Source organism: Pseudomonas sp. M1, from assembly GCF_022760135.1.
In the GTDB taxonomy this organism is placed as follows: Bacteria; Pseudomonadota; Gammaproteobacteria; order Pseudomonadales; family Pseudomonadaceae; genus Pseudomonas; species Pseudomonas citronellolis.
Window position 1 is genome coordinate 5,107,441 of sequence record NZ_CP094343.1, and the last position, 222,207, is coordinate 5,329,647.

The 222,207-nt window shown below is 67.6% G+C and carries 208 protein-coding genes, 4 tRNA genes and 1 riboswitch (2 of these 213 cut by a window edge); of the genes, 88 read left to right on the forward strand and 124 right to left on the reverse strand.

Annotation, left to right across the window (positions count from 1 at the left end; translation table 11 throughout):
- On the reverse strand, positions 1-1,411 hold the 5' portion of the coding sequence (mgtE, locus tag PM1_RS22420; protein WP_009620782.1) for a magnesium transporter. Its footprint begins 32 nt before the window's first position; 1,411 of the gene's 1,443 nt are visible here — the first part of the coding sequence; it begins with the start codon at positions 1,409-1,411; the stop codon falls past the left edge of the window.
- A 323-nt stretch (positions 1,412-1,734) separates the two neighbouring features.
- On the opposite strand from mgtE, the gene bamE reads away from it, so the two are divergent.
- On the forward strand, positions 1,735-2,244 hold the full coding sequence (gene bamE / locus PM1_RS22425; protein WP_009620781.1) for an outer membrane protein assembly factor BamE domain-containing protein: 510 nt from the start codon (positions 1,735-1,737) through the stop codon (positions 2,242-2,244).
- A 68-nt stretch (positions 2,245-2,312) separates the two neighbouring features.
- Here bamE and PM1_RS22430 read toward each other — a convergent pair.
- From PM1_RS22430 to PM1_RS22550, 25 genes are all read right to left on the reverse strand, one after another.
- Positions 2,313-2,389: transfer RNA gene (locus tag PM1_RS22430), tRNA-Arg, on the reverse strand.
- A gap of 101 nt (positions 2,390-2,490) precedes the next feature.
- Positions 2,491-2,567: transfer RNA gene (locus PM1_RS22435), tRNA-Arg, on the reverse strand.
- 109 nt (positions 2,568-2,676) lie between these two features.
- A tRNA-Ser gene (locus tag PM1_RS22440) sits at positions 2,677-2,767 on the reverse strand.
- 61 nt (positions 2,768-2,828) lie between these two features.
- The gene (gene csrA / locus PM1_RS22445; RefSeq protein WP_003085981.1) at positions 2,829-3,014 is read right to left on the reverse strand and encodes a carbon storage regulator CsrA; all 186 of its coding nucleotides are present in this window, start codon (positions 3,012-3,014) and stop codon (positions 2,829-2,831) included.
- A 186-nt stretch (positions 3,015-3,200) separates the two neighbouring features.
- The gene (locus PM1_RS22450; protein ID WP_009620772.1) at positions 3,201-4,436 is read right to left on the reverse strand and encodes an aspartate kinase; all 1,236 of its coding nucleotides are present in this window, start codon (positions 4,434-4,436) and stop codon (positions 3,201-3,203) included.
- 100 nt (positions 4,437-4,536) lie between these two features.
- A complete protein-coding gene (alaS, locus tag PM1_RS22455) occupies positions 4,537-7,161 on the reverse strand; it encodes an alanine--tRNA ligase (RefSeq protein ID WP_009620770.1) in 2,625 nt (874 codons plus the stop codon).
- Positions 7,162-7,282: 121 nt separating this feature from the next.
- Positions 7,283-8,287: a low-specificity L-threonine aldolase gene (ltaE, locus tag PM1_RS22460; protein WP_009620768.1), complete on the reverse strand. Its 1,005-nt coding sequence runs from the start codon at positions 8,285-8,287 to the stop codon at positions 7,283-7,285.
- Between the two features lie 473 nt (positions 8,288-8,760).
- Positions 8,761-9,759 carry a succinylglutamate desuccinylase gene (astE, locus tag PM1_RS22465; RefSeq protein ID WP_009620764.1) on the reverse strand — a complete coding sequence of 333 codons (999 nt, stop codon included), beginning with the start codon at positions 9,757-9,759 and terminating at the stop codon, positions 8,761-8,763.
- Positions 9,760-9,810: 51 nt separating this feature from the next.
- Entirely contained in the window at positions 9,811-10,092 is a 282-nt protein-coding gene (locus PM1_RS22470) for a hypothetical protein (protein WP_009620763.1), read from the reverse strand.
- 5 nt (positions 10,093-10,097) lie between these two features.
- A complete protein-coding gene (gene astB / locus PM1_RS22475; RefSeq protein WP_009620762.1) occupies positions 10,098-11,444 on the reverse strand; it encodes an N-succinylarginine dihydrolase in 1,347 nt (448 codons plus the stop codon).
- On the reverse strand, positions 11,444-12,907 hold the full coding sequence (gene astD, locus PM1_RS22480; RefSeq protein ID WP_009620760.1) for a succinylglutamate-semialdehyde dehydrogenase: 1,464 nt from the start codon (positions 12,905-12,907) through the stop codon (positions 11,444-11,446). The genes astB and astD overlap by 1 nt, the downstream gene beginning before the upstream one ends.
- 28 nt (positions 12,908-12,935) lie before the next feature.
- Complete coding sequence (gene astA / locus PM1_RS22485; protein WP_009620758.1) at positions 12,936-13,955, reverse strand: arginine N-succinyltransferase; 1,020 nt, start codon at positions 13,953-13,955, stop codon at positions 12,936-12,938.
- A 90-nt stretch (positions 13,956-14,045) separates the two neighbouring features.
- Positions 14,046-15,062 carry an arginine/ornithine succinyltransferase subunit alpha gene (gene aruF / locus PM1_RS22490; protein ID WP_009620756.1) on the reverse strand — a complete coding sequence of 339 codons (1,017 nt, stop codon included), beginning with the start codon at positions 15,060-15,062 and terminating at the stop codon, positions 14,046-14,048.
- Between the two features lie 159 nt (positions 15,063-15,221).
- On the reverse strand, positions 15,222-16,442 hold the full coding sequence (locus tag PM1_RS22495; protein ID WP_009620754.1) for an aspartate aminotransferase family protein: 1,221 nt from the start codon (positions 16,440-16,442) through the stop codon (positions 15,222-15,224).
- Positions 16,443-17,087: 645 nt separating this feature from the next.
- The gene (gene argR, locus PM1_RS22500; RefSeq protein WP_009620752.1) at positions 17,088-18,071 is read right to left on the reverse strand and encodes a transcriptional regulator ArgR; all 984 of its coding nucleotides are present in this window, start codon (positions 18,069-18,071) and stop codon (positions 17,088-17,090) included.
- Positions 18,072-18,105: 34 nt separating this feature from the next.
- Positions 18,106-18,870 carry an arginine/ornithine transport ATP-binding protein AotP gene (gene aotP, locus PM1_RS22505; protein WP_009620746.1) on the reverse strand — a complete coding sequence of 255 codons (765 nt, stop codon included), beginning with the start codon at positions 18,868-18,870 and terminating at the stop codon, positions 18,106-18,108.
- A gap of 15 nt (positions 18,871-18,885) precedes the next feature.
- Complete coding sequence (locus tag PM1_RS22510) at positions 18,886-19,998, reverse strand: succinylglutamate desuccinylase/aspartoacylase family protein (RefSeq protein ID WP_009620744.1); 1,113 nt, start codon at positions 19,996-19,998, stop codon at positions 18,886-18,888.
- A 16-nt stretch (positions 19,999-20,014) separates the two neighbouring features.
- A complete protein-coding gene (locus PM1_RS22515; protein WP_009620743.1) occupies positions 20,015-20,713 on the reverse strand; it encodes an ABC transporter permease in 699 nt (232 codons plus the stop codon).
- A 13-nt stretch (positions 20,714-20,726) separates the two neighbouring features.
- Positions 20,727-21,416, reverse strand: a complete 690-nt coding sequence (locus tag PM1_RS22520; RefSeq protein ID WP_009620741.1) for an ABC transporter permease — start codon at positions 21,414-21,416, stop codon at positions 20,727-20,729.
- 425 nt (positions 21,417-21,841) lie between these two features.
- The gene (locus PM1_RS22525) at positions 21,842-22,621 is read right to left on the reverse strand and encodes an ABC transporter substrate-binding protein (RefSeq protein ID WP_009620740.1); all 780 of its coding nucleotides are present in this window, start codon (positions 22,619-22,621) and stop codon (positions 21,842-21,844) included.
- A gap of 1,005 nt (positions 22,622-23,626) precedes the next feature.
- Positions 23,627-25,582, reverse strand: coding sequence for an acetate--CoA ligase (acs, locus tag PM1_RS22530; protein WP_009620738.1), 1,956 nt, complete (start codon positions 25,580-25,582; stop codon positions 23,627-23,629).
- 149 nt (positions 25,583-25,731) lie between these two features.
- The gene (gene dctM, locus PM1_RS22535; protein WP_009620736.1) at positions 25,732-27,012 is read right to left on the reverse strand and encodes a C4-dicarboxylate TRAP transporter large permease protein DctM; all 1,281 of its coding nucleotides are present in this window, start codon (positions 27,010-27,012) and stop codon (positions 25,732-25,734) included.
- Positions 27,009-27,647, reverse strand: coding sequence for a TRAP transporter small permease (locus tag PM1_RS22540; protein ID WP_009620734.1), 639 nt, complete (start codon positions 27,645-27,647; stop codon positions 27,009-27,011). The genes dctM and PM1_RS22540 overlap by 4 nt, the downstream gene beginning before the upstream one ends.
- 46 nt (positions 27,648-27,693) lie before the next feature.
- Entirely contained in the window at positions 27,694-28,692 is a 999-nt protein-coding gene (locus PM1_RS22545; protein ID WP_009620733.1) for a TRAP transporter substrate-binding protein, read from the reverse strand.
- Positions 28,693-28,913: 221 nt separating this feature from the next.
- Positions 28,914-29,861: a LysR family transcriptional regulator gene (locus PM1_RS22550; protein ID WP_009620732.1), complete on the reverse strand. Its 948-nt coding sequence runs from the start codon at positions 29,859-29,861 to the stop codon at positions 28,914-28,916.
- A 322-nt stretch (positions 29,862-30,183) separates the two neighbouring features.
- On the opposite strand from PM1_RS22550, the gene PM1_RS22555 reads away from it, so the two are divergent.
- Both PM1_RS22555 and PM1_RS22560 read left to right on the forward strand, forming a co-directional pair.
- Positions 30,184-32,352, forward strand: a complete 2,169-nt coding sequence (locus PM1_RS22555; RefSeq protein WP_009620731.1) for an FUSC family protein — start codon at positions 30,184-30,186, stop codon at positions 32,350-32,352.
- A gap of 922 nt (positions 32,353-33,274) precedes the next feature.
- Positions 33,275-33,538: a DUF2790 domain-containing protein gene (locus PM1_RS22560; protein WP_009618416.1), complete on the forward strand. Its 264-nt coding sequence runs from the start codon at positions 33,275-33,277 to the stop codon at positions 33,536-33,538.
- A gap of 76 nt (positions 33,539-33,614) precedes the next feature.
- On the opposite strand, the gene PM1_RS22565 is transcribed toward PM1_RS22560, so the two are convergent.
- Entirely contained in the window at positions 33,615-34,913 is a 1,299-nt protein-coding gene (locus PM1_RS22565) for a hypothetical protein (protein ID WP_009618418.1), read from the reverse strand.
- Between the two features lie 206 nt (positions 34,914-35,119).
- On the opposite strand from PM1_RS22565, the gene PM1_RS22570 reads away from it, so the two are divergent.
- Entirely contained in the window at positions 35,120-36,784 is a 1,665-nt protein-coding gene (locus tag PM1_RS22570) for an MFS transporter (protein ID WP_009618420.1), read from the forward strand.
- A gap of 362 nt (positions 36,785-37,146) precedes the next feature.
- On the opposite strand, the gene PM1_RS22575 is transcribed toward PM1_RS22570, so the two are convergent.
- From PM1_RS22575 to PM1_RS22625, 11 genes are all read right to left on the reverse strand, one after another.
- Positions 37,147-37,881 (reverse strand): adenosylcobinamide-GDP ribazoletransferase, encoded by a 735-nt coding sequence (locus PM1_RS22575; protein ID WP_009618423.1) that lies wholly within the window; start codon positions 37,879-37,881, stop codon positions 37,147-37,149.
- The gene (gene cobC / locus PM1_RS22580) at positions 37,878-38,483 is read right to left on the reverse strand and encodes an alpha-ribazole phosphatase family protein (RefSeq protein WP_009618425.1); all 606 of its coding nucleotides are present in this window, start codon (positions 38,481-38,483) and stop codon (positions 37,878-37,880) included. Before cobC ends, PM1_RS22575 begins: the two co-directional genes overlap by 4 nt.
- A complete protein-coding gene (cobT, locus tag PM1_RS22585; RefSeq protein WP_009618426.1) occupies positions 38,480-39,535 on the reverse strand; it encodes a nicotinate-nucleotide--dimethylbenzimidazole phosphoribosyltransferase in 1,056 nt (351 codons plus the stop codon). Before cobT ends, cobC begins: the two co-directional genes overlap by 4 nt.
- Positions 39,532-40,053 (reverse strand): bifunctional adenosylcobinamide kinase/adenosylcobinamide-phosphate guanylyltransferase, encoded by a 522-nt coding sequence (gene cobU / locus PM1_RS22590; protein ID WP_009618427.1) that lies wholly within the window; start codon positions 40,051-40,053, stop codon positions 39,532-39,534. The genes cobT and cobU overlap by 4 nt, the downstream gene beginning before the upstream one ends.
- Positions 40,054-40,124: 71 nt before the next feature.
- Positions 40,125-41,585: a cobyric acid synthase gene (locus PM1_RS22595; protein WP_024128236.1), complete on the reverse strand. Its 1,461-nt coding sequence runs from the start codon at positions 41,583-41,585 to the stop codon at positions 40,125-40,127.
- Positions 41,586-41,602: 17 nt separating this feature from the next.
- The gene (gene cobD, locus PM1_RS22600) at positions 41,603-42,589 is read right to left on the reverse strand and encodes a threonine-phosphate decarboxylase CobD (RefSeq protein WP_009618434.1); all 987 of its coding nucleotides are present in this window, start codon (positions 42,587-42,589) and stop codon (positions 41,603-41,605) included.
- Positions 42,582-43,619 carry an adenosylcobinamide-phosphate synthase CbiB gene (cbiB, locus tag PM1_RS22605; protein WP_009618435.1) on the reverse strand — a complete coding sequence of 346 codons (1,038 nt, stop codon included), beginning with the start codon at positions 43,617-43,619 and terminating at the stop codon, positions 42,582-42,584. Before cbiB ends, cobD begins: the two co-directional genes overlap by 8 nt.
- Entirely contained in the window at positions 43,616-44,266 is a 651-nt protein-coding gene (bluB, locus tag PM1_RS22610; RefSeq protein ID WP_009618436.1) for a 5,6-dimethylbenzimidazole synthase, read from the reverse strand. The genes cbiB and bluB overlap by 4 nt, the downstream gene beginning before the upstream one ends.
- Positions 44,263-45,558, reverse strand: coding sequence for a cobyrinate a,c-diamide synthase (locus PM1_RS22615; RefSeq protein WP_009618437.1), 1,296 nt, complete (start codon positions 45,556-45,558; stop codon positions 44,263-44,265). Before PM1_RS22615 ends, bluB begins: the two co-directional genes overlap by 4 nt.
- On the reverse strand, positions 45,558-46,169 hold the full coding sequence (cobO, locus tag PM1_RS22620) for a cob(I)yrinic acid a,c-diamide adenosyltransferase (protein ID WP_009618438.1): 612 nt from the start codon (positions 46,167-46,169) through the stop codon (positions 45,558-45,560). The genes PM1_RS22615 and cobO overlap by 1 nt, the downstream gene beginning before the upstream one ends.
- A gap of 227 nt (positions 46,170-46,396) precedes the next feature.
- Positions 46,397-46,617, reverse strand: a riboswitch (cobalamin riboswitch).
- Positions 46,618-46,639: 22 nt separating this feature from the next.
- Positions 46,640-48,679 carry an FUSC family protein gene (locus PM1_RS22625; protein WP_024128235.1) on the reverse strand — a complete coding sequence of 680 codons (2,040 nt, stop codon included), beginning with the start codon at positions 48,677-48,679 and terminating at the stop codon, positions 46,640-46,642.
- A gap of 131 nt (positions 48,680-48,810) precedes the next feature.
- Here PM1_RS22625 and PM1_RS22630 point away from each other — a divergent pair, with 131 nt between their 5' ends.
- Genes PM1_RS22630 through PM1_RS22645 form a run of 4 tightly spaced genes read left to right on the forward strand, consistent with a single transcriptional unit; the run spans position 48,811 to position 52,300 of the window.
- Positions 48,811-49,959: an MlaE family ABC transporter permease gene (locus tag PM1_RS22630; RefSeq protein ID WP_024128234.1), complete on the forward strand. Its 1,149-nt coding sequence runs from the start codon at positions 48,811-48,813 to the stop codon at positions 49,957-49,959.
- Positions 49,953-50,744: an ABC transporter ATP-binding protein gene (locus PM1_RS22635; protein ID WP_178132241.1), complete on the forward strand. Its 792-nt coding sequence runs from the start codon at positions 49,953-49,955 to the stop codon at positions 50,742-50,744. Before PM1_RS22630 ends, PM1_RS22635 begins: the two co-directional genes overlap by 7 nt.
- Positions 50,745-51,683 (forward strand): MlaD family protein, encoded by a 939-nt coding sequence (locus PM1_RS22640; protein ID WP_009618444.1) that lies wholly within the window; start codon positions 50,745-50,747, stop codon positions 51,681-51,683. It abuts the gene before it with no gap.
- Entirely contained in the window at positions 51,680-52,300 is a 621-nt protein-coding gene (locus PM1_RS22645; protein WP_009618446.1) for an ABC-type transport auxiliary lipoprotein family protein, read from the forward strand. The genes PM1_RS22640 and PM1_RS22645 overlap by 4 nt, the downstream gene beginning before the upstream one ends.
- 202 nt (positions 52,301-52,502) lie before the next feature.
- Here the strand turns inward: PM1_RS22645 and PM1_RS22650 are convergent, their stop codons facing one another.
- The 9 genes from PM1_RS22650 to hflK (PM1_RS22690) all read right to left on the reverse strand — a co-directional run bounded on the left by PM1_RS22650 (position 52,503) and on the right by hflK (PM1_RS22690) (position 61,607).
- Entirely contained in the window at positions 52,503-53,528 is a 1,026-nt protein-coding gene (locus PM1_RS22650; RefSeq protein ID WP_009618448.1) for a Fic family protein, read from the reverse strand.
- A 90-nt stretch (positions 53,529-53,618) separates the two neighbouring features.
- Positions 53,619-54,386 carry a precorrin-6A synthase (deacetylating) gene (gene cobF / locus PM1_RS22655; protein WP_024128233.1) on the reverse strand — a complete coding sequence of 256 codons (768 nt, stop codon included), beginning with the start codon at positions 54,384-54,386 and terminating at the stop codon, positions 53,619-53,621.
- Between the two features lie 2 nt (positions 54,387-54,388).
- Positions 54,389-54,646 (reverse strand): hypothetical protein, encoded by a 258-nt coding sequence (locus PM1_RS22660; RefSeq protein WP_009618451.1) that lies wholly within the window; start codon positions 54,644-54,646, stop codon positions 54,389-54,391.
- A gap of 103 nt (positions 54,647-54,749) precedes the next feature.
- A complete protein-coding gene (locus tag PM1_RS22665; protein ID WP_009618454.1) occupies positions 54,750-54,953 on the reverse strand; it encodes a hypothetical protein in 204 nt (67 codons plus the stop codon).
- Positions 54,954-55,022: 69 nt separating this feature from the next.
- Entirely contained in the window at positions 55,023-56,993 is a 1,971-nt protein-coding gene (locus tag PM1_RS22670; RefSeq protein WP_009618456.1) for a cation-translocating P-type ATPase, read from the reverse strand.
- 12 nt (positions 56,994-57,005) lie between these two features.
- Positions 57,006-57,494, reverse strand: a complete 489-nt coding sequence (locus PM1_RS22675) for a hypothetical protein (protein WP_009618457.1) — start codon at positions 57,492-57,494, stop codon at positions 57,006-57,008.
- A gap of 99 nt (positions 57,495-57,593) precedes the next feature.
- A complete protein-coding gene (hflK, locus tag PM1_RS22680) occupies positions 57,594-58,619 on the reverse strand; it encodes a protease modulator HflK (protein ID WP_009618458.1) in 1,026 nt (341 codons plus the stop codon).
- Complete coding sequence (hflC, locus tag PM1_RS22685; RefSeq protein ID WP_009618459.1) at positions 58,612-59,637, reverse strand: protease modulator HflC; 1,026 nt, start codon at positions 59,635-59,637, stop codon at positions 58,612-58,614. Before hflC ends, hflK (PM1_RS22680) begins: the two co-directional genes overlap by 8 nt.
- Entirely contained in the window at positions 59,634-61,607 is a 1,974-nt protein-coding gene (gene hflK / locus PM1_RS22690) for a protease modulator HflK (RefSeq protein WP_009618460.1), read from the reverse strand. The genes hflC and hflK (PM1_RS22690) overlap by 4 nt, the downstream gene beginning before the upstream one ends.
- Before the next feature lie 192 nt (positions 61,608-61,799).
- Between hflK (PM1_RS22690) and PM1_RS22695 the strand changes: the two genes are divergently transcribed.
- The 5 genes from PM1_RS22695 to PM1_RS22715 all read left to right on the forward strand — a co-directional run bounded on the left by PM1_RS22695 (position 61,800) and on the right by PM1_RS22715 (position 65,974).
- A complete protein-coding gene (locus PM1_RS22695) occupies positions 61,800-62,798 on the forward strand; it encodes a D-cysteine desulfhydrase (protein ID WP_009618461.1) in 999 nt (332 codons plus the stop codon).
- 112 nt (positions 62,799-62,910) lie between these two features.
- On the forward strand, positions 62,911-63,714 hold the full coding sequence (gene tcyJ / locus PM1_RS22700; RefSeq protein WP_009618462.1) for a cystine ABC transporter substrate-binding protein: 804 nt from the start codon (positions 62,911-62,913) through the stop codon (positions 63,712-63,714).
- On the forward strand, positions 63,714-64,385 hold the full coding sequence (gene tcyL / locus PM1_RS22705; protein ID WP_024128231.1) for a cystine ABC transporter permease: 672 nt from the start codon (positions 63,714-63,716) through the stop codon (positions 64,383-64,385). Before tcyJ ends, tcyL begins: the two co-directional genes overlap by 1 nt.
- Complete coding sequence (gene tcyN, locus PM1_RS22710; protein ID WP_009618464.1) at positions 64,382-65,146, forward strand: L-cystine ABC transporter ATP-binding protein TcyN; 765 nt, start codon at positions 64,382-64,384, stop codon at positions 65,144-65,146. The genes tcyL and tcyN overlap by 4 nt, the downstream gene beginning before the upstream one ends.
- Before the next feature lie 129 nt (positions 65,147-65,275).
- Positions 65,276-65,974, forward strand: a complete 699-nt coding sequence (locus PM1_RS22715; RefSeq protein WP_009618465.1) for a pirin family protein — start codon at positions 65,276-65,278, stop codon at positions 65,972-65,974.
- A gap of 49 nt (positions 65,975-66,023) precedes the next feature.
- Here the strand turns inward: PM1_RS22715 and rffA are convergent, their stop codons facing one another.
- From rffA to PM1_RS22785, 14 genes are all read right to left on the reverse strand, one after another.
- A complete protein-coding gene (gene rffA, locus PM1_RS22720; protein ID WP_024128230.1) occupies positions 66,024-67,169 on the reverse strand; it encodes a dTDP-4-amino-4,6-dideoxygalactose transaminase in 1,146 nt (381 codons plus the stop codon).
- A 4-nt stretch (positions 67,170-67,173) separates the two neighbouring features.
- Positions 67,174-68,802 (reverse strand): hypothetical protein, encoded by a 1,629-nt coding sequence (locus tag PM1_RS22725; RefSeq protein WP_024128229.1) that lies wholly within the window; start codon positions 68,800-68,802, stop codon positions 67,174-67,176.
- Positions 68,799-69,755 carry a lysylphosphatidylglycerol synthase transmembrane domain-containing protein gene (locus tag PM1_RS22730; protein ID WP_009618468.1) on the reverse strand — a complete coding sequence of 319 codons (957 nt, stop codon included), beginning with the start codon at positions 69,753-69,755 and terminating at the stop codon, positions 68,799-68,801. Before PM1_RS22730 ends, PM1_RS22725 begins: the two co-directional genes overlap by 4 nt.
- A gap of 10 nt (positions 69,756-69,765) precedes the next feature.
- Positions 69,766-70,389: a CatB-related O-acetyltransferase gene (locus PM1_RS31160; protein ID WP_161788513.1), complete on the reverse strand. Its 624-nt coding sequence runs from the start codon at positions 70,387-70,389 to the stop codon at positions 69,766-69,768.
- Positions 70,390-70,444: 55 nt separating this feature from the next.
- A complete protein-coding gene (locus tag PM1_RS22740) occupies positions 70,445-71,338 on the reverse strand; it encodes an NAD-dependent epimerase/dehydratase family protein (RefSeq protein WP_009618471.1) in 894 nt (297 codons plus the stop codon).
- A 3-nt stretch (positions 71,339-71,341) separates the two neighbouring features.
- Complete coding sequence (locus PM1_RS22745; RefSeq protein WP_052058987.1) at positions 71,342-72,247, reverse strand: ATP-grasp domain-containing protein; 906 nt, start codon at positions 72,245-72,247, stop codon at positions 71,342-71,344.
- Between the two features lie 214 nt (positions 72,248-72,461).
- Positions 72,462-73,439, reverse strand: a complete 978-nt coding sequence (locus PM1_RS22750; protein WP_161788512.1) for a glycosyltransferase family 2 protein — start codon at positions 73,437-73,439, stop codon at positions 72,462-72,464.
- 47 nt (positions 73,440-73,486) lie between these two features.
- A complete protein-coding gene (locus PM1_RS22755; RefSeq protein WP_202964460.1) occupies positions 73,487-75,097 on the reverse strand; it encodes a hypothetical protein in 1,611 nt (536 codons plus the stop codon).
- A gap of 76 nt (positions 75,098-75,173) precedes the next feature.
- Positions 75,174-75,249 (reverse strand) — tRNA-Ala (locus tag PM1_RS22760).
- A gap of 83 nt (positions 75,250-75,332) precedes the next feature.
- Positions 75,333-75,995 carry a class I SAM-dependent methyltransferase gene (locus tag PM1_RS22765; RefSeq protein WP_009618475.1) on the reverse strand — a complete coding sequence of 221 codons (663 nt, stop codon included), beginning with the start codon at positions 75,993-75,995 and terminating at the stop codon, positions 75,333-75,335.
- A 15-nt stretch (positions 75,996-76,010) separates the two neighbouring features.
- Complete coding sequence (locus tag PM1_RS22770; protein WP_009618476.1) at positions 76,011-76,541, reverse strand: C40 family peptidase; 531 nt, start codon at positions 76,539-76,541, stop codon at positions 76,011-76,013.
- A gap of 82 nt (positions 76,542-76,623) precedes the next feature.
- A complete protein-coding gene (locus PM1_RS22775) occupies positions 76,624-77,256 on the reverse strand; it encodes a C40 family peptidase (RefSeq protein ID WP_089391873.1) in 633 nt (210 codons plus the stop codon).
- 65 nt (positions 77,257-77,321) lie between these two features.
- Complete coding sequence (locus PM1_RS22780; protein WP_009618478.1) at positions 77,322-78,086, reverse strand: NAD-dependent deacylase; 765 nt, start codon at positions 78,084-78,086, stop codon at positions 77,322-77,324.
- A 13-nt stretch (positions 78,087-78,099) separates the two neighbouring features.
- Positions 78,100-79,494, reverse strand: coding sequence for a sigma-54 interaction domain-containing protein (locus PM1_RS22785; protein WP_009618479.1), 1,395 nt, complete (start codon positions 79,492-79,494; stop codon positions 78,100-78,102).
- Between the two features lie 177 nt (positions 79,495-79,671).
- On the opposite strand from PM1_RS22785, the gene ddaH reads away from it, so the two are divergent.
- Positions 79,672-80,436 (forward strand): dimethylargininase, encoded by a 765-nt coding sequence (gene ddaH / locus PM1_RS22790; protein ID WP_009618480.1) that lies wholly within the window; start codon positions 79,672-79,674, stop codon positions 80,434-80,436.
- Between the two features lie 122 nt (positions 80,437-80,558).
- Entirely contained in the window at positions 80,559-81,974 is a 1,416-nt protein-coding gene (locus tag PM1_RS22795) for a basic amino acid/polyamine antiporter (RefSeq protein ID WP_009618481.1), read from the forward strand.
- On the opposite strand, the gene PM1_RS22800 is transcribed toward PM1_RS22795, so the two are convergent.
- Together PM1_RS22800 and ttcA are read right to left on the reverse strand one after the other, a co-directional pair.
- Entirely contained in the window at positions 81,971-82,642 is a 672-nt protein-coding gene (locus PM1_RS22800; RefSeq protein WP_009618482.1) for a DNA-3-methyladenine glycosylase I, read from the reverse strand. The two genes, PM1_RS22795 and PM1_RS22800, sit on opposite strands and share 4 nt — an antisense overlap.
- Before the next feature lie 13 nt (positions 82,643-82,655).
- Complete coding sequence (gene ttcA, locus PM1_RS22805; protein WP_009618484.1) at positions 82,656-83,483, reverse strand: tRNA 2-thiocytidine(32) synthetase TtcA; 828 nt, start codon at positions 83,481-83,483, stop codon at positions 82,656-82,658.
- A gap of 89 nt (positions 83,484-83,572) precedes the next feature.
- Here ttcA and PM1_RS22810 point away from each other — a divergent pair, with 89 nt between their 5' ends.
- The 3 genes from PM1_RS22810 to PM1_RS22820 all read left to right on the forward strand — a co-directional run bounded on the left by PM1_RS22810 (position 83,573) and on the right by PM1_RS22820 (position 85,952).
- Complete coding sequence (locus tag PM1_RS22810; protein ID WP_009618486.1) at positions 83,573-84,169, forward strand: DNA-J related domain-containing protein; 597 nt, start codon at positions 83,573-83,575, stop codon at positions 84,167-84,169.
- A 161-nt stretch (positions 84,170-84,330) separates the two neighbouring features.
- Complete coding sequence (locus tag PM1_RS22815) at positions 84,331-84,927, forward strand: Yip1 family protein (RefSeq protein ID WP_009618488.1); 597 nt, start codon at positions 84,331-84,333, stop codon at positions 84,925-84,927.
- 527 nt (positions 84,928-85,454) lie between these two features.
- Positions 85,455-85,952 (forward strand): SprT family zinc-dependent metalloprotease, encoded by a 498-nt coding sequence (locus tag PM1_RS22820; RefSeq protein WP_009618490.1) that lies wholly within the window; start codon positions 85,455-85,457, stop codon positions 85,950-85,952.
- Between the two features lie 2 nt (positions 85,953-85,954).
- On the opposite strand, the gene PM1_RS22825 is transcribed toward PM1_RS22820, so the two are convergent.
- The 3 genes from PM1_RS22825 to PM1_RS22835 form a co-directional block, all read right to left on the reverse strand.
- Complete coding sequence (locus PM1_RS22825; RefSeq protein ID WP_009618492.1) at positions 85,955-87,136, reverse strand: CaiB/BaiF CoA transferase family protein; 1,182 nt, start codon at positions 87,134-87,136, stop codon at positions 85,955-85,957.
- Positions 87,137-87,201: 65 nt separating this feature from the next.
- Positions 87,202-88,341 (reverse strand): acyl-CoA dehydrogenase family protein, encoded by a 1,140-nt coding sequence (locus PM1_RS22830; RefSeq protein WP_009618494.1) that lies wholly within the window; start codon positions 88,339-88,341, stop codon positions 87,202-87,204.
- Between the two features lie 506 nt (positions 88,342-88,847).
- Positions 88,848-90,146, reverse strand: a complete 1,299-nt coding sequence (locus tag PM1_RS22835) for an OprD family porin (RefSeq protein WP_009618496.1) — start codon at positions 90,144-90,146, stop codon at positions 88,848-88,850.
- Between the two features lie 293 nt (positions 90,147-90,439).
- Between PM1_RS22835 and PM1_RS22840 the strand changes: the two genes are divergently transcribed.
- Both PM1_RS22840 and PM1_RS31165 read left to right on the forward strand, forming a co-directional pair.
- Positions 90,440-91,375: a DedA family protein/thiosulfate sulfurtransferase GlpE gene (locus PM1_RS22840; RefSeq protein ID WP_009618498.1), complete on the forward strand. Its 936-nt coding sequence runs from the start codon at positions 90,440-90,442 to the stop codon at positions 91,373-91,375.
- Between the two features lie 334 nt (positions 91,376-91,709).
- The gene (locus PM1_RS31165) at positions 91,710-91,835 is read left to right on the forward strand and encodes a hypothetical protein (RefSeq protein WP_009618500.1); all 126 of its coding nucleotides are present in this window, start codon (positions 91,710-91,712) and stop codon (positions 91,833-91,835) included.
- A gap of 484 nt (positions 91,836-92,319) precedes the next feature.
- Here the strand turns inward: PM1_RS31165 and PM1_RS22845 are convergent, their stop codons facing one another.
- The 3 genes from PM1_RS22845 to PM1_RS22855 form a co-directional block, all read right to left on the reverse strand.
- Entirely contained in the window at positions 92,320-92,559 is a 240-nt protein-coding gene (locus tag PM1_RS22845) for an anti-sigma factor family protein (RefSeq protein WP_009618502.1), read from the reverse strand.
- Positions 92,553-93,095 (reverse strand): RNA polymerase sigma factor, encoded by a 543-nt coding sequence (locus PM1_RS22850; RefSeq protein WP_084229685.1) that lies wholly within the window; start codon positions 93,093-93,095, stop codon positions 92,553-92,555. The genes PM1_RS22845 and PM1_RS22850 overlap by 7 nt, the downstream gene beginning before the upstream one ends.
- A 70-nt stretch (positions 93,096-93,165) precedes the next feature.
- Positions 93,166-94,287 (reverse strand): beta-ketoacyl-ACP synthase III, encoded by a 1,122-nt coding sequence (locus tag PM1_RS22855; protein ID WP_009618505.1) that lies wholly within the window; start codon positions 94,285-94,287, stop codon positions 93,166-93,168.
- A gap of 484 nt (positions 94,288-94,771) precedes the next feature.
- On the opposite strand from PM1_RS22855, the gene PM1_RS22860 reads away from it, so the two are divergent.
- Positions 94,772-95,785 (forward strand): acyltransferase family protein, encoded by a 1,014-nt coding sequence (locus PM1_RS22860; protein WP_009618506.1) that lies wholly within the window; start codon positions 94,772-94,774, stop codon positions 95,783-95,785.
- Here the strand turns inward: PM1_RS22860 and PM1_RS22865 are convergent.
- Positions 95,782-96,843 carry a GGDEF domain-containing protein gene (locus tag PM1_RS22865; protein WP_009618507.1) on the reverse strand — a complete coding sequence of 354 codons (1,062 nt, stop codon included), beginning with the start codon at positions 96,841-96,843 and terminating at the stop codon, positions 95,782-95,784. The genes PM1_RS22860 and PM1_RS22865 overlap by 4 nt on opposite strands.
- A gap of 214 nt (positions 96,844-97,057) precedes the next feature.
- Between PM1_RS22865 and PM1_RS22870 the strand changes: the two genes are divergently transcribed.
- Entirely contained in the window at positions 97,058-97,477 is a 420-nt protein-coding gene (locus PM1_RS22870) for a 3-isopropylmalate dehydratase large subunit (RefSeq protein WP_009618508.1), read from the forward strand.
- Between the two features lie 36 nt (positions 97,478-97,513).
- On the opposite strand, the gene PM1_RS22875 is transcribed toward PM1_RS22870, so the two are convergent.
- The gene (locus PM1_RS22875; protein WP_009618509.1) at positions 97,514-97,951 is read right to left on the reverse strand and encodes an HIT family protein; all 438 of its coding nucleotides are present in this window, start codon (positions 97,949-97,951) and stop codon (positions 97,514-97,516) included.
- Between the two features lie 121 nt (positions 97,952-98,072).
- Here PM1_RS22875 and PM1_RS22880 point away from each other — a divergent pair, with 121 nt between their 5' ends.
- Positions 98,073-98,777, forward strand: coding sequence for a glutathione S-transferase N-terminal domain-containing protein (locus PM1_RS22880; RefSeq protein ID WP_009618510.1), 705 nt, complete (start codon positions 98,073-98,075; stop codon positions 98,775-98,777).
- Between the two features lie 217 nt (positions 98,778-98,994).
- On the opposite strand, the gene hrpA is transcribed toward PM1_RS22880, so the two are convergent.
- The 4 genes from hrpA to fadD2 all read right to left on the reverse strand — a co-directional run bounded on the left by hrpA (position 98,995) and on the right by fadD2 (position 108,656).
- A complete protein-coding gene (gene hrpA, locus PM1_RS22885) occupies positions 98,995-103,047 on the reverse strand; it encodes an ATP-dependent RNA helicase HrpA (RefSeq protein WP_009618511.1) in 4,053 nt (1,350 codons plus the stop codon).
- Positions 103,048-103,187: 140 nt separating this feature from the next.
- Entirely contained in the window at positions 103,188-104,873 is a 1,686-nt protein-coding gene (locus PM1_RS22890; protein WP_024128223.1) for a methyl-accepting chemotaxis protein, read from the reverse strand.
- Between the two features lie 71 nt (positions 104,874-104,944).
- Positions 104,945-106,630, reverse strand: coding sequence for a long-chain-fatty-acid--CoA ligase FadD1 (fadD1, locus tag PM1_RS22895; protein WP_009618515.1), 1,686 nt, complete (start codon positions 106,628-106,630; stop codon positions 104,945-104,947).
- A 337-nt stretch (positions 106,631-106,967) separates the two neighbouring features.
- The gene (gene fadD2, locus PM1_RS22900; RefSeq protein ID WP_009618517.1) at positions 106,968-108,656 is read right to left on the reverse strand and encodes a long-chain-fatty-acid--CoA ligase FadD2; all 1,689 of its coding nucleotides are present in this window, start codon (positions 108,654-108,656) and stop codon (positions 106,968-106,970) included.
- A gap of 221 nt (positions 108,657-108,877) precedes the next feature.
- On the opposite strand from fadD2, the gene PM1_RS22905 reads away from it, so the two are divergent.
- Together PM1_RS22905 and PM1_RS22910 are read left to right on the forward strand one after the other, a co-directional pair.
- On the forward strand, positions 108,878-109,828 hold the full coding sequence (locus tag PM1_RS22905) for an alpha/beta hydrolase (protein ID WP_009618519.1): 951 nt from the start codon (positions 108,878-108,880) through the stop codon (positions 109,826-109,828).
- A complete protein-coding gene (locus PM1_RS22910) occupies positions 109,825-110,295 on the forward strand; it encodes a MaoC family dehydratase (protein ID WP_009618521.1) in 471 nt (156 codons plus the stop codon). Before PM1_RS22905 ends, PM1_RS22910 begins: the two co-directional genes overlap by 4 nt.
- Before the next feature lie 404 nt (positions 110,296-110,699).
- Here the strand turns inward: PM1_RS22910 and ccoM are convergent, their stop codons facing one another.
- From ccoM to PM1_RS22925, 4 genes are all read right to left on the reverse strand, one after another.
- On the reverse strand, positions 110,700-110,810 hold the full coding sequence (gene ccoM / locus PM1_RS31240) for a cytochrome c oxidase subunit CcoM (RefSeq protein WP_009618523.1): 111 nt from the start codon (positions 110,808-110,810) through the stop codon (positions 110,700-110,702).
- A 212-nt stretch (positions 110,811-111,022) separates the two neighbouring features.
- On the reverse strand, positions 111,023-111,184 hold the full coding sequence (locus PM1_RS22915) for a hypothetical protein (RefSeq protein WP_009618525.1): 162 nt from the start codon (positions 111,182-111,184) through the stop codon (positions 111,023-111,025).
- Between the two features lie 2 nt (positions 111,185-111,186).
- A complete protein-coding gene (locus PM1_RS22920) occupies positions 111,187-111,780 on the reverse strand; it encodes an alpha-ketoglutarate-dependent dioxygenase AlkB family protein (protein ID WP_009618527.1) in 594 nt (197 codons plus the stop codon).
- Between the two features lie 49 nt (positions 111,781-111,829).
- Positions 111,830-112,123 (reverse strand): hypothetical protein, encoded by a 294-nt coding sequence (locus PM1_RS22925; protein ID WP_009618529.1) that lies wholly within the window; start codon positions 112,121-112,123, stop codon positions 111,830-111,832.
- A 230-nt stretch (positions 112,124-112,353) separates the two neighbouring features.
- On the opposite strand from PM1_RS22925, the gene rapA reads away from it, so the two are divergent.
- Both rapA and PM1_RS22935 read left to right on the forward strand, forming a co-directional pair.
- Complete coding sequence (rapA, locus tag PM1_RS22930) at positions 112,354-115,209, forward strand: RNA polymerase-associated protein RapA (protein WP_173427885.1); 2,856 nt, start codon at positions 112,354-112,356, stop codon at positions 115,207-115,209.
- Positions 115,210-116,094: 885 nt separating this feature from the next.
- Positions 116,095-116,544 (forward strand): universal stress protein, encoded by a 450-nt coding sequence (locus PM1_RS22935; protein ID WP_009620619.1) that lies wholly within the window; start codon positions 116,095-116,097, stop codon positions 116,542-116,544.
- Between the two features lie 99 nt (positions 116,545-116,643).
- Here the strand turns inward: PM1_RS22935 and PM1_RS22940 are convergent, their stop codons facing one another.
- The 3 genes from PM1_RS22940 to PM1_RS22950 form a co-directional block, all read right to left on the reverse strand.
- Positions 116,644-118,308, reverse strand: coding sequence for a phosphoethanolamine transferase (locus PM1_RS22940; RefSeq protein WP_009620621.1), 1,665 nt, complete (start codon positions 118,306-118,308; stop codon positions 116,644-116,646).
- A 131-nt stretch (positions 118,309-118,439) separates the two neighbouring features.
- A complete protein-coding gene (locus tag PM1_RS22945; protein ID WP_009620623.1) occupies positions 118,440-119,231 on the reverse strand; it encodes a hydroxypyruvate isomerase family protein in 792 nt (263 codons plus the stop codon).
- Positions 119,232-119,242: 11 nt separating this feature from the next.
- Positions 119,243-120,130: an NAD(P)-dependent oxidoreductase gene (locus PM1_RS22950; protein ID WP_009620625.1), complete on the reverse strand. Its 888-nt coding sequence runs from the start codon at positions 120,128-120,130 to the stop codon at positions 119,243-119,245.
- Positions 120,131-120,299: 169 nt separating this feature from the next.
- On the opposite strand from PM1_RS22950, the gene PM1_RS22955 reads away from it, so the two are divergent.
- From PM1_RS22955 to phnE, 4 genes are read left to right on the forward strand one after another with little or no spacing between them, the layout of a single operon-like run.
- Positions 120,300-121,157: a putative selenate ABC transporter substrate-binding protein gene (locus PM1_RS22955; protein ID WP_009620627.1), complete on the forward strand. Its 858-nt coding sequence runs from the start codon at positions 120,300-120,302 to the stop codon at positions 121,155-121,157.
- Positions 121,154-121,957 (forward strand): phosphonate ABC transporter ATP-binding protein, encoded by an 804-nt coding sequence (locus PM1_RS22960; RefSeq protein ID WP_009620628.1) that lies wholly within the window; start codon positions 121,154-121,156, stop codon positions 121,955-121,957. Before PM1_RS22955 ends, PM1_RS22960 begins: the two co-directional genes overlap by 4 nt.
- Positions 121,951-122,772 carry a PhnE/PtxC family ABC transporter permease gene (locus tag PM1_RS22965; RefSeq protein WP_009620629.1) on the forward strand — a complete coding sequence of 274 codons (822 nt, stop codon included), beginning with the start codon at positions 121,951-121,953 and terminating at the stop codon, positions 122,770-122,772. The genes PM1_RS22960 and PM1_RS22965 overlap by 7 nt, the downstream gene beginning before the upstream one ends.
- Positions 122,769-123,551 (forward strand): phosphonate ABC transporter, permease protein PhnE, encoded by a 783-nt coding sequence (gene phnE, locus PM1_RS22970; protein WP_009620630.1) that lies wholly within the window; start codon positions 122,769-122,771, stop codon positions 123,549-123,551. Before PM1_RS22965 ends, phnE begins: the two co-directional genes overlap by 4 nt.
- A 6-nt stretch (positions 123,552-123,557) precedes the next feature.
- On the opposite strand, the gene PM1_RS22975 is transcribed toward phnE, so the two are convergent.
- The 4 genes from PM1_RS22975 to PM1_RS22985 form a co-directional block, all read right to left on the reverse strand.
- Entirely contained in the window at positions 123,558-123,836 is a 279-nt protein-coding gene (locus tag PM1_RS22975) for a hypothetical protein (protein WP_024128221.1), read from the reverse strand.
- Positions 123,833-124,309 carry a DUF2778 domain-containing protein gene (locus PM1_RS31420; RefSeq protein WP_084229644.1) on the reverse strand — a complete coding sequence of 159 codons (477 nt, stop codon included), beginning with the start codon at positions 124,307-124,309 and terminating at the stop codon, positions 123,833-123,835. Before PM1_RS31420 ends, PM1_RS22975 begins: the two co-directional genes overlap by 4 nt.
- A gap of 391 nt (positions 124,310-124,700) precedes the next feature.
- The gene (locus PM1_RS22980) at positions 124,701-125,066 is read right to left on the reverse strand and encodes a DUF5064 family protein (RefSeq protein WP_009620632.1); all 366 of its coding nucleotides are present in this window, start codon (positions 125,064-125,066) and stop codon (positions 124,701-124,703) included.
- Between the two features lie 65 nt (positions 125,067-125,131).
- Positions 125,132-125,449, reverse strand: a complete 318-nt coding sequence (locus PM1_RS22985) for a DUF2288 domain-containing protein (RefSeq protein ID WP_024128220.1) — start codon at positions 125,447-125,449, stop codon at positions 125,132-125,134.
- A gap of 304 nt (positions 125,450-125,753) precedes the next feature.
- On the opposite strand from PM1_RS22985, the gene PM1_RS22990 reads away from it, so the two are divergent.
- From PM1_RS22990 to vapC, 7 genes are all read left to right on the forward strand, one after another.
- The gene (locus PM1_RS22990) at positions 125,754-126,875 is read left to right on the forward strand and encodes a branched-chain amino acid ABC transporter substrate-binding protein (protein ID WP_009620634.1); all 1,122 of its coding nucleotides are present in this window, start codon (positions 125,754-125,756) and stop codon (positions 126,873-126,875) included.
- Between the two features lie 119 nt (positions 126,876-126,994).
- A complete protein-coding gene (gene livH / locus PM1_RS22995) occupies positions 126,995-127,915 on the forward strand; it encodes a high-affinity branched-chain amino acid ABC transporter permease LivH (RefSeq protein ID WP_009620635.1) in 921 nt (306 codons plus the stop codon).
- Positions 127,912-129,165 (forward strand): high-affinity branched-chain amino acid ABC transporter permease LivM, encoded by a 1,254-nt coding sequence (locus tag PM1_RS23000; protein ID WP_009620636.1) that lies wholly within the window; start codon positions 127,912-127,914, stop codon positions 129,163-129,165. Before livH ends, PM1_RS23000 begins: the two co-directional genes overlap by 4 nt.
- A complete protein-coding gene (livG, locus tag PM1_RS23005) occupies positions 129,162-129,929 on the forward strand; it encodes a high-affinity branched-chain amino acid ABC transporter ATP-binding protein LivG (protein ID WP_009620637.1) in 768 nt (255 codons plus the stop codon). Before PM1_RS23000 ends, livG begins: the two co-directional genes overlap by 4 nt.
- Before the next feature lie 3 nt (positions 129,930-129,932).
- Complete coding sequence (locus PM1_RS23010; RefSeq protein ID WP_009620638.1) at positions 129,933-130,634, forward strand: ATP-binding cassette domain-containing protein; 702 nt, start codon at positions 129,933-129,935, stop codon at positions 130,632-130,634.
- 132 nt (positions 130,635-130,766) lie between these two features.
- Positions 130,767-130,997 (forward strand): type II toxin-antitoxin system VapB family antitoxin, encoded by a 231-nt coding sequence (gene vapB / locus PM1_RS23015; protein WP_009620639.1) that lies wholly within the window; start codon positions 130,767-130,769, stop codon positions 130,995-130,997.
- A complete protein-coding gene (vapC, locus tag PM1_RS23020; protein WP_009620640.1) occupies positions 130,997-131,410 on the forward strand; it encodes a type II toxin-antitoxin system tRNA(fMet)-specific endonuclease VapC in 414 nt (137 codons plus the stop codon). The genes vapB and vapC overlap by 1 nt, the downstream gene beginning before the upstream one ends.
- A 487-nt stretch (positions 131,411-131,897) precedes the next feature.
- On the opposite strand, the gene PM1_RS23025 is transcribed toward vapC, so the two are convergent.
- A complete protein-coding gene (locus tag PM1_RS23025; protein ID WP_009620641.1) occupies positions 131,898-132,587 on the reverse strand; it encodes a GntR family transcriptional regulator in 690 nt (229 codons plus the stop codon).
- A gap of 64 nt (positions 132,588-132,651) precedes the next feature.
- Entirely contained in the window at positions 132,652-133,386 is a 735-nt protein-coding gene (locus tag PM1_RS23030; protein WP_009620642.1) for an SDR family NAD(P)-dependent oxidoreductase, read from the reverse strand.
- A gap of 152 nt (positions 133,387-133,538) precedes the next feature.
- On the opposite strand from PM1_RS23030, the gene PM1_RS23035 reads away from it, so the two are divergent.
- A complete protein-coding gene (locus tag PM1_RS23035) occupies positions 133,539-134,603 on the forward strand; it encodes a phosphotransferase (RefSeq protein WP_009620643.1) in 1,065 nt (354 codons plus the stop codon).
- Positions 134,600-135,922, forward strand: coding sequence for an aspartate aminotransferase family protein (locus PM1_RS23040; protein WP_009620644.1), 1,323 nt, complete (start codon positions 134,600-134,602; stop codon positions 135,920-135,922). The genes PM1_RS23035 and PM1_RS23040 overlap by 4 nt, the downstream gene beginning before the upstream one ends.
- A gap of 12 nt (positions 135,923-135,934) precedes the next feature.
- Here the strand turns inward: PM1_RS23040 and PM1_RS23045 are convergent, their stop codons facing one another.
- The 3 genes from PM1_RS23045 to PM1_RS23055 form a co-directional block, all read right to left on the reverse strand.
- Positions 135,935-136,393, reverse strand: a complete 459-nt coding sequence (locus PM1_RS23045; protein WP_009620645.1) for a hypothetical protein — start codon at positions 136,391-136,393, stop codon at positions 135,935-135,937.
- Between the two features lie 23 nt (positions 136,394-136,416).
- Positions 136,417-136,899, reverse strand: a complete 483-nt coding sequence (locus tag PM1_RS23050; protein ID WP_009620647.1) for a glycine zipper 2TM domain-containing protein — start codon at positions 136,897-136,899, stop codon at positions 136,417-136,419.
- A gap of 115 nt (positions 136,900-137,014) precedes the next feature.
- Positions 137,015-137,929, reverse strand: coding sequence for a LysR family transcriptional regulator (locus tag PM1_RS23055; RefSeq protein ID WP_009620649.1), 915 nt, complete (start codon positions 137,927-137,929; stop codon positions 137,015-137,017).
- A gap of 102 nt (positions 137,930-138,031) precedes the next feature.
- Here PM1_RS23055 and PM1_RS23060 point away from each other — a divergent pair, with 102 nt between their 5' ends.
- A complete protein-coding gene (locus PM1_RS23060) occupies positions 138,032-138,631 on the forward strand; it encodes a short chain dehydrogenase (RefSeq protein WP_009620651.1) in 600 nt (199 codons plus the stop codon).
- Positions 138,632-138,941: 310 nt separating this feature from the next.
- On the opposite strand, the gene PM1_RS23065 is transcribed toward PM1_RS23060, so the two are convergent.
- Positions 138,942-139,340 carry a DUF488 domain-containing protein gene (locus PM1_RS23065; protein WP_009620653.1) on the reverse strand — a complete coding sequence of 133 codons (399 nt, stop codon included), beginning with the start codon at positions 139,338-139,340 and terminating at the stop codon, positions 138,942-138,944.
- Between the two features lie 97 nt (positions 139,341-139,437).
- On the opposite strand from PM1_RS23065, the gene PM1_RS23070 reads away from it, so the two are divergent.
- Positions 139,438-140,106 (forward strand): COG3650 family protein, encoded by a 669-nt coding sequence (locus PM1_RS23070; protein WP_009620655.1) that lies wholly within the window; start codon positions 139,438-139,440, stop codon positions 140,104-140,106.
- A gap of 9 nt (positions 140,107-140,115) precedes the next feature.
- Here the strand turns inward: PM1_RS23070 and PM1_RS23075 are convergent, their stop codons facing one another.
- The 9 genes from PM1_RS23075 to PM1_RS23115 all read right to left on the reverse strand — a co-directional run bounded on the left by PM1_RS23075 (position 140,116) and on the right by PM1_RS23115 (position 148,885).
- Positions 140,116-141,213, reverse strand: a complete 1,098-nt coding sequence (locus PM1_RS23075) for a PLP-dependent cysteine synthase family protein (RefSeq protein WP_009620656.1) — start codon at positions 141,211-141,213, stop codon at positions 140,116-140,118.
- A 19-nt stretch (positions 141,214-141,232) separates the two neighbouring features.
- On the reverse strand, positions 141,233-142,135 hold the full coding sequence (locus PM1_RS23080; protein WP_009620657.1) for a DMT family transporter: 903 nt from the start codon (positions 142,133-142,135) through the stop codon (positions 141,233-141,235).
- A gap of 373 nt (positions 142,136-142,508) precedes the next feature.
- Positions 142,509-142,838: a Na+/H+ antiporter subunit G gene (locus PM1_RS23085; protein ID WP_009620658.1), complete on the reverse strand. Its 330-nt coding sequence runs from the start codon at positions 142,836-142,838 to the stop codon at positions 142,509-142,511.
- Positions 142,835-143,104, reverse strand: a complete 270-nt coding sequence (locus PM1_RS23090; RefSeq protein WP_009620659.1) for a K+/H+ antiporter subunit F — start codon at positions 143,102-143,104, stop codon at positions 142,835-142,837. The genes PM1_RS23085 and PM1_RS23090 overlap by 4 nt, the downstream gene beginning before the upstream one ends.
- Entirely contained in the window at positions 143,089-143,589 is a 501-nt protein-coding gene (locus PM1_RS23095; RefSeq protein WP_009620660.1) for a Na+/H+ antiporter subunit E, read from the reverse strand. The genes PM1_RS23090 and PM1_RS23095 overlap by 16 nt, the downstream gene beginning before the upstream one ends.
- Positions 143,586-145,085: a monovalent cation/H+ antiporter subunit D gene (locus tag PM1_RS23100; RefSeq protein ID WP_009620661.1), complete on the reverse strand. Its 1,500-nt coding sequence runs from the start codon at positions 145,083-145,085 to the stop codon at positions 143,586-143,588. The genes PM1_RS23095 and PM1_RS23100 overlap by 4 nt, the downstream gene beginning before the upstream one ends.
- Positions 145,082-145,414, reverse strand: coding sequence for a Na+/H+ antiporter subunit C (locus tag PM1_RS23105; RefSeq protein ID WP_009620662.1), 333 nt, complete (start codon positions 145,412-145,414; stop codon positions 145,082-145,084). Before PM1_RS23105 ends, PM1_RS23100 begins: the two co-directional genes overlap by 4 nt.
- Positions 145,414-148,209, reverse strand: a complete 2,796-nt coding sequence (locus PM1_RS23110; RefSeq protein ID WP_009620664.1) for a monovalent cation/H+ antiporter subunit A — start codon at positions 148,207-148,209, stop codon at positions 145,414-145,416. The genes PM1_RS23105 and PM1_RS23110 overlap by 1 nt, the downstream gene beginning before the upstream one ends.
- A gap of 211 nt (positions 148,210-148,420) precedes the next feature.
- Positions 148,421-148,885, reverse strand: coding sequence for a glycine zipper 2TM domain-containing protein (locus tag PM1_RS23115; RefSeq protein ID WP_009620666.1), 465 nt, complete (start codon positions 148,883-148,885; stop codon positions 148,421-148,423).
- A gap of 185 nt (positions 148,886-149,070) precedes the next feature.
- Between PM1_RS23115 and PM1_RS23120 the strand changes: the two genes are divergently transcribed.
- Positions 149,071-149,307 (forward strand): hypothetical protein, encoded by a 237-nt coding sequence (locus PM1_RS23120; protein WP_009620668.1) that lies wholly within the window; start codon positions 149,071-149,073, stop codon positions 149,305-149,307.
- Here the strand turns inward: PM1_RS23120 and PM1_RS23125 are convergent.
- From PM1_RS23125 to dinG, 6 genes are all read right to left on the reverse strand, one after another.
- Entirely contained in the window at positions 149,292-150,431 is a 1,140-nt protein-coding gene (locus tag PM1_RS23125; protein ID WP_009620670.1) for a glycerate kinase, read from the reverse strand. The genes PM1_RS23120 and PM1_RS23125 overlap by 16 nt on opposite strands.
- Before the next feature lie 402 nt (positions 150,432-150,833).
- Positions 150,834-151,481 carry a pyridoxamine 5'-phosphate oxidase gene (gene pdxH, locus PM1_RS23130; protein ID WP_009620672.1) on the reverse strand — a complete coding sequence of 216 codons (648 nt, stop codon included), beginning with the start codon at positions 151,479-151,481 and terminating at the stop codon, positions 150,834-150,836.
- An 83-nt stretch (positions 151,482-151,564) separates the two neighbouring features.
- Complete coding sequence (locus PM1_RS23135; protein ID WP_009620673.1) at positions 151,565-152,353, reverse strand: OmpA family protein; 789 nt, start codon at positions 152,351-152,353, stop codon at positions 151,565-151,567.
- 264 nt (positions 152,354-152,617) lie between these two features.
- Positions 152,618-153,763: a serine hydrolase domain-containing protein gene (locus tag PM1_RS23140; protein ID WP_009620675.1), complete on the reverse strand. Its 1,146-nt coding sequence runs from the start codon at positions 153,761-153,763 to the stop codon at positions 152,618-152,620.
- 107 nt (positions 153,764-153,870) lie between these two features.
- Positions 153,871-156,159, reverse strand: coding sequence for a beta-galactosidase (locus PM1_RS23145; RefSeq protein ID WP_009620677.1), 2,289 nt, complete (start codon positions 156,157-156,159; stop codon positions 153,871-153,873).
- An 85-nt stretch (positions 156,160-156,244) separates the two neighbouring features.
- On the reverse strand, positions 156,245-158,389 hold the full coding sequence (gene dinG, locus PM1_RS23150; protein WP_009620679.1) for an ATP-dependent DNA helicase DinG: 2,145 nt from the start codon (positions 158,387-158,389) through the stop codon (positions 156,245-156,247).
- 387 nt (positions 158,390-158,776) lie between these two features.
- Here dinG and PM1_RS23155 point away from each other — a divergent pair, with 387 nt between their 5' ends.
- Positions 158,777-159,241 (forward strand): CopD family protein, encoded by a 465-nt coding sequence (locus PM1_RS23155; RefSeq protein WP_009620681.1) that lies wholly within the window; start codon positions 158,777-158,779, stop codon positions 159,239-159,241.
- A gap of 65 nt (positions 159,242-159,306) precedes the next feature.
- Here PM1_RS23155 and PM1_RS23160 read toward each other — a convergent pair whose 3' ends face one another.
- From PM1_RS23160 to PM1_RS23170, 3 genes are all read right to left on the reverse strand, one after another.
- Positions 159,307-160,071, reverse strand: a complete 765-nt coding sequence (locus PM1_RS23160; RefSeq protein WP_009620683.1) for a hypothetical protein — start codon at positions 160,069-160,071, stop codon at positions 159,307-159,309.
- On the reverse strand, positions 160,064-160,339 hold the full coding sequence (locus PM1_RS23165) for a DUF1145 domain-containing protein (RefSeq protein WP_009620685.1): 276 nt from the start codon (positions 160,337-160,339) through the stop codon (positions 160,064-160,066). Before PM1_RS23165 ends, PM1_RS23160 begins: the two co-directional genes overlap by 8 nt.
- 120 nt (positions 160,340-160,459) lie before the next feature.
- Positions 160,460-161,092: an OmpA family protein gene (locus PM1_RS23170; protein WP_009620687.1), complete on the reverse strand. Its 633-nt coding sequence runs from the start codon at positions 161,090-161,092 to the stop codon at positions 160,460-160,462.
- 140 nt (positions 161,093-161,232) lie between these two features.
- Here PM1_RS23170 and PM1_RS23175 point away from each other — a divergent pair, with 140 nt between their 5' ends.
- From PM1_RS23175 to PM1_RS23185, 3 genes are all read left to right on the forward strand, one after another.
- The gene (locus PM1_RS23175) at positions 161,233-161,721 is read left to right on the forward strand and encodes a DUF6231 family protein (protein WP_009620689.1); all 489 of its coding nucleotides are present in this window, start codon (positions 161,233-161,235) and stop codon (positions 161,719-161,721) included.
- 2 nt (positions 161,722-161,723) lie between these two features.
- Positions 161,724-162,197, forward strand: coding sequence for a YchJ family protein (locus PM1_RS23180; protein ID WP_009620691.1), 474 nt, complete (start codon positions 161,724-161,726; stop codon positions 162,195-162,197).
- 247 nt (positions 162,198-162,444) lie between these two features.
- Complete coding sequence (locus tag PM1_RS23185) at positions 162,445-163,071, forward strand: trimeric intracellular cation channel family protein (RefSeq protein WP_009620693.1); 627 nt, start codon at positions 162,445-162,447, stop codon at positions 163,069-163,071.
- Between the two features lie 4 nt (positions 163,072-163,075).
- Here PM1_RS23185 and PM1_RS23190 read toward each other — a convergent pair whose 3' ends face one another.
- The gene (locus PM1_RS23190) at positions 163,076-163,624 is read right to left on the reverse strand and encodes a hypothetical protein (protein WP_009620695.1); all 549 of its coding nucleotides are present in this window, start codon (positions 163,622-163,624) and stop codon (positions 163,076-163,078) included.
- A 125-nt stretch (positions 163,625-163,749) separates the two neighbouring features.
- Between PM1_RS23190 and PM1_RS23195 the strand changes: the two genes are divergently transcribed.
- From PM1_RS23195 to PM1_RS23225, 7 genes are all read left to right on the forward strand, one after another.
- On the forward strand, positions 163,750-164,235 hold the full coding sequence (locus PM1_RS23195) for an LEA type 2 family protein (protein WP_009620697.1): 486 nt from the start codon (positions 163,750-163,752) through the stop codon (positions 164,233-164,235).
- 7 nt (positions 164,236-164,242) lie between these two features.
- Complete coding sequence (locus PM1_RS23200) at positions 164,243-164,434, forward strand: SEC-C metal-binding domain-containing protein (protein ID WP_009620699.1); 192 nt, start codon at positions 164,243-164,245, stop codon at positions 164,432-164,434.
- A gap of 876 nt (positions 164,435-165,310) precedes the next feature.
- Positions 165,311-167,854 carry a penicillin acylase family protein gene (locus PM1_RS23205; protein ID WP_009620700.1) on the forward strand — a complete coding sequence of 848 codons (2,544 nt, stop codon included), beginning with the start codon at positions 165,311-165,313 and terminating at the stop codon, positions 167,852-167,854.
- 326 nt (positions 167,855-168,180) lie between these two features.
- Complete coding sequence (locus PM1_RS23210) at positions 168,181-168,960, forward strand: ABC transporter substrate-binding protein (protein ID WP_009620702.1); 780 nt, start codon at positions 168,181-168,183, stop codon at positions 168,958-168,960.
- An 84-nt stretch (positions 168,961-169,044) separates the two neighbouring features.
- The gene (locus PM1_RS23215) at positions 169,045-169,770 is read left to right on the forward strand and encodes an ABC transporter permease (RefSeq protein ID WP_009620704.1); all 726 of its coding nucleotides are present in this window, start codon (positions 169,045-169,047) and stop codon (positions 169,768-169,770) included.
- On the forward strand, positions 169,767-170,480 hold the full coding sequence (locus PM1_RS23220) for an ABC transporter permease (protein ID WP_009620706.1): 714 nt from the start codon (positions 169,767-169,769) through the stop codon (positions 170,478-170,480). Before PM1_RS23215 ends, PM1_RS23220 begins: the two co-directional genes overlap by 4 nt.
- A gap of 40 nt (positions 170,481-170,520) precedes the next feature.
- On the forward strand, positions 170,521-171,285 hold the full coding sequence (locus PM1_RS23225) for an ABC transporter ATP-binding protein (RefSeq protein ID WP_009620708.1): 765 nt from the start codon (positions 170,521-170,523) through the stop codon (positions 171,283-171,285).
- Between the two features lie 775 nt (positions 171,286-172,060).
- Here the strand turns inward: PM1_RS23225 and dcd are convergent.
- Complete coding sequence (gene dcd, locus PM1_RS23230; protein WP_009620709.1) at positions 172,061-172,627, reverse strand: dCTP deaminase; 567 nt, start codon at positions 172,625-172,627, stop codon at positions 172,061-172,063.
- A 331-nt stretch (positions 172,628-172,958) separates the two neighbouring features.
- Between dcd and PM1_RS23235 the strand changes: the two genes are divergently transcribed.
- Positions 172,959-173,537, forward strand: a complete 579-nt coding sequence (locus tag PM1_RS23235; RefSeq protein WP_009620711.1) for a tetratricopeptide repeat protein — start codon at positions 172,959-172,961, stop codon at positions 173,535-173,537.
- 81 nt (positions 173,538-173,618) lie between these two features.
- A complete protein-coding gene (locus PM1_RS23240) occupies positions 173,619-174,455 on the forward strand; it encodes a hypothetical protein (protein WP_009620713.1) in 837 nt (278 codons plus the stop codon).
- A 60-nt stretch (positions 174,456-174,515) separates the two neighbouring features.
- On the opposite strand, the gene apbC is transcribed toward PM1_RS23240, so the two are convergent.
- Complete coding sequence (apbC, locus tag PM1_RS23245; protein ID WP_009620715.1) at positions 174,516-175,610, reverse strand: iron-sulfur cluster carrier protein ApbC; 1,095 nt, start codon at positions 175,608-175,610, stop codon at positions 174,516-174,518.
- 214 nt (positions 175,611-175,824) lie between these two features.
- Between apbC and metG the strand changes: the two genes are divergently transcribed.
- The 11 genes from metG to PM1_RS23300 all read left to right on the forward strand — a co-directional run bounded on the left by metG (position 175,825) and on the right by PM1_RS23300 (position 185,318).
- The gene (gene metG, locus PM1_RS23250; protein WP_009620717.1) at positions 175,825-177,858 is read left to right on the forward strand and encodes a methionine--tRNA ligase; all 2,034 of its coding nucleotides are present in this window, start codon (positions 175,825-175,827) and stop codon (positions 177,856-177,858) included.
- Between the two features lie 108 nt (positions 177,859-177,966).
- The gene (locus PM1_RS23255; protein WP_009620719.1) at positions 177,967-178,212 is read left to right on the forward strand and encodes a type II toxin-antitoxin system CcdA family antitoxin; all 246 of its coding nucleotides are present in this window, start codon (positions 177,967-177,969) and stop codon (positions 178,210-178,212) included.
- Positions 178,212-178,523, forward strand: coding sequence for a CcdB family protein (locus tag PM1_RS23260; RefSeq protein ID WP_009620721.1), 312 nt, complete (start codon positions 178,212-178,214; stop codon positions 178,521-178,523). Before PM1_RS23255 ends, PM1_RS23260 begins: the two co-directional genes overlap by 1 nt.
- Positions 178,524-178,566: 43 nt before the next feature.
- Positions 178,567-179,151: an electron transport complex subunit RsxA gene (rsxA, locus tag PM1_RS23265; protein WP_009620723.1), complete on the forward strand. Its 585-nt coding sequence runs from the start codon at positions 178,567-178,569 to the stop codon at positions 179,149-179,151.
- Positions 179,148-179,714 carry an electron transport complex subunit RsxB gene (gene rsxB, locus PM1_RS23270; RefSeq protein ID WP_009620724.1) on the forward strand — a complete coding sequence of 189 codons (567 nt, stop codon included), beginning with the start codon at positions 179,148-179,150 and terminating at the stop codon, positions 179,712-179,714. Before rsxA ends, rsxB begins: the two co-directional genes overlap by 4 nt.
- Positions 179,711-182,008: an electron transport complex subunit RsxC gene (gene rsxC / locus PM1_RS23275; RefSeq protein WP_009620725.1), complete on the forward strand. Its 2,298-nt coding sequence runs from the start codon at positions 179,711-179,713 to the stop codon at positions 182,006-182,008. The genes rsxB and rsxC overlap by 4 nt, the downstream gene beginning before the upstream one ends.
- A 3-nt stretch (positions 182,009-182,011) precedes the next feature.
- Positions 182,012-183,049, forward strand: coding sequence for an RnfABCDGE type electron transport complex subunit D (locus PM1_RS23280; protein ID WP_009620726.1), 1,038 nt, complete (start codon positions 182,012-182,014; stop codon positions 183,047-183,049).
- 1 nt (position 183,050) lies between these two features.
- The gene (rsxG, locus tag PM1_RS23285) at positions 183,051-183,695 is read left to right on the forward strand and encodes an electron transport complex subunit RsxG (RefSeq protein ID WP_009620727.1); all 645 of its coding nucleotides are present in this window, start codon (positions 183,051-183,053) and stop codon (positions 183,693-183,695) included.
- A complete protein-coding gene (locus PM1_RS23290) occupies positions 183,688-184,395 on the forward strand; it encodes an electron transport complex subunit E (protein WP_009620728.1) in 708 nt (235 codons plus the stop codon). Before rsxG ends, PM1_RS23290 begins: the two co-directional genes overlap by 8 nt.
- Complete coding sequence (gene nth, locus PM1_RS23295) at positions 184,392-185,030, forward strand: endonuclease III (protein WP_009620729.1); 639 nt, start codon at positions 184,392-184,394, stop codon at positions 185,028-185,030. The genes PM1_RS23290 and nth overlap by 4 nt, the downstream gene beginning before the upstream one ends.
- Before the next feature lie 108 nt (positions 185,031-185,138).
- Positions 185,139-185,318 carry a PA3496 family putative envelope integrity protein gene (locus PM1_RS23300; protein ID WP_009620730.1) on the forward strand — a complete coding sequence of 60 codons (180 nt, stop codon included), beginning with the start codon at positions 185,139-185,141 and terminating at the stop codon, positions 185,316-185,318.
- 786 nt (positions 185,319-186,104) lie between these two features.
- On the opposite strand, the gene gloA is transcribed toward PM1_RS23300, so the two are convergent.
- From gloA to PM1_RS23315, 3 genes are all read right to left on the reverse strand, one after another.
- Positions 186,105-186,497 (reverse strand): lactoylglutathione lyase, encoded by a 393-nt coding sequence (gloA, locus tag PM1_RS23305; RefSeq protein ID WP_009618415.1) that lies wholly within the window; start codon positions 186,495-186,497, stop codon positions 186,105-186,107.
- A 93-nt stretch (positions 186,498-186,590) separates the two neighbouring features.
- Positions 186,591-187,808, reverse strand: coding sequence for an argininosuccinate synthase (locus PM1_RS23310; RefSeq protein WP_009618414.1), 1,218 nt, complete (start codon positions 187,806-187,808; stop codon positions 186,591-186,593).
- A gap of 117 nt (positions 187,809-187,925) precedes the next feature.
- Positions 187,926-188,936: a flagellar protein MotY gene (locus PM1_RS23315; protein WP_009618412.1), complete on the reverse strand. Its 1,011-nt coding sequence runs from the start codon at positions 188,934-188,936 to the stop codon at positions 187,926-187,928.
- 141 nt (positions 188,937-189,077) lie between these two features.
- Here PM1_RS23315 and pyrC point away from each other — a divergent pair, with 141 nt between their 5' ends.
- The 4 genes from pyrC (at position 189,078) to bfrB (ending at position 192,284) form a co-directional block, all read left to right on the forward strand.
- Positions 189,078-190,124, forward strand: a complete 1,047-nt coding sequence (pyrC, locus tag PM1_RS23320) for a dihydroorotase (protein WP_009618410.1) — start codon at positions 189,078-189,080, stop codon at positions 190,122-190,124.
- A complete protein-coding gene (rnt, locus tag PM1_RS23325) occupies positions 190,121-190,795 on the forward strand; it encodes a ribonuclease T (protein WP_009618408.1) in 675 nt (224 codons plus the stop codon). Before pyrC ends, rnt begins: the two co-directional genes overlap by 4 nt.
- Positions 190,796-191,384: 589 nt before the next feature.
- Complete coding sequence (locus PM1_RS23330) at positions 191,385-191,600, forward strand: bacterioferritin-associated ferredoxin (RefSeq protein ID WP_009618406.1); 216 nt, start codon at positions 191,385-191,387, stop codon at positions 191,598-191,600.
- Positions 191,601-191,807: 207 nt separating this feature from the next.
- The gene (gene bfrB, locus PM1_RS23335) at positions 191,808-192,284 is read left to right on the forward strand and encodes a bacterioferritin BfrB (RefSeq protein WP_009618404.1); all 477 of its coding nucleotides are present in this window, start codon (positions 191,808-191,810) and stop codon (positions 192,282-192,284) included.
- A gap of 40 nt (positions 192,285-192,324) precedes the next feature.
- On the opposite strand, the gene PM1_RS23340 is transcribed toward bfrB, so the two are convergent.
- The 4 genes from PM1_RS23340 to PM1_RS23355 all read right to left on the reverse strand — a co-directional run bounded on the left by PM1_RS23340 (position 192,325) and on the right by PM1_RS23355 (position 196,720).
- Positions 192,325-193,485, reverse strand: a complete 1,161-nt coding sequence (locus PM1_RS23340) for an MFS transporter (RefSeq protein ID WP_009618394.1) — start codon at positions 193,483-193,485, stop codon at positions 192,325-192,327.
- 79 nt (positions 193,486-193,564) lie between these two features.
- A complete protein-coding gene (gene grxD, locus PM1_RS23345; protein WP_009618392.1) occupies positions 193,565-193,891 on the reverse strand; it encodes a Grx4 family monothiol glutaredoxin in 327 nt (108 codons plus the stop codon).
- A 103-nt stretch (positions 193,892-193,994) separates the two neighbouring features.
- The gene (locus tag PM1_RS23350; protein ID WP_009618390.1) at positions 193,995-196,088 is read right to left on the reverse strand and encodes a molybdopterin oxidoreductase family protein; all 2,094 of its coding nucleotides are present in this window, start codon (positions 196,086-196,088) and stop codon (positions 193,995-193,997) included.
- A 197-nt stretch (positions 196,089-196,285) separates the two neighbouring features.
- A complete protein-coding gene (locus tag PM1_RS23355; protein WP_009618388.1) occupies positions 196,286-196,720 on the reverse strand; it encodes a hypothetical protein in 435 nt (144 codons plus the stop codon).
- Positions 196,721-197,046: 326 nt separating this feature from the next.
- Between PM1_RS23355 and argF the strand changes: the two genes are divergently transcribed.
- Entirely contained in the window at positions 197,047-197,964 is a 918-nt protein-coding gene (argF, locus tag PM1_RS23360) for an ornithine carbamoyltransferase (RefSeq protein WP_009618386.1), read from the forward strand.
- Between the two features lie 126 nt (positions 197,965-198,090).
- Positions 198,091-199,164: an ABC transporter ATP-binding protein gene (locus PM1_RS23365; protein WP_009618384.1), complete on the forward strand. Its 1,074-nt coding sequence runs from the start codon at positions 198,091-198,093 to the stop codon at positions 199,162-199,164.
- A 728-nt stretch (positions 199,165-199,892) separates the two neighbouring features.
- On the opposite strand, the gene PM1_RS23370 is transcribed toward PM1_RS23365, so the two are convergent.
- On the reverse strand, positions 199,893-202,775 hold the full coding sequence (locus PM1_RS23370) for an HD domain-containing phosphohydrolase (protein ID WP_009618382.1): 2,883 nt from the start codon (positions 202,773-202,775) through the stop codon (positions 199,893-199,895).
- Positions 202,772-203,581: a substrate-binding periplasmic protein gene (locus PM1_RS23375; RefSeq protein ID WP_242935537.1), complete on the reverse strand. Its 810-nt coding sequence runs from the start codon at positions 203,579-203,581 to the stop codon at positions 202,772-202,774. The genes PM1_RS23370 and PM1_RS23375 overlap by 4 nt, the downstream gene beginning before the upstream one ends.
- A 531-nt stretch (positions 203,582-204,112) precedes the next feature.
- Here PM1_RS23375 and PM1_RS23380 point away from each other — a divergent pair.
- Positions 204,113-205,015: an alpha/beta fold hydrolase gene (locus PM1_RS23380; RefSeq protein WP_009618378.1), complete on the forward strand. Its 903-nt coding sequence runs from the start codon at positions 204,113-204,115 to the stop codon at positions 205,013-205,015.
- Positions 205,016-205,244: 229 nt separating this feature from the next.
- Positions 205,245-206,621 (forward strand): nucleotide 5'-monophosphate nucleosidase PpnN, encoded by a 1,377-nt coding sequence (ppnN, locus tag PM1_RS23385; RefSeq protein WP_009618376.1) that lies wholly within the window; start codon positions 205,245-205,247, stop codon positions 206,619-206,621.
- Positions 206,622-206,976: 355 nt separating this feature from the next.
- Here the strand turns inward: ppnN and PM1_RS23390 are convergent, their stop codons facing one another.
- Positions 206,977-207,405 carry a MarR family winged helix-turn-helix transcriptional regulator gene (locus PM1_RS23390; protein ID WP_009618373.1) on the reverse strand — a complete coding sequence of 143 codons (429 nt, stop codon included), beginning with the start codon at positions 207,403-207,405 and terminating at the stop codon, positions 206,977-206,979.
- Positions 207,406-207,482: 77 nt separating this feature from the next.
- On the opposite strand from PM1_RS23390, the gene PM1_RS23395 reads away from it, so the two are divergent.
- The 4 genes from PM1_RS23395 (at position 207,483) to PM1_RS23410 (ending at position 212,414) form a co-directional block, all read left to right on the forward strand.
- Positions 207,483-208,217 (forward strand): siderophore-interacting protein, encoded by a 735-nt coding sequence (locus PM1_RS23395; protein WP_009618371.1) that lies wholly within the window; start codon positions 207,483-207,485, stop codon positions 208,215-208,217.
- Positions 208,218-208,434: 217 nt separating this feature from the next.
- Entirely contained in the window at positions 208,435-209,790 is a 1,356-nt protein-coding gene (locus PM1_RS23400; protein WP_009618369.1) for an MFS transporter, read from the forward strand.
- Positions 209,791-209,811: 21 nt separating this feature from the next.
- Positions 209,812-211,074: a gallate dioxygenase gene (locus PM1_RS23405; protein WP_009618367.1), complete on the forward strand. Its 1,263-nt coding sequence runs from the start codon at positions 209,812-209,814 to the stop codon at positions 211,072-211,074.
- An 89-nt stretch (positions 211,075-211,163) separates the two neighbouring features.
- Positions 211,164-212,414, forward strand: a complete 1,251-nt coding sequence (locus tag PM1_RS23410) for an OprD family porin (protein ID WP_009618365.1) — start codon at positions 211,164-211,166, stop codon at positions 212,412-212,414.
- Between the two features lie 582 nt (positions 212,415-212,996).
- Here the strand turns inward: PM1_RS23410 and PM1_RS23415 are convergent.
- The gene (locus PM1_RS23415) at positions 212,997-214,247 is read right to left on the reverse strand and encodes a LysR family transcriptional regulator (protein ID WP_009618363.1); all 1,251 of its coding nucleotides are present in this window, start codon (positions 214,245-214,247) and stop codon (positions 212,997-212,999) included.
- Between the two features lie 156 nt (positions 214,248-214,403).
- Here PM1_RS23415 and galB point away from each other — a divergent pair, with 156 nt between their 5' ends.
- From galB to PM1_RS23460, 9 genes are all read left to right on the forward strand, one after another.
- Positions 214,404-215,138, forward strand: coding sequence for a 4-oxalmesaconate hydratase (gene galB, locus PM1_RS23420; RefSeq protein ID WP_009618360.1), 735 nt, complete (start codon positions 214,404-214,406; stop codon positions 215,136-215,138).
- Positions 215,135-215,851, forward strand: coding sequence for a 4-carboxy-4-hydroxy-2-oxoadipate aldolase/oxaloacetate decarboxylase (locus PM1_RS23425; RefSeq protein ID WP_009618359.1), 717 nt, complete (start codon positions 215,135-215,137; stop codon positions 215,849-215,851). The genes galB and PM1_RS23425 overlap by 4 nt, the downstream gene beginning before the upstream one ends.
- A 2-nt stretch (positions 215,852-215,853) precedes the next feature.
- Positions 215,854-216,933 carry a 4-oxalomesaconate tautomerase gene (locus PM1_RS23430; RefSeq protein ID WP_009618357.1) on the forward strand — a complete coding sequence of 360 codons (1,080 nt, stop codon included), beginning with the start codon at positions 215,854-215,856 and terminating at the stop codon, positions 216,931-216,933.
- A 155-nt stretch (positions 216,934-217,088) separates the two neighbouring features.
- Positions 217,089-218,021 (forward strand): ABC transporter substrate-binding protein, encoded by a 933-nt coding sequence (locus tag PM1_RS23435; protein WP_009618348.1) that lies wholly within the window; start codon positions 217,089-217,091, stop codon positions 218,019-218,021.
- Positions 218,021-219,031 (forward strand): FecCD family ABC transporter permease, encoded by a 1,011-nt coding sequence (locus tag PM1_RS23440; protein ID WP_009618346.1) that lies wholly within the window; start codon positions 218,021-218,023, stop codon positions 219,029-219,031. The genes PM1_RS23435 and PM1_RS23440 overlap by 1 nt, the downstream gene beginning before the upstream one ends.
- Entirely contained in the window at positions 219,028-220,068 is a 1,041-nt protein-coding gene (locus tag PM1_RS23445; protein ID WP_009618344.1) for a FecCD family ABC transporter permease, read from the forward strand. Before PM1_RS23440 ends, PM1_RS23445 begins: the two co-directional genes overlap by 4 nt.
- Complete coding sequence (locus PM1_RS23450; RefSeq protein WP_009618342.1) at positions 220,065-220,874, forward strand: ABC transporter ATP-binding protein; 810 nt, start codon at positions 220,065-220,067, stop codon at positions 220,872-220,874. Before PM1_RS23445 ends, PM1_RS23450 begins: the two co-directional genes overlap by 4 nt.
- A gap of 383 nt (positions 220,875-221,257) precedes the next feature.
- Complete coding sequence (locus tag PM1_RS23455) at positions 221,258-221,962, forward strand: response regulator transcription factor (RefSeq protein WP_009618339.1); 705 nt, start codon at positions 221,258-221,260, stop codon at positions 221,960-221,962.
- On the forward strand, positions 221,962-222,207 hold the 5' end (the start) of the coding sequence (locus PM1_RS23460; protein WP_009618337.1) for a HAMP domain-containing sensor histidine kinase. 1,101 nt of this gene lie beyond the right edge of the window; 246 of the gene's 1,347 nt are visible here — the first part of the coding sequence; its start codon is at positions 221,962-221,964; its stop codon lies beyond the right edge, outside the window. The genes PM1_RS23455 and PM1_RS23460 overlap by 1 nt, the downstream gene beginning before the upstream one ends.

Genomic DNA, 222,207 nt, shown 5'->3' on the forward strand with positions numbered 1-222,207 from the left:
AGATGAAGAACCCACCGCTGTCGGTCATGGCGGTGATCATCACGCTGGATCCCATCGCCGGGTCGCGCCCCAGGCGCAGCAGCGTCATCGGAATCAGCACCCCCGCCAGCGCCGCCAGCAGCAGGTTGAGGGTCATGGCCGCGGTCATCACCACGCCCAGCTCCCAGTTGCCGTACAGGTAGAAAGCCACCACGCCTATCACCCCGCCCCACACCAGGCCGTTGACCAGCGCCACGCCCAGCTCCTTGCGCAGCAGGCGCGTGGCGTTGCTGGTCTGGATCTGGTCCAGGGCGATGGCGCGGACGATCATGGTGATGGTCTGGTTGCCCGAGTTGCCGCCGATGCCGGCGACGATGGGCATCAGCGCGGCCAGCGCCACCAGCTTCTCGATGGAGCCTTCGAACAGGCCGATCACCCGCGAGGCGACGAAGGCGGTGATCAGGTTGGTGGCCAGCCAGGTCCAGCGGTTGCGCACCGACTTCCACACCGAGGCGAAGATGTCTTCCTCCTCGCGCAGACCGGCCATGTTCAGCACTTCGGTCTCGCTCTCCTCGCGGATGAGGTCGACCATCTCGTCGATGGTCAGGCGGCCGATCAGCTTGCCGTTCTTGTCCACCACCGGGGCGGAGATCAGGTCGTAGCGCTCGAACGCCTGGGCGGCGTCGTAGCCGTCCTCGTCGGGCTGGAAGGTCACCGGGTCGGTGGCCATGACCTCGGCCACCTGCTTGTCCGGGTCGTTGACCAGCAGGCGCTTGATCGGCAGCACGCCCTTGAGCAGGCCGTCGTAGTCGACCACGAACAGCTTGTCGGTATGCCCCGGCAGCTCCTTCAGGCGGCGCAGGTAGCGCAGCACCACTTCCAGGCTGACGTCGTCGCGGATGGTGACCATCTCGAAGTCCATCAGCGCGCCGACTTCGTCTTCCTCGTAGGACAACGCCGAGCGCACGCGCTCGCGCTGCTGCGCATCGAGGGTTTCCATCAGCTCGTGGACGACGTCGCGCGGCAGTTCCGGCGCCAGGTCGGCGAGTTCGTCGGCGTCCATCTCCTTGGCCGCGGCGAGGATCTCGTGATCGTCCATGTCGGCGATCAGCGTCTCGCGGACGGCGTCGGAAACTTCGAGGAGGATGTCGCCGTCGCGCTCGGCCTTGACCAACTGCCAGACCGTCAGGCGGTCGCCCAGCGGCAGCGATTCGAGGATGTGGGCGATGTCGGCGGGGTGCAGGTCATCGAGCTTGCGCTGCAGCTCGGCGAGGTTCTGCCGGTGTACCAGGTTCTCGACGAGGTCCTGGTGCTGGCCCTCCTGGCGGTGCGCCAGGTCTTCGACCAGCTTGTGCTTGTTCAGCAGCTCGACCACCTGGTTCAGGCGGTCCTGCAGGCTTTCCTGCGGCTTCTTGGCTTCTACTTCGGTCATAGCACGCTCCACCCCCAGCGGCGGAGCGCGCACGGGGGCTTAAAACATCAGGTCGTGTTGAGGCAATCGGGATTCTGGGTAACTACTGGGTAAGTCCATGGTGGTGTGCCCACGCGCCCATATCGGGCAGATAGGAGAAATGATAACACTCCGGAGCCTGTTCAGCGTTACAAAATAGCGGCTAGAACAATCGCTTGCGGCACAAAGTTGAGGGTTACTTCACTGGCTATCACAGACGCCGGAAAAACCTGTCGAGACACCCGGAAATTTCGCGGAGGCCAGGCGGGATAGGCTGCATGCAACCCTGTCACGGAGGATCGGAGATGCGCCTGTCGCCCCTGCACTGCCTGCTGCTCCCGCTGCTCGCCCTCATGCCAATGGACAATCCCGCCGCCACGCCGTTCCGCTGCGAGGCCGCCGATGGCCGTGTCAGCTTCCACCAGCATGGCTGCCCGCCGGGCCAGGCGCAAAGCCGGCAGCGCGCGCACAACCCGACGCCGGGCAGCGGCAGGCCGGTGCCCCTCGCCCGCCCTTCCCAGGAGAGCCGGCGCACGCCATCCGACACGCCGCTGGTGGTGGTCGGCGAGCGCGAGGACGGCTGCGGCAACCGCCTCGACGACCGGGAAAGACGCACCGCGATCCTGCAGAAACGCATCCGCACCGGCATGACCCGCGCGGATGTGGAAAGCGCCTTCGGCCGCCCGGACCGGATCAGCCAGTTGGATGACCGGCAGCGCTACCACTACGACGCCAGGCCCGGCCAGGGCCGGCGCACGGTGACCTTCGACGAGTTCGGCTGCGTGCAGGGCAAGGCCACACGCAAGCGGCGCTGAGCCCGGCCGACTTGGAAAAATGCGGACAAAGAAAAAGGGCCTGCATTGCTGCAGGCCCTTTCGGTGTATGGCGCACTCAGGAGGATTCGAACCTCCGACCGCTCGGTTCGTAGCCGAGTACTCTATCCAGCTGAGCTATGAGTGCGCTGGTTGGTGCAGTTTAGCCAGGTTCACCAACTGGTGCAGCTTCTCGGGCCGAGGCCTTTCGTCGCTGCTGGCGTCCGCTTTCGCGTACCGCCTGTGTAGTGGCGCACTCAGGAGGATTCGAACCTCCGACCGCTCGGTTCGTAGCCGAGTACTCTATCCAGCTGAGCTATGAGTGCGCTGATGGGGCGCAAATTCTAGTCCGAACATTCAGACGTGTCAAACAGATTTTTCAATCTTTTCAGTAGCTTAGCTACCTGACTCGTCATTCGCAGCAGAACGTGCAAATGGCGGAGAGGGGGGGATTCGAACCCCCGACACCCTTTTGAGGTGTACTCCCTTAGCAGGGGAGCGCCTTCGGCCACTCGGCCACCTCTCCGCAACACGGGGCGCATGATATCCATGTTTTCCCCGTTTGCAAAGAATTTTTTATAGAAAAATTAATGGTTTGGTTCTTGGTCTTTCTCTTTCTGGATGCGCTGGTAGATCTCTTCGCGGTGAACAGCGACTTCCTTCGGCGCGTTCACGCCAATGCGCACCTGATTTCCCTTGACGCCCAGCACAGTCACAGTGACGTCATCACCAACCATCAGGGTCTCTCCGACCCGGCGAGTCAGAATCAGCATTCCTTTCTCCTTTCGTGTTTCGGATAAGCAGTCTGCAAAAAAAGAAATGGCGGCAGAGCCACTGAATATCAAGTGTGTGCTCCTTCACCCAAGTATTGACCAGTCCGCGCGGAATGAAAGTTCCGGCGGCCCGGTCAAAAACGACAAAAGGCGCGGGATGAGCCGCGCCTTTTGCATGATGCCCTCTTACTCGCCCTGGCGGGCCGGGGCATCCAGCTCGAAGGCAGTGTGCAAGGCGCGCACCGCGAGCTCCAGGTATTTTTCCTCGATGACCACGGACACCTTGATTTCCGAGGTGGAGATCATCTGGATGTTGATGCTCTCCTTGGCCAGCGCCTCGAACATGCGGCTGGCGACGCCGGCGTGGGAACGCATGCCGACACCGACGATGGAGACCTTGGCGATGTTGGTGTCGCCGGTGGCTTCGCGCGCGCCGATGTTGGCGGCGGTCTGCTTGAGGATTTCCAGGGCGGCCAGGTAGTCGTTGCGGTGCACGGTGAAGGTGAAGTCGGTGGTGTTATCGTGCGAGACGTTCTGCACGATCATGTCGACTTCGATGTTCGCGGCACTGATCGGCCCGAGGATCTTGAAGGCCACCCCGGGGGTATCCGGTACGCCACGGATGGTCAGCTTGGCTTCGTCGCGGTTGAAGGCGATGCCGGAGATGATCGGCTGTTCCATGGATTCCTCTTCATCAAGGGTAATGAGGGTGCCCGGACCCTCCTGGAAGCTGTGCAGCACGCGCAGCGGAACATTGTACTTGCCGGCGAACTCCACCGAGCGGATCTGCAGCACCTTGGAGCCGAGGCTGGCCATTTCCAGCATTTCCTCGAAGGTGATCTTGTCCAGTCGGCGGGCCTGCGGCACTACGCGCGGGTCGGTGGTGTAGACGCCATCGACGTCGGTATAGATCTGGCACTCGTCGGCCTTCAGCGCCGCGGCCAGGGCCACGCCGGTGGTGTCGGAGCCGCCGCGGCCGAGGGTGGTGATGCTGCCGTGCTCGTCCACGCCCTGGAAGCCGGCGACCACGACCACGCGGCCGGCCTTGAGATCGGCGCGGATGTTGGCGTCGTCGATGCTCAGGATACGCGCCTTGGTGTGCGCGCTGTCGGTCAGGATGCGCACCTGGTTGCCGGTGTAGGAAACCGCCGGCACGCCGCGCTTGATCAGGGCCATGCTCAGCAGGGCGATGGTCACCTGCTCGCCGGTGGAGACCATGACGTCCAGTTCGCGCGGAACCGGTTGGTCCATGATCTGCTTGGCCAGGCCGATCAGGCGGTTGGTCTCGCCGCTCATGGCGGAAACCACCACCACGATATCGTCACCCGCCTCGCGGAATTTCTTCACCTTCTCGGCTACCTGCTCGATACGCTCGACGGTGCCGACGGAGGTCCCTCCAAACTTCTGTACGATCAAAGCCATTTCAAAAGCCGCCTGATTCCTGAAGGGCGCCCATTAGACAGACATCGCTGCCCCTTGCCAAGGCCCGCCGGGCGCGCCGCGGGCCTGGCCTTGCCGGTGCTTACCGGCCCTGTTCGACGAAGGCCTTGGCCAGGGCCAGGGCCTCGTCCAGCTTGCCGGCGTCGGTGCCGCCGCCCTGGGCCATGTCCGGGCGACCGCCGCCCTTGCCGCCCACGGCTGCCGCGGCCTGCTTCATCAGGTCGCCGGCCTTGAGTTTGGCGGCCAGGTCCTGGGTCACCCCGGCGACCAGCACCACTTTCTCCTCGAACACGCCGCCAAGCAGGATCACGCCGCTGCCCAGCTTGTTCTTCAGCTGGTCGACCAGCGCCAGCAGCGCCTTGCCGTCCAGGCCGTCGAGACGCGCGGCCAGCACTTTCACGCCCGCCACGTCCACGGCCGAGCCGGCCAGGTCGTCGCCGGCGGCGCTGGCGGCCTTGGCCTTGAGCTGCTCCAGCTCCTTCTCCAACTGGCGGTTGCGCTCCAGCAGGCCGGCGAGCTTGTCCAGCAGGTTGTCGCGGCTACCCTTGACCAGGCCGGCCGCTTCCTTGAGCTGCTCTTCGGCGCCATTGAGGTAGGCCAGCGCAGCCGCGCCGGTCACCGCCTCTATGCGGCGCACGCCGGCAGCCACGCCGCCTTCGCTGGTGATCTTGAACAGGCCGATGTCGCCGGTGCGGCCGACGTGTGTGCCGCCGCACAGTTCGACGGAGAAGCCGCCGCCCATGGTCAGCACGCGCACCTGGTCGCCGTACTTCTCGCCGAACAGCGCCATGGCGCCCTTGGCCTTGGCGGTGTCGATGTCGGTCTCTTCGGTTTCCACGACGCTGTTGGCGCGGATCTCGCGGTTGACGATGTCTTCCAGCTGCTTCAGCTGCTCGGGCTTGATGGCCTCGAAGTGGCTGAAGTCGAAGCGCAGGCGCTGGCTGTCCACCAGCGAGCCCTTCTGCTGCACGTGGTCGCCCAGCACCTGGCGCAGCGCGGCGTGCAGCAGGTGGGTGGCGGAGTGGTTCAGCGCGGTGGCCTGGCGCACGCTGGCGTCGACCTCGGCCTTGACCGCGGCGCCGACGCTCAGGCTGCCCTGGGCGACGATGCCGTGGTGCAGGTGGGCGCCGCCGGCCTTGGTGGTGTCGCGCACGTCGAAGCGCACGCCGGCACCGGAGAGGGTGCCGCAGTCGCCGACCTGGCCGCCGGATTCGGCGTAGAACGGCGTCTGGTCGAGGACGACCACGCCCTCCTCGCCTTCATTGAGTTTTTCGACGGCCTTGCCGTCCTTGAACAGCGCGATGATCTGGCCGGCGCCGGACACGCCCTGGTAGCCCAGGAAGCGGGTGTCGCCGTCGACTTTCACCAGGGCGTTGTAGTCCATGCCGAAGGCGCTGGCGGAGCGGGCACGCTCACGCTGGGCCTCCATCTCGCGCTCGAAGCCTTCCTCGTCGAGGGTCAGGCTGCGCTCGCGGGCGATGTCGTTGGTCAGGTCCACCGGGAAGCCGTAGGTGTCGTACAGCTTGAACACCACGTTGCCGGGGATGACGCTGCCCTTGAGCTCGCTCAGGTCCTGTTCGAGGATCTTCAGGCCCTGCTCCAGGGTCTTGGCGAACTGCTCTTCCTCGGTCTTGAGCACGCGCTCGATGTGCGCCTGCTGCTGCTTGAGTTCGGGGAAGGCCTCGCCCATCTCGGCCACCAGCGCGGCGACGATCTTGTGGAAGAAGCTGCCCTTGGCGCCCAGCTTGTTGCCGTGGCGGCAGGCGCGGCGGATGATGCGGCGCAGCACGTAGCCGCGGCCCTCGTTGGACGGCAGCACGCCGTCGGCGATGAGGAAGCTGCAGGAACGGATGTGGTCGGCCACCACCTTCAGCGACGGCGCGTCGTCGTTGGCGCAGCCGATGGCTTCGGCGGAGGCTTTGAGCAGGCTCTGGAACAGGTCGATCTCGTAGTTCGAGTGGACGTGCTGCAGCACGGCGCTGATGCGCTCCAGGCCCATGCCGGTGTCCACGCTCGGCGCCGGCAGCGGGTGCATGACGCCGTCCGCGGTGCGGTTGAACTGCATGAACACGTTGTTCCAGATCTCGATGTAGCGGTCGCCGTCCTCTTCCGGGGAGCCGGGCGGGCCGCCCCAGATGTCGGCGCCGTGGTCGTAGAAGATCTCGGTGCAGGGGCCGCAGGGGCCGGTGTCGCCCATCGCCCAGAAGTTGTCGGAGGCGTAGGGGGCGCCCTTGTTGTCGCCGATGCGCACCATGCGCTCGGCGGGCACGCCGACTTCCTGGGTCCAGATGTCGTAGGCCTCGTCATCGCTGGCGTAGACGGTGACCCAGAGCTTGTCCTTGGGCAGGTTCAGCCACTTGTCCGAGGTGAGGAATTCCCAGGCGTAGTGGATGGCGTCGCGCTTGAAGTAGTCGCCGAAGCTGAAGTTGCCCAGCATTTCGAAGAAGGTGTGGTGGCGCGCGGTGTAGCCGACGTTTTCCAGGTCGTTGTGCTTGCCGCCGGCGCGGACGCACTTCTGGCTGGTGGTGGCGCGGGTGTAGGCGCGCTTTTCCAGGCCGAGGAAGCAGTCCTTGAACTGGTTCATGCCGGCGTTGGTGAACAGCAGGGTCGGGTCGTTCGCCGGAATCAGCGAACTGGACGCTACGCGGGTGTGCCCCTTCTCTTCGAAGAAGCGGAGGAAGGCTTCACGGATTTCAGCGCTTTTCATAGGTTCTTCCACGGAAAAATGCGGCCACGAATCGCCGGCAAAGGGCCGCATTATATCGGCCCTGCGCACCGGGTACAGTGTGTTTCTACGATAGATGGCAGCTATTGCGCCTCTATCCTAGTCAGTCGCGACGAAAGGCGGCGAAAGCCTCGACGATACGGGGAATGTCCGCGGTTTTCACGTCCAGGTGAGTAACCAGGCGCAGGCGCGGGGCGGCGCTGACGCGGATGCCGCGCTCGCCGAGGAAGTCGCGCAGGGCCGCGGCACGCTCGCCGAGGTCGACATAGACCATGTTGGTCTGCACCGGCTCGACGGCGTAGCCCAGGTCCGCCAGGCCGCGGCCGAGGGTTTCGGCGTTGGCGTGGTCCTCGGCCAGGCGCTGCACCTGGTGGTCCAGCGCGTACAGCCCGGCCGCCGCGAGCCCGCCGGCCTGGCGCATGCCGCCGCCGACCATCTTGCGCAGGCGCCGGGCCTTGCCGATCAGCCCGGCGCTGCCGCACAGCACCGAGCCCACCGGCGCGCCCAGGCCCTTGGACAGGCACACCGAGACGGAATCGAAGTGGCGGGTGATCTCGCCGGCGTCCACGCCCAGCTTGACCGCGGCGTTGTACAGGCGCGCGCCGTCCAGGTGCAGGGCCAGGCCGCGGCGCTGCGTCAGCTCGCGGGCGGCGGCCAGGTAGGCCAGCGGCAGGACCTTGCCCTGCATGGTGTTTTCCAGCGCCAGCAGGCGGGTGCGGGCGAAGTGGAAGTCGTCCTGCTTGATGGCCGCCTCGACCTTGGCCAGGTCCAGCGAGCCGTCGGCCTCGCCCTCGATGGGCTGCGGCTGGATGGAGCCGAGCACCGCGGCGCCGCCGCCTTCGTATTTATAGGTGTGGGCCTGCTGACCGACGATGTACTCGTCGCCGCGTTCGCAGTGGGCCATCAGCCCGAGCAGGTTGCTCATGGTGCCGCTGGGCACGAAGAGCCCGGCCTCGAAACCCAGGCGTTCGGCCAGGACGGCCTCCAGGCGGTTGACGGTGGGGTCCTCGCCATACACGTCGTCGCCCAGCTCGGCCCGGGCCATGGCCTCGCGCATCCCGGCGCTGGGCAGGGTGACGGTGTCGCTGCGAAGGTCGATGACGGACATGACGGGGCTCCTGGAACGCGGGGAAAGAGCCCGATGCTATGTGCTTGGCTGCCTGGGGACAAGGCTCGGAAGGCAGCTCTTCGCGGGCAGGGGAATGGCGTGGGTGGAACAGAGTAGGAGCGGATCTTATCCGCGAATCGCGCCGGTGTGTCCGGCTATCGCGGACAAGGTCCGCTACGGCGTGAGGAATGTCGTGCCTCCCGGCAACCTGTAGGAGCGGGCCCTGCCCGCGATTTCGCGCGCAGGGCGCGCTCCTACAGGGGAATGGCGGGGGTGGCGCAGCGTAGGAGCGGATCTCATCCGCGAATCGCGCCGGAACGTCCGGCTATCGCGGACAAGGTCCGCTCCTACGGCGGGAGGAATGTCGTGCCTCCCGGCAACCTGTAGGAGCGGGCCCTGCCCGCGATTTCGCGCGCAGGGCGCGCTCCTACAGGGGAATGACGTGGGTGGGGCAGCGCCCAAACGCCGGGCGCTCAGAGCTTGGTGGGCACCACGAGAATGCCGGCGCGCAGGCCGTTCCGCACCCGCGGGTTGGGGAAGATGATGCGCGCGCCTTTCTCTTCGACGATCCAGCGGGTGCCGCCGATGTCCTCGGCGAGCAGGTAGCCATGGTCCAGCTCGGTGAAGTTGTCCACGGCGTCGTCCAGGTGCAGGCGGAAGTGGTCGCTGTGCTTGATCACCTCGCGGGACACGGCGAACAACTGCAGGCCGTCCAGCCCGCCCTCCTCCACCGGCGCCTCGCTGCCGTCGACCAGCACCTGCAGCAGCGCCTCCAGGCGGCCCAGGTTGACCACCTGGTTCTGCCCGAACGGCCGCGCCTTGCCCAGCTCCAGGGTGAAGGCCTCGGCGCCCAGGCGGCTGTAGGTGTAGGAGCTGAAGGTGATGCCGGTCTTGTTCTGCAGCAGCACCGCGTCTATCCCGGCGCTGCGCAGGCGCGCCAGCTCCACGCGGGAGTGCTCGCGGCCTTCGCTCCAGGGGTAGAGGGCAAATTGCTCGATCTTCGAACCGCGGATCGCCGTGTGCAGGTCGTAGTGCAGGCGCTGGCGGCCGTCGCGGGCGAAGAAGGCCGCGGCCAGGCGTTCCAGTTCGGCAGCGCGCAGGGCCTCGCTGCCGCTGCCGTCCTCGTGGCGGCCGCAGAACAGGCGGTTGATGTCCTGTTCCAGGTAGCGTTCGCCGCGGCGCATGGCTTCCGGGTTGCCGAGCAGAAACAGCAGGCGCGCCGCCGGCTTCAGCTCGCCGCGGGCGATGCGCTGGACCAGGCGGTCGAGCAGTTCGATGGGCGCCGTCTCGTTGCCGTGGATGCCGGCCGAGAGCAGCAGGTCCAGGCCGTTGTCGCGGCCGCTGGCGGGGGTCACCTCGAGGGCGCCTTCGGCCAGCCAGTGCAGGCGCGTGCCGTCGGCGGTGAGCTGGATCTTCTCGGTCGGCTCGCGACCGACGAGGGTCAGGTCGAGCAGCTTGCCCAGTGCTAGCATGCGCGGGTCTCCCGGTTGGCCGCCGGCACCTGCGGGCGGCGGCCCCTGCGATCAGTGATGGTCACATCCACAGTCTGGACCATGTTCGTGGACTTCGGCGGCCTCCAGCTCCAGGCTCAGGCTGAGCTGGTTGACCGCCTGCGGGCGGACCACCAGCAGCGGTACCTCGGTGTCCTCCTCGAAGGACTCGGCGTAGATCAGCAGGCCGCCCTTGCCGTCGGCCTCCAGCCACAGGTCGCGGCCCTCCAGGCGGATGGCCAGGCGGGCGCTGTGGGTCTCGCGACGGGCGCCGGTGGCGTCTTCGAGGATCAGCGGAAGGCTTTCGGTGGTCATGATGTTCAACTCATCTGGAAGGGATAGACGGAGCCCAGTTTAAGGATCCGGCTCAGTTCATCCAATGCCGTCCGGCACTCCACCAGCAACTGCGGGTCGGCCAGGTCGGCTTCGGACAGGCGGTCGCGGTAGTGCTTGTCGACCCAGGCCACCAGGGTGTCGTACAGCGCCGGGGTCATGACCACGCCCGGGTTCACCGCGGCCAGCTCGGCCTCGTTGAGCGCCACGCGCAGGCGCAGGCAGGCCGGGCCGCCGCCGTTCTGCATGCTCTGCTTGAGGTCGAAGACCTTCACTTCGCGGATCGGCCCGCCCTCGGCGGTCAGGCGCGACAGGTAGTTCCACACGCGCTCGTTCTGCCGGCACTCTTCCGGGACGATCAGCAGCATGCTGCCGTCGGCGCGGCTGAGCAGCTGGCTGTTGAACAGGTAGGACCTGACCGCGTCTTCCACGCTCACCTGGTCGCCCGGCACGCAGACCGGCTGGAAGCGGCCGCCGCGGCGGCCCAGCTTGGCGTCCAGCTCGGCCAGCACCTTGTCGGTGTCGAGGAAGGCGTCCTGGTGGTAGAACAGCACCTCGCCGTTGCCCACGGAAATCACGTCGTTGTGGAACACACCCTGGTCGATTACCGCCGGGTTCTGCTGGGCGTAGACCACGCCCTCCTCGCCCAGGCCGTGCAGGCGGGCCACCGCCTGGCAGGCTTCGAGGGTCTGCCGCGCCGGGTAGCGCTGCGGCGCCGGGAAGCGGCTGTCGAAGGCGCTGCGGCCGAACACGAAGAACTCCACGCCGGCCTCGCCGTAGCCCTTGCAGAAGCGCGTGTGGTTGGCCGCGCCCTCGTCGCCGAACTGCGCCACCGCCGGCAGCGCAGCGTGGTGGGCGAAGTGTTTCTCGTCGCCGAACATGGCGCCGAGGATGCGGCTGGTGACCGGATGCTCGATGGAGCGGTGGAACTTGCAGTTCAGGTTGGCCGCGGTGAAGTGCACGCGGCCATCGGCGGTGTCGGCGCTGGGGCTGACGGTGGCGGCGTTGGCCGTCCACATGCAGGAGGCCGAGCTGACCGCGGCGAGCAGCGGCATGGCTTCCTTCGCCGCCTTGGCGATCACCTCGGCATCGCTGCCGCTGAAGCCGAGGGCCCGCAGCGAGGCCACAGCCGGGCGTTCCTGAGGGGCGAGCACACCCTGCTTGAAGCCCATTTCCATCAGCGCCTTCATCTTCGCCAGGCCCTGCTTGGCGGCTTCCTTCGGGTTGGACGCCACCTGGCTGTTGCTCTGCGAGGCGACGTTGCCGTAGGACAGGCCACCATAGTTGTGCGTCGGGCCGACAAGACCGTCGAAGTTCATTTCATAGGCGGTCATCACAGGCTCACTCCCGGAGTCAGGGTTGCAGGCAGGGCAAGGCTTTCGCTTTCCAGCGAGGCCACCGGATAGGCGCAGTAGTCGGCGGCGTAGTAGGCGCTCGGGCGGTGGTTGCCGGAGGCGCCGATACCGCCGAAGGGCGCGCTGCTGGCGGCGCCGGTCAGTTGCTTGTTCCAGTTGACGATGCCGGCGCGGCTGTCGAGCAGGAAGCCCTCGAAGCGCTCGCGGGAATCGGACAGCAGGCCGGCGGCCAGGCCGTACTGGGTGGCGTTGGCTTCGCGCACGGCTTCGTCGAAATCGCCGTAGCGGATGACCTGCAGCAGTGGGCCGAAGAATTCTTCGTCCGGGCGCTGCGCCATGCCGGTCACGTCGAGGATGCCGGGGGTCAGCAGGGCCGCGCCTTCCAGCGGCTGGGACATGGCCAGCAGGGCCACGGCACCGTTGGCCAGCAGGTGCTCCTGGGCCTTGAGCAGGTGCTCGGCGGCGGCCAGGGAGATCACCGAGCCCATGAAGGGCGCCGGCTGTTCGTCGAAGCGGCCGACCTTGATGCTCGCGGTCACCGCCACCAGGCGCGCCAGCAGGGCGTCGCCCCACTCGCCCGCCGGCACCAGCAGGCGCCGCGCGCAGGTGCAGCGCTGGCCGGCGGAGATGAAGGCGGACTGGATGATGGTGTAGACGGCGGCGTCGATGTCCTTCACTTCATCGACGATCAGCGGGTTGTTGCCGCCCATCTCCAGCGCCAGGATCTTCTGCGGCTGGCCGCCGAACTGGCTGTGCAGCAGGTTGCCGGTGCGGCTGGAGCCGGTGAAGAACAGGCCGTCGATGTCCGCGTGCGCAGCCAGGGCCACGCCGGTGTCGCGGGCGCCCTGCACCAGGTTGAGCACGCCCGCCGGCAGGCCGGCGTCGATCCAGGCGCGGACGGTCAGCTCGGCGACCTTGGGCGTCAGTTCGCTGGGCTTGAAGATCACGCAGTTGCCGGCCAGCAGCGCCGGCACTATATGGCCGTTGGGCAGGTGGCCGGGGAAGTTGTAGGGGCCGAACACCGCGACCACCCCGTGCGGCTTGTGGCGCAGCACGGCCGTGGCGTCGGCCAGCGGGCCGCTCTTGATGCCGGTACGCTCGCGGTAGGCCTGGACCGAGATGGCCACCTTGTTGACCATGCTGGTGACTTCGGTGCCGGATTCCCACAGCGGCTTGCCGGTTTCCTCGCCGATCGCCCGGGCCAGCTCGTCGCTGCGCGCCTTGAGGGTGGCGGCGAAGGCTTCCAGCACGGCGATGCGCTCTTCCAGCGGGCGCCGCGCCCAGGCCGGGAAGGCGGCGCGGGCGGCGGCCACGGCGGTGTCGACCTGTCCGGCGCTGGCGGCGCGGCCGCTCCAGACCACGGCCTGGCTGACCGGGTCGAGGGATTCCAGGGTAGCGCCCTCGCCCGCCTGCCACTGGCCGGCGATGTAGTGGGTAGTCATCTCTTGTTCTCCTCCGATCCGCGCGGGATCAGCGTTTTCCGGCGGACAGCGGCACCGCGCGCACCGAGGCGCCGGCGGACAGGCGCAGGCGCTTGGCGGTCTGCGCGTCGACCACCAGGGAGCCGGCGGCGACCCGCGCCGGGGCCGCGGCGATGCGGCATTCCTCGCGCTTGCGGTTGTGGATCAGGTAAGGCTCGGCGTCGTCGCCGGGCGTGCCGATGGCCAGCACCAGCGCCTGGCTGTCGGCGATGGCGCGGATCTTCTCGGTCGGTGCCTCGATGGCGGGGCCTGCGTCGAAGATGTCGACGTAGCCCTGGTAGCTGAAGCCCTCGGCCTTGAGCATGGCCAGCGCCGGCTCGGTGTCCGGGTGCACGCGGCCGATCACGTTGCGCGCCTCTTCCGAGAGGAAGCAGGTGTACAGCGGGAACTTCGGCATCAGTTCGGCGATGAAGGCCTTGTTGCCGACGCCGGTCAGGTAGTCTGCCTGGCTGAATTCCATCTTGAAGAAGTGCCGGCCCAGGCTTTCCCAGAACGGCGAGCGGCCGTCGGCGTCGGACATGCCGCGCATCTCGGCGATCACCTTGTCGCCGAACAGCTCGCGGAACTCGGCGATGAACAGGAAGCGCGCCTTGGACAGCAGGCGGCCGTTGAGGCCGCTGCGGTAGTCGGCGTGCAGGAACAGCGAGCACAGCTCGGACTGCCCGGTGAGGTCGTTGGCCAGGAACAGCGTGGGGATCTCGCGGTGGATGCCCAGCTCCTGGGAGGCGCTGACGGTAAGGCCGACGCGATAGTTGTACCAGGGCTCGCGCAGGCCGACGGCGCCGGCCACGGCGGAGATGCCGACGACCTTGCCGGCATCGTCCTCGAGGACGAACAGGTAGTCGGCGTCGGCGCGCTCGGCTTCGCCGCGGAAGGCCTTCTCGGCCCAGCCGACGCGGTGCGCCAGGCGCTGTTCGTTGGCCGGCAGCGTGGTCAGCCCGGTGCCGGTGCTGCGCGCCAGTTCGATGAGGGCCGGCAGGTCGGCGCTGGTGACAGGACGAACGATCATATTCACTCCGTTCAAGCTATGAGCCGGAAGCCGGAAGCTGGAAGTTGAAAGCGCTGAGCCTCCAGCTTCCGGCTTCTGGCTTCCAGCTCGTTAAACCGCTACCAGACGCACGCTGGCGCCTTCGCCGATGCCCAGGGCCTCGGCGGTTTCGGCGCTGAGGGTCACCGGCTTGCCGGGCACCCAGTCCAGCTCGGCGACCACTGCGCGGTAGTCCTGCAGCAGGCCGTTGGTGACCAGGTAGCTGCGGGTGGCCTTGGGCACCTCGCCGATGCGCACCGGCACCAGGCGGCTCTGGGCGATGGAGCGGATGCCCGAGGTGCGCGCGTGCAGGGTCGGGCCGCCATCGAAGATGTCGATGTAGTTGTCGGTCTCGAAGCCTTCGCGCATCAGGATGTCGAAGGTGATCTGCGCCCGCGGGTGCACCTGGCCCATGGCTTCCTGGGCCTCGTCCGGCAGCAGCGGCACGTAGATCGGGTAGTGCGGCATCAGCTCGGCGAGGAAGGTGCGGCTCTTCAGGCCCGAGAGCTTCTCGGCCTCGCTGTAGTTGAGGTCGAAGAAGTTGCGCCCCACGGCGTTCCAGAACGGCGATTCGCCCTGCTCGTCGCTGTAGCCGACGATCTCGGTGACCACGGCGTCGGCGAAGCGCTCCGGGTGGCTGGCCATGAACAGCAGGCGGCCGCGGGAGTTGAGCTCGGCGATGGGCGTGTTCACCAGCTCGCGCTGCACGTAGAAGCTGGTCAGCAGGCTGTTGCCGGTGAGGTCGTGGCACAGCGAGAGGACGTGGATCTTGTTGTGGATCTTCAGCTCGCGCGAGGCGTGCACGAAGGTCTCGTTGCGGAAGCTGTAGAAGGGCTCGGAGAAGCCGGCCGAGGCGACTATGGCCGAGCAGCCGACCAGTTGCCCGGTCTGCGTGTCCTCGAGGACGAAGAAGTAGCTTTCCTCGCCGTTGTAGCTGACTTCGGCGGCGAACGAGGCCTCCGAGGCCAGGATCTTTTCCTTCAGCCGTTCCGCGTCGTCCGGCAGCGACGTGACGCCGACCGGGCTGTCCGCGGCGAGACGCTGCACCTGCTGCAGGTCGGCCGCTTGGGCGGGGCGCATCACCAGCATGGCGTCACTCCTCTAACCAGACAAAACCATATGAACTTCCCCGTCGCGTCGCGGGCACGGCACAGCCTGCGCCAACGCATTCGGGGCCTGCGAAAAACGGCCGGGCAAGCCGGCCGCATCGAACCGGCGCCGGCGGGATGCCCGGCGCCGTACTGCGGATCAGCCGCGGGTGAGCTTGGCCACCGCGCGCTCCAGGCGATCCAGGCCTTCGTCGATGTCGGCGTCGTCGATCACCAGGCTGGGCGCGAAGCGCACCACGTCCGGACCGGCCTGCAGGATCATCAGGCCTTCCTTCTCGGCGGCGTTGAACACGTCCTTGGCCTTGCCCTTCCAGGCATCGGCCAGCACCGCGCCGATCAACAGGCCGAGGCCGCGGACCTGGGTGAAGATGCCGTATTCCTGGCCGAGCTTCTCCAGGCGCGCCTTGAAGCGCTCGTGCTTGGCGCGCACGCCTTCGAGCACCTCGGGCGTATTGATCACATCGAAGGCCGCGCCGGACACCGCGCAGGCCAGCGGGTTGCCGCCGTAGGTGGTGCCGTGGGTGCCGACGACCAGGTGTTCGGCGATCTTCGCGGTGGTCAGCATGGCGCCGATGGGGAAGCCGCCGCCCAGGCTCTTGGCACTGGAGAGGATGTCCGGGACCACGCCGTAGTGCTGGTAGGCGTAAAGGTAGCCGGTACGGCCGAAACCGCTCTGCACTTCGTCGAAGATCAGCAGCGCGCCGTTGTCGTCGCACAGCTTGCGCACGCCTTCCAGGTAGGCCTTGTCGGCCGGCAGCACGCCGCTCTCGCCCTGCACCGGCTCGATGATGACCGCGCAGGTCTTGTCCGAGATGGCGGCCTTGAGCGCGTCCAGGTCGTTGAACGGGATGTGGGTGATGCCTTCGACCTTCGGCCCGAAGCCGTCGGAGTACTTGGCCTGGCCGCCGACGTTGACGGTGAACAGGGTGCGGCCGTGGAAGCTGTTGACCATCGAGATGATCTCGTACTTCTGCGGGCCATAGACGTCGTGGGCGTAGCGGCGCGCCAGCTTGAGCGCGGCCTCGTTGGCCTCGGCGCCGGAGTTGGCGAAGAACACCCGCTCGGCGAAGGTGGCGTCGATCAGCTTCTGCGCCAGGCGCAGGGCCGGCTCGTTGGTGAACACGTTGGATACGTGCCAGATCCTGTTGGCCTGCTCGGCCAGCGCGCCCACCAGCGCCGGGTGGCAGTGGCCCAGGGAGTTCACGGCGATGCCACCGGCGAAGTCCACCAGCTCGCGGCCGCTCTGGTCCCAGACTCGCGAACCCTGCCCACGCACCGGAATGAAAGCGGCCGGGGAGTAGTTGGGGACCATCAGCTGGTCGAAGTCGGAGCGTTGTACCTGAGCGTGCGGAGCGGACATCGGTGTTCTCCTGCCTGGTGAGGCGGCTATCGATGGAAGGATTGTAGGGACGAAAAACCGGTTGGCATTGCCGCCAAGCGACAACTTCTTATAGCGCCAACCCGTGGATTTCCGAGGCTTTCGGAAATGCGACAGAAAGCGTCGGTAAGGCGCAGTGTAAAGCCAGGGCGGGCCTGCGGGTACAAGGCGCGGGGGAATTTGTTCGATGGTCGGACGGGGGAAGGTTGGGTGGGGTTTTCGTGGGAGCGAGAGGACGCCTGGCCCTTCCCCTTCGGGGCGTTCGGCGGTGCCGGGAAATCCCGATTGTTCGCGAGCAAGCTCGCTCCTACGAAAAGCCCACGCAGCACCGCGCTTGCTCTTGTAGGTGCGAGCTTGCTCGCGAAGGGGATTCCCCGGTGGCTACGGTGCCTTGGCTCGGCTCCGCCCCTCTCCCTAACCCTCTCCCTGAAGGGAGAGGGGACCGTTGGGCAGGGCTGGATGTTCTGGCGTCAGCCGGCAACGCCAAATATCGCCGACTGAAACCTGGCCTCCTCTCGGCACGGACGGCTCCCTCTCCCTTCAGGGCGGGGCGCGCAGCCGAGGGCTAGGGAGAGGGAACGCGGCCACGCCCAACACCAGCGTAACCGGGAGCCTCCCCCACTCAGCTCACCCCCGCTCCCCAGGCCCCGGCGCACCATCGGCAGCCCCCTGCCCACGACGCTGGTTCCGGTCTTCACGAGGGGTCACACCAAAGAAATTGCGGTAAGCACTGGAGAAGTGCGGCCCACTGGAAAACCCGCAGGACAGCCCGATCTGGATGATCGACTTGCTGGTCTGCATGAGCATCTGCCGCGCTCGGTTCAGGCGCAGTTCCAGGTAGTACTGGCTGGGCACGCGGGTCAGGTACTGCTTGAAGATGCGCTCCAGCTGGCGGCGCGACACGCAGACGTGCTGGGCGATCTCGTCGGTGGTCAGCGGCTCTTCGATGTTCGCTTCCATCAGCAGCACCGCCTGGGTGAGCTTCGGGTGGCTGGAACCGAGGCGGTTCTTCAGCGGGATGCGCTGGCGCTCGCTGCCCTCGCGGATGCGCTCGACCACCAGTTCCTCGGACACCGCGCCGGCCAGTTCCGCGCCGTGGTCGCGGGACAGCACCGCCAGAAGCAGGTCGAGCACGGCCATGCCGCCGCAGGCGCTGAGGCGGTCGCGGTCCCACTCGAACAGGTGGTTGGTGGCGATGACCTTGGGGTAGCGCTCGGTGAAGTCGTCGTGCCAGCGCCAGTGCACCGCGGCGCGGTAGCCGTCGAGCAGGCCGAGCTGGGCCAGCGGGTAGATGCCGGCGGACAGCGCGCCGACGCTGGCGCCGCCGCGGGCCAGTTGCTTGAGCGCGGCGGCCAGCGGCGCGGAAACCTGCTGCGGCGCCTCGTCGGCGACCAGGAAGACGCGCTGGCACTGCTCCAGCACGCCCTGCCAGGCCTGCCCCGGCAGGCGCCAGCCGTCGCCCTCGGCGGGCTGCTCGGCGTTCATGAACACCGGGTCGTAGAGCGCTTCGGGGTGCAGGCGCCGGGCGACCCGTAGGGCCTCCTCGGCGAGCGCCAGGGTCAGCGCGCGGGTCTGGGGCCAGAGCAGGAAACCGATGCGTTGGGCAGTCATGCGGAGGCTTCTGTCGACTTCGTCGGGGGACAGCTTACTTCAAGCTGCCGGAAAGGAACTGCTTGAGGCGGTCCGATTGAGGATTTGCCAGGACTTCCTTCGGGCAACCGCGCTCTTCCACCAGGCCCTTGTGCAGGAACACCAGTTGGTTGGAGACCTCGCGGGCGAAGCCCATCTCGTGGGTCACCACCACCATGGTGCGGCCTTCCTGGGCCAGGTCCTGCATGACCTTGAGCACCTCGCCGACCAGCTCCGGGTCCAGCGCCGAGGTCGGCTCGTCGAACAGCATCACCTCCGGCTCCATGGCCAGGGCGCGGGCGATGGCCACGCGCTGCTGCTCGCCGCCGCTCATGTGCGCCGGGTAGGCGTCCTTGCGGTGCGCCACGCCGACCTTGGCCAGGTAGTGCTCGGCCTTCTCCAGGGCTTCCTTCTTCGACACGCCAAGCACGTGCACGGGCGCCTCGATGACGTTGTCCAGGGCGCTCATGTGCGACCACAGGTTGAAGTGCTGGAACACCATCGACAGGCGCGAGCGCATGCGCTGCAGCTGGCGGGTGTCGGCGGCCTTGAGCGCGCCGTCCTTGTTCGGCACCAGCTTCAGTTCCTCGCCGTTGAGCAGGATCTTGCCGGCGTGGGGCTGCTCCAGCAGGTTGATGCAGCGCAGGAAGGTGCTCTTGCCCGAGCCGGAGGAGCCGATGATGCTGATCACGTCGCCCGCTTTCGCCGCCAGGGAAACGCCCTTGAGCACTTCGTGGGTGCCGTAGCGCTTGTGCAGGTCTTGGATTTCCAGTTTGTACATGTCGGTTACTCGAATTCAGTCGTTGATCAGCCGGCCCGTACGGAACGGCTCGCGCCCGGCCACCTTGGCCATCCAGTGTCCCGTCAGCGCATAGCGCCCCCGCTCCAGGGCGAAGAGCACGCCGGCGGTTCCGGCGCACACGGTGCTGACCTTGTCGTTCAACGGGTCCACCACCTCGAACAGCGCCTCGCCCTTCTCCACCCAGTCGCCGGCGCGGCGCAGGAAGCTGACCACCCCGGCGTGGGGCGCGGCGAGGTATTCGGTGCCCTCGAAGGGCATGCCTTCGCAGCATTCGGCCGGCGCTTGCGGCCATTCGCCGGCGATCAGCCCCTGTTCGGCGAGGAAGGCCAGGATCGCCTCGGCGTTGTCGCGCGCCTGCTCGACGCGGGTGTCGCCCATGCTGCCCAGCTCGACCGTGGTGGCCATGCATGCCGCAGGCACGGCGGCCTGTGGATAAGCACGGGCCAGACGCAGCCAGGGCAGCGAGCAGGATTCGTCGAAGGAGTTGCCGCCGGAGTCCTCAGCCAGCAGCGCCACGCCCGCCTTCAGCCGTGCAGCGAGGGAACGCCACTGCGGCCAGTGCTGCGGGATGGCGTAGAGGTGGATGCAGGCCTCGAAGTCGCAGTGCAGGTCGAGCACCACGTCGGCGTCGCAGGCATGGCGCAGCAGCAGGCGCTGCATGGCTTGCAGCTCGGAGGTGGCCGGCGCCAGCGCGTCGAGGACTTCGCGCATGTGCTGGCGGATCAGCTGCACGTTGGCCTCGGCGTCGTCACCCAGTTGGCCGGCGATGCGCGGCTCGACCAGGGATGCCAGGTCGACGAAGCCGCGGTTGAAGTTCTGCCCGCTGTTCGCCTCGAAACGCCCGAGGTGGCTGGCTTGCAGCCACTGGTCGAGGCCGATGGGGTTGGCCACCGGCACCAGCTCGACCGTGCCCAGCAGGCGGCCTTCGGCCTCCAGCGCGGCCAGGCGCAGCTTCAGCTCCCAGGCGGTGCGCATGCCCGGCAGCTCGTCGGCGTGCAGGCTGGCCTGGATGTAGGCCTTGCGCGGGCCGGCGCCGTAGCGGAACAGGCTCAGGCGGCGTTCGCTGCCGAGGCTGGCGCAGGGCAACAGGTGATCGATGCGTTGCATGTTCCCCTCCTCCGCCTCAGTGCTTGCGCGGCGCCAGGTAGGCCAGCCAGCGGCGTTCGGCGGCCTTGAACAGGCGCACCAGGATCAGCGTCAGGATCAGGTAGAAGACCCCGGCGGTGATGAAGGCCTCGAACGGCAGGTAGTACTGCGAGTTCACGGTACGCGCGGCGCCGGTGATGTCCACCAGGGTGACGATGGAAGCCAGGCTGGTGGTCTGCAGCATCATGATCACCTCGTTGCTGTACTGCGGCAGCGCGCGGCGCAGCGCCGAGGGCAGGAGGATGCGGCGGTACATCTTCAGGCGCGACATGCCCATGGCCTTGGCCGCCTCGATCTCGCCATGGGGCGTGGCCTTGAGGCTGCCGGCGAGGATTTCCGCGGTGTAGGCGCTGGTGTTGATGGCGAAGGCCAGGCAGGCGCAGAAGCTGGCATTGGACAGCCAGGGCCAGAACACGCTGTTGCGCACCGTCTCGAACTGGGCCAGGCCGTAGTAGATCAGGAACAGCTGCACCAGCATGGGCGTGCCGCGGATCACGTAGGTGTACAGCCAGGCCGGCAGGTTCACCGCCGGGCGCTTGGACACGCGCATCAGCGCCAGCGGCACGGCCAGCAGCAGGCCCACGGCCAGGGAGATCAGCAGCAGCTTGAGGGTCACCAGCAGGCCGCCGAAGTACAGCGGCAGGTTTTCCCAGATGACGGTGTAGTCGAAAATCATCGCGTGGCTCCCCTTACAAATCCGCGACCTTGACGCCCACCGAGTAGCGGCGCTCGAGCAGGCGCAGCAACAGCAGCGAGACGCTGGTCACCACCAGGTAGAGGGCGGCGACGAACAGGTACCAGGTGAACGGCTCGCGGGTGGCGTCCGCGGCCTGCTTGGCCTTGAACATCATGTCCTGCAGGCTGACCACCGAGATCAGCGCAGTGGCCTTGACCAGCACCAGCCAGTTGTTGGTGAAGCCGGGGATGGCCAGGCGGATCATCTGCGGCACCTGCACGCGGAAGAACACCTGCAGGTGGCTCATGCCGTAGGCGAAGCCGGCCTCGGCCTGGCCCTTGGGGATGGCCATGAAGGCGCCGCGGAAGGTTTCCGAGAGGTAGGCGCCGAAGATGAAGCCGAGGGTGCCGACGCCGACGACGAAGGGGTTGAGGTCGATGTAGTCGTCGTGACCCAGCAGCGGCGCGACGCGGTTCACCAGGTCCTGGCCGCCGTAGAAGATCAGCAGGATCAGCACCAGGTCGGGTACGCCGCGGATCACCGTGGAGTAGGCGTCGCCGCACCAGGCCAGCCACCTGACCGGCGACAGGCGGAAGGCCGCGCCGACCAGGCCGAGCACCGCCGCCAGGGCCATCGACAACAGGGCGAGCTGGAGGGTCAGCCAGGCACCATCGACGATGGTGGCCGCGTAACCGTTGAACATGGTCAGCACCTCATGCAACCGCTCGCCGCAGCGGCGAACGCAGAACGACGGGCCACGGAGCCCGGGAAAACCGGCCGCGGTCGCCCAGCGTCCGCCGCCCAATAAAAAAGTGGCACAAACAGCAGGGACCGTTACCGTTTCGTCACGGCCGCGACGGAACAATTTTTTGCGCGGGGCAAGGTGCACGCGTCACGGCTCGGTCATCCCAGATGAACAGCGAGCGAGGCCCCCGCACAAAAAATAGCCCGTCCCTTCGGGTTGCGCGGCAAATGACGCCATGCGTCGTTGCGGGATTTGGCAAGGGAACACCATTGCCTGCATCCCGCGCCTAGCCTGGCGTCATTTGTCGCAGCAACGCGACTCGCGCCGAAACGGCAACGGTCCCCGGGCCTCGGCCCGGGTTTGCGCCACTTTCCGGTCAGGGATCAGTTCGAGCCGTAGACGTCGAACTTGAAGTACTTGTCCTGGACCTGCTTGTACTTGCCGTTGGCGCGCAGCGCGGCGATGGCCGCGTTGAACTTGCCGGCCAGGGCGCTATCGCCCTTGCGCACGGCGATGCCCACGCCTTCGCCGAAGTACTTCTCGTCGGTCAGTTGCGGGCCGACGAAGGCGAAGCCCTTGCCGGCGTCGGTCTTGAGGAAGCCGTCGTCGAGGTTGACCGAGTCGGCGACCACCGCGTTCACGCGGCCGGCCACCAGGTCCATGTTGGCTTCCTGCTGGGAGTTGTAGCGCACCACTTCCACGCCGGCCGGGGTCAGTTCGCCGGAAGCGTAGCGATCCGCGGTGCTGCCACGCAGCACGCCGACCTTCTTGCCCTTGAGGTCGGTCAGCGGGTCGTTCAGCGCCGAGCCTTCCTTCATCACGTAGCGGGCCGGGGTGTTGTAGTACTTGTTGGTGAAGTCCACGGACTTCTTGCGCTCGTCGGTGATGGTCATCGACGAGAGGATGGCGTCGATCTTGCGCACTTTCAGCGCCGGGATCAGGCCGTCGAATTCCTGCTCGACCCAGGTGCACTTGACCTTCATCTCTTCGCACAGGGCGTTGCCGATGTCGACGTCGAAGCCGGCCAGTTGGCCATCGGGAGTCTTGAAGGAGAACGGCGGGTAGGCCGCTTCGATGCCGATACGCACGGGCTTGTCGTCGGCGTGGGCCATAGCGGTGATAGCGGAGAGCGCCAGCGCGCCGAGAAGTGCGAACTTCTTCATCAGTAACTCCTTCGAGGGTAGGACTTCGATTGGCAGGAGAAAGGGGTTGGCCCAGGCTGCCCGTGCAGAAGTGAAGGTTATTGTCGTCTGCGCGCATTGCCGTGGCGGGTTTCTCGTGGAAAACCACGCCATCCAGGGTGAGCGGCATTCTAGCGACAGCCCCTGGGCGGTTATTTCTTCAATGCGACAACTAATTATAGAAGCACCGGAGAGCGGGCTCCGACGTCTTGACGGGGCGGATTTTAGGTGATCAAGGCGGGAAGAGTAAAACCAATTTTCACTGCAGGTATCGAGCCAATTAATGGACACCTCAATGAATACGCGGCCTCCAGCCTGGGGTAGTTTTCTGGAGTTCAGAAAAGGCGCACAGAAAGCGGGCGAAATGTTTCCAGGCGCCTCATTTTGTCGCAGCAGGGCGGGAGGTGTTACCGCTTGCGCAAAGGCCGGTCCCTACCCTGTCGTTCTGAATCTGACCTGGCGGACTTCTTCTCGGAGAGTGGTTCGCCATTGCCAGGACGCATCGTCGCCAGCTCTTCAAACCCTTCCAGTAGCTCGGCAAAGATGTCGCGCTTTCTCGTCATGCTGATCTCCCATCCAGAATCATGAATCCTGCATGGCATGCGTCATGGTGAACGATCGAAAACGGACGAAACGGCGGTAGGAGTGGTCTATCAGCCCTCAGGAAACCGCCTTGGCAATCAACCTGTAGGATCTCATCCGCGAATCGCGCCGGGACGGTCGGCTATCGCGGACAAGGTCCTCCTACAGTTCCAGGGAAGCCCCGTAGGATGGGTTGAGCGAAGCGATACCCATCACCGCCACCGCATGGGTTTCGCAAGCTCAACCCATCCTACGAAGAGCACCTCGGCGCAGCCGGCAAGACAGTTGCTCCTACGTTACAGGCGAGCATGGCTCCTACGAAGAGCATTCTGGCTCGGTCTGTCCTACAGTGGAAGAAAGAAAAACGCCCCGGCAAGCCGGGGCGTTTTTCGTTGCGGAGGCGGATCAGGCGGCTTTCATCGCCCGGTGGGTGTCCACCAGGTGCTGCACCACGCCCGGGTCGGCCAGGGTGGAGATGTCGCCCAGGGCGTCGTACTCGGCGGTGGCGATCTTGCGCAGGATGCGGCGCATGATCTTGCCCGAGCGGGTCTTCGGCAGGCCCGGGGCCCACTGGATGACGTCCGGGGTGGCGATCGGGCCGATCTCCTTGCGCACCCAGGCCTTGAGTTCCTGGCGCAGCTGCTCGTTGGCTTCCTCGCCGGCGTTCAGGGTGACGTAGACGTAGATGCCCTGCCCCTTGATGTCGTGCGGCACGCCAACCACCGCGGCCTCGGCCACTTTCGGGTGGGCGACCATGGCGCTCTCGATCTCGGCGGTGCCCATACGGTGCCCGGAGACGTTGAGTACGTCGTCGACGCGGCCGGTGATCCAGTAGTAGCCATCCTCGTCGCGGCGGGCGCCGTCACCGGTGAAGTACATGCCCTTGAAGGTCTTGAAGTAGGTGTCGACGAAGCGGTCGTGGTCGCCGTACAGGGTGCGCGCCTGGCCCGGCCAGGAGTCGAGGATCACCAGGTTGCCCTCGGCCGCGCCCTCGATGATGTTGCCCAGGTTGTCCACCAGCGCCGGCACCACGCCGAAGAACGGCTTGGCGGCGGAGCCCGGCTTCAGCGCGTGGGCGCCCGGCAGCGGGGTCATCAGGCAGGCGCCGGTCTCGGTCTGCCACCAGGTGTCGACGATCGGGCAGCGCGACTGGCCGACGGTCTCGTAGTACCACTGCCAGGCTTCCGGGTTGATCGGCTCGCCCACCGAGCCCAGCAGGCGCAGGCTGGAACCGTCGGCGCCTTCGACCGCGGCCTTGCCCTCGGCCATCATGGCGCGGATGGCGGTGGGCGCGGTGTAGAGGATGTTGACCTTGTGCTTGTCGACGATTTTGGCGACGCGGGTGATGTCCGGGTAGTTCGGCACGCCTTCGAACAGCACGGTGGTGGCGCCGTTGGCCAGCGGGCCGTAGACCACGTAGCTGTGGCCGGTGACCCAGCCGATGTCGGCGGTGCACCAGAAGACCTCGCCAGGGCGGTAGTCGAACACCCGCTCATGGGTCAGCGAGGCGTACACCAGGTAGCCGCCGGTGGTGTGCAGCACGCCCTTGGGCTTGCCGGTGGAGCCGGAGGTGTAGAGGATGAACAGCGGGTCCTCGGCGCCCATTTCCTTCGGCGCGCAGGTGGTGCCGGCGACCTTCATCAGGTCTTCGTACCAGACGTCGCGGTGCGCGTTCCACTTGATGTCCGAACCGGTGCGCTTGCAGACGATGATCTTCTGCACGCTGTTGGTTTCCGGGTTGGTCAGGGCGTCGTCGACGTTGGCCTTGAGCGGGGTCTTCTTGCCGCCGCGCACGCCTTCGTCGGCGGTGATCACGATCTTCGAGCGGCAGTCGATGATGCGCCCGGCCAGGGCTTCGGGGGAGAAGCCGCCGAACACCACGGAGTGGATGGCGCCGATGCGGGTGCAGGCGAGCATGGCCACCACGGCTTCCGGGATCATCGGCATGTAGATGGTCACCACGTCGCCGCGGTGCACATCCTGGCCGCGCAGGGCGTTGGCGAACTTGCAGACCTGCTCGTGCAGCTGGCGGTAGGTGATTTCCTGGTGCTCGGACGGGTCGTCGCCTTCCCAGATGATCGCCAACTGGTCGCCGCGCTCGGCGAGGTGACGATCCAGGCAGTTGTAGGAAACGTTGAGCGTGCCGTCGGCGAACCACTTGATGTCGACGTGGTGGTCGTCGAAGGAGGTCTGCTTGACCTTGGTGAAGGGCTTGATCCACTCCACCCGCTGGGCCTGCTCGCGCCAGAAGCCGTCGGGGTTGACCACCGACTGCTGGTACAGCTTCTTGTAGCTAGCTTCGTCGGTCAGGGTATTGGCGGCCACTTCGGGACGCACGGGATACACGGATGCCGCACTCATGACGCATTACCTCGGTTCGGAGTGTTGTTCTTGTTGGGACCAAGTTGTAACGGCCGGGGTGCGCAGGGACCATACGACCATGGTCTTACCAATCCTTAGTCGTAGTGATAGGCCCCATCAGCCCGGCTGACGGGGCCTGCGGCAATGCGTCACATACCCAGCGCCTGCGGCAGCGCGAGGGAGATGAAGGGCACGTAGGTGACCAGGATCAGGAACAGCAGCAGGATCATCAGCCAGGGTAGCGCCGCGCGGATGGTCGCCCCCAGCGGCATGCCGGTGACCGCCGAGGTGACGAACAGGTTGAGCCCCACCGGCGGGTGCACCAGGCCGATTTCCATGTTCACCACCATGACGATGCCCAGGTGGATCGGGTCGATGCCCAGCTTCATGGCGATGGGGAAGAAGATCGGCGCGAGGATCAGCGTGATCGCCGAAGGCTCCATGAAGCTGCCGGCGACCAGCAGCACCACGTTGACCATCAGCAGGAAGCCGATCGGCGTCAGGCCCTCCTGCACCACCCATTCGGTGATCTGCTGGGGGATCTGCTCGGTGGTCAGCACGTGGGCGAAGAGCATGGCGTTGGCGATGATGAACATCAGCATGATGCTCAGCCGCCCCGACTCCACCAGCACCTTGGGGCAGTCGCGCAGGCGCATGTCCTTGTACACGAAGAGCGCGACGAAGGCCGAGTAGACCGCCGCCACCGCCGCCGCCTCGGTCGGGGTGAACAGCCCGGAGTAGATGCCGCCGAGAATGATCACCAGCAACGCCAGGCCCCAGCCGGCGCGGCGCGCGGTGGCCAGCCACTCGCGCAGGCTCACCCGCGGTTGCGCCGGCAGCTTCTTGATCCGCGCGACTATGTAGATCACCACCATCAAGATCACCCCGAGCAGCAGCCCCGGCACCACCCCGGCGACGAACAGCTTGCCCACCGAGGTCTCGGTAGCGGCCGAGTAGACCACCATGACGATCGATGGCGGGATGAGGATGCCCAGGGTACCGGCGTTGCAGATGATCCCGGCGCCGAACTCGCGCGGATAGCCCGAGCGCACCATGCCGGCCACGGCGATGGAACCCACCGCCGCCACCGTCGCCGGCGAGGAGCCGGACAGCGCGGCGAACAGCATGCAGGCCAGCACCGCGGCGATCGCCAGGCCGCCGCGGATATGCCCGACGCAGGCGTTGGCGAAGTCGATCAGCCGCTGGGCCACCCCGCCGGTGGTCATGAAGGCCCCGGAGAGCAGGAAGAACGGGATCGCCAGCAGCGTGTAGGCCTCCGAGGTCTCGAACAGCTTGATCGCCAGCGAGCGCACCGAGTCCTGGCTGAACATCAGGATGGTCAGGGCCCCGGACAGGCCCAGGGAGATGGCGATGGGCACGCCGATGAACATGAGCAGGAACAGCAGCAGGAACAGCACCAGGACGGTCATGGGCGCGTCTCCTTCGCTTCCTCGCCGGCCAGGCGGGTGGCCTCGGCGGCCTCGTCGGCCAGGCCCAGGCCGAGTTGCCTGCCGCGCAGCAGGCGCACCAGGATTTCCAGGTAGCGCACCAGCACCAGGGCGAAGCCGATAGGCACTATCACGGCGATGTAGGCCTGGAGGATGCCGAAGTGATCGAGGTCCTCCGCGCCGATGCCGGCGATGAACAGGGTCTTCACCCAGGCGAAGCTGGCGACCATGAACAGCCCGGCGTAGGCCAGGCAGCAGAGGCAGGCGACTACGCCGATGGCCCGCTGCACCCGGCGCGGCGCCAGGCGCACCAGGGCATCGACGCCGAGGTGGCCGGCAGTGCGCACGCCGTAGGCGATGCCGAAGAAGATCAACCAGCCGAACAGCGCCTTGGTCAGGGCATTGCTCCAGGACATGTCCTGGGCAACGCCCAGCAGCGCGTCGCCGATGGCGTAGGCCGGCCGCTGCAGGGCCGGCAGGTTGTCGCCGAGGTCGTAGAAGACGGTGAAGACGTTGGTCAGCACCACGTAGACGAAGGTCACCAGCGTCATGGCCGCCAGGAGCAGGGCGATCACGCCCTCCTCCAGGTGGTTGCAGACGCGCACGAGGGATTTCATGGCTGCGCACTCCGAAGCGCCCCGCCAGGCGGGGCGCTGCTGGGGGTCATTGGGGGCGGTTGGCGGCCTGGGCGGCCTGGAGGAAGTCGGCGCCGACGTTGCCTTCGAACTTGCGCCACACCGGCTGCATGGCCTCGCGCCAGTCGGCGCGCTGCTGCGGGGTGAGCTTGCGAATCTCGCTGGCGCCGGTGGCCAGGATGCGTTCGCGCGCCTGCTGGTTGAGGCGTTCGGCCTGCTGGTTGACCTGCACGGTGACCTCGTCCATCACCGCCTGCAGCGTTTGTCGCACATCCGCCGGCAAGCCGTTCCAGAACGCCGCGTTGGTAATCACCATGTAGTCCACCAGGCCATGGTCGGACTCGGTGAAATACTTCTGCACCTCGTTGACCTTCTGGCTCTCGTAGTTCGACCAGGTGTTCTCGGTGCCGTTGACCACCCCGGTCTGCAAGCCCTGGTAGACCTCGGCGAAGGACATCTTGCGGGAGATCGCGCGCAGCGCGCGGAACTGTTCGTTGAGCACGTCCGAGGCCTGCACGCGGAATTTCAGGCCGCGGGCATCGGCCGGCTCCAGCAGCGGGCGGTTGGCGGAAAGCTGCTTCATCCCGTTGTGCCAGTAGGCCAGGCCGAGGATGCCCTTGCTCTGCATGCTGGTCAGCAGGCTGCGGCCCTGGGGGCTGCGCTGGAAACGGTCGACGGCCTGGATGTCGTCGAACAGGAACGGCAGGTCGAAGATCTGCACCTTCCTGGTGTACTGCTCGAACTTGGCCAGCGACGGCGCCAGCATCTGCACGTCGCCCAGCAGCAGGGCCTCCATCTCCTTGCCGTCGCCGAACAACGAGGAGTTGGGGTAGACCTCCACGCGCACCCGGCCGGGCAGGCGTTCCTCGGCCAGGCGCTTGAACAGCAGCGCGCCCTGCCCTTTGGGGGTGTTCTCCGCGACCACGTGGGAGAACTTGATCACTATGGGCGCGTCGGCGGCCTGTGCCGCGACGGCGCAGGACAGCGCCAGAACGGCGAGCAGAACCCGCCGGATCGATCCGAACATCGCATCACCCTCAGGTTGTTCTTGTAGTGGCGAGGTGGGCCGGGTGGTAGGCCCGCGATGAGACTGACGCAATGCTGGCGTTCGGAGAATTCGCGTTTTCCCAAAGCCGCATTCGGTTTGCTGGAACGCAGCCCACAAGGCCACGCGCGACGGGCTGTGGGACGAATCCGGGAAGCAAGGCGCCGCCCGGGCGGGCGGCGCGATTCAGGCGGCCTGGCGCCTCAGTTGGGCAGGCGCGCGCTGTGTTCGAGCATCAGTTGCTCGTCCTCGGCGAGCATGCCGGGGATGCAGTCGCGGAGGAATTCGACCCAGGTGCGGATCTTCGCATCGAGGAACTGCCGCGACGGGTAGAGCGCGTAGATGTTCAGGTGGAACAGGCTGTAGCCGGGCATCACCCGCACCAGGCTGCCGTTGCGCAGGCCCTCCACCGCCGAGTACACCGGCAGCGCGCCTATGCCCATACCGGCCACCACCGCCTCGGTCAGGGCATCGGCGGTGTTGACCTGGAAGTGGGTGTGGTCGATGTGCGCCAGCTCCTCGCCGTCCGGGCCGTGGAACAGCCACTTGTCCAGCGACATCACGCTGTTCACCAGGCGCAGGCAGCGGTGCCCGGCCAGTTCCGCCGGCACCTTGGGCGAGCCATGCCGCGTCACGTAGGCGGGCGCCGCGCAGAGCACGCTGTGGGTCTGCCCCAGGCGCTTGGAGACGAAGCCGGAGTCGGGCAGCTCGGGGGCGATCACCACCGAGATGTCGTAGCCCTCGTCGAGGATGTCGGTGGTGCGGTTGGCCAGGGTCAGGTCGAAGCTGACTTCCGAGTACATCTCGCAGTACTGGGAGATCGCCTTGATCAGGTAGTGCTGGCCGATGCCGGTCATGGCATGCACCTTGAGCTTGCCGGCCGGGCGCGAGTGGGCGTCGCTGGCCTCGGCCTCGGCTTCCTCGATGTAGCCGAGGATCTGCTGGCAGCGCAGCAGGTAGCGCTGGCCGGCCTCGGTGAGGGCGATGCGGCGGGTGGTACGGTGCAACAGGCGGGTACGCAGGTGGGCTTCGAGCTTGGCCACGGTACGCGAGATGTAGGCCGTGGTGAGGTCCATGCGCTGGGCGGCGGCGGTGAAGCTGCCGGTCTCGGCGACACAGACGAAGGCACGCATGTTGTGCAGCAGGTCCATCATTTCTCCTGAGAGCCTGTCCGCGCGCCGTGCCGGGCGATGCCGGCTACAGCAAAGTCTTGTTACAGATTCGCGACAGGCGGCGAATTGTCGCATAACTGCCCACGGCGAATTGTTGTTTTTCAGGCAACAATAATTCGCCCAACTGTCAGCTTATCCTGCCTCCGGCGGTTTTCTAGAATCGCCTCCCCACCGCGGCCCCTCCGCAGTTCCCAGGATTCACAGCTGTGTTCCGCCATACGCGCCAGGCTCGTTTCGCCCCTGCTCCGTCGCCCTTCCCGCAGCCCTGCGGCTGCACAGCTCCCGACTCGCCGCTGCCCCGATGAACAGCCTCACCCGCATCAGCGCGCGCCTGCCCGGCGCCGACGCGCTGCGCCAGGCGGCGTCCGCCTGGGCCCATAGCGACGGGGTGACCTGGGTGTTCATCGGCAAGACCCTGCTCACCGCCTTCCTCGCCCTGTGGCTGGCCTACCGCCTGGAGCTGCCGCAGCCGAACACCGTGCTGGTCAGCGCCTTCATCGTGCTGCAGCCGCAGAGCGGGCAGGTCCTGGCCAAGAGCTTCTACCGCATCCTCGGCACCCTGGCCGGGCTCACGGTGATGGTCACCTTCATCGCCCTGTTCGCCCAGGAGCGCGTGCTGTTCCTGCTCTGCGTGTCGATCTGGGTCGGCCTGTGCACCGCCGGCGCCGCGCGCTACCGCGACTTCCGCGCCTACGCCTGCCTGCTGGCCGGCTACACCGCGGTGATGATCGGCATCCCCGCCACCCTGCACCCGGAGGGCGCCTTCATGGCAGCGCTGTGGCGGGTGCTGGAGATCACCCTGGGCATCTTCTGCACCGGCCTGGTCAGCGCCCTGGTGCTGCCGCAGACCAGCAGCGCCGCGCTGCGCAACGCCCTGGACACGCGTTTCGGCGACTTCGCCGGGCTGGCCGCCGCCGGCCTGGAAGGCACCCTCGACCACGCCCGCTTCGAGCAGGCCGCCGCGCGCATCGCCGCCGAGGCCGTGGGCCTGGAGAACCTGCGCAACGTCACCGCCTTCGAAGACCCGCACATGCGCCTGCGCAGCGGCCGCCTGGCGCGTCTGAACAGCGAGTTCATGCAGCTGACCACGCGCTTCCACGCCCTGCAGCGCCTGCTCGACCGCCTGCGCGAACGCCAGGCCGGCGCCGTGCTGGAAGTGCTGATGCCGTGCCTGGTGGAGGTCGGCGGGCTGCTCGCCGGCTGGCATGGCCGGCCGCTGCGCGACGCCGACGCGGCCTTTCTCGCCGCCCAGCTGGAACACTGCCGCCAGCAGCTGATGCCGCAGATCCGCGAGGCCCGCGCCAGGCTCGCCCACGCCTGCCCGCGGGAAGCCGACCAGTTGGACTTCGAGACCGCCGCCGAGCTGCTGTTCCGCTTCGCCGGCGACCTCCATGACTACGCCCAGACCCACGCCTCCCTGGCCGCCCACAAGCACATCCGCGAGCAGTGGAAGGAACGCTTCACGCCCAAGGCCAACGCCGTGGCCGCGGCCGTCGCCGGGCTGCGCTGCGCGCTGCTGGTGCTGGTCGGCGGGGTGTTCTGGATCGAGACGTCGTGGCTCAGCGGCGCCACCTTCACCCTCACCTCGGTGCTGATCGCCGCGCTGTCCTCGGCCTCGCCCAACCCCAAGCGCCTGTCGCTGCAGCTGACCCTCGGCACCCTGCTGGGCGCCACGCTGGGCTTCATCCTCACCTTCCGCGTGCTGCCGCACCTGGATGGCTTCCCGCTGCTGTGCATGGTGCTGGCGCCGGTGTTCGCCCTCGGCGCCTTCCTCATCACCCGCCCGCAGTGGAGCGGCTACGGCGTGGGCCTGCTGGTGTGGTTCTGCATCGCCTCGCTGCCGGCCAACCTGGCGCGCTACGACGCCTACACCTTCATCAACGAATACCTGGCAATGCTGCTGTCCATGGGCATGGCGGTGGTGGCGGCGATGGTGATACTGCCGCCCAACCGCCCCTGGCTGTGGGAGCGCCTGGAGGCCGAACTGCGCATGCGCGTGGTGCACACCATCAGCGACCCGCTGAAGGGCCTGTCGGCCGGCTTCGAAAGCGGCACCCGCGACCTGCTCAACCAGGCCTATGGCCTGGCCAGCGGCCGCCCCGACGTGCAACGCCGGCTGCTGCGCTGGATGTTCCAGGTGCAGGAGGTGGGCCTGGCGATCATCGAGCTGCGCCGCGAACAGGCGGTGCTGCCCGACGAGCCCTGGTACGCCGAGCACATGCCCTGGCGCCGCGCCATCCGCGCCATGGGCCGGGCGCTGATCCGCCTGTTCATCCAGCCCGGCGAGCACAACCGCCTGCGCGCCCTGGCGGCGGTGGAGCACGCCATCCACAGCACCCGCAGCACCCAGGAACCGCGCCCGCCGCACTTCGACACCTCGCCGCTGCGGCGCATGTGCAGCTACCTGCACTTCATCCGCACCTCGCTGCTCGACCCCAGCTCGCCGCTGCGGGAGAGCTCGCGGGGTTGAGGAAGCCGCGCGCCGTGCCCCACCTGTAGGAGCCCGCCCTGCGCGCGAATCGCGGACAGAGTCCGCTCCTACCGCATGAGCGAGCGTGGCTTTTCGTAGGATGGTGTTGAGCGAAGCGATACCCATCAGCGCAACCGCATGGGTTTCGCAAGCTCAACCCATCCTACGAAGAGCGTCTCGATGCGGCCCGCAAGACAGTTGCTCCCACGGTTCCAGGAAGCACGGTCGGAACGGACCTTGTCCGCGATAGCCGGACCCACCGGCGCGATTCGCGGATGAGATCCGCTACGCTGCCCCACCCGCACCATTCCCATGTAGGAGCGCGCCCTGCGCGCGAATCGCGGGCAGAGTCCGCTCCTACCGCATGAGCGAGCATGGCTTTTCGTAGGATGGTGTTGAGCGAAGCGATACCCATCACCGCAACCGCATGGGTTTCGCAAGCTCAACCCATCCTACGAAGAGCGTCTCGGTGCGGCCCGCAAGACAGTTGCTCCCACGGTTCCAGGAAGCACGGTCGGAACGGACCTTGTCCGCGATAGCCGGAACCACCGGCGCGATTCCATGTAGGAGCGCGCCCTGCGCGCGAAATCGCGGGCAGGGCCCACTCCTACAATTGGTGCATCCTGATACCCATTGCGCGACGGCTGCGACACGACCGCGCAGCGTCATCATGGCCACCCTCGCCCCGCAAACCCGCGCCGCTGCTGGATTGTTGCCTTTTAGTACGAGGTATTTTTGGCTTCCAGGCATATGAATATGCCCGCCGCGGACCTACCATTTGCTTGCTGTTGAAGCGCGCCGCAACACCCAAGAACCCGATCGCAACATCCCTAAAGACATCTTCCCGATGAAGCCGATGAACTTCGTCCTGGCCGCGTGCGCCCGGATGCGGCTCCCGCTCGGGAAAAAGGCAGGAAAATTCATGAAAGCCCTAGTCGTTCTGGCCCTGGCCGGCTTCTCCTCGCTCGCCCTCGCTGCGCAAGCGGACGAGGCTGCCCAACCTCAGAGTCCGGCAGTGGAGCAATACACCTACGGAATGAACCTGGACGTCGCCCACGTGGTTTCCACCACCGATGTCTCCAACCAGTGCGGGGTCGTGCCCGCGCAGATGACCTACGAAGACTCGAAGGGCGAGCGTCACACCATCGAGTACCAGGTCTGGGGCAACGGCTGCACTGGCGGCTAGGCCCATCCGGAACGCAACCGCGAAGGGTCCACGCCCCCTTCGCGGCGCGTTGCAGGTTCTCTCCCCTCCCCCTTCCCTAACGCTGCAGCACCGACCTCGCCAGGTTGCGGCTGTGCGCCCCGAACGCCCGGATCAACGCCAATAGCTGTTCGTCCAGCTGCGCATCGTGCTGCAGCGGCGCCAGTTCGTTGCCGGCGCTGAAACCGACGCCGGCATCCGCCGGGACCCTTGCCAGCCAATGACCGATCGCCGCATCGAAGGCCGCCGCATGGGCATGGGATTCGGCCGCCACCACCTCCCGCGGGTAATCGGCCGAATACGCCGGATAGCCCCCGTCGCCGGAAGCATCGGCATAGGCGGCGAGCAACGACGAACCCTGCGGCTTGCGCAGCGATTCCAGCAGCCAGTCCAGCTGGTAGCGCTCCACGCCCAGGTGGCGGCTGGCCACGCGGCTGATGGCGGCCTTCTTGTCGGCGTCGAAGCCGGCCATGGCCTTGAGCGCGGTCCACAGCATGCTGGCGGTGGTTTCGCCGGGTAATGGCGTGCTGTGGTAGGGCTGCGTCAGGTCCTGGATGTAATGCATCGACCAGCCGAGGAAGCGGTAGCCCCAGTACGGGTGGCCATGTTCGAAGGCATAGCGCGCCAGGCCGTGGAACTGGTAGGCGCGCCATTCCGGCCAGCTGCGCTGCAGGTAGGGCGCGCCGGCGAAGATGATCGGCGACTCGTGGTAGAAGCCCATGTGGAATGGCGCCTGGGAGCTGAACTCGTAGCCCGGGTCGCCGAACGGCTGCGGGCCGAAGCCGTAGCGCTGGCCGGCCGCGTCGGGGTTGTCGCTGAACAGGTGGATGTCGTGGCCGAAGTCCGGCTCGTCCGTGGCGCTGGCCAGCACCGCCAGGGCCGAAACCGGCTCGCCCGGCTGCAGGGCGATGAAGCGCCAGCGCGCCCAGCCGGCGAGGTCGTGGAACACCAGCACGTCGGACGCCTTCAGGTGCGGCCGCCCGGGCTGGTCGTGCCCCGGCTCGGGCTGGATGGCGTTGGCCAGCTTGATCTCCGGGTTCAGCCGCAGGGCCGCGAGGAAGGCCAGGCGCAGGTCCTGCTCCGCGCCGGTGAAGCGCAGCGCGTCGGGCCGCGCCGGGTACTTGCGGAAGTGCTCGCGGGCGAAGCGCTCCTGCTCGTCGAGCAATGGCACCAGGCCCTCGCGCTCGGCGGCGAGGAAGGTCTCCAGCGGCTCCATGGGCACCGCCGGCGCAGTGGCCACGGCAGGCAATTGCGCCAGGGCCAGGTAGCTGCCCAAGGCATGGTTGGACCAGGCCCAGAGGCAACGCGGCAGGATCAGCAGGGACAGCAGCAGGCAAATGCGCAACCGGTGGCTCATGGGACCTCCACTCTTCTCGGACGATGCCCCGCAGCCTAGCAACCCCGGCGCCGCGGGGCACTGTCGCAGAGGGCCAGGGCGATTCACCGATAAGGCCAGGCTGACCATCATCAATGGCGAGTGCGGGGCCAGCCACTACACTTGCCGGGCATGACCTGCCGGCAGGGCGCCGTTGCCGCCGGCCATCGCAAGAAGGCATTTCCCCCATGCTGCAATCCGTTTCACCGAAGAACGACCTGCCGCTGAAGAACGAGGCCGATCCCCAGCGCAGCGGTGTGCTCGCCCCGTTCGGCATCGCGGCCTTCCGCATCATCTGGATCTGCAACCTGTTCGCCAACCTGGGCACCTGGGCGCAGTCGGTGGCCGCCGCCTGGGTGGTCACCGAGGCCCACGCCAGCCCGCTGATGGTGGCGATGATCCAGGTCGCCTCGGCGCTGCCGCTGGTGTTGCTGTCGATCCTCTCCGGGGTGCTGGCGGACAACCACGACAGGCGCAAGATCATGCTCGTCGGCCTGTCCATCGAACTGTCCGGCGCCGCCCTGGTGACGCTGCTGGCGTTCCTCGGCTACCTCGACCCGCTGCTGCTGATCGCTTCCATCCTCTGGCTGTCCCTGGGCAGCTCCATCACCATCCCGGCCTGGCAGGCGGCGGTGAACGAGCAGGTGCCGGCGCGCCTGGTGGGCGATGCGGTGCTGCTCAACAGCGTCAACTACAACGTCGCCCGCGCGGTCGGCCCGGCCATCGGCGGCCTGCTGCTGTCGGCCACCGGCGCGCCCTGGGTGTTCCTGTTCAACTGCCTGTGCTACGCCTCGCTGATCTGGGCCATCTGGCAATGGCGCCGCGAGGTGCCCAAGCGCACCCTGCCGCCGGAGCACATCGTCGAAGGGGTGGTGGCGGCGCTGCGCTTCACCCAGTACTCCAGCGTCACCCGCCTGGTGATGCTGCGCTCGGCGGTGTTCGGCCTGTCGGCCAGCGCGGTCTGGGCGCTGCTGCCGCTGCTGGCGCACCGCAACCCCGACGGCAACGCCTCGGTGTACGGCTACATGCTCGGCGCCCTGGGCCTGGGCGCCATCCTCGGCAGCACCCTGGTCGGCCGCCTGCGCAAGGTGATCGGCACCAGCCGGCTGATCAGCCTGGGCGGCGGCACCCTCGGCCTGGTACTGCTGATCCTCGGCACGGTGGACAGCCTCTGGGTGCTGTTCCCCGCTCTCATCCTTGGCGGCAGCTGCTGGATAGCCGCGGTGGCCAGCTACAACTCGGCGGTGCAGATACTGGTGCCGGACTGGGTCAAGGCGCGCGCCCTGGCGCTGTACCAGACCGCCATCTACGGCGGCCTGGCGCTGGGCTCGTTCCTCTGGGGCCACTTCGCCGGCACCCTGGGCGTGCAGGGCGCGCTGCTGGCCGCCGGCTGCCTGCTGCTGGTGTCGGTGGCGCTGCTGTACAACTCGCGCCTGCCTGAGCTCAACCCCGGCAGCATCGCCCGCGCGCCCAGCACCCTGCCGGGGGAGCCGACCTTCGTCTTCGACACCCAGCGCGGCTCGGTGCTGGTGACCATCGAATACCGCATCCCGGCCGAGCGCACCCGCGACTTCGTCCGCGCGGCCAAGGCGCTGCGCCGCCTGCGCCTGCGCAACGGCGCCGAACGCTGGGCGCTGTACCGCGACATCAGCGACAAGGAGGCCTGGCAGGAGGTGTTCCTGGTGGACAACTGGATCGCCCACCTGAGGATGCTCGACCGCATGACGCTGGAGGACAAGACCATCATCGACACGGTCACCAGCCTGCATGCGGGGGATGCGCCGCCGAAGATGCGGCATGGGGTGAGCTATGAGTCGGGGAGCTACGAGGCGCCGCCGGAGACGTTGGGGTGAGGGTGTTCGCCTGGGGGTGAGGTGCCCGGCGGGAAGTCCGCTCCCTCTCCCCAGCCCTCTCCCTGAAGGGAGAGGGGGCTTGTCCGTGCCGAGAGAAGGAATGGTTTCAACCGGAAACCCTCGGCATTGCCGGCTGACTCAGAAATATCCAAGCGCTCCGAACGGTCCCCTCTCCCTGAAGGGAGAGGGGGCTTGTCCGTGCCGAGAGAAGGAATGGTTTCAGCCGGAAACCCTCGGTGTTGCCGGCTGACTCAGGAATATCCAAGCGCTCCGAACGGTCCCCTCTCCCTTCAGGGAGAGGGTTAGGGAGAGGGGCGGAGCCAACCCAACACACCGGCCTGACCGACTGATTACCCTCGACCCTAAATCGCCAACCCCACCAACACCGCACACTCCACCAACTCCACCAAAGCCCCCGCCGTATCCCCGGTCGTGCCATCCAGCCGCGCCATCAGCCGGTTGCGCCACCAGAGGAACACCGCCAGCGCCACCACCAGCGCCACCAGGCCGCTCAGGCCGGTGAGCGGCATCAGCGCGGCGTTGAGCGCCAGCACCCAGGGCAGTGCGCGGCGCGGCAGGTGGTCGGCCAGGGCCTGGCCGAGGCCGCCGGGGCGGGCGTAGGGAGTAGTGAGGAACAGCAGCGGCAGGGCCACCCGCGCGAGCCAAGGCGCCAGCAGCAGAGCCCAGAAGTGGTGGGCGTCGAGCAGCGCCGCGATGGCGCAGAACTTCACCAGCAACAGCACTACCAGCACCACCACCGCCACCGGGCCGCTGCGCGGGTCCTTCATGATCGCCAGGGTGCGCTCGCGGTCGCCCAGCCCGCCCACCCAGGCGTCGGCGGTGTCGGCCAGGCCGTCCAGGTGCAGGGCGCCGCTGAAGGCCACCCACACGGCCAGCAGCAGCGCGGCGTGCAGCAGCAGGTAGGTCTCGCCGAAGAAGTAGCCCAGGGCGTAGAGCCCGCCGCCCATCAGCGCGCCTACCAGCGGGTAGAACAAGGTGGCGCGGCCGAACTGCTCGGGCGTGGGCACCTCGCCCAGGCGGATCGGGATGCGGCTGAGGAACTGCAAGGCGATCAACGGCAGGAACAGGTTGCTCATCGGGGCGCGCTCACGGCGGACTCGACCGGTTGGATGCTCCAGCCGCCGGCCTGCGGCTCGATGCGCAGCGCCAGCCGTTCGCCGTGGGCGACGCTCACCTGCAGCAACTGCTCGCGCGGCAGGCCCTGGGCGCGCGCGCCGAGCAGGCGCATCACGCCGCCATGGGTCACCAGCAGCAGGTGCTTTCCGGCATGCGTCGCGTACAGCCGCTGCAGGGCGGCGAACACCCGCGCCTCGAAGGCCGCGAGCGGTTCGCCGCCCGGCGGGGTGAAGGCGTAGGGGTCGTTCCAGAAGCGGGCTAGCGCATCGCTATCAGTCTCCATCAGCTTAGCTGTGGAAAGCCCTTCCCACTCGCCGAAATCCATCTCGCGCAGGTCCGGTTCCAGCTGCAGCGGCAGGCCGCTTGCGGCCGACAGGCGCTCGGCGAAGGCGGCGCAACGGCGCAGCGGCGAGCTGACCAGGGCCTCCCAGGGCTGCTCCAGGCCCAGGCCGGCCTGCATCTGCGCCCAGCCGGCGGCGGTCAGGGCGTCGTCCAGGCGGCCGCGGAAGCCGCCGCCCAGTTCGGTTTCGCCGTGGCGCAGCAGGTCCAGGCGCAGGCTCATGCCGGGCGGTCCGACACCGCCGCCTCGGCGAAGGTGGCCATCCCGGCGTGCAGCCGGCAGGCCTGGCGCAGCAGCGGCACGGCCAGGGCGGCGCCGCTGCCCTCGCCCAGGCGCAGGCCCAGGTCCAGCAGCGGCTGCGCCTCCAGGGCCTGGAGCACGCGCTGGTGGCCGGGCTCGGCGCCGCTGTGGGCGAACAGCAGCCAGTCGCGGCACTGCGGGTTGAAGCGCACCGCGCAGAGCGCCGCGACGCTGCAGATGAAGCCGTCCACCAGGGCGACGATGCCCTTCTGCGCGCAGGCCAGGTAGGCGCCGGCCAGGGCCGCCACCTCGAAGCCGCCGAGGCGGCACAGGGCCTCGAATGGGTCGGCACAGTGCCCGCCATGCAAGGCCAGGGCGCGTTCGATGACCTCGGCCTTGTGCGCCACGCCTTGCGCGTCCAGCCCGGTGCCCGGGCCGACCAGGGGCGCCGCGCGCTCGCCCAGCAGGCCGCAGGCCAGGGCCGCGGCGCAGGTGGTGTTGCCGATGCCCATCTCGCCGCCGATGAACAGCTCGCTGCCGGCCTGCTGTGCGCGGCGCACGGATTCGCGCCCGGCCTCCAGGGCGATCAGGCACTGCGCGGCGGTCATCGCCGGCTCGCGGGCGAAGTTCAGGGTGCCGGCGCCGACCATCAGGTGCAGCACGCCGGGCAGCGGTTCCAGGGGCACGGCGGTGCCCAGGTCGATCACTTCCAGGCGCGCGCCCAGGTCGCGGGCCAGCACGCTGATGGCCGCGCCGCCGCGCACGAAGTTGCGCAGCATCTCGCCGGTCACCGCCTGCGGATAGGCCGAGACGCCCTCCTCCACCACGCCGTGATCGCCGGCGAACAGGGCGATCCACAGGTGCTCCAGGCTCGGCCGCTCGCGGCCCTGCAGGCTGGCCAGGTGCACGGCCACGTCCTCCAGGCGGCCCAGGGCGCCGCGCGGCTTGGTCAACTGGTCCTGGCGCGCGGCGGCCTTGTCGCGCGCCACGCGGTCCGTGGGTTGGCAGGCTTCGCGCCACCATTGCAGGCTCATACGGGGTCTCCCTTGAGGGTCATGGGCAGGCCGGCGACGGTGAACAGCACCCGCTCGCTGGCCTCGGCCAGGGCCTGGTGCAACCAGCCGGCCTCGTCGACGTAGCGCCGCGTCAGCTCGCCCAGGGGCACCACGCCCAGCCCGGTTTCGTTGCTGACCAGCAGGATGCGGCCCGGCAGGGCCGGCAGCCTGGCCAGCAGTTCGTTCACTTCGTGTTGCAGGTGCGCGCCGTCGTCGGCGAGCAGCAGGTTGGTCAGCCACAGCGTCAGGCAGTCCACCAGCAGGCAGCGGTCCGGCGCGGCGTGCTCGGCGAGGGCCCGCGCCAGATGCAGCGGCTCCTCCACCAGGCCCCATTCGGCGGGGCGGCGGTCGCGGTGCTGGCGGATGCGCTCGCCCATCTCGCCGTCGCCGGCCTGCGCGGTGGCGAAATAGGTGACCGGCAGGCCGCTGTCCCGGGCCAGGCGCTCGGCCAGGCGGCTCTTGCCGGAGCGGGCGCCGCCGAGGATGAGTTCAAGCATGGGTTTTCTCCGCACGGAACGCTTTTCGTAGGATGGGGGGAGCGAAGCGATACCCATCGATTGCCCCCGGCTCAAAGGCCACATAGGGATTTCAGTTTTTGCGTGTCCAGATGCGCCTCCACCTGGTCCGCCAGACGCTCGATGTCGCGCTCGCGCAGGGCGTGGTAGTCCAGCTGCTGCACTTCGCCCAGGCCGGCCCAGCGCAGCAGCGCGACGCAGGCGGCGGGGGACTCGAACAGGCCGTGCAGATAGGTGCCCATGACCTGGCCATCGGCGCTGAGCGCACCGTCGCAGCGGCCATAGTCCAGGCGCACCGCAGGGCTCTCCAATGCCGGCCCGCTGGTGACGCCAGCGTGGATTTCATAGCCGCCGACCTCGGCGTCTTCCAGGGCCAGTCGGCCACGGACGTTGCGCAGTTGCTTCTCCGGTTCCAGCACCGTGTCCAGCTCCAGCCAGCCGAGGCCGGCGCTGTCGCCGGCGGCGCCTTCCAGGCCGTGGGGGTCGGACAGCGTGCGGCCGAGCATCTGCAAGCCGCCGCAGATGCCCAGCAGCTTGCCGCCATAGCGCAGGTGGCGCTCGATGGCGGCGTCCCAGCCCTGGGCGCGGAGGAAGGCCAGGTCGGCGCGCACGCTCTTGGAGCCGGGCAGGATGACCAGGTCCGCCGCCGGCAGCGGCTGGCCGGGGCCGACGAAGGTCAGTTGCACCTGCGGGTGCAGGCGCAGCGGGTCGAAGTCGGTGTGGTTGCTGATGCGCGGCAGCACCGGCACCGCCACCTTGAGGCTTTCCCCGGCCTTGGCGGCCTGGCGGGTGTCGATGGCGTCCTCGGCTTCCAGGTGGAAGTCCATCAGGTAGGGCAGCACGCCGAGCACCGGGATGCCGGTGCGTTCCTCCAGCCAGTCCAGGCCCGGCTGCAGCAGGGCGATGTCGCCGCGGAAGCGGTTGATGACGAAGCCCTTCACCCGCGCCCGCTCGCTCTCGGAAAGCAGTTCCAGGGTGCCTACCAGATGGGCGAAGACGCCGCCGCGGTCGATGTCGGCAATGAGGATCACCGGGCAGTCCACCGCTTCGGCGAAGCCCATGTTGGCGATGTCGTTGGCGCGCAGGTTGATCTCCGCCGGGGAGCCGGCGCCTTCCACCATCACCACCTGGTAGGCGTCGAGCAGGCGCTGGTGGGACTCCAGCACGGCCTGTTTGGCGACCCTCTTGTAGTCGTGGTAGGCGGCGGCGTTCATGCTGGTCACCGCGCGGCCGTGGATGATCACCTGGGCGCCCACGTCGCTGTTGGGCTTGAGCAGCACCGGGTTCATGTCGGTGTGCGGCGCCAGGTGGCAGGCCTGGGCCTGCACCGCCTGGGCGCGGCCGATCTCGCCGCCGTCGGCCGTCACCGCGCTGTTCAGCGCCATGTTCTGCGGCTTGAACGGCGCCACCGCCACGCCCTGGCGGCGCAGCCAGCGGCACAGCGCGGTCACCAGGGTGCTCTTGCCGGCGTCGGAGGTGGTGCCTTGCACCATTAAAGTAGTGCCCTGCACCATTAAAGTAGTGCCGGTGGTCATGTCGGGCTCCATTCGCCGAGGGCCTGGTCCAGGCGCTGCCAGCCGGCTTCGTCGGCGGGCAGGCCGAAGCGCAGGCTCGGCGGACTGTCGAAGAGGCGCACGAGGATGCCGCGGCGGGCCAGGTGCTCGTGCAGTTCGCCGGCCCGAGGGTAGGCAAGCCACTGGAACAGCGCGGTGCCCTGGGTCAGCAAACGGTGCGTTTTCAGAAGCGCGGCCAGGCGTGCGCCGGCCTGCTCCAGCGCTGCGCGGCGTTCACCTTGCCGCGCATGGTCGGCCAGGGCGTGCCGGGCCACCCAGCGCGTCGGCCCGCTCACCGCCCAGGGCCCGAGCAGCTCGGCCAGGCCCCGCAGCAGCGATGGCTCGGCGAAGGCGAAGCCCAGGCGCGCGCCGGCCAGGCCGAAGAACTTGCCCAGCGAACGCAGCACCACCAGGCCCGGCTGGCCGCCGGCCAGGGGCAGCAGGCTGTGCCCGGGAGTGCAGTCCATGAAGGCCTCGTCCACCACCAGCCAGCCGCCGCGGGCCCGCAGGCGCTGATGCCAGGCCAGCAGGCGTTGACTGTCGAAGCGTCGGCCGGTGGGGTTGTTGGGGTTGACCAGCAGCAGCACGTCGAGCTGGTCGATCAGGCTGTCGACCTGGTCGCCGGCCAGCTCCAGCAGCTCATGGCCATGCTGTTTCCAGGCCGCCGCGTGTTCGGCGTAGCAAGGCGCGAGCACGCCGACCCGGCCCGGTGCGCGCAGGCGCGGCAGGGCCTGGATCGCCGCCTGGCTGCCGGGCAGCGGCAGCAATGAGTCACAGCCGTAGTAGTCGCGCGCGGCCTGCTCCAGGCCGTCGTCGTTTTCCGGCAGGCGCTGCCAGGCGCTGGCGGGGATGTCCGCCAGCGGCCAGGGCCAGGGCGCGATGCCGGTGGACAGGTCGAGCCAGTCCTCCAGCGCTATGCCGTAGCGCTGCGCGGCCGCGCGCAGCTTCCCGCCGTGCTCAAGCATGCAGCAGCGCCCCCAGGCCGAGGATCGCCAACAACCACAGCAGCACGCCCTGGCGCACCAGGGCCAGGGCCCGCCAGATGTCGCGGGCGCCCGGCGCCGGGCCTTCGCCCAGCTGCGGGCGCTCGTGCAGTTCGCCGTGGTAGACGGCGTTGCCGCCCAGGGCCACGCCGAGCGCACCGGCGCCGGCGGCCATCACCGGGCCGGCGTTGGGGCTGTCCCATTGCGGCGCCTGGCGGCGCCAGCTGCGCAGGGCCAGGCGGGTGTTGCCGAGCAGCGCGTAGGTCAGCGCGACCAGGCGCGCGGGGATGTAGTTGAGGGCGTCGTCGATCTTCGCCGCGGCCCAGCCGAAGCGTTCGAAGCGCGGGTTGCGGTAGCCCCACATGGCGTCCAGGGTGTTGCTCAGGCGATAGAGCACCACGCCCGGCGCGCCGGCCACGGCGAACCAGAAGAGCGCGGCGAACACCGCGTCGCTGCCGTTCTCCAGCACCGATTCGGTGGCGGCCTTGGCTACGGCGCTGTCGTCCAGTTCGGCGGTTTCGCGGCTGACCATGTAGCCCACGCGCTTGCGCGCCTCGGGCAGGTCGCCGTCGCGCAGGGCCAGGGCCACGGGTTCGGCGTGCTCGCCCAGGCTGCGCAGGCCGATGGCGGCGTAGAGGGCGATGGCGGAGACCAGCCAGCCGAGGTGCGGGACCAGGGTCAGCAGCCAGGTGAGGAAGGTCAGCGGCAGCACGGCCAGGGCCCAGGCGGTGACGCCGTGGCTGCGCCAGCCTAGGCCGGGGGTGTGGTTATCGGAGGTTGGGGAGGTTGGAAGAAGAGCGCCCTCTCCCCGGCCCTCTCCGGAAGGCGGCCCCCCCTGAAGGGAGAGGGGGCTATCCGTGCTAACCGTCGACAATGGCACTCGGGCGCGATTGAAGCGGCGCTCCAGGCGATCGGCCAGGCGGCCGAAGGCCACCAGCGGGTGCCAGCGCTTCGGCTCGCCCAGCAAGCCGTCCAGGGCCACGCCGGCGACGCTCAGCAGGGCCAGGCTCATGGGCGTTCTCCCCAGTGATTTTCATAAAGCAGTTCGTTCAGCGGGCGCGGCTGGCGCCAGCCTTCCAGGGCCAGCATGGGCGCCGGGTAGAACTCCGCCACCGGGCCCAGGCAGAGCACCGCCACCGCCTCGCTGCCCGCCGGCAGGCCGAGCAGTTCGCCCAGGGCGGCGGGATCGAACAGCGACACCCAGCCCAACCCCAGGCCTTCGGCGCGGGCCGCCAGCCAGAGGTTCTGGATGGCGCAGGCCAGCGAGGCCAGGTCCATCTGCGGCAGGGTGCGGCGGCCGAAGACGTGGGCCTCGCGGCCGTCCGCCAGGGCCGCCACCAGCAGCTCGGCGCAGTCGCGGATGCCCTCGACCTTCAGCCGCATGAATTCCTCGGAGCGCTCGCCCAGGGCCTCGGCGGTCTTCACCCGCTCCGCCTCCACCAGGCCGTGGATGGCCTCGCGCAGTGCCGGGCGGGTGATGCGGATGAAGCGCCAGGGCTGCATCAGGCCGACGCTGGGGGCCTGGTGCGCCGCTTCCAGCAGGCGCGCCAGCAGCGCCGGGGCTACCTCGCCGCCGCTGAAGTGGCGCATGTCGCGGCGCTCGGCGATGGCGCGGTAGATGGCCGCGCGTTCCTCGGGGCTGTAGGCGTGCTCGTTCATGGGCGGAAGATCGCGGCGGCGGCCGCCGGGTTCGACGGCAGGTAGAAGTGGATATAGGACGCGGTCAGGCGGCCCAGGCGGAACACCGCCTCGGCCACCGGCTTGGCGTTCGGGCAGGTGCCGCGCAGGGCCGGCTCCAGTTGGCTGTCCAGCAGCGAATGGTGGAAGGTGTGGCCGCGCAGCGGGCCTTCCGGCAGTTCCACTTCCTGCAGGGCCAGGGCGGCCAGGCGCTTCTGCAGGGTGGCGCGGCCGGGCAGCAGGCCGAGCAGTCGACCGCTGCGGCCCTCGGCATCGGTCAGGCCGTCGAGCAGGTAGAGCATGCCGCCGCACTCGGCCAGCAGCGGCTTGCCGGCGGCGTGGTGGGCGCGGATGGCCTCGGCCATGGCGCGGTTGTTCTCCAGCTGCGCCAGGTGCAGTTCCGGATAGCCGCCGGGTAGATAGAGGCTATCCACCTCCGGCAAGTATTCGTCGGTGAGCGGCGAGAAGAACTTCAGCTCGGCGCCCAGCTCGCGCAGCAGGTCGAGATTGGCCTGGTAGAGGAAGGCGAAGGCGGCATCCCGCGCCACTCCGATGCGCACATCGACCAGGGACGCTTGCAGTTCGTGCTTGGTGGGCGCCGCGAAGCTCACCGGCGGCGGCAGGTCCACCGCGCTGCTGGCGGCCAGGGCGTCGGCGGCGGCGTCCAGGCGCGCGTCCAGGTCGGCCAGTTCCTCGGCCTGCACCAGGCCCAGGTGGCGGCTGGGCAGTTCCAGGTCGGCGCTGCGCGGCAACGCGCCGTACCAGCGAATCCACTCCGGCAGGCTGTCGCGCAGCAGGTCGCTGTGACGCTGGCTGCCGACGCGGTTGCCGAGCACGCCGGAGAACGGCAGGCCCGGCTGGTAGGTGGCTAGGCCCACGGCCAGGGCGCCGAAGGTCTGCGCCATGGCCTGGCCATTGATCACGCCGAGCACCGGCACATCGAAGGTGCGCGCCAGGTCGGCGGCCGAGGGCGTGCCGTCGAACAGGCCCATCACCCCTTCGATGAGGATCAGGTCGGCCTCCCCCGCCGCTTCCCAGAGCAGCCGGCGGCTCTGCGCCTCGCCGACCATCCACAGGTCGAGCTGGTGCACGGGCGCGCCGCTGGCGCGGGCGAGGATCATCGGGTCGAGGAAGTCCGGGCCGACCTTGAACACCCGCACCCGGCGCCCCTGGCGCGCGTGCAGGCGGGCCAGGGCGGCGGTGACGGTAGTCTTGCCCTGCCCCGAGGCGGGAGCGGCGATCAGCAGCGCCGGGCACTGGCGCGCCCGGGTCATCAGAACTCCACCCCTTTCTGCGCCTTGATGCCGGCCTTGAAGGCGTGCTTGACCAGGCCCATCTCGGTGACGGTGTCGGCGGCGTCGATCATGCCCTGCTGGGCGGCGCGGCCGGTGACCACCACGTGCTGGTGCGCCGGGCGCGCGGCGATGTCGGCCAGCACGGCGTCCAGTTCCAGGTAGCCGTGCTTGAGGGCGATGTTCAGCTCGTCCAGCAGCACCAGGCCGACGGCCGGGTCGGCCAGCAGCTCGCGGGCCACGTCCCAGGCCTGCCGGGCTTTCTCGATGTCGCGCCGGCGGTCCTGGGTCTCCCAGGTGAAGCCCTCGCCCATCACGTGGTAGCGCACCTGCTCGGGGAAGCGGCGGAAGAAGGCTTCCTCGCCGGTGCTCGCGGCGCCCTTGATGAACTGCACCACGCCGGCCTGCATGCCGTGGCCGAGGGCGCGGGCGAGCATGCCGAAGGCCGAGCTGCTCTTGCCCTTGCCGTTGCCGGTGAGCACCAGCAGCACGCCGCGCTCGTCCCGGGCCTGGGCGATCTTCTCGTCGATCACGTCCTTCTTGCGCTGCATGCGCGCGCGGTGGCGCTCGTCCTTTTCCGGGGATTCGCTCATCGTTGGGTCTCCTGGCCGAAGGCGGCCGTGCTCGCGATGCCAAGGCACCGGGGCTGAAGGGGCGTGCGGGAGGGACGACGGAAAGCAGCCGCGCGGCGCGGGGCCGTGGCTGGAAGGAGAATACTCATCTGCCTGATCGCTCCACCGCTCTCACCCGCGCGGCTAGTAAACCGGGATGACGCGGGGCGATCGGAGCGCGGCCTGGGCAGCGCCCGACGGCTTCCTGCGCGTCGTCGTCGCTACGGGCCGGTCTCCGGGCTCGCGAGTGAAGGTCACCGGACCTCTGCGGCTGCGCCTTCCCATGCCGTTGGCACAGTGGCTGTTGCGTCCGCGTGACTCGCCTACCGTTGCGGGGGCAGCGCCGGAATGACCGAATTGGCTCGGTTGCACCGGCTTCCCTGTTTCACCTTCGGCCATGGCCGAGGGCACCTGTAGCAGGCGCGCAGCTTAGAGGCAGGCGGGGTGGCCGGTCAATCGGAGGCGGCGATGGGTCGCGCCTGCTGCGCGGGCGCGGCGGCCGGGTCCTGGCGGCACCAGCGCAGCCAGATGAACTGCAGCTGGACCAGGGTGGCGCGAGCCAGTTCGCGGTCCTCGGCCGGCAGCCGGTGGTCGTTTTCCAGGGCCTTGAACAGCGCCACGCTGGCCGCCTCCAGGGCCTGCTCGCGGCCGGCGCGCGGGCCGCCGGCGAGCAACAGGTCGTGCAAACACAGCAGGTAGGCGTCGCGGGCCCGGCGCACGGGGCCGCGGGCAGCGGTCAGGCGCGCGCGCAGGAACAGCAGCTCGTCGCCCAGGTCCAGCGCCAGCAGGCCGCCGCGCCAGCGCGCGCGGCGCTCGGCCGGCAGGTTCTTGTAGAACTGCGCCAGGCGCAGCAGGCGGTCGGCGCTGCGGCCGTCGAACCAGACCTCCAGCGGCGGCAACGGACCGCGGGTGAGCCGCGCGAGGTCGGCGAGGATGGCCGCCAGCACGCGGCGGTAATGGCGCTGCCCGGGCGCCAGGCGCACCAGGTTGAACACCAGCACGGCGAAGGCCACGCCGATCACGGTGGCCAGCGCCGAATTGAGGAAGTGGCCGAGGTCGTAGCTCATCTCGTTGCTCGGCCCGATGTTCTTCACATAGAAGATGCAGAAGGACGAGGCGATGGCAGCGATCGGCGGCCGCGTCATGCACAGCGCGGCGATGAACAGCGGCACGCCCAGCACCAGCGCCAACGCCGGGAAGCCATCGCACAACGGCAGTATCACCAGGCCTGCGACGCCGGCAAAAGGTACCGACAGGACGATGCCGCGCAGGAAGTTCAGCCCGGCGCCGGCCGGGTTGTCGCGGCTGGCGAACAGGCTCAGCACCACGCCGGTGATGGACACCGCGCCCAGGCCGCTGGGCCAGGCCGTGGCCAGCCAGAAGGCCGACACGCAGAGGAACGCCAGGGCGCTGCGCAGGCCGTAGAGCAGACCGCGTTCGATGTCGCGGTGCCAGACGATCACCCCCGGCGCGTTGCGCGGCGCCTCGCCGTAGACCAGCGCCTGCATGCTGCGCTGGGCCTCGCCGGCCATCTCCAGGGTGCGCGCCAGGCATTCCAGGCACAGGCGTTGCTGGGCGTTGTCGCGTTCCCGCGCGGCGTCGCCGAGGCGTTCGCGGCAATCCTCGAAGGCGCGGTACCCGGCCTTCTCCAGCAGCGCCATGACCTCGCGCCGCCAGGGCTCCAGCGCGGCCGCCGCGGCCTGGTCCAGCAGCCGCCACTCCCGCGCCACCTTGCGCGCCGCGCGCAGCAGGCCCAGCAGGTCGGCGTTCAGCACCCGCAGCGCCTGGGCCCGGCGCCGGCCGCTCTCGCCCTCGAACCAGGCGTGTTCGCGCTGCGCGTCCACCGCCACGATGCGGCCCATGGCGCGGATCAGCGGGCCGCGCTCGTCGGCGCCGGTCAGTTCGGCAGCGGCCGCCTGCAGGCCGGTTTCCCAGGCGCCCTTGCCCTGCTCCGCCAGTTGCTGCTGCACGCGCCGCGGCCAGAGCACGATGCTCACCAGCGATGCGCAGAGGATGCCCAGGCCGATCTCCGAGCAGCGCGCCACGGCCTGGTCGAACACCGTCATGGGCGCGGCGCTGGAGGGCAGCGCGATGATCGCCGTGGTATAGCCGGCGAGCACGAAACCGTAGGAGGAGAAGTTCTGCAGCAACGAGGCGCCGGCGGTGCAAAATGCCAGCCAGGCGGCCATGGCCAGCAGGAAAGGCAGCGGCGCCTGGCCGAACTGGGCGATCAGCGCCACCGAGACCACGGCCCCGATGCAGGTGCCGAGTAGGCGGAACATGCTCTTGGCCAGCACCATGCCGCTCAGCGGCTGGCTGACCACGAATACCGTGACCAGCGCCCATTGCGGTTGCTGCAACTCAAAGCGGAACGCCAGGTAGAGCGCGAGAATGCCGGCCAGCAGCGACTTGCTGGCGAACTGCAGGTCCGTGCGACGCGGGCGCAGCACGGCGCGAAAGAACTCGGTGAACAGCGAGAGGAAGGCAGGCATGCAGACATACCGGCAAAATCGTTGACCGAACTATTAAATAGCTTGCTAACAATGTCAAGAAACATCCTGTAACCGCCCTGAGTGGAAGGCGACGGATGGTCTCGTCACACAACTCCGCTAGACTCCGTGGGATGACCGAAACCGCTCAAGCCGGCCAGCTGCGCCTGGACACCTCCGCCTCCCCGCCCCTGCTGCAAGTCAGCGGCGACTGGACGCTCGCCCATTTCGCCGACCTGCAGCGCCAGGTCGGCGCCCTCGACGGCCAGCGGACCCACGCTGGGGGCTTCGACTTCAGCCGGCTCGGCGCCCTCGACACCGCCGGCGCCAGCCTGCTCGCCGACCTGATCGGCGCCAGCGGCCTGCAGCGCCTGGACGAGATCGCCGCCGAGGTGCCCAGGGAGCGCCGCGACCTGCTGCGCGCGGTGGGCAGCTCCATCACCCAGTGCCGCCTGCACGAGAAGAAGCCGCCACCAGGCAACGCCCTGGTCGACCTGCTGGAACGCATCGGCCGCGCCATGGAGGTCTTCTGGAAGGACCTGGTGGGCGTGCTCGGCTTCATCGGCCTGACCCTCGAAAGCCTGGCGCGCTGCGCCCTGAACCCACGGCGCTGGCGGCCCACCTCGCTGGCCGCGCACATGGAGCAGACCGGCCTGGACGCCGTGCCCATCGTGGCCCTGCTGACCTTCATGGTCGGCGCCGTGGTGGCCTTCCTCGGCGCCACCGTGCTGAACAAGTTCGGCGCGGCCATCTACACCGTCGACCTGGTGGGCTTCTCGTTCCTGCGCGAGTTCGGCGTGCTGCTCACCGCCATCCTCCTCGCCGGGCGCACCGCCAGCGCCTTCACCGCGCAGATCGGCTCGATGAAGTCGAACCAGGAGATCGACGCCATCCGCGCCCTGGGCCTGGACCCGATGGAACTGCTGGTGCTGCCGCGGGTGCTGGCGTTGCTGCTGGTGCTGCCGCTGCTGACCTTCCTGGCGATGCTCTCGGGCATCGTCGGCGGCGGCGTGGTCTGCGCGCTGTCGCTGGACATCTCGCCGCGCATGTTCATGGTCATGCTGCAGAACGACATCGCCGTGCAGCACTTCCTGGTGGGCCTGGTGAAGGCGCCGGTGTTCGCCTTCGTGATCGCCGTGATCGGCTGCCTGGAAGGCTTCCGCGTCAGCGGCAGCGCGCAGTCGGTCGGCGAGCACACCACCTCGGCGGTGGTCCAGTCGATCTTCGCGGTGATCCTCATCGACGCCATCGCCGCGCTGTTCTTCATGGAGATGGGCTGGTGAGCGAAGAAGCCATCATCCAGGTCCGCGACCTGTGCAACCGCTTCGGCGACCACGCGGTGCACGAGCACCTGGACCTGGACGTGCGCCGCGGCGAAATCCTCGGCGTGGTCGGCGGCTCCGGCACCGGCAAGTCGGTGCTGCTGCGCGCCATCATCGGCCTGCGCCGGCCCCAGGAGGGGCAGATCCACGTGTTCGGGCAGAACCTGCTGGAACTGCCGCCGGAGCAGCGCTCGAAGATCGAACGGCGCTTCGGCGTGCTGTTCCAGAACGGCGCGCTGTTCTCCTCGCTGACCGTCAGCGAGAACGTCTGCCTGCCGCTGATCGAGCACGCCGGGCTCACCCGCGACGACGCCGAGTACCTGGCCAAGGTGAAGATCTCCCTGGCCGGGCTGCCGCCGGAGGCCGGCGACAAGTATCCCGCGGAGCTGTCCGGCGGCATGGTCAAGCGCGCAGCCCTGGCCCGCGCCCTGGCCCTGGACCCGGACATCCTGTTCCTCGACGAGCCCACCGCCGGCCTCGACCCGATCGGCGCGGCGGCCTTCGACCAGTTGATCCTGACCCTGCGCGAGGCCTTCGGCCTCACCGTGTTCCTGGTCACCCACGACCTGGACACCCTCTACACCATCTGCGACCGCGTCGCCGTGCTGTCGCAGAAGCGCGTGCTGGTGGTCGGCAGCCTCGACGAGGTTGCGGCCAACCCCGACGCCTGGGTCCAGGACTATTTCCACGGCCCGCGCGGCCGTGCCGCGCAGCAGGCGGCGGACCGCCTGCGGGAGGAGAACTGAATGGAAACCCGCGCCCACCACGTGGTCATCGGCCTGTTCACCGTGCTGGTGGCGGCCGGCGGCCTGCTCTTCGGCCTGTGGCTGGCCAAGAACAGCAGCGACCAGCAGTACAACTACTACGACGTGATCTTCACCGAGGCGGTGACCGGCCTGTCCCAGGGCGGCACCGTGCAGTACAGCGGGATCAAGGTCGGCGACGTGGTCAGCCTGCGGCTGGACCCGCGCGACCCGCGCAAGGTGCTGGCGCGCATCCGCGTGTTCGACCAGACGCCGATCCGCCAGGACACCCGCGCCAAGCTGGCCATCACCGGGGTCACCGGCACCGCCATCATCCAGCTCAGCAACGGCTCGCCGGAAAGCCCGCCGCTGGTGGGCAAGGACGGCCAGGTGCCGGTGATCAAGACCATCCCCTCGCCGCTGAGCAAGCTGCTGGCCAACGGCGAGGACATCGCCACCAACGTCAGCAACCTGATCAACAACGTCAACCGCATGTTCTCCCAGGAGAACGTCGACCGCATCAGCCGCACCCTCGACCACATCGACCAGGCCACCGCGGTGATCGCCGAGCAGCGCGGCGACATCCGCCGCACCGTGCAGGAACTGGCCGCGGCCAGCGAACAGGCCAAGCTGACCCTGGCCAACGCCAGCCAGTTGCTGGGCAACGCCAACCAGTTGCTCGGCAGCCAGGGCAAGGATTCGCTGGTCAGCGCCCAGCAGACCCTCGCCGCGCTGCAACGCAGCAGCGAGAAGGTCGAGCGCCTGCTCGACAGCAACTACGACTCGGTCAACGGCGGGCTGAACGGCCTGGGCGAGATAGGCCCGGCGGTACGCGAACTGCGCGCCACCCTGGAGAACCTGCAGCGGGTCACCCGGCGCCTGGAAGAGAACCCGACCAACTACCTGTTCGGCGGCAACCGCACCAAGGAGTTCCAACCATGAAGGCCCCCCTGCGCCTGCTCGGCTACAGCGCCCTCGCCGCCCTGCTCGGGGCCTGCTCGATCCTGCCCAAGGCGGAGACCCCGGACATCTATCTGCTGCCGGCGCAGCAGCAACCGCCGCGCGCCACGCCGGCGGTGGACTGGTCGCTGCGGGTGCTGGCGCCCAGGACCAGCCAGGTGCTGGACAGCAACCGCATCGCCGTGCAGCCCAGGGGCGACCTGCTCAGCGTCTACAAGGGCGCGCGCTGGGCCGACGGCGCCCCGCCGCTGCTGCGCGACCGACTGCTCGACGCCTTCCGCGCCGACGGCCGCATCCAGGCCCTGAGCAGCGACGAAGTCAGCCTGCAGGCCGACCTGGAACTGGGCGGCGATCTGCGCGCCTTCCAGGCCGAATACCGCGACAAGGGCGTGGAAGCGGTGGTCATCCTCGAAGCCCGCCTGGTGCGCAGCACCACCCAGCGCATCGTCGCGACACGACGCTTCGAGGTCCGCCAGCCGGCCGCCGGGGAAAAGGTGCCGGAAGTGGTCAGCGCCTTCGGCCAGGCCACCGACCGCCTGGCGGCAGAGGTGGTGGGCTGGACGTTGCAGCAGGGGCAGGCGCAGAAGTTCGAGCGGTGAAAGAACGCGCCTAATGGCAACACGTAGGGCGCATAACGCCTGCGGCGTTATGCGCCGTTTGGCCTCTGTTCCCGGCGGCTCCGAGGCCAACCTTGGCGTTGGCTGTGGCCCCGGCGTATCGGCGTATAACCGCGAACGGTTGTACGCCCTACGGAGCGCCTTTCGTAGGATGGGTTGAGCGAAGCGATACCCATCGCCACGGCTAGTCGGAAACCCGCCTGCGCCGACCCGGATCGGTCAAGCGATAACACTGCAGGGGACTGCGCGGAGAATCCGGTTGGGTCATTTCTAGCAATCCGGACGCCATCGCCGGCCCCAGGTAGTTCTTCCGGAAGGTTGGCCGGTGCGACAACCCCAACCTGCGCATGATTTCCGAGGACTTGAGGGCTTCTCCCTTGTTGAAAGCCTGCAACAGCTGTTGCACGCTCTCGTTTACTTGATCGGTAACTTGATCGCTTACTTGTTCGGTCTGCGCGACTTCGTCCATGGCTGCCAGTAATGCCCGCAACATGTAGTCAACGAAGGGCGTCGCCTGTGCAACATGATCGGCCTCGGCCAAGGCCGCGTAGTAGGCCTCCTGCTGAGCATGGATGACCCTCTCCACCGGCAAGTAAGCCAACAGCGGATTCCAGCGACTGAGTATCAAGGTCTGCCAGAGTCGTCCCATGCGCCCGTTGCCATCGGCGAACGGGTGAATGAATTCGAACTCGTAATGAAAAACACAACTCGCCAGTAGCGGGTGCCAGTCCGTATGGCCCAGCCACTCCAGCAACTGCCCCACCAGCGTCGGGACACGGTTGGCCGGCGGCGCCATGTGTAGCAGTTGGTCACCCCGGTAGATGCCGACACCACCCTGTCGAAAATGCCCCGCGTCGTCGATGAGCCCTTCCATCAGGCTGGCGTGGGCTGCCAATAGGTCGGGTTGAGAGGTCGGGTGCCAGGAAGGCAGGTATTCATAGGCGCGAAAGGCATTGCGCACTTCCTGGATTTCACGGGGCAATCCCAGCACCCGCTTCCCCTCCAGCACGGCAGTGACCTGCTCGACGCTGAGGGTGTTGTTTTCGATGGCCAGAGAGGCCTGGATGGTACGGATACGGTTGCCGCGCCGTAGTTGAGGCGTCAATGCCGAGTCGCCACCCACCGAAAGCCGACCGACCCGCTCGCAGATTTCACCGACCAATCGCAGCAGTGAAGCGGAAAGGGCAAGCGGTGGTTCATAGGCCTTCATGGCGATATCTGGTCCGAGTCTGCGCAGGCATCCGAAGCGATAGTGCGTACATTGACGGCAGTGCCACCCGTGGCAAACACCGAGCGCACGTTATTGGTTCTCCACCCGCCGCAACAGATAGGTATCCATGATCCAGCCATTGGCCTCGCGGGCCTTCAGGCGGGTGTCGCGGATGCGTTCGGCGACTTCGTCCAGGCGGCCGGCGATCAGCAGTTCGTCCGGGGTACCGACGTAGGCGCCCCAGAAGATTTCCAGGTCCTGGCCGCGCAGGCCGGTGTAGCTGTCCTGGGCGTCGAGCATCACCACCACGTCCTGCACGCCGGCGGGCAGGCCTTCGCGGGCCAGGCGGCGGCCGGTGGTGATCTGCACCGCGCCGCCTATGTGGTTGAGCGGGATGCGGTGGCGCGCGGCCAGGGCCTGCACGCTGGTGATGCCGGGGATGACTTCGTAGTCGAAGCGCAGCCGGCCGCTGGCGACGATGGCGTCGAGGATGCGGATGCTGCTGTCGTACAGCGCCGGGTCGCCCCAGACCAGGAAGGCGCCGCATTCGTCTTCGGCCACGTGCTCGTCGATCAGCCGCTCGAACAGCGCCTGCTTGGCCGCGTTGAGGTCCACCACGCTGCCGGCGTAGTCGGCCACGCCGCGCTCGCGCTCCGGCAGTTCGGCCTCCACCACGCGGTAATCGCCGCGCTCGACGTAGCGCTCGCAGATGTCGCGGCGCAGGTCGAGCAGCTTGGTCTTGCTGGCGCCCTTGTCGAGCAGGAAGAACACGTCGGCGCGGTTCAATGCCTTGACCGCCTGGAGGGTCAGTTGCTCGGGGTCGCCGGCGCCCACGCCGATCAGCAGCAGTCGTTTCATGGTCATTTGCAATGGTAGGGGCTCTCGCCTTCCAGTTCCTGGTCGGCGTCGATATCACGGATGATCACCGTGGCCTTGGGATAGCTGGAGCAGAGCGCGTTGCGCACCGTGTAGATGCCGCTGCCCTGGGCCAGGAAGGACTTCTTGTTGAGCTTCTGCCCGTTGGCGTCGACGGCGTCTATCTCGTAGTGGCCGCCGAAGGTCTTGCAGCCGCCCAGCACCAGCAGGCTGGCGCCGAGCAACAGGGGAATCGCTTTCATTGCCTCTCCTTGTCTGCGACCGGCAAAAGTGCGAGCCGGTCATTCTGAGGATGTCGGGCCTGTTTCGACAAGCCCGGCGGCCATTTGCTCCCCGCCGGGGCGCTCAGCGCTTGCCCATGGAGCGGCGCGAACCGCGGGGCGCCGGCGGGCGGCGTACATCCTTGTCGTGGGCCTTGCGCGGCTGGTAGCCGGCGGCGGCGTCCTTCTGCGCGGCGAGGGCGGCGCGGGTCAGTTCGGCCAGGGACAGCGGGGCCTGGGCCGGGGTGTCCGCGCTGTCGTCGCGCGGCGGCTGTTGCGAGGAAGTCATGATAGAAACCGGGTGAAAGATGCGGAAACGGCGCCCATCATACCCGATAGGCACCGTGCCCGCTGCTCCTCAGGCGCCGACCGGCTGGCCGGACGCCCCCTCCGGGCGCGCCTGGCCGAGGCTTTCGTCGAAGCGCAGCAGGCGCCCGGCGTTGCCCAGCACCAGCAGGGTGCTGAGGTTGTGCAGCACGGCGGCGATCATCGCCCCGGCGGCGCCGAGCAGGCCGAAGGCGGCCGCCGCGACTATGGCCAGGGTCCAGCCCAGGCCGATCGCCACGTTCACCTGCAGGGTGCGCCGGCACTGGCGGCTCAGCCGCACGCAGGTGCCCAGGCGGCGCAGGTCGCTGCCGATCAGCACCACGTCGGCCGAGGCCAGGGCGATGTCGGCGCCGCCGGCGCCCATGGCCACGCCCACCACGCCGGCCTTGAGCGCCAGCGAGTCGTTGATGCCGTCGCCCACCACCAGCGGGCGGAAGCCCTTGTCGATCTCCTCGCCGACGCGGTGCAGCTTGTCTTCGGGCAGCGCCTGGGCGCTGACTTCGGCGATGCCCACTTCGCGCGCCACGCCTTCGGCGACGCTCTGGCGGTCGCCGGTGAGCAGCAGCTGGCGGCCCAGGCCCAGTTCGCGCAGCTCGGCCATGGCCTGCGGTGCCTCAGGGCGCAGGCTGTCGGCCAGCAGCAGCCAGGCGCGGAAGCGCCCGCCCAGGGCCAGGCCGGCGATGGGGCCGTCGTGCTCGGGCACCGGCGCGGTGGCGATGCCCAGTTGGGCGAACAGTTCGGGCCGGCCAAGAGCTGCCTCGCCCTGCGGGGTGTGGGCGATGACGCCCAGGCCCTGGCGTTCGCGGATGTCTTCCAGCGGGTGGTAGGCATCGTGGGGCACCAGCGCGGCCAGGGCGCGGCTGACCGGGTGGCTGCTGGCCGCGCCCAGGCTGGCGGCCAGTTGGCGCAGCGCCGCCGGGTCTTCCCCGGGCTCGCCGCGCAGGGCCTGCAGGCGCAGGCTGCCGTGGGTCAGGGTGCCAGTCTTGTCGACCACCAGCGAGGTCAGGTCGGCCAGCTCTTCGAGGAAGGCCGAACTGCGGATCAGGATGCCGTGGCGCGCCGCCACGGCGATGCCGGCGATGGCCGTGGCCGGCGCAGACAGCACCAGGGCGCAGGGGCAGGCGGCGACCAGCACGGCGAGCATGGCCTGGGGGTCGTTGGTGACGAACCAGGTGACCGCGGCGATCAGCAGCACCAGCACCATGTAGCGCCCGGCGTAGCGTTCCAGCAGGCGGGTGATCGGCGGCTTGGCGCGCTCGGCGCGCTGCATCAGGGCGATCACCTTGCCCAGGGTGGATTCCTCGCCGGTGCGCGTCACCTCGATGCGCAGCAGGCCGTCGAGGTTGATGGCGCCGCCGTAGACCTCCATCCCGGCCTGCGCCTCCAGCGGCACCGATTCGCCGGTGATGGGCGCGGTGTCCAGGCTGGCCTGGCCGTCCAGCACCCGGCCGTCGGCCGGCACGCGGTCGCCGGCGCGCACTTCCACCTGGTCGCCGGCACGCAGCTGGGCGTTGTCCACTTCCTCCACGGCGCCGTCGGCGCGGATGCGCCGGGCCTGGCTGCGGGTCAGGCGGCCGAGGGCCTCGATGGCTTCCTGGGAGCCTATCACGCTGCGCTCCTCCAGCACGTGGCCGAAGATCATGATGATCGGCAGCAGCGCTGCGGTCAGCAGGTCGCCGGTGGCCCAGGCGCCGAGCATGGCCAGGGCGATCAGCTGGTCGGTGATGCCGTGCAGGCTGGGGTGGCGCAGGCTGGCGGCGGCCGAGCGCAGCACCGGCACCGCCACCAGCAGCGAGGCGACGCCCAGCAGCATCTGCGCCACGCCTTCCTGCTGCGGCGCCAGCCAGCGCCAGAGCAGGCCGAGCAGCAGCAGGCCGAGGGCGAGCATGGCCAGGCTCAGCTGGCGGGCGGCGGCGCGCTGCTCGTCGCGGCTGAGCATCGCCCCCGTGAGGTGGCCGTGGCTGTGGCCATGGTGATGGCCGTGGTGGTGGTGTGCGCTCATCTATCGCTCAGGTCATTGGCTCGACGCGGTCTCGTCGTCCTTGAGGAGGGTGGCCCGGGGCGGGAAGCGGGTGTCCGGGCGCTGTACGTATTCCTCGGCCTCGGCCTCGGTCAGCACCCAGATCTGGTTGACCTGGCCGCTGAGGCCGCTCTTCAGGGCGACGAACTTGTCCTTCAGCTGCGGCATCAGGCCATTGACGATGAACAGGTTGTTCTCGTTGCGGATGCGCACCGAGACCGCCACCGGGTAGCTCACGGTCTTCTGGTACAGGCCCAGGCTGACCACTTGCTTGAGCAGGTTGGGCTTGGGCCGCTTGAGGGTGATGACCGGGAAGCTGGCGCTGTCCACCACGCCCACCAGCATGCCCGAGGGCAGTTCGCGGCCGGCCTCGGCGCTGCCGGCGCCGAGCAGCAGGCCCAGGGCCAGCAGCAGCGCGCCCAGGGGGCGCCAGCGGTTGCCCCGCGACGAAGTGGAAGAGTGCCGGTAAGCGACAGCGTTCATGGAGTGTCCCGCCCTAGGTGTTTTCTCGGAATGTGGGTGTCGGGCCTGCGGCCCTCGGCGAGCCTAGCGCGTCCGTGTGACATCTGTCCGCCCATTGCTTCACGGCTGCGGCCCCTGGAGGATCAGGCGGCCGGCGTCGCGGGGGTCGACGGTGGTGACCGCGCCGGCCTTGCCGAGGATGCCGGGCACTCGCTCGCGGTACAGGCGCAGCAGCAGGCCGGGGTCCTGGCTGGCGGCCAGGCTGGTGATGGTCGCGGTGTCGGCATGGGCCTTGGCCAGGCGCTCGCCGGCCTGGGCGCGGGCCACCTGCAGGGTGCGGTCGGCGGCCTGGGTGGCCGCCTGGGTCTGCCGCGCGGCGTCGTTCTGCGCGCTGGCGACGTTCTGCTCGGCCAGCTGGCTGGCGGTGAGCACGGCGTTGAAGGCGCTCACCGCCTCGCGCGGCAGCGAGGACTGCACGTCCACCCGCTCGATCTCGATGCCCAGCCCGCTGCCGGCGGCGGCCAATGCAGCCAGGCTCTGGTTGACGCCCTGCTGCAGGTCGCCGCGCAGGCGCTCGCGGCGCTCGGCCACGGCGCTGTCGCTGCCGACCAGTTCGGGGCGGGCGACCAGGATGGTGTCCAGGTCGCGGGCCGCGCACACGCTCACGGCATTGCGCGCCACCAGGCGGTCGAGCGCCGGCAGCACGTGCTCGCCCTGGAGCACGTAGGCGTAGGGGTCGACCACCTTGTAGAACACCCGCACGTCCAGTTGCACGACGCCGGCATCGCCGGTCAGCAGGTAGCCGGAGCCGGCCGTGGCGTCGTTGACCAGGCTGACGTCGAGGTCGGCCTTCTGCGCCTGGGCCGAGCGCAGCAGGGTTTCCACCCGGCGCTCGATGACGCGCTCGGCCGCCGGCAGCAACACCACCTGCTCGAAGGGCTGAGGCCAGGCCAGCAGCAGGCCGGGGTTGGCGATGCGCTGCAGGGCGCCCATGCGCAGCACCACGGCGCGGCTGTCCGGGCCGATCTCGCGGACGTTGGACAGCGCCCAGCCGAGCGCCGCCAGCAGCGTCACGCCATAGAGCGCGACGAACGCCAGGCGCCCGGCCTGCAGCCAGGGGCTGCCGCCCTCGGCGCGCTCACTCATGCTGCGCACCCGGCTTGGGCGCCGGCAGTTGCGGCGGGCCGTCCACCAGCACGCGGAAGGGCGCGGCATCGGTACGCAGGACCAGGCGGGTGCCGGAGTTGACGATGGTGCCCAGGGTATCCAGCGAGCGCAGCAGGTTGTACAGCTCGGGCGAGCCGGCGTAGGCCTTGGCGTAGATGTCCGCCGCCTCGACGCGGGACTGCGCCTCGATGTCGGCGGCCTTGACCGTGGCGTCGGCCTGCAGGATGCGCGCGTCGCGCTCGGCGGCGGAGCGAATCTCGGCGGCCTTGCGCTTGCCCTCGGCGGTGCGCTCGGTGGCGATGGTCTCGCGCTCGGCGCGCATGCGGTCGACGGTGGCGCCGAGGGTCACCGAGGGCAGCGTCAGGCGCTCGATGCCCACCTGCAGCACGCGCACGCCGTAGGTGTCGCGCAGGGTCTTGTCGATCTGCCCGCGCAGGCGCTGCTCGAAGTCGGCGATGCGCACCTTGCTGCCGTCGGTGTTCACCAGGTCGGCCAGGTCGAAGCCGCTGGCGGTGGTTTCCAGGGCCGAGCCGACGAAGGTGCGGATCTGCCGCGCTGCCTCGTCGGGCTGGTTCTGCACCGCGCGCATGAAGCGCTGCACGTCGTCCGCGTCGGGCTGCACCTGCCAGGCCACGTAGGCCTGGACGATGATGCGCAGGCCGTCGCGGGTGCCGACGTCCTGCAGGCCGCTGGAGGTGGTGCGCAGGCGCAGGTCCACCGGGATGGCCGCCTCGAACGGCACCGGCAGGCGCCAGGCCAGCCCCGGCTGCAGCAGCACCCGCACCGGGTTGCCGAAACGGGTGACCACGGTCGCCTCGCCGGAGCGCACCTGCACCAGGCAGGCGGTGGCGGCGGCGAACAGCACCAGCAGCGCGGCCAGGCCGAGGCGCCGCCAGGGCAAGGGCCCGGCGCCGCCGTGCGCATGCTCGTGAGGGGGGTGGCCGTGCTCATGGTCGTGGTCGTGGTGCGCGTGGTCGTGGCTGTGCGACGAACTCAAGGGGCGAGCTCCTGTTTGGCCGGCTTGCGCGCCGGGTCGAAGGGCGCGGTGAAATAGCCGCGCAGGTCGAGGGTCGGCGCATCGCCGGCGCCCAGTCGATGGTCGATGACCAGGGCGTTGGCATTGCCCAGGCCCTGGCCCAGGCGGGCGAAATACTGTTCCAGCAGGAACGACTGGCCGGCGTCCTGCCAGGCCTTGCGCTCGGCGCCGAAGCGCAGGTCGGCGGCCCGCGCCGCGGCCAGCGTCTCGCGGGCATCGGCATTGGCCTTGTCCACCGCCTGGCTGGCGGCCAGGCGGGCCTCGTTGCCCTGCTCGGCGGCCTTGCCGCGCTCGCGGGCGATCAGGGCCTGGGCGGTGATCTGCGCCGCCTGCACGCCATGGTAGGCGTTCGCCGCGCCGGCCGGCGGGTGGATGGCCTCGACCACGGTGGCGAGGATTTCCACGCCGCTGTGCAGCTCGTCGAGGTCGGCCTGCACGGCCTTGCCGATGTCCTGCGCCAGGGCCTCGCGCTCGCCGCCGAGGACGCCGTCCAGGGTGCGCGAAGCGAAATCGTGGACCAGCACGCGGCTGGCGGTGCTGCGGATCAGCGCCGGCACGTCGGCGCTGTTGTAGGTCGCCGCCAGGGCCGCGGCGTCGTCCAGGCCGATGCGGTAGACGAAGCGCACGTCCATGTTGACCACCTGGAAGCTCTGCTTGCCTTCGGCGGCGCTGGCGATCACCTGGGATTTCTCGCTGCGGTGGGAGGCATCCCACAGGCGGTTGGCGCTGTCCGGCGCGGGGCCATCGGCCGGGCCCGGCGGGTCGGCGACGGCGGAATCGCCGGAGGTGGCCAGTTCGTGGATCACGCCGTTCTCCACCGCGATCACCCGCCCGAACGGCCAGGGCAGGCCAACATGCAGGCCCGGCTGCAGCACCGCCTCGGGCTTGCCGAAGCGCTCGTAGACGCCGCGGCCGTCCAGGGGCACCTCGTGTATGCCGCTGAGCAGCCAGCCGACCAGCGCCACCAGCGCGGCCACCGGCAGGAAGGCGCGGCGCATGAAGGCGAAGGCCCAGACCTGGCGCAGGTCGATACCGAAGCGTTGCTGCAACTCGTCCTGCAGGAACTGCAGCGGCCGCGGCGGCCAGCGCAGTTGCCCGGCCACCAGGCTGCGGGCGACCAGGCGCGGCTCCTCGCGCTCGCGTTGCGGCAGGAAGGCGGAAAACACCGCGCGCGCCAGCAGCTCCACGGCCACCGCGGCGGGCAATAGGCCGAGCAATACCAGCAGGCGCACCGGCCAGAGGTTGTCGGCGCTGGCGAACAGCAGGCCGGGCAGCGACAGCAGCTGCACGGCGATGACCAGCCGCAGCAGCGGCGCCAGGGCGGCGGCTTCCGGCCACTGGGCCTCGCCGCTGGCGGCGAAGTGGCGCTCCAGCACCAGCAGGCCGAAGGCGCCCAGCAGCAACAGGCCGGCACCGATATAGGCCGCCTGGCCAAGGTCGGCGCCCGGCAGCGCCAGGCTCCAGCCGGCGCGGATCACCAGCAGCGCGGCGACGCAGAGCCCCGCCAGCCAGAGCGCGCCCGGGCCGATGCGCCGCAGCAGCGAACGGATGCCACGGCCGATGCTGTCGAGGAAGCGGTCATAGGCGCTCAACGCTTCGGGGGCTAGCGGTTCGTCCGCCGTCTCACGCCCGCCGAACCAGCGCAGCGAGGGCTCCTGTCCCAGGGCGCGCGCCCGCCAGGCGTCGACGCGCCAGGCCGACTGCGCCGCCGCGGCCAGCAGCAGCAAGGCCGCGGCGTTGTTGCACAACAGCGGCAGCCAGGGCGAGCGGGCGGCGAACAGACCGATGAGGATCGCCAGGAGGAACAGCAGCGCGGCCAGCAGGCCGCTGCCCAGGGCCAGGGCGAACAGGCGCCGGGCATGCACCGCGGCCTGCTGGAAGCGCGGCAGCGCCTGCAGGTCCTCGCCCGCGGTGTCCAGGTCGACTCGCATCACAACTCCAGAGGCGGCCAGGAGGCCAGCCGGTACATCGGCGCGCAGGGAAACAAAATGTAACCTTATAACAATCGGCGTGAAATTCTCGTCGAGACGCGGCGCAAAGAAAAGCCCCGCCGTCGAATTGCCGCGCGCCCCCGCCCCGTTCTATCTTGGCGAACCGTTCAAGTACCGCCGAGGTCCCCTCCGATGAGCTCCCTGCGCGACGCCCTCGCCCGCTTCCCCCGTCTCGACCTGGTCGGCGCCCCGACCCCGCTGGACAAGCTGGAGCGCCTGTCGGCGCAACTGGGCCGGGAGCTCTTCGTCAAGCGCGACGACCTCACCCCGCTGGCCATGGGCGGCAACAAGGTGCGCAAGCTGGAGTACCTCGCCGCCGATGCCCTCGCCGCCGGCGCCGACGTGCTGGTGACCGCCGGCGCCATCCAGTCCAACCACGTGCGCCAGACCGCGGCGCTGGCCGCGCGCCTGGGCCTGGGCTGCCTGGCCCTGCTGGAAAACCCCATCGGCACCGACGACGCCAACTACCTGGGCAACGGCAACCGCCTGCTGCTGGACCTGTTCGGCACCCAGGTGGAAGCGGTCGCCAACCTCGACGACGCCGACGCCCTGCTGCAGGACGCCTGCGAGCGCCTGCGCGCCCAGGGGCGCAAGCCCTACCTGGTGCCCATCGGCGGCTCCAATGCCCTCGGCGCCCTGGGCTACGTGCGCGCCGGCCTGGAGCTGGCCGAGCAGGTGCGCGCCAGCGGCCAGCACTTCGCCGCCGTGGTGCTCGCTTCCGGCAGCGCCGGCACCCATGCCGGGCTGGCCCTGGCGCTGGCCGAGGCGCTGCCGGAAACCCCGGTGATCGGCGTTACCGTCTCGCGTCCCGACGCCACCCAGCGACCCAAGGTGGAAGGCCTGGCGCAACGCACCGCGGACTTGCTCGGCCGGCCGCTGGCGGCGCACTTCGCCGTGCACCTGTGGGACGCCTACTTCGGCCCGCGCTATGGCGAGCCCAACGCCGGCACCCTGGATGCGGTGCGCCTGCTCGCCGCGACCGAAGGCCTGCTGCTGGACCCCGTCTACACCGGCAAGGCCATGGCCGGCCTGCTCGATGGCGTGGCCCACGGCCGCTTCGCCGAAGGCCCGCTGCTGTTCCTGCACACCGGCGGCGCCCCGGCGCTGTTCGCCTACCCGTCGCTGTTGTGAATTCACTCAAGTTATATGAAAAGGATATTTCATTATTTTATTGCATAACCATTGACCCCCTATAGTCGCGCAGCCTACTAACCTGCTTGAAACACCAAGAACGAGGGCAACCATGAACTTCTCCATCCTGCGACGCGGTTTCATCTTCGCCGGCCTGACCCTGGCCCTCGGCGCCAGCTTCCTCGGCCAGCAGGCCTCGGCCGACGAGGACCTGCTCAAACAGATCCAGGGCAACGGCGCGATCAAGGTCGGCCTGGAAGGCACCTACCCGCCCTTCAGCTTCGTCGACGAGAACGGCAAGCTGTCCGGCTTCGAAGTGGACTTCGCCGAGCTGCTGGCCAAGGAACTGGGGGTGAAGGCCAAGCTCCAGCCGACCAAGTGGGATGGCATCCTCGCCGCCCTGGAGTCCAAGCGCCTGGACGTGGTGATCAACCAGGTGACCATCTCCGAGGAGCGCAAGAAGAAGTACGACTTCTCCGAGCCCTACACCGTCTCCGGCATCCAGGCCCTGGTGCGCAAGGGCGACGAAAGCAAGTACGACACGCCCGAGAAGCTCGCCGGGGTGAAGGTCGGCGTGGGCCTGGGCACCAACTACGAGCAGTGGCTGAAGCAGAACGTGCCACAGGCCGACGTGCGCACCTACGAGGACGACCCGACCAAGTTCCAGGACCTGCGCAGCGGGCGCATCGACGTGATCCTGGTGGACCGCCTGGCCGCCTTCGACATGGTCAACAAGACCAAGGGCGCCATGGCCCTGACCGGCGCGCCCTTCGCCCGCCAGGAAGCCGGCATCGCCCTGCGCAAGGGCAACCCCGAGCTGCTCGGCGCGCTGAACAAGGCCATCGAGAAGTTCAAGGCCGATGGCTCGCTGAAAAAGCTCTCGGAGAAGTGGTTCCAGGCTGACGTCACCCAATGATCGACGAAAGCCTGCAGCTCGCTCTGGATTCCGCGCCCTTCCTGCTCAAGGGCGCGGTCTTTACCGTAGTCCTCAGCATCGGCGGGATGTTCTTCGGCCTGCTGCTGGGGTTCATCCTCGCCCTGGCGCGGCTGTATGGCCATGCGCTGTTCAGTTGGCTGGCGCGCATCTACGTGTCGTTCTTCCGCGGCACGCCGCTGCTGGTGCAGTTGTTCATGATCTACTACGGCCTGCCGCAGCTGGGCCTGGAGCTGGACCCGCTGCCGGCGGCGCTGATCGGCTTCTCGCTGAACATGGCCGCCTACGTCTGCGAGATCCTCCGCGCCGCCATCGGCTCCATCGACCGCGGCCAGTGGGAGGCAGCCTCCAGCATCGGCATGACGCGCGCCCAGACTCTGCGCCGGGTGGTGCTGCCGCAGGCCGCGCGCACCGCCCTGCCGCCGCTGGGCAACAGCTTCATCTCGCTGGTCAAGGACACCGCCCTGGCCGCCACCATCCAGGTGCCGGAGCTGTTCCGCCAGGCGCAGCTGATCACCGCGCGGACCTTCGAGGTGTTCACCATGTACCTCACCGCCGCGCTCATCTACTGGGTGCTCGCCAGCGTCCTGGCGCACCTGCAGAACCGCCTGGAAGAGCGGGTCAATCGCCATGACCGGGAGCACGAGGCATGATCGAGGTACGCAAGCTCACCAAGCAGTTCCGCGGCCAGGAGGTGCTCAAGGGCATCGACCTGTCGGTCGCGGCCGGCGAGGTGGTGGCGATCATCGGCCCCAGCGGCTCGGGCAAGACCACCCTGCTGCGCTGCCTGAACCTGCTGGAAATCCCCAACGGCGGGACCATCCGCGTCGGCGACATCGAGATCGACGCCTCGCGCCCGCTCAAGCCGCAGCAGGGGCTGATCCGCAAGCTGCGCCAGCACGTCGGCTTCGTGTTCCAGAACTTCAACCTGTTCCCCCACCGCACCGCGCTGGAAAACGTCATCGAAGGCCCGGTGATCGTCAAGAAGGAGCCCCGCGACAGCGCCGTGCAACGCGCCCGCCAATTGCTGGCGAAGGTCGGCCTGGCCGGCAAGGAAGACGCCTATCCCAAGCGCCTCTCCGGCGGCCAGCAGCAGCGCGTGGCCATCGCCCGGGCCCTGGCCATGCAGCCGGACGTGATCCTCTTCGACGAACCCACCTCGGCGCTCGACCCGGAGCTGGTCGGCGAAGTGCTGGCGACCATCCGCGGCCTGGCCCAGGAAAAGCGCACCATGGTCATCGTCACCCACGAGATGAGCTTCGCCCGCGACGTCGCCAACCGGGCGATCTTCATCGACAAGGGGGTGATCGTCGAACAGGGCGACGCCAAGACGCTGTTCGCCCAGCCCCGCGAGGAACGCACCCGGCAGTTCCTCAGCAAGTTCCTCAACCCCGACCAGGGGCGACCTGAATAAATCTGCAAATTCGATAAATCAGCTCGGATATTTGCGCTTTTATATCGACTAAAGCGGGATCAACATAGCCTCCATGAACCGCGCAGGCCGGCCAACTCGCCGGCCCGGCGCCCCAAGAGGACTGATCCCATGATCGAACGCAGACCCTTCGCCCAGCTCGGCGGCGCCCACCACGGCTGGCTGAACGCCAAGCACCACTTCTCCTTCGCCGAGTACTACGACCCCGAGCGCATGAGCTGGGGCAACCTGCGCGTCTGGAACGACGACGAGATCGACCCAGGCACCGGCTTCCCGCCGCACCCGCACCGCGAGATGGAAATCATCACCTACGTGCGCCAGGGGGCGATCACCCACCAGGACAGCCTGGGCAACAAGGGCCGCACAGAGGCGGGCGACGTGCAGGTGATGAGCGCCGGCAGCGGCATCGTCCACTCCGAATACAACCTGGAGCAGGACGTGACCAGGATCTTCCAGATCTGGATCCTGCCGACGCAACGCGGCGGCACGCCGTCCTGGGGCGCCAAGCCGTTCCCCAAAGGCGACCGCGCCGGCCGCTTCGTGATCCTCGCCAGCGGCGACGAAAACGACGAAGACACCCTGCGCATCCGCGCCGACGGCCGCCTGGCCGCCGCCACCCTGAAAGCCGGCCAGAGCGCCGAATACGCCCTGGGCAGCGAACGCCGCGCCTACCTGGTGCCGGCGGCTGGCAAGGTGGAAGTCAACGGCGTGGTCCTGGAAGCCCGCGACGGCGCGGCCATCGCCGAGGAAGCGGTGGTGAAGGTGACGGCGCTGGAGGACAGCGAGGTGATTCTGGTGGATGTCGCCTGATCCCCACCTACAACGAAAAGGCACGCCTCGGCGTGCCTTTTTCGGTCCATCAACCACTGCACTTAAGGCTGATTTTGATCTGTTCGACGACCTGGTTCTGCTCCGCTTCGGAAATCCCCAGCCACAAGGGCAAACGCACCAGGCGCTCGGATTGCCGTTCAGTCACCGCCATGCTGTCGTGCACTCGACCGTAGCGCTCACCTGCCGGGGAGGCATGCAGCGGCACGTAATGGAAAACGGCCCCTATCCCCTGTCGCTTCAGATCGTCCAGCAGTTGCTCCCGACTTGCAGCGGAATCCAGTAGCACATAGTACATGTGGGCGTTGTGCTGACAGTCGGCAGGCACCACAGGGCGACGCAGGAGGCCTTCCTTCTCCAGCGGCTCGAGCAGTTCGTGATACAGCTCCCAGCATGCCAAACGCTCCTCAGTGATGCGTTCGGCTTCGTCGAGCTGCGCCCAGAGGAATGCTGCTATCAATTCGCCAGGGAGGAATGAGGACCCCACTTCCTGCCAGGTGTACTTGTCCACTTCGCCTCGGAAAAATCGGCTGCGGTCGGTCCCCTTTTCGCGAATGATCTCCGCGCGCTGGACCAGCAGCGGTTCGTTGACCAGCAATGCCCCGCCCTCTCCGGAGATGACATTCTTGGTCTCATGGAAGCTATATGCCCCAAGATCTCCAATGCTTCCCAGAGCACGTCCCTTGTAAGATGCCATCACACCCTGGGCCGCATCTTCCACGACCTTGATCTGCCGTTTATGCGCGACGGCCATGATGCTGTCCATTTCACAGGCGACACCCGCATAGTGAACCGGCACCACTGCACGGGTATGTTCAGTGATTGCCGACTCGATCAGGCGCTCATCAAGATTGAGAGTGTCCTCGCGGATATCTACGAAGACCGGCACTGCTCCGCGCAAGACAAAGGCATTGGCTGTGGAAACGAAGGTGAACGAAGGCATTATGACTTCATCCCCCGGCTGGATCTTCAGCAGCAGAGCAGCCATTTCCAAGGCCGCAGTGCAGGAATGGGTCAAGAGCGCCTTGGCCGATCGGGTGTATCGCTCCAGCCAGGCATGGCACAACTTGGTGTACTGACCGTCTCCAGAGAGATGCCCGGAAAGATGGGCATTGGCGATATTGTAAAGCTCTCGTCCGGAAATGTACGGACGATTGAATGGAAGCTTTTTCGACACGGGCTTATCCCTTGTTTCCGGTTATACATCTGGCATTGACGACAACAATGCTGCCAAGATTCTTCACGACCTTGAGTTCCAACTCTCCTCGGTGCCGTTGCATGCAGTAGTTGAGAAGATATTCTCCCTGGGCTGGAATCGGTCTATCGGCATAGCCACTGAAGTCGAGGCCTTGCGAGGACAACAGGCGTTGTACGAACCAGCCCGGTTTCTCACTTTCCAGCCGATAGGCCAGCGAAGTCGGAGCATAGGTTCCGGATGAGAGGGAGTAAAAACGAAATCCTGCGTTGTGCAGATTACGATCAAACGGCGAGTAGACATATTCATAAGGGAAATACCCCCCCCAGGTTACGATCACATCCGTACCCAACTCTTTGACGTCGCGCCGGATATCCTGGACCATCTCGTCTATCTGCTGATGCTGTTTTACTGTTTGCCAAAAGGTACTGGCTGCCAAAGAACAAAGCGCTATATATGCCAGCCACCGGCGCGTACCCCGCAACGCCGACGCCTGTGCAATCATCCACAGAAGGCAAGCACTCAACGCTGGATAATAGGCCCTGAAGACTCCTGGCCTACCTATATAACCGGTATAGAACAGACCAGCGTAAAATAAAAAAAGGCATAGCCATACTCGCAAACTACCCAATAGCGCACCGATGACCAGTCCTGCCAGCGCAAGTGGAAAAGCACGCGGATCCTGCCAAGCAGAACGGATGGATTCGATCCCCCTCCCAACGTTACGCGGCGCACTGAGTTCACCCGGCACAGCCTGGCGTAACGCCTCCATGGTCCGCGAAGAAGTCAGGTTGTCATCGACAAAGAACCAGTTCCTCAACAGGTCGAAATCATTGCTGCTCAGGTCGCTGGAAGAATGCAGGGGAAGGGTTTTCAGATAGTCCGCCAGGCCATAGTCCGTAAGCTTCACCCTTACGGCATTGAAGGCGTTGTACTTCGCCCAACTGATATCCGAATAGGACGCGCGATCGAAAGCGATTGCCGCAAGACTGGCAGCAGCAATTGCAAGGAACAGCAAGAGAAACGCCCGATCACGCAGGATACGGAGCGACAACCAGAGCGGTATCGAAACAGCAACGATGAAGAGAAACTCGTTCCATCGAATCAGATAGGACACCAGGGCCAGAATGAAGCACAGGAACAGCGCCCCGTTGCCACGTCGCTCCCGATAATCCAGCAGCGCCAGCACGGCTGCCATCCCAGCCAGCCCTGAAACAACTGTGAACTGTGGGAAGACGCACGGGTAAAAGAATACGCTGAATACCGCAACCACGGCGGCCCAGGGGCCCATGCCTCGACGGATGAGAAAATGGCAAGCCACTAGCGCAACTGTCAGCAGAACCAGATAAGTGACCAACGAATATCCGAGTAACCCGCGGACACTCGGTATGCATTGAATGAACGCCCCCCACAGGGCATTGGAGAAGATCAGATTGCGACTGGGCACGGCAATCGAGCCGAACCCTTCCACACGCATCGCCATGCCTACATCGTCATTGGTCTGCCAGTAGGGCTCCCATACCGACAATGCACTCAACAACAACACACAGAGCAGCAACGGCAACGCCAATGGCAGGGTACGCGCCCAGCGGGCAGAAACCGATATCGAATTCACGTGCGTTTTCCAGCACCGATCAGGGTATGCAATGCCGCTACGGCACCGCCGATCAGGGCAAGCGCCACACGATTGAGATACATCAGGAAAGCGAGCAACACAGCGTCCGCGACTGGCACGCCGACTCTTCCCAGCAACCAGACCATCACACCTTCCCGAACGCCTATCCCCCCCAGTGAAATGGGTAATACAGTCGACAGATAGATGATTGGAATGACTACTAGGCAGAGTGCCAGGGGCAGTTCCAGTGCCATGACATGCGCGAAGTAATAGAAAACCAGAATATCTGCGGCCTGGAACAAAGTGCTAAGCAGCAAAGTAGACAACAACGTCCCCGACGGGAGACTCCATAACTTCTGGTAGAGCACCACCAATCTGTCCAGATGCTGGCTGACGAACCTGCTACCAAGCCATTTCAGCAACATCGGGGCAGCACTCAACGCCACGATGAAAACCAATAGCGAGGCCACAATCGTCGGAGCAATCAAGAGTGCCTCCGAACCCAGCTTGCGACTAAGGACATCGTTCAGCGCAAGCACGCCCAGCGAACCGACCAACGCCACACCACAGAGTCCCAGTCCGCGTTCGATGGCCACGGAAGCCAGAACCCTGGGTAGAGCCCCACGCTGGCGCGCCGCACACAGCGCTACCCGCACAGCATCCCCCCCCAGCACACCGGGCAGCATGACACCGTAGAAGGTGCCCACCAGATACAGATAGAGAGCACTCGAAGATCGCAGGACAATACCTAAAGCGGCAAGAACCAGGCGCCAACGATTGGCAGCCATGACCAGCCCCACGAGAAGAATCAATGGCCCGGGCCAAAGACGATAAAGGCTCCCATCGCGCAGCAGCGAGGCGACAGCCGACCAATCGAGAAAACGAATGAGGTAGACGACCACGGCAACAGAGAAGCTTGCCTGGAAGAGAACCAGCCACATACGACGAGACATCAACAATCCGTCAGCTCTGATAGTTTCGGTTCAATAGGACTTCCAGTGCCTCAGCATCAGGAGCCGAACTCAATAGATCGAAGTGTCGCTGAATATCATCGGCTGACCAGTCCCACCACTGCAGCTCTTCCAGCTTCCGGATGATCGCTGCCGGGAAGCGATACTTCACCACCCTGGCTGGCGCTCCAACCACCACGGCATAGGGCTCAACGTCAGCCGTAACTACGGCATTGGCTCCAACGACAGCGCCGTTACCTATGCGTACTCCGCGACAGACCACTGCACCCGCGGCTATCCAGACATCGTGCCCGATGCTCAACGGTTTACTGAAACGGTCATAAGGAGCTTCCGTCGTGAAGGGACGAAGTCGATCTTGATCGTTGTACAGAAATGAGTGCTGAACGATGCGCGAGTGATCGTGCTCAGCACCACCGATACTAACGTTCCATGAAATAGAACAGAAACTGGCAATATTGGCATGCATGATCACTGTATTCATGCCGGTATAGGAATGTCGCCCAAGACTTGCATGAAACAAATGATTAGAGCGATCTATCCTGACCTGGCTGGCCAACTGGCTGAAGTCGATACGGGAGAAACTTCCGACTGAAACATACTCGGCCAAGGTAGACATCTTGATTCGTGCGCCAGCATACACCGTGGCCGATGGGTGTATTGTGCTATCAATATTATGATAATCCATATTTTTCCGCTTCCCGTTTATCGCGTAGCGTCATGGCAATATCATCAGCTGCTGCTTGCAGAGTCCAAGCCGGGGCCCAGTCAAACTCTCGACGAAAACGCGAGCTATCCATCAGCGAATGCTCCAGCGTCTTGTCCATATTCTGCGCCTCGCTTACCCTATATTCCCGACCAAATGCGTGAAATATTTTCAGGGCAACCTGTTTAAGTGACGGACACTCCCCCGACCCCAGATTAAAAACACCGCTGCCCGGCCTAAGCAATACGGCCTCAACGGCGGTAGCGATATCCTTGACATAAAGATACTCTCGCAGAATACCTGTAACTGTGAGGACCACTGGCTCGTCGCGGTAAGCTTTGCGAATAAAGGTTGCAATGGCACTACTTGGGTACTCGCCTAGGCCGAACACCTGGGCCAAACGAAGGGAGACGACATTAAGTCCGCGCCGCACGAAGTAGTCTGCAGTCAGTTCAGAATGCCATTTGGCCAATGCATAAGGTGACTCCGGAGCAGGCACTTGGCTCTCGCACCACGGCGCAGGCAGCCGCCCATAGACACCTCGGGTAGAAATCAATACAACCTGGTGGAGCGCACACCGTTCCGCGCAGAGCAGCACCTGGTAATCCAGATGCGCATTGCCCAAAACATCGGAATCGATCCCCCCCTTGGGTCGACTGGCAGCCAAATGTACCAAGCCGTCCATCCCCACCAAATGTTGCTGCAGGGATGCGGCAGAATAGTCGGTCGCGATATAGGTCACTCCCGGTATTCGCTCGTTGGGCATCGTACGCGACAGGGCGAACACCATGTGATGCGGGCTGAGCAACTCAACCAAGTGTTTGCCGACGAAACCACTAGCACCGGTGATGGCAAGCTTCATGGACTAAAGTTCTCCCATAACGATCTGATAGCCGCACTTCTCCATGACCCCGTTGGTGCTCCGAACGTACTCGCCAGGTGCGTAATAGAATTCGACATGAACGGCATCAGGATGCGCATCGACCAAGGCGAAGCTCTCGCCGGGCGGCTGACAAAAGAACTCCAGATAGGCTGGCCGGACGCTCAAGGTAGCGGGCATGGTGACCGTCCGCCCTTGCAGCCGCTTGATGCAACCATCCAGCAGATCGACACCGGTGCTGGCCAGAATCAGGCGCCACAGATGGCAGCCATCCAGTCGCGGGGCGACCTCGATCAAATAGGGAAGGTCTCCATTCATCTTGATCTGAAAATACAGCGGTCCTTCCTGTATACCCAATTGCGCCGCTGTCCGTAGTACCAGTTCACGAACTGCCTCTTCCGCCCTATCCGAGAAGCTGGCTGGAAGGATGTGTCGGCGAATGATGCCGCCATCGAACTGGGCCCAGGACTCCCGCTCGGAAGGGAGGAAGAAGACCATCTCCCCCTCGGCGAAGAAGGCATTCACGGATATCTCTCGCCCTTCGATTTTCTGCTCGACTATGACGCGACCGGAACGGGAGAAGCCGACCGCCGCGGCAAAAGCCGTCGGTATCTGCGCGTACGCCGACACACTGCAAACACCCCGCTGCCCCTGACTGTCGACTGGCTTGAGCATCGCCGGCAAGGGCACGCTGGTCGCCTGGTTCGCATGCTCCAGCACCTCGAACTCCAGCGATCCGGGCAAGCCCTGCAAGTGATGCCGCAACAACCCCTTGTTGTTACAAGTCACCGCAACCTCTTCACTGACCAGCCGCGGCAAATGAAGTTGCTCCGCCACGTACCCCACCGTAGGCATGGCAACATCAGACCCGACGGAGTAGATCTGATCCACGGCATGGTCGCGTGCATAGCGCAGGACGGAATCTCTATCGGTAATGTCTACCTGAGCGAAATGCCGTGCATGGATTCGACCTGGGCCAGCCGTGGTATTGCTCAATGCATGCGTTTCAAATTCGCCCGGCAAACGCGCCAACAGATCAGCCTGCGCTGCACCAACTCCCAGTACCAGAAATCTTTTAGTCACTCCAAGCCCTCATCCATCCGTCCTAGCGCTGGCTACCACCATCATAGCCCCCATGCAGCTCGGCTTCAGTAACGCTCGTCTGCCTGCGCACGAAGTACTGGGGAGTGGCATTGACCCGCTGGAGAATCCGCAAAACATATTCACCGATCACCGCAAAGGCGAAGAAGTTGAAACCGGAGAGGAACAGCAACAGCAAGGTTGTTGTCATCCAACCAGGAACTGCAATACCGCCCAGAAAATACCGGCATAGCAGGTAGGCGGAGAACAGCACGCTGAAGATGATCCCGAAACCACCGATCACCCCAAGAAGACGAAGGGGAAGAACGGACTGCCCGATGAAGTTGCTCATCGTTGCCCGCAGCAGGCGCGACAAGGTATACCCGCTTTTACCTTCCCGACGGGGATAGTGCGGAACAATGACATTGACAATACGCCGCGTTACCGAATTTAGCATAACGCCTAAAACAGGATTCAATGCCCGTAGCTCAAGCAAAGCATCAACCACCGGCCGCCGAATGGCTCGAAAACTGGTAAACCTCAAATCCCGCGGTTTCCCCAGGAACAGCGCATTCATTTCATTTACCAAGTGGCTCCCCAAGCGCCGAAACAAACTATGCTGCTTTTCGGCTGGCACCCCCATTACGACGTCTACATCACTTTCCAGCCCCCTCAGTAAAAGTGGGATATCCTCCGGTGCACTTTGTAGATCGTCGTCAATGGTCACTACAACCTGACCACGCGAATGAGCCATGCCGCACAAAGTGGCACTGCCTTGACCGAAGTTGCGCATAAGCTGAATAGCAGTAGTATGAGAATCCTTTTCGGCAAGCGCCTGTAGGATAGCCCACGTATTGCCGGGTCCACAATCATCAACAAAAACGATCTCATAACTCGTCCCCTGCGTCTTCAACGTCTCTATCAGGCGTTCATGAAGCTCGCGAAGGGTAAGTTCCGAACCATAAACTGGAACAACGACACTATACGCGACAAAGTCATTCACTTTTAAACCTCTCAAATACTCCTCGCAGGGCATGAAACAAAAACATATCAATCCTCGCCAGAAAAATCCTTAGCTACGAACACACGACAAGACGGACAACGAGCATCGGAGCCAGGTAAAGCGTGGAAATTTTCCACTACATACTCATATATATGCGGATTAGTATTTCTAAACCTCAGTTCCTCACGACCATCCAGAGGAAGGTCGACAATAATTATCACACCTGGATTCGCCGCTTTGATTCGCTCAATTTCCTCTTGCTCAAAATCGACCCCACGCGACCACAGGGCGTAGTTCGCCCAAAGTGGAGACTTGACACCAAGCAGCGCATAGGCGCCCGGCCAATACGGAGTCGCTATAAATGCGCGATGCTCTCCTGAATACTTTTCAGCAAGATCCAATATGAGCTGGACATTTTTTGCAGTCGCAGAATCCACTTCCAACTTATCGCCAGCTACCACTAGCTTGTCGCATCGGTTATCTCCACTACAGTTCCAACCTGGCTGATTGGCTCCGACACCGATTAGACTAATCGCCAATAGCCCCAATAGCAAAAGCCCCCTCCTCTTCCCATTCTGTCGGAAGATCAGGAGTAAGCAACCTATAAGCAGAGGGAAAATCCCTTGAGAAAGATGACCTACATCCGCACGTGAATAAGCATAGTGCGCGTAAGGTAGCGACAAGAAAGCAGCACCTACAAAAACCGGCGGAACGGCCCTACCTCTCAGTCTTTCAAGAAAAACCCACAGAAGAGAAAGGCCCCCAAATATCAATAAAGAAACAAAAAGAACACCAACCAAAAACGCTCGCAGGCTGTCCAACCAAAATGACGTGGAAAAATCAACAAGCCATGGCCAGGGAATAGGGAGAGGGAGGTTCGTTGAGCCTCGGGAAATCTGAAATTTCACTCCATTTAAAAATGCATCCTCAAAACCAGGAACGAAGAGAATCAAGAAAAGCATAGGAGCGTATCCCACCACAACGCCTACGCACCAAGAAGAAATTTTCTTTACTGCAGCCTCTCTCGCCCCCTCCCCAATTAATAACCAAGCCATTACAGCCACGCTCGCCACAGCCCCATACACTCCGTGGTTACGCCCTAAAAAAGCAATCAATCCGACCCCAACTCCCGCCCCAAAATAGTGACGAGGAGTTCTGGAGCCCGCAAGACATGCCAATATCCCGACCAGAAATATCGAAATGGAAATATCAAACAACTTATGACGCGGAAACATCCAAAGCACAAAAACAGCTGCAGCAAACAGGAGAACGACCCCATCTACGCTCCTCAAGCGGGGACGAGACCGAGCGATTAGATATACCCCACAGAACAGCCCAAAAAATTGAAAAATAGAAACTGCCACACGAAGAAAGACTATTCCATCTCCCCCCATCATGGACATCACCGCCGCCGACCAGTAATAACGCCCCGGATCATATGACATAAAGTCTTTGAGCGGCACTTCCCCCAACATAGTCCGCTGAACGCCATACCACAGGAAACCCTCATCCCACAGATTCAAGCCTCGATGGCCAAACCACAAGAATGCCACCAAGACAAAGAGCAGAGATACCGCCCCACTCCACGTAAATTGTCTAAATAAATCGCTTCTTTGCCCTACGAGCGCCTTCAATCCATAACCCTCAAAAGTAAACATAAAAATATTTTATATATAAAGCAGCGCCCATGTAAGGCATAAAAAACCCAGCCGAATGGCTGGGTTCTCTAATAGCTGGTGGACCGAAGGAGGATCGAACTCCCGACCTCCGCATTGCGAACGCGGCGCTCTCCCAGCTGAGCTATCGGCCCGATAGGGTAGGAATCTAACCCAGGCATTATCTGCAGGCAACGATGGCACTGTCGGAAAAAATGGATACCCGCTCAGCACCAATTCAGCGCTTGCGGCACAGCCCCATGCCGTCGCCCAGCGGCAGCAGCGAATAGTCCACCCTCGCGTCGCTTTTCAGTGCCAGGTTCAGTTGCTGGATGGCGCGGGTGTCGGCGCTTTGCGGGTTGGCTTCGAGTACCCGGCCGCTCCACAGCACGTTGTCGAAGATCGCCAGGCCGCCCTGGCGCAGCAGGGCCAGGGCATGTTCCAGGTAGCGTGGGTAGTTGGCCTTGTCGGCGTCGATGAAGGCGAGGTCGAAGCTGTCCGCCTGGCCTTCCCTTTCCAGGCCGGCCAGGGTGTCCAGCGCGGGGCCCAGGCGTAGTTCGATGCGGCTTTCGACGCCAGCGTCGCGCCAGTAGGACTGCGCCGTGGCGTTGTAGTCGCCGGGCAGGTCGCAGCAGAGGATGTGGCCGTCTTCAGGTAGCGCCTCGGCCATGCACAGGGCGCTGTAGCCGGTGAAGGTGCCCACTTCGAGGATGCGCCGGGCGCCGGTCAGCTTGACCAGCAGGGCGAGGAACTGGCCCTGCTCGGGGGCGATCTGCCAGCGCGCCGTGGGCAGGGCGGCGGTTTCCTCGCGCAGGCGCGCCTTCAGCGGGGTGTCGCGCAGGGAGGTGTCGAGCAGGTACCGGTAGAGCGCGTCGTCGAGGTTGAGCGTGCGGGTGGTCATGGGCCCTCCTGGAGATCAGGGGTGGAGGGCGAGGCTCTGTACCGCGAGGACGCGCTTGGCTTCCAGGAAGGCCCGCTGCCAGTAGGGGCTGTCCAGGCTGTCCAGGCGCACGGTCCCGCCCGTTCTGGGCGCATGCACGAAGCGCCCCTCGCCAACATAGATACCCGCATGGCTGACGTTGCGTCCACCGTTGGTGGCGAAGAACACCAGGTCGCCGCTCTGCAGGCCTTCGCGGCCGACCACGGGGGCGCGCATGCCGATCATCTCGCGGGTGGAGCGCGGCAGTTGCAGGCCGGTGGCGTCGCGGTAGACGTAGCCGATCAGGCCGCTGCAGTCGAAACCGCCATCCGGGGTGTTGCCGCCCCAGCGATAGGGCGTACCCACCAGGCCGATGGCGCGGATCAGCACGTCGTCCGCAGCCTGGGAATCGCTGAAGTTGTTCGAGGGCGCGTAGACCACCGGCGGCGGCGCGGGCGGCGTATGGCTGGCGCAGGCGGCCAGCAGGGAAACGAGTGCGAGGGAGATGATGCGGAGGGAGGTATGCATGTGATGGCATCCCCTGTTCAGGAATGCCATCACTTTGCACCGTCAAACGCTTAAGCGCAATACTTAAAGTAAAACTTTAAGATTAGCGCGTTACCGTCTGTTGCGCCTGGTAACCCGGCTCCAGGACGCGCTTGGCTTCCATGTAGCTCAGGCGCCAGTAGCTGTCGTCCAGGTTGTCCACCCGTACACCACCGCCACGGCGGCTGGCGGAGTGGATGAACTGGCCATCGCCGATGTAGATGCCGGCGTGGCTCACACGTCCGCGACCACGGTTGTTGAAGAAGATCAGGTCGCCCGGTTGCAGGTCTTCCTTGGAGACCAGCGGGACGTCCATGGTGATCATCTCGCGCGTGGAACGCGGCAGCTTGATCCCAGCCTCTTCGCGGAACAGATAGCCGACGAAGCCGCTGCAATCGAAACCGGTTTTTTCCGAACGGCCCCCGAAGCGATACGGCGTGCCGATCAGTTCGAATGCGCGATCCAGAATGCTGGAAACCCGCCCTGACGGGTTCCCGTTATCATTTCCTGCCCCCTCGTCTTCTACATCCGCCAGCGTTGCCTGATGGTGGTCAATCTGAGCCCAGCTGCGGGTGGCCTGCTCTACGGCGACCTGCTGTTGACCCGGCTGGGACTCTGGCGAATGGCTGGCGCAAGCGGCCAGCAGCAAGACGAAACTCATGGGCACGAGGGGTGCGAAGCGTCTAAGCATGGGCACGACCGTGTCTCATTAGTTCCATTAGCGCGCTAATTTGCCCGCTCGATCGAGCCGATGCAAGTTTTTTATCGCGAAATGTGACCTATCAGTTGCGGCAGAATGTCTAAGGCTCGTCCTGCAATTTTTACATCGACCCTCGAACTGAGGTCGGTCGGCGCCGGATTCACCTCGGCGACGAAGCCGCCGGCGGCCCGGGTGCGCAGCACCGGCTCGACGATGTAGGGGAAGCTCGCCGTGGTCCCCACCAGCAGCACCACGTCGAAGCCCTTGCGCAATTCGCCGTAGAGGCTGTCGATCGCCGCCTCCGGCAACATCTCCTCGAACAGCACCACCGGCGGCCTCAGTACACCGCCACAGACCGCGCATCGCGGTGGCAGCGGACGCTGCAGGTGCTCCTCCAGCTCATCGCTCTCGGCCCCGCAGGACTGGCAGAACAGCGGCCGCAGTTCGCCGTGGATCTCGATCAGCCGTTCCATCGGCGAACCGGCACGGCGGTGGAAACCGTCGATGTTCTGCGTCAGCACCCAGCACTCCGGCTTGCGCCGCTGCAGTTCGGCGATGGCCTCGTGGCCGGCGTTGGGCGCTGCCGCGAGGCAGGCCCGGCCGAGTTGCGCCAGGTACTTCCAGCACAGCGCCGGGTCGCGCCGCAGCATGGGCCCGGAGATGGCCTGCTCGATGGCGATGCCCTCCTCGGTCACGCCGTTGTACAGGCCGCCCAGGCCACGGTAGGTGGGCATGCCGGAATCCGCCGAGAGGCCGGCGCCGGTGATCACCAGGATGCGTTCGGCGACCTGCACGGCTTGGACGAGCGCGGCCATTGATGAGTCCATGGGCGGGTTCCTGTCAGGCCGGAGTGTCGCCGGCGGGTGGGTGCTGTACGGCCAGGCGCTGCAGGCGCCCCAGCAGTGTCGTCCGTGGGATGCGCAGGCTGGCGGCGGCCTGCGAGAGGTTGCCCCGCGCCCGGCGCAAGGCCTCTTCTATCAGCTTGCGCTCCTGTTCCGCCAGCCTCTCGCGCAGGCCCAGCGCCGGCGGCTCGTCTCCGGCCACCGCCATGCCCCGTGGCTCCTCGTCGGCGAAGACCACTTCGTCGAGCACCGGTCCGCCCTGGCCATGCAGCAGCAGGCTGCGGCGGATCACGTTCTCCAACTGGCGCACGTTGCCCGGCCAGGCGCAGGCCTGCAGGCGCGCCAGGGCCCGCGGCCCCAGGGCCGTCACCCGCGAGTTCAAGCTGCGCGCGTCGCGGCGCACGAAGGCCCGGGCCAGCAGCTCGACGTCAGCGGGGCGCTCGCGCAGCGGCGGAATGCTCAGGCAACCGACCTCCAGCCGGTAGTAGAGATCCTCGCGCAGGCGCCCCTCGGCGATCGCCTGGCGCGGCGCCTGGTTGCTCGCAGCGACCAGGCGCACGTCCGCGCGCAACGGCCGCAGACCGCCCAGCGGCAGATAACTGCCGTCCTGCAGCACGCGCAGCAGCTTGCTCTGCAGGGCCATGGGCATGGAGTTGATCTCGTCGAGGAACAGTGTGCCGCCTTCGGCCAGGGCGAACATGCCCTTGCGGTTCTCGGCGCCGGTGAAGGCGCCGCGGGTGGTGCCGAACAGGGTGCTCTCCAGCAGTGTCTCGGGGATGGCCGCGCAGTTCAGGCTGATCATCGGGCCGCTGCGCCGCGGGCTGAGGGCGTGGGCGCGGCGGGCGAAGAGTTCCTTGCCGGTGCCGGTCTCGCCATGGATCAGCAGTGGCAGGTCGGTCGCGGCGAAGATGTCCAGGCGCTGCAACTGCCGCTGCAGGCCGGGGGTGACGCTGAGGATCGGCGGGCAGTCCGGCTCGTCGTCCGTTGCGGCGCATTCCGCCACCACCTCGCCCACCTCCATCGCCCCGAGCAACTGGCCGCCGCGGCCGTGCAGCGGGATCGCCCGGTGCCGGTACTGCAGCAGCTCGCCGCCGGCACCGACATAGGCCTGCAGCGTGTCGATGGATGGCCGCTCCTGGGCCAGGCAGCGCAGCAAGGTGCTCTGTTCCGCCTGCAGCCAGGGCGCGCTCTGCAGCACGTGCATGCCCAGCGCCTGCCGCGGGTCGAGGCCGTCGAGCAGGCCGCTGGCCTGGTTGTAGTAGACGAAGCGCCCCTGGGTGTCGACCACCGTGACCGGTTGCCGCAGCCCATCGAAGATCGGCGCCAGGCTGTCCACCAGCCAGCGCAATTCGTCCTTTTCCGTAGGAACCGTCGCATTCTCGACAATAGCCATGGCAGCCCAGCCCTTTATATCCGTCGGATTTTCGACAACCGTTCCAGTTTCGACGAAAACGCGCGAGCCCGCCCCGCTGCGGGTCAACGCCAGGCCAGGAAAACCGTCCGCGGCGCGCCGACCCGCCTGGCGCACGCCTTGCAACACGGCAAGCATCCACCTGCAAGAGGAAATGCCATGTTCAAGCACATCATCGCCCGCACCCCGGCCAGCAGCCTGGTCGACGGCCTGACCTCCAGCCACCTGGGCAAACCGGACTTCGCCAGGGCCCTGGAGCAGCACAACGCCTACATCCGCGCGCTGCAGACCTGCGACCTGGACATCACCCTGCTGCCGCCGGACGGGCGCTTCCCCGACTCGGTGTTCGTCGAGGACCCGGTGCTCTGCACCCCGCGCTGCGCCATCATCACCCGTCCCGGCGCCGAGTCGCGGCGCGGCGAGACCGCAATCATCGAGGAGACCATCCAGCGCTTCTATCCGGGCAAGGTCGAGCGCATCGAAGCACCCGGCACGGTGGAGGCCGGCGACATCATGATGGTCGGCGAGCACTTCTACATCGGCGAATCGGCGCGGACCAACGCCGAAGGCGCCCGGCAGATGATCGCCCTCCTCGCCAAGCACGGCTTCACCGGCTCGGTGGTGCGCCTGGAGAAGGTGCTGCACCTGAAGACCGGGCTGGCCTACCTGGAACACGGCAACCTGCTGGCTGCCGGCGAGTTCATCGACAAGCCGGAGTTCCAGCACCTGAACATCGTCGAGATCCCCGAGGAGGAGGCCTACGCGGCCAACTGCATCTGGGTCAACGAACGGGTGATCATGCCCGCCGGCTACCCGCGCACGCGGCAGAAGATCGCCGACCTCGGCTACCGGGTGATCGAGGTCGACACCTCCGAGTACCGCAAGATCGACGGCGGCGTCAGCTGCATGTCCCTGCGCTTCTGAACGGCCGCTCCAGCGGCGGGCCTGCCGGCCCGTCGCGCCGGCACGGGCCCCCTCCCCTGCGTCGGCGTCATGCGTGGCGGCAAGTGCCGCCACGCCACCGGTTGCCGTTTCGGAGGCGCAAGATGTCGATTTCGGATAAAGGAAAACTCGGCCTGCCGGCGCTGACCGCCCTGGTGGTGGGCGGCATCATCGGCAGCGGTATCTTCAGCCTGCCGCAGAACATGGCCGAAGGCGCCGGCGCCGGGGCCATTCTCATCGCCTGGGGCATCACCTTCGTCGGCATGCTGACGCTGACGCGGGTCTTCCAGTGGCTGTCGACCACCTGCCCGGAACTGGACGACGGCGTCTACGGCTACGCCCGCGAGGGCTTCGGCGAGTACCTGGGCTTCAATGCCGCCTGGGGCTACTGGATTTCCGCCTGGGTCGGCAACGCCGGCTACCTCGTCGTGCTGTTCAGCGCCCTGGGTTCGTTCGGCGCGCTGGCCTTCTTCGGCGACGGCACCACCTGGCCGGCGCTGCTCGGCGAGCTGGCGGTGCTCTGGCTGATGCACGCCTTCGTCCTGCACGGGGTGCACAACGCGGCCATCACCAACGCCATCGTCACCCTGGCCAAGGTGGTGCCCATCGCTCTGTTCATCCTCTGCGTCGCCCTGGCCTTCCGCGTCGAGGTGTTCCGCCTGGACTTCTGGGGCAGCCCGGCGCTGGGCAGCGTCACCCGCCAGGTGGAAACCACCATGCTGTACACCGTGTGGGTCTTCCTCGGCATCGAAAGCGCCACCGTCTATGCCAGCCACGCGCGGCGCGCGGCCGACGTCAGCCGGGCCACCCTGCTCGGTTTCGTCATCACCCTGCTGTTGCTGGTCTGCGTCTCGGTGCTGTCGCTGGGGGTGGTGCCGCAGCACGAGCTGGCGCAGATGAAGAACCCGTCGATGGCCCAGGTGATGGCCGCGGCCGTGGGCCCCTGGGGCGCCACGCTGATCAACGCCGGCCTGATCGTTTCGGTGGGCGGCGCGCTGCTGGCCTGGACCATGCTGGCGGTGGAGATGCTCTACCTGGCCAGCCGCGGCGAAGGGCACACCGCGCCGGCGCTGTTCGGCAGGACCAACGACGTGGATACGCCAGCCCCGGCGCTGTGGCTGACCAACGCGCTGATCTCGGCGCTGCTGCTGGTCGCCTTCCTCAACGCCTCCGGCTACAACGCGCTGATCCAGCTGGCCACCTCGATGGCGCTGATCCCCTACCTGTTGTGCGCCGGCTTCTGCCTCAAGCGCGTGCTGCGGCAGCCGAGCCCGGCGCTGCTGGCGATGGCGACGCTGGGCACGCTCTACGGCGTCTGGCTGCTGTATGCCGCCGGCCTGAAGTACCTGCTGCTGTCGATGATTCTCTACGCCCCGGGGCTGGGCTTCTTCGTCCACGCCCGGCGCCAGCGCGGCCTCACGGCCTTCGGCAACACCGGGGAGCGGGCGCTGGGCGCGCTGGTGCTGGCCCTGGCGCTGGCCGCGCTGTGGATGGTCGGCAGCGGCCGCCTGGGGCTCTAGTGGTTGACGGTGTACGACAGCATCATCGAGAGCTGGCACAGCGACCGCCCGCTCTGCTCGTGCCAGGTGTTGAAGGCGGCCTGCACGGCGGCGAGGTCCTTCTGGCTGGTGGGCGCCTTGTCGACGATCTCCTGGGCCTTGAGCGCGGCGACCACGTCGTCGCTGGGGATGAAGGTGTCCTTGCCGGCCATGCGCAGGAAGCGCGGCGCCGACAGGCCGCCGAGCTGGTTGCCGCGCTTGGCCAGCAGCTTCCACAGGCCGACGATGTCGGTCACCGGCCAATCCGCCAGCAGCTTGCCGAAGCTGCCATGCTCATGGGCGATGTCGAGGATCATCTGGGCGTTGCGCGGCACGCTCTTGAGCTTGCCCAGGTGGCGGATCAGGCGGGTGTCCTGCATCAGGTTCTCCAGGCGCTCGCCGCCCATGAGCACCACCTTCTGCGGGTCGAAGCCGAAGAACACTTCCTCGAAGGCCGGCCACTTGGCGTCCACCAGGCTGTGCTTGAGGCCGGCGCGGAAGATGCGCAGGCTGATCAGCGACAGGTAGCGGTCATCGCTCACCGCGGCCAGTTCGGCCGGGCTCTTGGGCTGCGGCAGGCGCGCCTCCAGCGCCGCCGCCGAGCCGAAGCGGTTCAGGCAGTATTCGTGCAGCCATTGGTAGTCGCGCATCGCCCTTCCTTTATTACAGGTTCATCACGTCGACGAAGCGCGGCGTGGCGGTGTCGTCGATACGCAGGCTGGCGAAGTCGAACAGGTTGCGGTCGGCCAGTTGCGAGGGCACCACGTTCTGCAGGGCGCGGAACATGATCTCGGTGCGGCCGGGGGTCTTGCGCTCCCATTCCAGCAGCATTTCCTTGACCACCTGGCGCTGCAGGTTCTCCTGCGAACCGCAGAGGTTGCAGGGGATGATCGGGAATTCCTTGAGCACCGAGTAGGCCTCGATGTCCTTCTCGTTGCAGTAGGCCAGCGGGCGGATCACCACGTTGCGGCCGTCGTCGGACAGCAGCTTGGGCGGCATGGCCTTGAGGGTGCCGCCGTAGAACATGTTGAGGAAGAAGGTCTCGAGGATGTCGTCGCGGTGGTGCCCCAGCGCCATCTTGGTCGCGCCGATTTCGTCGGCGTAGGTGTAGAGGGTGCCGCGGCGCAGGCGCGAGCACAGCGAGCAGGTGGTCTTGCCCTCGGGGATCTTCTCCTTCACCACCGAATAGGTGTCCTTCTCGATGATGTGGTACTGCACGCCGATGGACTCCAGGTAGGCCGGCAGCACGTGCTCGGGGAAGCCGGGCTGCTTCTGGTCCATGTTCACCGCGACGATCTCGAACTGGATCGGCGCGACCTTCTGCAGGTACAGCAGGATGTCGAGCAGGGTGTAGCTGTCCTTGCCGCCGGACAGGCAGACCATGACCTTGTCGCCGTCCTCGATCATGTTGAAGTCGGCGATGGCCTCGCCGACCTGGCGGCGCAGGCGTTTCTGCAGTTTGTTCTGGTTGACCGAAAGGGTGCTGGCCATGGTGCTGTGGAATCCGGGGGGAAGACGAAAAGCTGGTTATTTTACGCGCACCCCGCCTTCATCGGTAGCCTGATGCTAGGCTCATGCCCATGACTCCCGACCTCGACGCCCGCCTCGACCTCGCCGGGCAGTTGCTCGAACTGCTGCGCGAGGCCCCTGAAGGCCTTTCCGAATATCAGTTGATCCAGCAGCTGAAGGCGCGGCATTCCACCCATGTCCCGCACCTGCCGCTGCTGGACAAGCTGGTGCTGTTCCGCACCCACTTCCTGGTGTTCAACGCCCTCTACCGCCTGCGCGATAAGCTTTGCGCCGACGAGGCCGGCTTCCTGCAGATCGGCCCGCTGCAGATCCGCCTGCTGCCCTGGCAACCCGGCGCGCCGGGCCTGGTGGAGAGCGACCCGCTGCGCGACTACTACCTGGACGAAAGCAACCTGCGCGACACCACCGAGCGCGACGTGGAGAAGCTGCTGGAAAGCTTCTGGACGCGCATGCAGGGCGACGGCGAGAAGGCCGCCGCGCTGGCCCTGTTCGAGCTGGAGGACGGCCCGGTGGACTACGCGCTGATCAAGCTGCGCTACCGCCAACTGGTCAGCCAGCACCACCCGGACCGCGGCGGCAGCACCACGCGCCTGCAGTCGATCAACAAGGCGATGGAAATTCTCGAGCGCTATTACAGCCGCCCATGAAGCTCCGATTTGCTCTAACCCCAGGCAGGACGCGGCCTTCGGGGCTTTCCTATACTGCGACACAAGGTCGCACGAGTCTGACGGGCACCGGAAGGCGCTGGCCATGCGTCCCCGGCGCGGCGCTGGGAGGCGGCCTGCATAATAACGAGGAGGTTGCCGAGATGATCCATCATGTGTGGGGGCTCTTCACCCATCCCGATCAGGAATGGCAGGAAATCCGCGGCGAAGAAGAAAGCATCAGCCACATGTACCTGACCCATGTGCTGATATTGGCTGCCATCCCGGTCATCTGCGCCTACATTGGCACCACCCAGGTGGGTTGGGTGCTGGGCAGCGCAGGGCCGGTCAAGTTGACACCGGCGAGCGCGATCCAGCTCACCGTGCTCACCTACGTGGCGATGCTCGCCGGCGTCGCCGTCATGGGCGCCTTCATCCACTGGATGGCGCGCACCTACGACGCCACTCCGAGCATGACCCAGTGCATCGTGTTCGCCGCCTACACGGCGACCCCGCTGTTCATCGGCGGCGTGGCCGCGCTCTACCCGCACCTGTGGCTGGGCATGGTCATAGGCACCGCGGCGATCTGCTACACGGTCTACCTGCTGTACGTCGGCATCCCGACCTTCATGAACATTCCCAAGGACGAAGGCTTCCTGTTCTCCAGCTCGGTGCTGGCGGTGGGCCTGGTGGTGCTGGTGGCGATGATCGCGCTGTCGGTGATCCTCTGGGGGAGCGGGGTGGGGCCGGAATATACCTGAGGCTTGACTGGCGAATGCAGACCGGGCCCTGGGGGCCCGGTTTTCGTTTGTGGGGGGTCGGTTTCTGGCTTGGCTCAGGAGCGTTGTCGAAGTCCGCAACCCTCTCCCCAGCCCTCTCCCTGAAGGGAGAGGGAGCTTGTCCGTACCGGCTGATGGGCATGGTTTCAACCTGAACCTTCGCCTCCAACTGACGCCGAAACACCCAACCTCACCGAACGGCCCCCTCTCCGGGAGAGGTGTGCCAAGCCAAACAGGAATAACAGGGAAACTCCCTTCGCGAGCAAGCTCGCCCCCACAAGATGCAGGAAGAGCACCGTCGTAGGATGGCGTTGAGCGAAGCGATACCCATCACCACCGCCGCATGGGTTTCGCAGGCTCAACCCATCCTACGAAGAGCGCCTCGGCGCAGCCTGCAGCCAGCCTTGCCTGAAACTCCACCCCGCTTGCCCGAACCTGCACGGCAGACGAGCGGCCTGCACAACGCCAGCGCCTGCGGCATAATCGGCAGCCGTCGGAGAAAACACTGTATGCCCGAACAGCTCAACGCCCGTGTCGAAGCCTGCTACCAGTTGGCGGAAAGCTTCTTCCAGCGCCGCTTCCCGCGCCCGGAAGTGAGCTTCCGCCTGCGCGGGCAGAAGGCCGGGGTCGCGCATCTGGACGAGAACCTGCTGCGCTTCAACCCCCAGCTCTACCGCGAGAACCGCGAGCACTTCCTCAAGCAGACCGTGGCCCACGAGGTCGCGCACCTGATCGCGCACCAGATGTTCGGCCCGCGCATCCGCCCCCACGGCGAGGAGTGGCAACTGATCATGCGTGGCGTCTATGGCCTGCCGCCGGACCGCTGCCACACCTACGAGATCAAGCGGCGCCGCGCCACGCGCTACATCTACCGCTGCCGCTGCGACGAGAACCCCGACTTCCCCTTCTCCGCCCAGCGCCACAACCTGGTGGCCCAGGGCCGCCGCTACTACTGCCGGCGCTGCCGCACCACCCTGGTGTTCACCGGGGAAGTGGTCCGCGAGTAGCTTCAGCCCACCGCGCCCGCGGCCTTAAGCGCCGCCACCTGCTCGTCGCTGTAGCCCAGTTCGGCCAGGACCTCGGCGCTGTGCGCGCCCGCCGCCACGCCTATGTGCTTCGGCGCCGGCAGGCCGGCGGAGAAGCGGATCGGGCAGGCCATCTGCCGCTGGCTGCGGCCATCGCCGCGGGGCACCTCGGTGACCAGGCGCCGGGCCTGGATCTGTGGGTGCTCCACGGCTTCGGACAACGGCAGCATCGGCTCCACGCAGGCGTCCACGGCGGCGAAGCGTTCGCACCAGTCGGCGAAATCGCGCTTCTCGAACTCGATGGCGATCTCGCGCTTGAGCAGTCGCTGGTCCTCGGCCTTGGGCGACAGGCCGCGCGCGGCCAGTTCCGGGCGACCGATGGCGGCGCAGAACTGCTGCATGAACTGCGGCTCCAGGCTGCCGACCGAGAACCAGCGGCCGTCACGGGTGCGGTAATAGTCGTAGAAGCTGCCGCCGTTCAGCGCCTGGGCTTCCATGCCCGGCTCCACGCCGCAGGCCAGGTAGCCGGCGCCGGCCATGCCGTTCAGGCTGAAGGCGCAGTCGGTCATGCTGATGTCCACCTGCTGGCCTTCGCCGGTCTGCTGCCGGTGGATGACTGCCGCGAGCAAGCCCATCACCCCGTGCAGCGAGCCGCCGGCGATATCCGCCAGTTGCACGCCCAGGGGCAGCGGGCCGGTGTCGCGGCGCCCGGTGTAGCTGGCCACGCCAGCCAGGGCCAGGTAGTTGATGTCGTGCCCGGCGCGGTCGCGGTAGGGCCCGGTCTGGCCGTAGCCGGTGATGGAGACGTAGATCAGCTTCGGGTTGATCGCCTTGAGCGCCTCGTAGCCCACCCCCAGCTTGTCCATGACGCCGGGGCGGAACTGTTCCAGGACGATGTCGTACTCGCGCACCAGTTGCTTCACCACCTCCACCGCCTCGGGACGCTTCAGGTCCAGGGCGATGCTGCGCTTGTTGCGGTTGAGGTAGGCGTGGCTGGCCGAGACGCCGTCGTCATGGGGCGGCAGCACGCGCACCAGGTCCATGCGCGTGGGCGATTCCACCCGCAGCACCCGGGCGCCCATGTCGGCCAGCAGCAGCGAGGCGAAGGGCCCCGGCAGCAGGGTGGAGAAGTCGAGGACTTTCAGCGAGGCGAGCGGGCCTTTCATGGGAACTCCTGGGTCTGGTTTTCCGCGCCCCCGCGTTCGCGGGGGCCCAGTGAAGCAGCCGCGCCTCAGAGCTTCATGCCGCGGCTGATGATCTCCTTCATGATCTCCGAAGTGCCGGCGAAGATGCGCTGGATGCGCGCGTTGGCGTACATCCGGCAGATCGGGTATTCCCACATGTAACCCCAGCCGCCGTGCAGTTGCACGCCCTCGTCGACCACCTTGCCGAGCAGTTCGGTGGTGAACAGCTTGGCCTCGGCGGCCACCTCGGGGCTGAGCTTCTTCTGGTTGTGGTCCATCACGCAACGGTCGGTGAACACCTGGGCCACGTCCACCTGGGTGCGCATCTCGGCGAGCTTGAAGCGGGTGTTCTGGAAGTGCGCGATGGGCCGGTCGAAGGCCTTGCGCTCCTTCACGTAGTCGAGGGTGGCCTGCAGCGCCGCCTCGGCCCCGGCCACCGCGCCGCAGGCGTTGGTCAGGCGTTCCTGGGCGAGCATGTTCATCAGGTAGTAGAAGCCGCCCTTGGCGTCGCCCAGCAGGTTCTCCTTGGGCACCTTCACGTCGTTGAAGAACAGTTCGGCGGTGTCCTGGCTCTTCATGCCCAGCTTCTTCAGGTTGCGCCCGCGCTCGAAGCCGGGCATGCCGCGCTCGACCAGGAACAGGCCTATGGCGTGCTTGTTGTTCGGGTCGGTCTTGGCCGCGACTATCACCAGGTCGGCCAGCAGGCCGTTGGAGATGAACACCTTGGAGCCGTTGAGGACGTAATGGTCGCCCTTGTCCACGGCGCTGGTGCGCATGCCGGCCAGGTCGGAACCGGCGGCAGGCTCGGTCATGGCCACCGCGAGGATGGTCTCGCCGCGGATGATCCCGGGCAGGAAGCGCGCCTTCTGCTCGGGGCTGCCGTACTCGGCGATGTAGGGCCCGCACAGCGCCGAGTGCAGCGGGATCATGAAGCCCGGCTCGTTGATGCGCGCCAGCTCCTCGCACATGATCTGCTCGTAGCGGAAGTCCTTCAGCCCGGCGCCGCCGTACTCCTCGTCGGCCCAGGGCAGCAGGAAGCCCTGCTCGCCGGCCTTCAGCCAGACGCTGCGGTCGACCACCCCGGCCTCTTCCCAGGCCTCCTGGTGCGGCACCACTTCCTTGGCGAGGAAGGCGGCGAAGGCATCGCGGAACAGGTTGTGCTCGGTCTCGAAGTGTATGCGCTGCATGCTGGCGAATCCTGGTCGGTGGAAGTGCCGGCAGGTTAGGTGCCAGCCCCGCCACGCCTCAATGACGGCAGCGCTCAGCCTGGATTGACGCTTTCGGTCAAGCGCCATGCCTGGACGGCAGCCAGCATTGACGGTGCGCCGAGGCGCCCTTCGCAGGATGGGTTGAGCGTGCGAAACCCATCGGGCCATGCTGATGGGTATCGCTTCGCTCAATGCCATCCTACGGGTCTTGTGTTTGCCGGAGGGCGTAGGAGCGGACCTTGTCCGCGATAGCCGGAGGTATCGGCGCGGATCGCGGATGAGATCCGCTACGCTGCCCCAGCCGCGCCGCCCCCCTGTAGGAGCGCGCCCTGCGCGCGAATCGCGGGCAGGGCCCGCAGCTGGGAAATCGCGGTGTTCCCCCTGTAGGAGGACTCCGTCCGCGATGGGCGGTTCGGCGGATAAAAAAAGCCCCGCCAGGCGGCGGGGCTCAAACCATAGGAGTGACGTCTTGCTTCAGCCCGCCATTACCACAGCGGCATGGTGTAGCTGAGGATCAGGCGGTTCTCGTCGGCCTTGTTGGACGAGGCGCTGTTGCGGGCGAAGTCGCTGCGGGTGGTCGCGTTGCGCCACTTGATGCCGAAGCCCTTGAGCGCGCCTTCCTGGACGACGTAGGCGATGTCGGTGTCGCGTTCCCATTCCTTGCCGTCGTCGCCGCTGGCGTTCAGCAGGTCGACGTTGTCGCCCTTCACGTAGCGGGTCATGAAGGTCAGGCCGGGGATGCCGAGGCCGGCGAAGTTGTAGTCGTAGCGGGCCTGCCAGGACTTCTCGTCCTTGTTGGCGAAGTCCAGGATCTGGATGTAGTTCACCAGGTAGGGGTCGGTGCCGTTGATGTAGGCGAAGCCGGTGTCGCCGCTCATCTTCTGGTAGCCGACGCCGAAGGCGTGGTAGCCCAGGTTGTAGGTGACCATGGCGTTGAACGCCTTGTTGTCGACATTGCTGCCGCCGTCATCGGTGGACTTGGCCCAGCGGACGTCGGACTTCAGCGACTGGCCTTCGGCGATCGGCAGGGTCCAGCCGAGGGTCAGGTAGTGCTGCTTGTAGAAGTCGTCCAACTGGCCGTAGTGGTAGCCGGTGCTGAAGTTCTTGGTCCAGTTGTAGGTGGCGCCGGCGTAGTCGAACTCGTTGGTGGTGTTGCCGCTGCGCACGGTGATGTTCTTCTTGCCGCCGGTGGTGACGGTCATTTCCTCGTAGTTGGAGGAGTCACGGCGGTTGGTCTGGTTCAGGCGGCCGGCGTCGAAGTTCAGGCCTTCGAGCTGGGTGGAGTTGACCGCACTGCCCACGAAGAGCTGCGGCAGCAGGCGGCTGTCGTTGGTCACCACGACCGGCAGCTTGGGCGTCAGGGTGCCCATCTTCAGGGTGTTTTTCTCGTAGCGCAGCTTGAGGGTCGCGCCGCCCTTGCTGAAGTCGTCCGGCGCGTCGCCGTCGGCGGTCTTCGGCAGCAGGCCGGTGCCGGTGCGGTCGGCGCTGGAGTCCAGCTTCAGGCCCAGCGCGGCGATGCCGTCGACGCCCACGCCGATGGTGCCGTCGGTGTAGCCCGACTCGAATTTCAGGATGAAGCCCTGGCCCCACTCCTCCTGCTTGCTCTGCTGCGCCTGGGTGGAGCTGCGGAAATCGCGGTTGAAGTAGAAGTTGCGCAGTTCAACGTTGGCCTTGCTGTCCGAAATGAAGTCGGCGTGAGCGACTGCGGGTACGACAATGCTGGCGCCGAGCACGGCCTGCGCCAGGCCGCCCATGGCAAAACCGGCGTAGTTCTTACGGATCATCAGGATTCCCCTTATGGTGTTTTAAGCGTTGAACACGCTGAGCGCCTGGCATGCAGGGCGCGGCCCCCATGGTCTCGCGCAGCCGTTTGGCGGCTCTTCTGTGTTGCGGGGAATCTTGGCGGGGGGTTATTTCAGATCGGCTGCATAGATATAAACTTTTTGTTACAGCTGAACTTTTCCGAAAAATTCGACTACGCGGTCATGGGCTGACAGCAGCGGCTGTCAGCGGGGACTGACGCACCGGACGAGCGGCAGTATGCTGTCGCCTCCCCCTCCGCCACCGCGCCCATTCCATGCAAGAACTGCAACCGCTGATCGAACGCTACGGCCCCGCCCTGCTCTTCCTCAATGTGCTGCTGGAGCAGCTGGGCCTGCCGATTCCGGCCTACCCGGCGCTGATCGTCGCCGGCGCCCTGGCGCTGCAGGGGCACGGGGTGTCCCTGGGCGAGGCGCTGGCGGTGGCCACCCTGGCCTGCCTGATCGCCGACACCGCCTGGTACTTCGCCGGCCGCCGCTACGGCGGCTTCCTGCTGCGCAGCATCTGCAGGGTGTCGCTGTCGCGCGACAGCTGCATCCGCCAGAGCCAGAGCCTGTACCTGCGCATCGGCCCGCGCGCGCTGCTGATCAGCAAATTCCTGCCCGGCGCCGGCGCGCTGTCCACCAGCCTGGCCGGCATGACCGGCACGCCGCTGCGCCGCTTCCTCGGCTACGACTTCGCCGGCTCGGCGCTGTGGGTGGGCTCGGCGCTGCTGCTGGGCGCCATCTTCAGCGACACCGTCGACAGCCTGCTGGGCTGGCTGCACGACTACGCCACCCGCGGCCTGCTGTTGCTATTGGCGGCCTTCGCGCTGTTCATCGCCTGGCGCCTGTGGCAGCGCTACAGCCTGCTGCGGCGCACCGCGCGGATTCCCCGGATCAGCGTCGAGGAACTGCGCGAACGCCTGGACCAGGGCGACACCCCGCTGATCCTCGACGTGCGCGCCGAGGCCGGCGAGGACGGCATCCCCGGCGCCATCCCGATGACTCTGGACACCCCGCTGGACGGGCTCGCCGACAGCCTCGGCCAGGCCGACGTGGTCATCTATTGCGCCTGCCCCAACGAACTCTCCGCGGCCATGCTCGCCGAGCGCCTGCGCAAGCACGGCTACCCGCGCGCCTGGGCGCTGTCCGGCGGGCTGGAGGCATGGCGGGCGAGCCAGGCCCAAGCTGGCGCCGATGGGCTTTCGTAGGATGGGGTGAGCGCAGCAATACCCATCACCACAGCTATCACGGGCAGACATGGTTCCTACAAAAAGCGCGGCGTCCATCGATTGACGTTGCGCCGACCAGCCCTTACCGTTGCCCAGCCGCTCAACCGAGCGGTGCGGGATTGGCGTCCCGGTATCAGAACAGACGCGAGCCTCAGGGCGAGCGTCGGCATGGTCGTACCTGTGTCATGGGCAGGCCGTGCAGGGCATCTTCGGATGCGCCGGATGTTCTGACCGGTACGCCAACCTGTACGGTCTGCCCTCCCTGATTGGCGTCAGACGGGCAGTTCTAGGTACTTTTCGTCAGGACACAACCATGCATCCATTACATATTTCCAAAGAAGCGACTTCCCTCGACCTCTTCGACGCCGCCCTGGGCAGCCTCGAACTGTTGCTGCGCGATGCAGCCCGGCTCTACGAGGCCGCTAGAGAACGGGCCTGAGCGCCGAGGCGCCTTGCGTAGGATGGGTTGAGCTTGCGATACCCATGCGGTTGCGGTGATGGGTATCGCTTCGCTCAACCCATCCTACGGTGTGCTACCTGCGCCATTCCCCCTGCCCGCGCCTGGAGGCACGGTATTTCTCCTCCCGTAGGCGGACCTTGTCCGCGATAGCCGGAGGTTTCGGCGCGGATCGCGGATGAGATCCGCTCCTACGCTGCCCCGCCCGCGCCATTCCCATTGTAGGAGCGCGCCCTGCGCGCGAATCGCGGGCAGGGCCCGCTTACAAGGTAGCCGGGAAGCACGGTATTCCCCCCGTAGGAGCGGACCTTGTCCGCGATAGCCGGACGATCCGGCGCGGTTCGCGGATGAGATCCGCTCCTACGCTGCCCCACCCACGCCATTCCCCTGTAGGAGCGCGCCCTGCGCGCGATTTCGCGGGCAGGGCCCGCTTACAGGGAGGCACGAATCTCATCCGCGACTGCGCTCAGCGCCGCGAGTGGTCCCGGCGCAGTTCGGCCAGGCGGGCGGCCAGCAGGTCCAGGCCGGTGGCGCGGTCTTCCGGCAGGCGGCGCACGCTGGCCTGGGTCAGGCGCATCTGGCGGATGAAGCGCCGGCAGTGGCGGCACAGCAGCAGGTGGCGGCGCACCGCGAGTTTCTCGCGCAGGCCGAGCTGGCTGTCCAGCAGGTCGCTGGAGAGGGCCACCAGTTCCTTGCAGGTCAGCATTGGCCGGTCTCCTCGAAATGCTCCAGGGTGGCGAACAGCTTCAGCCGCCCGCGGTGCAGCAGCACCCGGACATTGGAGAGGGAAAGCGACAGAAGATTACAGATCTCCTGCAATTCCAGGCCCTGGCGCTCGCGCAGCAGGACCACGCTGCGCTGCAGGTCCGACAGGCTCAGCAGGGTCTTTTCCAGGCATTCGCGCAGTTCGTCCTCGGCCAGCAGGGCCTCGGGCGAGTCCGAATGCCAGGCCAGGGGCGCGGCGCTCCAGTGGCCGTCGGCGGCGAAGCGGGTGTCGTCGATGCTGCCGTGGGGCGCCGGCAGGTCGTCCAGGGAGACTTCCCGGCGCACCTGGCGCAGCTTGCTCTTGGCGGTGTTGGCGGTAACGGTCAGCAGCCAGGTCTTGAGGCTGGAGCGGCCCTGGAAGCCGTCCAGGTGGCGCACCACGGCGAGCCAGGCGTCCTGCACCACCTCGTCGGCGTGGGCGCTGCCGACGATGGCCAGGGCCACGGCGCGCATGGCGCCCTGGTAGGCCGCGACCATCTCGCGGAAGGCCGCGTCCTCGCCGGCGCGCAGGCGCGCCAGCAGTTCGCCGTCGGCTTCGCCCACCCGGTCAGCGCTTGCGCAGGATCACGCTGCCGATGGAGTAGCCGGCGCCGAAGGAGCTGAGCACGCCGATGGAACCGGCGGGCAGGTCCTCGTGGTACTTGTGCAGGGCGATCACCGAGCCGGCCGAGCTGGTGTTGGCATAGGTGTCGAGGATCACCGGCGCCTCGTGGGCCTCGGCGTCGCGGCCGAGCAGCTTGCGGGTGATCAGCAGGTTCATGTTGAGGTTGGCCTGGTGCAGCCAGAAGCGCTTGACGTCGCCGACCGGGATGTCGTTCTGCGCCAGGTGCTCGCCGATCAGCTCGGCGACCATCGGGCAGACGTCCTTGAACACCTTGCGGCCTTCCTGGACGAACAGCTTGTCGCGCTGGCCGATGCCCTCTTCCGCGGCGCGGTTGAGGAAGCCGAAGTTGTTGCGGATGTTGTTGGAGAACTGCGTCAGCAGCTTGGTGCTGACGATGTCGAACTGCTGCTTGCCGATGGCCTGGTCGGCGCGCTCGACGATCACCGCGGTGGCCGCGTCGCCGAAGATGAAGTGGCTGTCGCGGTCGCGGAAATTCAGGTGGCCGGTGCAGATTTCCGGGTTGACCATCAGGATGGCGCGGGCCTGGCCCAGTTGCACGGCGTTGGCCGCGGCCTGCAGGCCGAAGGTGGCCGAGGAGCAGGCGACGTTCATGTCGAAGCCGAAGCCCTGGATGCCGAGGGCGGCCTGGACCTCGATGGCCACCGCCGGGTAGGCGCGCTGCAGGTTGGAGCAGGCGACGATGACGCCGTCGATGTCCGCCGCGCTGCGGCCGGCCCGGTGCAGCGCCTCCTTGGCGGCGTGCACGGCCATCTCGCAGAGGATGCCCCAGTCGTCGTTGCTGCGCTCGGGGATGCGCGGGACCATGCGCTGCGGGTCGAGGATGCCTTGCTTGTCGACCACGAAGCGGCTCTTGATGCCGGAGGCCTTCTCGATGAACGCCGAGCTGGATTCGCTCAGCGCTTCCAGCTCGCCCTTGGCGATGGCTTCGGCGTGCTGGTCGTTGTACTGGCGGACGTAGGCATTGAAGGACTCCACCAGTTCATCGTTGGAGATGCTGAACGGCGGGGTATAGAGACCGGTTCCGCTGATGACGACTTTATGCACGGTCAATCCTCTTCTCAATCTGGCTGCCGGCCCCGGCAGCATGGTTAGGCATCGATGTGCCCGCCCGCGGGCCGGCACTGCAAAAGGGGTTCGGCCCGCATGGGCCTGAGGGCACGGCCTGATGACCAGGCAGTGTGCCATCGAAGGTGGCGCGCCGGCATCTTCCACCGCCCAACGGCGACGGCGCTGCGCGGCGCTCGAATAACCGCCGATTATGCGGCAAATCGTCGGCAAATGCCGCTACCGCGGCGCAGTTTTCCAGCATACAGACCTTGTACCGGCCGGTGATTGAAATTCCCGAAAGCCTCGATAGCCAGGCCATCCGGGCGAGTTGGCGGAAGCGCCCTGCGCTCTTGCGCAAATGCCCTTGGGGCGAATACCCGCATGCCACCGGGCAGGTGCGCTGAACCCCGGCGGGAAAACCGCTGTCGAGGAAAGGGGCGCCCGCCGGCGCCCCTTTTCATTGGCAAGCACAGAGGTAGCGATGCTGGTTTCCCTTCAGGCGCTGCGGGCCCTGGCCGCCTGGCTGGTGGTGTTCCATCACTTCATGCAGGTGTTCTTCGATTTTCGCGCCGACAGCCTCGGCGGGCGCCTGCTGTCCACCCGCGGCCAGGTCGGGGTGGACATCTTCTTCGTCCTCAGCGGTTTCGTCATCCAGCTGTCCTGCGCCGGGCGCCAGGTGCCCGGCCTGACCTTCCTGGCCCAGCGGCTGGCGCGCATCGCCCCGGCCTACTGGCTGTACACCGCCATCACCGCGCTGATCCTCTACGCCTTCGGCAACCTGATGCCGGTCTACGGCGTGGCCCTGCCGCAGCTGCTGCTGTCGCTGCTCTTCCTGCCCAGCCAGAACCCCGGCGGCTTCGGCTTCTACCCGATACTGCCGGTGGGCTGGACGCTGAACTTCGAGATGCTTTTCTACCTGCTGTTCGCCCTCTCCTTCGCCGTGGGCGAACGCTGGCGCCCCTGGCTGGTGGGCGCGTTGCTGGCGCTGGTCAGCGGCGTGCTGGCGAAGGCGCCGTGGCTGAGCAATTTCTACCGCAACCCCATCGTCTGCGAATTCCTCTTCGGCCTGCTGCTGGCCGAGCTGTACCGCCGCGGCCTGCTGCGCCTGCGGGCATCGCTGGCACTGCCCCTGGCGCTGGGCGCGGTGCTGGTGCTGCTGCACTTCCCCGCCGACCATCCCTGGCGCCCGCTGACCTGGGGCCTGCCCAGCGCGGCGCTGGTGGCCGCCTGCGTGGCGCTGGAGCCATGGTTCGCCGGCTGCCGCCCGCTCAAGGCGCTGGGCGACTGGAGCTATTCGGTGTACCTGGTCCACGTGATAGTGCTGTGGCTGGCCAGCTACTGGCTGCACCAGCGCCTGGGCCTGGGCCCGTACCAGACGCTGGCGCTGTGCCTGCCGGCTATCCTGCTGCTGTCTTGGCTGAGCTACGAATGGGTGGAACTGCGCCTGGGCCGGCGCCTGAAGCAGGCCTGGGCGCCGCGCCCGGCCACGGCCTAGCCGTCGCTGCAGACCAGGCGGTTGCGCCCCTGGGCCTTGCCGCGGTACAGGCGGTGGTCGCAGCAACGGTACAGGGCCTCGGCGTCGTCGCCGTCCACCGGCCACTCGGCCAGGCCGAAGGTGGCCGACAGCGGGATGACATGGCCGCGGTACAGCAGCGGGTTGGCCGCCAGGTCCGTGCGCAGGCGCTCCACCAGCGGGGCGGCGTCGAAGCGGACGGTGTTGCGCAGCAGCAGGGCGAACTCCTCGCCGCCCAGGCGGCCGATCATGTCGCCGGCGCGCAGGTGCAGGCGCAGCCGGGCGCAGAGGTACTGCAGGGCCTTGTCGCCGGCGTCGTGGCCCCAGCGGTCGTTGACGTCCTTGAAGTGGTCCACGTCCAGCAGCACCAGCACCCAGCGCTGGCCGTTGCCGTGGGAATCCTCCAGGCAACGCAGCACCGCGCGCTGGAACGCCTCGCGGCTGGCCACGCCGGTCAGCGCGTCGCTCAGCGCCAGGCGCTGCAGCAACTGCTGGGCCTGGGCGCGGCGGGTTTCGTAGATGTGCACGAAGGCCATGATCAGCAGGCCGCAGAGGATGGCGTTGCCCAGGTCGATCATCCCCGGGGCGTCCAGGCGCAGCGGGTGCTGGCGCAGGTAGAGCAGCGCGGCCACGCCGACGAAGGGCACCGAGAGCAGGAAGCCGCGCCACGCGCCCAGCAGCAGGTAGGCCATCACCGGCATCAGGTAGAGCCAGACGAAGGCCGTGGCCGAGGCCTGCGGCATGATGATGATGTAGACCAGGAAGCAGAAGGTGGGCAGCAGGTAGGCGTAGATCCACGGCGTCAGGTCGCGCACCCGCGCCAGGCGCGAGGTGGCCCACAGCAGCAGCGCGCAGACCAGCGCCTCCAGGCCCGCCAGCAGGTAGTTGCCGTTGAGGCACTGGAGCACCGAGAAGATTCCCAGGGTCAGCCCGGTGCAGAAGAAGATCAGGCGCATCAGCAGACGCTGGTCGGCCAGGTCCAGTCCGCTGGTGCTGGCTGCCGGCTCCCCCGGCGCATTGGCTTTGGCCTTGTCGTGCATGGCTACCTTTCCCTGGCCCCGCCAGGCATGGCGGAGCGCTGGACGAAACGACCGCCCATCCGCGTGGATGGAGTCTAGCCAGTCCGCCCGCCCGGCAGCACAGCCGGTCGTCGCCCGCCGGACGGTGCAAGCATGGCGACCAACGCCGTGAATTCACGGCAGCTTCATCGCCGCTGCGCTAGCCTTCGAGGAACCCCAACCACGGAGGGCGCCCATGCGCGCATTGATCGCTTCGCTGTCCCTGCTGGCCCTGGCCGGCTGCTCGTCCTACCAGGCCAGGGAAACCGGCCCGGTGCCCGCCGACCGTTTGCTGGGCTTCCAGCAGGAGGCCCAGGGCGGCGCCAGAGTCGAGGTCGAGCGCGACCTGGGCTTCCTCGGCGGCGGCTGCATGGTCGCCTTCAAGATCGACCGCCAGTTGGCCGCGCGCATCGCCGTGGGCGAGACCGCCAGCTTCCAGCTGCCGCCCGGCCAGCACATCGTCGGCATCGGCGCCGACGAACAGGGCGAGGGCCTGTGCAGCAAGGGCCTGCTGCGCCGCGAACTGCTGGTGGACCTCGCCGCCGGCGAGACCGCGCAGTTCCGCATCCTCAGCGACGCCAACAAAGGCTTCGACATCCTCCCGGCCCAGCGTTGACGCCCGGGCGGGGCCACGGCCCCGCCCTTCCCCGGCTTACCCGTTGATGCGTCGCACCAGGCGCGCCTGCAGCTGCTCCAGCTCGGCCGGGTCGGCCTTCTGCACGGCGTGGATGCCCAGGCCCTGGCCGGCGTAGCGCGGCACTATGTGCACGTGGATATGGAACACCGTCTGCCCGGCGGGCGCGCCGTTGAACTGGGCCACCTGCACGCCGTCGGGGTTGAGTTCCTCGACTATCGCGCGGGTCAGGCGCTGCACCACGCCCATCACCTTGCACAGCGCATCGGCGTCGACTTCGAGGATGTTGCGCGCGGCGCTGCGCTTGGGCACCACCAGCGCATGGCCGTGGGACTGCGGGAAGAGGTCGAGGAAGGCGAGCACGTCGTCGTCCTCGTACAGCTTGTAGCAGGGGGCGTCGCCGCGAATGATCTGGGCGAAGATGTTCTGCGGGTCATAGGTGCCTTGCAGGCTCATGGCGCTGTCCTTGAGCGGTGGATCGGAGACGGCACCATACCGGCTCGCGGCGCCGCTGGCACCTCCCCCCTGCGCGATCGGCGGCGTATGCTGGGCGTTCGACTTTCAGACCGGAGTTCCCATGCCTTCGCTCGCCGACTTCCCGATCACCCGCAAATGGCCCGCCACCCGCCCCGACGTCCTGCAGCTGTACTCGCTGCCCACGCCCAACGGGGTGAAGGTCTCGATCATGCTGGAGGAAACCGGCCTGGCCTACGAGCCGCACCTGGTCAGCTTCGAGCGCAACGACCAGTTCAGCCCGGAATTCCTCTCGCTGAACCCGAACAACAAGATTCCCGCCATCCTCGACCCCAACGGCCCCGGCGGCCAGCCGCTGGCGCTGTTCGAGTCCGGCGCCATCCTCATCTACCTGGCCGACAAGACCGGCCAGTTGCTGCCCAAGGACCCGGCGCGGCGCTACGAGGCGATCCAGTGGCTGATGTTCCAGATGGGCGGCATCGGCCCGATGTTCGGCCAGTTGGGCTTCTTCAATAAATTCGCCGGCCGCGAGATCGAGGACAAGCGGCCGCTGAATCGCTATGTGGAGGAGTCCCGGCGGTTGCTCGGCGTGCTCGACCAGCGCCTGGAAGGGCGCGACTGGGTGATGGGGCAGGAGTACGGCATCGCCGACATCGCCATCTTCCCCTGGGTGCGCAACCTGGTGGGCTTCTACGAGGCGGGCGACCTGGTGCAGTTCGAGCGCTTCGGCAATGTGAAGCGGGTGCTGGAGGCGTTCCTGGCGCGGCCGGCGGTGCAGCGGGGGTTGGGGATTCCGCAGCGGGGTTGAGCGGTACGCCTGTAGGGGCGACTGTCTTGCCGGCCGCGCCGAGGCGCTTTTCGTAGGATGGATTGAGCTTGCGATACCCATGCGGTTGCGGTGATGGGTATCGCTTCGCTCAACACCATCCTACGAAAAGCCATGCTCGCTTATCCGCGATGTTCTGTGCGCAGGCTCGGCCCATCGCGGACAGAGTCCGCTCCTACCAAAAGCAACCAGCCCGGCGTCAGGCCTCGACCTGGCTCCACTGCTTGCCCAGCCGCTTGTCCGACACCGGCACCTTCGTCCCCAATTGCTGGGCGAACAGCGACACGCGGTACTCCTCCAGCATCCAGCGGTACAGCACCAGTTCCGGATCGCGCTTGCCTTCCTGGGCGTGCTTGGCCTGGCGGGCCTTGTACTGGTCCCAGTAGCCGGCCATCTCGCCGCTCCACACGCGGTCGCGCTGGACCTGGCCGGCGACCTTGTCCAGGCGCTGTTCCACCGCCTTGAGGTAGCGCGGGTATTCCTTCAGCCATTCCAGCGGGGTGTCGCGGACGAAGCCGGGGTAGACCAGGTTGGCCAGTTGCCCCTTCACGTCGTTGAGCGGCACCGTCATGGCCAGGTCGACCTTGCCCTTGAAGCGCTTCTGCAGGCCGTGCCAGAGCTTGAGGATGTCCAGCACCAGGCGGGCGATGCGTTCGGCGTGTTCGGTCCAGGCGCCGCGTTTCTTCTCCGCCAGCGAAGCCAGGGCCGCGCCGTCGCGGGGCAGGCTGGCCTCGCCTTCGAGGATGCAGGCGTCCAGGCTGGCCAGGAGGATGTCTTCCACCAGCGCCTCGACGCGGCCCAGTTCGCGGTACAGCAGGCCCATCTCGGTCTGCCCCAGCAGCTTGCCGCGCAGGAACTTGGCCGGCTCGGCCAGTTGCTGCAGCAGCAGGCGCTGCAGGGCGCGGCGGTGCTGGTACTCGGCCTCGGCCTGGGTGGGGAAGCGGTTTTCCTTGACCACCCCGCCCTCTTCCACCAGCGCCGGGTAGACCGTCATCGACAGCCCGGCGATCTTCTGCTGGGCCTTTTCCGCCACTTCGGCGAAGCCCTTGGCTTCCACCGGCTTCTGCGGCTTGTCGGCCTGGGGAATGGCCAGGGCGGCCTGGCTGGCTTCGGCGAAGCGCGCGGTGAGTTCGGCAAGGTCGCGGCCTTCGCCGAGGAACTTGCCGCGGGCGTCCACCACTTCGATGTTCATGCGCAGGTGGCTTTCCACCTGGGTTTCGGCCTCGGCCCAGGCTTCCTCGGCCACGCGGTTGCCGGTCATGCGTTGCAGCTCGCGGCCCAGGGCCTCGGGCAGCGCGCCTTCGGCAAAGGTCATCTTGCCGATGGCGGCGCGGACGAAGTCCGGCACCGGCACGAAGTTCTTGCGGATGGCCTTGGGCAGGTTGCGCACCAGGGCCACGCACTTGGCTTCCAGCAGGCCCGGCACCAGCCATTCCAGGCGCTCGGCGGGCAGTTGCGGCAGCAGCGGCGCCGGTACCCGCAGGGTCACGCCGTCGCGCGGGTGGCCCGGCTCGAAGTGGTAGCTCAGCGGCAACTGCAGCTCGCCCAGGCGCAGGCGGTCCGGATAGAGGCCGGCGGTGACTTCGCTGGCGTCGCGGGCCAGCACGTCTTCCTCGCGCATGATCAGCAGGTCGGGCTGCTGCTTGTGCTCGCGCTCGTACCACTTCTCGAAGCTGGCGGTCTGGTAGATGTCCGCCGGCAGACGCGCGTCGTAGTAGGCGAACAGGGTTTCCTCGTCGGCGAGGATGTCGCGGCGGCGCGCCTTGGCCTCCAGTTCGTCGAGCTTCTCCAGCAACTGGCGGTTGGCGGCAAGGCACCTGGCGCGGCTGTTGATCTCGCCGCGCACCAGGGCCTCGCGGATGAACAGCTCGCGAGCCACCGGCGGGTCGATGGGGCCGTAGTGCACGGCGCGGCGGCCGACGACGATCAGCCCGTAGAGGGTCACCTGCTCGTAGGCCACCACCTGGCCGCGCTTCTTCTCCCAGTGCGGTTCCAGGTGGTTCTTCTTCACCAGGTGGCCGGCCAGGGGCTCCAGCCAGTCCGGCTCGATCCTGGCGACCATGCGGGCGAACAGCTTGGTGGTCTCCACCAGTTCGGCGGCCATGATCCACTGCGGCTTCTTGCGCCCGATCACGCTGGAGGGGTGGACCCAGAAACGCCGCTGACGCGCGCCCAGGTAGTCGCCGTCCTCGGACTTCTGGCCGATCTGGCTGAGCAGGCCGGAGAGGATGGCCTTGTGCACGGCGGCGTAGTCGATGTCGCGCTTGGGCTGCTCCCCGTCTTTGTAGGAGCGAGCTTGCTCGCGAACGCTCTTCGCGTCTTTGCCGGCCTGGGGTTTCGCAGCGTTGGGTTGTTCGCGAGCAATGGCTGAGGCGCCCCCCTCGCTCCTACGAGAGCCTTCCGGCTTGCCGAAGGGGAGTTTGAGTTCGCGGCAGATCAGGGTGAGCTGGCGGTGCGCATCGCGCCATTCGCGCAGGCGCAGGTAATTCAGGAAGTTCTTCCGGCACCAGGCGCGCAGGGCGTTGGAGCCCAGGGCCTGGCGCTGCTCCTCGAAGCCGCGCCAGAGGTTGATCAGCGCGGCGAAGTCGGAATCCGGGTCCTTCCACTGGGCATGGGCCTGGTCGGCGGCCTGCTGGCGTTCGATCGGGCGTTCGCGCGGGTCCTGCACGGAGAGCGCGCTGGCCACCGTCAGCACTTCGTTCAGGCTGCCCTGGTGGGCCGCCTCCAGCAGCATGCGGCCCAGCCGCGGGTCCACCGGCAGGCGCGCCAGCTGGCGGCCCAGCGGGGTCAGCTGGCCCTCGCGGTTCACCGCCGAGAGTTCCTGCAGCAGGGTGAAGCCGTCCTTGATCGCCTTGCCGTCCGGCGGCTCGATGAAGGGGAAGGCCTCGATGTCGCCCAGGCGCAGGTGGAGCATCTGCAGGATCACCGCCGCCAGGTTGGTACGGAGGATTTCCGGGTCGGTGAAGGCCGGCCGGCCGTTGAAATCCTCCTCGCTGTACAGGCGCACGCAGATGCCCGGCTCGACCCGCCCGCAGCGGCCCTTGCGCTGGTTGGCGCTGGCCTGGGAGATGGCCTCGATGGGCAGCCGCTGGACCTTGGCGCGGTAGCTGTAGCGGCTGATGCGCGCGGTGCCGCTGTCGATCACGTAGCGGATGCCCGGCACCGTCAGCGAGGTCTCGGCGACGTTGGTGGCCAGCACTATCTTGCGCCCCGGCATGGGCGCGAAGATCTTCTGCTGCTCCGCCGGGGTCAGCCGCGCGTACAACGGCAGCACCTCGGTGTGGCGCAGGTTGGCCTTGCGCAGCATGTCCGCGGCGTCGCGGATTTCCCGCTCGCCGGGGAGGAACACCAGCACGTCGCCGGGACGCTTGCCGACTTCGCGCTCGTGGGCGGCGATTTCGTCCAGGGCGCGGAGGATGCCCTCGTCCACCGAGAGGTCGTCGAACAGCGCCTCGCCGTCCTCGTCCACTTCGGCGGCCAGCGGGCGGTACCAGGTTTCCACCGGGTAGGTGCGCCCGGAAACCTCGACGATAGGCGCATCGCCGAAGTGCTTGGAGAAACGCTCCAGGTCGATGGTCGCCGAGGTGATGATCAGCTTCAGGTCCGGCCGGCGCGGCAGCAGGGTCTTGAGGAAGCCGAGCAGGAAGTCGATGTTCAGGCTGCGCTCGTGGGCCTCGTCGACGATGATGGTGTCGTAGCGCTCCAGGTAGCGGTCGTGCTGGGTCTCGGCCAGCAGGATGCCGTCGGTCATCAGCTTGACCAGGGTGCTGTCGTCGCTCTGGTCTTCGAAGCGCACCTGGTAGCCCACCAGCGAACCCAGCGGCGTGCCGATCTCCTCGGCCACCCGCGTGGCGACGCTGCGCGCGGCCAGGCGGCGCGGCTGGGTGTGGCCGATCAGGCCGTGGCTGCCGCGGCCCAGTTCCAGGCAGATCTTCGGCAGCTGGGTGGTCTTGCCCGAGCCGGTCTCGCCGGCGATCACCACCACCTGGCTCTTCAGCAGCGCGGCCTTGATCTCGTCGCGCTTGGCGGCAATCGGCAGGCTGTCGTCGTAGCGGATCGCCGGGACGCTGGCGCGGCGCGCCTCGACCTTGGCGCAGGAGGCCTGGAAGCGCTCCACCCACTGCGCCAGCTTGCCGTCGTCGGGGTGCTTGCGCAGTTCGTGGAACTGCCGGCGCAGGCGGTGGCGGTCGCGGATCAACGCGTGGTCGAGGCGTTGCAGGAGCTGTTCGGGGCTGGGCGTTACGTCGGTCATCGGCTGCGCTGGCGTCTGTGCGAAAGGCGGCCGCGCGCCTGGCGGCGGCCGCTTCCGGAAAGGGGCAAAGACGGGATTGTCGCAGAGTAACGCCCCGCGTCGCCACGCCCAGTGCATGGCGGCGGGGTTTCAGGCGCGAATCAGATGCGGAACTGGCCGACCAGCTGGCGCAGGCGCTCGCCCAGGCCGCTCAGCTCGCTGGCGGTGCGCGCGCCCTGCACGGCGTCCTCGGCCACCCGGTCCACGCCGTCGGCGATCTGGTGCACGCTGCGGTTGATCTCCTCAGCCACCGCGGTCTGTTCCTCGGCGGCGCTGGCGATCTGCGCGTTCATCGAGTTGATGGTGCCGATCAGGTTGGCCATGGCGTCCAGCGACTGCCCGGCCTGGTCGGCCTGGCTGCGGGTGCGCCCGGCCATCTCGCTGGCGCGCTGCATGGCCTGCACGGAGCCGGCGGTAGTGGCCTGCAGGCGGTCGATCATCTGCTGGATCTCGCCGGTGCTCTGCTGGGTGCGGCTGGCCAGCGCGCGCACTTCGTCGGCGACAACCGCGAAGCCGCGCCCGGCCTCGCCGGCGCGGGCCGCCTCGATGGCGGCGTTGAGCGCCAGCAGGTTGGTCTGCTCGGCGATGGAGCGGATCACTTCCAGCACGCCGACGATGCCGCGCACGTCCTGGCTGAGGGTGTCCAGGGCCTCGCTGCTGCTGCTCACCTCGCCGGCCAGGTCGTTGATCTGCGCCACGCACAGGTCCACCTCGCGCTTGGCCGCCTGGCCCTCGCGGTCGGTGTCGCGGGCGGCGTCGGCGGCGCGCTGGGCGCTGCGCGCCACTTCCTGGGCGGCGGCGGTCATCTCGTTGATCGCCGTGGCCACCTGGTCGGTCTCGCTGCGCTGGCCGGCCATCGCCTGCTCCGAGCGCTGCGCCTGCTGGGCGACGTTGCCGACCAGCCCGGACAGTTGCCCGGTGGTGCCGGCCACCTGCTGCACCAGGGTGTGGATCTTCTCGACGAAGCGGTTGAACGACTGCGCCAGCTCGCCCAGTTCGTCGCGGCTTTCCACCGGCAGGCGGTGGGTCAGGTTGCCGTCGCCGGCGGCCATGTCGTCGAGGTTGGCCTTGATCCGCAGCAGCGGGCGGACGATGGCGTTGCCGGTGGGCACCGCCACCAGGGCGATGATCACCAGCAGCGCCAGGGCCGAGCCGATCATCAGCGTCAGCAGGCTGTTGATCTGCCCGTGCAGCTGCTCGCGGGCCTTGGCCACGTCTTCCTCGATGTCGTCCAGGTTCAGCGAGGTGCCGAACACCAGGTTCCACTTCGGCAGGTACTGGGCGTAGCCGATCTTCGGCACGATGGCGCTGTTGCCCGGGCGGGTGAAGCTGTAGTGCACGTAGTGGCTGTCGTCCTGGCCGGCGCGCACCAGCTCGCGGATGGCGTAGACGCCGTTGGGGTCGCGGAAGCTACTGAAGTCTTCGCCGATGCGCTCTTCGCTGGTGCCCTGGAAGACGCGCACCGAGCGGGTGTCGTAGCCCCAGAAGTAGCCGCCGTTGCCGTAGGCCAGGCGCTTGAGCAGCGCCACCCCGGCCTCGCGCGCCGCCGCATCGCCTTCGGCCGCGGCCTGGTACTGCGGGCCGACCGCCGCCAGGGCGACGTCGACGAACTGCTTGAGCTGGACCTGGCGGTCTTCGATCAGGCTCTGGCGGATCTGTTCTTCCTGCTGGCCGGACAGCCGCTGCAGCGCCACCAGGGTCACGGCGCAGAGCACCAGGGTGAGGATCAGGATCGGGAGTAGCGCCAGGCTCAGGACCTTGGCGCGCAGGCGCAGGGAGGGAATCACGGTGGCAGCCTCCATAGGCAGGGGCAACGGCATCAAAAAACCCGCCGTGGGGCGGGTTTCTTGTTATCGGCTCAGGCCTGAGCCTTCTTTAGCTCCTGGTCGCGCAATTCGCGACGGAGGATCTTGCCGACGTTGGTGGTCGGCAGGCTCTCGCGGAATTCCACGTACTTCGGACGCTTGTAGCCGGTCAGGTTGTCGTGCATGTGCTTGACCACCTGCTCCTTGGTCAGGGTCACGCCCGGGCGCGGCACCACGAACACCTTGATCACCTCGCCGGAACGCTCGTCCGGCACGCCGATGGCGGCGCACTGCAGCACGCCCGGCAGGGTGGCGAGGACGTCTTCCAGCTCGTTGGGGTACACGTTGAAGCCGCTGACCAGGATCATGTCCTTCTTGCGGTCGACGATGCGCATGTAGCCGTCTTCCTGGATGATCGCCACGTCGCCGGTGCGCAGCCAGCCGTCCTTGTCGAGGATCTCGTCGGTGGCCTCCTGGCGCTGCCAGTAGCCCTTCATCACCTGCGGGCCCTTGACGCACAGCTCACCGCGCTCGCCCAGGGGCAGCTCGTTGCCGGCGTCGTCGACGACCTTGCACAGGGTCGACGGGACCGGGATGCCGATGGTGCCGATCTGGATGTTCTGGAACGGGTTCACCGACACCACCGGGCTGGTCTCGGTCATGCCGTAGCCTTCGCAGATGGAGCAGCCGGTGACTTCCTTCCAGCGCTCGGCCGCGGCCTGTTGCAGGGCCATGCCGCCGGAGAGCGTCAGCTTCAGGCTGGAGAAGTCCAGCTTGCGGAACGCCTCGTTGTTGCACAGGCCGACGAACAGGGTGTTCAGGCCGACGAAGCCGGTGAACTTCCACTGCGCCAGTTCCTTGGAGAAGGCGTTCAGGTCGCGCGGGTTGGTCACCAGGATGTTGTGGTTGCCGGTGAGCATCATCGCCATGCAATGGAAGGTGAAGGCGTAGATGTGGTACAGCGGCAGCGGCGCGATGAGGATCTCGCAGCCCTCGTTGAGGTTGGCGCCCATCAGTGCCTTGCACTGCAGCATGTTGGCCACCAGGTTGCGGTGCGTCAGCATGGCGCCCTTGGCCACCCCGGTGGTGCCGCCGGTGTACTGCAGCACGGCCACGTCGTCGCTCTTCGGTGAGGACTCGCGCACGCTCTTGCCGCGGCCCTTGGCCAGGGCGTCGTTGAGCTTGACGGCGTTGCCGATGTGGTAGGCCGGGACCATCTTCTTGACGTACTTGACCACCGCGTTGATCAGCAGGCGCTTGAGCGGCGGCAGCAGGTCGGCGACCTCGGTGATGAGCACGTGGCGGATGCCGGTGCGCGGCAGCACTTCCTCGGCCAGGTGGGCCATGTTGGCCAGGCACACCAGCGCCTTGGCGCCGGAGTCGTTGAACTGGTGTTCCATCTCCCGCGCGGTGTACAGCGGGTTGGTGTTGACCACGATGAGGCCGGCGCGCATGGCGCCGAACACCACGATGGGATATTGCAGGACGTTGGGCAGCTGCACCGCGATGCGGTCGCCCGGCTGCAGGTCGGTGTCGTTCTGCAGGTAGGCGGCGAAATCACCGGAGAGGCGGTACAGGTCGCCGTAGGTCAGGGTCTTGCCAAGGTTGCTGAAGGCAGGCTTGTTGGCAAAGCGTTGGCAGGACTCCTTGAGCACCGCGAGGATGTTCGGGTACTGGTCGGCATTGATCTCGGCAGCGATACCTGCTGGGTATTTGTCCTTCCAGAAATTGTCGATCATGGAAGCCCACTCCTAAGCAACAGCTTATCTTTACCGCGTACGCGGTTCTTTGTTGTGTTTGTGCCGCTTTCCCCGTGTCGGGGAGCGAAAAGCGGGCCGAGATTAACAGCTTTGCCAAAACCCGACCAGCACCAAACACAGCCTACCCAGTCATAAAAATGACCAAGAGCAGGTAAATCGGTCACAACCCGCCCATCGGTCGGAAAAGCCCGTGCCAGAAGGGCTGCGGCCTTGTTGGATTGTCTGACAAAGACACTGCCGGGGAAAGCGAGACGAAAAAAACGGAGGCGGGTCGGCGGACCAGCCTCCGTTCGGAGGGTTGCGAGGGCTGATGCGGTCAGGCGCTTTCGCGCAGCTCGCGGCGGAGGATCTTGCCCACCGGGGTCATCGGCAGGGCCTCCTTGAGGACGATCTGCTTGGGCACCTTGTAGCCGGTGAAGTTCTCCTTGCAGTAGGCCTTCAGCTCCTCCACCGTCAGACCCGGCTCACGGGCCACGACGAAGAGTTTGACGGCCTCGCCGGAACGTTCGTCCGGCACCCCGACCGCGGCGCAGTTGGCCACCTTCGGGTGGGCCATGACCACGTCCTCGATCTCGTTGGGGTAGACGTTGAAGCCGGAGACGATGATCAGGTCCTTCTTGCGGTCGACGATGCGCACGAAACCGTCCGCGTCGATCACCGCGATGTCGCCGGTGCGCAGCCAGCCCTCGGCGTCCAGCACCTCCTCGGTGGCCTCCGGGCGCTGCCAGTAGCCCTTCATCACCTGCGGGCCCTTCACGCACAGCTCGCCGCGTTCGCCCAGGGGCTGCTCGTTGCCCTCGTCGTCGATCACCTTCAGCGCGGTGCCCGGCACCGGGATGCCCACGGTGCCCAGGCGCGCCAGCTCGCCGTAGGGGTTGGTGCTGACCACCGGCGAGGTCTCGGTGAGGCCGTAGCCCTCGACCACGGTGCAGCCGGTGGCGGCCTTCCAGCGCTCGGCGGTGGCCGAGACCAGCGCGGTGCCGCCGGAGTTGGTGACCTTGAGGTTGGAGAAGTCCAGGTCCTTGAACTCCGGGTGCTCCATCAGCGCCACGAACAGGGTGTTCAGCCCCAGCAGCGAGGAGAAGCGCCACTTCTTCAGCTCCTTGATGAAGCCGGGGATGTCCCGCGGGTTGCTGATCAGCACGTTGTGGTTGCCGTTGTGCATCATGCACATGCAATTCGCGGTGAAGGCATAGATGTGGTACAGCGGCAGCGGCGCGATCATCACCTCGCCGCCCTCGTTCATCAGCGGGCGGCCGTCGGGGCCGTGCTGCGACAGGCAGGCGTCCACCTGCAGCATGTTCGCCACCAGGTTGCCGTGGGTGAGCATGGCGCCCTTGGCCACGCCGGTGGTGCCGCCGGTGTACTGCAGCACGGCAAGGTCCTCCAGGCCGACCTTGACCGGCTGCAGCGCATGGCCGCGGCCCTGGCGCAGCACCTCCTTGAAGGGCACCGCCTGGGGCAGCCGGTAGTCCGGGACCATCTTCTTCACGTGCTTGACCGCGGCGTTGACCAGCAGGCCCTTGAGTGCCGGCTGCAGGTCGCCCATCTGCGCCTCGATCAGGTATTCGATGCCGGTGTCCGGCAGCACTTCCTGCACCAGCTTGCCGAACAGGTTGACGTAGACCAGCGCCCGCGCGCCCGAGTCCTTGAACTGGTGGCGCATCTCGCGGGCGGTGTACAGCGGGTTGGTGTTGACCACCACCAGGCCGGCGCGCAGGGCGCCGAACACGGCGATGGGGTATTGCAGGATGTTGGGCATCTGCACGGCGATGCGCTCGCCGGGCTTGAGGTCGGTGTTGCGCTGCAGGTAGGCGGCGAAGGCGGCGGACAGGCGGTCCAGCTCGGCGTAGGTGAGGGTCACGCCCATGTTGCTGAACACCGGGCGGTCGGCGAAGCGCTTGCAGGAGCGCTCGAACACTTCCACCACCGATTTGTAGGCGCCCAGGTCGAGCTGGCTGGGCACGCCGGCGGGACGTTTGTCGTTCCAGAATTCCGCTTGCATTGGCTGTTGTCCTCTTTATTACCTGCAAGGCTGTTCCCGGCCGGCTCCCTCGGGCATCCGGCGCAGGGGCATCCGTCGCAAAGTAGCAGTTGCCCGGTGCAGCGCAAATAGTTCGGCCATTCCCATTTACTTCGTGAATCTTGCGCCACCGCTGGCGGGATGCTGCGCGGCGCCGGGCACTGCTAGAATGCCGCCACCCCGAGCCGGCACAAGGATTGCCCATGCCGTACGCCGCCTACTGGCTGACCGCCAGCGACCAGACCCCGCTGTACACCCACCATTGGACCGCAGACGCAGCCAAGGGCGTGGTGATGCTCTCCCACGGCATGGCCGAGCACGCAGGGCGCTACGCCCGCCTGGGCGAGGCGCTGAACGCCGCCGGCTGGTCGCTGCTGGCCATCGACCAGCGCGGCCACGGCCGCACCGCCGAGCACGGCGACCTGGGCCACTACGCCGACCAGGGCGGCTGGGGCAAGGTGGTGGGCGACCTGCTCAGCCTCAACCGCCACGCGCGCGAACAGCACCCCGGCCTGCCGGTGGTCCTGCTCGGCCACAGCATGGGCAGCTACATCGCCACCGCCTACCTGCTGCAGCACAGCGCCACGCTGCAAGGCGCGGTGCTCTCCGGCTCCAACTACCAGCCGATAGCGCTGTACCGCGCCGCGCGCCTGGTGGCCCGCTTCGAGCGCTGGCGCCAGGGCCCGCTGGGGCGCAGCGCGCTGATCGAGTTCCTCTCCTTCGGCTCGTTCAACAAGGCCTTCAAGCCCAACCGCACCGAGTTCGACTGGCTCAGCCGCGACACCCGCGAGGTGGACAAGTACATCAGCGACCCGCTGTGCGGCTTCCGCTGCAGCAACCAGCTGTGGCTGGACCTGCTCGGCGGCCTGGAGGACATCACCCCGGTGCAGCACCTGGCGCGCATCGACAAGGCCCTGCCGCTGCTGATCATCGGCGGCGAACGCGACCCGGTCAGCCAGGGCAGGCGCCTGCGCGACCTGGCCGCGGCGCTGGGCCGCGCCGGGCTGCGCGACGTGCAGACGCAGATCTACCCCGAGGCCCGCCACGAGTTGTTCAACGAGACCAACCGCGACGAGGTCACCCGCAACCTGATCGCCTGGCTGGACGGAGTCCTTTCCGCAGGCCAAGGCGCGAACCACGAGGAAAAGCCATGACCCAGGTGCAGAACGTTCCCTACGCCGAGCTCGAAGTCGGGCAGAAGGCCAGCTTCCAGCGCCCGGTCGGCGAGCGCGACATCCAGCTCTTCGCCGAAGTCTCCGGCGACCGCAACCCGGTCCACCTGGACGCCGACTACGCCGCCACCACCCTGTTCAAGGAGCGCATCGCCCACGGCATGCTCAGCGGCGCGCTGATCAGCGCGGCGATCGCCACCACCCTGCCCGGCCCGGGCACCATCTACCTGGGCCAAAGCCTGCGCTTCACCCGCCCGGTGAAGATCGGCGACGTGCTCGACGTGGAACTGGAAGTGCTGGAAAAACTGCCGAAGAACCGCGTGCGCATCGGCACCCGCGTGCTCAACCAGAACGGCGAGGCGGTGGTGGAAGGCGAAGCCGAGGTGCTGGCGCCGAAGCAGAAGCTGGACATCGAACTGCCGGCGCTGCCGCCGATCACCATCGGCTGATCCGCGCCCACAAAAAAACGCCGCTTTCCCCGGGGAAAGCGGCGTTTTTCATTGGCCAACCGTAGGGCGCATAACGCCTAGGGCGTTATCCGCCGCCTGGCCCTGGTCTCCGGCACCTTCGGGGCCAACCTTGGCATCGACCGAGGCCCCGGCGTATCGGCGGATAACCGCGAACGGTTATGCGCCCTACTCTCCAGTCGTAGCCGACTGCGCCGAGATGCTTTTCGTAGGATGGGTTGAGCTTGCGAAACCCATGCGGTCGTGGCGATGGGTATCGCTTCGCTCAACCCATCCTACGATGGCGTTTCTCCTGCCCTACCCGGCCCCATGAAAAATCGCAGGCAAAAAAACGGGCGACCGAAGTCGCCCCAAGTGCCTTGCGTGCTCTGTGATCGGGAAGGCGATCAGCCCTTCTTGTGGCTGTCCTTCCAGATGAAATATCCGACTCCACCGCAGAACAGGACCATCAGACCAACGGTGACAATGCCGGCGAGAACCACTTCGTCGATGAACATGATGCTGGCCTCCTGATTCCCTGTGCGTTTTGAAGATGGGCTCAGGTTAGCGTCGGCCGGGGGCGCGATATTGACCTGGATCAATGGCCGCAAAGCCCCGGTTCACGGGGCTTCGGATAACTGATCCAGATCAAGTTCGGGGCGGGTTGGGATGCGGTGCATGGCCGCGCGGGGCGACTTCTGGCGGGATGTTCGGAACGGGCGGAGCGGATTCAGCGCTTCTTCGGCTTGCCCTTGCCCTTCTTGCGTGCCTTGCCCAGCGGCAGGGCCTGCTCGAAGGCCTTGCGCACTTCCTGCAGGCGCTTCTCGTGGACGTCGTGGATGCGCTTGTCGCGCTCGGCGTTGAAGTCGATCAGCTTGTCGTCGTTGCTCATGATCAGGCATGCACCAGGCGGAAGGTCAGGTTCAGGCGGGGGGCGACCGGGCGCCGCGTCTTGGCCACCTGATGCTGCCAATAATGCTGCGTTGCGCCGGACATGACCAGCAGGCTGCCGGAATCCAGTTGCAGGGAGTGTTCGATGGCCGCGCGGCCCTTGCGGCGCAGGTCGAAGCGCCGCGTGCCGCCGAGGTTCAGCGAGGCCACCAGCGGGTTGCGGCCCAGCTCCGGCTCGTCGTCGCTGTGCCAGCCCATGGAATCCTGGCCGTCGCGGTAATAGTTGAGCAGCACGCCGTTCAGGCGCTGGCCGACCTCGGCGTGCACGCGCTCGCGGATTTCCGCCAGCAGCGGCGTCCACGGCAGCGGCCGGTGGACCAGGCCGGAATAGCGGTAGCTGGCCTCGGCGTCGCCGTACCAGGCCAGCAGGCGCGGCACCGGGTAGTCGCGGCCGTGCAGGTGCACGCTGGGCCGCTCCCAGGGAGTGTGCTCGACCAGCTCGGCGAACCAGGCCGTGGCGCAGGCTTCATCGCACCAATGCGGGATCAGGCGCAGCTCGGCGTGTTCGAGGTGGATGGGCGCGTCGGCGAAGAGCATGGCGGTGACGGGAGGCAGGTCGGAAAGAACAGCTTACTACGCGGCACGCTCAGACCTCGATGTCGATCCACACGCCCTTGCGCGGCGCCTCGCCCAGGCCGTCGTCGGCGGGCTCCTCCGACGCCTCGGGCTCAGCCTCCTCGCCCTGCGCCTGCTGCCGGCGCCGCTGGTGCTGCGGGTACTCTTCCTCCGGCGTCATTTCCGCCGGGCGGCGCTCCAGGCCCACGGCGGCATCGCCCGTGGCAGGAACCACCGGCGCCACCGGGGCGACATCCGGGCGCGAGCGCGCCGGGTCCTGCTGCGCGGTGACCGGCAGTACGTCGCTGGGGATCGGCGGGATCATGGCTGTCGCTGGCTCCTCGCGGGCTTCAGGTTGTCGGCTGGCGGCGGCAGGCGCCGGGGCCGTCGCTACACTTCACGGAACAATCCGCATCCATCCCGGTCCTGGCCGGCGGCGCGGAGCCGGCGCAGGCCCATCGCCCCCCGAAGCGGCGATGCCACCCGGCCGCTGCGTGCGAACGGGCGTCGCTGAAAGCCGCGTGTTCCGTTACCATAGCCGGCTTTTTGCGGGAGGTGTCCATGGCGCAGTATCAACCGGGTCAACGCTGGATCAGCGACAGTGAAGCAGAATTGGGGCTGGGCACCATCCTGGCGCTCGACGGACGGCTGCTCACCGTGCTCTATCCGGCCACCGGGGATACCCGCCAGTACGCAGAACGCAACGCCCCGCTGACCCGCGTGCGCTTCGCCCCGGGCGACGAGGTGACGCACTTCGAAGGCTGGAAGATGACCGTCCGCGAGGTCGAGGAAGTCGACGGCCTGCTGGTCTACCACGGCATCAACTCGCACAACGACGCCAAGATACTCCCGGAAACCCAGCTGTCCAACTTCATCCAGTTCCGCCTGGCCAGCGACCGCCTGTTCGCCGGGCAGATCGACCCGATGCCCTGGTTCGCCCTGCGCTACCACACCCTGGAACACCGCACCCGCCTGCTGCAATCCTCCCTCTGGGGCCTGGGCGGCGCCCGCGCCCAGCCCATCGCGCACCAGTTGCACATCGCCCGCGAGGTCGCCGACCGCATCGCCCCGCGCGTGCTGCTGGCCGACGAAGTGGGCCTGGGCAAGACCATCGAGGCGGGCCTGGTGATCCACCGCCAGCTGCTCTCCGGGCGCGCCAGCCGCGTGCTCATCCTGGTGCCGGAGAACCTGCAGCACCAGTGGCTGGTGGAGATGCGCCGGCGCTTCAACCTGGAGGTGGCGCTGTTCGACCGCGAGCGCTTCGCCGAGAGCGACGCCAGCAACCCCTTCGAGGACAGCCAACTGGCCCTGGTGGCCCTGGAGTGGATCCGCGCCGACGAGCGCGCCCAGGACGCCCTGTGCGCCGCCGGCTGGGACCTGCTGGTGGTCGACGAGGCCCACCATCTGGTCTGGCACCCGGAGCAGGCCAGCCGCGAGTACCAGTTGGTGGAAACCCTGGCGCAGATCATCCCCGGCGTGCTGCTGCTCACCGCCACCCCGGAACAGCTGGGCCTGGACAGCCACTTCGCGCGCCTGCGCCTGCTCGACCCGGACCGCTTCCATGACCTGGAGGCCTTCCGCCGCGAGAGCAGCCAGTACCGCCCGGTCGCCGAGGCGGTGCAGGAACTGATCGACCACGGCCGCCTGTCCCCCGCCGCGCGCGAGGCCATCCATGGCTTCCTCGGCGCAGCCGGCGACGAGCTGCTGGCTGCCGTCGAGGGCGGCGACGACGATGCCCGCGCGCGCCTGATCCGCGAACTGCTGGACCGCCACGGCACCGGCCGCGTGCTGTTCCGCAACACCCGCGCCGCGGTGCAGGGCTTCCCCGAGCGCCAGCTGCACAGCTACCCGCTGCCCAACCCGGTGGAGTACATGGAACTGCCGGTCGGCGAACACCCGGACCTGTACCCGGAAGTGAGCTTCCAGGCGCAAGTCGACGACAACACCGACGAGAACGCCCGCTGGTGGCGCTTCGACCCCCGCGTGGAATGGCTGATCGACACCCTGAAGATGCTCAAGCAGTTCAAGGTGCTGGTGATCTGCGCCCACGCCGAGACCGCCCTGGACCTGGAAGACGCCCTGCGCCTGCGCTCGGGCATCCCGGCCACGGTGTTCCACGAGGGCATGAGCATCCTCGAGCGCGACCGCGCCGCAGCCTACTTCGCCGACGAGGAATTCGGCGCCCAGGTGCTGATCTGCTCGGAAATCGGCAGCGAGGGCCGCAACTTCCAGTTCGCCCACCATCTGGTGCTGTTCGACCTGCCGGCCCACCCGGACCAGCTGGAACAGCGCATCGGCCGCCTGGACCGCATCGGCCAGCGGCACACCATCCAGATCCACGTGCCGCACCTGGAGAACAGCCCGCAGGAACGCCTGTTCCAGTGGTACCACCAGGCGCTCAACGCCTTCCTCGCCACCTGCCCCACCGGCAACGCCCTGCAGCACCGCTTCGGCCCACGCCTGGTGGAACTGCTCGAAGGCGGCGGCGACGACGCTTTCGCCGCCCTGCTCGAAGAAGGCCAGGCCGCGCGCCTGGCCCTGGAAGCGGAAATGCACAGCGGCCGCGACCGCCTGCTGGAGCTGAACTCCGGCGGCGCCGGCGAGGGCGAGGCGCTGGTGGAAGCGATCGAGGAACAGGACGACCAGTTCGCCCTGCCGATCTACATGGAGAAGCTGTTCGACACCTACGGCATCGACAGCGAGGACCACTCCGAGAACGCGCTGATCCTCAAGCCCAGCGAGAAGATGCTCGACGCCAGCTTCCCCCTGGGCGACGACGAGGGCGTGACCGTCACCTACGACCGCGCCCAGGCCCTGGCCCGCGAGGACATGCAGTTCCTCACCTGGGAACACCCCATGGTGCAGGGCGGCATGGACCTGGTGCTGTCCGGCTCGCTGGGCAACACCTCGGTGGCGATCATCAAGAACAAGGCGCTCAAGCCCGGCACCGTGCTGCTGGAGATGCTCTTCGTCAGCGAGGCGGTGGCCCCGCGCAAACTGCAGCTGGGGCGCTTCCTGCCGCCGGTGGCGCTGCGCTGCCTGCTCGACGCCAACGGCAACGACCTGGCCGCCCGGGTGGCCTTCGAGACGCTGCACGAGCAGCTGGAAAGCGTGCCGCGCGCCAGCGCCAACAAGTTCGTCCAGGCCCAGCGCGACGTGCTGGCCAAGCAGTTCGCCATCGGCGAGGCCAAGATCGCCCCGCGCCACGCCGAGCGCGTGGAGAAGGCCCGTCAGCAACTGGTGGCGAGCCTGGACGAGGAACTGGCGCGCCTGACCGCGCTCAAGCAGGTCAACCCCAGCGTGCGCGACAGCGAGCTGGAAGCCCTGCGCACCCAGCGCGACGAGAGCGTCGCCCTGCTGGACAAGGCCTCGCTGCGCCTGGAGGCGATCCGCGTGCTGGTCGCCGGCTGATCCGCGCCACGCCAAGGAGGCCGCCCCGGGAAACCGCGGCGGCCTTTTTCATGCCCGCCCAATTGGCGTCACCCCGTAGGAGCAACTGTCTTGCCGGCTGCGCCGAGGTGCTCTTCGTAGGATGGGTTGAGCTTGCGAAACCCATGCTGCCATGGCGATGGGTATCGCTTCGCTCAACCCATCCTACGGGCTTCCCCACCCCCGCCATTCCCATGTAGGAGCGCGCCCTGCGCGCGAAATCGCGGGCAGGGCCCGCTCCTACAGGTCGCCGGGAAGCACGGCATGCCTCCCCGTAGGACCTTGTCCGCGATAGCCGGACGAACCGGCGCGATTCGCGGATGAGATCTCCTACGCTGCCCCACCCACGCCATTCCCCTGTAGGAGCGCGCCCTGCGCGCGAAATCGCGGGCAGGGCCCGCTCCTACAGGTTGCCGGGAAGCGCGGTATGCCTCCCCCGTAGCGGACCTTGTCCGCGATAACCGGACGTCCCGGCGCGATTCGCGGATGAGATCCGCTCCTACGCCGCCCCACCCGCGCCATTCCCCTGTAAGAGCGCGCCCTGCGCGCGAATCGCGGGCAGGGCCCTACAACTCACCATGAGGCATGGCGTCCCCCGTAGGAGCGGACCTTGTCCGCGATAACCGGACGTCCCGGCGCGATTCGCGGATGAGATCCGCTCCTACGCTGCCCCACCCGCGCCATTCCCCTGTAGGAGCGCGCCCTGCGCGCGAAATCGCGGGCAGGGCCCGCGCTCCTACAACTCAGGCATTCCCCTCCCACCGCCGGCACATCCGCCCTCACGGTCTACTATTGACGCTGCGCAAGGGAATCCACCCCGGGGAGAGCTAGAGTTTTCCCACCAAGCCACTCATTGAGGGATACATCATGTACGAGCGCATTCTGGTAGCAGTGGACGGCAGCCCGGTTTCCGACCGCGCGCTGGGCGAGGCGGTCAAGCTGGCGCAACTGACTGGCGGCGAGCTGCGCGTCATCACCATCGTCGATAGCCCGCTGCGCCACCTGCCCGACTATGCCGTCTACTACAACCCCGAGCCGCTGCGCGAAGCCGCGCTGAAGGCCGCCGACGACGTGCTGGCCAAGGCCCGCGAGCAGGTCGGCGACAAGGTCAAGGCGAAGTTCGACCGTGTGTGCCAGGAGCGTGCCAGCGAGGAAGTCGCCGAGCGTATCGAGCTGGAGGCCGAGGACGCCAAGGCCGACGTGATCGTCATGGGCACCCATGGCCGCCGCGGCGTGCGCCGGCTGATGCTGGGCAGCGTGGCCGAGGGCCTGCTGCGCGTCAGCAACCGCCCGGTGCTGCTGGTCCGCGACAAGTAAGTCCAACCCCTATGAAAAAGGCCGTGCGGGATGACCCGTACGGCCTTTTTTTCGCCTGAAGCGCCCCTGTAGGAAAAGCGGAAGGCTACGGCATCGGCGTCATTCGCCCGCCGCCACCGCGTTGCCGCGGCAGGAGTGGAAGATGTCCAGGCCGGGCTGATACAGGCTGGTGCGCACGTCCAGCAGGCCGAGCACCGAGTGGAACAGGTTGTCGTGGCTCAGGTCCTGCTCGTCGCGCTTGCCGGCCAGGCAGCCGCGGTCGATGCCCAGGTCGCGCAGGGTCGAGGGGCCGAACCACATCACCATGGGCACGTGGGTCTGCGCCGCCGGGGCGATGGCATAGGGCGCGGCGTGCAGGTACACGCCGTTCTCGCCCAGCGACTCGCCATGGTCGGAGACATAGAGCATCGAGGTGTCGTACCTGTCGCTGTTCTTCTTCAGCAGCTCGATGACCTTCGACAGGAAGAAATCGGTGTAGAGGATGGTGTTGTCGTAGACGTTCACCAACTCGTCCTTCGAACAGCTGCCCAACTGGTTGGTGCGGCACACCGGCTTGAAGCGCTCCATGTCCGCCGGGTAGCGGTCGTAGTACTCCGGGCCGTGGCTGCCGTCGGCGTGCAGGACGATGATGGCGTTGTCCTTCAGGCCGTCGATGTACGCCTGCAGGTCCTGCAGCAGGGCCTCGTCCAGGCAGCGGTTGCCATCGCAGAACGGCCCGGGCTGGTTCTTCGGGATGTCGCGGTGCGGCACGCGCAGGCAGGTGCCCTTGCAGTCGCTGTTGTTGTCCAGCCAGAGCACCTGCAGGCCGGCGCGCTGCAGCACGTCCAGCAGGCTCTCGTAGGTCTTGCCCTTCTTGTCGCTGTAGTCCTCGCGGGGGAACCTGGAGAACATGCAGGGCACCGACACCGCGGTGGAAGTCCCGCAGGAATGCACCTGGGTGAAGTTGAGGATATCCAGCTTCGCCAGCTCCGGGTTGGTTTCGCGGGCGTAGCCGTTGAGCGAGAAGTGGTCGGCCCGCGCGGTCTCGCCGACGACGAAGACGAACAGCGACTTCTTCGCCCGCTGCGCGGCCTTGGCGCTCTGCACCGCGTCCTCGCCGATCTTCTGCACCACCAGGTCGGCCTTCTTGATGCCCAGGCGCTGCTTGCCGTACTTGCTCACGGCGTAGATGTAGTTGGTCGGGTTGATGAAGTGGGTCAGCTTGTCTTCCTCGCGGAAGATCGGCGCATAGGTGGAATAGAAGCTACCCACCATCACCGCCACTGCGGCCACGCAGGCGAACACCACCAGCACCTTGTTCAGCAGCCCGCGCAGGAACGGCTTGTAGGCCACCGGCAGCGCCCAGACCAGCGCCGACGGCAGCGCCCCGAGCAGCAGCAGGTAGGCCACCAGCCTGCCGCTGAACAGCGCCTCGGCCTCGCCCGGGTTGGTCTCGAAGACGTTCTGCACCATCACCGTGTCGATGGCGATGCCGTAGCTGTTCATGAAATAGGCGGCGGCGGCCGAGCACAGCGCCACCAGGGTCAGCGCCGGCTTGAGCAGCGGGCGGAACGACACCAGGGTCAGCAGCAGGCTGAAGGCGGCCCAGAGGAAGACGCCGAAGGAGGCGAAGAAGGCGATGCGATACGCCCCCTGCAACGGCACCAGACCGTCCAGGGCCTTCCAGGTGGCGAGGTTGTAGAACAGCACCAGGGCCAGGGAAAACAGCAGCACCAGGCGGTTGGAACTGATCGTGGGTAACAGGCGGCGGTTGCCCTCGGACATCGAGGCACTCCTTGACTGGGCGCAGCGGAAGAACGGCATCGCCCACCGTCACGGCGGGCGCGCCGAATCTACTGATCAGTTAGTCAAAAAAGTGTCAAATTCGCCACTGAATCGATACAACGTTTGTCGGCTCAGGCCGATTTCAGACGTTCCCGCCAAGCCGGCAACCAGCCCAGGCCAGCGCTGGTGGCGCCAACCGGGCGGTATTCGGCGCCCAGCCAGCCGGCGTAGCCCTGGGCCCGCAGGGCCGCCAGCGGCGGTTCGAAGTCCAGTTCGCCGCTGCCCGGCTCGCCGCGCCCGGGGGCGTCGGCGAACTGCACGTGGCCGATATGCCCTTGCAGCTGGCGCACGCAATCCGCCAGGTCCAGGTCCATGCGCGCCATGTGGTAGAAGTCCAGCTGCGCCGCCAGGTTCGGGTGGCCGACGCGCGCCAGCATGTCCAGCAGATGCTGCGGGGTGTTGAGCAGGAAGCCGGGCATGTCGTGCAGGTTGATCGCCTCCATCAGCACCGCAATGCCGCGCCCGGCGAAGGCCTCGGCGGTCTGCCGCAGGTGTTCGGCCAGCAGCGCCAGCGCCTGCTCGCGTTCGACGCCCTCGGCCAGACGCCCGGCCAGCACGTTGATCTTCTGCGGCCGCAGCACCTCGGCGTACTCCAGGGCCTGGCGCAGCCCGGCGGCGAACTGCGCCTCGCGCCCCGGCACCGCGGCCAGTCCGGCGCCGCCCTGCATTAGGTCGCCGGCCGGCAGGTTGAACAGCACCAGCGGCATGCCACTGCGCTGCAGCTCGGCCTGCAATGCCGCGGCCGGCACCTCGTAGGGAAACTGGATCTCCACCCCGGCGAAACCGGCCTCGGCGGCGGCGCGCACGCGTTCCAGCAACGGCAGCTCGGTGAACAACAGGGACAGGTTGGCGCAGATCGGCATGGCGGCTTTCCTCAATCGCGGGGTTGGCGGTACTGCTCGACCAGGGTGGCCGGGTCGTGCGCCAGGTGGCCCTGGCTGCCGTGCAGGCGCATCAGTTGCGCGGCCAGGCCGCTCATGGGCGTGGCCGAGCCCTGCTCGCGGGCCAGCTTCACCGCGGTGTCCAGGTCCTTGAGCAAAGTGCGCACGTGCCACTTGATCGGCTCGAAGCGGCTCTCGGCCATCTGCGGGGCGAGGATCTGCAAGGGCTTGGAGTCGGCGAAACCGCCGGCCAGGGCCGGGGCGATCAGGCTGGCGTCGACCCCGGCGCTCTCCGCCAGGGCCACCACTTCGGCGATCACCAGGGCGTTGCAGGCGACGATCATCTGGTTGCACACCTTGGTCACCTGGCCGGCGCCGACCTCGCCCATGCGCGTCAGGCGCTGGCCGAGGTGGGCGAGAACGGGGCGGACGCGCTCGATGTCCTCCACCCGGCCGCCGGCCATTATCGCCAGGCTGCCGGCCTCGGCGCCCGGGGTGCCGCCGGAGACCGGCGCATCGACCCAGCGCATGCCGCTGCGGGATTCGAGTTCGGCGGCCATCTCGCGGGTGGCGGCCGGTTCCAGGCTGGAGAAGTCCACCAGCAACTGCCCCGGTTTCGCCCCTTCGACGATGCCGCCGGGGCCGAACACCACCTCGCGCACGGCGGCGGTGTCGGCCAGGCAGAGCATGACGATCTCGGCATCCGCGCACAGCTGCGCGGGGCTCTGCGCGACGCGGGCGCCCTCCCCGGCCAGCAGCTCGCGCTTGGCGGCGGAGCGGTTCCACACGGTCAACGGGTAGCCGGCGGCCAGCAGGCGGCGGCTCATGGGCACGCCCATCAGGCCGAGGCCGGCGAAGGCGATGGAGGGCAAGGCAGACATGGATGGCTCCTGTCGGGCAAAATAGCGGGCACGGGGACGGCCATCTTAGCCGCCCACCGCCGCCTTCGCCGAGCCTGCGAGCCCGCCGCCGTGGTCATTTCCACGCGCACCGGCAGACCGCCACTATACTTCCCAGGCTTTTTCCGCTATTGAACCGGAGACTGCTCCCATGCTGAAACGCACCCTGGCGCTCGCCGCCTGCTTTGCGCTGTCCCTTTCCGCCAACTTCACCCAGGCCGAAACCCTGAAGGAACTGAAGGTCTCGGCGATCCCCGACGAAGCCCCCACCGAGCTGCTGCGCAAGTTCAAGCCGCTGGGCGAATACCTGCAGGAACGCCTGGGCATGCCGGTGAAGTTCATCCCGGTGTCCGACTACGCCGGCGTGGTCGAGGCCCTGGCCGCCGACCGCCTGGACATGGCCTGGCTGGGCGGCTTCACCTTCGTCCAGGCGCGGCTGAAGACCGGCAACGCCATCCCCCTGGTGCAGCGCGAGCAGGACCAGCAGTTCACCAGCAAATTCATCACTGCCGATGCCAACGTGAAGTCGCTGCAGGACCTCAAGGGCAAGACCTTCGCCTTCGGCTCGGTATCCTCCACCTCCGGCAGCCTGATGCCGCGCTACTTCATGCAGAAGGACGGCATCGTCCCCGAGCAGTTCTTCTCCCGCGTGGCCTACTCCGGCGCCCACGACGCCACCGTGGCCTGGGTCCAGGCCGGCAAGGTGGACGCCGGCGTGCTCAACGCCTCGGTGTGGCAGAAGCTGGTGGACGCCGGCAAGGTCGACACCAATAAAGTGAAGGTCTTCGCCACCACCCCGACCTACTACGACTATAACTGGACGGTGCGCGGCAACCTCGACCCGGCCCTGGCCGAGAAGATCAAGCAGGCCTTCCTCGACCTCGACCCGAGCAAGCCGCGCGACAAGGCCATCCTCGACCTGCAGGCGGCCAGCCGCTTCATCGAGACCAAGCCCGAGAACTACAAGGGCATCGAGGAGTCGGCCCGCGCCGCCGGCCTGTTGAAGTGAGCCTGCGCCTGACCGGCGTGGAGCACCAGCACGCCAACGGCCAGCGCGCCCTCGCCGGCATCGACCTGAGCGTCGAGGCCGGCGAGCGGGTGGCGATCATCGGCCCCTCGGGCGCCGGCAAGACCACCCTGCTGCGCGTGCTGGCCACCGCGCTGAAGCCCAGCCACGGCGAGATCGAACTGCTCGGCAGCCAGCCCTGGCGCCTGGGCGCCCGGGCCCGCCAGCGCCTGCGCGCGCGCATCGGCCTGATCCACCAGGCGCCGCCGCTGCCGCCGCGCCAGCGGGTGGTCAACGCCGTGCTGGCCGGGCGCCTCGGCCAGTGGCCGCTGTGGAAGAGCCTGGCCAGCCTGCTCTACCCGCTGGACATCGACGGCGCCCGCGAGGCCCTGCGCAGCCTGGACCTGGCCGACAAGCTGTTCCAGCGCTGCGACCAGCTTTCCGGCGGCCAGCTGCAGCGCGTCGGCATCGCCCGTGCGCTGTACCAGCAGCCGCAGCTGCTGCTGGCCGACGAGCCGGTCTCGGCGATGGACCCGGTGCTCGCCGGGCACACCCTCGACCTGCTCACCCGCGAGGCCGCCAACCGTGGCCTGACGCTGCTGGCCAGCCTGCACGCGGTGGACCTGGCCCTGGCGCACTTCCCGCGCATCGTCGGCATCCGCGACGGCCGCATCGTCTTCGACAAGCCGGCCGCCAGCGTCAGCCCGGACGACCTGCAGCAGCTCTACGCCAACGAGCAACTGAGCCTGGATGCCCCGGCGCCGGTCGAGCCCCTGCACGTGGTGCAGATCCCGCGATGCTGAAACCCCGCGACCCCGCCGCCCTGCCGCGGCTGCTGCTGACCGCCCTGGCGCTGCTGTTGCTGTGGCCCGGCCTGCGCCTGAGCGAGCTGGACATTCCCGGCCTGTTCACTGGCGACAACGCGCGCACCATGGCCGGCTTCCTCGCCGGCTTCTGGCCGCTGGCCCACGACGCCGAATTCCTCGCCATCCTCGGCCGCGCCACCCTGGAGACCCTGGCCATCGCCACCGCCGGCATGGCCCTGGCCTGGCTGATCGCCTTCCCCGCCGCACTGCTGGCCACCCGCGCGCTGTCGCTGTCCGCCCTGCCCCGCGGCGGCCTGCCGGCCTGGTGGGCGCAGGCCCTGCGCTGGCCGGTGCGGCTGCTGCTGATCGTGCTGCGCAGCATCCCGGAGATCGTCTGGGCGCTGCTGTTCGTCCGCGCCGTCGGCCTGGGCCCCACCGCCGGCGTCATGGCCATCGCCATCACCTACGGCGGCATGCTCGGCAAGGTCTACGCGGAAATCTTCGAATCGGTGGACCCGCGCCCCACCCGCGCGCTGCTGCTGGGCGGCGGCTCGCGCCTGGGCGCCTTCGCCTACGGCCTGCTGCCCCAGGCGGCGAGCGAGATGATCTCCTACACCGTGTACCGCTGGGAGTGCGCCATCCGCGCCTCGGTGGTCATGGGCTTCGTCGGCGCCGGCGGGCTCGGCCAGCAGGTCGACCTGTCGCTGCGCATGTTCGCCGGCGGCGAGGTGGCGAGCATCCTGCTGACCTTCCTGCTGCTGGTGCTGGGCGCCGACCAGCTGAGCCGCTTCCTGCGCCGGAGGCTGGAATGAACCGCGCCCGCGCCGGACTCTTGCGCGCCATCGGCTGGAGCCTGGCGATCCTGCTCGCGGTGGTAGCGTCCTTCGTCTACCTGCAAGTCGACAGCGACGGCCTGCTTAGCAGCGAAGGCCTGCGGCAGATGCTCGGCTACGCCGGCGACTTCTTCCCGCCGGACCTGTCCGCCACGCACCTGAGCGCGGTGGCCCGCGGCGCCCTGGAAACCCTGGCCATGTCGGCCCTGGGCACGCTGCTCGCGGCCGTGTTGGGGATGCTCTTCGCGCTACCGGCCGCCGGCCGCTTCGGCGCCGCCGCGCAGAGCCTGGCGCGCTTCGTCCTCAACGCCCTGCGCGCGGTGCCGGAACTGGTATGGGGCGCGCTCATGGTGCTGGCCGCGGGCCTTGGGCCCAACGCCGGCACCCTGGCCCTGGCGCTGCACACCGGCGGCGTGCTCGGCCGGCTGTTCGCCGAGGCCCTGGAAAACACCCCGGCCGAACCCGCCGAGGCCCTGCGCCTGGGCGGCAGCGGGCGGGTCGCGGCCTTCGCCTACGGCACCCTGCCGGCGGTCTGGCCGCAACTGGTGGCCTACATCCTCTACCGCTGGGAGAACAACATCCGCATGGCCAGCGTGCTCGGTTTCGTCGGCGCCGGCGGCCTGGGGCAGATGCTCTACTTCAGCCTCAGCCTGTTCCAGCAGGCCCAGGCGGCCACGGTGATCCTCGCCATGCTGGTGCTGGTGCTGGGCGTCGACAGCCTCAGCGCCTGGGCGCGGCAGCGGTGGGTCAGCGCCTGAGGGCGGCTAGCGGGAGCGGTATTTCCAGAGCAGGAACGACAAGCGGGCGATGCGCTTTACGTATCGCATGGCGAACAGGGCCAGAAGCAGGGATACCACCAAGGCAACGGTGGCCACGAAATCCATGAAGTTTTCCATGCCATACAGGCCCATGGCATTGCTTGCCCAATCCAATACCTTGACGGGTAGTGGGCTATACAAAAAACGTCCTACGAAGGGGAGAAATAAATAGATAAGGCCTGCAGTAGCGGCGATATACAAAAGAACGAGAATTATCTTTTTCATCTTACCTGCAGCACACCGTAGGCACGACTTCCATCGGCAAGCACCATTGGCAAAGTACATTTCAAAGCCGCCGAGAGCCAATCGAACTGAACTGGGTATTGCAACACCACACAGCCCTTGCTAAGCGCGCCTGGGCCAATCGGATGCAATCTGAAATTTCCTCGTTGGACGCTCTGAACATACGTCCAGTCATCAATCACTCCATCATCCCTGTACAACGAAAACCAGCGCTCGCGACCGGTGCCGAATACGCGGGTTGCGCTGTTGTAAAGCCAGCCGAGACGTCCGCCGGACTGGCGATCGAATATGTAGTAACGCCCTCGAGGTAGAGGTCCTTCGTCCACTCTGGAGACGAATCTCGGATCGTTGCGGGTCGTGCCATCTCCGGAAAAGGCCGGAAATCGCCCCACCCCGCCACAATCCAAATCACTGAACAGTTGGCCATTTAGTCTGAATGTGCAGTAAACGGGCACGCCGATGCACTCCGAGTAGCTTTGATGGCCACCCAGGCTGCCCCTGCCGTTGATTGGAAAATATCGCCGGGATCCTCGAATCGTTTCGGAAAGGTCCGTTATCAGTTACGAAATCAGCGCATAGGGCGAATAACGCGAAGCGTTATCCGCCGATTGGAGGGTTCATATTGCAGCCGGAGTGCCCATTGGAAACCGCTACCCATGTCTCCCGGCAGAACACCTGCGAAACCCATGCTGCCGTGACGATGGGTATCGCTTCGCTCAACACCATCCTACGACGGTGTTTCTCCTGCGCCTTGCGGGAGACGCCGTCCGCGGTTACCGGTGGCAGCCCAGCGGTTTCGCGCCCATGAAAAAGCCCGGCACATGCCGGGCTTCTTCGTATCGCGGCTCACTCGCCGCCATGGAGCACCTTGTCCAGGTCCACCGGGTCGCCCGGTTGGGTCCCCAGCTTGACGCGGATGTCCTCGAACATCGCATCGTATTCCTTGTGGATACGCACGATCGGCCCGAAGCGCGGGTGCAGGCCATGCTTCTGCGCAATGCGGGTGGCATCGCTGGCGAAGTTGAAGGCCTGGTCCTTGGGCATGTCGAACTCTTCCTTGAAGGCATTGCCGTCGATGCTGCCGTCCATGGTGAAGTGGACGTAGGCGCCCTTCTCGGCGTCGTGGCGAATCTCGTAGTACAGGTTGATATCCAGCGCCTGCTGGTCAAGGCCCGGCAGGGCGTGGAGATGCAGGTGACCAGGCTCGAACATGACGTGACTCCTTGCAGTGGTCACGCAAGTCTAGCTCGCCTGCGGGCAACGCAAGCCGCCCCGGGTCAATGCAGCGTGTTTTTTTCCGCACGCTCCTGAACCAACACCCAGGGCGCCACCACCACCGCCCACAGCTGCGGGTCGCGCTCCAGGAAGTCGCGGGCGCGGGCCTCGTCGACCCGCGCCAGGTCGCCGCTGGCCAGCCAGGCGGCGACCTTCTGGCGGTCGTCCTCGGCCACGGCCTGCGCGGCCTCCACCAGATCGACGGCCCCGCCCACCTGCAGCAGGGCGCCGCGGGCGAAGAACGGCTGCAGCTCCTGCCAGGAAATCATCGCGGTCTCGCCGAGCAGCTTGGCATAGAGGGTGCTAGTTTGTTCAGTCATGGTACTCACCGGGAAATCAGGCGGCGCCATGATACCGCCCGGTCGTCGCCAGGCAAGTTTCCCGGGAGTTGCGCGGGGGTGGATGTGACCAAAGGAGGGCTACTGGCACAACGCCGTTTTTCTATACGTTTGTTTCGTCTTTGCGACATGGGGCGAAACGCCCCGCCGCCAGCGGCTTTTCAAGCGGCGAAGCGGCACTCTACACTGTACCGGTACAGTTGCCGGCGGCTTCCCCCGGGCGCAAAGCCCGTCGAACCGCGGCCACGAACCACAAGAACGAAAACACAAGAAAGAGTGGAGCATTATGAAAAAGGGTACCCAACGTCTTTCCAAACTGTTGACCGCCATGGCCCTGGCCGGCGTCGCCAGCTATTCGATGGCCGCCGATACCATCAAGATCGCCCTGGCCGGTCCGGTGACCGGTGCGGTCGCCCAGTACGGGGAGATGGAGTTCGTCGGCGCCAAGATGGCCATCGAACAGATCAACAAGGCCGGCGGCGTCGACGGCAAGCAGCTCGAAGGCGTGGTCTACGATGACGCCTGCGATCCGAAGCAGGCCGTGGCGGTCGCCAACAAGATCGTCAACGACGGCGTCAAGTTCGTCGTCGGCCACCTGTGCTCCAGCTCCACTCAGCCGGCCTCGGACATCTACGAGGACGAAGGCGTCCTGATGATCTCCCCGGCCTCCACCAGCCCGGACATCACCAGCCGCGGCTACAAGCTGATCTTCCGCACCATCGGCCTGGACAACATGCAGGGCCCGACCGCCGGCAAGTTCATCGCCGAGCACGTCAAGCCGAAGATCGTCGCGGTCATCCACGACAAGCAGCAGTACGGCGAAGGCATCGCCACCGCGGTCAAGAAGACCCTGGAAGACGCCGGCGTGAAAGTCGCCCTGTTCGAAGGCATCAACGCCGGCGACAAGGACTTCTCCTCGCTGATCGCCAAGCTCAAGCAGGCCAAGGTCGACTTCGTCTACTACGGCGGCTACCACCCGGAACTGGGCCTGCTGCTGCGCCAGACTTCCGAGAAAGGCCTGAAAGTCGGCTTCATGGGCCCGGAAGGCGTCGGCAACAAGGAAATCTCCGCCATCGCCGGCCCCGCTTCCGAAGGCCTGTACGTGACCCTGCCGAAGTCCTTCGACCAGGATCCGAAGAACCAGGCCCTGGTCGCCGCCTTCAAGGCCAAGAACCAGGACCCGAGCGGCCCGTTCGTGTTCCCGGCCTACGCCGCCGTGCAGGTCATCGCCGACGGCATCAAGAAAGCCGGCAGCGAGGACACCGAAAAGGTCGCCGCCGCCCTGCGCAGCAACACCTTCGACACGCCCACCGGCGCCCTGGCCTTCGACGAGAAGGGCGACCTGAAGAACTTCAACTTCGTGGTCTACCAGTGGCACAAGGACGGCACCAAGACCGAAGTCAAATAAGGTCTGCCGCCTGAGGTCCAGAGCCCACTGCGCCCGCAGTGGGCTTTGTTTATTCCGCGTATTCCGGGGGTCCGTCGCGCCACAAGCGCCGCTTCACGCGACGCCCGAGGAGTTAGGTGATGCCTGAGCTCTATCACTACCTGCAACAGCTGGTCAACGGCCTTACCGTTGGCAGCACCTATGCCCTGATCGCCATCGGCTACACCATGGTCTACGGCATCATCGGCATGATCAACTTCGCCCATGGCGAGGTCTACATGATCGGCTCGTACGTAGCCTTCATCGTGATCACCGGCCTGGCCATGATGGGGATCGTCAGCCTGCCGATCGTCATCTTCTGCACCTTCGCCGCCGCCATCATCGTCACCAGCGCCTATGGCTACAGCATCGAACGGATCGCCTACCGCCCGCTGCGCGGCAGCAACCGGCTGATCCCGCTGATCTCGGCCATCGGCATGTCGATCTTCCTGCAGAACGAGGTCCTGCTCGCCCAGGACTCCAAGGACAAGGCCATCCCCAACCTGCTGCCGGGGAACTTCGTCTTCGGCGATCCCACCTACGGGGTGACCGTCTCGTACATGCAGGTGCTGATCTTCATCGTCACCCTGCTGGCCATGTACGGCCTCAGCCTGTTCATCTCCCGTTCCCGCCTGGGCCGCGCCTGCCGCGCCTGCGCCGAGGACATCAAGATGGCCAACCTGCTGGGGATCAACACCAACAACATCATCGCCCTGACCTTCGTCATCGGCGCCACCCTGGCCGCCGTGGCCGCGGTGCTGCTGGGCTTGCAGTACGGCGTGATCAACCCGAACATCGGCTTCCTCGCCGGCATCAAGGCCTTCACCGCCGCGGTGCTCGGTGGCATCGGCAGCATCCCGGGCGCCATGCTCGGCGGCCTGGTGCTGGGCGTCGCCGAAGCCTTCGGCGCCGACGTGTTCGGCGACCAGTACAAGGACGTGGTGGCCTTCAGCCTGCTGGTCCTGGTGCTGCTGTTCCGCCCCACCGGTCTGCTCGGTCGTCCGGAGGTGGAGAAGGTATGAACAAGCGACTCAAGACGGCTTTCTTCAGCGCCCTGCTGGTGCTGGCGGTGGCCTACCCGATCCTCGGCCTGAAACTCAGCGTCATCGGCATCGGCCTGCAGCTGGAAGGCGTCAGCCCCAGCACCCTGTGGACCATCGCCGCGTGCGCCGTGGGCATGTTCGTCTGGCAACTGGTGCGCGACCGCTTCAGTTTCAGCCGTGGCCGTACCCTGCACATGGGCGAGAACAACTTCCTGTACCGCTCGCTGACGCAGCCTTCGGTGCAGCGCAAGGTGATCATCGTGATGATCCTGGTCGCCCTGGCCTGGCCCTTCTGGGGTTCGCGCGGGGCGGTGGACATCGCCACCCTGGTGCTGATCTACGTGCTGCTGGGCCTGGGCCTGAACATCGTGGTGGGCCTGGCCGGCCTGCTCGACCTGGGCTACGTCGGCTTCTACGCCGTGGGCGCCTACAGCTACGCGCTGCTCTCGCACTACTACGGCCTGGGCTTCTGGACCTGCCTGCCGATCGCCGGGGCGATGGCCGCGCTGTTCGGCTTCCTGCTCGGTTTCCCGGTGCTGCGCCTGCGCGGCGACTACCTGGCGATCGTGACCCTGGGCTTCGGCGAGATCATCCGCGTGCTGCTGCGCAACCTCACCGGCCTGACCGGCGGCCCCAACGGCATCAGCAGCATCGAGAAGCCCACCCTGCTCGGCCTTACCTTCGAGCGCCGCGCCCCCGAGGGCATGCAGACCTTCCACGAGTTCTTCGGCATCGCCTACAACTCCAACTACAAGGTCGTGTTCCTCTACCTGGTGGCGCTGCTGCTGGTGCTGCTGGTGCTGTTCGTCATCAACCGCCTGCTGCGCATGCCCCTGGGCCGCGCCTGGGAAGCGCTGCGCGAAGACGAGATCGCCTGCCGCGCGCTGGGCCTGAACCCGACCATCATCAAGCTCTCCGCCTTCACCCTCGGCGCCTGCTTCGCCGGCTTCGCCGGCAGCTTCTTCGCCGCGCGCCAGGGCCTGGTGACCCCGGAGTCGTTCACCTTCATCGAGTCGGCCACCATCCTCGCCATCGTCGTCCTCGGCGGCATGGGCTCGCAGCTGGGCGTGATCCTCGCCGCCGTGGTGATGATCCTGCTGCCCGAGCTGATGCGCGAGTTCAGCGAATACCGCATGTTGATGTTCGGCGCCATCATGGTGCTGATGATGATCTGGCGTCCGCAGGGCCTGCTGCCGATGCAGCGCCCGCACCTGGAGTTGCGTAAATGAGTCGACCGATTCTTGAAGTATCCGGCCTGACCATGCGCTTCGGCGGCCTGCTGGCCGTCAACGGCGTCGCGCTCAAGGTCGAGGAAAAGCAGGTGGTCTCGATGATCGGCCCGAACGGCGCCGGCAAGACCACCGTGTTCAACTGCCTGACCGGCTTCTACCAGCCCACCGGCGGGCAGATCCTGCTGCGCGGCGAGCCGATCCAGGGCCTGCCGGGCCACAAGATCGCCCACCGCGGCGTGGTGCGTACCTTCCAGAACGTCCGCCTGTTCAAGGAAATGACTGCGGTGGAGAACCTGCTGGTGGCCCAGCACCGGCACATCAACACCAACTTCTTCGCCGGCCTGCTGAAGACCCCCGGGTTCCGCCGCGCCGAGGCCGAGGCGCTGGACTACGCGGCGCACTGGCTGGAAGTGGTCAACCTCAAGGATGTCGCCAACCGCCCGGCCGGCACCCTGGCCTACGGCCAGCAGCGCCGCCTGGAGATCGCCCGCTGCATGATGACGCGCCCGCAGATCCTCATGCTCGACGAGCCGGCCGCCGGCCTCAACCCGCGCGAGACCGAGGACCTCAAGGCGCTGATCGCCATGCTGCGCGCCGAGCACGGCGTGACCGTGCTGCTGATCGAGCACGACATGAAGCTGGTGATGAGCATTTCCGACCACATCTACGTGATCAACCAGGGCACGCCCCTGGCCGACGGTACCCCGGAGCAGATCCGCGACAACCCGGACGTGATCAAAGCCTATCTGGGGGAGGCCTGAGCCATGCTGAAGTTCGACAAGGTCTCCACCTTCTACGGCAAGATCCAGGCCCTGCACGAGGTCAGCCTGGAAGTGCAGCAGGGCGAGATCGTCACCCTGATCGGCGCCAACGGCGCCGGCAAGTCGACCCTGCTGATGACCCTCTGCGGCTCGCCGCGGGCGGCCTCCGGCAGCATCAAGTACCTCGGCGAGGAACTGGTCGGCCAGGAGTCCTCGCACATCATGCGCAAGAGCATCGCGGTGGTCCCCGAAGGCCGCCGGGTGTTCGCCCGCCTGACCGTCGAGGAAAACCTGGCCATGGGCGGCTTCTTCACCAGCAAGGGCGACTACCAGGAGCAGATGGACCGCGTCCTGGGCCTGTTCCCGCGCCTGAAGGAACGCTTCAGCCAGCGCGGCGGCACCATGTCCGGCGGCGAGCAGCAGATGCTCGCCATCGGCCGCGCGCTGATGAGCAAGCCCAAGCTGCTGCTGCTCGACGAACCGTCCCTGGGCCTGGCGCCGATCATCATCCAGCAGATCTTCGACATCATCGAACAGCTGCGCAGCGAAGGCGTGACCGTCTTCCTCGTCGAACAGAACGCCAACCAGGCGCTGAAACTCGCCGACCGCGGCTACGTGCTGGAGAACGGCCACATCGTGATGCAGGACACCGGCGCCAACCTGCTGGTCAACCCCAAGGTGCGCGACGCCTACCTGGGGGGTTGAGCCTCTTGCGGCAAGAGAAAACGGCCCTTCGGGGCCGTTTTTCTTTGGCTCTCCAGCAATGTATATCCCATTGACATATCCCGCGCTATCCTTACCATGAATCCTCCCCTTTCCCCATCCCGGAGGCCGAGCATGGAACAAGGCGCCGTATTCCAGAGCAACCGCAGCCAGGCCGTGCGCCTGCCCAAGGCCGTCGCGCTGCCTGAAGACGTGAAGCGCGTAGACGTCGTGGCCATCGGCCGAACCCGCATCCTCACCCCGGCCGGGGAGAGCTGGGACAGCTGGTTCGACGGCGAGAACGTCAGCGCCGACTTCATGAGCGAGCGCGAGCAACCGGCGGAACAGGAACGCGAGGGGTTCTGATGCTGAAGTTCATGCTCGATACCAACATCTGCATCTTCACCATCAAGAACAAGCCGCAAGTCGTTCGCGAGGCCTTCAACCAGCACCATGGGCAGTTGGCGATCAGTTCGGTGACGCTGATGGAACTGATATACGGTGCCGAGAAGTCCTCCATGCCGGAACACAACCTGGGCATCGTGGAAGGCTTCGCCGCCCGCCTGGAAGTGCTCGACTACGACGGCAACGCGGCGGCCCACACCGGGCAACTGCGCGCCGAACTGGCGCGAATCGGCAAACCCATCGGCCCCTACGACCAGATGATCGCCGGGCACGCCCGTTCCCGCGGGCTGATCCTGGTCAGCAACAACCTGCGCGAGTTCGAGCGGGTACCGGGGCTGCGCCTGGAGGACTGGACTGCGGCCCCATCGCCTTAGGTGCCGCTGCGGAATCTGTTCGCGAGCAAGCTCGCTCCTACGAAAAGCCGTGCACGCCTGTAGCGTAGAAGCAGGCCCTGCCTGCGAATCGCGCGCAGGGCGCGCTCCTACATTGGAATGGCATGACCGAAAAGGCCGGCGCTCGGTCATGCATGGCGATGGGTATCGCTTCGCTCAACCCATCCTACGACTGCGCCCTCTGCAGACCTGCGAAAACGGCAGGATGAAACCTCCCTCCCCGGCCGCACGGACAGCCCCCTCTCCCGCTTGCGGGAGAGGGTTGGGGAGAGGGAGCGGAGTCAATCCGAAACACAGCTGCCACCGGTAGACACCGTTCGCGCTCCTACATCGGCATGACATGGCAGATAGCCGCAGGAATGCACGGTCGTAGGAGCGGACCTTGTCCGCGATAACCGGAACCTTCGGCGCGATTCGCGGATGAGATCCGCTCCTACGCCGCCCCACCCACGCCATTCCCATGGGGAATTCACCCCGCCGCCCGCGCCTCGTCCTCTTCGCGCTGGGCGAGGAACTCCAGCATCTTCTGACTGCCATCGGTGAGGTCGGCGCAGATGGCCGCTCGCGCCGCGGCGCCATCGCCTTTGCGCAGCGCGTGCAGCACTTCCCAGTGGTGCTCCACCGCCATGCGTTCGTTGAAGCTGCCGTAGGTCCGCGCGATCAGCGGCCCGGTGCGCATCCACAGGCTGTCGAGGAAGCCCTTGAGCAGCGGCATGCCGGCGATCTCGGCGAGGGCGAAGTGGAAGGCCTGGTTGAGCTTGAGCGCCGCCACCAGGTCGTCGGCGTGGATGGCCGCGAGGTTGTCGCGGATGTTCTTCTCCAGCATCGCCAGTTGCGCGGGCGTGACGCGGCTGGCCGCGGTCTCGGCGGCCAGGCCCTCCAGGGCCACGCGGATGCTGCGGATTTCCAGGTACTGCTCGCGGCTCAGCACCGGCACGCGGATGTCCCTTGGCGTGCGCAGCACCAGCGCCTGCTCCTTGGCCAGTTGCAGGATGGCGTCGCGCACCGGCGTCACGCTGGTGCCCAGTTGCTGCGCCAGGTCGCGGATGCGCAGGCGGTCGTCGGGCTGGAAGCGTCCGGTGATCAGCGCCTCGCGCAGCAACGCGTAGACGCCGCTGCCCAGGTAGGCGTGGTTGAGGCCGTCGATGGGATAGTTCATGGGCTCCTCGTGCTATTCCGGGCGCGATGATGCGGCGGTCGCCGGCGAATTGCCAGCCACCCGCTCAGACGTGCTGGCCACCGTTGACGTGGATTTCCGCGCCGTTCACGTACGAAGCCCCCTGGGTGCACAGGAAGTGGATCAGCGAGGCCACCTCCTCCGGCTTGCCCAGGCGGTGCATGGGGATGTCGCGCTCGACGATCAGTTCGGTGCCCGACGACAGGATCGAGGTGTCGATTTCCCCCGGCGCGATGGCGTTCACCCGCACGCCGTGGCGGCCGAAGTCGTAGGCCATCTCGCGGGTCAGCGCCGCCAGCGCGGCCTTGGACGAGGCATAGGCGACGCCGGCGAAAGGGTGCACCCGCGAGCCGGCGATGGAAGTGACGTTGATGATGCTGCCCTGGGCCGCCTTCAGCTCCTCGAACAGCCCGCGGGCCAGCAGCGCGGTGGAGAACAGGTTGACGTTGAACACCTTCAGCCAGGTGCCGTAGTCGCTCTCCAGCACGCCCATGCGCTGGCCTTCCGGGCCCTTGGGCGAAATGCCGGCGTTGTTCACCAGGGCGTCCAGTCGGCCGCCGAGCTTCTCGCGGATGGCTGGCAGGGCGGCCTCGACGCTGGCGATGTCCTCGAGGTCCAGGTGGATGTGGTTGAGCAGCCCCTCGGCCCAGGGGCATTCGGCCACCCAGTCCTGGCGCGAGGCGGTGAACACGCGCCAGCCGGCGGCGTTGAAGTGCTTCACGGTGGCGTGGCCGATGCCGCGGCTGGCGCCGGTGAGCAGCAGGGTCCTGGGTTCGCTCATGTGCGTGTCCATCCATTCGGGCTTGCGGAGTGCGTTCGATGATGACGCAATCGGCCACCGAATAAAATATGATGCATCATATTTTCTTTATGCTTTAATGGCCGCCAGCCCCACAAGAACGACAAGCACGACAAGAACCGGAGCCACCGCGCATGCCGCTGACCGCCCTCGCCCACGATCCCCTGCTGGAAGCCGCGCCCGCCCAGGTCACGCCGGACCAGGCCGCGACCATCGCCCGCGACTGCTTCGGCCTGGAAGGCCCGCTGCGCCGCCTGGCCGGCGAACGCGACCTGAACTTCCAGATCGGCGCCCACGATAGCGCCAGCCGCCTGCTCAAGCTGTCCCACCCGCTGGAGGACCCGCAGGTGGTGGACTTCCACAACCGCGCCCTGCTGCGCGTCCAGCAGGCCGACCCGGACCTGCCGGTGCAGCGCGTCTACCCGGCCCTCGACGGCCAGTACCAGACCTGGGTGGAAGTGGACGGCCAGCGCATGCTGGCGCGGCTGATGTCCTTCGTCGAAGGCCTGCCGCTGCACCGCGTGCCCCAGCGCTCGACGGCGCTGCGGCGCAACCTGGGCGAAGCCCTGGCGCGCCTGGACCTGGCCCTGCACGGCTACCAGCACCCGGCCTCCGGCCACGAACTGCTCTGGGACCTGCAGCACGCCCAGCGCCTGCGCCCGCTGCTGCGGCACATCGACGACGGCGAGCTGCGCGGCCTGGTCGAGCGCGCCCTGAACAACTTCGAGGAACACGCCCTGCCGCGCCTGCCGACGCTGCGCGCCCAGGTGATCCACAACGACCTCAACCCGCACAACGTGATAGTCGACGCCGCGCACCCCGAGCGGCTGCGCAACATCCTCGACTTCGGCGACATGGTCCATGCCCCGCTGGTCAACGACCTCGGCGTGGCCGCCGCCTACCAGTTGGGCAGCGAGGGCGACGTGCTGGCCCCGGCCCTGGAATTCATCGCCGCCTATCACGCGCGCAACCCGCTGCAGGAAGCCGAGCAGGACATCCTCTGCGACCTCATGGCCACCCGCCTGGTGCTCACCCTGGGCATCACCGCCTGGCGCGCCAGCCTGCACCCGGAGAACCGCGACTACATCCTGCGCAACGCCCGCCAGGCCCGCGCCAGCCTGCAGGGCCTGGCCGGGCTGTCCCGATCCGAGGCGCGCGAACGCATCGCCCGCGCCTGCCACGAGGAGTCCCCCGCATGACCATGACCAATGGCTACAGCCCAGCCGACGCCGAGCGCCTGAGCGACAAGGAACGCAGCCTGATCGAGCGCCGCGAGCGCCTGCTCGGCCCGGCCTACCGGCTGTTCTACGAGCGCCCGCTGCACACTGTGCGCGGCGAGGGCGTGTGGCTCTACGACGAGCAGGGCCGGCGCTACCTCGACGCCTACAACAACGTCGCCTCGGTCGGCCACTGCCACCCGCGGGTGGTCGAGGCCATCGCCCGCCAGGCGGCGGTGCTGAACACCCATACGCGCTACCTGCAGGAAGGCATCCTCGACTACGCCGAGGACCTGCTGTCCACCTTCCCCGCCGAACTCGGCCAGGTGATGTTCACCTGCACCGGCAGCGAGGCCAACGACCTGGCCCTGCGCATCGCCCGCCACCACACCGGCGGCAGCGGTGTGATCGTCACCCGCTTCGCCTACCACGGCGTCACCGGCGACATTTCCGAACTCTCGCCGGCGCTGGGCAGCGGCATCACCCTGCCCGCCCACGCGCGCACCGTGCGCGCGCCGGACGCCTACCGCCTGGGCGCGGAGAACGTCGCCCGCCTGCTCGCCGAGGACGTGCGCGCCGCCATCGCCGACCTGCGCGCCAACGGCATCGAGCCCGCCGCGCTGCTGGTGGACGGCATCTTCGCCAGCGACGGCGTGTTCGCAGGCCCCACCGGCGTCCTCGCCGAGGCGGTGGCCGTGGCCCGCAGCGAAGGCCTGCTCTACATCGCCGACGAAGTGCAGAGCGGCTTCGCCCGCACCGGCGAGCACATGTGGGGCTTCCAGCGCCACGGCGTGCAGCCGGACCTGGTCACCCTGGGCAAGCCCATGGGCAACGGCCAGCCCATCGCCGGCGTGGTCGCGCGCCCCGAGGTGCTGGAAAGCTTCGGCCGCAGCGTGCGCTACTTCAACACCTTCGGCGGCAACCCGGTGAGCTGCGCGGCCGGCCAGGCGGTGCTCGACGTGATCCGCGAGGAAGGCCTGCAACAGCGCTCGGAACGGCTCGGCAATTATCTGCGCGAAGGCTTCCAGCGCCTGGCCCAGCGCCACGAACTGATCGGCGATGTGCGCGGCGCCGGGATGTTCCTCGGCGTGGAGCTGGTCGCCGACCGCGCCAGCAAGGCCCCGGCCGCCGCGCAGACGCGCCGGGTGGTCAACGCCATGCGCGAGCGCGGCGTGCTGATCAGCGCCGCCGGCCCGCAGGAGAACATCCTCAAGATCCGCCCGCTGCTGGCCTTCGAGCAGGAACACGCCGACCTGCTGATCGACACCCTGGACGCCGCCCTGGCCGAAACCGCTGGCTGAGCGGGCACGCCGCTACAGGTGCACGCCCAGGTTGATCATCCCGGCCGAATTGCCCAGCACCACGAACTCGCTGGCGAAGCGGCCGACCTGGGCGCCGACCGAGGGAATGACGGCCGGCGCCACGCCGTAGCGGTTGAGCGGGATCTTGTCGCGGTACTCGCCGCGGTAGCCCTGGATGGCGCCGCCGGTGACCTTGAAGTAGAACGGCGAGTCGTCCAGGTCGAAACGCTTGCCGGCGTAGACGTAGTTGGAGCGCTGGCGGAACGAATTGCGGAAGGTCGCGCCGCCCCACACCCAGCCATCGTCGCGGTTGCGCTCGACACCGATCAGGTCCTGGTGGTTGTTGTGTTGCGGGTCGTGGTTCCAGTGCCGGGTGAGCACGCTGGTCTGCAGGTACCAGGAGTCGCCCTCGCCGGCCCAGGCGGCGGGCGCCAGCAGCAATGCCGCCAGCAGGATCAGCGCCTTGTTCATGACTGTGCCTCCTGCACGGCGGCTCAGAGCGTCACGCGGCTGGCGCCGTTGACGCTCATGATGCGGACGCGGTCGCCGACGCGGAAGCGCTGGCCGGCATCCACGGCCTGGACGTAGGCGCGGGACATGCCGTCGTCCTCGCGGACCACGATTTCCACGCCCTGGGTTCGCGTCAGGCCCTCTTCCAGCGCCGAGCCGGCGGCCCCACCGGCGACGCCGCCGAGGACGGTGGCGATGGCGGCGCCACGGCCACCCCCGATGCCGCTGCCGGCGATACCGCCGACGGCGGCGCCGGCCAGGGTTCCGATCGGCGTCCTGGTGCCTTCGATCTGCACCGCGCGCAGGGATTCGATGGTGCCCATGCGCACGCTCTGCACCGCGCGGGCATCGGCGCGGGAATAGCTGCTGCCGGACAGGTTCGAGGCACAGCCGGACAGCACCAGGGCGCTGCCGACGAAGGCGGCGAGCAGCAGGGAGCGGGAGGCTTTCAGGGTCGGGGTTTTCATGCTCAGGTCCTCGCGGACGGTCACTAAGGGAATGGACAAAGCCTATTCCCTCGTCACTGAACACCCCCTGAACTCCAGCTGAACCCACACTGAACGAAGCTGAACGAAGCCGGTTTCAGCCCTGTAGTTGCAGCAGGCGCTGGCGGGCGCGCTCGAACCAGGCCAGCAGGTAGTCCACCAGCAACTGCGTGCGCCGCGGCAGCCCGCCCTGGTAGGGGTGCACCAGGAACACCGGCGTGCTGCGCGTCTGGTAGTCGCGCAGCAGCCAGCGCAGGCGGCCGTCGGCCAGTTCGTCCTGGAGCATGTAGGACGGCAGCCGGGCGATGCCGACGCCGGCCAGCGCCGCCTTCTTCAGCAGGGTGTAGTGGTTGCTCGCCAGCACCCCGCCAACCTCCACGCGGAACAGCTCGTGCTGGCGCTGGTACAGCCACGGGCCAGGGCCCGGGTAGTGGGTGTTGAGCAGGCAATTGTGCGCGGCCAGGTCCGCCGGCCGCTGCGGTTCGCCGTGGGCGGCGAGGTATGCCGGGGTGGCGCAGGTCAGCTCCTGCAGGGCGAACAGCGGATGCGCCACCAGGCGCTCGTCGCCGCCGACGCCGGAGCGGATCGCCAGGTCGAAGCCCTCGGCCACCAGGTCGCGGCGCTCGTTGGCCAGGTCCAGCTCCAGGCGGATGCCCGGGTGGCTGCGGGAGAACTCCACCAGCCAGGCGTCGAAGAAGGTCTCGCCGAGGGACACCGGCACGCTCATGCGCACCGTGCCGCGCGCCTCCTCCTGCAACCGCGCCACCGCCTGCCGCGCCCGCGCCGCCTGGGCGTTGAGCGCCTGGACCTCGGGCAGCAGGGCCTGGCCGGCGGCGGTCAGCGCCAGGCTTCGCGTCGTGCGGTGCAGCAGGGTCACGCCCAGGGCCTGCTCCAGGGCGCTGATGCGCTTGGACAACTGCCCCTTGCTGCAACCCAGGCGCTCGGCGGCGCGGGTGAAGCTGCCGCATTCCAGCAACACGGCGAAAGCCGAGAGATCTTCCAGTTCGCCCATGATTGTTTCCCCATGAAAACACCAGGTTGCCGATTACCCCGGTTATCTCAACAAAATACGTCCCTAGACTGGCTCCGTCACCCACTCACTCCCGGAGTCAGCATGAAGATCATCCTCGTCGGCGCCAGCGGCACCCTCGGCCAGGCCGTGGCCAGCGAACTGGGCCAGCGCCATGAAATCGTCCGCGTCGGCCGCAGCAGCGGCGACCTGCGGGTGGACATCACCGACAGCGCCTCGATCCGCGCCCTGTTCGAGCAGGTGGGCCCCTTCGACGCCTTGGTCAGCGCCACCGGCAAGGTGCACTTCGCCCCGCTCGCCGAGATGGGCGAAGCCGAGTACGCCGTCGGCCTGAAGGACAAGCTGATGGGCCAGGTCAACCTGGTGCTGATCGGCAGCCGCTACGCCAACGACGGCGCCTCCTTCACCCTGACCACCGGCATCCTCAGCGAGGAGCCGATCCGCCAGGGCAGCTCGGCGACCATGGTCAACGCCGCGGTGGAAGGTTTCGTGCGCAGCGCCGCCATCGAACTGCCGCGCGGGCAGCGGATCAATGCGGTGAGCCCGAACGTGCTGGTGGAGTCGATGGCGGGCTACGGGCCGTTCTTCCGCGGCTTCAAGCCGGTGCCGGCGGCGGATGCGGCGCTGGGGTTCGCGCGGAGTGTGGAGGGGGCGGAGACGGGGCGGGTCTACAAGGTTTGGTGAGTGTGGGGCGGGGGCTACTTGCTACTTGTAGGAGCGAGGGGGACGCCTAGTTCTTGCTCGCGAATCCTCAAGAGCGCCCTCTCCCTAACCCTCTCCCTGAAGGGAGAGGGGACCGTTGGGCAGACACGGATGTTCTGGAGTTAGCCGGTAACACCGAAAGCGACCGGCTGAAACCTGACCCTCTCTCGGCACGGACAAGCCCCCTCTCCCTTCAGGGAGAGGGCTGGGGAGAGGGTACGGAGGTAGGCATAGCAGCGGAGCCACCGGGTAACCTCGTTCGCGAGCAAGCTCGCTCCTACGAAAAGCCCCTTCACTCCTTCTTCCCCGCATAGCAAACCGGCGAACTCCCCTCTCCCACCCTTTCCATCTCGTCCTCCAGGAATTCCGCCAACACCCGCGCATTGTTGTGCTCGGTATCCTTCGCGCCATAGAGCAGCGTCAGGTCGCCCTTACCGGCGATGCCCAGCAGCTTCCACCAGTGCTCCGGATGCGCCGCCAGTTCGGCGTGGTAGGCGCGGCGGAATTCCTCGAACAGGCCGGGATCGTGGTGGAAGCGCTGGCGCAGCTCGGTGGACGGCGCCACGTCCTTGAGCCATTCGTCCATGTGCAGTTCTTCCTTGCTGATGCCCCTGGGCCAGAGCCGGTCCACCAGGACCCGGTAGCCGTCCTCCGCGGCCGGGGCCTCGTAGGCGCGCTTGTAGCGAATCATCGGATGCCTCCTTTTGCGACTGTCCCTACCACTGTAGCCCTTGAGCCGGTGCCACTGGCTCGGTAACGTGGGCGCATTTTTCCGGGAGCCCTATCTCATGCGTCAAGCCCGCCTCTTCCTCTATGCCCTGCTGCCCCTGTTCGCCGCCTGCCAGGTGTGGAAGCCCGAGCCCACCCGCCTGGATGCGCCGACGCGGGTACAGGGCGAGGTCACCCGCGAGGATGGCGGCCTGGTGCTGCGGCCGTGCAACGAGCAGCGCCGCTTCAACCTGGTGGACGGCGCCGACAGCGCCGTGGCCCGCGAGTCCCGCGACCTGTTCGCCGACGGCGCCGGCAAGCTGTTCATCGATGCGCGCGGCGCCTATTCCGGCGGCCAGGCCAGCAACACCGACGGCAAGTTCGAAGTGCGCTCGCTGTACCGCCTGCAGAACGAGGGCCACGGCTGCGACGACCCCAACTTCAGGCAGACCATCGTCCAGGCCGGCGGCAACGAGCCGGGCTGGAGCGTGATGGTCAACGCCCAGGGCCTGCTGCTGCAGCGCCCGGGGCAGCCGGACCAGGTGCTGCCCTACGTGGTGGAAAGCGTGCCCGGCGGCAGCAGCAGCTATTCCACCGAGGCCAACGGCGAGAAGCTGGAGCTGTGGGTGGCCCCGGCGCGCTGCGTCAACAGCATGAGCGGCGCGGTGAACAACCTCACCGCCGAGCTGCGCCTGGACGACAAGGTCATGCGCGGCTGCGCCTACCCCGGCGCCGCCTACCAGGAATAAGCCGGCCCGTCACAAGCCCAGCGCCGGCAACGCCTCCGGCAGTGCGCTGCCCTGCTCCACGCAGGCACGCACCGCGTCGATCAGCGGCTCCAGCTGGAAGCCCTGCTGGATCAGCCACAGCGGGTCGTAGTAGCTGGTCGCATAGCGTTCGCCGCCGTCGCAGAGGATCGCCACGATCGAGCCGGACTCGCCGCGCGCGAGCATGCTCCGCGCCGCCAGCAGCGCGCCCACCAGGTTGGTCCCGCTGGAGCCGCCGACGCGCCGGCCCAGGCGCTGCGCCAGGTAGTGCATGGCCGCCAGCGACCAGGCGTCGGGCACCTTGACCATGGCGTCGAGCACCGCCGGCAGGAAGGAAGCCTCCACCCGCGGCCGGCCGATGCCCTCGATGCGCGAGCCGCAGTCCAGGGTCAGGCTGCGGTCGCCGGTGCGGTAGGCATCGAAGAACACCGAGCGCTCGGCGTCGGCGCAGAGCACGCGGGTCTGGTGCCGGCGGTAGCGGGCGAAGCGCCCGAGGGTGGCCAGGGTGCCGCCGGTGCCGGGGCTGGAGACCAGCCAGGCCGGCTCGGGGAAGCGCTCGTGGCGCAGCTGCTGGAAGATCGATTCGGCGATGTTGTTGTTCGCCCGCCAGTCGGTGGCGCGCTCGGCGTAGGTGAACTGGTCCATGAAGTGCCCGCCGCTCTCGCGGGCCAGGCGCTCGGATTCGGCGTAGATCTGCGTGGGGTCGTCCACCAGGTGGCTGCGGCCGCCGTAGAAGGCGATCTGGGCGATCTTCTCCTTCGAGGTGCTGGCCGGCACCACGGCGATGAAGGGCAGCCCCAGCAGGCGTGCGAAGTAGGCCTCGGAGATCGCCGTGGAACCGCTGGATGCCTCGATCACCGGCGCCCCCGGCTTCAGCCAGCCGTTGCACAGCGCATAGAGGAACAGCGAGCGCGCCAGGCGGTGCTTGAGGCTGCCGGTGGGGTGGCTGGATTCGTCCTTGAAGTACAGGTCGATGCCAGGCAGGCCGGGCGCTTCCAGGGGGATCAGGTGGGTGTCGGCGCTGCGCTGGAAGTCCGCCTCGATGATGCGGATGGCTTCGCGGGTCCAGTCACGGATGTCGATGGACATGGGGCGGTTCCTCGTTCGGTCAGTCGAGCACGCCGGCTGGCGCGGGCGTGGCGCTGCGCCACTGGCTGAGGGCGACGCCGGCGAACACCAGGCCGGCGGCCAGCAGCTGCTGGCCGTTCAGACGCTCGTCCAGCAGCAGCCAGGCGAACACCAGGGTGAACACCGGGATCAGGTTGATGAAGCCGGTGGCCTGGCTCGCCGGCAGCCGGCTGACGCCGAAGTTGTACAGGCCGTAGGCGCCGACGGTGACCACGCTGCCCAGGTAGACCAGGGCGAACAGCCCCTGGCCGCTGGGAGCCGGCGGCACGCCCGAACTGAAAGCCGCCAGCGGCAGGAAGAACACCGAGCCGATGAAGGCCTGCATGGCGGTCAGGATGAAGGGCGAGTAGCGCGCCGACAGGTGCTTGAGCAGCAGGGTGTAGCCGGTGGCGCAGACCATCGCCAGCAGTTCGAAGAAGTTGCCCAGCAGCGGCTGCGGCGCATGCTGGTCGGGCTCGCCGGCGAGGGTCAGCCAGAGCGCGCCGAGCACCGCCAGGGCGAAGCCGGCCCAGGTGTTGCGGGCGATGCGCTCGTGCAGCAGGAGGAAGGCGCCGACCGCCACCAGCAACGGCAGCAGCGCGGTGATCATCCCGGCTTGGGCGGCGCTGGTGTACTGCAGGGCGAAGGACTCGCAGACGAAGTACAGGCACGGCTCGCACACCGCCAGGCCCACCAGGTACTTCCAGTCGCCCGCCCGGTAGTCCATCCGCCCGCGCCAGCGCCAGGCGGCGAGGAAGATCAGGCTGCCGATGGCCATGCGGGCGAAGATCACCCACATCGCCGGCCATTCGGCGAAGGCCAGTTTCAGCGCGATGAAGGAACTGCCCCACAGCGCCATGGCCAGGACCAGGCATGCCAGGGCGAAGGGCCGGGACTGCTGCACGGGACGCTCCAGGAAATGAATCCCCGCAGTATAGAAGCGCGCCGCGGGTGGCCGACAGGCACAGCGCCGGGGGAAAACTGTAATGGCCTGCGCCAGCGTCTCTCCCGCCCGTAGGCGCGGACTCCGTCCGCGATTTCGCGCGCAGGGCGCGCTCCTGCAGGGAATGGCGTGGGTGGGGCAGCGTAGGCGGATCTCATCCGCGAACCGCGCCGGAACCTCCGGCTATCGCGGACAAGGTCCGCTCCTACCCCCTCCGGCAAGCACGAGACCCGTAGGATGGTGTTGAGCGAAGCGATACCCATCAGCGCAACCGCATGGGTTTCGCCAAGGCTCAACCCATCCTACGAAGAGCACCCCGGCGCAGCCGGAAGCCCTACTCCCAGGGCTCCCCACGGGTACGCGGCGTGCGCGGCAGGCGCGCCTGCATCGCGGCCTTGGCCAGCAGGTGGGCGCTGACCGGCGCGGTGATGAACAGGAACAGGGTGATCAGCACCTCGTGCAGGCTCACGCCGTTGCCGCTGGTGCTGAAGTACAGCAGCGAACCCAGCGCCACGCCGCCCACGCCGAGGGTCGAGGCCTTGGTCGGCGCGTGCAGGCGCGTGTAGAAGTCCGGCAGGCGGTACAGGCCCACGGCGCCGAGCAGGGCGAACAGGCTGCCGCCCAGCAACAGCGCGCTGACGAGGATTTCCACGAACAGGTTCATTCGATGATGTCTCCACGCAGCAGGAACTTGCACAGCGCCACGGTGCTGACGAAGCCCATCACCGCGATCAGCAGCGCCGCTTCGAAGTACAGGCCGCTGTCGCTCCACAGGCCGTACAGCAGGATCAGCGCGATGGCCTCCACCGACAGGGTGTCCAGCGCCAGGATGCGGTCGGCCGCGCTCGGCCCGCGCACCAGGCGCGCCACCGTCAGCAGCAGGGCCAGGGCGATCAGCGCCAGGCACAGCGGGATCACGTAGGCGAGCATTCGAACACCTCCTTCAGCGGCGCCTCGTAGCGCGCCTTGATGTCCGCCACCAGGGCCTGCGGGTCGGGCACGTCCAGGCCGTGCACCAGCAGGCTGCGGCGGTCGGCGCTGAGGTCGGCGGAGACCGTGCCGGGGGTCAGGGTGATGACGCTGGCGAGGATGGCGATGGGCAAGTCCTCGCGCAGCTCCAGCGGCACCTCGACGAAGCCCGGCTGCAGCTTGCCGGTGGGCCCGAGCACCAGGCGCGCGACCTGCAGGTTGGCCACCACGATGTCGTACAGCACCAGGCCGATGAAGCGCAGCAGCAGGCCCGGGCGGCGGATGCGCAGCGGCGCCAGCAGCATGTCGCGGCACAGCAGCGGCAAGACCAGGCCGAGCACGGCGCCGAGCAGCCAGTGGCCAAGGGAGAAGTCATCGACCAGCAGCACCCAGCCCAGCAGCAGGCACAGGCTGAGCAGCGGATGCGGCAGCAGGCGGCGGATCATGCGCCACCTCCAGCCAGGATCGCCCGGCGATAAAGGTCGACATCCAGCAACTGCTCGGCGGTGGCCTGCAGGTAGGCCTGCAGCGGCTTGGCGAACAGCACCAGCAGCACCGCCGAGGCCAGCAGCGCCACCGCCGCCAGCAGGCGCAGCGGGTCACGCTCGGCGTTGCCGAGGACGCTGCGCCCGGTGTTCCAGAACAGCGTGCTGCCGGCGCGGCTGAGGGTCACGGTGACCAGCAGGCCGCTGCCCAGCACCACAGCCCACAGCGCCAGCGCCTCGCCGCCGCTGGCCGAACGCAGGATCAGCAGCTTGGCGAAGAAGCCGGAGAACGGCGGCAGGCCAGCCACCGCGATGGCGCCGACGAAGAACAGCGCGCCCAGCAGCTGCGGCTGCAGCAACGCCGGGCCCTGCACCAGTTGCCCGGCCTTGTCGCCGCGCTGGCGGGCGATCAGGTCGGCGAGCAGGAACAGCCCGCCCACCACCCAGGTGCTGTGCAGCAGGTAGAACAACAGCGCCGCCAGGGATTGCGCGGAACCCAGCGCCAGCACCGCCAGCTGGGTGCCGGCGGAAATCACCACCAGGTACGCCAGCAGGCCCTGCAGGCGCGTCGCCGCCAACGCCCCAAAGGTACCGACCAGGATGCCGGCCAGGGCCAGCGGCCACAGCCAGGCCTGGGCCAGGTTGGCCAGCTCGCCGGCGTGGTCGCCGAAGATCAGCGTGTACACCCGCAGGATCGAGTAGATGCCCACCTTGGTCATGATCGAGAACAGCGCCGCCACCGGCGCGCTGGCTTCGGCATAGGCCCGCGGCAGCCAGAAGTACAGCGGCAGCAGCGCCGCCTTGAGGCCGAACACCACCAGCAACAGCAGCGCCGCCGCGCGCACCAGGGGCGCGTCGGCCGCGCCCAGCTGGGCTACGCGGACGGCCATGTCGGCCATGTTCAGGGTGCCGGTGACGCCATAGAGCGTGCCCACGGCGATCAGGAAGAACGCCGAGCCCACCAGGTTGAGCACCACGTAGTGCACCCCGGCGCGCACCCGCCCTGCCCCGCCGCCGTGCAGCAGCAGCGCGTAGGAGGCGATCAGCAGGATCTCGAAGAACACGAAGAGGTTGAACAGGTCGCCGGTGAGGAAGGCGCCGTTGAGGCCGAGCAGCTGGAACTGGAACAGCGCGTGGAAGTGCTTGCCGCGGCGGTCGTCGCCGCGCAGCGCGTACAGCAAGGCAAAGCTGGCCAGCACCGCGTTGGCCAGCAGCATCAGCGCGCTCAGGCGGTCGAGCACCAGGATGATACCGAACGGCGGCTGCCAGTTGCCCAGGGCGTAGAACTGCACCTGGCCGCCGGCAGCCTGTTGCAGTAGCAGCGCGGCCAGCGGCAGCAGCGCCAGGGTAGCCAGCAGCGAGATGCCCCGCGCGGCGCGCGAGGCGTGGCCGACGAGCAGCAGCAGGCAGCCGGCGAACAGCGGCAGCAGGACTGGCGCAATCAGCAGGTGATTCATTCGCCGTCCTCCCGCGCCTTGCCGTCGACGTGGTCGTCACCGGTCTCGGCCAGGCCGCGCAGGGCCAGGACGATGACGAAGGCGGTCATGGCGAAACCGATGACGATGGCGGTCAGCACCAGCGCCTGGGGAATGGGGTCGCCGGGGTTGGCCACCTGGCCCAGCACCGCCGGCTCGCCGGCCAGGCGGCCCATGGCGAAGAGGAACAGGTTCACCGCATAGGAGATCAGGGTCAGGCCCAGCACCACCGGGAAAGTGCGTGCCCGCAGCAGCAGGTACACGCCACTGGCGGTGAGCAGGCCGAGGGTGATGGCGAACAGCGCTTCCATCAGCGGGCCTCCTTGGCCGGCGCCGTCTGCGGCGGCGCGTTCAGCTCGCCGAGGCCGGCGAGGATCAGCAGGGTCGCGCCCACCACCGTGAGGTAGACGCCCAGGTCGAAGAGCATGGCCGTGGCCAGCTCGAACTCGCCCACCAGCGGCAGCTGGAAGTGGCCGAAGGACGAGGTCAGGAAGGGATAGCCGAAGGCCCAGCTGCCCAACCCGGTGAGGCCGGCGACGAATACGCCCAGGCCGGCCGTGCGCGAGTAGTTCAGCGGCAGGCGGGTATGCACCCAGCGGCTGCCGCAGGCGATGTACTGGAGGATCAGCGCCACCGCGGTGACCAGCCCGGCGATGAAGCCGCCGCCCGGCAGGTTGTGCCCGCGCAGGAAGATGAACACCGCCACCAGCAGGGCCAGCGGCAGCAGCAGCCGGGCCAGGGTGGCGAGGATCGGCGGATGGGCGTCGGCCGACCAGGCCAGGCCCTCGGCGTCGCGGGCGCGGCGCGGCAGGCGCAGGCCGTCGAGCAGGGCGAAGATGCCCACCGCAGCGATGGCCAGCACGCTGATCTCGCCCAGGGTGTCGAAGCCGCGGAAGTCGACCAGGATGACGTTCACCACGTTGTGCCCGCCGCCGCCGGAAACGCTGTGCTGCAGGTAGTAGCCGGCGATGCTGTCGTAGGGCCGGCTGAACACCGCGTAGGCCAGCAGCGCCACCATCACCCCGCAGGCCAGCGCCACCAGGAAGTCGCGCAGGCCACGCAGGCTGCTGCTTTCCTTCGGCGTGCGCTGCGGCAGGTAGTAGAGCGCGAGCATCAGCAGCACCATGGTCACCACTTCCACCGCCAGCTGCGTCAGCGCCAGGTCCGGCGCGGCGAAGCGGGCGAAGGCCAGGGCCACCAGCAGCCCGGCGATGCTCAGCAGCACCAGCGCCACCAGGCGCTGGCGGTGGAACACCACGGTCAGCGGCCCGGCCAGGGCCAGCAGCGCCAGGCACAGGGCGGTGACGGCGTCGACCTCGACGAAGGCGCGGCTGCCGGCGAGCGCGGGCAGGCCCGCCAGGCCGGCGCAGACCACCACCACGGCGGCCAGCAGCAGCCAGAGCACGTAGCGCTGCAGCGAACCGTTCTCCAGCAGCCCGGTCAGCGCGCCGGCGAAGCGCGCCAGGCGTTGCACCTGCGCCTCGAACACCGCCTTGGCGTCCACCGCCGGCAGGCCGGCGAACCAGGCGAACAGCGGCTGCCGCTGCAGGTACAGGGCGATGCCGCCGACCAGCGCGATCAGGCTCATCGCCAGCGGCGCGTTGAAGCCGTGCCAGATCGCCAGGCTGTAGGCCGGCAGCGCGCCGTTCAGGCTCGCCGAGGCGGCCGCCGACAGCAGCGGCGCCACCGTCCAGGCCGGGGCCATGCCCACCAGCAGGCACAGGCCCACCAGCACCTCCACCGGCACCTTCATGTAGCGCGGCGGCTCGTGGGGCGTCTTCGGCAGGTCGACCGGCTCGCCGTTGAAGAACACGTCGTGGATGAAGCGCACCGAATAGGCCACCGAGAACAGCGTGGCCACGGTGGCGAGGGTCGGGATCAGCCAGTTGAAGGCGCCGGCCATGTTCTGCGAGAGGGTCTCGCCGAAGAACATCTCCTTGCTGAGGAAGCCGTTGAGCAGCGGCACCCCGGCCATGGACGCGGAAGCCACCATGGCCAGCACCGCGGTGTGCGGCATGTACTTCCACAGGCCGTTGATGCGGCGCATGTCGCGGCTGCCAGTCTCGTGGTCGATGATCCCGGCGGCCATGAACAGCGAGGCCTTGAAGGTGGCGTGGTTGATGATGTGGAAGATCGCCGCGACGTTGGCCATGGGCGAATCCAGGCCGAACAGCAGGGTGATCAGGCCCAGGTGGCTGATGGTCGAGTAGGCCAGCAGGCCCTTGAGGTCGTTCTGGAACAGCGCCAGGAAGGCGCCCAGCAGCAGCGTCGCCAGACCTGTCAGGCCGACCAGGTAGAACCACAGGTCGTTGCCGGCCAGCGCCGGGTACAGGCGCGCCAGCAGGAACACGCCGGCTTTCACCATGGTCGCCGAGTGCAGGTAGGCCGACACCGGCGTGGGCGCCGCCATGGCGTGGGGCAGCCAGAAGTGGAAGGGGAACTGCGCCGACTTGGTGAACACGCCCAGCAGCACCAGCACCAGGATCAGCGGGAACAGCGCGCTGGCCTGCAGCACCTGGCGCGCGGCGAGCACGTCGCTCAGCTCGAAGCTGCCCACCACCTGGCCGATCAGCAGGATGCCGGCGAGCAGCGCCAGGCCCCCGCCGCCGGTGACCGCCAGGGCCATGCGCGCGCCGCGGCGGGCGTCGGAGCGGTGGCTCCAGAAGCCGATGAGCAGGAACGACGACAGGCTGGTGAGCTCCCAGAACACCAGCATCAGCAGCAGGTTCTCGCTGAGCACCACGCCGAGCATGGAGCCCATGAACAGCAGCAGGAAGCCGTAGAAGCGCCCGGTGGGCTCGCGCTCGGAGAGGTAGTAGCGGGCGTAGAGGATCACCAGCAGGCCGATGCCGAGGATCAGCAGGGCGAACAGGAAGCCCAGGCCGTCCAGGCGCAGGCTGAGGTTCAGGCCCAGCTCCGGCAGCCAGTCGTAGCGCGCCAGCAGGCGCTCGCCGCCGAGCACGCCGCGTTGGCCGAACAGAATCCCCAGGCCCAGCAAGGGCGCGACGGCCGCCGCCGCGGCGCAGGCGTTGCGGCCCAGGCGCTCGAACAGCGCAGGCAGGCAACAGCCCAGGAAAGGCAGCGCGATCAACAGCGCCAGCATCATCACCTTCTCCTTAATCCTTCAGACATGGCTGACTTACCAGGAAAGCCATGGAACCGGGCGATTATCCATATCTATCGAATGCGCGTCTTGGATAGAACTATTACGAAAGGCTGGGCGCGGGAAAAAGCGCTACCCGGAAACGATAGCGCGCGACACCGGAAACCGGTGTCGCGCGCCAGGAACCGCCGCCCGGGTGGGCGGAGCGGGCCGATCAGTGGGAAACGCGGCTGGTGCCGTTGACGGTCAGGATGCGCACGCGCTCGCCGACGCGGAAGATGGCGCCCTGGTCGACTTCCTGCACGTAGGCGCGGGAGCTGCCGTCGTCTTCGCGGACGGTGATCTCCACGCCCTGGGTGCGCGTCAGGCCCTCTTCGGTGGCCGCGCCCAGCAGGCCGCCGGCCACGGCGCCGATGATGGCGGTCACGTAGCTGCCCTTGCCGCCACCGATGGCGCTGCCGCCGATGCCGCCCACGGCGGCGCCCGCCGCGGCGCCGATCGGCGTCTTGGTGCCCTCGATCTTCACCGGACGCAGGGCTTCGATGGTGCCCCAGCGCACGTTCTGCACGGTGCGGGCCTCGTCACGGCTGTAGGTGTCGCCGGTCAGGCTGGACTGGCAGCCGCCGAGGGCCAGGGCCACTGCAGTGAAACCGGCGAGCAGGAAGGCGGATTTACGCATACGGGAACCTCCGGATAGATATGTGAATATTAGACTCTGCCGCGCCACTTGCTGTCACGCCGGCCAGGTCAAAGTTTTCGTTCGATTCAGCCGCCGTACAGCTTCGTCCTACAGCTGCGGCAAAAGCGCGCGTTCATTCCCCCATCCCGCCTGGGGTAAGGTCAGCATCCCCACGAGGAAGGCCCATGGACTACTTCATCATCGTCGTCACCACCGCCGCCGGCCTGTACTTCCACTGGTGGCTGTTCGTGCGCATCCGCCGCTGGATGGACCGCGACCTGGCGCTGTCGCTGGCCGGCGACGACCCGCACAAGCGCGAGTACCTGCTGCAGTGCCTGCAACTGGCCCGCGACGAAGGCGTGTCGCGCAGCGAGCTGCCGGCCTGGCTACAGCGCGCCGCCGACGACTACCGCGCCGGCTGAGCCAGGCTCCACAGCCGCGCCAGCTCCTCGGCGCGCGCCTCCAGTTCACCCGCGGCGCCGGCCATGGCCTCGGCCAGGCTGATCGGCCCCGGGACCAGGCTGAAGGCCGCGGCGATGCCCGCCTCGTGCAGGCGGCCATAGCCCTTGCCCAGGCTGCCGGCCAGGGCGATCAACGGAACCCCTGCCTCCCGTGCCAGCCGAGCCACGCCGATGGGCGTCTTGCCGTGCAGGCTCTGCTCGTCCAGGCGGCCCTCGCCGGTGATCGCCAGGTCCGCGCCCTGCAGCGCCTCGGCCAGGCCGGAAACCTCGGCCACCAACTCCACGCCCGGGCGGAAGCGCGCCCTGAGGAAGGCCCGCGCGGCGAAGCCCAGGCCACCCGCCGCGCCCACACCGGGGAACAGGCTGTGATCCTGGCCGAGGGTGCGCGCGGCGACTTCGGCGTAGCGCGCCAACGCGGCATCGAGCTGGCGGACCTGCTCGGGGCTGGCGCCCTTCTGCGGGCCGAATACCGCCGAGGCGCCGTGTTCGCCGCACAGCGGATTGTTCACGTCGGCGGCGACTTCCACTTCGACCCCGGCCAGGCGCGGGTCCAGGCCAGCCAGGTCGATCGCGTGCAGTCCGGCCAGCGCCGCGCCACCGTCGCCCAGGGGCTCGCCGCGTTCGTCGAGGAAGCGCACGCCCAGCGCCTGCAGCAGGCCCATGCCGCCGTCGTTGGTGGCGCTGCCGCCGAGCCCGAGGATGATCTTGCGCGCGCCGGCGTCCAGCGCCGCGCGGATCAGCTCGCCGGTGCCGTAGCTGGTGGTGCGGGTGGCGTCGCGCTGCTGCGGGGCGACCCAGTGCAGACCGCTGGCGGCGGCCATCTCGATCACCGCGGCGCCCTCCTCCAGCCAGCCCCAATGGGCCTGTACCGACGCGCCCAATGGCCCGCGCACCGCACATTCGCGGCGCTCGCCGCCGGTGGCCGCCAGCACCGCATCCACGGTGCCCTCGCCGCCATCGGCCATGGGCCGCAGCAATATCTCGTCGAGCGGCCGCGCCCGCGACCAGCCCCGCGCGATGGCGGCGGCGACCTCGGGGGCGGACAGGCTTTCCTTGAAGGAGTCGGGGGCGATGACGAGTTTCATGGGTGGGTCCGTGGGCAAGGCGAGAGGAGGAATCCTACACCGCATTACCCAGGGTTTCCCCGTAGGGCGCATAACGCCTACGGCGTTATCCGCCGCTTGACCTTGGCCGTATCCCACTCGGACTCATGCCGGAGCGCTCTTCGTAGGATCGAGGGGGACGCCTAGCTCTTGCTCGCGAATGAGCCCCGCAGCGGAGTCTGTTCGCGAGCAAGCTCGCTCCTACGAGAAGCCGTGCCCGCCGGGCCCTGCCCGCGAATCGCGCGCAGGGCGCGCTCCTACATGGAGGGGCGCGGAGCTTTGTACGAGCCGCCGTAGGATGGCGTTGAGCGAAGCGATACCCATCACCGTGACCGCATGGGTTTCGCAAGCTCAACCCATCCTACGAAAAGCACCGTGCGGGGATCAGGGCGCCAGGCGCTCGCGCTGCCAGGCGCCGTCCACCAGGCGGTAGTTCAGGCGGTCGTGCAGGCGGCTCGGGCGGCCCTGCCAGAATTCGATGCGCTGCGGCAGCAGGCGGTAGCCGCCCCAGTGGTCAGGGCAGTGCGGGGCGACGTCCATGAAGCGCTTCTCGGTTTCCGCCAGCATCCGCTCCAGCTCCTCGCGGCTGCCGATCACCCGGCTCTGCGGCGAAGCCCAGGCGCCCAGGCGGCTGCCCAGCGGGCGCACGCGGTAGTAGGCGTCGGACTCTTCCGGCGAGACCTTCTCCACCCGGCCTTCGATGCGCACCTGGCGCTCCAGGGCCGGCCAGAAGAAGGTCATGGCCGCGCGCGGGTTGGCCGCGAGCTGGTCGCCCTTGGCGCTGTCGTAGTTGCTGAAGAAGGTGAAGCCGCGGTCATCCAGCCCCTTGAGCAGGAGCACCCGGCAGTGCGGTTGGCCGTCGGTATCCACCGTGGCCAGGGTCATGGCGTTGGGTTCGACCGGCAACTGCTCGGTCTTCACCGCGTCCTCGAACCATTGCTGGAACAGCACGAAGGGCTCCGCGGGCGCCTGGGCCTCGTTGAGTCCGTCCCGGGTGTATTCGCGGCGCATGTCGGCCAGGGTCTGGGCCATCGTCGTCTCCTCGAAAAAGCCAGTGCATTAGCTTAACCAGTGGTAGCCGAGATTGCTTGACCGGCGACAAGCGCCGCGCTGCTTCAGTTGCTCTGGGCCAGGGCCAGCAGGCCGCCACGCGGGGTCAGCATGACTTCGACGCGGCGGTTCTTGGCGCGGCCGGCCTTGGTCTTGTCGTCGGCGACCGGTTGCGCGTCGCCCACGCCCTTGTAGCGCAGGCGGTCGTTGCCCAGGCCACTCAGGCGGAAGATCGCGGCGATGGCCACGGCGCGCTGCTGGCTGACCTTGTCGTTGGCCGCCTTGTCGCCGCTGCTGTCGCTGTGGCCGAGGATGAACACGCCGGCCTGCGGGTCCTTCTCGACGATCTTGGCGACGTTGGCCAGCGGCGCCAGGGTGATCGGCAGCAACAGTTCCTGGCGCTTGGGATTGAAGGAGCCGTCCACCGGCGCGGTCAGCACCAGGGCGTTGTCGCGGCGTTCGACGCTGAACTTGCTGCCGGCCACGGCGGCGCGCACGGCAGCTTCGTGCTGGTCCAGCCAGGCCTTGGTGTCCTGGGCGCTGGGCGCGGCCACCGGGTTTTCCGCCTTGGCCTGGGCCGAGGCGGAATCGCCGAAGGGCCACCACCAGTGGCCGCCGGCGGACTTGTCGGTGGCCGCATCCACCTGGGCCACCACCGGCTTGGGCGCCACCGCGGGGGCCTTGGCCTCGGCCTGGGCGCTGGCTGCGCTGTTACCGAACGGCCACCACCAGTGGTTGCCGCCGTCGGCCTTGGCCTGGCTGGGCGCCGGCGCGGCGGCGTCCTGGGACTGGAAGTGGCTGCAGGCACCGAGGGTGACGCAGAGGGTCAGGGTGGAAAGCTTGAGCAGTCTCATGGGCGGAATTCCATTGGACGGTCTTGGGCAACAGGGACGGACACAAGTTAATGTCGCGAATCAAGATTCGAACATAACTTACTAAGGGAAATGGGTATTTTGCTCTTCAACTGACGAGCGGTGGAACCCCGGCCGTAGCAGCGGGGGAAAAACCGCGGCGAACCACGGCGCGGTTTCCCCATGAAGTCGCCATTCGAGCGGAGCCGCGGCGGAAGGTTCCGCCGCTTCGTCGGCCAGGCGCTGCGCGGCGTCTGGCCCGGGCGCCTACAGGCAGTCGCCGGCGATGCGCGCCAGCTTCTGCGCGCGCGGGTCCATCAGCACGTAGGGGCCGAGGGTGTTAGTGACGAAGCCGAAGGCCAGGCTGCGCTCGGGGTCGGCGAAGCCCACCGAGCCACCGGCGCCGGGGTGGCCGAAGGCCTGCGGGCCGAGGCCGTAGGTGGCGTTGGCCAGTTCCGGCTGGTCGAGCATGCAGCCCAGGCCGAAGCGGGTGCCGGTGAGCAGGGTGCGGTCCTCGCCGCGGGCGTGCTCGCAGGTCAGCTCGGCGAGCAGCGCGGCATCCAGCAGCTTGCCCTGCAGCAGGCCGTCGTAGAAACCGGCCAGGGCGCGGGCATTGCCGTGGCCGTTGGCGGCCGGCTGCTGCATGCGCCGCCACTCGGGCTTGTTGGTGCTGGTGAGGATCGACGGCGGGTTGGTGAAGGCGCGGGTAGTCAGCGCGTTCGGCTCGCTCATCATTGTGCGCAGCAGGCGCTGCGCCGCGGCGTCGCCGAGGTTGCCCTTGGCCCGGGCGATGTGCGCCACGCGCGGGAACTCGGCGTCGTCCAGGCCGATGTGGAAGTCCAGGCCCAGGGGCCTGGCGGTGCGCTCGACGATGGCGGCGCCGGGCTCGCGGCCATCCACCCGGCGGATCACCTCGCCGATCAGCCAGCCGTAGGTGATGGGCGCGTAGCCGTGCTCGCTGTCCGGCGTCCACCAGGGCGTTTCGGCGGCCAGCGCGGCGGTCATCGCCTGCCAGTCGTACAGCGCCTCGGCGGGCAGCATCTCGTGCAGCGCCGGCAGCCCGGCGCGGTGGCAGAGCAACTGGCGCACGGTGATGGCCTGCTTGCCGGCGGCGGCGAACTCCGGCCAGTAGCGCGCCACCGGGGCGTCCAGTTCCAGGCGGCCCTCGCCCACCAGTTGCAGGGCGGCCACCGCGGCGAAGGTCTTGGTGCAGGAGAACAGGTTGAGGATGGTGTCGGCCTGCCAGGCCTGGCCTTCGTCCTTGCCGGCGTTGCCGGCCCAGAGGTCCACCAGGGTCTCGCCGCCGACCTGGATGCACAGCGCGGCGCCTCGCTCCTGCGGGTCCTCGAAGAGCGCGGCGAAGGCGTCGGCTACGGGGGTGAAGCGGCTGTCGCAATGGCCTTGCAGGGTCATGGGGCACTCCGGGCTGTGGGCGAAAGACGCATTCTTCCAGCCCCCTGCCGGCTTGTGAACCCGACCAGGGTAGGGCCGCGGCCATCATGGTCGCGGCGAATGCCGCTCTATTGCACCGCTGGCGCGTCCGGCGCGGCGCTGGCGGTAGCGTCCGGATCGACCCGCGGGGTGGGCGCCTCGGGCGCCGCCTTGGCGGCGGCGCGGGCCTCCTCCAGCATGGTCTTCATCACCTGCTGGTTGCCCTTGCGCACCGCGTCGATGAAGCCGGCGAACGGCAGGTCGGTGATGCCGACCAGGCCGATGTGGCCGTTCTCGCCGTCGAGCAGGCGGCCGCTGGCGGGCTGGTCGAGGTACTGGAACCAGTGCGCGCCGACGATCTGCGGGTCCTTCACCGCGGCGGCGAGGAACTGCTGGTAGCGCTCGCCGCGCTGCTGCTCGTTGTACACCTCGGAAACCCCGCCCCAGAACGGGCCGCGGTCGCGGGAGCCGAAGTGGAACTCGCTGATCAGCACCGGCTTGTCGAGGCTGCGCACGTAGGCGGCGTCGTAGCCCTGCTGCGGCGTCGGTGCGTAGAGGTTGAAGCTCAGTAGGTCGCAATACTGCGCGCAGGAGGCCAGCGCCTCGGGGGTGTTCACCGCAAAGCGCCCGCCCAGCAGCAGGTGGTTGGGGTCGTGCCAGCTGAGGGAGTCGCGCAGGGTCTTGAAGTACTGGTCGGCGTACAGGCGCAGGAAGGCGCTGTAGTCCTGCTCGATGGCCGGGTGCTCGGCCTGCACTTCGGGGGCCTGGTAGCCCGGCGCGTCCAGGTCTTCCCAGGCGCCCAGCTCGACGCCCCAGGCTGCGGCCAGGGCCTCGTGCTCGTGGTACTTGTCCTTGAGCTGCTTGATGAAGGCGCGCTTGGCCGGGCTGTCGGTGGACAGCGCCAGGGTGCCGAAGGCCAGGGCGTAGCGGTTGCGCGGCTCGCTGCCCTGCCCGGCCCAGGCCAGTTCGTTGTCGGCGTAGTAGCCGAGCAGCCAGGGGTCTTCGCGGTGGTCGCGGGTGGCGATGGCGATGGCGCGCTCGGCGGCCATGGCGAATTTCGGGTCGAAGGGGTCGGGCATGGCGCCCCACCAGTCGTAGCCGGTGCTGACCGTGGCGTAGTCGCCGCCGATGGCCAGCGGCAGGCTGTAGGGTATCCGCGAGGCGCCGGCGAAGGCCGGCTGGCTCCAGTTGCCCAGGCCGTTGAAGCCCCAGGCGTCGAGGCGCGCCAGGGTGCGCTCCAGCCAGGCGTCGGCGGCCGGCTGGCCGCTCAGCCCGCCCGTGGCGCGGTAGCGGTTGGCGGCGTAGAAGTCGTACCAGCGGCCGTGGCCGAAGGCCCTGCCCTGCTGGGCGCCGACGCCGTCGCGGTCGTCGCTCTGGCCGTAGAAGTCGGCCAGCGGCTCGCCCTCGGCGGGCAGCTCGGCGAACATGTATTCGCGGCCTTCGACGTAGGTCTGGCTGCTTTCGCTGTTCACCGTGTTCACGCCCAGGGACCAGTACGGGTGCCCGTCCGGCGTCACCAGCCACCAGCGGCCGTTGCGCTTCTCCGTGCGGAAGAAGCCGGTGGCCTGGAAGTCCGGGCCTTCCAGCAGGCCGCCGAAGGTGTCGGTGGGCTGCGCCTGGGCCTGCCATTTCTTCAGTTGCTCGCCCTCGGCCTTCCAGGCATTGGCCAGTTGCTCGACGCTCCTGACCTTCTCCGGCCAGTCGCTGCGGGTCGACTGGCCATAGGCGTCGATGATGCCGGTGTAGGCCTTGCGCAGCTCGTCGCCGCCGGAACGGGTGCCGAAGCGGCCGACGAGGATGTCCTGGGCCGCCTTCGGGGCGTTCAGGTAGATGCGCACCGCGCCGACCTTGTTGCGCTGCAGCTCGCCGGTGACCACCGGGGCGATGAGCACGCGCTGGCCGTCGAGGCTCATCGGCATCGGCACCCCGGCGCGCATGCCGAACAGCTGCGGCGCGGTGGCCTGCAGCGGCACCAGCAGGGTCTGCGCCGGGCCGGCGGGTAGCGCGACGCTGGCGTGCAAGCCGGGCGTGCCGTCGAGGTTGTCGATGTCGATCTCCAGGGTCAGCGCCCAGTCCATGGCGCTCTGGATGCGCAGGCTCATGGCGTCGGCCCGCGACCAGTCCCAGCTGCCGCCGGCGGGCTTGAGGGTCAGAGTGGGGCGCGCCGCCGGATGGAACTTCACCCGCCGCAGGATCTCGCCCTCGGGCGTGGCCTCGGCGGTGGAGCTGGGCAGGTCGGCATCCTGCAGGCCGACGCTGACCACCGCCATCGGCTTGACGAAGTTGAACAGGACGTCCTCGCTGGGTGCGGCCCACAGCGGGGCGCAGGCGAGGCTCAGGCTGAACAGCAGGGGCAGATGCCAACGGAGTGAACGCATGCAACCTTGTCCTTGGGGCGGCGCCGGGCGCCACCGGGATTTGCGACCTGGGACGGCGCGCCGCCCCTGTTACGGATGCCGCGCCTTAGGCGATCTCGCGGCGGAACGGCGGCAGCGCGTTGAGGATGGCCTTGCCGTAGCGCTGCGTCACCACACGGCGGTCCAGCAGGCTGATGGTGCCGCGGTCCTGCTCGGTGCGCAGCAGGCGCCCGCAGGCCTGCACCAGGCGCAGCGAGGCGTCGGGCACGGCGATCTCCATGAAGGGGTTGCCGCCGCGCGCCTCGATCCACTCCGAGAGCGCCGCTTCCACCGGGTCGTCCGGCACCGCGAAGGGAATCTTGGCGATCACCACGTGCTCGCAGTAGGCCCCCGGCAGGTCGACGCCCTCGGCGAAGCTGGCCAGGCCGAAGAGCACGCTGGGCTCGCCGTCGTCGACGCGGGCCTTGTGCTTGTTGAGGGTCTCCAGCTTGGACAGGTTGCCCTGGATCAGCACGCGCTTGCGCCAGTCGCGCTCCAGGCCGTCGAACACGTCCTGCATCTGCCGCCGCGAGGCGAACAGCACCAGGGTGCCGCGGGCGCCCTCGACCATGGCCGGCAGCTCGCGGACGATGGCCGCGGTGTGGGCGGCGGCGTCGCGCGGGTCGGCCTTCAGGTCCGGCACCCGCAGCAGGCCGGCATCGGCGTGGTGGAAGGGGCTGGGCACCACGGCGGTGACCGCCGCGCGCGGCAGGCCGGCGCGCATGCGGTAGCGGTCGAAGGTACCCAGGGCGGTCAGGGTGGCGGAGGTCACCAGCACGCCGTAGGCCACGTTCCACAGGTTGCGGCGCAGGGTCTCGGCGGCGAGGATCGGGCTGGCGTTGGCCTCGATGTCGTAGAAGCTGCCGCTTTCGGCGAGGGTCAGCCAGCGCGCCATGGGCGGGCTGTCCTGCGGGTCCTCACAGGTGAAGGCGGTCCACAGTTCCCAGTTGCCCTGGGCGCGCGACAACAGGCTGCCGAACAGCGGGTACCACTCCTCGGCCTGGTAGCTGGCGACACCGGCGGTGCCCTCGCCGTCCATGGCCTGCTTGAGCAGTTCGGTGAGGCGGGTGAAGAGGTCGGTGAGTTTGGAAAAACCCTTCTTCAGCTCGATGCCCATCTCGCGGATGTGCTCGGGGACCACCCCGCCCACGAAGCGGTGGCGCGGGCGCTCGCGGCCTTCCATATCCTCGCCGGCACGGAAGTCGCCGATCTCCTCGCAGGCGGTGAACATGAACTGCTGCTGGGTGCGCAGCTCGCGGGCCAGCTCCGGCACCTGCTCGATCAGCCGGCCGAGGTCGCCGGGCAGCGGGTTCTGCGCCAGCAGCTTGGTCAGGTTCTTTTCCACCTGCCCCAGCCAGTCGGCGGTGGCGCGCAGACGGGTGAAGTGGGCGAAGTGGCCGATGGCCTTGTCCGGCAGGTGGTGGCCTTCGTCGAAGACGTAGAGGGTCTCGCGCGGGTCCGGCAGGATGGCGCCGCCGCCCAGGGCCAGGTCGGCCAGCACCAGGTCGTGGTTGGTGACGATGACGTCGACCTTGGTCATGCCCTCGCGCGCCTTGTAGAAGGCGCACTGCTGGAAGTTCGGGCAATGCCGGTTGGTGCACTGGCTGTGGTCGGTGGTCAGCTGCGCCCAGTGGGCGTCCTCGATGGCCTCGGGCCAGGAGTCGCGGTCGCCGTCCCAGCGGTTGCCGGCCAGGCGCTCGATCATCTGGTTGAACAGCTTACTGCCGCTCTCGTCGACGTCGATGCGGAAGCCTTCTTCCTCGAACAGCTGGGCCGTGGCGTTCTGCGCCTGGCCCTCCTGCAGCAGGTGGTCGAGCTTGGACAGGCACAGGTAGCGGCCTCGGCCCTTGGCCAGGGCGAAGCTGAAGGCCAGGCCACTGTTGCGCAGCAGGTCGGGCAGGTCCTTGTGGACGATCTGCTCCTGCAGCGCCACCGTGGCGGTGGCGATCACCAGGCGCTTGCCGGCGGCCTTGGCGCAGGCGATGGCGGCCAGGCTGTAGGCCACGGTCTTGCCGGTGCCGGTGCCGGCCTCCACGGCCACCACCGCGGGCTCGCCGCTGCGCTGGCCTTCCTCGTCGGTCTCGATGGTGCCCAGGACCTTGGCCACTTCGGCGATCATCAGGCGCTGGCCGTAGCGCGGCTTGAGTTCCTTGGCTTCCAGGAAGCGCGTGTAGGCGCCCTGGATGGTGGCCTTGAGTTCGTTGCTGAGCATGGAATTCCCGGGCATGCGGGACTGTCCATCGGGACATGTCCGGATGCTGGATAAATTTTCAGTGGTAGCAGGGTCTGTTGGCGTTTTGTCACGACCGCGACGGAGCCATTTTTTGCGTGGGGCAAGGCGCGAGGAGAGCGGTTTGGTCATTCCAAATGAACGACGAGTAACGCGGCACCACGCAAAAAAGGGCCCGTCCCTTCGGGTTGCGCGGCAAATGGCGCCATGCGTCGTTGCGGGACTTGCCAAGGGAACGCCATTGCCTGCGTCCCGCGCCTAGCCTGGCGCCATTTGTCGCTGCAACGCGGCTCGCGACAAAACGTCAACAGACCCTGTGGGGCGGCTATGATAGCGCGCTTATTTTCAACCGCCAGCGGAGATCGCCGAATGACCGCCTTTGCCCCCGTCTATGCCCTGCACGTCCTGGCCGCCCTGGTCTGGGTCGGAGGGATGTTCTTCGCCTGGACGATCCTCCGTCCGGCGGCCGTCGCCGCGCTGGATGCGCCGGCGCGGCTGAAGCTGTGGGCCGAGGTGTTCCGGCGCTTCTTCGTGTGGGTCTGGGTGGCGGTGCTGGCGCTGCCGGTGACTGGTATCGGCATGTTGCAGCTGAGTTTCAACGGCGTGGCCGGCGCGCCGCGCTACGTGCAGGTGATGATGGGGCTGTACGTGGCGATGCTGGCGCTGTTCCTGCGCGTGCAGGCGCTGCAGTTGCCGGAGCTGCGCCGCGCCATCGAGGCGTCCGACTGGCCCGCCGGCGGCGCGGTGCTGGGACGCATCCGCCGCACCGTGGGCGGCAACCTGCTGCTGGGCCTGGCGCTGGTGGCGATAGTCGCCGCGCGCCCGCACTGGTGAGCCTTGGCGCGGGCCGCGGGGCCCGCGCCGGTTTCAGTCAGAAGCGCGGCTAACTCAGAAGCAAGTCAGAAACGCACCACATCCAGACGGCCCTGGGCACCGCTGGGGCCGGGCTTGCCGGCGTTGCCGTCGTGGCCGGCCTTGCCGCCGTCCACCGAGTACAGCAGGCAGCCCTTCTCGCCACTGCGCGCGCCGGCCTTGCCCGGCTTGCCCGGGGCACCGCCGGCGCCGCCTTCCAGGCGCACCTTGACCAGTTCCACGGGGAATTGCTGGGGCACTTCCAGGCGCACCACGCCGCCGGCGCCACCGGTCTGGCCGTCGCCGGCGTCCTGGCCGTCGCCGCCCTGTTCCGCGCCGCCCCACAGGCAGCCGCCGCTGCGCGCGTGGGCGCCGTCGAGGCCGTCGTAGCCCGGCGCGCCGACGCCGCCGCGCACGTCGACCAGCAGGTTCTCCACCTGCACGTCCTGCAGGCGCAGGGTCAGGGTGCGGCCGGCGCTGGCCGGACGATGGAAGCTGCCGGAAGCGCCCTGGGCGGCGATCACGCTGCCATCGGCGAGGTGCCCGCGGGCCACCTCGATGCGCAGCGGCTGCTCGCCGGGGAACACGCCGAGGCGGGCGTTCTTCTGCAGGTCGAGTTCGTCGATGTGCAGCACCTTCACCCGCGACGGGATCAGCAGCGCGCCGCCCTCCGCCACGCGGACGTGTTCCAGGCTCAGGGACTCGCCCTTCACCGGCAGGCGCAGCACGGTATTGGCCTCCACCTGCACCGAAGCGGCGCTGGCGGCCTCGATCGGCGCCAGCAGCATCAGGCCCAGCAGCAGCTTACGCATGGCCGCCCTCCTTGGCCGGTGCCGGCAGCGAGAGGAAATGGAAGATGCCGAACAGCAGGACCTGGATGCGGTCCAGCCAGGGGGACGAACGCCCCTTCAGGCGTGCGCCGAGCGCCAGCAGTTCAACGATGTGGATCAGCAGGATGAGGCCCCCGGCGACCTTCAGCAGGGTCGCGAACGGATGGGCGAAGGGATGCAGCAGATTGGCCAGCACCGCCAGCCAGAACAACAGGGCAACCAGCTTGCCCAGCCCCACAAAAGCCTTCATGTAGATGCTCCCCCGGTTTCTTGTGCCGGCACCATACTCCGGAGGCGGTGACGATTTCCATAGGCGGCGGAAACACGAAAGGGGCGCATAGGCCCCTTTCGCTTCAGCACGCGCCGGGTGTCACTGGCGCTTGATCAGGATTTCCACGCGACGGTTTTCCGCGCGGCCTTCCTTGGTCTTGTTGTCGGCGACCGGTTTGCTTTCGCCGTAGCCTTCCACCGACTTGATGCTGCTGGCAGGCACGCCGGCATCCACCAGGTAGTTGGCCACCGCGTGGGCGCGGCGATCGGACAGTTTCTGGTTGTAGGCGTCGGTGCCGACGCTGTCGGTGTGGCCGGAGATATCCAGCGTGGTGGTGGAGGCTTCCTCTTTCAGGCGGGTGGCGATGGTGTCGAGCTTGTCCTTGTCACGGTTGTCGATCTTCGACGAGTCGAAGGCGAAGTGCAGGTCCCTGACAACGATGGTCTCTTCCTTCGGCAGCGGTGCCGGAGCCGGTTCGGGAGCCGGTGCGGGCGGCGGCGCCTCGACCACCTTCTCGCCTTCGCCATGCACCCAGCAGTAGGACGCGCCGAGCACGCCGCCGATCAGCGCGCCCCAGCCCGCCCAGGCACTGCTTTCGATGGAGCCCAGGCCAGCGCCCCCTACACCACCGACCAATGCGCAGGTCGGCCAGTCGGACTTCTGCAACCCTGCGCACCCGGTGAGCAGCGTGCTTACCAGCAGCAGGGGTAAAGCGGTCCTTTTGATGCTCATATATCAGTCTCTCCTGTGAGATGGGTCTGAACCGACAATTACCGAGTAAAGACGGCGATGCACGAATACGCCAGCACTAGGCCATGAAGGGGTTCACAGGCTAGTCTCTGCGCATTCCGAACGAGAGTTTCCGCACACCGATGATTTCCGATCGCACGCCCCAGCAGGCGCTGGCCGCCCTGCTCGACCGCTACGCCCCGCAACGCCTGCTGCTGGTAGGCGCCAGCGGCATTCCCGCCGTGGAAGCCTTCCGCCAGGCCCACCCCGATTGCCAGGTGCACGGCGCCGCCGCGGGCGAGCTGCCGGCGGAACTGGCGGCGCAGCGTTACGACCTGGCGCTGCTGGCCGACTGCCTGGAACACCTGGAGCGCCGCGCGGCGCTGCAACTGGTCGGCGGCATCCGCAACCTCAACAGCAGCCGCGTCGCCGTGCTGGTCGACCTGGCCGAAGCCGGCGTCGCCGAAATCGACTTCTACGCCCTGGGCATGCAGGCCAGCGAACGCTTCCAGCGCGACGATCAGACACTCACGCTGTTCACCTACGATCTGCGTGAATACAAGCAGGTCCCGGATTGGCTGAACGCCAAGTTCTGGGCCAACCCGGAAAACTTCGGCAAGTACTGGTGGTGACCATGACCGAGCCCTGCTGCCCCTGTGGAAGCGGCCTGTCCCTGGCGGACTGCTGCGGCCGCCTGCACGCCGGCCAGCCGGCGCCCACCGCCGAGGCGCTGATGCGTTCGCGCTACAGCGCCTACGCCCTGGGCCTGGTGGACTACCTGCGCGACACCACGCTGCCGGCCCAGCAGCCCGGCCTGGACCTGGAGGCCATCCGCGCCTGGAGCCTGGGCAGCACCTGGCTGGGCCTGGAGGTGGAAAGCCACGAGGTGCTCGGCGGCACGCCCGAGCATGCCCGCGTCACCTTCACCGCGCGCTGGCACGACGCCAACGGCGAGCACAGCCACCGCGAATGCTCCGGCTTCGTCCAGCGCGACGGCCGCTGGTATTTCCTCGACTCGACGGTGCCGCTCAAGCTGGGCCGCAACGATCCCTGCCCGTGCGGCGCCGGCGGCAAGCTGAAGAAATGCTGCGGGCCGTGGATCGGTTGACACGGCGGACGCACCGGGGCGTGCCTCGTAGGATGGGTTGAGCGAAGCGATACCCATGCGGCCATGGTGATGGGTATCGCAAGCTCAACCCATCCTACGTCAGCGTTTCTCTTGCACCGGTAGCCGGCGGCCTTCCGGCGGGCGTGGATAGCAAAGGATTCATTGCCACCAAAAAGGGACACCGCATGCACCCATTGGGTGCATCGGGCCCATCGGCTAGAATGCGCGCTTTTCCGCGGGCCCCGCCATGCTGCTGACCACCCTCTACATCATCGCCATCATCGCCGAGGCCATGACCGGCGCGCTTTCGGCCGGGCGCCGCAGCATGGACCTGTTCGGCGTGGTGCTGGTGGCCTGCGTCACCGCCCTGGGCGGCGGCTCGATGCGCGACATGCTGCTGGGGCACTACCCGCTGACCTGGGTGCGCCACCCGGAATACCTGGCGCTCACCGCCGGCGCCGCGCTGGTCACGGTGTTCATCGCGCCGCTGATGCGCCACCTGCGCTCGCTGTTCCTGGTGCTCGACGCCATCGGCCTGGTGGCCTTCACCCTGATCGGCTGCCAGGTCGGCCTGGAGATGGGCCACAGCCTGCTGATCGCCGCGGTTAGCGGGGTGATCACCGGGGTGTTCGGCGGCATCCTGCGCGACATCTTCTGCAACGACGTGCCGCTGATCTTCCGCCGCGAGCTGTACGCCAGCGTGTCCTTCGCCAGCGCCTGGTGCTACCTGATCTGCATCCAGCTGGAGCTGCCCAACGAGCAGGCCATGCTGATCACCCTGTTCGCCGGCTTCCTGTTCCGCCTGCTGGCGATCCGTTTCCACTGGGAAATGCCCAAGTTCGTCTACAAGGACGATCCCCAGCAGAACGGCTGAGCGCTCAGTCGGCCAGCTTCAGATGGCTGGTGTCGGGCGCCGGCGCGGCGGGGTCCGCCTTGGCCTGGCCCATGTCGCTGCCCACCGGGGCCAGGCTGAACTGGCTGAGGTCGACCTGCGGCGCGCGCGGCTCGGCCTTGTCGTCCTGCAGGTCGGCGCCCACCGGGGCCAGGCCGAAGTCCGGCGCGTCCACCTCGGCGAAGGCCGCCATGTACTCGTCGCGCGGGGCCACCTTCAGCCGTCCCGGCGTAGCCGCGGCCGGTGCCGGGGTAGGAGCGGGTTCGGCGGCGGGCGGCGGGGCCAGTTCGATCTCCTCCACCGCGGGGGCCATGTCCACCACCTCGACGCGCGCGCCGGCCCGTTCCAGAGCGGCTCGGTACTTGTCGGCGGCGGTGGCGTCGAGGTTATTCTTCAGCACCAGGCGGCGGCCGGAAAACAGCAGGGCGATGCGTTGCGCATCGGCCTGGAACAGCTTGGCCAGGTTGGCCTTCACCGCTTCCGGATCGGCGCCTGGAAGCGTCTGACCGGAAAAGACGATTTCGTAACGGCTCATCCATCACACTCCTGTGTTCTCCCGTCTGCCGACGGGCGGCCCAGTATGGGACAACTTCTTTTAACGCAACAACAACTTGCGGCCAAGCAGCCGCTTGGTACACTGGGACGTCTTGGGGGATTGAAATGAATTATCAGGCGCAAACGATAAGAATTATCAGCCTAGTCTGGATTTTCGCGCTCCTCTCCGGTTGCAGCTGGATGACCGGTAGCTTCGAAAGCCCCGACGTGAAGCTGATGAAAGTGGACGTGGTGAAAGCCCGCCTGCTAGAGCAACAGTTCACACTGCACTTCCGTATCGACAACCCGAACGACTTCAGCCTGCCGGTGCGCGGCCTGGCCTACAAGGTCAAGCTGAACGACGTCGACCTGGCCGAAGGCGAATCCAGCGTCTGGTTCACCGTGCCCGCCAATGGCCGGCAGTTCTTCGAGGTACCGGTGCAGACCAACCTCTGGCGGCACATGAAGTACATCGTCAAGCTGCTGGAAGACCCGGACAAGCCGATCCGCTACAGCCTCGAAGGCGACGTGAAGACCGGCCTGCTGTTCGGCCGCACCGTGCATATCGCGCGCAATGGCGAGATAATCCCCGGCGATTTCATCCCGGAGTGAGGCACCCATGAGCCAGGAACCCCATGTACATGGTCCCGACTGCAACCACGACCATGATCATGACCATCACCACCACGTGCACGGCCCGCACTGCAACCACAGCCACGAGCCGGTGCGTAATCCGCTGAAGGACGTTGGCCGCAACGATCCGTGCCCCTGTGGCAGCGGCGCCAAGTTCAAGAAGTGCCACGGCGCCTGAGGCGGGTGGGCTAGGTGAGAACGCCGTTTCTTCCGTGAGGGGAAACGGCGTTTTCGTTTCCGGCGGGCACAAAAACCCCCTGTAGGAGCAATCCGCTCCCACGAGGGAAATGCCATGCCTCCCCGGTGATCGTAGTGCCGACTGCGCCAAGGCGCTCTTCGTAGGATGGGTTGAGCCTCGGCGAAACCCATGCGGTCGTGGTGATGGGTATCGCTTCGCTCAACACCATCCTACGCGGCGTCGTATTTGCCGGAGGGCGTAGGAGCAACTGTCTTACCGGCGGCGCCGAGGCGCTCTTCGTAGGATGGGTTGAGCCTTGGCGAAACCCATGCGGTCGTGGTGATGGGTATCGCTTCGCTCAACACCATCCTACGCGGCGTCGTATTTGCCGGAGGGCGTAGGAACAACTGTCTTACCGGCGGCGCCGAGGCGCTCTTCGTAGGATGGGTTGAGCCTTGGCGAAACCCATGCGGTCGTGGTGATGGGTATCGCTTCGCTCAACGCCATCCTACGCGGCGTCGTATTTGCCGGAGGGCGTAGGAACAACTGTCTTGCCGGCGGCGCCGAGGCGCGCCTCAACGGATGGGTTGAGCCTCGGCGAAACCCATGCGGTCGTGGTGATGGGTATCGCTTCGCTCAACACCATCCTACGGGGCCTTGTGTGCCGGTGAGGTAGGAGCGGACTCCGTCCGCGATTGGATTCACCGGCCACGCCGGACGCCCCGGCGGCACGAACACCCGTTCTCGCGAACATCCCCGACGCACCCTCCCGAACCACCCACACCCCGCGAATTCCCTGCCCCCGCGGCTTGCGCGAAGGTGCGCGGCTCTCTAACGTAGCGGCTTTCCGCAAGCCCTGTGCAGGAGCACGCTTCCATGGCCTCGCGAGCCTTCCGCCCGCTTCCCCGACTCGGCCTCGCCGCCACCCTCAGCGCCGCCGTCAGCCTGACAGGCTGTCAGACCTGGCTGAACGACCGCTACGCCGACAGCCTGCCGCCCACCTCCGGCGTGCAGCCGATCAAGGGCCTGGCCGAAAGCGTGTCGGTGCGCCGCAATGCCCTGGGCATGCCGCTGATCGAGACCAGCACCTTCCACGACGCGCTTTTCGCCATGGGCTACGTGCATGCCAGCGACCGCATCGGCCAGATGGTCGGCCTGCGCCTGATGGCCCAGGGGCGGCTGTCGGAGATGGTCGGCCCGGGCGCCCTGGAGATCGACCGCTTCATGCGCACGGTCAACCTCAGGCAGGCCGCCAATGCCCTCTACGCCGGCTCCTCGCCGCGCCTGAAGCGTTTCTTCGAAACCTACGCGCGCGGCGTCAACGCCTACCTGTTCCGCTACCGCGACAAGTTGCCGATGGACGTCGCCGAGTCCGGCTACCGCCCGGAATACTGGAAACCCGAGGATTCGGCGCTGGTCTTCGCCCTGCTCAACTTCGGCCTGGCGGTGAACCTGCAGGAGGAACTGGATTCGCTGGTGCTCGCGCAGAAGGTCGGCGCCGGGAAGCTCGCCTGGCTCACGCCCATCTACCCCGACGAGGAACTGCCCTTCGCCGAGGCCGACAAGCTCAAGGGCCTGAACCTCGCCGGGCAGATTCCCGGCCTGGCCGAGGTCGGTGGCGCCGCCGAGGCCGTGGCCGGGCTGCAGATGCTCGGCGTGGCCGCCTCCAACAACTGGGCCATCGCCCCGCAGCGCAGCCGCAGCGGCAAGAGCCTGCTGGCCAACGACACCCATCTGCCGCTGTCGATGCCGTCGATCTGGAACTTCATGCAGATCCGCTCGCCGAAGTACAGCGCCGCCGGCGTCACCATCGCCGGCGTGCCCGGCGTGGTGGCCGGCTTCAACGGCAAGCTGGCCTGGGGCATGACCATGGTCATGGGCGACAACCAGGACGTCTTCCTCGAACAAGTACGGCGCCAGGGCGGCAAGCTCTACTACCTGGCCGACGGCCAGTGGAAGCCGGCCAGCGAGCGCGTCGAGACCTTCTTCATCAAGGGCCAGCGCCCGGTGCGCGAGACCCTCTACGAAACCCGCCACGGCCCGCTGCTCAACAGCGCCCTGCTCGGCGCGAAGAAGAACGACCTGCAGCCGCTGCCGATGAGCAGCAGCTACGGCCTGGCCTACCAGAGCATCCAGGCGGTGTCGGACAAGAGCCTGGACGCCTTCTTCGACCTGTCCCGGGCCAAGAGCGTCGAGCAGGCCTTCGATGCCACCCGCGAAGTCCGCGCCATGCCGCTGAACATCGTATTCGCCGACGAGAAGCACATCGGCTGGCAGGTCACCGGGCGCTTCCCCAACCGCAAGGACGGCCGCGGCCTGCTGCCCTCCCCCGGCTGGGACGGGCGCTACGACTGGGACGGCTATGCCGACCCGATCCTCCACCCCTCCGACCAGGACCCGCAGCAGGGCTGGCTGGGCACCGCCAACAACCGCACCGTGCAGCCCGGCTACGGCGCGCAGCTGTCCAGCTCCTGGTACTACCCCGAACGCGCCGAGCGCATCGCCCAGTTGGCCAACGCCAGCAACCGCCACGACGCGCGCAGCATGATCGCCATGCAGTACGACCAGAGCACGCCCTTCGCCGCCAAGCTGCAGGGCATGCTCGACGCGCCCGGCATGGCCGCGCCGCTGAAGCAGGCGATCCAGGCGCTGCCCGAGGGCCAGCGCGAGCGCGCCCGCGAGGCCCTGGACCGGCTGATGGCCTTCGACGGCAAGCTATCCGCCAACTCCGCCGACGCCGCCCTCTACGAAGCCTTCCTGCAGGAAAGCGCGAAGCAGATCTTCCTCGACGAACTCGGCCCGGAAGACAGCCCGGCCTGGAAGGCCTTCGTGCAGAACGCCGACCTCTCCTACTCGGCCCAGGCCGACCACCTGCTGGGCCGCGACGACAGCCCCTTCTGGGACGACGTGAAAACGCCGCAGAAGGAAGACAAGCCAGCCATCCTCGCGCGCAGCCTGGCCGCCGCCACCGCCTTCTGCGAGCAGAAGCTCGGCGCCGACCGCCATGCCTGGCAGTGGGGCAAGCTGCACACCTACAACTGGGTCAGCGACGGCACCAAGATGGCGCCCTACCTGGACGCCGGACAGCGCGCCGGCCTGGGCGCCATCAAGGGCTACCTGGACCGCGGCCCCTACCCGGCCGGCGGCGACCACAGCACGCTGAACGTTTCTGCCTACAACTGGGGCCAGAACTTCGACACCTGGCTGATCCCGGCCATGCGCATCGTCGTCGACTTCGGCCAGAGCGAGCCCATGCTCGGCGTCAACAGCAGCGGCCAGTCCGGCAACCCGGCCAGCCCGCACTACGCCGACGGCATCGACGCCTGGCTGAAGGGCGACTACATGAGCTTCCCGTTCCAGAGCCAGAACCTCGACCGCGTCTACGGCAGCAAGCGCCTGACCCTCGTCCCGCAGAAATGAGCGCGCGGCGCGGAACTTCCGCCGCGCCGGCGGGTCGGATCTGTCGACTTACTCCATGATCATCTTCAAGGCACCCTCGGGTGCCTTTCTTTTTTGCTGCCCACGCCACAACCGGCGCACCAGGCTGTTACCGAAAACCCCGCCTCCTCGCCCCGTCATGGGGCATCCCTTCCCCGACCGGCTGCTATACCTGTCGTAGGAACGCGCCTGTCGTCCGTCTCCTACCGCCGAGGCCCGTGGTTGCGCCTCTGGTTCGAAACTTGCTGTCACATTGATGTTATGCCTTTGGTTCCACTGCTTGAATCAACCACCAAGGATTCCAACCGATGAAAAAAGCATGGCTGACCCTCTCCGCCCTGGTGCTGCTGGCTGGCGCCGGAGCTTTGCAGGCCAAGGAATGGAAAGAAATCCGCTTCGCCACCGACCCGTCCTACGCGCCCTTCGAATCCAAGGCGCCTGACGGCAGCCTGGTCGGCTTCGACATCGATCTGGGCAACGCCATCTGCGAGCACCTGAAGGTCAAGTGCGTGTGGATGGCCAACGACTTCGACGGCATGATCCCGGGCCTGAAGGCTCGCAAGTTCGATGGCGTGATCTCCTCGATGACCGTCACCGAGGCGCGCCAGAAGGAAATCGACTTCAGCGACAAGCTGTTCACCAGCCCCACCGCGATGATCAGCAAGAAGGGCTCGGGCCTGGAGGCCACCGCCGCATCGCTCAAGGGCAAGACCGTCGGCGTCGAGCAGGGCACCATCCAGGAAACCTTCGCCAAGGCCAAGCTGGAGCCGGCCGGGGTCAACGTGAAGAGCTACCAGAACCAGGACCAGGTCTACGCCGACCTGGTGTCCGGGCGCCTGGACGTCTCGCTGCAGGACATGCTGCAGGCCGAGCAGGGCTTCCTCACCACCGACCAGGGCAAGGGCTTCGAGATCAGCAAGCCGGTGCATGACCCGCTGATGCCGGCCGACATCGCCATCGGCATCAAGAAGGGCAACAACGAACTGCGCGAGATGATCAACAAGGGCATCAAGGCGATCCACGCCGACGGCACCTACGACAAGCTGCAGAAGAAATACTTCGGCGATATCGACATCTACAACGACTGACCCGCGCCACCGCACCCGGCTGCCTTGGCGGCTGCCGGGTGCGGTCTATTCTGCTGATAACGCCGCACAAGGAGTTGCCTGCGCATGCTCCAGGACTTCTTCCGTACCCTGGCCGAGACCATGAGCCTCAAGGGCTACGGCTCCATCCTCCTCGACGGCACCTGGATGACCGTCAAGCTGTCGATCTGCTCGCTGCTGCTGTCGGTGACCCTCGGCCTGCTGGGCGCCAGCGCCAAGCTGTCCGGCTCCAGGCTGCTGCGCTTCCCCGCCACCTGCTACACCACGCTGATCCGCGGGGTGCCCGACCTGGTGCTGATGCTGCTGATCTTCTACAGCCTGCAGACCTGGCTGGCGGACCTGACCGACTACATGGAATGGGACTACATCGAGATCGACCCCTTCAGCGCCGGCATCATCACCCTCGGCTTCATCTACGGCGCCTACTTCACCGAGACCTTCCGCGGCGCCATCCTCGCCGTGCCGCGCGGTCAGCTGGAGGCGGCCAGCGCCTACGGCCTGACGCGCCTGCAGCGCTTCCGCTTCGTGCTCTTCCCGCAGATGATGCGCTTCGCCCTGCCGGGGGTGGGCAACAACTGGATGGTGCTGATCAAGTCCACCGCGCTGGTCTCCATCATCGGCCTCTCCGACGTGGTGCGCGCCGCCCAGGACGCCGGCAAGAGCAGCTACCGCCTGCTGTTCTTCCTGCTGGTGGCCGGGGCCATCTACCTGCTCTTCACCACCGTCTCCAACATCGTGCTCAACGCCCTTGAGCGCCGCTACGCCATCGGCGTGCGCGAGGCCCTGCGATGATCGAGTTGCTGCAGCAGTACGGCAAGGCCTTCCTCTGGAGCGACGGCTACCACATCACCGGCCTGGCCATGACGCTCTGGCTGCTGACGGTGTCCATCGCCTTCGGCTTCACCTTCGCCATTCCCCTGTCCATCGCCCGCGTCTCGCGCAACCCGCTGCTGCGCTGGCCGGTGCAGTTCTACACTTACGTGTTCCGCGGCACGCCGCTCTACATCCAGTTGCTGGTCTGCTACACCGGCATCTACAGCGTGGCGGCGGTGCGCGAGCAGCCGATCCTCGACGCCTTCTTCCGCAACGGCCTGAACTGCACGCTGCTGGCCTTCGCCCTGAACACCTGCGCCTACACCACCGAGATATTCGCCGGGGCCATCCGCAACATCGCCCACGGCGAGGTCGAGGCGGCCCGCGCCTACGGCCTGAGCGGCTGGCGCCTGTACCGCTACGTGATCATGCCCTCGGCGCTGCGCCGCGCGCTGCCCTACTACAGCAACGAGGTGATCCTCATGCTGCACTCCACTACCGTGGCCTTCACCGCCACGGTGCCGGACATCATGAAGATCGCCCGCGACGCCAACGCCGCCACCTTCCTCTCCTTCCAGTCCTTCGGCATAGCCGCGGCGCTGTACCTGGTGACCTCCTTCACCCTGGTCGGCCTGTTCCGCCTCGCCGAACGCCGCTGGCTGGCCTTCCTCGGCCCCAGCCATGGCTGAACCCATCCCGGCCGCGCGGCGGTCGTAACCTGAGGACTCCATGACCACACTGAAGATCGAAGGCCTGTACAAGCGCTACGGCGACAACGAGGTGCTCAAGGGGGTGTCCCTGGAGACCCGCACCGGCGACGTGGTGAGCATGATCGGCGCCAGCGGCTCGGGAAAGAGCACCTTCCTGCGCTGCATCAACTTCCTCGAACAGCCCGACGAAGGCCGCATGAGCCTGGATGGCGAGGAAATCCGCATGGTCGCCAGCCCCGGCGGCATGCGCGTGGCCGACGCGGCGCAGTTGCAGCGCATTCGCACGCGCCTGGCCATGGTGTTCCAGCACTTCAACCTGTGGAGCCACATGACGGTGCTGGAGAACGTCACCCTGGCCCCGCGCCGCGTCCTGGGCGTCGAGCGCAAGGAAGCCGAGGAACGCGCGCGCAGCTACCTGGCCAAGGTCGGCCTGCCGACCCAGGTGGAGGACAAGTACCCGGCCTTCCTCTCCGGCGGCCAGCAGCAACGCGTGGCCATCGCCCGCGCGCTGGCGATGGAGCCGGAGATCATGCTGTTCGACGAACCCACCTCGGCGCTGGACCCGGAACTGGTGGGCGAGGTGCTCAAGGTGATCAAGGCCCTGGCCGAGGAAGGCCGCACCATGATCCTGGTGACCCACGAAATGGCCTTCGCCCGCGAGGTTTCCAGCCAGGTGCTGTTCCTCCACCAGGGCCGCGTCGAGGAACAGGGGCCGCCGCAGGAGGTGCTGGGCCAGCCGAAGAGCGAGCGGTTGCGGCAGTTTCTCAGTGGGAATCTGAAGTAGGGGTGGTGCCAGGCTCGGCGCTGGCGTGCCATCGGAATCCGTTCCCCTCACCCCAGCCCTCTCCCGGAGGGAGAGGGGGCTTGTCCTGAGCGGGCTGAAGATCAGGAGTCAGCCGGCAACGCCATAGTCTCGCAGGGAGCTCCGTAGCCCGCTTCACACCGAACGGTCCCCTCTCCCGCTTGCGGGGGAGGGTTAGGGTGGGGGAGCGGAGCCAAGCCCGGCTCCGTCGTGTCGTCGAAGTCCGTCCCCTCTCCCCAGCCCTCTCCCTGAAGGGAGAGGGGGCTTGTCCTGAGCAGGTTGAAGGTCAGGAGTCAGCCGGCAACGCCATAGTCTCGCAGGGAGCTCCGTAGCCCCGCTTCACACCGAACGGTCCCCTCTCCCGCTTGCGGGGGAGGGTTAGGGTGGGGGAACGGGGCCAAGCCCAGCGCCGGCGTATCGTCGAAGTCCGTCACCCTCACCCCAGCCCTCTCCCAGAGGGAGAGGGGGCCTGTCCTGAGCAGGCTGAAGATCAGGAGTCAGCCGGCAACGCCATAGTCTCACAGGGAGCTCCGTAGCCCCGCTTCACACCGAACGGTCCCCTCTCCCGCTTGCGGGGGAGGGTTAGGGAGGGGGAACGGGGCCAAGCCCAGCGCCGGCGTATCGTCGAAGTCCGTCCCCTCTCCCCAGCCCTCTCCCTGAAGGGAGAGGGGGCTTGTCCTGAGCAGGCTGAAGGTCAAGAGTCAGCCGGCAACAAAAAACCGGGCCAAAGCCCGGTTTCTCGCATCCGCCTTCAGCCTCAAGCCTTGGGCAGCGTTACCCCAGTCTGCCCCTGGTACTTGCCCCCACGATCCTTGTACGACACCTCGCAGGCCTCGTCCGACTGCAGGAACAGCATCTGCGCCACGCCCTCGTGGGCATAGATCTTCGCCGGCAGGTTGGTGGTGTTGGAGAACTCCAGGGTCACGTGGCCTTCCCACTCCGGCTCCAGCGGGGTGACGTTGACGATGATGCCGCAGCGCGCGTAGGTGCTCTTGCCCAGGCAGATGGTCAGCACGTCGCGGGGGATGCGGAAGTACTCCACGGTGCGCGCCAGGGCGAAGGAGTTCGGCGGGATGATGCAGACGTCGCTGTTGATGTCGACGAAGCTCTTCTCGTCGAAGTTCTTCGGGTCCACCACCGCCGAGTGGATGTTGGTGAACACCTTGAATTCCGCGGCGCAGCGCACGTCGTAGCCGTAGCTGGAGACGCCGTAGGAGATCACCCGGCTGTCGTCGGCGCCGCGCACCTGGCGCTCGACGAAGGGCTCGATCATCCCGTGCTCCAGGGCCATGCGGCGAATCCACTTGTCCGATTTGATGCTCATGGCGGGCGTCCCGTAGCTGCTGAAAAAGAAACGCGAATCTTACCGGCAGCGCCCGTCGGCAGCAAAGGCTGCATGACCAACGTCGAGAACACGTTGCGCACAGGGCCGCCGAAGACCTTCCAGCAATGCACGAATGCAGGCCACGAGAGTAGCGGGCCAACGCGTATTTCAGATATTGCCGAGATACTTCCGAATTTTTAAGAAAAATCTCACAAGACTCAAAAGAAACCTCACCTGCACCTTGAACCGGACGTGAAAGATACTTTGTCCCCTGCCCCGCCATAAGTTGCCTACAGCGGAAATCACAATAAACGCCCCGCAGGGAACTCCCATGAATCCAAAGATTCCCCTCCTGCTGTTTCCCTTGTTGCTGATTGCGTGCACGACAAACGACCCGAAGCCGGTTTGCGATGAACAAGGCTGTGGAGCACAACAGCCCCCAGCGTCATCTTCAGCTGTCGGCAATAACCCCACGGATATCGACGCGGACCGAGCCTCGAGCGCGCTCCTGTCCCTCGCCGCCAGCGACCCGCGCGCGGCCTACGACCTGGGGCTGCGCTATTTCCGCGGGGATGGCGTGGCCCAGGACAGCTATCAGGCGCTGCAGTGGATGCGCAGCGCCGCGGAGCGCGGGGACCTGGAGGCGCAGAAGGCCCTCGGCGGCCTCTACCTGGGCGGCCTTGAGGAAATGGGCGCGGACCCGCAGGAAGCCGAGAAATGGCTGGCGATGGCCGCGGGCCAAGGCGACCAGGAGTCGATGCAACTCCTGGCCCAGGCCCGCGCCGCCAAAAGTTCCGAAGCCGCCTATTTCAAGTGGAAGAACGACTGGCGGGAAATGACCCTGCGCTATTGGTACTCGGCCTATCCCTATCGCAGTTATTGGCGGGATGACAACTGGCACTGGCGCTAGCTGGAAGTCACAAGTCGAAAGTTTCCGCAACGGCAACTGGCAGAAGAACAAACACCCCCCAACACCAAACGGCAAAACAACATGAAATCAAAATCGAAGAGCATTGTTAAATACATGCTGGGCGCGGCCATTGCCGGCACATTGAATGGATGCGCGGCACTGGGCGGGGGGTTGATCTCGCCGGGGGGACAGCATGCCGGGGTTTCCGGCGCGGCGGCCGGCGGCAACAGCAGTGGCGCGCAGCAATCGCTGCAGCGCTGCGACAAGCCACTGGGCACCATCGCCGTGGACGACGGGCGCGAGGCCGACTGGTACGGCCCCTTCGGCAGCGCCACGCAGATGACCTCCATCGAACCCCTGCTGCGCCTGGCGGTACAGCAATCGAACTGCTTCGTCATCACCTCGATCGGCAACCAGCGATCCGACGCCCGCCTGTCGCGCATCACCAAGATACAGCGGCTATCCGGCGAATACCGTGCCGGTTCTAAACAGCACAAGGGCCAGCGGGTCGCCGCCGACTATTACCTGGAACCGCAGATCATCATCAACGATTCCGCCATTGGCGGCCTGGCCGGAACCCTCGGCGGCCTGATCGGCAACGCCGCCATCGGCCAACTCGCCGGCGCGCTGCAAACCAAGGCCTCGGTGGTCACGCTCTCGCTGTTCGACATTCGCTCTTCGGTGCAGATCGCCGCAGCCGAAGGCAACTCGACCGCGACCAACTACGGAGCCGCGCTGGCCGGCTTCGGCGGTGGCGTCGGCGGAGGGCTGGGCGGCTTTTCCCGCACGCCCGAAGGCAAGGCCACGGTGGTCGCCTTCATCGATGCCTGGAACAAGATGGTCGTGTCCCTGCAGGACTACAAGGCCCAGAACGTCGAGGGCGGGCTGGGCCGTGGCGGCAAGCTGAAGGTCAACTGAGGCCACCGCGGCCATGGCGTCCGGCAAATGACGAGCGCGGCCGCCAGGCCGCGCCCTTGATCAGTCCTCGCTGATGGAGATGCTCGGCATCGCCGGCGCGTCCTTCTCGCTCAGGGCGATGCGCGCGCCCACGCAGCGGGCCATTTCCTGGTAGATCATCGCCAACTGGCTTTCCGGGTCGGCGATCACCGTCGGCTTGCCGCCGTCGGCCTGCATGCGGATGGCCATGGACAGCGGCAGCGAAGCCAGCAGTTCCACGCCGTACTGCGCCGCCAGCTTCTCGCCGCCGCCCTCGCCGAACAGGTGCTCGGCGTGGCCGCAGTTGGAGCAGATGTGCACCGCCATGTTCTCCACCACGCCCAGCACCGGGATGTTGACCTTGCGGAACATTTCCACGCCCTTCCTGGCATCGAGCAGGGCCAGGTCCTGCGGGGTGGTGACGATCACCGCGCCGGCCACCGGGACCTTCTGCGCCAGGGTCAGCTGGATGTCGCCAGTGCCCGGCGGCATGTCGATCACCAGGTAGTCCAGGTCGTTCCAGGCGGTCTGGGTGATCAGTTGCAGCAGCGCGCCGGAAACCATCGGCCCGCGCCACACCACCGGGGTGTTGTCGTCGGTGAGGAAGGCCATGGACATGACTTCCACGCCATGGGCCTCCAGCGGCACGAACCACTTCTGCTCGCGCACCTTCGGCCGGGTGCCCTCGGGAATGCCGAACATAATGCCCTGGCTGGGGCCGTAGATGTCGGCGTCGAGGATGCCCACCTTGGCCCCTTCGCAGGCCAGCGCCAGGGCCAGGTTGGCGGCGGTGGTGGACTTGCCCACGCCGCCCTTGCCGGAGGCCACGGCGATGATGTTCTTCACGTTGCTCATGCCCGGCACCTGGGCCTGAGCCTTGTGCGCGGCGATCTTCACGTCCACCTTCACCTGGGCCGAGTCCACGCCGTCGAGGGCTTCCAGGGCCATCTGCACGGTCTGCGCCAGGCCATTCCTGAACAGGCCGCAGGCATAGCCCAGCTCCAGGCCCAGGGCGATGCGCCCGCCCTGGATATCGAGATCGCGCAGGTAGCCGGCGTCGAGCAGGTTCTGGCCGGTGTGCGGGTCGGTGATCTGGCGGAGGACGGCCTCCACCGTGGCGCGGGTGACGACGCTCATGGGTTCTCCCGAAAAAAGGCTGAGCACGGTAGGCGGGAATATTAACAGCAGCGGCAGGCTATAGGTTGCAGGCTTCAGGCTTCAGGCTTCAGGCTTCAGGCTTCGGGCTTCAAGCACCGATCGCTCTTCGCTCCTACCTGTAGCCTATAGCCTGCTGCCTGCAGCCTGTTATAGTTACCGACTTCCCTCGTTTTGCCCCAATGGCCTGAGCATCATGTCCGAAAACCGCCAGATCCTCGTCACCAGCGCCCTGCCCTACGCCAACGGCTCCATTCACCTGGGCCACATGCTGGAATACATCCAGACCGACATCTGGGTGCGTTTCCAGAAGATGCGGGGCAACCAGGCGGTGTACGTCTGCGCGGACGATGCCCACGGCTCGGCCATCATGCTGCGCGCCGAGCGCGAAGGCATCACCTCGGAACAGCTGATCGACGCCGTGCGCGCCGAGCACATGACCGACTTCGCCGACTTCCTGGTGGACTTCGACAACTACTACTCGACCCATTCGGCAGAGAACCGCGAGCTGTCCTCGGCCATCTACCTGAAGCTGCGCGACGCCGGGCACATCGCCACGCGCCCGGTGACCCAGTACTTCGACCCGGAAAAGCAGATGTTCCTGGCCGACCGCTTCATCAAGGGCACCTGCCCGAAGTGCGGCACCGCCGACCAGTACGGCGACAACTGCGAAGCCTGCGGCGCCACCTACTCGCCCACCGAGCTGAAGGACCCGAAGTCGGCCATCTCCGGCGCCACCCCGGTGCTCAAGGAGTCGCTGCACTACTTCTTCAAGCTCCCGGACTTCGACGCCATGCTCAAGCAGTGGACGCGCAGCGGCGCGCTGCAGGAGTCGGTGGCCAACAAGATCGCCGAATGGCTGGACGCCGGCCTGCAGGAATGGGACATCTCCCGTGACGCGCCCTACTTCGGCTTCGAGATCCCCGAGGCCCCGGGCAAGTACTTCTACGTCTGGCTGGACGCGCCCATCGGCTACATGGCCAGCTTCAAGAACCTCTGCGCGCGCCGCCCGGAGCTGGACTTCGACGCCTTCTGGAACAAGGATTCCAAGGCCGAGCTGTACCACTTCATCGGCAAGGACATCGTCAACTTCCACGCGCTGTTCTGGCCGGCCATGCTCGAAGGCGCCGGCTACCGCAAGCCCACCGCGCTGAACGTGCACGGCTACCTGACCGTCAACGGCCAGAAGATGTCCAAGTCCCGCGGCACCTTCGTCAAGGCGCGCACCTACCTGGACCACCTGGACCCGGAATACCTGCGCTACTACTACGCCTCCAAGCTCGGCCGCGGCGTCGACGACCTCGACCTGAACCTCGAGGACTTCGTGCAGAAGGTCAACTCCGACCTGGTCGGCAAGGTGGTCAACATCGCCAGCCGCTGCGCCGGCTTCATCCACAAGGGCAACGCCGGCGTGCTGGTCGAGGCCGACCCGGCGCCGGAGCTGGCCGCAGCCTTCAAGGCCGCCGCGCCGAGCATCGCCGCCGCCTACGAAGCCCGCGACTTCGGCCGCGCCATGCGCGAAATCATGGCCCTGGCCGACCAGGCCAACGCCTGGATCGCCGACAAGGCGCCCTGGGCGCTGAACAAGCAGGAAGGCAAGCAGTCCGAGGTCCAGGCCATCTGCGCCCTGGGCGTGAACCTGTTCCGCCAGTTGGTGATCTTCCTCAAGCCGGTGCTGCCGAAGCTGGCCGAGGCCGCCGAAGCCTTCCTCAACGTCGCCCCGCTGAAGTGGAGCGACCACGAGCAGTTGCTGGCCAACCACCAACTGAACCCGTTCAACCCGCTGATGACCCGTATCGAGCCCGCGAAAATCGAAGCCATGATCGAAGCCTCCAAGGAAGACCTCGCCGCCGCCAACAAACCCGCTGGCAACGGCGAACTGGTGAAGGACCCGCTGGCCGCGGAAATCAACTTCGACGCCTTCGCCGCCGTCGACCTGCGCATCGCGCTGATCGAGAAGTGCGAGTTCGTCGAGGGCGCCGACAAGCTGCTGCGCCTGTCCCTGGACATCGGCGACGAGAAGCGCAACGTGTTCTCCGGCATCAAGAGCGCCTACCCGGACCCGAGCAAGCTCGAAGGCCGCCTGACCCTGTACGTGGCCAACCTGGCCCCGCGCAAGATGAAGTTCGGCGTCTCCGAAGGCATGGTCCTGGCCGCCGGCCCCGGCGGCGAGGAAATCTACCTGCTCAGCCCGGACAGCGGCGCCAAGCCGGGCCAGCGCGTGAAGTAAGCGGCACGCGCCGAACGCGACGCCGGCCCCGGGGCCGGCGTCGTCGTTTCTGCCTTGCCCGGGCAAGACCATGCGCATAACCTATGCGCATAAACCGTGGAGGTGCCCATGCACGCGACCTACGATCCCCAAGCCCCGAAGAAAGCCACCAACCTCAGCCTGAACAGCGACCTGCTCAAGCAGGCCCGCGAGTTGGACGTGAACCTCTCGGCGGTGCTGGAGGAAGCGCTGGCCGACGTGGTGCGCGAACGCCTGCGGCAACGCTGGCTGGAACAGAACCGCCAGGCCATCGACGCCTACAATCAGCATGTGGACGGCGCCGGCGTGTTCGCCGACGACCTGCGGAGCTTCTGATGCCGCAGTTCGACCTGTACCGCAACCCCAGCCCGCGCAGCCGCGAGGACATCCCGCTGCTGCTGGACGTGCAGAGCGACCTGCTCGCCTCGCTGAACACCCGCGTGGTGATCCCGCTCAGCCGCGGCAAGGGCCTGGCCGGCATCGAGCGGCTGATGCCCGAGGTGACGGTGGGGGGCGAAACGCTGCTGCTGCTCACCCCGCAGATGGCCGGCGTGGCGCGCCGCGAGCTGGGCGAACCGGTGGGCAGCCTGGCGCACCTGCGGTTGGACATCATCGCCGCCATCGACCTGCTGATCACGGGAATCTGAGCATGCCCAAGCTCCGCCACCGCCCGGCCCGAGGCGCCCGGCCATGACCGAACTCGCCCTGATCCTGGTCAGCGCCATCCTGGTCAACAACTTCGTGCTGGTGCAGTTCCTCGGCCTGTGCCCGTTCATGGGCGTGTCGCGCAAGATAGAGACGGCCATCGGCCTGGCCCTGGCCACCACCTTCGTGCTGACCCTGGCCTCGATCTGCAGCTACATCCTGCAGCGCTACGTGCTGCGCCCGCTAGACCTGGAGTACCTGCGCACCATCGGCTTCATCCTGGTGATCGCCGTGGTGGTGCAGTTCACCGAACTGCTGGTGAAGAAGAGCAGCCCGCTGCTGTACCGCGTGCTGGGCATCTTCCTGCCGCTGATCACCACCAACTGCATCGTCCTCGGCGTGGCCCTGCTCAACGCCAACAAGCCCGAGTACGGCTTCATCCAGTCCAGCGTGCAGGGCTTCGGCGCCGGCCTGGGCTTCTCCCTGGTGCTGGTGCTGTTCGCCGCCCTGCGCGAGCGCATCGCCATCGCCGACGTGCCCAAACCCTTCCAGGGCGCAGCCATCGGCATGATCACCGCCGGGCTGATGTCCCTGGCCTTCATGGGCTTCACCGGGCTGATCAAGCTATGAGCGCCGTGCTGCTCGCCGTCGGCGTGCTGTTGGCCCTGTGCCTGGCCAGCGGCGCCCTGCTCGGCTACGCGGCGGTGCGCTACCGCGTCGAGGGCGACCCGGTGGCCGAACAGGTCAACGCTCTGCTGCCGCAGACCCAGTGCGGGCAATGCGGCTATGCCGGCTGCAAGCCCTACGCCGAGGCCATCGCCCAGGGCGACGCGATCAACAAGTGCCCGCCCGGCGGCAGCGCCACCATCGCAGCCCTGGCCGACCTGCTCGACGTCGAGGCGCCGCCCCTGGACGCTCCGGCGGAAACCCCGCCGCGCGTGGCCTTCATCCGCGAGGCCGAGTGCATCGGCTGCACCAAGTGCATCCAGGCCTGCCCGGTGGACGCCATCGTCGGCGCCGCGCGGCAGATGCACACGGTGATCGCCGCCGAATGCACCGGCTGCGACCTGTGCGTCGAGCCCTGCCCGGTGGACTGCATCGACATGCTCGACCTGGAAGTCGGCGTGCGCGACTGGAAATGGCCGCTGCCCGATGCCCGGCTGATCGCCAGCGACCGGGAGCAGGCCGCATGAACGCCAAGGCCTGGGACTTCCCCGGCGGCCTGCATCTGCCGACCAACAAGGCGCAATCCACCGCCGGCCCCATCGTCCGGGCGCCGCTGCCCAGCCGGCTGATCCTGCCGCTGCAGCAACACACCGGCGCGCCGGCCCTACCCTGCGTGGACGTCGGCGAGCGCGTGCTCAAGGGCCAGATGATCGCCAGCCCCGGCAGCGCCATCAGCGCCGCCGTGCATGCGCCGACCTCCGGCACGGTGGTGGCCATCGGCGAGCAACCTTATCCACACCCTTCCGGCCTGCTGGCCGAAGCCATCGTCATCGACGCCGACGGGCTGGACGAATGGGTGCCCTTGCAGCCCTGCCCCGACTACCGCCAGGAAAGCCCCGCCGCCCTGCTGGAGCGCATTCGCCAGGCCGGCATCGCCGGGCTCGGCGGCGCCGGCTTCCCCACCGCCGCCAAGCTGGCCGCCCGCGCCGCCGAAGACCTGCACACCCTGGTGATCAACGGCGCCGAGTGCGAGCCCTACATCAGCGCCGACGACATGCTGATGCGCGAACGCGCCGCCGAACTGGTGGAAGGCATCGAGATTCTCATGCACCTGCTGCAGCCGCAGCAGGTGCTGCTCGGCATCGAGGACGACAAGCCCCAGGCCATCGAGGCCCTGCGCCAGGCCATCGGCGAGCGCGCCATCGAACTGCGGGTGGTCCCGACCAAGTACCCCTCCGGCGGCGAACGCCAGCTGATCCAGCTGCTCAGCGGCCGCGAGGTGCCCAGCGGCGGCCTGCCGGCGGACATCGGCATGGTCTGCGTCAACGTCGGCACCGCCGTGGCGCTGCGCGATGCGCTGATCCTCGGCCGCCCGCTGATCTCGCGCATCACCACCCTGACCGGCGCCGCCCTGGCGCGGCCGATGAACGTCGAGGCGCTGCTCGGCACGCCGGTCGGCGAACTGCTGGAATTCGCCGGGCTGGACCGCGGCCGGCTTGGCCGCCTGGTCATGGGCGGCCCGCTGATGGGCATCACCCTCGGCGACCTGCAGGCCCCGCTGATCAAAACCGCCAACTGTCTGCTGGCCGCGACCGCCGAGGAACTACCGGTGCCGCCGCCGGCGCTGCCGTGCATCCGCTGCGGCGACTGCGCCCAGGCCTGCCCGGCCAGCCTGCTGCCGCAGCAGCTGTACTTCTTCGCCCGGGGCGACGACCACGAGCAGTTGCAGGCCTACAACCTGTTCGACTGCATCGAGTGCGGCGCCTGCGCCTACGTCTGCCCCTCCAGCATCCCGCTGGTGCAGTACTACCGCGCGGCCAAGGCGGACATCCGCGAACTGCAGCTGAAACAGCAGAAGGCCGAACACTCGCGCCTGCGCTTCGAGCACCGCCAGGAACGCCTGCGCCGCGAGGAGCAACGCAAGGCCGAGGAACGCCAGGCCCGCCTGGAACGCGTCGCCCGCGCCCGCCAAGCCCAGGCTGCCGCGCCGGTGGCGGAAGCACCGCAAGCGGTCATCGAACGGGTGAAGGCGGAGAAGGCCGTGGGCAACGCCGGCGCCGACCTCAAGCGGCTGAAGATCGAAGCCAGCATGGCCCGCGTCGCCCTGCAGAAGGCCGAGAAACAACTGGCCGCCCACGACACCGAACAACTGCGCGCCCAGGTCGAGACGCTGCGCCAGGCCGCCGAGCAGGCCCGCCAGGCCCTGGAAGCCGCCGAAGCCGAACCAGCCCCCGCCGCTCCCAAACCAGCGATCGGCGACGAAGCGGTCCTGAAGAAGGCGAAGATCGACGCAGCCATGGCCCGCGCCCAATTGAAGAAGTCCGAGAAAGCCTTTGGCGAAGCGCCAGACGAACAGCAACAGACCACCCTCGCCCAGCTGCGCGAAGCCGTCGAACAGGCCGAGCGCCACCTGGCGCAGTTGCAGGCAGCGCCCGAACCCAAGGCGGAGCCCGCCGGCGACGGCATGGCGAACCTGAAGAAAGCCAAGATCGCCCTGGTCACCCGCCGCGCCGAGCTGAGGAAAGCCGAGCAGGACGGCGCCGGCGAAGCCGACCTGGCCCTGCTGCGCGAAGCCCTGGCCGAGGCCGAGCGCCAGCTGCACGCCGCCGAGGACGCCAGCGGCAAGCCGGCGCCGGACCTGCAACGCATCGACAAGCGCCCGGTGGACGCCGCCACCCGCGCCCTCAAGACCGAACTGGCCTACGCCCGCGCCGACCTCAAGAAGCTCGAACGCGAAGGCGCCGACCCAGCCCGCCTGGCCGCCGCGCGCGAGCGCCTGGCGGCGGCGGAAAACGCGCTGGCCGCGCGCGATACGGAGTGACCCATGGCCCTGCCGCGTTTTTCCTCGCCCCACGCCACCGGCGCCAATCGCACGCAGAAGGTCATGCTGCAGGTGCTAGCCGCGCTGGCCCCGGGCGCCCTGGCGCTGATCGCCCTGTACGGCGTCGGCCCGCTGTTCAACCTGCTCTGGTGCAGCGCCGTGGCCCTGGGCACCGAAGCGCTGATGCTGCACCTGCGCAAGCGCCCGCTGGCGGTGTTCCTCAAGGACGGCAGCGCGCTGGTCACCGCCGTGCTCCTGGCCCTGGCCCTGCCGCCCTACGCGCCCTGGTGGCTGAGCCTGCTGGCTACCGCCTTCGCCCTGGTGTTCGGCAAGCACCTGTACGGCGGCCTCGGGCAGAATCCGTTCAACCCGGCGATGCTCGGCTACGTGGTGGTGCTGGTGTCCTTCCCCCTGGAAATGACGCGCTGGCCCAGCCCCGACGCCGGCCTCGGCCTGGTCGACGGCCTGTCGCGCATCCTCGGCCTGGGCGCGCCGCCGCCGGACGCCTGGGCCGGCGCCACCGCCCTGGACGTGCTGAAGAACAACCACAGCCTGACCATCGACGAGCTGGTGACGCAGAGCACGGCCTTCGGCCATGTCGGCGGGCGCGGCGTGGAGCTGGTCAACCTGGCCTTCCTCGCCGGCGGCCTGTTCCTGCTCTGGCGCAAGCTGTTCACCTGGCATGCGCCGTTGGGCATGCTCGGCGGCCTGTTCGTCATGAGCTTGCTGTTCTGGAACGGCTCGGGCTCGGATTCCCACGGCTCGCCGCTGTTCCACCTGTTCAGCGGCGCGGCCATGCTCGGCGCGTTCTTCATCGTCACCGACCCGGTTTCCGGCGCCACCAGCAACCGCGGGCGCCTGGTGTTCGGCCTCGGCGTGGGTATCGTCACCTACGTGATCCGCGCCTGGGGCGGCTACCCCGACGGCGTGGCCTTCGCCGTGCTGCTGATGAACCTGGCGGCGCCGACCATCGACTACTACACCCGGCCGCGCACCTACGGGCACAAGAAGCCCAAGCGCGGCTTCAAGCTGGGGGAATGAGATGGCCGACAGCCGCCGTTCCATGCTGAAGAACGCCCTGCTGCTGGGGGCCTTCGCGGTGCTCTGCGTCGGCCTGGTGGCGGTGGTTCACCAGTTCACCCAGGCGCGCATCGAGCAGGCCCAGCGCGAGGCGCGCGGGCGCCTGCTGCTGGAACTGCTGCCGCCGAGAAGCTACGACAACCACCCGCTGGACGCCCCCGTCGAAGTCTTCGAGCCCAAGCTGCTGGGCAAGCCGCAGCCGGCCCAGGCCTTCGTCGCCCGCCTGCAGGGCCGCGCCACCGGCGTCATACTCCCGGCCACCGCGCCGGACGGCTACAGCGGCGCCATCGAGCTGCTGGTGGGAGTCAGCGCCGAAGGCCGCCTGCTCGGCGTGCGCGTGGTGGCGCACAAGGAAACCCCGGGCCTGGGCGACAAGATCGAGCCGGGCAAGAGCGACTGGCTGCACGGCTTCGACGGCCGTTCCCTAGCCGACCCGGACGAGGCCGGCTGGAAGGTGAAGAAGGACGGCGGCCAGTTCGACCAGTTCGCTGGCGCCACCGTCACCCCGCGCGCCGTGGTCAAGGCCACGCACAAGGCGCTGCAGTATTTCGATGCGCACAAGGCCGCGCTGCTGGCGCCGGCGGCCGGAGGCGAAGAGCATGAATAGCTACCGCGAGATCGCCCGCCAGGGCCTGTGGCGGAACAACCCCGGGCTGGTCCAGCTGCTGGGCCTGTGCCCGCTGCTGGGCACCAGCAACTCCATGGTCAACGCCCTGGGCCTGGGCCTGGCGACCATCTGCGTGCTGGCCTGCTCCAACGCCGCCATCTCCGCGACACGGCGCTGGGTCGGCGAGGCGGTGCGGCTGCCGGTGTTCGTGCTGATCATTGCCGCGCTGACCACCTGCATCGAACTGCTGATGCAGGCCTGGACCTACGAGCTGTACCAGATCCTCGGCATCTTCATCCCGCTGATCACCACCAACTGCGTGATCCTCGGCCGCGCAGAGGCCTTCGCCGCGCGCAACGGCGTCGCCCGCGCGGCCTTCGACGGCCTGATGACCGGCGCCGGCTTCGCCCTGGTGCTGCTGGTGCTGGGCAGCTTGCGCGAACTCATCGGCCACGGCACCCTGCTGGCCGACATGAACCTGCTGTTCGGTCCGGCCGCCGCCGGCTGGAAGCTGCAGATAGCCGACTACCAGGGCTTCCTGCTCGCCGTGCTGCCGCCCGGCGCCTTCCTCCTGCTGGGCCTGCTGATAGCCCTGAAGAACCGTATCGATGAAAGCCTGGCGGAACGCGCCAAGGCGCAGGCGGGCAACGTACCCGCCGCAGAGCGCCAGCGCGTCCGCGTGACCGGAGTGATCGAATGAATGCCGCCAAGCGCGCGGAGATTTTCCGCCGACTGCGAGAAGACAACCCCGACCCCAAGACCGAGCTGGCCTACGACTCGCCCTTCGAGCTGCTCATCGCGGTGATCCTCTCCGCCCAGGCCACCGACGTCGGGGTGAACAAGGCCACCGCCAAGCTCTACCCAGTGGCCAACACTCCGGAGGCCATCTACGCCCTGGGCGTGGACGGGCTGTCGGAGTACATCAAGACCATCGGCCTGTACAACAGCAAGGCGAAGAACGTCATCGAGACCTGCCGCATCCTCATCGAGAAGCACGGCAGCAAGGTGCCGGAGAACCGCGAGGACCTGGAGGCCCTGCCCGGCGTCGGGCGCAAGACCGCCAACGTGGTGCTCAACACCGCCTTCCGCCAGTTGGCCATGGCGGTGGACACGCATATTTTCCGCGTAGCCAACCGCACCAACATCGCGCCGGGGAAGAACGTCCTGGAGGTGGAACGCAAGCTGCTCAAGTTCGTGCCCAGGGAATACCTGCTGGACGCCCACCACTGGCTGATCCTGCATGGCCGCTACGTCTGCAAGGCGCGCAAGCCGCAGTGCGGCAGCTGCCGCATCGAGGACCTGTGCGAGTACAAGCACAAGACTTCCGACGATTGAGTGCTATCGTCAAAAGCATCGCTGCTCATTGAAAAAATCTTTTTTACCGCCCCGAGCTTTGTCGCTATAAGGGGCGCCAAGCACACCCCGCACGTTGGAGTGATCGTTATGGCCGATAAAGAAGATCTCGAGCTCGAAGACGAAGTGAGCACCGACGATGCCGACGACAGCGTCGAAGCCGTCGTCGAAGTCGCCAAGACCAACCTCACCAAGCGCCGCATCATCGACAACTACCTCGAAGAGCGCCGCCTGCAGCGCCAGCTGTCGGACTACGATTTCGACCTCTGAGCCTTGCGCCCAAGCTGAAAAAAGCCCCGCACTTGGCGGGGCTTCGTTTTTCCGGCGCGGCCATGGCGCCTGATCCCGGCTCCGCCCCCTCGCCCCAGCCCTCTGGCTGTTCGTGCCTCCGGGGCGTGCGGCGTGGCCGGTGAATCCGATCGCGGACAAAGTCCTACGCCCGTGCCTCCCTGAACCTTAGGCTTACGCCGAGGTGCTTTTCGTAGGATGGGTTGAGCTTGCGATACCCATGCGGTTGCGGTGATGGGTATCGCTCCGCTCAACGCCATCCTACGAAAAGCCGCGCTTCCTGGAGTCGTAGGAGCAACTGTCTTGCCGGCCGCGCCGAGACGCTTTTCGTAGGATGGGTTGAGCCTTGGCGAAACCCATGCGGTTGCGGTGATGGGTATCGCTTCGCTCAACACCATCCTACGAAAGCCATGCTCGCTCATGCGGTAGGAGCGGACCTTGTCCGCGAAAGGTGTTCACCGGCGGCAACGGTGCATCGGACTGACTCCGTTCCCTCTCCCCAACCCTCTCCCGCAAGCGGGAGAGGGGGCTGTCCGGCATGGACGGGAAGTTCGGCATCAACCTGTAGGAACAACTGTCTTACAGGCTGCACCGAAGTGCTCTTCGTAGGATGGGTTGAGCTTGCGAAACCCATGCGGTTGCGGTGATGGGTATCGCTTCGCTCAACACCATCCTACGAAAGCCATGCTCGCTCATGCGGTAGGAGCGGACCTTGTCCGCGATTCGGCGGATAACGCCGTAGCCGTGGCGGGGCTTCGTCTTTCCGGCTCAGTCCTTGCGCTGCGGCGACAGCAGCTCGATCTTGTAGCCGTCCGGGTCCTCGACGAAGGCCAGGATGCTGGTGCCGTGCTTCATCGGGCCCGGCTCGCGGGTGATCTTGCCGCCGCGCGAGCGGATGTCCTCGCAGGCCTTGTAGACGTCGTCCACTTCCAGGGCGATGTGGCCGTAGCCGGTGCCCAGCTCGTACTTGTCCACACCCCAGTTGTAGGTCAGCTCGATGACGCTGTTCTCGTCCTCGGCGCCGTAGCCGACGAACGCCAGGGTGAACTGGCCGTCCGGGTAGTCCTTGCGGCGCAGCAGGGTCATGCCCAGGACTTCGGTGTAGAAGGCGATGGACTTGTCCATATCGCCGACGCGCAGCATGGTATGCAGCAGTCTCATGGGGGTCGTTCTCCTCATCCGGCCCGTTTCGGGCGCATAAAAGCAAACCCCGGCTCGTGGCCGGGGCTTGTCTGGCTCAGGCTGGCAAGCTTATCAGAACAGCTTGCGGCCCTTGTTCGCGGCGATGCGCATGCGCAGCGCGTTGAGCTTGATGAAGCCCGCGGCGTCGGCCTGGTTGTAGGCGCCGCCGTCTTCCTCGAAGGTCGCGATGTTGGCGTCGAACAGCGAGTCGTCGGACTTGCGGCCAACCACGATGACGTTGCCCTTGTACAGCTTCAGGCGCACCACGCCGTTCACGTACTCCTGGGAGGCGTCGATCATCTGCTGCAGCATCTCGCGCTCCGGGCTCCACCAGTAGCCGGTGTAGATCAGCTTGGCGTAGCGCGGCATCAACTCGTCCTTCAGGTGGGCGACTTCGCGGTCCAGGGTGATCGACTCGATGGCGCGGTGGGCCTTGAGCATGATGGTGCCGCCGGGGGTCTCGTAGCAGCCGCGGGACTTCATGCCGACATAGCGGTTCTCGACGATGTCGAGGCGGCCGATGCCGTTGGCGCCGCCGATGCGGTTCAGCTCGGTCAGCACCTGCGCCGGGGTCAGTTCCTTGCCGTCGATGGCGACGATGTCGCCCTTGCGGTAGGTCAGCTCGATGTAGGTGGGGGCGTCAGGGGCCTTCTCCGGGGAGACGGTCCACTTCCACATGTCTTCTTCGTGCTCGGTCCAGGTGTCTTCCAGCACGCCGCCTTCATAGGAGATGTGCAGCAGGTTGGCGTCCATGGAGTACGGCGACTTCTTCTTGCCGTGGCGCTCGATCGGGATGCCGTGGGTCTCGGCGTAGTCCATCAGCTTCTCGCGGGACAGCAGGTCCCACTCGCGCCAGGGGGCGATGACCTTGACGCCCGGCTTGAGCGCATAGGCGCCCAGCTCGAAGCGCACCTGGTCGTTGCCCTTGCCGGTGGCGCCGTGGGAGATGGCGTCGGCGCCGGTCTCGTTGGCGATCTCGATCAGGCGCTTGGCGATCAGCGGACGGGCGATGGAAGTGCCCAGCAGGTACTCGCCTTCATAAATGGTGTTGGCGCGGAACATCGGGAAGACGAAGTCGCGGACGAACTCTTCTCGCAGGTCCTCGATGTAGATTTCCTTCACACCCAGGGCCTTGGCCTTGGCGCGGGCAGGCTCGACCTCTTCGCCCTGGCCGAGATCGGCAGTGAAGGTCACCACTTCGCAGTTATAAGTATCCTGCAGCCACTTGAGAATCACCGAGGTATCCAGGCCACCGGAATACGCCAGGACTACCTTCTTCACGTCCGCCATGCCATCACTCCACGGGGGGTTGTCACGAAAACCCCCGATTCTACTGCCGCGCTTCAGGAAATTACAGAGGCGCGACAGCTTTTGACGACAAAGCGACAGATTCTATCGTGAGTGCGACTAGGCGCCGCGTGCTGGCGACTGGCCCGGCGGCGCCGAAGCCGGGGCATTGCCGGCCGGTGTCTTGGCCTGCGGGGCAGCGGGCGCGGGGGCTGGCGGCGCGGGCGGCGCGGGCGGCGTCGCGCTGGGCGCGGCGGTGGGCGCCGGCGGGGTTTCCGGCACGGCCTCGCGGGACAGGTGCAGGGTCACCCGGCGGTTGCGCGCGCGGTTGGCCTCGGAGTTGTTCTTCACCAGCGGGTAGCGCTCGCCGTAGAAGCGCACGGTGATCTGCTCCTCGGGCACGCCGTGGGCCTTGAGGTACTCCATCACCGCCACCGCGCGGCGCCGCGAGATGTCGCGGTTGCTCAGGCGGTTGCCGCTGTTGTCGGAATGGCCGTCCAGCTCGATGCGGTTCACCGTCGGGTCGGCCTTGAGGTACTGCAGGACGATGTCCAGCTTGGCGCGGGCCACGGCGTCCAGGGCGTCGCCGCCGCCGGGGAAGCCGACCTGCGCCTGGCGCACCTGCTCGAAGTTCACCGGCAGCATCTTCGTCGAGCAATCCTGCAACTGCGCGTAGCCATCGGCGAAACGCGCCGGCAGCAGGCGTACCCGCAGGTCCTGGCCGCCCATGGCGCGCAGGCGCACCTCGGGGCTGCGCCCTTCCAGCACGCCGTCGAGCAGGCGCCCGGCCTGCTGCTGGCTGCTGGTGAAGGGCACATCGCCGGCGACCAGGGCCACCGAGCCCAGGTTGATGTCGCCCTGGGTCGGCCGCCACGGCGGCGCCGCCGCCAGGAGCGTCGCCGAACCGCCGCCGGCCCAGTTGCGCTGCGGCTTGAGGCGGAAGGTCGGCTGCTCGCCGGCGCGCCAGACGAACTCGCCGACGCCGAAGCCGTCCACCTGTTGCGACAGGCGGCATTCGAACTGGTCGCCCGCCGCCGTCCAGCGCGCGTTCTCCAGGCGCGTCTGGAAGGTCAGCCCCCAGGCCGGCAGGCTGGCGCACAGGCCGAGCAGGAGAAAGTAGGAATGGCGCACAGACGGCTCCGGGTAATGCTGGAAAGTACCCAGGAGATATCGGACGGTCCCGGCGAAACTTGATAGCGAGTGCCGGCCGCGGGCTTTTCCGGTAGCATTTCCCCACTTCAATTCCGCTGCAAATCGTCCTCTGGTATCCCCATGTCCGACCGCCTGACCCTGCTGCGCCCCGACGACTGGCACATCCACCTGCGCGACGGCGCCGCCCTCGCCCAGACCGTCGGCGATGCCGCGCGCACCTTCGGCCGCGCCATCGTCATGCCCAACCTGGTGCCGCCGGTGCGCAACGCCGGCGAAGCCGACGCCTACCGCCAGCGCATCCTCGCCGCGCGCCCGGCCGGCAGCCGCTTCGAACCGCTGATGGTGCTCTACCTCACCGACCGCACCAGTGCCGAGGACGTGCGCAACGCCAAGGCCAGCGGCTTCGTCCACGCGGCCAAGCTGTACCCGGCCGGCGCCACCACCAACTCCGATTCCGGCGTGACCAGCATCGACAACATCTTCCACGTGCTCGAGGCCATGGCCGAAGTCGGCCTGCCGCTGCTGGTGCATGGCGAGGTGACCCGCGCCGAGGTGGACGTGTTCGACCGCGAGAAGCGCTTCATCGACGAGCACCTGGCCCGCGTGGTCGAGCGCTTCCCGACGCTCAAGGTGGTGTTCGAGCACATCACCACCGGCGATGCGGCGCAGTTCGTCCTGGCCGCCCCGGCCAACGTCGGCGCCACCATCACCGCCCACCACCTGCTGTACAACCGCAACCACATGCTGGTCGGCGGCATCCGCCCGCACTTCTATTGCCTGCCGATCCTCAAGCGCAACGTGCACCAGGAAGCCCTGCTCGACGCCGCCACCAGCGGCAATCCGAAGTTCTTCCTCGGCACCGACTCGGCGCCCCACGCCCGCCACGCCAAGGAAGCGGCCTGCGGCTGCGCCGGCTGCTACACCGCCTACGCCGCCATCGAGCTGTACGCCGAGGCCTTCGAGCAGCGCAACGCCCTGGACAAGCTGGAAGCCTTCGCCAGCTTCCACGGCCCGGACTTCTACGGCCTGCCGCGCAACGCCGACAGCATCACCCTGGTCCGCGAGGAATGGCAGGCGCCGGCCAGCCTGCCCTTCGGCGACCATGAGGTGGTGCCCCTGCGCGCCGGCGAAAAACTGCGCTGGCGCCTGCTGGAGGCCGGCGCATGAGCGAGGAGCATTACGAAGAGGAGTTCGACGGCAACTTCCCCCCCGGCCCGCGTCACCCCATGGCGCGCCGCTTCCGCGGCTACCTGCCGGTGGTGGTGGACGTCGAGACCGGCGGCTTCAACTGCGCCACCGACGCCCTGCTGGAAATCGCCGCGGTGACCATCGGCATGGACGAGAACGGCTACCTGTTCCCGGAACATACCCATTTCTTCCGCGTCGAGCCCTTCGAAGGCGCCAACATCGAACCGGCGGCCCTGGAGTTCACCGGCATCAAGCTCGACCACCCGCTGCGCATGGCGGTGGCCGAGGAGCAGGCGCTCACCGAGATCTTCCGTGGCGTGCGCAAGTCGCTGAAGGCCAACGGCTGCAAGCGGGCGATCCTGGTCGGCCACAACAGCAGCTTCGACCTGGGCTTCCTCAACGCCGCGGTGAACCGCACCGGGATCAAGCGCAATCCGTTCCACCCCTTCTCCAGCTTCGACACCGCCACCCTCGCCGGCCTGGCTTACGGCCAGACGGTGCTGGCCAAAGCCTGCCAGGCCGCCGGCATGGAGTTCGACAACCGCGAGGCGCACTCGGCGCGCTACGACACCGAGAAGACCGCGGAGCTGTTCTGCGGGATCGTCAACCGCTGGAAGGAATGCGGTGGGTGGATGGAGGATGAGGACTGATCCTTGTTCTTGGCCCTCTGCTATGAGAAAGCCCCGCCGATCAGGCTGTGTGAAAACCTCCGGATCGGTCCAGCTGGTTAAAAAACAACCTGGATTTCGCGTTTCTACGCGGATTCTGGGTTGGCTGAATAGCCAAGCCTTTTCAGATTTCACGTAGGAACGCACTCTTCGAAGAGCCGCTCGGGTTTTCACACAGCCTGCGATGCGGGGCTTTTTATTGGATCGATGCCTGGGGCTGTTCGTGCCACCGGGGCGTCCGGCGTGGCCGGTGAACCCCATCGCGGACGGAGTCCGCTCCTACGCCCGTACCTCCCTGAACCTCAGGCTTACGCCGAGGTGCTCTTCGTAGGATGGGTTGAGCTTGCGATACCCATGCTGCCGTGGTGATGGGTATCGCTTCGCTCAACGCCATCCTACGAAAAGCCATGCTTCCTGGAACCGTAGGAGCGGACTCCGTCCGCGATTGGGCCCTTCCGCCCCTTCAAAAGACCGTTCGTCGACACGCCAAAAAGTCTCCTCTCAAGCTTTGACAATCATTCTCATTAACATTAGTATCGACGCCAACAACCCCACACCAGTAGTGCCATCCATGTACGTCTGCCTCTGCCAAGGTGTTACCGATACCCAGATCCGCGACGCGATCTATGAGGGATGCTGCAGTTACCGCGAAGTGCGTGAAAGCACCGGCGTCGGCACTCAGTGCGGCAAGTGCGCCTGCCTCGCCAAGCAGGTGGTCCGCGAGACCCTCGGCGACCTGCAGGGCGCGCAAACGATGAACTACTCGCTGGCCTATGCCGCCAGTTGAGCGATGCCGATTCGGCATACGCCAGAAGAACCGGGCCCAGGCCCGGTTTTTTTATGCCCGCAATTCAAGTATTTAGCGCCTAACTGCAGAATGAAAACATTCGTATTCATATTCCTTTTTATAACTAAATCAATAGCTTACGTTTGACATCCGGTTATAAGAGGGCGAAAATTCCAGTCCTACCCACTCCACACGGCAGGACTCGGCATGAAAGGCGACAAGAAAGTCATCCAGCATCTGAACAAGGTCCTCGGTAACGAGCTGATCGCCATCAACCAATACTTCCTGCACTCGCGCATGTGGAACGACTGGGGCCTGAAGCGCCTCGGCGCCCACGAGTACCACGAGTCGATCGACGAGATGAAGCATGCGGACAAGCTCATCGAGCGCATCCTCTTCCTCGAGGGCCTGCCCAACCTGCAGGACCTGGGCAAGCTGCTGGTCGGCGAGAACACCCAGGAAATGCTGCAGTGCGACCTGAACCTGGAACTCAAGGCCGCGAAGGACCTGCGCGACGCCATCGTGCATTGCGAAAGCGTGCATGACTACGTCAGCCGCGATCTGCTCAAGAACATCCTCGAATCCGAGGAAGAGCACATCGACTACCTGGAGACCCAGCTCGGCCTGATCCAGAAGGTCGGCCTGGAGAACTACCTGCAGTCGCACATGCACGAAGACGACTGACGGTTGCGGGCGCCGCCTCGCGCGGCGCCCCCGTTCTTCCCTACCCCGCCTGCTGCGGGCGGCGCACCAGGTGCGCCCAGAACAGCAGCCCCGCGCACAGCCCCACCACCACCAGCAACGCCTGGCGCAGGCCGATGTGCTCGGCCAGGATGCCGATCAGCGGCGGCCCCAGCAGCAGCCCGCCATAGCCGAACGACGCCACCGCCGCGACCCCGCTCGATGCCTCCACGCCCGGCCGGTTGCCGGCCGCGCCGATGAGGATCGGCACCACCACCGACAGGCCCAGGCCGACCAGGGCGAAGCCCGCCACCGACAGCTCGACGCGGCCGCCGAACAGCGCCAGCAGCATGCCGGCGATGGCCAGCAGGCTGAGCCAGCGCACCAGGGCAACGTCGGCGACGTGCACGCGCAACCGGTCGCCGAACAGCCGGCCGATCACCATGGTCGCCGAGAAGGCGGCAAAGCCCAGCGCGGCCATCCGCTCCGAAGCGCCCAGCACGCTATGCAGCAGCAGCGCGCTCCAATCCGCCACCGCGCCTTCGGAGACGAAGGCGCAGAGCGTCAGCAGCCCCAGGCCGACCAGCGCCGCCGGCGGCAGCCGGAGCCCCCGCCGGCGCGGTTGCGCGTCGGCCTGTGGTTCGCTGCGCCCTTCCAGCAGGCACCGGCCGAATAGCGGCAGGGTCAGCAGCGCCAGCACGGCGAGCAGGCTGAAATGCCAGAACGGCGTGAGCCCCGCCAGCAAGGCCGCGCCCAGCGCGCCGAGCAGGCCGCCGAGGCTGTACATGCCATGCAGGCTGGACAGGCAGGGCCGGCCCAGCAGGCGCTCCACCTCCACCGCCTGGGTGTTCATCGCCACGTCCAGGGTGGCGAAGGTCAGCCCTACCAGCAGCAGCGCGAGAGCCAGCGCCCACCAGCTCTGGCACAGCCCCAGCAGCGGGAACACCAGCAGCAGCGCCGCGGCGCTGGCCAGGGTCACCCGCCGGCTGCCGAGGCGCCGCACCAGGGAGCCGGCGAAGGAGAACGCCAGCAATGCGCCGAGCCCGGCGCCCAGCAGCGCCTGGCCCAGGCCCTGCTCGTCGACGCCGGCGAGGTTCTTCAGCGCCGGGATGCGCCCCATGGTGCTGCCATGCACCAGCCCACCGGCGCCGAAGCAGAAGGCGCAGGCCCAGCGGGCCGCGCGGGCTCTCTTGCGGTCGTCCATCGGTTCGAATCCTTTCTCCGCACAAATGAAAAACCCCGCGCTGGCGCGGGGTTCTTCGCTACGGCGACTACGCCTGCGATCAGGCTTCGGTCTTGCCGACGGCCTGCTTGATCAGCGGCTGCAGTTCGCCCTTTTCGAACATCTCGACGAGGATGTCACTGCCCCCGACCAGTTCGCCCCCCACCCACAGCTGCGGGAAGGTCGGCCAGTTGGCGTACTTCGGCAGGTTGGCGCGGATTTCCGGGTTCTGCAGGATGTCCACGTAGGCGAATTTCTCGCCGCAGGCCATCAGCACCTGCGCGGCACGGGCGGAAAAACCGCACTGCGGAGCGTTCGGCGAACCTTTCATGTACAGCAGGATGGGGTTGTTGGCGATCTGCTCTTTGATGGTATCGATGATGTCCATTGGCTAACCTCGGCTGAACTTCGCTACTGCCCGGCAATGCAGCCGGTACTTTGCCGACAGTGTACCGGAAAGCCGAGCACAGCGCTCGGCTTTGCCGCGCGCCTCAGGCCGCCTCCACCTCCACCGGCACGCCGTTGAGCGCGGCGTTGCCGGACAGCGCGTCGAGGTGGCGCTCGTCGGTCAGGTCGTTGGCGCTGGCGCCGCCCTGCTCGCTGGCGATGGCCAGTTGCACGCCGGGGCGCGCATGGCCCCAGCCATGGGGCAGGCTGACCACGCCGGCCATCACTTCGTCGCTGGCCGCCACCTCGATCTCGACGCTGCCCACCCGCGAACGCACCCGCACCCGCTGACCGTCCACCAGGCCGCGGCTGGCCAGGTCCCGGGGGTGCATCAGCAACTGGTGGCGCGGCTTGCCCTTCACCAGGCGGTGGTAGTTGTGCATCCAGGAGTTGTTGCTGCGCACGTGGCGGCGGCCGATCAGCAGCAACTGGCCCTCGGCCGGCGCCGGGGTGTCGGCGAAGCGCCCGAGGTCGGCGAGAAACAACGCCGGCGCGGCTTCCACCTGCCGGCTGGGAGTCTTCAGGCGCGCCGCCAGGTTCGGCCGCAGCGGGCCAAGATCCAGGCCATGGGGATGCTCGCGCAGCCGCGCCAGGCTGAGCTTGTGCTCGCTGGCATCGCCATAGGGACCGAAGCGCAGGCCCATGTCGATCATCTGTTCCGGCGCCATGGTCGGCTTCAGCTCGGTGCCCTGGCGCGCGGCATAGGCCCTGGCCAGGCCGACGAAGATTTCCCAGTCGTGCAGCGCGCCGGCGGGCCTGGGCAGCACCGCCTCGTTGAAACGGGTGACGTTGCGCACCGCGAAGACGTTGAAGGTGCTGTCGTAGTGCTCGTGCTCCAGCGGCGCGGTGGGCGGCAGGATGAGGTCGGCGTAGCGCGTGGTCTCGTTGATGTAGAGGTCGATGGCGAGCATGAACTCCAGGCCGTCGAGGGCCTGCTCCAGGCGCCGCCCGTTGGGGGTGGAGAGCACCGGGTTGCCGGCCACGGTGATCAGCGCGCGGACCTGGCCCTCGCCCTCGCTGAGCATTTCCTCGGCCAGGGCCGCCACCGGCAGCTCGCCGCCGTACTCCGGCAGGCCGGACACCCGGCTGCGCCAGCGGCCGAAGGCGCCGCCGGAAGTGCTCGCCACCAGGTCCACGGCCGGCGTGGTGCAGAGGCTGCCGCCGACGCGGTCGAGGTTGCCGGTGACCAGGTTGATCAGTTGCACCAGCCATTGGCAGAGGGTGCCGAAGCGCTGGGTGGAAACGCCCATGCGCCCGTAGCACACCGCCTTGTCGGCGGCGGCGAAATCCCGGGCCAGGGCGCGGATGCTCGCCGCCGGTACGCCGCAGCGCTGCGCCATGGCCTCGACGCCGAAGGGCGCCAGCGCCGCGCGCACCTCCTCCAGCCCAACCACCGGCAGGTGGCTGGCGCGCCCCAGGTGCTCACCGAACAACACGTCGAGGATGCCCAGCAGCAGCGCCGCGTCCTGCCCCGGACGGATGAACAGGTGCTGGTCGGCCAGCGCCGCGGTCTCGGTGCGCCGCGGGTCCACCACCACCAGGCGACCGCCGCGGGCCTTCAGGGCCTTGAGGCGTTTCTCCACGTCCGGCACGGTCATGATGCTGCCGTTGGAGGCCAGCGGGTTGCCGCCGAGGATCAGCATGAAGTCGCTGTGGTCGATGTCCGGGATGGGGATCAGCAGGCCATGGCCGAACATCTGCTGGCTGACCAGGTGGTGCGGCAGCTGGTCCACGGAGGTGGCCGAGTAGCGGTTGCGCGTCTTCAACTGGCCGAGGAAGTAGTTGCTGTGGGTCATCAGCCCGTAGTTGTGCACGCTGGGGTTGCCCTGGTACACGGCCACCGCGTCGTTGCCGTGGCGCTCGCGGATCTCCGCCAGGCGCGCGGCGACCAGCTCGAAGGCCTCGTCCCAGGCGATCGGCTGCCACTCGCCGCCGACCCGCCGCATCGGCTGGCGCAGGCGGTCGGGGTCGTTCTGGATGTCTTGCAGGGCCACTGCCTTGGGGCAGATGTGGCCGCGGCTGAAGCTGTCCTGCGCATCGCCCTTGATCGACAGGATGCGCTGGTCCTCGGTTTCGATGGTCAGGCCGCAGATGGCCTCGCACAGGTGGCACGCACGGTGGTGGAGGGTCTTGCTCATGGCTCGCCTCTTGTTGTTGCGCCGGCCTTCATGGGCCGGTCGTTACCAGAGCGAGCACTATGGAACCGCGCCGCGGCGAACGCCACAAGCCTAAGTGCAGTGAATCGGGGGATATAGACATGAATCGGGCCGGCACGAGGCCGGCCCTCCACCAGGGGACGACGGTCGGCAGAGGGGGGATGCCGACCGTGCCGGCATCAGCGGATGCCGGCGATGTTGCCTTTGTTGCCGGTGACCTTGACGTCGACCTTCTTGAACACGAAGTAGTCCTGTACCGACACCTCGTAGCGCGGCGCGACGATCAGGTCGGCGCCGGAGCTCTTGACGGCCTTGAAGGCCGCGGCGGACTTGACGCTGGACACCGGGTCGAAGGACAGCAGCGAGCCGCCGTCGGTGCCGCCGTAGGCCACGCCGTCGGCGAACTGGTTGTCGCCGCCGAACTTGAGGAAGCCGAACAGGATGTTCACCGAGGATTGGCCGGTGATCGGCTCGCCGACGCGGACGTCGGCCTTGAGGTCGGTGCTCACCACGCCATCCATGGGCGCCGACGGCTGGTTGACGTTGTAGCTGGTGCAACCGCTGGCGGTCACGATCACCGCTGCCAGGGCGGTGCTCATCCATAGTTTCTTCATTGAAAGCTTCTCCTAATGGCTTGTGCCGCCGGACTCGGCGGCGGCGAAAAGCTATCAAGGGAGACGCGGGCATTTATGTAGTCCCGCTCGCCAGACCCAATAGGACCTTTCCGTTCGTTTGCGAAATGTTCCGAAACCCGCCGTCACCGGGCCCGGCGGGGCTCTCCGCGGCAAACTTGCGTGGATGCGTAATTTCCTTATAGGATCGCGTCTTCCCCCTAAATTTCCGCTGCATGCGGTCAGGCCGCAGGTTCAGTCCGTTTTTTCTCGAAAAGCCGGCCAGACCCTCGGTCGCAACTCTGAGAACAAGCAGTAGGTACTGAATCATGAGCGCAAGGCACTTCCTCTCGATGCTGGATTACACGACCGACGAACTCCTCGGTCTGATCCGCCGCGGCAGCGAGCTGAAGGACCTGCGCGACCGAGGCGTGCTCTACGAGCCACTGAAGAACCGCGTGCTGGGCATGATCTTCGAGAAGGCCTCGACCCGCACGCGGATCTCCTTCGAAGCCGGCATGATCCAGCTCGGCGGCCAGGCGATCTTCCTCTCCCCGCGCGACACCCAGCTGGGCCGCGGCGAACCCATCGCCGACGCGGCGAAGGTGATGTCGCGCATGGTCGACGCGGTGATGATCCGCACCTTCGCCCACAGCACCCTCACCGAGTTCGCCGCCAATTCGCGGGTGCCGGTGATCAACGGCCTGTCCGACGACCTGCACCCCTGCCAGTTGCTGGCCGACATGCAGACCTTCCACGAGCACCGCGGCAGCATCGCCGGCAAGACGGTGGCCTGGATCGGCGACGGCAACAACATGTGCAACAGCTACATCGAGGCGGCCATCCGCTTCGACTTCCAGCTGCGCGTGGCCTGCCCCGAAGGCTACGAGCCCAGCGCCGCGCTGCAGGAACTGGCCGGCGAGCGCGTGCGCGTGGTGCGCGACCCGCGCGAGGCGGTGGCCGGCGCGCACCTGGTGAGCACCGACGTCTGGGCCTCCATGGGCCAGGAAGACGAAGCCCAGGCGCGCCTGCGCACCTTCCGCCCCTACCAGGTGAGCCGCGAACTGCTCGACGGCGCCGCCGCGGACGTGCTGTTCATGCACTGCCTGCCGGCGCACCGTGGCGAGGAGATCAGCGAAGACCTGCTGGACGACCCGCGTTCGGTGGCCTGGGACCAGGCGGAGAACCGCCTGCACGCGCAGAAGGCACTGCTCGAACTGCTGGTCGAGCACGCCCACTACGCCTGACCTTCACCCAGCCGCACGGCCCCGGCCCGCCGTGCGGCACGGGGTCGCCGCGTTCGCGCCGGCGAGTAATTCTCATTCGCCACGTGTAAACTCTCTGCCTCCGCTTCTTTCTCCACGGCCCGATCCATGACCCGACCGCTGTTGCTCGAACTCAGAAACCTCTCCTGTGGCTATGGGCAGCAGCGCGTGGTGCAGGACGTCAGCCTGCACCTGAACGCCGGCGACATCGGCTGCCTGCTGGGCCCTTCCGGCTGCGGCAAGACCACCACCCTGCGCGCCATCGCCGGGTTCGAGCCGGTGCAGGCAGGCGAGATCCACCTGGCCGGCGAGACCATCTCGCGCCCCGGCTTCACCCTGGCGCCGGAGAAGCGCCGCATCGGCATGGTGTTCCAGGACTACGCGCTGTTCCCGCACCTGACGGTGGAGGACAACGTCGCCTTCGGCATCCGCAAGCACCCCGAACGCCGGCGCATCGTCACCGAGCTGCTGGAGCTGGTGAAGCTCGACAAGCTCGGCCGGCGCTACCCCCACGAGCTGTCCGGCGGCCAGCAGCAGCGCGTGGCCCTGGCCCGCGCGCTGGCCCCCGAGCCGCTGCTGCTGCTGCTCGACGAGCCCTTCTCCAACCTCGACGTGGAGCTGCGCCGCAAGCTCAGCCATGAGGTCCGCGAAATCCTCAAGGCGCGCGGCACCAGCGCCGTGCTGGTGACCCACGACCAGGAAGAGGCCTTCGCCGTCAGCGACCAGGTCGGCGTGTTCAAGCACGGTCACCTGGAGCAGTGGGACACCCCCTTCAACCTCTACCACGAGCCGCAGACGCCCTTCGTCGCCAGCTTCATCGGCCAGGGCTACTTCATCCGCGGGCAGATGCTCGACCCGGACAGCGTGCAGACCGAACTGGGCGTGCTGCGCGGCAACCGCGCCTACAGCCTGCCACAGGGCAGCGCGGTAGACGTGCTGCTGCGCCCGGACGACCTGGTCTACGCCCCGCAGGGCACCCTGAAGGCGCGCATCGTCGGCAAGTCGTTCCTCGGCGCGGCCACCCTGTACCGCCTGCAACTGGCCACTGGCACCCTGCTGGAATCGATCTTCCCCAGCCATGCCGACCACCAGCCGGGCGAGGAAGTGGGCATCGGCGTGGCCGCCGACCACCTGGTGCTGTTCCAGGCCGAGGGCAGCGTGGCGCTGGACTCGGCGCGCTGACGCCGCCCCGTTGTTCGTGCCGGTGAATCCCATCGCGGATGAGATCCGCTCCTACGCTGCCCCACCCACGCCATTTCCATGTAGGAGCGCGCCCTGCGCGCGATATCGCGGGCAGGGCCCGCTCCTACAGGTTGCGGGAAGCACAGTATTCCTCCCCCGTAGGAGCGGACCTTGTCCGCGATAGCCGGACAATCCGGCGCGATTCGCGGATGAGATCCGCTCCTACGCTGCCCTACCCACGCCATTTCCATGTAGGAGCGCGCCCTGCGCGCGAATCGCGGGCAGGGCCCGCTCCTACAGGTTGCGGGAAGCACAGTATTCCTCCCCCGTAGCGGACCTTGTCCGCGATAGCCGGACAATCCGGCGCGATTCGCGGATGAGATCCGCTCCTATGCCGCCCCACCCGCAGCGTCCCCATGTAGGAGCGCGCCCTGCGCGCGAATCGCGGGCAGGGCCCGCTCCTACAGGTTGCCGGGAAACACGGTATGCCTCCCCCGTAGGAGCGGACCTTGTCCGCGATAGCCGGACAATCCGGCGCGATTCGCGGATGAGATCCGCTCCTACGCTGCCCCACCCACGCCATTCCCATGTAGGAGCGCGCCCTGCGCGCGAATCGCGGGCAGGGCCCGCTCCTACAGGTTGCCGGGAAGCACGGTATGCCTCCCCCGTAGCGGACTCCGTCCGCGATTCGGCGGATAACGCCGTAGTGAACCGCATTGCGCCGCGGCTCAGGCCTTCTCCGCCTGCCCCGCCTCGACGATGGCCAGCACCGCCGCTTCGTCCACCACATCCATCTGCTCCGGCCGCAGGAAGCGTTCGCCGTACTCGCGGTACACGCCGCTGGCCACGAACAGCCGGAACAGCCCCGCGTCCACGTGGCGGTCGCGGGCCATGCAGGCGAGGATCTTCAGCGACTCGGACAGCGTCTTCGGCGCCTTGTAGGGGCGGTCGGCGGCGGTCAGCGCCTCGAAGATATCGGCAATGGCCATGATCCGCTCGGGAATGCTCATCGCCTCGCCCGACAGCCGCCGCGGGTAGCCGGTGCCGTCCATCTTCTCGTGGTGGTTGGCGGCGATGGTCGGCACCCGGCGCAGGTGCCGGGGCAACGGCAGCGCGCTGAGCATCATCAGCGTCTGGACGATGTGCTCGTTGATCTTGAAGCGCTCCTCGTCGGTCAGGGTGCCGCGGCGGATGCCCAGGTTGTACAGCTCGCCGTAGTGGCTGGCGAAGGCCGGCAGGCGCATGTCGAAGCCCCAGGTGTTGCGCGGGTCGTCCTTGGCCACCGGCGGCTTGCGTTCGCCCCAGGGCACCTGGTGCGCGGGCTTGTCGGCCAGCAGGCGTTCCTCCGCCGGCAGCGGCTCGACCGGCGTCGCAGCCAGGCGCTCGGCCTCGTCGTGGGAAATGCCGATGCGGTCATCGAAATGCCGCCACCAGCGGCGCTCGCCGATGCGCGCCAGGCGCTCGATGTCCTCGTCCTTCATGAACTCGCCGCCGACGTTGGCCTGGGCGACGAAAGCGAAGTCCTCGCGCAGCGCCTGCTGCTCGGCATCGCGCCGCTCGCGCAGCTGGCTTTCCTCGCCGCCCTCGGCGCGGTCGCGCCAGTAGCGGATGTCGGCGTCGCGCCAGAGCACCTCGAAGCGCATGCGGACTTCGTGCAGGCGGTTGTACAGGGTCTCCAGCTTGGTGGCCTTGTCCACCACGTACTCGGGGCTGGTGATCTTGCCGCAGTCGTGCAGCCAGGCGGCGATCTGGAATTCGTAGCGCTCGGCGTCGCTCATGGCGAAGGCCGCGTAGGGCCCATCGCGGTCGTCGATGGCTTTCTGCAGGAGCATGTCGGCCAGCTGCGGGACGCGCTCGCAGTGGCCGCCGGTGTAGGGGCTCTTGGCGTCGATGGCGTCGGCCAGCAGCTTGATGATGGCATCCAGCAGGCGCTGCTGCGCCTCGATCAGCTGGCGCGTCTCGATGGCCACGGCGGCGGCGCCGGACAGCTCCTCGACGAAGCGCTTGAACGGCCGCCGCGGCGTGCGCCGGCGCTCGCCCTCCTCCTGCAGTTGCAGCACCAGGATGCCCAGCAGTTCCTCGCTGCGGTTGCGCAGCGGCACCTCCATGTGCCGCCCGCGGCCGCTCAGGGCCTGGTCCAGCAGGCTGGCCAGCTGCGCCTCGTCGAAGCCCTCGATGAGCAGCGACTGCGGGTAGTGCTCGCCGTTCACCGCGCAGGCCTGCGCCAGGCGATTGTCCTGCTCCTGCAGCAGGTACACCGCGCCGCCCTGCACGCCGGTGGCCACCACCAGGCGCGACAGCACCTCGGCGAGCATGCTGTCCAGGCGCGTCTCGCGGCTCAGGCTGAGGGTGATGCCCTGGAAGTTGTGGATGGTCCGCGACATGCCGCCGAGCACCCGGCTCAGCTCGCGCACCTCGCGGATCTTCGAGTCGACGCCCACCGGCCGGGCGAAGTCGAAGGCCGCCAGCGCCCCCACCTGGTCGGCCAGGGCCCGCAGCGGGCGGGCGATGCGCCGGCCGATCAGCCAGCCGAGCAGCAGCAGGGCCAGCAGCAGCGCGCCGCTCCAGGCGGCCTGGCGCAGCAGCATCTGTCGCGCGCCGGCCAGCAGTTCGTCGGCCGGGATGCCGATCAGCACCCGCGCCTGGCCGCTGGCGAAACTCACCAGCGGAACCCAGATGCCGTACCAGTCCTGGCCCGCCACCTGGTAGCGCTGCGGCGTGCCGGGCGGGCCACCGAGTTCGACCAGGCGCTCCAGGGCGGGCACGCCGAGTTCGTCGAGATGGGCCAGGCGCACTTCGTCGCCCCGGTGCAGCAGCAAACGCTCCAGGTCCGGGTAGGCGATCACCGTGTTCTGCGCGCCGAGCACCGCCAGCTCGGTGTTGGCGGTCTGGCGCAGGCCGCCCATCTCGGTGGCCAGGTCGTCCACCGAGGCGTCCATGCCGATCACCGCCGCGCCGTCGACGCTGCGCAGGGCCAGGGTCAGGCCGATCTCCTGGGTGGTGAAGAACACGTAGGGCTGCGTCAGCACCGTGCCCTTGCCGGCATAGGCGTCCTTGTACCAGGGGCGCTGGCGCGGGTCGTAGCGGTAGTCGGGGCGTTCCTGGCGCTGCAGCAGTTGCAGGCGCGCGTCGTAGAAGCGCCACTCGCCGACCTGCGCGCCCTGCTCGCCGAGGGTCTGGCTCTGCACCAGGTAGAAGGTCTTGTCCGGGGCCTTGAGCGCCTGCCGCGCCTTCGTCGTGCGCAGGGCGCGGATCAGCAGGAACTCGCCGTTCGGGTAGCCGACGTAGAGCGCGCTGAGGGTGCGGTTGGCGCGCAGGTTCTCGGCCAGCATCGGCAGGCGCTCCAGGCGCGCCGGCAGGTTGTCGGTCTGCGAGATGCCGTCGTAGCTGAGCAGGCGCAGGGTGTTCTGCGCCGGGTCGAGCAGCCGGCGGATGCGCTCGTTGACCGTCACCCCCAGCTGCGCTGCGGATTCCCCCGCCGCCGTCACCAACGCCCCTTCCACGCCCCGGTAGCCCTGCACCAGCAGGGACACGGCCAGCACCAGCATGCTCAGGATGATGGCGCCGGTCACCAGGACCTGCAGGGGGATGCCGCGTTTGTCTGCCCTCATGGTGCCTCGTCCTGTCCGCCTTGCCCGTCGGGGGTCGGCCGGTAGCCGTTGTCGAGAAGCGCCGCGGCGACGTCCAGCGGCGCGTTGCGCAGGAAGATGCGGACCAGCGAGCCGTCCAGCCGCAGGTCCTCGAACAGGCGCTGCCACTGCGCGCTCTGCGCCGCATTGAAACGCCCGCGGGCCAGCACCAGGCTGCGCGGCACGCCGGGCCCGCGGGCCACGTCGATGCCGCGGAAGCGGTGGCGCAGCGCCGGCTCGTGGAGCAGCCCGGCCAGGCTCAGTTCGTGGCCGATCAGCCCGTCCACCTCGCCGCCCAGCAGGGCGTTGAAGCAGGCCGTCTCGTCGACGTATTCGCGCACCCGCCCCTCGCTGCGCAGGATGCGCAGCATGGCGTCCAGGTAGGGGCCGTGGTTGTAGCCGGCGACCGCGCCCAGGCGCACGCCCGGCAGCGCATGGAAGTCGTCCAGGCTGTGCAGGTCGGCGGACAGGTCCAGCGGCACGATCAGCCGTTCGCGCAGGCGCAGGTAGGGCACGAAGTAGGCGTAGCGGCGCTGCTCGACGGTGGCCACGGCGCTGGTGGCCATGTCCAGTTCGCCGCGCTGCAGGGCCGTCCAGATCTGCGCCCGCGGCCGCACCGAGACCTCGAAGGCGCAGCCGGTGCGACGCGCCAACTCCGCCACCAGGTCGGCGTCCAGGCCCTTGCCGTCGTGGTAGAACACCTGGTTGCGGTAGAACGCCAGGCGCACCGGTTGCGCGCAGCCGTAGAGGTCATCCGCGGCCGCGGGCGGACCCGCGCAGGCCAGCACGGCGAAAACCAGCCCGGTTCGCAAAACAGGGTGCACGACCATGAATCCGACCCATCCGTTGTGTCGGCCAGGGAGGAGCGCAACGACCTCTTCCGCGGCAGGAGAATTAGTAAGAAAGAGCTGTAGGAAAGTGTAATAGGAGGCTGGCCTTTTGCCGGAAAAACGCAGTTCGTCGGATTCCACCCCGGCGGCGGCGGGAAAACGCCCGCCACAGGCTTGCGGCGGGCGAACCGTCCTGCTTAACTCTGGCCCATGCGTGACTCATCGGTCACGCATCACGTCCAAGAAGATTTTTTCCGCTCGGCACTTCTCGCCCAGCCTTTCCTACCTGCCTCGAAAGCCCTGCGCACGGCCCTCCCGAAGAGGTTCGGCGCTTCGCTTTTGCACTTATAAGTTTTTGAAAATAAAAGAAATATGAACTTTCGCCAGGTGACATGAAGCTGTCACCTCAAGGCGCTTTCCTTCTGCCTGGTAGTTCTCTCGTACCCAATCGTGGGTGCATCCATTCGAGCTGCGTATGGAGGAAGCGACATGAGGCCGGAAACCGCCGTCGTCGAAATTCTGCAACACCGGGTCTACACGGAGTTCCACGCCAACAGGGAAGCACGCCAGACCATCATCCTGGTCAACGGCTCGCTGGCTACTACCGCCTCCTTTGCGCAAACGGTGAAATACCTGCAACCGCACTTCAACGTGGTCTGCTACGACCAGCCCTATGCCGGCCGGTCCAGGGCGCACAACGACTGCCGCGAATTCATCAGCAAGGAGTACGAGGCGCAGTTGCTGCTCGGGCTGATCGAGCACTACCGCGCCGACGTGGTGATGTCCTTCTCCTGGGGCGGGGTGGCCACCCTGCTGGCCCTGGCGCAGCGCCCGAGCCGCATCCGCAAGGCGGTGATCAGTTCCTTCTCGCCGCTGCTCAACGCCGCGATGCTCGACTACCTGCACCGCGGCCTGGACTACCTGGGCGCCTGCGACCGGCCGAACATCGCCAACCTGGTCAACGACACCATCGGCCGCTATCTGCCGCAGCTGTTCAAGCGCTACAACTTCCGCCACGTCGCCGGCCTGGACGAGCACGAGTACCGGCAGATGCACTTCCACGTCTGCCAGGTGCTCAAGCTCAGCGCCGAGAGCTACATGGAGAAGTTCGCGGCCATCGACATCCCGCTGCTGTTCCTCAACGGCGAGCTGGACCTCTACACCACGCCGGCCGAGGCCAAGCTGTTCCAGCAGCTGATCCGCGATTGCGAGTTCCGCACCATCCGCAATGCCGGGCACTTCATCGATGTCGAGCACAAGCAGGGCTGGCAGGACACCCGCGATGCCCTGCTCGGCTTCCTCAAGCCGCAGCGCCAGCCGGTCAGCCTGTCCCTGGGCAACGGCTACCTGCCCAACCACGAAGGCATTCCGCTGGCCGCCCTGGCCGGCTGAACGCCCCATCCCGTCGTCCGGCTCCCGCCTTCCCGGCGGGTGGCCGAGGCCTTCCCGCAGCCGTGATGGCAATCCGCAGGGCTCGCGGCCTCGCTCCCCACGCACTACTATCCGCTTAAGCCCCACCCTCACCGGGCCGCCCTTGCGGCCATATCGGGGCAGGACACCGCCACCCGCGCGGTCGAGTACCCAGGTGCCCTCCCGGGCATCCGCACCAATGGAAGCTGTAATGTCCCCCAGACCCACCATCAATGCCTCGGTCAGCCCCAAGGGCACCCTCGAAACCCTGTCCCAGCGCGAAGTCCAGCAACTCAGCGAAGCCGGCTCGGGCAGCGTCTACCAACTGTTCCGCCAGTGCGCCCTGGCCATCCTCAACACCGGCGCGCGGATCGACAACGCCAAGACCATCCTCGACGCCTACCGCGACTTCGAGGTGCGCATCCACCAGCAGGACCGCGGCGTGCGCCTGGAACTGGTCAACGCGCCGGCCGACGCCTTCGTCGACGGCGAGATGATCGCCGGCACCCGCGAGATGCTCTTCAGCGCCCTGCGCGACATCGTCTACACCGCCAACGAGCTGGACAACCAGCGCGTCGACCTGCACACCTCGCAGGGCATCACCGACTACGTCTTCCACCTGCTGCGCAACGCGCGCACCCTGCGCCCGGGCGTGGAGCCGAAGATAGTCGTGTGCTGGGGCGGCCACTCCATCAGCACCGAGGAGTACAAGTACACCAAGAAGGTCGGCCACGAGCTGGGCCTGCGCAACCTGGACGTCTGCACCGGCTGCGGCCCGGGCGTGATGAAGGGGCCGATGAAGGGCGCCACCATCGGCCATGCCAAGCAGCGCCACCACGGCGGCCGCTACCTGGGCCTGACCGAGCCGGGGATCATCGCCGCCGAGGCGCCCAACCCGATCGTCAACGAACTGGTGATCCTGCCGGACATCGAGAAGCGCCTGGAGGCCTTCGTCCGCGTCGGCCACGGCATCATCATCTTCCCCGGCGGCGTCGGCACGGCGGAGGAATTCCTCTACCTGCTGGGCATCCTCATGCACCCGGACAACCAGGACCTGCCCTTCCCCCTGGTGCTCACCGGCCCGCGCAGCGCCTCGGCCTACTTCGAGCAGCTGCACGCCTTCGTCGGCGCCACCCTGGGCGAGGCGGCGCAGCGGCGCTACCAGATCATCGTCGACAACCCGGCCGAAGTGGCGCGGCACATGGCCCAGGGCCTGAAGGAGGTCAAGCAGTTCCGCCGCGAGCGCAACGACGCCTTCCACTTCAACTGGCTGCTGAAGATCGACGTCGGCTTCCAGCGCCCCTTCGACCCCACCCACGAACACATGGCCGCCCTGCAGCTGAGCACCGACCTGCCGGCCCACGAACTGGCCGCCAACCTGCGCCGGGCGTTCTCCGGGATAGTCGCGGGCAACGTCAAGGAAAAGGGCGTGCGCGCCATCGAGGAATTCGGCCCCTACGAAATCCACGGCGAACCCGCGCTGATGCGACGCCTGGACGAACTGCTGCATGCGTTCGTCAAGCAGCACCGGATGAAGCTGCCGGGTGGGGCGGCGTATGAGCCGTGCTATCGGGTGGTGGAGGGCTGACCTGCTCCTACGGGGGCGCCGCCATTGCCCTTGGGCATCGGCATTCCGGACTGCACGGCTTTTCGTAGGAGCGAGCTTGCTCGCGAACGAGGTAACCGGCGGCTCCGCTGCCATGCCAACCTCCGCGCCCTCTCCCTAACCCTCTCCCTGAAGGGAGAGGGGACCGTTGGGCAGGGTTTGATGTTATGGCGTTAGCCGGCCACATCAATGGTTCCCGGCTGAAACCTGGCCTTCTCTCGGCACGGACTAGCCCCCTCTCCCTTCAGGGCGGGGCGCGCAGCCGAGGGCTGGGGAGAGGGAACGGCCCCCACCCACCCCACCGAAACCACCGGCGAGCCCCCACAAAAAACACCCCTCACTCCCCCTGCAAGTTCGCCTCCACCCGCGCCAACAACCCCTGCAACTGCTCCCGCTCCTGCGCGCTGAACCCCCGCACCGCCACCTCCGACAAATGCCGGCCCTGCCCTTCCACCTCGGCGTAAACCGCCTGGCCAGCGGCGCTCAGGCTCAGGCACACGCTGCGCTTGTCCAATGCATCGGCGCTGCCCTCCAGCAAACCACGGTTGCGCAGGCCCTGGATCAGCCGGGCGATCTGCGCCTTGTCGCGGCCGCTGTGTTCCACCAGTTGACGCTGGGTGGCGCCCGGGCGGCGGGCGAAGAAGGCCAGCACCTTGAATTCCATGTGCGTCAGGTCATGGGGGCCGTCGCGCAGTTCGCGGTATTGCCGCGAACGGTACAGGTGCATGACGGAGTGGATGGTTTCGAGAACGTCGTCGGCTTTCATGGCTATACGGTTGACTTTATCAACTAATGATTCTTATGATCGTTGATATTATCAACCATAGCCCAAGAGGGCCACCCATGACTCAAGCCACCCAACAACGCCGCGTGCAACGCGTCCGCCACGAACTGCGCATGCGCGAAGTACAGGTCGCCCGCCGCGAACAGCTCAGCCCGCACTTCGTCAGCCTCACCTTCGCCGGCGAGGCCCTGGCCGATTTCGTTTCCGCCGGCTTCGACGACCACGTCAAGTTCATGTTCGAGGACGACGACGGCAGCATCGTCCGCCGCGACTACACCCCGCGCCGCTTCGACGCCGCTGCCCGCGAGCTGACCGTCGAGTTCGCCCTGCACGGCCACGGCAAGGCCTGCCAGTGGGCCGAGCACGCCCAGGTCGGCGACAACGCGGTGATCGGCGGCCCGCGCGGTTCGATGATCGTCCCGCTGGACTTCGCCTGGCACCTGTTCGTCGCCGACGCCACCGGCCTGCCCGCCGTGCACCGGCGCCTGGAGGAAATGCCGGCCGGCACCCGCGCCATCGTCCTGCTGCAGGTGGAGGCGGCCGACCGTCGCCAGTTCACCACTGCCGCCGACCTCGAACTGCGCTGGTTCGATGACGGCGAAACCCTGCTGGCCGCCGTCGAGGCCCTGCACCTGCCCGCCGGCGAAGGCTTCGCCTGGGGCGCTGGCGAGGCCGCGGCCATGGTCCGCGTGCGCAACCTGCTGCTGGAGAAGGGCCAGGCGAAGGAAGCCATGCGCGTCGCCGCCTACTGGCGCCAGGGCCAGGCCGACTACCACGAGGAACTCAGCCAGTGAAACCCGCCCGCCAGGCGTCGCCGCCCCCGGCAACGCCTGCGCAAGCGCCCCATAAACAAAACCGATACCCGCTTAAGGATTTCCCAGAGGCAGGCCCCGCCCCTTGAGCCTTACAGTCGCCCCACGCCGAAAAACGGCGAGGTGATTCCTGCCGGTCATCATCGTTTTCGAAGCCTGTTGGAATTTTCACCACTACAAGAACAAAAGGTGAACGCGAATGCTCAAGCAAAACCCCGGTGGCATGGAGACCGTCGATGTCAAAGACTGGATCGACAGCCGCCCGATCTCGGCCTACCAGTGGCTCATCCTCTCGCTGTGCTTCCTCATCGTCCTGTTCGACGGTTTCGACGTCGCCGTGATGGGCTTCATCGCCCCGTCGCTGATGCAGGAGTGGGGCCTGTCCCGCGCCGCCTTCGGCCCGGTGATGAGCGCCGGGATGATCGGCCTGGCCATAGGCGCGCTGACCGCCGGCCCCTACGCCGACCGCCTCGGCCGCAAGAAGGTGCTGCTGATCGCGGTGACCGGTTTCAGCCTGCTCAGCCTGGCCTGCGCCTTCGCCCGCAGCCCCTACGAACTGGCCTTCCTGCGCCTGCTCACCGGCGTCGCACTGGGCGCGGCCATGCCCAACAGCACCACGCTGCTGGCCGAATACCTGCCCGAGCGCAGCCGCTCGCTGCTGATCACCATCATGTTCACCGGCTTCAACATGGGCTCGGGCCTGGGCGGCTTCCTCGCCGCCTGGCTGATCCCGCACCACGGCTGGCAGGCGGTGCTGCTCGCCGGCGGCCTGCTGCCGCTGGCCCTGCTGCCCTTGCTGCTGTGGCTGCTGCCCGAGTCCGCGCGCTTCATGGCCGCGCGCAAGGCCCCGGCCGAGCAGATCGCCGCGGCCCTGGCCAAGCTCGGCGGGCACTTCGCCGAAGGCACCCGCTTCAGCGTCAGCGAACCGCCGGTGCAGCACAAGGCGCCGGTGCGCCAGCTGTTCGACGGGCGCTTCCGCCTGGGCACCCTGGCGCTGTGGGCCACCTACTTCATGGGCCTGCTGGTGATCTACCTGACCATGGGCTGGCTGCCCACCCTGCTGCGCGACGGCGGCCTGTCCATCGAACGCGCCGCCACCATCACTGGGCTGTTCCAGATCGGCGGCACCGTCGGCGCCATCGTGGTCGGCTGGATCATGGACCGGCGCAACCCCAACCGCGTCATCGCCATCGCCTACGCCCTGGGCGGGCTGTGCATCGTCAGCCTCGGCGCGCTGAGCCTGGAATCCAGCCTGCTGGTGGTCGGCGTGACCGCCGCCGGCTTCTGCATGAGCGGCGCGCAGACCGGCCTCAACGCCTTCGCCCCGGGCTACTACCCCACCGAGTTCCGCGCCACCGGGGTAAGCTGGATGCTCGGTATCGGCCGCTTCGGCGCCATCTTCGGCTCGCTCATCGGCGGCGCGGTGCTCAGCCTCGGCCTGGGCCTGCCGCTGCTGTTCACCTTCCTAGGCCTGCCGGCGTTCGTCGCGGCCCTGGCGATCCTGGCCAACGGCCACGCCCGGCGCCGCGCGAGCCAGGTACTGGCCACGCAGTAACCTGAACCAGAGGACCCCGTCATGGCACGCATCATTGGTGGCCTAGCCGTCTCCCACACCCCGACCATCGGCTTCGCCGTCGACCACGACAAGCAGGAAGAGGCGGCCTGGGCGCCGATCTTCAAGAGCTTCGAACCGATCCGCGCCTGGCTCCAGGAACAGCGCCCGGACGTGCTCTTCTACATCTTCAACGACCACGTCACCTCGTTCTTCTTCGACCACTACAGCGCCTTCACCCTTGGCGTCGACGACCGCTACGGCGTCGCCGACGAGGGCGGCAACCCGCGCGAGCTGCCGCCGGTGGGTGGCCACGCGGCGCTGTCGCGGCACATCGGACAGAGCCTGATGGCCGACGAGTTCGACATGAGCTTCTTCCGCGACAGGCCGCTGGACCACGGCTTCTTCTCGCCGATGTCGGCGCTGCTGCCCTGCGCCGACGGCTGGCCGCTGCAGATAGTGCCGCTGCAGGTCGGCGTGCTGCAGCTGCCGATCCCCAGCGCGCGGCGCTGCTACAAGCTCGGCCAGGCCCTGCGCCGCGCCATCGAGAGCTACCCGGAAGACCTCAAGGTCGCCATCGTCGCCACCGGCGGCGTGTCGCACCAGGTCCACGGCGAGCGCTGCGGCTTCAACAACCCTGAGTGGGACGCGCAGTTCATCGAGCTGCTGGTCAACGACCCCGAGCGCCTGACCGAGATGACCGTCGCCGAATACGCCACCCTCGGCGGCATGGAAGGCGCCGAGGTGATCACCTGGCTGATCATGCGCGGCGCGCTGTCCGCCAGCGTCGACAAGCTGCACCAGGACTACTACCTGCCGTCCATGACCGGCATCGCCACCCTGCTGCTGCAGAACCGCGACCAGCGCCTGCCGGCCCCGGCCATCGAGCGCCATCGCCAGCACATGCAGCACCAGTTGGCCGGTGCCGAGAAGCTGGAAGGCACCTACCCCTACACCCTGGAGCGCAGCGCCAAGGGTTACCGGCTGAACAAGTTCCTGCACCGCATGATCGAGCCGCAGTGGCGCCAGCGCTTCCTCGCCGAGCCCGAGGCGCTGTACGAAGAAGCGGGCCTCAGCGAGGAAGAGCGCGACCTGCTGCGCCGCCGCGACTGGCGCGGGCTGATCCACTACGGGGTGATCTTCTTCGTGCTGGAGAAACTCGGCGCCGTGCTGGGCGTCTCCAACCTGGACATCTACGCCGCCATGCGCGGCCAGAGCCTGGAAGACTTCATGAAGACGCGCAACCAGCAGGTGCGCTACTCGGTGGCCGGCAAGGCCCCGCGCTAACCCCGCTCCCCCCAGCTTCACCGCCCACCAGCGACGCCACCGCGCCGCTGGCCGGCGACGCTTTGCCCAAGAAACGGAGAACAACAACAATGATCCGCCCGTCCCATAAGCACCGTCTCGTCTGCACCCTGGCCCTGGCCTCGGCCCTGCCGCTGGAGGCCCTGGCCGAAGGCTTCCTCGACGACGCCAAGTCCAGCCTGACCCTGCGCAACTTCTACATGAACCGTGACTACACCGGCGACGCCGCCCAGGGCAAGGCCGAGGAATGGACGCAGAGCTTCATCCTCGACTTCAAGTCCGGCTTCACCCAGGGCACCGTCGGCCTGGGCCTGGACGTGCTCGGCCTGTACAGCATCAAGCTCGATGGCGGCAAAGGCACCGCCGGCACCCAGCTGCTGCCGGTGCACGACGATGGCCGCCCGGCCGATGATTTCGGCCGCCTGGCGGTGGCCGGCAAGGCGCGGGTATCGAAGACCGAACTGAAAGTCGGCGAATGGGCCCCGGCGCTGCCGATCCTGCGTTCCGACGACGGCCGCTCGCTGACGCAGACCTTCCAGGGCGCGCAGCTCACCTCGAAGGAACTCGCCGGGCTGACCCTCTACGGCGGCGAATTCCGCCAGAACAGCCCGCGCAACGACGCCAGCATGGAGGACATGAGCCTGTTCAACCGCACGGCCTACACCTCCGACCGCTTCGACTTCGTCGGCGGCGAATACCGCTTCAACCACGAGCGCACCCTGGTCGGCCTGTGGAACGCCGAGCTGAAGGACATCTACCAGCAGCAGTACCTGCAGGTGCAGCACTTCCAGCCGCTGGGCGACTGGGTGCTGGGCGCCAACCTGGGCTACTTCTGGGGCCGGGAAGACGGCAGCGCCAAGGCCGGCGACCTGGACAACCGCACCGCTTCGGGGATGTTCTCGGCGAAGGTCGGCGGCAACACCTTCTACGTCGGCCTGCAGAAGGTCATGGGCGACGACGAGTGGTTCCGCGTCAACGGCGCCAGCGGCGGCACCCTGGCCAACGACGCCTTCGGCTCCAGCTTCGAAAGCGCGAAAGAGCATTCCTGGCAGTTGCGCCATGACTTCGATTTCGCGGCCCTGGGCGTGCCCGGCCTGACCCTGATGAACCGCTACATCCACGGCGACAACGTGCACAACGCCAGCACCGACGACGGCACCGAATGGGCCCGCGAGAGCGAGCTGGCCTACACCGTGCAGTCCGGACCGCTGAAGACGCTGAACGTCAAATGGCGCAATTCCAACATGCGCCGCGACTGGGGGCGGACCAACAGCTTCGACGAGAACCGGTTGATCGTCAGCTATCCGCTGAGCCTGCTGTAGGCCCCACGCCGAGGCGCCTTCGTAGGATGGGTTGAGCTTGCGAAACCCATGCGGCCATGGCGATGGGTATCGCTTCGCTCAACCCATCCTACGACTGCCCCACCCGCACCATTCCCCTGTAGGAGCGCGCCCTGCGCGCGAATCGCGGGCAGGGCCCGCTACAGGTTTCCGTGAGGCATGGCATTCTCCCCCGTAGGAGCGGACCTTGTCCGCGATAGCCGGGCGTTCCGGCGCGATTCGCGGACAAGATCCGCTCCTACGCCGCCCCACCCACACCATTCCAATGTAGGAGCGCGCCCTGCGCGCGAAATCGCGGGCAGGGCCCGCTCCTACAGGTTTCCGCGAGGCATGGCATTCTCCCCCGTAGGAGCGGACCTTGTCCGCGATAGCCGGAACCTCCGGCGCGATTCGCGGATGAGATCCGCTCCTACGCTGCCCCACCCGCGCCACTCCCCTGTAGGAGCGCGCCCTGCGTGCGAAATCGCGGGCAGGGCCCGCTACGGTTCCAGGAAGCACGGCTTTTCGTAGGATGGCGTTGAGCGAAGCGATACCCATCAGCGCAACCGCATGGGTTTCGCAAGCTCAACCCATCCTACGAAGAGCACCTCGGCGCAAGACAGTTGCTCCTACAGGGTGTGGGGCCCCTGTCCCCTGGACCACCTCGCGGATGCTCTGCATCAACGCCGCCGACACCGGCGAATGCAGGCAGCCGCTGCGGCAGGTCAGGCCGATGGCGCGGGTGGTCTGTTGCAGCTGCACCGGCAGGCGGCACAGCTCGCCGGAGGCTATCTCGTGTTCCAGTTGGTGCGCCGACACCGCCGCGAGCATGTCCGAGCGCAGCAGCAGGCCGCGGATGGTCGCCAGATCGCCGCTCTCCACCACCGGCCAGGGCGCGGCCATGCCCGAGGCGGCGAAGCAGGCGTCGAGCAGGCCCCGGGCCGGGGAGCCCGCGCGCGGCAGCACCCAGCGCGCCCGCTGCAGTTCCGCCAGCTCGCGGGTGCCTTCCAGCAGCGGGTGGCCGCGGCGCGCCAGCAGCACCATTTCCTCGGTGAGCAACGCCTCGCCGGCCAGGTCGCTGGCGTAGTCCGCCGAGCGCAGGGCGCCGAAGACGAAGTCCAGGTCGCCGGCGCGCAACTCGGTGGCCAGCAGGTCGAACGGGCTTTCGTTGGTGATCACCCGCACCCCGGGATGCTCGGCGGTGAGGCGGACGATGGCCTCGGGCAGGATGCGCGTGCGCCCCAGCGGCAGCGCGCCGACGTGCACCACACCCTGCAGGCTGCCGCGCATGGCGCTGAGGTCGGTCTCGATGTGGCGCAGCTCGTTGAGCGCGCGGCGGATCGGAAAGAGGATCTCGTGGCTCGCCCGCGTCGGCTGCAGGCCGCGCGGGGTGCGCTCGAACAGCGGCCGGCCGCAGCCGCCCTCCAGCACCTTGAGCGCCGAGCTGACCGCCGGCTGGCTGAGGCCGAAGTGGCTGGCCACGGTCTGCATGTGGCGCGTCTCGCAGAGCTTGACGAAGACCTCCAGGCGCCGCCCCTGGAACAGGTACAGCGGCTCCACCGGCGCCGCGCCCAGCACCCTGGGCACGCTCTCCAGCTCGGCCAGCACGCGGCGCGCGCGGGGCAGCACGCAGTCGCCGTAGTCGGTCAGGCGCATGCCGTTGGCGTGGCGCTCGAACAGCGGCGCGTCGAGCCGCGCCTCCAGCTCGGAGATGGCGCGGGTGACCACCGACTGCGCGCGGAACAGCGCCTCCGAAGCCCGCGACACGCTGCCCAGGTCCGCCACGCGGACGAAGGCGCGGACCTGCATCAGGTTCGGCAGCTCGAAGTCGCTCATATCCCCTCCCGGCGCGCAGCCCTACTCCGACGGGACTATGCCCAGCCCTCCCGACAAGCGCAATAAGCAGAACGCATACCTCCAACAACTGAACGCATTAGTCCGCCGCGGCCCTCGGTGACATCCTCGACACATTCCCAACCGGAGCCCACCCACATGAACGCAGCACAAAAATCCGCCCTGGTGGTCAGCGCCCATTCCGCCGATTTCGTCTGGCGCGCCGGTGGCGCCATCGCCCTGCACGCCGAGCAGGGCTACGCCGTGCACATCGTCTGCCTGTCCTTCGGCGAGCGCGGCGAATCCGCCAAGCTGTGGCGCAAGGGCGAGATGAGCGAAGCGAAGGTCAAGGCCGCGCGCCGCGAAGAGGCGCTGGCCGCCGCCGAAATCCTCGGCGCCAGCGTCGAGTTCTTCGACATCGGCGACTACCCGATGCGCGCCGACAAGGACACCCTGTTCCGCCTGGCCGACGTGTTCCGCCGCGTGCAGCCGGAATTCGTCCTCAGCCACTCGCTGAAGGACCCGTACAACTACGACCACCCGCTGGCCATGAACCTCGCCCAGGAGGCGCGCATCATCGCCCAGGCCGAGGGCTACAAGCCGGGCGAGAAGATCGTCGGCGCGCCGCCGGTGTACGCCTTCGAGCCGCACCAGCCGGAGCAGTGCGAATGGCGCCCGGACACCTTCCTCGACATCACCGGCGTGTGGGACAAAAAGTACGCCGCCATCCAGTGCATGGCCGGCCAGGAACACCTGTGGGAGTACTACACCCGCGTCGCCCTGCAGCGCGGTGTGCAGGCCAAGCGCAACGTCGGCATCACCAGCGCGCGCAACATCGTCTACGCCGAAGGCTTCCAGAGCGTATTCCCGCGCGTGACGGAGAACCTGGCATGAGCGCGCTGATCGGCAAGACCGGCATCGTGGTGCGCAACATCCCGCGTGTCGCGCAGGAAACCATCGACGAACTCGGCCGCCTGGGCGTGGCCACCGTGCACGAGGCCCAGGGCCGCAAGGGCCTGCTGAACACCGGCATCCGCCCGATCCAGCAGGGCGTGGCGGTGGCCGGTAGCGCGGTGACCGTGCTGGTGGCGCCGGGCGACAACTGGATGTTCCACGTCGCCGTCGAGCAGTGCCGCCCCGGCGACCTGCTGGTGGTGGCGCCCAGCTCGCCGTGCAGCGACGGCTACTTCGGCGACCTGCTGGCCACCTCGCTCAAGGCCCGCGGCGTGCGCGGCCTGGTCATAGACGCCGGCATCCGCGACAGCCACACCCTGCGCGAGATGGGCTTTGCAGTCTGGTCGAAGGCCATCAACGCCCAGGGCACGGTGAAGGAAGTGCTCGGCTCGGTGAACCTGCCGCTGCTGTGCGCCGGGCAACTGGTGAACGCCGGCGACATCGTCGTCGCCGACGACGACGGCGTGGTCGTGGTGCGCCACGGTGAAGCGGCCCAGGTGCTGGAAGCCGCACGCAAGCGCGCCGATTTGGAAGAACAGAAGCGCCTGCGCCTGGCCGCCGGCGAACTCGGCCTGGACATCTACGAAATGCGCCCGCGCCTGGCCGCCAAGGGCCTGCGCTACGTGGACAGCCTCGACGAACTGGGAGGCTGAACATGGGCCAGACGCGCATCCCCTGCCTGCTCATGCGTGGCGGCACCTCCAAGGGCGCCTACTTTCTGAGCACCGACCTGCCCACCGACGCCGGGTTGCGCGAGCGCGTGCTGCTGGCGGTGATGGGCTCGCCGGACAAGCGCCAGATCGACGGCCTCGGCGGCGCCGACCCGCTGACCAGCAAGGTCGCCATCGTCCGCGCCTCGCGCCGCGACGACGCCGACGTCGACTACCTGTTCGCCCAGGTGCTGGTGGACGAGGCGCGGGTGGACTACGGGCAGAACTGCGGCAACATCCTCGCCGGCGTCGGCCCCTTCGCCATCGAGCGCGGCCTGGTGCCGGTGCGCGGCGCCAGCACGGCGGTGCGCATCTTCATGGAGAACACCGGGCAGATCGCCGTGGCGCACGTCCCCACGCCCGACGGCGAGGTGGAATACGCCGGCGACACGCGCATCGACGGCGTGCCCGGCAGCGCCGCGCCGCTGGTGGTGGAATTCGCCGACGTGGCCGGCTCCAGCTGCGGCGCCCTGCTGCCCACCGGCAATGCCCGCGACAGCTTCGACGGCATCGAGGTCACCTGCATCGACAACGGCATGCCGGTGGTGCTGCTGCGCGCCGAGGACCTGGGCCGCAGCGGCTGCGAAAGCCGCGAGGAACTGGACGCCGACGCCGAACTGAAGGCGCGCCTGGAGTCCATCCGCCTGCAGGCCGGCCCGCGCATGAACCTGGGCGACGTCGGCCAGCGCAACGTGCCGAAGATGTGCCTGGTCTCGGCGCCGCGCCAGGGCGGGGCGATCAACACCCGCTCGTTCATCCCGCACCGCTGCCACGCCTCCATCGGCGTGTTCGGCGCGGTGAGCGTGGCCAGCGCCTGCCTGGTGCAAGGCTCGGTGGCGCAGGACGTCGCTCGCGCCGGCGAAGGCGAAGTGCGGCGCCTGGCGGTGGAACATCCCAGCGGCGAATTCAGCGTGGAAATCCGCCTGCACGACGGGCGCATCGCCGGCTGCGGCCTGGTGCGCAGCGCACGCCTGCTGTTCGACGGCCAGGTGTGCATTCCCCGCGCGGTGTGGGCCGGCCACTGACCCGGGCGAACCGCGCGGCGCTCTGCCGCGCGGCTTTGACATAAATCATCGCAGTTGTAAAAAAACGGTAAATGCGAGTGATTCCAACTCGCTTCTGTCGTATCTATGGGCGTTTCCCAACCGCCCGCCATCTTCGGCGCCTCAGGAAAACCTCCATGCAAGCCCGAGCCCTTCCCCTCTCCCGCCGCCTGCTGGCCTGCGCGGCCGCCGCCGTCACCAGCGCCTTCCTGCTCCTGCTGCCCAGCGGCGCCAGCGCCGCCACCCTGGACACCGCCTTCGGCCCGGTGCAGGTCAAGGACCACCCGCAGCGCGTGGTGGCCCTGGGCGAGAACACCCTGGACGCCGCCCTCGCCCTGGGCGTGCAACCCCTGGGCGCGCTGGCCAGCCGCGGCGGCAGCGACATCCCCGAATACCTCAAGGCCAAGGCCGGCAAGCTGCCGCTGGTGGGCACCGTGCGCGAGGTCAACCTGGAGGCGGTGCTCAAGCTGCGCCCGGACCTGATCCTGGCCAGCCCCGGCCTGACCCGCGAGCAGTACGCCAAGCTCAGCCTGATGGCGCCCACCGTGGTGCCCAAGGGCGGCGCCCTGGACGACTGGCGCGCGGCCTTCCGCACCTACGCCGCGGCCCTGGACAGGAACGCCGAGGCCGAGCAGCGCCTGCAGGAGCTCGACCAGCGCATCGCCGGGCTGCGCCCGCGCCTGCCGGCCAACACCAGCCTCAGCGTGGTGCGCTGGAACCCGCAGGGGCCGATCATGATGTCCAGCCACCTGTTCGCCGGCCAGTTGCTCGACCAACTGGGCCTGCAACCCAACCCGCTGGCGGCGCAGCAGACCCAGCGCCCGCACACCGACATCCTCAGCCTGGAAAACCTGTCCAAGGCCGATGCCGACTGGATCTTCCTCGCCACCCTCAACCCCGACGGCGAGAAGGCCCTGGCCGAAGCCCGCCGGCAGCCGGCCTTCACCCGCCTGAAAGCGGTGCGGGCCGGGCACCTGGCCAGCGTCGACGGACAGATCTGGAGCAGCAGCTCCGGCTACCTGGCCGCCCAGCAGGTGCTGGATGACGTGGAGAAGGCGCTGGCCAACTGATGCTGCCCGCGCGCCTGCCCCAGCCGCTGGCCCTCGGGCTGGCGGCTTCGCTTCTGTTGCTGCTGTGCCTGTCCAGCCTGCTGCTGGGCGCCGGCGACGCCGGCCCCTGGGCCAGCCTGCAAGCCCTGTTCGGCGGCGCCGACGAAGACACCCGCTTCGTCGTCGGCGTGCTGCGCCTGGCGCGCACCGAGCTGGCCCTGCTGGTGGGCATGGCCCTGGGCGCCGCCGGCCTGCTGTTGCAATCGGTGACGCGCAACCCGCTGGCCGAGCCCGGCCTGCTGGGCGTCAGCGCCGGCTCGGCCTTCGCCGTGACTCTGGCGATCAACCTCGGCGCCACCGCCGCCGGCCTCAACCTGGCGGTGGCCGTGCTCGGCGCCCTGGGCGGCTGCCTGCTGGTGCTGGCGGTGTCGCGCCTGCGCGGGGTGGGCGACGACCCGGTGCGCCTGGTGCTGGCCGGGGTGGCCTTCTCCGGTCTGCTCACCGCCCTGAGCAGCCTGGTGCTGCTGTGGGACCAGCGCACCGCCGACGAGGTGCGCTTCTGGGTGGTCGGCAGCCTCGCCGGCCGCCCGCTGGATACCCTGCACTGGAGCCTGCCGGGGCTGCTGCTCGGCCTGCTGGTGGCGCTGCCGCTGGTCCGCCCGCTGGCCGCCCTGGCCCTGGGCGAACGCGTGGCCAGCGGCCTCGGCCACCACCCGCAGCGGGTGCGCCTGGCCACCCTGCTGGCGGTGGCGCTGCTGGTAGGCACGGCCAACGCCGCCGCCGGCCCCATCGCCTTCCTCGGCCTGATCGTGCCCTTCATCGCCCGCCGCCTGGTGGGCAGCGACATCCGCAGCTGCTTCGGCCTGTGCCTGCTGCTGGGGCCCTGCGTACTACTGCTGGCCGACATAATCGCGCGCCTGCTGGTGCGCCCCTACGAGATGCCGGTAGGGGTGGTCACCGCCTTCGTCGGCGCGCCCATCCTCATCGCCGTGGTGCGCTCGCACCGCCTGCCGACGCTGCAACGCCAATGAACGCGCCCTATCCCCACGGCTACGGCCTGCTGCGCCTGGGCCGGCTGTCGCTGCTCTGGCACCGCCGCAGCCTCATGGTCGGCCTGGCGTTGCTGGCGGCGCTGGCCGCTGCCTTCCTGTTCTGCCTGAGCGGCGACGGCCTCGGCGCCGGCCAGGCCATCGCCGCCCTGCTCGGCCAGGGCGACCCCTTCCAGCAATTGCTGGTGCGCGAACTGCGCCTGCCGCGCCTGCTCGCCGGCCTGCTCAGCGGCGCCGCCCTGGGCGCCGCCGGCTGCCTGATGCAGACCCTGGCGCGCAACCGCCTGGCCACCCCGGGCATGGTCGGCCTGGACAACGGCGCCACCGCCTTCGCCGTGGCCTCCATAGTCGCGGTGCCGACCAGCCTGGCGCCCTCGGCCCTGGCCCTGACCGGCGCCGCCAGCGCTGCCGCGCTGACCTTCCTGCTCGCGGCCGGGGCCGGCGCCCGCGGCTATCGCTTCATCGTCGTCGGCCTGGGCATAGGCGCGCTGTTCGGCGCCCTGACCAACCTGATGCTGGCCCGCGCCGACATAGACGCGGCCAACGCCGCCTACCCCTGGACCGTCGGCAGCCTCAACGCCCGCCCGCCGCTGGCCGTGTGGCTGCTGGCCGGCGGCCTGGCCCTGGGCCTGCCGGCGGCGCGCCTGCTGACGCGGCCGCTGACGACGATGCGCTTCTCCGACAGCGTGGCCATCGGCCTGGGCGTGCGCCTGGGCGCCATGCGCATCGCCACCCTGGCGCTGAGCGTGGCCCTCACCGGGCTGGCCGTGGCGGTGGCCGGGCCGGTCGGCCTGGTGGCGCTGATCGCCCCCGAGGCGGCGCGCTACCTGGGCGGCCAGCACGGCGTGCCGGTGCTCAACGCGGCCCTGGCCGGCGCCCTGCTGACGCTGCTGGCCGACTGGCTGGGGCGCACCCTGCTGGCGCCCATCGAAATCCCCGTGGGTATCGTCATGGCGGTGATAGGCGCGCCCTACCTGCTGTGGATCATCCTGCGCCAACCCTCCGGGAGACAGCCATGAACCCGAACCCCGTCGCCCCGCTGGAAACCCGCGGCCTGTGCATGGCCTACGGCAAGCGGCCGATCATCGAAGGCCTGGACCTGCGCCTGCCGGCCGGCCAGGTCACCGCCATCGTCGGCCCCAACGGCTGCGGCAAATCCACCCTGCTGGCGGGCCTGGCGCGCCTGCAGAAGCCCAGCGGCGGCGCCGTGCTGCTCGACGGCAAGGCCATCGCCAGCCTGCCGTCGAAGGAAGTGGCGCGGCGCCTGGCGCTTCTGCCCCAGGACGCCAGCGCCCCGGACGGCCTCACCGTGGCCGAGCTGATCCGTTTCGGCCGCCAGCCGCACCAGGGCCTGTTCCAGCAATGGAGCGCCGAGGACCAGAAGGTGGTGGACGCCGCCCTGGCCGCCGCCGACCTCATCGAGCTGGCCGAGCGGCCGCTGGAGTCCATGTCCGGCGGCCAGCGCCAGCGCGCCTGGATCGCCATGGCCATCGCCCAGGACACGCCGCTGCTGCTGCTCGACGAACCCACCTCGGCGCTGGACCTGGGCCACCAGATCGAGGTCTTCGAACTGATCCGCCACCTGGCCGAGGCCGGCAAGACGGTGGTGATGGTGGTCCACGACCTGTCCAGCGCCTGCCGCTACGCCGACCACCTGGTGGCGATGAAGGGCGGCCAGGTGCTGGCCGAAGGCGCGCCGGCCCGGGTGGTGACCGCGGAACTGGTGGAGGCGCTGTATGGCGTGCGCTGTACGTTGCTGAGCGATCCGTACAGCGGCACGCCGCTGATCGTCGGGGCCAGTCGGGTGCGAGCCTGCTTTTCGTAGGAGCGAGCTTGCTCGCGAATGGGGATTCGGCACCAAGACTGAGAGCACCCTCTCCCTAACCCTCTCCCTGAAGGGAGAGGGGACCATTGGGCAGACACGGATGTTCTGGAGTCAGCCGACAGCACCGTTGGTTTCCGACTGAAACCATTCCTCCTTCTCGGCACGGACAAGCCCCCTCTCCCTTCAGGGAGAGGGCTGGGGAGAGGGGACGGGCTTCGACATCGCTCCGGAGCAAGGCCTGACGCCATTGTTCGTGAGCTCGCTCCTACGAAAAGCACCATCCCATCCCCCCAGCACTCAGATGCGACGAAATGCCAGCACCCAGCCATTGCCCCGCCCCCACCGCCAGTGGGATCATTTGCAATTGCTTTTTGTTCTCATCCATGGCTGATCACGTGTCACCGCAACTACTCCTCGTGGAAGACGACGCCCACCTGCGCCCGGCCCTGGAACGCCACTTCCTGGCCCGCGGCTTCGCCGTGCGCGCCTGCGAGAACGGCACCCAGGGCCTGGCCGCGCTGCGCGAGGGCCGCTTCGACCTGGTGCTGCTGGACATCATGCTGCCCGGCGTCGACGGCCTCAGCCTGCTCGACGAACTGCGCCGCCGGCAGACCGTGCCGGTGATGCTGATGTCCGCCCTGGGCGCCGAGCAGGACCGCATCAGCGGCTTCACCCGCGGCGCCGACGACTACCTGCCCAAGCCCTTCAGCCTGGCCGAGCTGGACGCCCGGGTGGACGCCCTGCTGCGCCGCGTGGCCCTCGACCGGCGCCCGGCCGAGGCCCCCCGGGACGGCGAGCTGACCCTCGACGAAGAGGCCCGCGACGTCACCCACCAGGGCCGCGCCGCCGGCCTCACCGGCTCCGAGTACCGCCTGCTGGCGACCTTGCGCGCACACCCCGGCGAGGCGCTGAGCAAGGCCTTCCTCTACCAGAGCGTGCTGCACCGCGCCTACACCCGCCTGGACCGCGGCCTGGACGTGCACGTCTGCAACCTGCGCCGCAAGCTCGCCGCCATCGGCGCGCAGCACCTGCAGATCCAGGCGGTGCGCGGCCAGGGCTACGTGCTGGTCGAAACGGACGGCGCCTGATGCGCCGCCACCCGCTGCTGTGGAAGCTGGCCCTGCTGCAGGTGGGCTTCTGCCTGACGCTGACCTGGCTGATCTGGAACTGGGGCCTGTCGGTGGAGCGCAGCACCTACTTCCTCGACGAAGCCGACCGCCTCTACCTCGCGCGCTACGCCCTGCAGGCCGAGCAGGCCTGGCGCCAGAACGGCGCGGCCGGCGCCGAGGCCTTCCGCCGCCAGCTGGAACGCGAGGAAGACACCTGGGTCGCC

Excerpts from the sequence above, each read along its gene's own strand:
- PM1_RS22630 (WP_024128234.1), top strand. The coding sequence starts at position 48,811 with ATGACCGAAACCGCTCAAGCCGGCCAGCTGCGCCTGGACACCTCCGCC.
- PM1_RS23160 (WP_009620683.1), bottom strand. The coding sequence starts at position 160,071 with ATGCGTAAGCTGCTGCTGGGCCTGATGCTGCTGGCGCCGATCGAGGCC.
- PM1_RS23255 (WP_009620719.1), top strand. The coding sequence starts at position 177,967 with ATGCACGCGACCTACGATCCCCAAGCCCCGAAGAAAGCCACCAACCTC.
- PM1_RS22755 (WP_202964460.1), bottom strand. The coding sequence starts at position 75,097 with ATGTTTACTTTTGAGGGTTATGGATTGAAGGCGCTCGTAGGGCAAAGA.
- ppnN (WP_009618376.1), top strand. The coding sequence starts at position 205,245 with ATGTCCCCCAGACCCACCATCAATGCCTCGGTCAGCCCCAAGGGCACC.
- PM1_RS23195 (WP_009620697.1), top strand. The coding sequence starts at position 163,750 with ATGAATTATCAGGCGCAAACGATAAGAATTATCAGCCTAGTCTGGATT.
- PM1_RS23260 (WP_009620721.1), top strand. The coding sequence starts at position 178,212 with ATGCCGCAGTTCGACCTGTACCGCAACCCCAGCCCGCGCAGCCGCGAG.
- cbiB (WP_009618435.1), bottom strand. The coding sequence starts at position 43,619 with ATGAGCCTGGCCCTGCTGAGCGTCGCCGGCGTGGCCCTGGACGGCTTG.
- PM1_RS22670 (WP_009618456.1), bottom strand. The coding sequence starts at position 56,993 with ATGAGCGCACACCACCACCACGGCCATCACCATGGCCACAGCCACGGC.
- PM1_RS22550 (WP_009620732.1), bottom strand. The coding sequence starts at position 29,861 with ATGGACCTGCTGCACAACATGCGTGCCTTCGTCTGTGTCGCCGAGACC.
- PM1_RS22835 (WP_009618496.1), bottom strand. The coding sequence starts at position 90,146 with ATGATCCGTAAGAACTACGCCGGTTTTGCCATGGGCGGCCTGGCGCAG.
- PM1_RS22940 (WP_009620621.1), bottom strand. The coding sequence starts at position 118,308 with ATGTCCGAGGGCAACCGCCGCCTGTTACCCACGATCAGTTCCAACCGC.
- rsxA (WP_009620723.1), top strand. The coding sequence starts at position 178,567 with ATGACCGAACTCGCCCTGATCCTGGTCAGCGCCATCCTGGTCAACAAC.
- PM1_RS23145 (WP_009620677.1), bottom strand. The coding sequence starts at position 156,159 with ATGCGTTCACTCCGTTGGCATCTGCCCCTGCTGTTCAGCCTGAGCCTC.
- PM1_RS23040 (WP_009620644.1), top strand. The coding sequence starts at position 134,600 with ATGACCATGACCAATGGCTACAGCCCAGCCGACGCCGAGCGCCTGAGC.
- PM1_RS23330 (WP_009618406.1), top strand. The coding sequence starts at position 191,385 with ATGTACGTCTGCCTCTGCCAAGGTGTTACCGATACCCAGATCCGCGAC.
- argF (WP_009618386.1), top strand. The coding sequence starts at position 197,047 with ATGAGCGCAAGGCACTTCCTCTCGATGCTGGATTACACGACCGACGAA.
- hrpA (WP_009618511.1), bottom strand. The coding sequence starts at position 103,047 with ATGACCGACGTAACGCCCAGCCCCGAACAGCTCCTGCAACGCCTCGAC.
- PM1_RS23280 (WP_009620726.1), top strand. The coding sequence starts at position 182,012 with ATGGCCCTGCCGCGTTTTTCCTCGCCCCACGCCACCGGCGCCAATCGC.
- astA (WP_009620758.1), bottom strand. The coding sequence starts at position 13,955 with ATGATCGTTCGTCCTGTCACCAGCGCCGACCTGCCGGCCCTCATCGAA.
- PM1_RS22565 (WP_009618418.1), bottom strand. The coding sequence starts at position 34,913 with ATGAGCCACCGGTTGCGCATTTGCCTGCTGCTGTCCCTGCTGATCCTG.
- PM1_RS22615 (WP_009618437.1), bottom strand. The coding sequence starts at position 45,558 with ATGACCCGGGCGCGCCAGTGCCCGGCGCTGCTGATCGCCGCTCCCGCC.
- PM1_RS22715 (WP_009618465.1), top strand. The coding sequence starts at position 65,276 with ATGATCGAACGCAGACCCTTCGCCCAGCTCGGCGGCGCCCACCACGGC.
- PM1_RS23290 (WP_009620728.1), top strand. The coding sequence starts at position 183,688 with ATGAATAGCTACCGCGAGATCGCCCGCCAGGGCCTGTGGCGGAACAAC.
- PM1_RS23085 (WP_009620658.1), bottom strand. The coding sequence starts at position 142,838 with ATGAACCTGTTCGTGGAAATCCTCGTCAGCGCGCTGTTGCTGGGCGGC.
- PM1_RS22965 (WP_009620629.1), top strand. The coding sequence starts at position 121,951 with ATGCTGAAACCCCGCGACCCCGCCGCCCTGCCGCGGCTGCTGCTGACC.
- PM1_RS22595 (WP_024128236.1), bottom strand. The coding sequence starts at position 41,585 with ATGGTGCAGGGCACTACTTTAATGGTGCAAGGCACCACCTCCGACGCC.
- ddaH (WP_009618480.1), top strand. The coding sequence starts at position 79,672 with ATGTTCAAGCACATCATCGCCCGCACCCCGGCCAGCAGCCTGGTCGAC.
- argR (WP_009620752.1), bottom strand. The coding sequence starts at position 18,071 with ATGACTGCCCAACGCATCGGTTTCCTGCTCTGGCCCCAGACCCGCGCG.
- PM1_RS22510 (WP_009620744.1), bottom strand. The coding sequence starts at position 19,998 with ATGCAACGCATCGATCACCTGTTGCCCTGCGCCAGCCTCGGCAGCGAA.
- PM1_RS22985 (WP_024128220.1), bottom strand. The coding sequence starts at position 125,449 with ATGACTGAACAAACTAGCACCCTCTATGCCAAGCTGCTCGGCGAGACC.
- PM1_RS22665 (WP_009618454.1), bottom strand. The coding sequence starts at position 54,953 with ATGACTTCCTCGCAACAGCCGCCGCGCGACGACAGCGCGGACACCCCG.
- PM1_RS22515 (WP_009620743.1), bottom strand. The coding sequence starts at position 20,713 with ATGATTTTCGACTACACCGTCATCTGGGAAAACCTGCCGCTGTACTTC.
- PM1_RS23310 (WP_009618414.1), bottom strand. The coding sequence starts at position 187,808 with ATGGCGGACGTGAAGAAGGTAGTCCTGGCGTATTCCGGTGGCCTGGAT.
- cobT (WP_009618426.1), bottom strand. The coding sequence starts at position 39,535 with ATGAGCCTGCAATGGTGGCGCGAAGCCTGCCAACCCACGGACCGCGTG.
- PM1_RS23140 (WP_009620675.1), bottom strand. The coding sequence starts at position 153,763 with ATGACCCTGCAAGGCCATTGCGACAGCCGCTTCACCCCCGTAGCCGAC.
- ltaE (WP_009620768.1), bottom strand. The coding sequence starts at position 8,287 with ATGTCCGTCATCGACCTTCGCAGCGACACCGTCACCCTGCCCAGCGCC.
- PM1_RS22785 (WP_009618479.1), bottom strand. The coding sequence starts at position 79,494 with ATGGCTATTGTCGAGAATGCGACGGTTCCTACGGAAAAGGACGAATTG.
- astD (WP_009620760.1), bottom strand. The coding sequence starts at position 12,907 with ATGACTACCCACTACATCGCCGGCCAGTGGCAGGCGGGCGAGGGCGCT.
- fadD2 (WP_009618517.1), bottom strand. The coding sequence starts at position 108,656 with ATGCAAGCGGAATTCTGGAACGACAAACGTCCCGCCGGCGTGCCCAGC.
- PM1_RS23435 (WP_009618348.1), top strand. The coding sequence starts at position 217,089 with ATGCAAGCCCGAGCCCTTCCCCTCTCCCGCCGCCTGCTGGCCTGCGCG.
- PM1_RS23065 (WP_009620653.1), bottom strand. The coding sequence starts at position 139,340 with ATGATTCGCTACAAGCGCGCCTACGAGGCCCCGGCCGCGGAGGACGGC.
- PM1_RS23090 (WP_009620659.1), bottom strand. The coding sequence starts at position 143,104 with ATGCTCGCCTACGTGATCCCGCTGTGCCTGGCGCTGATCGCCCTGGCC.
- cobC (WP_009618425.1), bottom strand. The coding sequence starts at position 38,483 with ATGAGCCTGCGCCTGGACCTGCTGCGCCACGGCGAAACCGAACTGGGC.
- PM1_RS22920 (WP_009618527.1), bottom strand. The coding sequence starts at position 111,780 with ATGCTCTTCGCCGACGCGCCCATCCACCTCGAACACGCCGAGCTGCGC.
- PM1_RS23170 (WP_009620687.1), bottom strand. The coding sequence starts at position 161,092 with ATGAGCATCAAAAGGACCGCTTTACCCCTGCTGCTGGTAAGCACGCTG.
- PM1_RS23395 (WP_009618371.1), top strand. The coding sequence starts at position 207,483 with ATGACTCAAGCCACCCAACAACGCCGCGTGCAACGCGTCCGCCACGAA.
- PM1_RS22570 (WP_009618420.1), top strand. The coding sequence starts at position 35,120 with ATGCTGCAATCCGTTTCACCGAAGAACGACCTGCCGCTGAAGAACGAG.
- PM1_RS23050 (WP_009620647.1), bottom strand. The coding sequence starts at position 136,899 with ATGAAAACCCCGACCCTGAAAGCCTCCCGCTCCCTGCTGCTCGCCGCC.
- PM1_RS22840 (WP_009618498.1), top strand. The coding sequence starts at position 90,440 with ATGCAAGAACTGCAACCGCTGATCGAACGCTACGGCCCCGCCCTGCTC.
- PM1_RS23445 (WP_009618344.1), top strand. The coding sequence starts at position 219,028 with ATGAACGCGCCCTATCCCCACGGCTACGGCCTGCTGCGCCTGGGCCGG.
- PM1_RS22875 (WP_009618509.1), bottom strand. The coding sequence starts at position 97,951 with ATGAGCCTGCAAGGCACCTATGACCCGCAGAACATCTTCGCCCAGATC.
- PM1_RS22880 (WP_009618510.1), top strand. The coding sequence starts at position 98,073 with ATGCCTTCGCTCGCCGACTTCCCGATCACCCGCAAATGGCCCGCCACC.
- PM1_RS23405 (WP_009618367.1), top strand. The coding sequence starts at position 209,812 with ATGGCACGCATCATTGGTGGCCTAGCCGTCTCCCACACCCCGACCATC.
- PM1_RS22975 (WP_024128221.1), bottom strand. The coding sequence starts at position 123,836 with ATGAAAAAGATAATTCTCGTTCTTTTGTATATCGCCGCTACTGCAGGC.
- PM1_RS23070 (WP_009620655.1), top strand. The coding sequence starts at position 139,438 with ATGCGTCAAGCCCGCCTCTTCCTCTATGCCCTGCTGCCCCTGTTCGCC.
- pdxH (WP_009620672.1), bottom strand. The coding sequence starts at position 151,481 with ATGGCCCAGACCCTGGCCGACATGCGCCGCGAATACACCCGGGACGGA.
- livG (WP_009620637.1), top strand. The coding sequence starts at position 129,162 with ATGAGTCGACCGATTCTTGAAGTATCCGGCCTGACCATGCGCTTCGGC.
- PM1_RS22675 (WP_009618457.1), bottom strand. The coding sequence starts at position 57,494 with ATGAACGCTGTCGCTTACCGGCACTCTTCCACTTCGTCGCGGGGCAAC.
- PM1_RS22905 (WP_009618519.1), top strand. The coding sequence starts at position 108,878 with ATGCCGTACGCCGCCTACTGGCTGACCGCCAGCGACCAGACCCCGCTG.
- aruF (WP_009620756.1), bottom strand. The coding sequence starts at position 15,062 with ATGCTGGTGATGCGCCCCGCCCAAGCGGCCGACCTGCAGCAGGTGCAG.
- apbC (WP_009620715.1), bottom strand. The coding sequence starts at position 175,610 with ATGAGCGTCGTCACCCGCGCCACGGTGGAGGCCGTCCTCCGCCAGATC.
- PM1_RS22990 (WP_009620634.1), top strand. The coding sequence starts at position 125,754 with ATGAAAAAGGGTACCCAACGTCTTTCCAAACTGTTGACCGCCATGGCC.
- PM1_RS22935 (WP_009620619.1), top strand. The coding sequence starts at position 116,095 with ATGTACGAGCGCATTCTGGTAGCAGTGGACGGCAGCCCGGTTTCCGAC.
- acs (WP_009620738.1), bottom strand. The coding sequence starts at position 25,582 with ATGAGTGCGGCATCCGTGTATCCCGTGCGTCCCGAAGTGGCCGCCAAT.
- PM1_RS23430 (WP_009618357.1), top strand. The coding sequence starts at position 215,854 with ATGGGCCAGACGCGCATCCCCTGCCTGCTCATGCGTGGCGGCACCTCC.
- PM1_RS22870 (WP_009618508.1), top strand. The coding sequence starts at position 97,058 with ATGCGCGCATTGATCGCTTCGCTGTCCCTGCTGGCCCTGGCCGGCTGC.
- PM1_RS23225 (WP_009620708.1), top strand. The coding sequence starts at position 170,521 with ATGACCACACTGAAGATCGAAGGCCTGTACAAGCGCTACGGCGACAAC.
- PM1_RS22865 (WP_009618507.1), bottom strand. The coding sequence starts at position 96,843 with ATGCACGACAAGGCCAAAGCCAATGCGCCGGGGGAGCCGGCAGCCAGC.
- PM1_RS23095 (WP_009620660.1), bottom strand. The coding sequence starts at position 143,589 with ATGATCCGCCGCCTGCTGCCGCATCCGCTGCTCAGCCTGTGCCTGCTG.
- PM1_RS23340 (WP_009618394.1), bottom strand. The coding sequence starts at position 193,485 with ATGGACGACCGCAAGAGAGCCCGCGCGGCCCGCTGGGCCTGCGCCTTC.
- tcyJ (WP_009618462.1), top strand. The coding sequence starts at position 62,911 with ATGAACTTCTCCATCCTGCGACGCGGTTTCATCTTCGCCGGCCTGACC.
- PM1_RS22660 (WP_009618451.1), bottom strand. The coding sequence starts at position 54,646 with ATGAAAGCGATTCCCCTGTTGCTCGGCGCCAGCCTGCTGGTGCTGGGC.
- PM1_RS23380 (WP_009618378.1), top strand. The coding sequence starts at position 204,113 with ATGAGGCCGGAAACCGCCGTCGTCGAAATTCTGCAACACCGGGTCTAC.
- PM1_RS23450 (WP_009618342.1), top strand. The coding sequence starts at position 220,065 with ATGAACCCGAACCCCGTCGCCCCGCTGGAAACCCGCGGCCTGTGCATG.
- PM1_RS23120 (WP_009620668.1), top strand. The coding sequence starts at position 149,071 with ATGGACTACTTCATCATCGTCGTCACCACCGCCGCCGGCCTGTACTTC.
- PM1_RS23045 (WP_009620645.1), bottom strand. The coding sequence starts at position 136,393 with ATGAACAAGGCGCTGATCCTGCTGGCGGCATTGCTGCTGGCGCCCGCC.
- PM1_RS22545 (WP_009620733.1), bottom strand. The coding sequence starts at position 28,692 with ATGTTCGGATCGATCCGGCGGGTTCTGCTCGCCGTTCTGGCGCTGTCC.
- rnt (WP_009618408.1), top strand. The coding sequence starts at position 190,121 with ATGAGCGAGGAGCATTACGAAGAGGAGTTCGACGGCAACTTCCCCCCC.
- PM1_RS22830 (WP_009618494.1), bottom strand. The coding sequence starts at position 88,341 with ATGCAGCGCATACACTTCGAGACCGAGCACAACCTGTTCCGCGATGCC.
- cobD (WP_009618434.1), bottom strand. The coding sequence starts at position 42,589 with ATGCTTGAGCACGGCGGGAAGCTGCGCGCGGCCGCGCAGCGCTACGGC.
- dctM (WP_009620736.1), bottom strand. The coding sequence starts at position 27,012 with ATGACCGTCCTGGTGCTGTTCCTGCTGCTGTTCCTGCTCATGTTCATC.
- PM1_RS23425 (WP_009618359.1), top strand. The coding sequence starts at position 215,135 with ATGAGCGCGCTGATCGGCAAGACCGGCATCGTGGTGCGCAACATCCCG.
- PM1_RS22450 (WP_009620772.1), bottom strand. The coding sequence starts at position 4,436 with ATGGCTTTGATCGTACAGAAGTTTGGAGGGACCTCCGTCGGCACCGTC.
- PM1_RS22740 (WP_009618471.1), bottom strand. The coding sequence starts at position 71,338 with ATGAAGCTTGCCATCACCGGTGCTAGTGGTTTCGTCGGCAAACACTTG.
- PM1_RS23135 (WP_009620673.1), bottom strand. The coding sequence starts at position 152,353 with ATGAGACTGCTCAAGCTTTCCACCCTGACCCTCTGCGTCACCCTCGGT.
- PM1_RS31165 (WP_009618500.1), top strand. The coding sequence starts at position 91,710 with ATGCATCCATTACATATTTCCAAAGAAGCGACTTCCCTCGACCTCTTC.
- PM1_RS22495 (WP_009620754.1), bottom strand. The coding sequence starts at position 16,442 with ATGTCCGCTCCGCACGCTCAGGTACAACGCTCCGACTTCGACCAGCTG.
- PM1_RS23175 (WP_009620689.1), top strand. The coding sequence starts at position 161,233 with ATGATTTCCGATCGCACGCCCCAGCAGGCGCTGGCCGCCCTGCTCGAC.
- PM1_RS23105 (WP_009620662.1), bottom strand. The coding sequence starts at position 145,414 with ATGGAAGCGCTGTTCGCCATCACCCTCGGCCTGCTCACCGCCAGTGGC.
- PM1_RS22520 (WP_009620741.1), bottom strand. The coding sequence starts at position 21,416 with ATGTTCAACGGTTACGCGGCCACCATCGTCGATGGTGCCTGGCTGACC.
- PM1_RS22980 (WP_009620632.1), bottom strand. The coding sequence starts at position 125,066 with ATGTTCGAGCCTGGTCACCTGCATCTCCACGCCCTGCCGGGCCTTGAC.
- vapB (WP_009620639.1), top strand. The coding sequence starts at position 130,767 with ATGGAACAAGGCGCCGTATTCCAGAGCAACCGCAGCCAGGCCGTGCGC.
- PM1_RS22925 (WP_009618529.1), bottom strand. The coding sequence starts at position 112,123 with ATGATCCCGCCGATCCCCAGCGACGTACTGCCGGTCACCGCGCAGCAG.
- cobU (WP_009618427.1), bottom strand. The coding sequence starts at position 40,053 with ATGCTTGAACTCATCCTCGGCGGCGCCCGCTCCGGCAAGAGCCGCCTG.
- PM1_RS23355 (WP_009618388.1), bottom strand. The coding sequence starts at position 196,720 with ATGAAGAAACTATGGATGAGCACCGCCCTGGCAGCGGTGATCGTGACC.
- fadD1 (WP_009618515.1), bottom strand. The coding sequence starts at position 106,630 with ATGATCGACAATTTCTGGAAGGACAAATACCCAGCAGGTATCGCTGCC.
- PM1_RS22525 (WP_009620740.1), bottom strand. The coding sequence starts at position 22,621 with ATGAAGAAGTTCGCACTTCTCGGCGCGCTGGCGCTCTCCGCTATCACC.
- PM1_RS23220 (WP_009620706.1), top strand. The coding sequence starts at position 169,767 with ATGATCGAGTTGCTGCAGCAGTACGGCAAGGCCTTCCTCTGGAGCGAC.
- phnE (WP_009620630.1), top strand. The coding sequence starts at position 122,769 with ATGAACCGCGCCCGCGCCGGACTCTTGCGCGCCATCGGCTGGAGCCTG.
- PM1_RS22575 (WP_009618423.1), bottom strand. The coding sequence starts at position 37,881 with ATGAGCAACCTGTTCCTGCCGTTGATCGCCTTGCAGTTCCTCAGCCGC.
- PM1_RS23455 (WP_009618339.1), top strand. The coding sequence starts at position 221,258 with ATGGCTGATCACGTGTCACCGCAACTACTCCTCGTGGAAGACGACGCC.
- dinG (WP_009620679.1), bottom strand. The coding sequence starts at position 158,389 with ATGCTCAGCAACGAACTCAAGGCCACCATCCAGGGCGCCTACACGCGC.
- PM1_RS23190 (WP_009620695.1), bottom strand. The coding sequence starts at position 163,624 with ATGAGCCGTTACGAAATCGTCTTTTCCGGTCAGACGCTTCCAGGCGCC.
- PM1_RS23185 (WP_009620693.1), top strand. The coding sequence starts at position 162,445 with ATGCTGCTGACCACCCTCTACATCATCGCCATCATCGCCGAGGCCATG.
- cobO (WP_009618438.1), bottom strand. The coding sequence starts at position 46,169 with ATGAGCGAATCCCCGGAAAAGGACGAGCGCCACCGCGCGCGCATGCAG.
- ccoM (WP_009618523.1), bottom strand. The coding sequence starts at position 110,810 with ATGTTCATCGACGAAGTGGTTCTCGCCGGCATTGTCACCGTTGGTCTG.
- PM1_RS23125 (WP_009620670.1), bottom strand. The coding sequence starts at position 150,431 with ATGAAACTCGTCATCGCCCCCGACTCCTTCAAGGAAAGCCTGTCCGCC.
- PM1_RS23390 (WP_009618373.1), bottom strand. The coding sequence starts at position 207,405 with ATGAAAGCCGACGACGTTCTCGAAACCATCCACTCCGTCATGCACCTG.
- PM1_RS22800 (WP_009618482.1), bottom strand. The coding sequence starts at position 82,642 with ATGCGCGACTACCAATGGCTGCACGAATACTGCCTGAACCGCTTCGGC.
- PM1_RS22650 (WP_009618448.1), bottom strand. The coding sequence starts at position 53,528 with ATGAAGGCCTATGAACCACCGCTTGCCCTTTCCGCTTCACTGCTGCGA.
- PM1_RS23300 (WP_009620730.1), top strand. The coding sequence starts at position 185,139 with ATGGCCGATAAAGAAGATCTCGAGCTCGAAGACGAAGTGAGCACCGAC.
- rsxC (WP_009620725.1), top strand. The coding sequence starts at position 179,711 with ATGAACGCCAAGGCCTGGGACTTCCCCGGCGGCCTGCATCTGCCGACC.
- PM1_RS23055 (WP_009620649.1), bottom strand. The coding sequence starts at position 137,929 with ATGGGCGAACTGGAAGATCTCTCGGCTTTCGCCGTGTTGCTGGAATGC.
- PM1_RS22910 (WP_009618521.1), top strand. The coding sequence starts at position 109,825 with ATGACCCAGGTGCAGAACGTTCCCTACGCCGAGCTCGAAGTCGGGCAG.
- metG (WP_009620717.1), top strand. The coding sequence starts at position 175,825 with ATGTCCGAAAACCGCCAGATCCTCGTCACCAGCGCCCTGCCCTACGCC.
- PM1_RS23370 (WP_009618382.1), bottom strand. The coding sequence starts at position 202,775 with ATGAGGGCAGACAAACGCGGCATCCCCCTGCAGGTCCTGGTGACCGGC.
- PM1_RS23060 (WP_009620651.1), top strand. The coding sequence starts at position 138,032 with ATGAAGATCATCCTCGTCGGCGCCAGCGGCACCCTCGGCCAGGCCGTG.
- galB (WP_009618360.1), top strand. The coding sequence starts at position 214,404 with ATGAACGCAGCACAAAAATCCGCCCTGGTGGTCAGCGCCCATTCCGCC.
- PM1_RS22955 (WP_009620627.1), top strand. The coding sequence starts at position 120,300 with ATGCTGAAACGCACCCTGGCGCTCGCCGCCTGCTTTGCGCTGTCCCTT.
- PM1_RS23035 (WP_009620643.1), top strand. The coding sequence starts at position 133,539 with ATGCCGCTGACCGCCCTCGCCCACGATCCCCTGCTGGAAGCCGCGCCC.
- pyrC (WP_009618410.1), top strand. The coding sequence starts at position 189,078 with ATGTCCGACCGCCTGACCCTGCTGCGCCCCGACGACTGGCACATCCAC.
- dcd (WP_009620709.1), bottom strand. The coding sequence starts at position 172,627 with ATGAGCATCAAATCGGACAAGTGGATTCGCCGCATGGCCCTGGAGCAC.
- PM1_RS22730 (WP_009618468.1), bottom strand. The coding sequence starts at position 69,755 with ATGTCTCGTCGTATGTGGCTGGTTCTCTTCCAGGCAAGCTTCTCTGTT.
- PM1_RS22845 (WP_009618502.1), bottom strand. The coding sequence starts at position 92,559 with ATGCTGACCTGCAAGGAACTGGTGGCCCTCTCCAGCGACCTGCTGGAC.
- PM1_RS22945 (WP_009620623.1), bottom strand. The coding sequence starts at position 119,231 with ATGCCGATCTGCGCCAACCTGTCCCTGTTGTTCACCGAGCTGCCGTTG.
- PM1_RS22540 (WP_009620734.1), bottom strand. The coding sequence starts at position 27,647 with ATGAAATCCCTCGTGCGCGTCTGCAACCACCTGGAGGAGGGCGTGATC.
- rsxB (WP_009620724.1), top strand. The coding sequence starts at position 179,148 with ATGAGCGCCGTGCTGCTCGCCGTCGGCGTGCTGTTGGCCCTGTGCCTG.
- bfrB (WP_009618404.1), top strand. The coding sequence starts at position 191,808 with ATGAAAGGCGACAAGAAAGTCATCCAGCATCTGAACAAGGTCCTCGGT.
- PM1_RS23415 (WP_009618363.1), bottom strand. The coding sequence starts at position 214,247 with ATGAGCGACTTCGAGCTGCCGAACCTGATGCAGGTCCGCGCCTTCGTC.
- PM1_RS23000 (WP_009620636.1), top strand. The coding sequence starts at position 127,912 with ATGAACAAGCGACTCAAGACGGCTTTCTTCAGCGCCCTGCTGGTGCTG.
- PM1_RS23205 (WP_009620700.1), top strand. The coding sequence starts at position 165,311 with ATGGCCTCGCGAGCCTTCCGCCCGCTTCCCCGACTCGGCCTCGCCGCC.
- bamE (WP_009620781.1), top strand. The coding sequence starts at position 1,735 with ATGCGCCTGTCGCCCCTGCACTGCCTGCTGCTCCCGCTGCTCGCCCTC.
- PM1_RS23075 (WP_009620656.1), bottom strand. The coding sequence starts at position 141,213 with ATGTCCATCGACATCCGTGACTGGACCCGCGAAGCCATCCGCATCATC.
- PM1_RS22780 (WP_009618478.1), bottom strand. The coding sequence starts at position 78,086 with ATGGACTCATCAATGGCCGCGCTCGTCCAAGCCGTGCAGGTCGCCGAA.
- nth (WP_009620729.1), top strand. The coding sequence starts at position 184,392 with ATGAATGCCGCCAAGCGCGCGGAGATTTTCCGCCGACTGCGAGAAGAC.
- PM1_RS22765 (WP_009618475.1), bottom strand. The coding sequence starts at position 75,995 with ATGACCACCCGCACGCTCAACCTCGACGACGCGCTCTACCGGTACCTG.
- PM1_RS22625 (WP_024128235.1), bottom strand. The coding sequence starts at position 48,679 with ATGCCTGCCTTCCTCTCGCTGTTCACCGAGTTCTTTCGCGCCGTGCTG.
- PM1_RS23440 (WP_009618346.1), top strand. The coding sequence starts at position 218,021 with ATGCTGCCCGCGCGCCTGCCCCAGCCGCTGGCCCTCGGGCTGGCGGCT.
- livH (WP_009620635.1), top strand. The coding sequence starts at position 126,995 with ATGCCTGAGCTCTATCACTACCTGCAACAGCTGGTCAACGGCCTTACC.
- PM1_RS23010 (WP_009620638.1), top strand. The coding sequence starts at position 129,933 with ATGCTGAAGTTCGACAAGGTCTCCACCTTCTACGGCAAGATCCAGGCC.
- PM1_RS23400 (WP_009618369.1), top strand. The coding sequence starts at position 208,435 with ATGCTCAAGCAAAACCCCGGTGGCATGGAGACCGTCGATGTCAAAGAC.
- astB (WP_009620762.1), bottom strand. The coding sequence starts at position 11,444 with ATGACCGCCTATGAAATGAACTTCGACGGTCTTGTCGGCCCGACGCAC.
- PM1_RS31160 (WP_161788513.1), bottom strand. The coding sequence starts at position 70,389 with ATGTCTACCTTGGCCGAGTATGTTTCAGTCGGAAGTTTCTCCCGTATC.
- PM1_RS22815 (WP_009618488.1), top strand. The coding sequence starts at position 84,331 with ATGATCCATCATGTGTGGGGGCTCTTCACCCATCCCGATCAGGAATGG.
- PM1_RS22645 (WP_009618446.1), top strand. The coding sequence starts at position 51,680 with ATGAAGGCCCCCCTGCGCCTGCTCGGCTACAGCGCCCTCGCCGCCCTG.
- PM1_RS22825 (WP_009618492.1), bottom strand. The coding sequence starts at position 87,136 with ATGAAAGGCCCGCTCGCCTCGCTGAAAGTCCTCGACTTCTCCACCCTG.
- ttcA (WP_009618484.1), bottom strand. The coding sequence starts at position 83,483 with ATGGCCAGCACCCTTTCGGTCAACCAGAACAAACTGCAGAAACGCCTG.
- PM1_RS22640 (WP_009618444.1), top strand. The coding sequence starts at position 50,745 with ATGGAAACCCGCGCCCACCACGTGGTCATCGGCCTGTTCACCGTGCTG.
- PM1_RS22915 (WP_009618525.1), bottom strand. The coding sequence starts at position 111,184 with ATGAGCAACGACGACAAGCTGATCGACTTCAACGCCGAGCGCGACAAG.
- PM1_RS23030 (WP_009620642.1), bottom strand. The coding sequence starts at position 133,386 with ATGAGCGAACCCAGGACCCTGCTGCTCACCGGCGCCAGCCGCGGCATC.
- grxD (WP_009618392.1), bottom strand. The coding sequence starts at position 193,891 with ATGGACATCATCGATACCATCAAAGAGCAGATCGCCAACAACCCCATC.
- PM1_RS22795 (WP_009618481.1), top strand. The coding sequence starts at position 80,559 with ATGTCGATTTCGGATAAAGGAAAACTCGGCCTGCCGGCGCTGACCGCC.
- astE (WP_009620764.1), bottom strand. The coding sequence starts at position 9,759 with ATGCTAGCACTGGGCAAGCTGCTCGACCTGACCCTCGTCGGTCGCGAG.
- PM1_RS23240 (WP_009620713.1), top strand. The coding sequence starts at position 173,619 with ATGAAATCAAAATCGAAGAGCATTGTTAAATACATGCTGGGCGCGGCC.
- vapC (WP_009620640.1), top strand. The coding sequence starts at position 130,997 with ATGCTGAAGTTCATGCTCGATACCAACATCTGCATCTTCACCATCAAG.
- PM1_RS22820 (WP_009618490.1), top strand. The coding sequence starts at position 85,455 with ATGCCCGAACAGCTCAACGCCCGTGTCGAAGCCTGCTACCAGTTGGCG.
- tcyN (WP_009618464.1), top strand. The coding sequence starts at position 64,382 with ATGATCGAGGTACGCAAGCTCACCAAGCAGTTCCGCGGCCAGGAGGTG.
- hflK (WP_009618460.1), bottom strand. The coding sequence starts at position 61,607 with ATGCGAGTCGACCTGGACACCGCGGGCGAGGACCTGCAGGCGCTGCCG.
- PM1_RS23350 (WP_009618390.1), bottom strand. The coding sequence starts at position 196,088 with ATGAGCAAGACCCTCCACCACCGTGCGTGCCACCTGTGCGAGGCCATC.
- PM1_RS22560 (WP_009618416.1), top strand. The coding sequence starts at position 33,275 with ATGAAAGCCCTAGTCGTTCTGGCCCTGGCCGGCTTCTCCTCGCTCGCC.
- PM1_RS23235 (WP_009620711.1), top strand. The coding sequence starts at position 172,959 with ATGAATCCAAAGATTCCCCTCCTGCTGTTTCCCTTGTTGCTGATTGCG.
- aotP (WP_009620746.1), bottom strand. The coding sequence starts at position 18,870 with ATGTACAAACTGGAAATCCAAGACCTGCACAAGCGCTACGGCACCCAC.
- PM1_RS23410 (WP_009618365.1), top strand. The coding sequence starts at position 211,164 with ATGATCCGCCCGTCCCATAAGCACCGTCTCGTCTGCACCCTGGCCCTG.
- gloA (WP_009618415.1), bottom strand. The coding sequence starts at position 186,497 with ATGAGACTGCTGCATACCATGCTGCGCGTCGGCGATATGGACAAGTCC.
- PM1_RS22770 (WP_009618476.1), bottom strand. The coding sequence starts at position 76,541 with ATGCATACCTCCCTCCGCATCATCTCCCTCGCACTCGTTTCCCTGCTG.
- PM1_RS22810 (WP_009618486.1), top strand. The coding sequence starts at position 83,573 with ATGACTCCCGACCTCGACGCCCGCCTCGACCTCGCCGGGCAGTTGCTC.
- PM1_RS22850 (WP_084229685.1), bottom strand. The coding sequence starts at position 93,095 with ATGGTCGCGGCCTACCAGGGCGCCATGCGCGCCGTGGCCCTGGCCATC.
- cobF (WP_024128233.1), bottom strand. The coding sequence starts at position 54,386 with ATGAAACGACTGCTGCTGATCGGCGTGGGCGCCGGCGACCCCGAGCAA.
- PM1_RS23165 (WP_009620685.1), bottom strand. The coding sequence starts at position 160,339 with ATGAAGGCTTTTGTGGGGCTGGGCAAGCTGGTTGCCCTGTTGTTCTGG.
- alaS (WP_009620770.1), bottom strand. The coding sequence starts at position 7,161 with ATGAAAAGCGCTGAAATCCGTGAAGCCTTCCTCCGCTTCTTCGAAGAG.
- bluB (WP_009618436.1), bottom strand. The coding sequence starts at position 44,266 with ATGAACGAGCACGCCTACAGCCCCGAGGAACGCGCGGCCATCTACCGC.
- PM1_RS23155 (WP_009620681.1), top strand. The coding sequence starts at position 158,777 with ATGACCGCCTTTGCCCCCGTCTATGCCCTGCACGTCCTGGCCGCCCTG.
- PM1_RS23215 (WP_009620704.1), top strand. The coding sequence starts at position 169,045 with ATGCTCCAGGACTTCTTCCGTACCCTGGCCGAGACCATGAGCCTCAAG.
- PM1_RS23180 (WP_009620691.1), top strand. The coding sequence starts at position 161,724 with ATGACCGAGCCCTGCTGCCCCTGTGGAAGCGGCCTGTCCCTGGCGGAC.
- PM1_RS23025 (WP_009620641.1), bottom strand. The coding sequence starts at position 132,587 with ATGAACTATCCCATCGACGGCCTCAACCACGCCTACCTGGGCAGCGGC.
- PM1_RS23200 (WP_009620699.1), top strand. The coding sequence starts at position 164,243 with ATGAGCCAGGAACCCCATGTACATGGTCCCGACTGCAACCACGACCAT.
- PM1_RS23365 (WP_009618384.1), top strand. The coding sequence starts at position 198,091 with ATGACCCGACCGCTGTTGCTCGAACTCAGAAACCTCTCCTGTGGCTAT.
- PM1_RS22950 (WP_009620625.1), bottom strand. The coding sequence starts at position 120,130 with ATGTCTGCCTTGCCCTCCATCGCCTTCGCCGGCCTCGGCCTGATGGGC.
- PM1_RS23115 (WP_009620666.1), bottom strand. The coding sequence starts at position 148,885 with ATGCGTAAATCCGCCTTCCTGCTCGCCGGTTTCACTGCAGTGGCCCTG.
- PM1_RS23110 (WP_009620664.1), bottom strand. The coding sequence starts at position 148,209 with ATGATGCTGGCGCTGTTGATCGCGCTGCCTTTCCTGGGCTGTTGCCTG.
- PM1_RS23100 (WP_009620661.1), bottom strand. The coding sequence starts at position 145,085 with ATGAATCACCTGCTGATTGCGCCAGTCCTGCTGCCGCTGTTCGCCGGC.
- PM1_RS22695 (WP_009618461.1), top strand. The coding sequence starts at position 61,800 with ATGAGCTCCCTGCGCGACGCCCTCGCCCGCTTCCCCCGTCTCGACCTG.
- PM1_RS22860 (WP_009618506.1), top strand. The coding sequence starts at position 94,772 with ATGCTGGTTTCCCTTCAGGCGCTGCGGGCCCTGGCCGCCTGGCTGGTG.
- hflK (WP_009618458.1), bottom strand. The coding sequence starts at position 58,619 with ATGAGTGAGCGCGCCGAGGGCGGCAGCCCCTGGCTGCAGGCCGGGCGC.
- PM1_RS22555 (WP_009620731.1), top strand. The coding sequence starts at position 30,184 with ATGAACAGCCTCACCCGCATCAGCGCGCGCCTGCCCGGCGCCGACGCG.
- csrA (WP_003085981.1), bottom strand. The coding sequence starts at position 3,014 with ATGCTGATTCTGACTCGCCGGGTCGGAGAGACCCTGATGGTTGGTGAT.
- PM1_RS22470 (WP_009620763.1), bottom strand. The coding sequence starts at position 10,092 with ATGACCACCGAAAGCCTTCCGCTGATCCTCGAAGACGCCACCGGCGCC.
- PM1_RS23210 (WP_009620702.1), top strand. The coding sequence starts at position 168,181 with ATGAAAAAAGCATGGCTGACCCTCTCCGCCCTGGTGCTGCTGGCTGGC.
- rsxG (WP_009620727.1), top strand. The coding sequence starts at position 183,051 with ATGGCCGACAGCCGCCGTTCCATGCTGAAGAACGCCCTGCTGCTGGGG.